A 186,993-nucleotide genomic window follows, 5' to 3' on the forward strand; every position below is an offset into this window, starting at 1 on the left:
GGCGGGCGCGGTCCGGGCTGATCAGGACGATTTCCAGCAGGTCTGGGGAGTGCAGCGCGGCCAGCTGGGCCAGCACCGCGCGGGCCAGCCCGGACAGCCGCGCGCGCGGCCCGGCCAGGCCCAGCGCCCCGGCCTCCCGCAGGTCGGCGGTCACCGGTACGACGGGCAGCAGGCCCGAGCCGTCGGGCGCGGCCCGGTCGGCCGTGCCGAGCCGGACCGTGAGCGTCTCCGGATGCCCCGGCCCGCGTTCCCACAGCCGGGGGCCGGGGCCCAGCGCGGTCAGCAGCAGGGCCGCCGGGTCCGGCCAGGTCTCCGGCTGCTGCGGGACACCGGCCGGGGGGAGGGCGGTCTCCTCGGCGCCCTCCTCCTCGTACGCCCGCGGACCGGCCGACGGTTCGCCGCGTCCGCCGGTCAGCCGCCGCGCCCACGCGCCGAGACCTCCCCGCTTGCGGACGCCGGGCGGGACCTCGGTGCCGCGCAGGGGGGTGCCTTTGCGTGCCCCGGGGGGCGGGTCCTGTGCGGCGGCATCGCCGGCCGTGCCCTGCGCCGCGAAGGTCCCGCCCACACCGCCGACGCCGAAGGGACCGGCGTGCGTGGCCTCGCCGTCCCGGCCCTCGATCGCGGGCGCCCCGCCCTGTCCCGGGACGACCGGCTCAAGGGGCCGCTGTCCCTGGGCGCCCGAGGCTCCCCAGTCCGCCGGGCCGTAGGCATGGTGCGTGGCCCCCGAGGACGGCCCGGTGTGTTCCACGCGCGCGTGAGCCGCCGTACCCCCGGGGGCGACCCGCACGCAGCCCTCCCCGTCGGGCACCGTCTCCACTCGCGCCCCGGCTCCCCCGGACGGAGTAAGCCGCAGGGCCGATTCGCCGATCCTCAGCAGCGCTCCCGGAGACAGCCGCACCGGCCGGTCGCCCACGGGCGCGCCGTCCAGCGCGGTGCCGTTGGTGGAGCCCAGGTCGGCGACCGAGACGCGGCCGTCGGCGGCGACCGTGACCGCGCAGTGCAGGCGGGAGACGTCGGGGTCGTCGAGGGGGACGTCGGCGTCGGCGGAGCGGCCTATGGTGACCTGGCCGCCGTGCAGCAGGTGGACTCCGCCCGCGTCCGGGCCCGCGACCACGTGCAACTGGGTCGGGGCGTCGTCGAGTTCCGGGCGCGATTCGGGTTCGGCGGGGGCGCCCAGGGACAGCACGGCGCCGTCGACCAGCGGGGGCTCGCCCAGAGTGCTGCGGCCGGCGTCCAGCCGCTCCGCTCCGGCGTACAGCACCACCGGGGCGCTGCCGGCCTCCCGGCCCCCGTCGCCCGCGACCGCCGAGGCCAGCGCCGACGCCACCGCGGCCAGTGCCGTGCCCGCGGGCGCCGTGACCAGCACGTCGCGGCTCGCGGCGCGGCCCCGCTGCGGGGACGGGCCCAGCGGATCTACGACGGTCAGCCGGATCTGCATCGCCGTCAGCGGTCCCTTCTGCGCGGGCGGCGCGGACTTCCCCCACCCCACACGAGCACGTCGGCCAGTACTGCAGGCATCCTCGCACCTGCCACTGACAACGCGCCCGCATCCCGGCACCAAGTGATCTTGATTGGTCACCTCTGCCCCTAAAAATGCCTGACCAGTAACGTGCCGGCGATCACTTGAGATCGGTCACGTCCGGACCGGGCAACCAGCGGACCGAGGCGAGCGTCTTTCCTTCGAACATGCTCGGGAACGCTTACGTAGTGCCTTCGGGGACGGCACTACAGTGGGTCGGTACCAGGTAAGCAAGCAGCAGGGAGCGCATGACGTGCGGCCGGTAGGCAGCAAGTACCTGCTCGAGGAGCCGCTCGGACGCGGCGCCACGGGCACCGTCTGGCGAGCCCGCCAGCGTGAGACCGCGGGCGCCGAGGCGGCCGTGCCCGGCCAGCCCGGTGAGACCGTCGCGATCAAGGTCCTCAAGGAGGAGCTGGCCGGCGACCCCGACGTCGTCATGCGGTTCCTCAGGGAGCGGTCCGTCCTGCTCCGGCTCACCCACCCGAACATCGTGCGGGTGCGCGACCTGGTGGTCGAGGGCGATCTGCTGGCGCTGGTCATGGACCTCGTCGAAGGCCCCGACCTGCACCGCTACCTGCGCGAGAACGGCCCCTTCACACCCGTCGCCGCCGCGCTGCTGACCGCGCAGATCGCCGACGCGCTCGCCGCCAGCCACGCCGACGGGGTCGTCCACCGCGACCTCAAGCCCGCCAACGTGCTGCTCCAGCAGTACGAAGGACAGATGCACCCGCTGCTGACCGACTTCGGCATCGCCCGCCTGGCCGACTCCCCGGGCCTGACCCGCACCCACGAGTTCGTCGGCACGCCCGCGTACGTCGCCCCCGAGAGCGCCGAGGGCCGCCCGCAGACCTCCGCCGTCGACATCTACGGCGCCGGCATCCTGCTCTACGAGCTGGTCACCGGCCACCCGCCGTTCTCCGGCGGCTCCGCCCTGGAGGTCCTGCACCAGCACCTCAGCGCCGAGCCGCGCCGCCCGTCCACGGTCCCCGACCCGCTCTGGACGGTCATAGAACGCTGCCTGCGCAAGAACCCGGACGAACGGCCCAGCGCCGAGAACCTCGCGCGCGGCCTGCGCGTCGTCGCCGAGGGCATCGGCGTGCACGCCAACAGCGCGCAGATCGCCGCCGCCGAGGGCGTCGGGGCCCTGCTCGTCCCCGACCCGGCACCGGCCGCCGTACCGGGCGCGCCCGGGGCCGCCGACCCCACGCAGGTGCTGCCCACGGGCTCGGCGCCCGGAGCGTACGACCCGAACGCGGCGACCAGCGTCCTGCCCCACACCGGCGGCCCGGCGGGCGCGGCCGACCCCACCGCCGTCCTGCCGAACACCGGGGCCGCCGACCCGACCGCCGTCATGCCGCCGGTGCCGCCCGGCCAGCAGCCGCCCGAGCAGCCGCACCCCTGGCAGACCCAGCTGCGCGCCGCCCGTGACCGCAACGAGCAGACGCAGGTCCAGTACCTGGACCCGAACGAGGACCCGCTGCGCCGCCGCCCGCAGCGCCAGGTGGCCCGGCCGCAGCAGCAGCCGCGCCAGCAGCAGCCCCGTCAGCAGCAGCCGCAGCAGCGCCCGGCCCGGCAGCGTCCGCAGCAGGGGCCGCCGCCCGGGTACGGCCATCCGCAGCAGCAACAGCCGCAGCAGTACGCCCCGCCGCAGCACCAGCAGCCGCAGCGGTACGCGCCGCCCGCCCCGGCACAGCCCCAGCGGCCCGCGCGGGAGCCGCGGCAGCGCAGCGCCAACCCGATGAAGATCCCCGGGCTCGGCTGCCTCAAGGGGTGCCTGTTCACGATCGTCATCCTGTTCGTCGCGGGCTGGCTGATCTGGGAGCTCAGCCCCCTGCAGGACTGGATCGGGACGGGCCGGGGCTACTGGCAGGAGCTGAGCCACTGGGTCGGCACGGCGAGCAAGTGGGTCAAGGAGCTCGGGGGCGGTTCCGCCGGTAACTGAGCGCCGGACCGATCGCCGGGTGGGTCGTCATGTTGGGGATTTGTCGACATCTGGCGGGTGATTTCCGTCTCCGCGGTGAAGGTTGGCTCCCCGGACGCGTAGTTTTAACGACAACACGCGTCTGTAGGAGCAGCCTTGGCACGGAAGATCGGCAGCCGGTACACCGCCCACCAGATCCTGGGGCGGGGCAGCGCCGGCACGGTGTGGCTGGGTGAGGGTCCGGACGGGCCCGTCGCCATCAAGCTGCTGCGCGAGGATCTCGCGTCCGACCAGGAACTCGTCGGCCGCTTCGTCCAGGAGCGCACGGCCCTGCTCGGCCTGGAGCACCCGAACGTCGTGTCGGTGCGCGACCTCGTGGTCGACGGCAACGACCTCGCGCTCGTCATGGACCTGGTCCGGGGCACGGACCTGCGCACCCGGCTGGAGCGTGAGCGGCGGCTGGCGCCCGAAGCGGCCGTGGCCATCGTGGCCGACGTCGCGGACGGGCTGGCCGCGGCGCACGCGGCCGGGATCGTGCACCGGGACGTCAAGCCGGAGAACGTGCTGCTGGACATGCAGGGGCCGCTCGGCCCCGGCGGTGCGCATCCGGCGCTGCTGACGGACTTCGGCGTGGCCAAGCTGATCGACTCGCCGAAGCGGAGCCGGGCCACGAAGATCATCGGGACGCCGGACTATCTGGCCCCGGAGATCGTGGAGGGCCTGCCGCCGCGCGCCTCGGTCGACATCTACGCCCTCGCGACGGTGCTGTACGAGCTGCTGGCGGGCTTCACCCCCTTCGGGGGCGGACATCCCGGGGCCGTACTGCGACGGCACGTGACCGAGACGGTCGTCCCGCTGCCCGGGATCCCCGAGGAGCTGTGGCAGCTGCTCGTGCAGTGCCTGGCCAAGGCGCCGGCCTCGCGGCTGCGGGCCTCGGAGCTGGCGGCCCGGCTGCGGGAGCAGCTTCCGGTGCTGGCCGGGATGCCGCCGCTGGAGGTGGACGAGCCGGACGCGGAGCCGGCCGAGGACGCGGAGGACGAGCCGTCGGCGCCGGTGGCGGCCGGGAACGGGGAGCACGTGCGGCGGCGGGGGGCGGTGTCGCTGGTCCCCGGGGCCAAGCCGGACTCCAACCGGGACACGCACACGTCGATGCGGGTGCCGGGGCCCGACGAGCTGGCCGGGGGTGCGCGGGGGACGGCCCGGGCGCCGCGCGCGGCCGGGGCCCCCAGGCCCGGGTCGGCGCGGCATCGTGCCGCTGCGCGGCGGCGGAAGGTGACGCTGGGGGTCGTGGGGGTGGCGGTCGCGGCGGCGGTCGGGGTCGGGGCGTGGCTGGCGACGTCGGGGGACGACGCGGGGGCGACTCCGCGCGAGACCCACAGCTCGGGCACGCCCTGACGCGTGACCCGGGGCGCCGCCAGGAGCCCCGCTGCCGGCTGGACCCCGCTCGCCCACCGAACCGGTGGACCAAGAAGTGAGCCCACCCGGGGGCTCCGCCCCAGGCCCCGGCGGGGACCGCGTCGCCTGCACCCCTCGCGGGGCTCCGCCCCTGCGCCCTCGGCACTCCCCCGTTGGCGGAGCCGTTACGCTGGAGGCGTGGCAGTCGTCGATGTATCCGAAGAGCTCAAGTCCCTCTCCTCGACCATGGAGTCGATCGAGGCCGTTCTGGACCTCGACAAGCTGAGGGCAGACATCGCCGTGCTCGAGGAGCAGGCGGCCGCGCCGTCCCTGTGGGACAACCCGGACGAGGCGCAGAAGATCACCAGCAAGCTCTCCCACCTCCAGGCCGAGGTCAGGAAGGCGGAGGCGCTGCGCGGGCGGATCGACGATCTCGCCGTGCTGTTCGAGATGGCCGAGGAGGAGGACGACCCGGACACCCGCGCCGAGGCCGAGTCCGAGCTCGCCGCCGTCAAGAAGGCGCTGGACGAGATGGAGGTCCGGACGCTGCTCAGCGGTGAGTACGACTCCCGTGAGGCGCTGGTCAACATCCGCGCCGAGGCCGGTGGCGTGGACGCCGCCGACTTCGCCGAGAAGCTCCAGCGCATGTACCTGCGCTGGGCCGAGCAGCGTGGGTACAAGACCGAGGTCTACGAGACGTCGTACGCCGAAGAGGCGGGCATCAAGTCCACCACCTTCGCCGTGCAGGTTCCCTACGCCTACGGCACCCTCTCCGTCGAGCAGGGCACGCACCGGCTCGTGCGCATCTCGCCCTACGACAACCAGGGGCGCCGCCAGACCTCCTTCGCGGGTGTGGAAGTGCTTCCCGTCGTCGAGCAGTCCGACCACGTCGAGATCGACGAGTCCGAGCTGCGGATCGACGTCTACCGGTCCTCCGGGCCCGGCGGTCAGGGCGTCAACACCACCGACTCCGCCGTCCGCATCACACACCTCCCCACCGGCATCGTCGTCTCCTGCCAGAACGAGCGGTCGCAGATCCAGAACAAGGCCACCGCGATGAACGTCCTCCAGGCCAAGCTGCTCGAGCGGCGCCGGCAGGAGGAGCAGGCCAAGATGGACGCCCTCAAGGGCGACGGCGGCAACTCCTGGGGCAACCAGATGCGGTCGTACGTGCTGCACCCGTACCAGATGGTCAAGGACCTGCGGACGGACTACGAGGTCGGCAACCCGGAGGCCGTGTTCAACGGTGAGATCGACGGGTTCCTCGAGGCCGGCATTCGCTGGCGCAAGCAGCAAGAGAAGTAACTTTGTCGACATGACAACTGCCGCCCACGAGGCGGCAGTTGCTGTTTTGTCTGGGTTATACATCACACTCACACGCTGCAACTCCCGGCATACAACCCACCATGGGACATTGCGTACGCAACGGCCTTGACGTTGCTTTGAAAAATGGGAAGGGTGAAGCGTGGCATGCGTAATCTCTGGGGCGCATGTGAACCGGGGGGCTACACCACAGCTGTCTCCGTCGATCACGGCCCCGAGCGCCGCCTCATGACGATCAGCTACTGGGGGTAGCAACCATATGACCAAGAAGACGCGGATCCGGATCGCGCGGATCGCCGCCGGTGCCGTGATCGCCGCCGGTGCCTCGCTGACCGCCGCGGGCGCCGCCTCCGCCACGGAGTCCGACGACTGCGTGCTCGGCGTTCTGTGCGCCGACGAGAGCCCGACCCCGGACCCGACCGACCCGGCGACGACGCCGCCGGTCCCGACCCAGCTCCCGACCGACCCGGCCACGCCGACGGTGATTCCGACCGACGAACCGACGGACCCGACCGAGGAGCCGACCGAGCCCACCGAGGACCCGGACCCGACGACGGCTCAGCCCTCCGACCCCACCGCCACCTCGGACCCCACCCAGGGCGGCGGCAGCGGCCACGGCGGCAACAACGCCGACCCGGACGGCGGCTCCGGCACCTCCGCCCAGGAGGAGGGCTCCTCCACCCTCACCGACACCGGCTCGGACACCGCGTCCTCCGGTGCCCAGGCCCAGGGCAGCGGTGACGAGCTCGCCGAGACCGGTGCCGGCCAGACCGCGTTCCTGATCGTCGGCGCCGCCACCATGATCGCCGGTGGCGTCGGCTTCCGCGTCCTGCCGCGCCTCGTGGGCGGCCGGGGCGGTGCGGCTGCCTGACGGTAGCCGTATGAGTGCCGAGCGTACTCATCCCGTACGCTGAAGGGCCCGGAGCGTGTCGCTCCGGGCCCTTCAGGCGTACTCGGCAGGCCTTACGCGGTCTGGTGCGCCAGCAGCGCCACCGCGGCGATCAGCACCGCCAGCAGCGCGATCAGCGCCATCGGGTTCAGTCCCGCGAAGAAGTTGTCCTGCTGCAGTCGCTCGCGGTTGGCGCGGCACACAGGGCACCGGCCCTCGTTCACGGGCGCCGCGCAGTTCGCGCACACCAACCGGTCGTACGTCATGCGCTCGCCCTCCTTGCACCGGCCATCACGAGTACAACGTCTGCGGAACCGAGAACGTTCCCCCTCCACTGTGCCAGGTTCCGGCGATTCCTGCGGGGCCGGAGCGAAGGCCCGGCTGATGACCCGGGGAAACATCACCCGGCACAAAAAGGCACAAGCCTCTCACAACCTCGACCGGCGACTGCGCTTCCACACCCGGTTCGCGTATGGTCACGCTCATCTACCCCCGGCGACCCGTGGTGCATCCGTGATCCGATTCGACAACGTCTCCAAGGTCTACCCCAAGCAGACCCGCCCCGCCCTCAGGGATGTCTCTCTCGAGGTGGAGAAGGGCGAGTTCGTGTTCCTCGTGGGGTCCTCCGGCTCCGGAAAGTCCACCTTCCTGCGGCTGATCCTCCGCGAGGAGCGGGCCAGTCACGGCCAGGTGCACGTCCTGGGCAAGGACCTCGCGCGCCTCTCCAACTGGAAGGTCCCGCACATGCGGCGCCAGTTGGGGACGGTGTTCCAGGACTTCCGGCTCCTGCCGAACAAGACGGTCGCGGAGAACGTGGCCTTCGCGCAGGAGGTCATCGGCAAGTCGCGCGGCGAGATCCGCAAGTCCGTGCCGCAGGTGCTCGACCTGGTCGGGCTCGGCGGCAAGGAGGACCGCATGCCGGGTGAGCTGTCCGGCGGTGAGCAGCAGCGCGTGGCCATCGCCCGGGCCTTCGTCAACCGGCCCAAGCTGCTGATCGCCGACGAGCCCACCGGCAACCTCGACCCGCAGACCTCCGTCGGCATCATGAAGCTGCTCGACCGGATCAACCGCACCGGCACGACCGTCCTGATGGCCACGCACGACCAGAACATCGTGGACCAGATGCGCAAGCGCGTCATCGAGCTGGAGAAGGGCCGCCTCGTCCGCGACCAGGCACGCGGCGTCTACGGCTACCAGCACTGACGATCCCCAGGGTCCTGGATCCACGGAAAGGCTTAACCAGACGCCATGCGCGCCCAGTTCGTACTGTCGGAGATCGGTGTGGGTCTCCGCCGCAACCTCACGATGACCTTCGCCGTCATCGTCTCCGTCGCCCTGTCCCTGGCCCTGTTCGGCGGCTCGCTGCTGATGAGCGACCAGGTCAGCACCATGAAGGGCTACTGGTACGACAAGGTCAACGTCTCGATCTTCCTCTGCAACAAGAGCGACGCCGAGTCCGACCCCAACTGCGCCAAGGGCGCGGTGACCGAGGACCAGAAGAAGCAGATCCTCGCCGACCTGAAGAAGATGTCGGTCGTCGAGACGGTGACGTACGAGTCGCAGGACCAGGCCTACAAGCACTACAAGGAGCAGTTCGGCGACTCCCCGCTGGCCAGTTCGCTCACCCCGGACCAGATGCAGGAGTCGTACCGGATCAAGCTCAAGGACCCGCAGAAGTACCAGGTCATCGCGACCGCCTTCGACGGGCGCGAGGGCGTGCAGTCGGTGCAGGATCAAAAGGGCATTCTGGATAATCTGTTCGGGCTGCTGAACGGCATGAACTGGGCCGCCCGGATGGTGATGGCGCTGATGCTGGTGGTCGCGCTGATGCTGATCGTCAACACCGTGCGCGTGTCCGCGTTCAGCCGTCGCCGTGAGACCGGGATCATGCGGCTCGTCGGCGCCTCCGGCTTCTACATCCAGGCGCCGTTCATCGCCGAGGCCGCGGTCGCCGGACTGATCGGCGGCACGGTGGCCTGCGGGTTCCTGGTCGTCGCCCGGTACTTCATCATCGACCACGGCCTGGCCCTGTCGCAGAAGCTGAACCTGATCAACTTCATCGGCTGGGACGCCGTACTGACGAAACTCCCGCTCATTCTCGCCACGAGCCTGCTGATGCCGTCGCTGGCCGCGTTCTTCGCGCTGCGCAAGTACCTGAAGGTGTGACGTACACCAAGAGGGCCGTGCGGTCAACGGACCGTACGGCCCTTCGCGTTGTCCTAGACTCACCCGCATGTCAGGCCGCGACCTGTTCTGCCAGCCCCGCCGCATCGGCCGCGGGGCCGCCCTGACATTGGTCTTCGCCGGTGTGCTGGTCGCCGGCGCCGCCACCGGCGCCCTCTCCGACGGCGATCACTCCGGCCGCAGGTCCGCACAGGGCACGGCCCGTACGGCCATCCACCACGAGGATGTCCAGAAAGCCGCCGCCGAGGCCATGGCCGACGGCAAGTCCCCCATGGAGGCCGCCGAGCGGGCCGTCAGCCGCAGCGGGGACCGCTGGGGCGCCGTCTACTCGGAGGGCGAGTACGAGGAGTTCCGGGAAGCCCTCGACGGCGAGTACACCGGCGTCGGCCTGTGGGCGCGACGCGAGCGCGACGGGCGGATCGAGATCACCAAGGTCCAGTCGGGTTCGCCCGCGGCCGCCGCCGGGATCCGCAAGGGCGACCGGCTGTGCAGCGTCGACGGGCGGAAGGTCGACGGGCGTCCGGTCACCGAGGTGGTCTCCTTGCTGCGCGGCGACGCCCAGGACGCGCCGGCCGGCACCACCGTCCGGCTCGGCCTGGAGCGCGGCGCACGCGCGTGGAGCGAGACACTGCGCCGGGCCCGCCTCTCCACCGACTCCGTCACCGTCCGCCGGCTCGCCGACGGAGCCACCGTCATCAGGATCGCCGCCTTCACCAAGGGCTCCGGCGACGCCGTTCGTACCGCCGTGCGTCAGGCCCCGGCCGACGGCGGGATCATCCTCGACCTGCGCGGCAACTCCGGCGGCCTGGTCGCCGAGGCCGTCACCGCGGCCTCCGCGTTCCTCGACGGCGGCCTGGTCGCCACCTACGACGTCGACGGTGAGCAGCGCGCCCTGCATGCCGAGCCCGGCGGCGGCACCGCCCGGCCCCTGGTCGCCCTCGTCGACGGCGGCACGATGAGCGCGGCCGAGATGCTCACCGGCGCCCTCCAGGACCGCGGCCGCGCGGTCGTCATCGGCTCCCGCACCTTCGGCAAGGGCTCGGTCCAGATGCCGAGCGAGCTGCCCGACGGCTCCGTCGCCGAGCTGACCGTCGGCCACTACCGCACCCCCTCCGGCCGCGCCGTCGACGGCCGGGGTGTCACGCCCGACCTGGAGGCGGGGCAGGACGCGGTCCAGCGCGCGGAGACGGTGCTCAGCGGCCTGGGCGACCCGTCGTAAACCGCTTCCCGCGGACCCCCTCCGTAGTGCGAAAATGGACGGCACTATGGCTAAGGAAAAAGGGCGCAAGCTGATCGCGCAGAACAAGAAGGCGCGGCACGACTACCTCATCATCGACACCTACGAGGCCGGTCTGGTGCTCATGGGGACAGAGGTGAAGTCGCTGCGCCAGGGACGGGCCTCGCTGGTCGACGGCTTCGTGCAGCTGGACGGTCACGAGGCGTGGCTGCACAACGTGCACGTGCCCGAGTACAGCCAGGGCACCTGGACCAACCACAGCGCCCGCCGCAAGCGCAAGCTCCTGCTGCACCGGGAGGAGATCGAGAAGCTGGAGTCCAAGTCCCAGGAGACGGGTCACACGATCGTGCCCCTCTCGCTGTACTTCAAGGACGGCCGCGCCAAGATCGAGATCGCGCTGGCGAAGGGCAAGAAGGAGTACGACAAGCGGCAGACCCTGCGGGAGAAGCAGGACCGGCGGGAGACGGACCGCGCGATGGCGGCGGTGCGGCGCAAGCAGCGCGGCTAGGACAGGCCCGGGCCGCCGGCCGGGCGGGAATAGGCTGGCATCGACCCGCGTTGGTCACGTACGATGGCACCTGCACCGCACAGCAGGTGCGCAGATTGAAAAATCAACATGGGGATGATCGGTTTCGACAGCGGATGTCGAAGCAGGGGAAGCGTGTCGAGGAAGCGGCCATGATCTCGTAAACCACAGGCCGAAAACAATAATCGCCAACACCAAGCGCGATTCCTCCCACTTCGCTCTCGCTGCCTGATAAGCAGCTAGCGAAGCTCTCACGGGAGTGTCAGCCCGGGGCTGTTCCCGACCCGGATCCTGGCATCAGCTAGGGGACTAAACCTCGATCCCGGTCACGGGGTGAAGAGGGAAACCAAACAGTGACTGAGCCCGTCGGAGACTTGTCCGCGTGATCTCCGGGGCCGAGAAAAGCGAAGCGGACTGCACACGGAGAAGCCCTGGTTCCACACCGTTGGACGCGGGTTCGATTCCCGCCATCTCCACTTCATCCCATGTGGGCAAGGCCTCGTCGCGTTCGTGCGGCGGGGCCTTCGTCGTACGGGGTTGTGGTACTCCATGAGGTCCGGCCCGTCCGAGGATTTCACGACCAGGGGCGCCGTCTTCTGGATCTGCTCTCAGCCCTTCTCCTCGGACTTCACCCTTACGCCCGGGTGCGTGGCCGCGAACTCCCTGACGGCCTCGTTCCAGGCCTGGCCCATCGCGCTGTCGGGCGCCTGGTAGTGCCGGAGCCGGAGCGTCCTGCCGTCGGGCGCACCGCTGTCCGAGTCGCCGCAGGACGTCAGGAGCAGTGATCCGGAGAGGATCACCGCCGCGGCCGCCACACGCCGTCGTGCCCACGTCCAGTGCCTCCAGGGAAGTCGGAGTCGCATGGTTCTCGGGGGGTCACGCAGCGCTGATCGAATCGATTCAATACGTGACGCCGAAGCGCGTCGACGGGGAAAGCGGGTGAGGGCTTTGAGCGCGTCAATGGGTCTGACGGGAATTGCGGCAAGCGGTTCGACGGAGTGACCAGGACCAACGGACGCCGTTCGCGGCGGAGTTGATCAGCAGGGCCGTGCCGGCCGCCGCGACCGGCGCCGCGAAGGCGGTCGCGGGTGAGGTGTGCTCCGCGGCCCAGCCGCCGGCCGCCGAGCCGCCGGCTATGCCGGTGAGCAGGGCGGTGACGACGAGGCTCATGCCCTCGTTGAGGCGGTCCTCGGGGGTACGGTCCTGGACCAGCGTCATCGCGGTCACCATCGTCGGAGCGGTCGCCATGCCCGCCGCGAGCAGGGCCGCCGCCAGCGCCCAGAGGGATCCTGCCGTACATGCGGCGAGCAGCGGCAGGGACATCAGCGCGGCCATGGCCAGCAGGCACCACGGCAGCCGGCGGTCCGCAGGCCCGTCCGGCTTCCGCGCCCCGTACAGCAGGCCCGCCGCGCACGATCCCGCCGCCTGGAGCGCGAGGACGGCTCCGGCCGCCGAACGGTGGCCCTGCGCGTCGGCGTACGCGATCGTGACGACCTCCATCGAGCCGAACACCGCGCCGGTGGCGACGAAGCAGGCCAGCAGCGGCGGAATGCCGCGGGTACGCAGCGGCGAAGCGGCCTTCGAACGCGCCCGGGGCGGCGGCTCGGTCGCCCGCTGCGCGGTGAACAGCAGCATCCCGGCGAGCAGCAGCCCCGCACCGGCCAGCGTGCCCGCCTCCGGGAAGAGTGTGCCGGTCAGGAAGGACGCCAGGACCGGGCCGAGCATGAAGCACAGCTCGTCGGCGGCCTGCTCGAAGGAGTTCGCGGTGTGCAGGGCGGCCGGGTCGTCCCGCAACAGGTGGGCCCAGCGGGCCCGGGACATGCCGCCGATGTTGGGAGTGGTCGCGGTGGCGGCGTACGCGGCGAACAGGGTCCAGTCCGGGGCGCCCAGGCGCACGCACAGCAGCAGGGCGAGGCCGCCCAGCACGGCGGTCACCGTGGCCGGTACGGCGACCCGGGCCTGCCCGTACCGGTCGACGAGCCGGGCGACCCAGGGTCCGGCCAGCGCCGTCGCCGCCAGGCCGGTCGCGGTGACGGCGCCGGCAAGCGCGTACGAGCCCCGCGACCCGGCGATCATGACGACCGCGCTCACGCCGAACATGCCCACCGGCAGGCGGGCGATCAGGTTGCCGGCGGTGAAGGCGCGGGTGCCGGGGCGGGCGAAGAGACGACGGTAGGGGCCGAGTCGAGCGGACGCGGGAGCTTCTTCAACGGTTGGCTGCGGCATGGCCCTACCGTCACCCGAAGTGGATCAAGGGGTCCAACACCTTCTCCGTACCGATTCACGCACCGCCGTTGTAAGTTCACACGGTGCCCACTCCCGCCCACCTCGACCCCCGTCTCCTCCGCGCATTCGTCACCGTCGCCGAGGAACTGCACTTCACCCGCGCCGCGGCCCGCCTGTACGTCGCCCAGCAGGCCCTCAGCCGGGACGTGCGGCGGCTGGAGCGGGAGCTGGGCGCCGAGCTGCTCGTCCGGACCACCCGGCAGGTCGCGCTGAGCGCCGACGGCGAGCGCCTGCTGCCGCACGCCCGCCGCGTCCTCGCCGCACAGGACGACCTGCTCGCCGCCTTCGGGCAAGCCCGCCCCCTCCTGGTCGACCTCAACTCCCCGGGTCTGGTCACCGGCCGCCGCGTGCTCCACCGGGCCCGGGAACTCGCCCCCGACTGCGAGCTGATGGCCCGCTACGAGAGCGGACTCACGGGAGCGGCGGCCGAACTGCTCGCCGGGCGCCTGGACGCGTCGTTCGGCAGGTTCGCGGGGCTGGACCCGGCGCTGCGGGCCGGGCTGGAGCACCAGCTCGTGCGGTACGAGCCGATGGCGCTCGTGCTGCCCGAGGACCACCGGCTGGCGTCGCTGGAGGCGGTGCCGCTGGACGCGCTGGCGGGCGAGACCGTGTACGCCGGTGCGGGAAACCCGCGCACGCCGGAGTGGACCGACCTCGCGCACCGCCTCTTCGACGGACGCGGCATCGAGGTCGCGCCACCCGCGCCGCTGGCCGTGGGGGTGGAGGAGTTCGAGCGGCTCATGGCCAAGACCGGGAACCCGGTCCTCGCGGTGACCGACTTCCCGGCGCTGCCGCGGACGGTGGTGCGGCCGCTCGTCGATCCCGTCCCGCTGTCACCCGTGTCGCTGGTGTGGCGCAGCGGACTGGCGCACCCCGCGTTCGACGCGGTTCGGCGAGCCGCGGCGGAACTCGCCGTGGAACAGGGGTGGTTGCGCCGACCCGAAAGGGCATGGATTCCCGCCATCGATGACTCGGTCAATTCTGTTCACCATTGAAACTTCGGAAGTTCCGAACCCGCGCGGGCGCTACGTCCGGGGCCGCCGAGCACGGTGAGACAGAGGGGGACGGACGCTTTGCAGGGCCAACGCGCCTTGTCTCTGCGCGTGTTGCAATGTCACAGGACTGCTGCGATGGCGGATCGGAGCAGTTCGCTCTGGTGTGCCCACCGGAGACCTCGATACCGTATCGGCTGCTTCACAGACCCCGAACGCCCCACCAGGAGCCCACCGTGACCCCCCGCCCCCGCCTGCTCACGACAGCCGCCGCCGGTGCGATGGCCGTGCTTCTCCTTGCTGGTTGCGGTGGGGGTGGGGGCGGCGGCTCGAAGCCGAACGACAAGATCGCGGGGGCGGATACGGGGGGCTCGGCGTCGGCTTCGCCGAGTGCGAGCGGGAGGGCTGAGGAGGGGCGGCCGAAGATCGAGTTGCCGTCCGACTTGTCGTACACCTTTGACTGGCCTCAGGCGGGTGAAAAGGACAAGGACGCGGTTCTGGCGGACAGCGAGCAGTCCATCAAGGCGGTGGACCTCGCGATCGTGAAGCAGGATCCGCTCGACAAGGCGTACCGGTTCTACTACGAGGGTGAGGCAGCGGCCCAGACGCAGCAGTTCATCCAGGCGTACGTCAAGGCGAAGGCTCGGACGACTGGTAGCTACCGCTATTACGACCCGGTCGTGAACGTCAGTGGTTCCAGCAGTGCGTCACTCGTGTACTGCGAGGACCAGAGCAAGGCCTATGACCTCTACTTGAAGAGCAAGAAGGTCGACAAGACACCGGTCACCAAGAACAGCTATGTCCTGTATAGCACCCAGCTTCACAAGAACGACAAGGGCGTCTGGGTCGTCGAGAAGCTTCTTTCAGTGAGGGGGAGCTCCAAGTGTCAGCCCTGATTGCCAGTTCACGATCGCTCATCGTGTTGTCGCTGGTCGGCTCAATCCTTACGGGCGCCGCGCCTGCCATGGCTGACAACAAGATCGGCGGCGGCGCGCAGACTCCTCCTCCGCCCGGTCAAAAGACCTCAGGCGGAGTCAACGACAGCACCCTGAACTCGACCGTCGGCGTCATTGTCTACGACCGCTCCAAGAACGGCTCCGGCGACTCGGTGGGCCCAGTCACCTCCAGCACCTCCTGGACCCCGCCGGCCTGCTGGTACGCGCCGAAGTACACCCCTGCCCAGCTCAAGGCATACCTGGAGCCGATCTGGGAGGCGGATTCCACCGGTGCCCAGTGGGACGCCGAGCAGCGGGACCGGTACGTAAACGGTCACCCGTACAAGGACTTCAACGAGGACAAGGCCGGCGAGGGCTATTGGTGGAGCTCCTACGTCAACGAGGACTTCCCGCCCGGCTGGGACAAGTGCGACAAACCCATCTTCTGGGTCGACAAGGGTGACCCCCCGCCGGCGAACATCGAGAACGCCGTCACCCCGAAGATCCTCGCCGAACTCGCCTACAAGGAGATCCGCGTCCCCGGCACGAAGGTGACGCTGGCACCCGCCGACAAGACGAAGGTCAACCTCCCGACCTGGGCCTGGCTCGACGGAGCCAAGTTCAAGCCGGTCTCCGTCACTGCCTCGATCCCGGTGCTAGGCATCTCCGCGACGACCACCGCCGAACCGGTCTCCCTCAAGATCGACCCTGGCACGACGGACGCGACGACCTATCCGGCGTCCGGCGTCTGCGAGATCAAGAACGGTTCCATCGGCGAGCCCTACGCCAAGGGCAGGTCCGACGAGACCCCACCCTGCGGAGTGAAGTACCTGCGTTCCTCGGGCACCGGCTCCTACCCGCTCAAGGCCACCATCACCTGGAAGATCCACTGGACGGGCACGGGCAACACAGGCGGCAACCTGCCCGACGGAACCTTCGGCGCAACCCAGGATGTCGTGGTGCAGGAGATCCAGGCGGTCAATCGCTGAGCCGGGGCGCGCTGCCCTCAGGGCGGGCCCTGCCGTGGGCTGCGTTGCGGGCCCGGGTCATGGGGAAGCCGATGCCCAGGACCGGCGAGCCCGGTGCGGTGCGCTGTGTGCCGGTTCGTGGTGATCCTTCTCCAGTACTCCCCGTCCTGGCGGGAACTCCCGGGCCGACCGGCCCGCTGGGGCAAGCTGGTGACCCTGTCCAACAAGCGCGCGGTCACCGTCTACCTGTGGCACAACATGCTGATCACGGCGACGGTGCCGGTCATCGGCCAGGCGTACGACCTCCCGTTCATGCGGAGCGACCACGCGGTGGCGGTGCTGGACGCCACGTAATGCTCTGGATGTTCCTCCTGGTCTGGCCGTTGATCGGCCTGACGATCGTCGCCTTCGGCTGGGTCGAGGACATCGCGGCGAAGCGGAGCCCGAGGTTGTGGCCGAACGGTGCGCGGCGGGCGGGATGTCGGCGAAGGCCCTGACACGGGGCGGCAGTTGGCGTGCGCGGGAATGGGAACGCGCTTGCGTGTGGCGGGCGGGGTGGTGAATGTTGGGGACGTGTGGGGCGGGTGATGCACGGCATCCGCTGTCCGCCCGCCGACGCGACCCAAGGAGTGACAACCGCAGATGACGCAGCCTCCCGGCTGGCCGCCGCAGGGCGGTTACGGAGCCCCGCAGCAGCCGCAGCAGCCGCCGTACCCGGGCCCGTACGCGCCGCAGCCCCCCGCCCAGGCCCCCGGGCAGGTCCCCGGGCAGGTCCCCAACCCGTACGCGGCCCAGCCCGCGTACGGCGGGGGCCAGTACGGCGCGTACCCGCCCCCACCGCCGGAGAGCGGCGGCCGCAACAAGCGAAAGCCGGCCCTCGTCGTGGCCGGCGCCGTCGCGGCCGTGGCGCTGATCGGCGGCGGCATCTACCTCGCCACGAGCGATGGCGGCAGCAACGGCAACAACAAGCCGCTGGCCCACGTGAGCGAGTCCGTCGACCCCAGCGCGTCCTCGTCACCCACGGACGCCACGGAGGGCCCGGAGGACCCGAGCGAGGAGGAGTCCTCCCCCGCATCCGACGACGCAACCGCCACGGCCCCCGCCACGGGCTTCCAGGGACAGTGGCAGGACGACGACAACAAGACCCTCACCATCGGCGAGGAGTACACGGCCGGGGACTACAAGGGCAAACACCCCCTCTCCTACATCGACGCCGGCGGCAAGGGCATCCTCACCGGCCTGGGCGTGGACCGCGGCGACGGCACCTTCCGCCTCGTCCTCAGCCCGATGAGCACCAAGAGCGCCAAGGAGGACGACTACGTCGCGGCGACGCTGACGCGGTCGGGGGGCAGCGTGGACATCGAGTGGGATGACGGGGGGAGTGACACGTTGGCGTATGTGGGGGAGTAGGGCCGGCACCCTCAAGGGCTTTGCAGGGCCAACGCGCCTTGTCTCTGCGCGTGTTGCAATGTCACAGGACTGCTGCGATGGCGGATCGGAGCAGTTCGCTCTGGTGTGCCCACCGGAGACCTCGATACCGTATCGGCTGCTTCACAGACCCCGAACGCCCCACCAGGAGCCCACCGTGACCCCCCGCCCCCGCCTGCTCACGACAGCCGCCGCCGGTGCGATGGCCGTGCTTCTCCTTGCTGGTTGCGGTGGGGGTGGGGGCGGCGGCTCGAAGCCGAACGACAAGATCGCGGGGGCGGATACGGGGGGCTCGGCGTCGGCTTCGCCGAGTGCGAGCGGGAGGGCTGAGGAGGGGCGGCCGAAGATCGAGTTGCCGTCCGACTTGTCGTACACCTTTGACTGGCCTCAAACGGGTGAAAAGGACAAGGACGCGGTTCTGGCGGACAGCGAGCAGTCCATCAAGGCGGTGGACCTCGCGATCGTGAAGCAGGATCCGCTCGACAAGGCGTACCGGTTCTACTACGAGGGTGAGGCAGCGGCCCAGACGCAGCAGTTCATCCAGGCGTACGTCAAGGCGAAGGCTCGGACGACTGGTAGCTACCGCTATTACGACCCGGTCGTGAACGTCAGTGGTTCCAGCAGTGCGTCACTCGTGTACTGCGAGGACCAGAGCAAGGCCTATGACCTCTACTTGAAGACCAAGAAGGTCGACAAGACACCGGTCACCAAGAACAGCTATGTCCTGTATAGCACCCAGCTTCACAAGAACGACAAGGGCGTCTGGGTCGTCGAGAAGCTTCTTTCAGTGAGGGGGAGCTCCAAGTGCCTGCCCTGAGTGCCAGTTCACGATCGCTGATCGTGTTGTCGCTGGTCGGCTCGATCCTTACGGGCGCCGCGCCTGCCATGGCTGACAACAAGATCGGCGGCGGCGCGCAGACTCCTCCTCCGCCCGGTCAAAAGACCTCAGGCGGAGTCAACGACAGCACCCTGAACTCGACCGTCGGCGTCATCGTCTACGACCGCTCCAAGAACGGCTCCGGCGACTCGGTGGGCCCAGTCACGTCCAGCACCTCCCGGACCCCGCCGGCCTGCTGGTACGCGCCGAAGTACACCCCTGCCCAGCTCAAGGCAACCCTCGAGCCGATCTGGGAAGCGGATTCGACGGGTTACCAGTGGGACGCCGAGCAGCGGGACCGGTACGTAAACGGTCACCCGTACAAGGACTTCAATGAGGACAAGGCCGGCGAGGGCTATTGGTGGAGCTCCTACGTCAACGAGGACTTCCCGCCCGGCTGGGACAAGTGCGACAAACCCATCTTCTGGGTCGACAAGGGTGACCCCCCGCCGGCGAACATCGAGAACGCCGTCACCCCGAAGATCCTCGCCGAACTCGCCTACAACGAGGTCCGCGTCCCCGGCACGAAGGTGACGCTGGCACCCGCCGACAAGACGAAGGTCAACCTCCCGACCTGGGCCTGGCTCGACGGTGCCAAGTTCAAGCCGGTCTCCGTCACTGCCTCGATCCCGGTGCTGGGTATCTCTGCGACGACGACCGCCGAACCGGTCTCCCTGAAGATCGATCCGGGGACGCCGGACGCGGAGACGTACCCGGCGTCGGGTGTTTGCGAGATCAAGGGCGGCACCATCGGAGAGGCCTACGCCAAGGGCAGGTCCGACGAGACCCCACCCTGCGGAGTGAAGTACCTGCGCTCATCGGGCACCGGCTCCTACCCGCTCAAGGCCACCATCACCTGGAAGATCCACTGGACGGGCACGGGCAACACAGGCGGCAACCTGCCCGACGGAACCTTCGGCGCAACCCAGGATGTCGTGGTGCAGGAGATCCAGGCGGTCAATCGCTGAGCAGGGGCGCGCTGCCCTCAGGGCGGTTCCACGTTGCCGTGAGGGCCGCCCGCTTCTCGTCGATTGTCGTGCTTGCGCGAGCCGAGTAAAGGGCGCTTCCGCTCCGCTGCGCTGCGCTCTCGCGTCGGCTTCGCCGATGGCCCTTCGGGCCACCCTTGACTCGGCTCGCTCCAGCACGGGGGAGAAGCGAGCGGGCGGCCCGGGGAGAGCGGGGGGCCGGGGCAGGTCTTCCCTTGGGTGAGCTGCGATGCTGAAGGGCTTGGGGGCGCGGTCGCGTCTCGCCTGCACGCCGGGTCGGCTTGGCGGCGAGCGCTGAGTGGGGGTGGGGCTTGGGGTTGGGTGCGCGCTGGGTGGGTGGGGGCACGCCAGGAAGGCTTAGCGGCTGACGGCTGACGGCCGGTGGGCGGGTGGGGGTGGAGGGGGCCAGGGGCGTCACATCAGCCTCACCGGCCTCATCAGCCACGGTTGGCGAGCAATTGGAAGATATGGACCAGGGGGGTGGCAAAAGCGCAGGTCGGCGGGTTCGGGTGTGGCCCATATCTTCCAATTGCGGGGGACCCCGGTGCAATCCGCCATCCTCACCTGGCGTGCCGCCCCAGCCCGCTGCGCACCACTCATGCACCGTTGGCCGCCAAGCTCCCCGGCGTGCTGCCAGTCACCCAGCGCGCACCGCACCACTCATGCACCGTTGGCCGCCAAGCCCCCCGGCGTGCCGCCCCAGCCCGCTGCGCACCACTCATGCACCGTTGGCCGCCAAGCTCCCCGGCGTGCTGCCACTCACCCAGCGCGCACCGCACCACTCATGCACCGTTGGCCGCCAAGCTCCCCGGCGTGCTGCCAGTCACCCAGCGCGCACCGCACCACTCATGCTGCGTGCCGCCGCTCACCCAGCGCGCACCGCACCACTCATGCACCGTTGGCCGCCAAACTCCCCCGGCGTGCAGGCGAGGTGCGCCCGCGCCCCCATCCCTGACCGGCGACGCAGCCCACGCAAGGGAAGGCCTGCCTCGGCCCCCCGCTTTCCCGGGCCGCTCGCTCGCTTCTCCCCCGTGCTGGAGCGGCCCGGGTCAAGGGTCGGCCGCAGGCCGATCGCCGAAGGCGTCGCGTAGCGCCCTTGAGGCGGGCCGTGGAAGCACGACAATGACCAAGAAGCGAGTGGCCCCTACGGTCACTTCTCGATCGGGGTTCGGTCAGGTCCCAGTCTCAGTCCTGAGCAGCCCCCGGAATCTCCCTCACCGGCGGTCTTCCGGCAGAGTGAGAGCAACGTTCCCTTCCGGTCACCCACAGCCACAGGGCGGAAACGCGCCCTCCCTACCTTCGGGCTCAGTGAGTAGTTGCAGAGCGAGCACCCGGAGCACCGTGGAGGCGTCATGACAGCCACTGGTACAGCCCCCGCCCCGCGCGGCAGGGGCGGCCGTTGGATCGAACAGTGGGACCCGGAGGACGAGACGTTCTGGAAGGAGGGCGGGGAGAAGATCGCCCGGCGGAACCTCTTCTTCTCCGTCCTGTCCGAGCACATCGGGTTCTCGGTCTGGACCCTGTGGTCCGTGCTCGTCCTGTTCATGGGCCCCGAGTACGGGCTGACCCCGGCCGACAAATTCCTGCTGACGTCCATGGTCACGCTCGTCGGTGCCGTCGTCCGCGTGCCCTACACCTTCGCCGTCGCCGTCTTCGGCGGGCGGAACTGGACGATCATCTCGGCGAGCCTGCTGCTCATCCCGACCATCGCAGCGTTCACCGTGATGAAGCCGGGGACGTCGTTCGATACTTTCCTCCTGGTCGGTCTGCTCGCGGGTATCGGCGGCGGTAACTTCGCCTCGTCCATGACCAACATCAACGCGTTCTTCCCGCTCAGGAAGAAGGGGTGGGCGCTCGGGCTGAACGCCGGTGGCGGCAATATCGGTGTGCCGGTCATCCAGCTGGCCGCCCTCGCGATCATCGGCGCGAGCGGCGGGCCGCGCGTGCTGCTCGGGATCTACATCCCGCTGATCGTCGTCGCCGCGACCCTCGCCGCGCTCTTCATGGACAACCTCGCCTCCGTGAAGAACGACACCGGCGCCGCCAAGGACGCCGCGAAGGACGCCCACACCTGGATCATGTCCGTCCTCTACATCGGGACGTTCGGGTCGTTCATCGGCTACAGCTTCGCCTTCGGGCAGGTGCTCACCAACCAGTTCGGGCGGACCCCGCTGCAGGCCGCCTACCTCACCTTCATCGGCCCGCTGCTCGGCTCGCTCATCCGGCCCGTCGGCGGCTGGCTCGCCGACCGGTACGGCGGCGCGAAGATCACCCTGTGGAACTACGTCGCCATGGCCGCCGCCACCGCCGTCCTGGTCGGGGCCAGCATGCAGAAGTCGCTGCCGCTGTTCGTGGCCGTGTTCGTGGTGCTGTTCGTGCTCAGCGGGCTCGGCAACGGGTCGACGTTCAAGATGATCCCCGGCATCTTCCAGACCAAGGCACTCGCCAAGGGGCTGGAGGGCGAGGCGGCGGCGGCCTACGGGCGGCGGCTGTCCGGGGCCTCCATGGGCCTCATCGGCGCCGTCGGCGCGCTCGGCGGTGTGGGCATCAACCTCGCCTTCCGGCAGTCCTTCCTCTCCTACGGCTCCGGCACCGGCGCGTTCGTCGCCTTCCTCGCCTACTACGGCCTCTGCTTCGCGGTCACTTGGGCCGTATACCTTCGCCGCTCGGCCGGCCGGACCCGGGCTGCGGCAGCCGCCGAGGCGAAGCCGCAGCTCAGCTACGCCGAGGTGTGACGTAACACCAGCGACATCAACCCGAACCGAGCCTGTCACGCACCGTTGACAGGCTCGTTCGGCATGCAGGTCAGCTAGGAGAGCCATGTACGACGAAAAGCAGCGACCGGACCCCGGCCAGCACGGCCCCCTCGCCGGGTTCACCGTGGGTGTGACGGCCGCGCGCCGGGCCGAAGAGCTCGGAGCGCTGCTCCAGCGGCGCGGTGCGGCGGTGGTGCACGCGCCTGCCCTGCGCATCGTGCCGCTTTCCGACGACGGGGAACTCCTCGCCGCCACCAAGGAGATCATCGACCAGGTGCCGGACGTGGTGGTCGCCACCACCGCGATCGGCTTCCGGGGGTGGATCGAGGCCGCCGACGGGTGGGGTCTCGGCGAGAGCCTGCTCGGGCGGCTGCGCGGGGTGGAGCTGCTGGCGCGCGGGCCCAAGGTCAAGGGCGCGATACGGGCCGCCGGGCTCACCGAGGAGTGGTCGCCGTCCAGCGAGTCCATGGCCGAGGTGCTGGACCGGTTGCTGGAGGAGGGCGTCGACGGACGCCGGATCGCCGTACAGCTGCACGGTGAGCCGCTGCCCGGGTTCGTGGAGGCGCTGCGGGCCGGGGGAGCGGAGGTGGTCGGCGTGCCGGTGTACCGGTGGATGCCGCCGGAGGACATCGGGCCCGTCGACCGGCTGCTGGACGCGGCCGTCTCGCGCGGCCTGGACGCGCTGACCTTCACCAGCGCGCCCGCCGCCGCGTCGCTGCTGTCCCGGGCCGAGGACCGGGGGCTGCTGGGCGAGCTGCTCGCCGCCCTCGGCCACGACGTACTGCCCGCGTGCGTCGGACCGGTCACCGCGCTGCCGCTCCAGGCGCACGGCATCGACACGGTCCAGCCGGAGCGCTTCCGGCTCGGGCCCCTCGTGCAGCTGCTGTGCCAGGAACTGCCCGCCCGGGCGCGGGCGTTGCCGATCGCCGGGCACCGGGTGGAGATCCGCGGGCATGCGGTGCTGGTGGACGGCGACCTGAAGCCCGTACCGCCGGCCGGGATGTCACTGCTGCGGGCGCTGTCGCGGCGGCCGGGTTGGGTGGTGGCCCGGTCGGAGCTGCTGCGGGCTCTGCCGGGCGCGGGCCGTGACGAGCACGCGGTGGAGACGGCCATGGCCCGGCTGCGTACGGCACTCGGGGCGCCGAAGCTGATCCAGACCGTGGTCAAGCGCGGGTACCGGCTGGCGCTGGACCCGGCGTCGGACGCGAAGTACGCGGACGTGTGACGGACATCCCACCGGTAAGGGAGAAGAGCCGCCGAGACACCGCCGGTATGAGGGGTTCCGGCTCCGCAAGCGGGCAGGCACTGTGGGAGGGGGAACGGTTCCCCAGCCCAAGGGCGGTGACAGGCGCATGGCACTGGGTACGGCCACGGTCCGGTACGAGCTGCGGTTCGACGCGGGGCGGATCTGCCTGGATCTCCTCTCCACCGCCCACCCTGGGGAACGGCTCGCCTCCGTAGCACCGCTGCGCGCCTGGATCATCGGCTCGGGCCTCGTTCCGCCCGGCACCCCGCTGGCGCACGCCGACGCCTCCTGGCTCGCGGGCTTTCGCGAACTGCGCGGGGACATAGAACAGTTGGTGCGCGGCGGTTCCGCGGACGACGCGCGGCCGTACGACCTCGTGCTCGCCCGCCTCAACGAGACCGCCCGGCCCGCGCCCCCGGCCCCGCGCGCGGTGCGCGACGAAAGTGGCGCATTCGTACGCGAGTTGGACGGCCCGCCGCGCTGCGCGGCGCTGCTCGCGGCCGTCGCCCGGGACGCCGTGGAGCTGCTGACCGATCCGGTCGCGCGGGCGGCCGTGCGGGAGTGCGAGGGCGACAACTGCCCGATCCTGTACCTGGACACCTCCCGCGGACGGCGCAGGCGATGGTGTTCGAGCGAGGTCTGCGGGAACCGGGAGCGGGTGGCACGGCACCGTCGGAGGGCGGCTGTCGCCCGAGGGTGATTGTCCGTTACATTACTTCCGCGTACTGGGCCCCGGTCTGGCGTCGAAGTGATTTCGACAACACCGCGTTTGCCTCCGTCGCCGCCCGGGCAGCTCCGGCCCCCTCGGTGATGTGTCGCAAATGTAAAGATCATGCGGTGGGAATGTGCTCCCATGTCCCGCTCGTCACGTCACTCCAGGAAAAACTGTCACCCCCGTTTGAACACGTCGCGGCCCACATCCGTACCGGTGGGCGAGCGACCGACTGGGGGAACCCCCGGACACCGGAGGTGGGCGTGCGCAAGGATGCGGCCGTGGCCAATGAACGTGGATCGAGGGCCCGACATCGCATGTCCCAGCCCTCGGAACCTGACGAGGAGCTGATGCGTGCTCTGTACAGAGAGCACGCCGGACCCCTGCTTGCGTATGTCCTGCGCCTGGTTGCCGGAGACCGGCAGCGTGCTGAGGACGTCGTGCAGGAGACGCTCATCCGTGCCTGGAAGAACGCCGGTCAGCTCAATCGAGCGACCGGATCGGTACGCCCCTGGCTGGTGACGGTCGCACGCCGCATCGTCATCGACGGCCACCGCAGCCGGCAGGCCCGGCCGCAGGAGGTCGATCCGTCGCCGCTGGAGGTCATCCCCGCGGAGGACGAGATCGACAAGGCGCTGTGGCTGATGACGCTGTCGGACGCGCTCGACGACCTGACCCCTGCCCACCGGGAGGTTCTCGTCGAGACGTACTTCAAGGGGCGTACCGTCAACGAGGCGGCCGAGACGCTGGGCATTCCCAGCGGCACGGTGCGGTCTCGGGTGTTCTACGCCCTGCGGTCGATGAAGCTGGCACTGGAGGAGCGGGGGGTGACGGCGTGATGAGTGTCTACGGTGGATTCGGAGCGGGTGGTCCGGGTATGTCTGGACCCATGACCCCCAGGCAGGGTTCTCCGGTGCCCAACGAGCACGAGACCGTCGGCGCCTATGCCCTCGGGATCCTCGACGACGCCGAAGCAACCGCTTTCGAGGCACACCTCGCCACCTGCGAGTGGTGCGCCCAGCAGCTCGACGAGCTCGCCGGGATGGAGCCGATGCTGGCCGCCCTGGCGGACCTGCCCGGCACCGGGACACCCGCGATCAGCGAGTCCCTTTCCGCCAAGCCCACCCCGCGGCTGATGGACAGACTCGTCGACGAGGTCGCCGAGCGCCGCGCCCAGAAGCGCCGCCGCACCTTCTTCATGCTGGCCGCCGCGGCCGCGCTGATCATCACCGGCCCGGTGGCCGTGATGGCGGTGAACGGCGGCGGCGACTCGGGCGGCCGGACCGCCACGCCGCTGGCGGCCACCGCCAGGGACACCTTCAACAAGATGACCGACAAGGTCACGGCCACGGACGCGAGCACCAAGGTCACCGCGACCGTGGCGATGGCGAAGAAGGACTGGGGCACCTCGGGGGTCGTGCAGCTCAGCAACGTCAAGGGTCCGCTGAAGTGCTCGCTCATCGCCGTCGGCAAGAACGGCGAGCGCGAGACGATGACCTCCTGGTCGGTTCCGGAGTGGGGCTACGGCATCGCCAATGCCAAGACGGAAGAGGCGAAGCAGCCGCTCTACGCCCAGGGCGGCGCGGCCCTCACCCCGAACGAGATCGACCACTTCGAGGTCATGACCTTCGACGGCAAGAAGCTGGTCGAGGTCGACGTGTAACGCCTGGCAGGCAGGTTCGGCCGGCGGATGACAGGGCTTCCGGCCAGCACAGGCGAGCAAAGGCCGGCCCGGCGACGTCCGCCGGGCAGGCCTCTCGCTTCGACGGGCCCCCTTCGCGTACGGTTGACGGCTGCCCAGCACGTCAGAAGGGGGCCCGGTGGCCGCTCAGGCTCAGCAGAAAACCGCGGTCGGCTCGGTTCACGACACAGGACACGACTCCGTGCGGGACCGGGAGATCAGCGTGGAACAGGTACACCTGGACCGGGTGTACCGCCGCCTCGAGGAGAAGATCCACGAGGCGGAGTTCCTCATGCGCGACGCGGCCAAGCGCGGCCAGGTCGGCACCCCCGGCGCGCTCGCCGAGCGGGACGCGCAGGTCTTCCGGGCAGGCGTCCACCTGAACCGGCTGAACAACGAGTTCGAGGACTTCCTCTTCGGGCGGATCGACCTGCTCCACGGCAAGGACGGCAAGAAGGGCCCCGACGGCGCGTACACCGCGGTCGAGCCCGCCGAAGGCGCCGTACGCGAGGACGGCACGGCCGACATCGCCGAGACCCTGCACATCGGCCGCATCGGCGTCCTCGACCAGGACTACGCGCCCCTGGTCATCGACTGGCGGGCCCCCGCCGCGGCCCCCTTCTACCGCTCCACCCCGGTCGACCCCGGCCGGGTGGTCCGCCGACGGGTCATCCGCTCCAAGGGACGCAGGGTCCTCGGCGTCGAGGACGACCTGATGCGCCCGGAGCTGAAGGCCTTCCTGCACGGCGACGAGCTGCCCGTGATCGGCGACGGCGCCCTGATGGCCGCCCTCGGACAGGCCCGCACGCACACCATGCGGGACATCGTCGCCTCCATCCAGGCCGAGCAGGACCTGGTCATCCGCGCTCCCGCCGCCTCCGTGACGTACGTCGAGGGCGGCCCGGGGACGGGCAAGACCGCCGTCGCGCTGCACCGGGCCGCCTACCTCCTCTACCAGGACCGGCGCCGGTACGCGGGCGGCATCCTGATCGTCTCGCCGACCCCGCTGCTGGTGGCCTACACCGAGGGCGTGCTGCCCTCCCTCGGCGAGGAGGGGCAGGTCGCCATCCGCGCGATCGGCTCGCTCGTCGACGGTGCCGAGGCCACGCTGTACGACTCCCCGTCCGTGGCCCGCGCCAAGGGGTCGTACCGGATGCTGAAGGTGCTGCGGAAGGCGGCCCGGGGCGCGCTGGAGCTGGGGCCGGGTGCCGCGCGTTCCGCGGCCCCCGGCCGGCCGGCCTCCGGCGACGACGACACCGGCGTACCCGGGACGGCCTCCGCCGATCCGCCCACCCGCCTCCGCGTCGTCGCCTTCGGGCGGCGGCTGGAACTGGCGGCGGACGAGGTGGAACGCGTCCGCCGCACCGCCCTGGGCGGCACCGCGCCCGTCAACCTGCTCCGCCCCCGCGCCCGCAAGCTGCTCCTCGACGCCCTCTGGGCCCGGTCCGGCGCGGCCGGCCGCCACACGGACCCGGAGCTGGCCGCCGAGCTGCGGTCGTCGTTCGACGAGGACGTCAGCTCGGAGGACAGTTTCCTCACGTTCCTCGACGCGTGGTGGCCCGAGCTGACCCCGAAGGCCGTCCTCGCGGCCATGGCGGACGAGAAGCGCCTCGGCCGCTGGGCCCGCCGGATCCTGAACCCGGGCGAGGTCCGCCGGGTCGCCCGCTCCCTGAAGCGGCACGGATACTCCGTGCACGACATCGCGATGCTCGACGAGCTCCAGGCGATCCTCGGCGCCCCCGCCCGCCCGAGGAAGAAGCGCGAGCCGGACCCGCTGGACCAGCTCACCGGCCTGGAGGAGCTGATGCCGGTCCGCGAGGAGTCGCAGCGCGAGCGGGCCGAGCGGCTGGCGCAGGAGCGCACCGAGTACGCGCACGTCATCGTGGACGAGGCGCAGGACCTGACGCCGATGCAGTGGCGGATGGTCGGCCGCCGGGGCCGGCACGCCACCTGGACGGTCGTCGGCGACCCCGCCCAGTCCTCCTGGTCCGACCCGGACGAGGCGGCCGAGGCCCGCGACGAGGCCCTGGGCACCCGCCCGCGCCGCCGCTTCCAGCTCACCGTGAACTACCGCAACCCGGCGGAGATCGCCGAGCTGGCCGCGAAGGTGCTCGCCCTCGCCATGCCCGGCTCCCAGGCCCCCTCGGCCGTACGGTCCACCGGCATCGAGCCCCGTTTCAGCACCGCCCGGGACTCGCTGGCGAAGACCGTGCGCGCGGAGGCCGGGCGGTTGCTGGACCTGGTGGACGGCACGGTCGGCGTGGTCGTCGCCATGCACCGGCGCGCGGAGGCCGCGCGCTGGCTCGCCGGACTCGGTGACCGGGTGGTGGCGCTGGGCAGCCTGGAGGCGAAGGGCCTGGAGTACGACGCGACGGTGGTCGTCTCACCGGCGGAGATCGCCGACGAGTCGCCGGCCGGGCTGCGCGTGCTGTACGTCGCGCTGACCCGGGCCACCCAGCAGCTGACGGTGGTCTCCGGGGAGCGGGACGAGCCGGACGCGAACGGGGTGCCGGATCTGCTCAGGGACTGAGTTGCCGTGGGGCGTTTCCTGTGAACTGTCCGCAGGGGAATGGTCTTACGGGATCCGTTTGTTAGCCTGGGTGTGGCACCGGCCCGATCCAAGCCCCCGGGCCCAACCTTCGTCGCTACGAGCGACCACTTGCCGCGAGGCGAGCATGGCGGGTCGGTGCCACTGAACTTCCCAGAGGTCCACGTCCGATGTGACGTGGACCTCTTTTGTTGAGAACACAACGTTCGCAATTCAGCCTGGCTAACTCCTACTGGGCGGTAGGTGCGACGATCGGACGGCATTGCCCGCTACACGGTGAAAGCAGAGGAAGTCGGCCATGGCAACGGCGCCCAGCGTCTCCTACTCGATGACCATCCGGCTGGAGGTGCCCGCGAGCGGAACGGCCGTCTCGCAGCTCACCACCGCCGTGGAGTCCTCCGGAGGCTCGGTGACCGGCCTCGACGTCACCGCGTCCGGTCACGAGAAGCTCCGTATCGACGTCACCATCGCGGCCACGTCGACCGCGCACGCCGACGAGATCGTCGAGCAGCTCCGCGGCATCGAGGGTGTCACGCTGGGCAAGGTCTCGGACCGTACCTTCCTCATGCACCTCGGCGGCAAGATCGAGATGGCGTCGAAACACCCCATCCGCAACCGTGACGACCTCTCCATGGTCTACACGCCGGGTGTGGCCCGCGTCTGCATGGCGATCGCCGAGAACCCCGAGGACGCCCGCCGCCTGACCATCAAGCGCAACTCCGTTGCGGTCGTGACGGACGGCTCTGCCGTGCTGGGCCTGGGCAATATCGGCCCGAAGGCCGCGCTGCCGGTCATGGAGGGCAAGGCGGCCCTCTTCAAGCGCTTCGCCGGCATCGACGCCTGGCCGATCTGCCTCGACACCCAGGACTCCGACGCGATCGTCGAGATCGTCAAGGCGATCGCCCCCGGGTTCGCCGGCATCAACCTCGAGGACATCTCCGCGCCCCGCTGCTTCGAGATCGAGGCCCGGCTGCGCGAGGCCCTCGACATCCCCGTCTTCCACGACGACCAGCACGGCACGGCGATCGTCGTCCTCGCCGCCCTGAAGAACGCACTTCGCGTCACCGGCAAGGCGATTGACGACATTCGCGTCGTCATGTCCGGCGCCGGCGCGGCCGGTACGGCCATCCTGAAGCTGCTCATCGCGGCGGGCGTGAAGAACGCCGTCGTCGCCGACATCCACGGTGTCGTGCACGCCGACCGAGAGGACCTCGTGGACGCCCCGGCCGGCTCGGCGCTGCGCTGGATCGCCGACAACACCAACCCCGAGGGCCTCACCGGCACGCTGAGGGAGGCCGTGCGCGGCGCGGACGTCTTCATCGGCGTCTCCGCCCCGAACGTCCTCGACGGCGACGACGTGGCCGCCATGGCCGAGGGCGCGATCGTGTTCGCGCTCGCGAACCCGGACCCCGAAGTGGACCCGGCAATCGCCCGGCAGACGGCCGCAGTTGTGGCCACCGGCCGCTCGGACTTCCCCAACCAGATCAACAACGTGCTGGTGTTCCCGGGCGTCTTCCGCGGCCTGCTGGACGCGCAGTCCCGCACGGTGAACACCGAGATGATGCTCGCCGCCGCGCAGGCGCTGTCCGACGTGGTGACCGAGGACGAGCTGAACCCGAACTACATCATCCCCAGCGTGTTCAACGACAAGGTCGCGGGTGCCGTGGCCGGCGCGGTGCGGGAGGCGGCCAGGGCGGTCGGTGCGGCGTCGTAGCCTGTGAGCATCGCCACGGCCGGGCGTCGTACCGGCGCGTCGTGGAACCCGGAACCGTGAGTGGCCATCTAGGGTGTCGGCCACGCTCAGGCACTCTCTTCGTGTGACTCCCAAGGGTGTTCTCACGACTCCTACGGGTGCCGGATTGGCTTTCGCGCCGCAGGTAGGGGCAGGATGCGTCCCTGGGCGCGTGGGTCTGGCGACGGACCCGGGTCCGGGGACTCACCGAGGACCCTGGCAGCATCGGCTTCGCTGTGCCCAACATGCGGCTCCGCCGCGTGGCACGCCTCAACGGTAAGAAGAACACGGGAGTAAGAACATGAACCGCAGTGAGCTGGTGGCCGCGCTGGCCGACCGCGCCGAGGTGACCCGCAAGGACGCCGACGCCGTGCTGGCCGCGTTCGCCGAGACCGTCGGCGAGGTCGTCGCCAAGGGCGACGAGAAGGTCACCATCCCTGGCTTCCTGACCTTCGAGCGCACCCACCGTGCCGCTCGTACCGCGCGTAACCCGCAGACCGGTGAGCCCATCAACATCCCGGCCGGCTACAGCGTGAAGGTCTCCGCGGGCAGCAAGCTCAAGGAAGCCGCCAAGGGCAACTGACCTTGCCGCCTGTACACCACGGGACGGTGTACGGCCTGTAGGACGCCGATGGGGCGGCACCCGGACTTCCGGGTGCCGCCCCATCGTGGTTGCTCCCACAAACGGCCTCGAACGCCGGCCGGGCGGGACCTACCCGAGCGCCTTGCCCGGCAGCTCCACCTTCGCGCCCAGCTTCATGAGCTTCTCCATGAAGTTCTCGTAGCCGCGGTTGATGAGTTCGATGCCGTGGACGCGGGACGTGCCCTGGGCCGCCAGGGCCGCGATGAGGTACGAGAAGCCGCCCCTCAGGTCCGGGATGACCAGGTCGGCGCCCTGGAGCCTGGTGGGGCCGGAGACGACCGCGGAGTGCAGGAAGTTGCGCTGGCCGAAGCGGCAGTCGGAGCCGCCCAGGCACTCGCGGTAGAGCTGGATGTGGGCGCCCATCTGGTTCAGCGCGGAGGTGAAGCCCAGGCGGGACTCGTAGACCGTCTCGTGGATGATGGACAGACCCGTGGCCTGGGTCAGGGCCACGACGAGAGGCTGCTGCCAGTCCGTCTGGAAGCCGGGGTGCACGTCCGTCTCCAGCGCGATGGACTTCAGCTGGCCGCCGGGGTGCCAGAAGCGGATGCCCTCGTCGTCGATCTCGAAGGCGCCGCCCACCTTCCGGTAGGTGTTCAGGAACGTCATCATCGAGCGCTGCTGTGCGCCCCGGACATAGATGTTCCCCTCGGTCGCCAGTGCCGCCGACGCCCAGGAGGCGGCCTCCAGGCGGTCCGGGAGGGCGCGGTGGGTGTAGCCGCCGAGCTTGTCCACACCGGTGACGCGGATCGTGCGGTCGGTGTCCATCGCGATGATCGCGCCCATCTTCTGCAGAACGCAGATCAGGTCCTCGATCTCCGGCTCGACGGCCGCGTTGGACAACTCCGTGACGCCCTCGGCGAGTACGGCCGTCAGCAGCACCTGCTCGGTCGCGCCGACGGACGGGTACGGCAGCCGGATCTTCGTACCGCGCAGCCGCTGCGGCGCCTCCAGGTACTGCCCGTCGGCCCGCTTCTCGATGACCGCGCCGAACTGCCGCAGCACGTCGAAGTGGAAGTCGATGGGCCGGCCGCCGATGTCGCAGCCGCCCAGACCGGGGATGAAGGCGTGCCCGAGACGGTGCAGAAGGGGGCCGCAGAACAGGATCGGGATACGGCTGGAACCCGCGTGGGCATCGATGTCAGCGACGTTCGCGCTCTCCACGTACGTCGGATCGAGCACCAGCTCGCCCGGCTCCTCACCCGGACGGACCGTCACCCCGTGCAGCTGCAGCAGGCCGCGTACGACGCGTACGTCACGAATGTCCGGAACGTTGCGCAGTCGACTCGGCGCACTGCCCAGCAGGGCGGCGACCATGGCCTTGGGCACGAGGTTCTTCGCGCCGCGGACACGGATCTCGCCCTCCAGCGGGGTGCCGCCGTGGACAAGCAGGACATCGTCGTTGACGGTCATGAATCTCGCGTTCCGTGGAGTTGGGCAGGGGCCGGCCGATCACTTTTGGGCAGGGGCCGGAGAGACAGGGTAATCGCCCATCACCCCCCTGCCGTAAGCCCAAGGACCGCCCAGCTACGTCATAGCTGTGTCACAACACGAACGGTTCCCCGCCGGGCACATCGGGTCACCGCCGTGGCGGTGCGCGCGGGGGACGCACCGGTGCGCCCGCCCGTCTCCCGCCACCACCCTCGAACGAGGCCCTGCCGGGCCGCACCTCTCGATCCGAGCTGCGTTCACTCCCGGAGCCTGATTGGCTCCCCACGTGAAGGGAAGATGCGGGATCATGTCTGGCATGACCGAGGTGTCCTCGCTCACAGGGCGGCTGCTCGTGGCAACGCCCGCCCTGGCGGACCCGAACTTCGACCGTGCGGTGGTGCTCCTTCTCGACCACGACGAGGAGGGCTCGCTCGGCGTCGTCCTCAACCGTCCCACCCCGGTGGACGTGGGTGACATCCTGGAGGGCTGGGCCGATCTCACCGGCGAGCCCGGCGTGGTCTTCCAGGGCGGCCCGGTGTCGCTGGACTCGGCCCTCGGCGTCGCGGTCATCCCCGGCGGCGCGAACGGCGACCGCGCTCCGCTCGGCTGGCGCCGGGTGCACGGCGCGATCGGCCTCGTCGACCTGGAGGCCCCGCCGGAGCTGCTCGCCTCGGCCCTCGGCTCCCTGAGAATCTTCGCCGGGTACGCCGGCTGGGGCCCCGGCCAGCTGGAGGACGAGCTGGTTGAGGGCGCCTGGTACGTGGTCGAGTCGGAGCCCGGCGACGTCTCCTCGCCGTCCCCGGAGCGACTCTGGCGCGAGGTGCTGCGCCGCCAGCGCAACGAGCTGGCGATGGTGGCCACGTATCCGGACGACCCTTCGCTCAACTGAAGGGTGCCGGCTTTCAGTACCCTGGGGCCTATGAGCACTCTCGAGCCCGAGCGCGGGACTGGTACGGGGACCCTCGTTGAGCCGACGCCACAGGTGTCCCACGGCGACGGCGACCACGAGCGCTTCGCCCACTACGTCCAGAAGGACAAGATCATGGCGAGCGCCCTCGACGGCACCCCCGTCGTGGCGCTGTGCGGCAAGGTGTGGGTGCCGGGCCGCGACCCGAAGAAGTACCCCGTGTGTCCGATGTGCAAGGAGATCTACGACTCCATGGGCGCCGGCGGCGACGAGGGTAAGGGCGGCGACAAGTAGTCCTTCTTCCCGGCCCGGGATGCGCGAGGCCCTCGGGGCGCGTTTTGACGCGCCTCGGGGGCCTTTGCCGTTTCTGTCGTTGCACGGTGTGCTGCACGCGGTCACAGAGTGGTTGAGACCTCTTGTCGTCGTGTTCATGTAGTCCCTAGCCTGCGGAGTGTTGTGCAGGGCAAAACAGCCATTGCATATGTTGCAACGCTTGGAGGCTCGCTCCATGAAGCTCCCCGCTCGACTGGCCGTGCTCGCGGCCGCCGCCCTGGTCGTCACCGCCTGCGCCCCTCAGACATCCGACAACTCCTCCTCCGGCAAGGACGAGAAGACGGGCACCCTGCGCGTCTGGCTCTTCCAGGAGGTCGGCAACAAGCCGAAGGAACAGGTCGTCGACTCCGTCGTCGCTGACTTCGAGAAGGCCCACAAGGGCACGAAGGTCGACGTCGAGTACATCCCGATCGACACCCGCGCCCAGCGCGTGAAGGCCGCCTTCAACGACCCGAAGTCCGCCCCCGACGTCATGGAGTACGGCAACACCGACACCGCCGGCTACGTCCACGACGGGGGACTCCTCGACGTGACCGAGGAGTTCGGCGACTGGAGCGCGGCCAAGGACACCGACGCCACCGCCAGAGAGTCGGTCACCGTGGACGGCAAGGTCTACGGCGCCCCCTTCTACGTAGGCGTCCGTGCCCTGTACTACCGCACCGACGTCTTCGAGGACCTGCACCTGGAAGTCCCGAAGACCATGGCCGAGCTGGCGTCGACAGCCCGCAGCATCCACGCCGCGAGGCACGACCTGTACGGCCTGGTCGTCGGCGGCGCCTACACGTACGGCGCGATGCCGTTCGTGTGGGCCGACGGCGGGGAACTCGCCACCGGCAAAAACGGTTCGTACGCGTCCGCCATCGACAGCGCCGCCGCCCAGAAGGGCATCGAGGCGTACACCTCGCTCTTCGGTGACGACAACTGTCCTGCCGCCAAGTGCGCCGGGATGGGCGGCAACGACACGGTCACGGCGTTCGCCGCCGGCAAGGCGGGCATGGCGATCGGCGGCGACTTCAGCCACACCGCCGTCGAGGCGGGGAAGGTGAAGGGCAAGTACGCGGTCGTACCCCTGCCGGGAGTGACGCCCGGCTCGATCGCCCCCGCCTTCGCGGGCGGCAACAACATCGGCGTCCTCAAGAGCACGTCGCACCGCACGCTCGCCGTCGACCTCATGGAACAGCTCGCCTCGAAGAAGACGCAGGCCTCGCTCTTCGACGCGATGGGCTTCCTGCCGACCTTCGCGGACGTACGGCAGCAGGCGGCGGAGAAGGAACCGTTTGTGAAGCCGTTCGTTCGGACGCTCGCCGCGGGCACCAAGTTCGTGCCGGCCTCGCCCGCCTGGGCGCAGATCGACTCCTCGCTGGTGTTGCCGACCATGTTCCAGGAGATCGTCAGCGGCAAGAAGGATGTGGCGACGGCCTCGAGGGACGCGGCCAAGAAGATGAACGACGCGTTCCGCTCCGTGGGCTGAACCGTGGTCGCGCAGAACACGGTGGCCGTGCAGAAGCGGCCCGCGCTCTCCACGGCCCCGGTACCCAGGAGGCGGAACCGGAGCGGCTGGACCCCGTGGCTCTACCTCGCGCCCGCCCTCGCCGTCCTCGGTGCCCTGCTCGTCTATCCCATCTACCAGCTCGGCCTCATCTCGTTCTTCCGGTACACCCAGGCCCAGGTCAGCGGCGGCGCACCGACCACCTTCCAGGGGTTCGGGAACTACGCCGAGCTGTTCGGGGACGAGCAGTTCTGGCAGGTACTGCTGGCGACGGTCCTGTTCGCGGCGGTGTGCGTCGTGTCGACGCTGGCGGTGGGCTGCGCGCTCGCCGTGCTCCTCACGCGCGTGCGCGCCCTGCCGCGGCTCGCCCTGATGCTGGCCGCGCTGGGGGCGTGGGCCACCCCGGCGGTGACGGGCTCCACGGTCTGGCTGTTCCTCTTCGACCCCGACTTCGGACCGGTGAACCGGATCCTCGGGCTCGGTGACCACTCGTGGACGTACGGGCGCTACAGCGCCTTCTTCCTCGTCCTGCTCGAAGTCGTCTGGTGTTCCTTCCCGTTCGTGATGGTGACGGTGTACGCCGGCATCCGCGCCGTACCCGCCGAGGTGCTGGAGGCCGCCGCCCTGGACGGCGCCTCGCAGTGGCGGATCTGGCGGTCCGTGCTCGCGCCGATGCTGCGGCCGATCCTGACCGTCGTCACCATCCAGTCGGTGATCTGGGACTTCAAGGTCTTCACCCAGATCTACGTCATGACGAACGGCGGCGGCATCGCGGGCCAGAACCTCGTCCTGAACGTGTACGCCTACCAGCAGGCGTTCGCGTCGTCCGAGTACGGCGCCGGTTCGGCGATCGGCGTGGTGATGCTGCTGATGCTGCTGGCCGTCACGCTCGTGTACCTGCGGCTGCTGCGCCGGCAGGGGGAGGAACTGTGAATCTTGTACGGGGGCGTGTGCAGCGCCCGTGGCGACTGGCCGCCGAGGCCTCGGCCCTGCTGGTCGCGGTCGTCGTCGCCTTCCCCCTCTACTGGATGGTGCTCGGCGCCTTCAAACCGGCCGGGGAGATCGAGTCGGCCGAGCCGCGGCCGTGGACCGCGTCGCCCTCCCTCGATTCCTTCCGGCGGGTCTTCGGACAGCAGGAATTCGGACGCTACTTCGTCAACAGCCTTGTCGTGGCTTGCTCTGTCGTGGTCGTCTCGGCACTGGTCGCGTTTCTCGCGGCGACCGCCGTCACGCGCTTCCGGTTCCGCTTGCGGACCACCTTGCTGATCATGTTTCTGGTGGCCCAGATGGTGCCCGTGGAGGCCCTCACGATCCCCTTGTTCTTCCTCATGCGGGACTTCGGCCAACTCAACACGCTGGGCTCGCTGATCCTGCCGCACATCGCCTTCTCACTGCCCTTCGCGATCTGGATGCTGCGGGGGTTCGTGAAAGCCGTGCCGGAGGCGCTGGAGGAGGCCGCGTACATGGACGGAGCGAGCCGTGGGCGCTTCCTGTGGCAGATCCTTTTCCCGCTCGTCTTCCCCGGGCTCGTGGCCACGAGCGTGTTTTCCTTCATTTCGGCCTGGAACGACTTCCTGTTCGCCAAGTCGTTCATCATCAGCGACACGTCCCAGTCGACGCTGCCGATGGCGTTGCTGGTGTTCTTCAAGCCGGACGAGCCGGACTGGGGCGGTGTGATGGCCGCGTCCACGGTGATGACGATTCCGGTGCTGGTCTTCTTCGTACTCGTACAGCGACGGCTGGTCTCCGGGCTGGGCGGAGCGGTTAAGGACTGACGTGGTGGATGTGATTCCCGGGCCCGGTCATGTGACGACCTACGGAGCCCGCTTCTTCGAACTGGGCCGGGAAACGAGGCTGGCCGCGGGCGACGGCACGCAGCGCACGGAACGCTGGCTGCGGGCCACGCTCGGCGCGGCCACCGGCCTCCCGCTCCACCCTGGGCCGGGTGAGGGGGACGATGTCATCCGGCTGTCCGTCCATCCGGCGGTCACCAAGGACCTCGGCGAGGAGGGCTACCGCCTCGCCGTCACGCCCACGGGCGTGCTCCTGGTGGGCGGCGGGCCGCCCGGTCTCTTCTGGGGCGCCCAGACGCTGCGTCAACTGCTTGGCCCGGACGTCTTCCGGCGCGCCCCGCTGCCGGGCGGGAACCGGCGGCTGCCGCTGATCCGCGTCCAGGACTCCCCCCGCTTCCGCTGGCGCGGTCTCATGCTCGACGTCGCCCGGCACTTCATGCCGAAGGACGGCGTGCTGCGCTACCTGGACCTGATGGCCGCGCACAAACTGAACGTCCTGCACTTGCATCTGACGGACGACCAGGGCTGGCGCGTCGAGATCAAACGTCACCCGAGGCTGACCGAGGTCGGCTCCTGGCGGGCGCGCACGAAATTCGGCCACCGCGCCTCGCCGCTGTGGGTGGAGAAGCCGCATGGTGGCCACTACACCCACGACGACATCCGGGAGATCGTCGCCTACGCCGCCGAGCGGCATATCACCGTCGTCCCGGAAATCGACGTACCGGGCCACTCGCAGGCCGCCATCGCCGCGTATCCGGAGCTCGGCAACACCGACGTCATCGACACCACCGTCCTTTCCGTCTGGGACACCTGGGGCATCAGTCCCAACGTACTCGCCCCCACTGACAACACCCTTCGCTTCTACGAGGGGGTGCTGGAGGAAGTGCTCGCTCTCTTCCCGTCGGAGTTCGTTCACATCGGCGGCGACGAATGCCCCAAGGAGCAGTGGAAGCGGTCTCCGGCCGCGCAGGCCCGCATCAGGGAACTCGGCCTCGCGGACGAGGACGAACTGCAGTCCTGGTTCGTCGGGCACTTCGCGAAGTGGCTTTCCGCGCGCGGGCGCCGGCTCATCGGCTGGGACGAGATCCTGGAGGGCGGCCTGGCCGAGGGCGCGGCCGTGTCGTCGTGGCGCGGGTACGGCGGTGGCATCGCCGCCGCGCGGGCCGGTCACGACGTGGTCATGTGCCCCGAGCAGTACGTGTACCTGGACCACCGTCAGGACGCCGGCGCCGACGAACCCGTACCGATCGGCTTCGTGCGCACCCTGGAGGACGTCTACCGCTTTGAACCGGTTCCGGAACAGCTCACCGGGGAGGAGGCCCGGCGTGTGCTGGGCACCCAGGCCAACGTGTGGACGGAGGTGATGGAGGACGCCGCGCGCGTGGACTACCAGGCCTTCCCGCGGCTCGCCGCCTTCGCCGAGGTGGCCTGGAGCGCTCTGCCCGCCCCGGCGGAACGGGACTTCGCCGGTTTCGAGCGACGGATGGCCGCCCACTACCGGCGGCTCGACGCCCTGGGCGTCGCCTACCGCCCGCCCGCCGGGCCCCGGCCGTGGCAGCGGCGGCCCGGGGTGCTCGGGCGGCCGATCGAGGGACCGCCCCCGAACAGGTAGACCAAAGTGGACAAGTGGGCGAAATTAAGGGAAAGAGCTCCAATGCCTCCTAGCGGACCCCCGTCTTCGGGTCCTGCGAAGATGTGCCAGAGTTGCCACGTCCGCCCTGTCAGCACGTACCGTACGGCAACACAGGTGGGACCAGGTGGGGCAGCGGGAAGGGGCAGCCGGTTTGACCACGCACGCACCGCAGGCGGCGCAGGCCGTCACGCTGCCCACGACACTGGACGAGGCCGTGGTGGCGCTCAGCGCCATGCCCACCGCCGTGCCCGTGGCGGGCGGCACCGACCTGATGGCCGCCGTCAACTCCGGGCAGCTCAGGCCCGCCGCCCTGGTGGGCCTCGGCCGGATCAGCGAGATCCGCGGCTGGCAGTACCAGGACGGCCACGCGCTGCTCGGCGCCGGCCTCACACACGCGCGCATGGGCCGCCCCGACTTCGCGGCCCTCATCCCGGCGCTCGCCGCCGCCGCGCGCGCCGCGGGCCCGCCGCACATCCGCAACGCGGGCACCCTGGGCGGCAACATCGCCTCGGCCGCGCCCACCGGCGACGCGCTGCCGGTCCTCGCCGCCCTGGAGGCGACACTGATCATCGCGGGCCCGGCCGGAGCCCGCCGGGAGATCCCCGTGTCGCACCTGCTGGCCGGGGTGGACATGCTGCGCGGCGGCGAGCTCATCGGCTACGTGCGCGTGCCGCTGCTGCACGCCCCGCAGGTCTTCCTGAAGGCCACCGGCCGCACCGGCCCCGGCCGCGCGCTCGCCTCCGTGGCGCTGGTCCTCGACCCCGCCCGGCGCGGAGTGCGGTGCGCGGTGGGCGCCATAGCGCCGATGCCGCTGCGGCCCCTGGAGGCCGAGCAGTGGGTCGCCCGGCTCATCGACTGGGACAACGACCGCGCGGTCGTCCCGGAGGCGCTGAACGCCTTCGGCGAGTACGTCGCCGCGGCCTGCATCCCCGATCCGGCCCCGGAACCAGACGGCTCCGTACCGCAGCTTCCGCCCGCCGTACTGCACCTGCGGCGCACCGTCGCCGCGCTGGCCCGACGAGCACTGGGGAGGGCGCTGTCGTGACCGACGACCAGCACGCAGAGGGCACGTCCCAGGGCGGCGGCCGCTGGGACCCGCTGCCCCAGGGCGACTACGACGACGGCGCCACCGCCTTCGTCAAGCTCCCCGAGGGCGGCATCGACGCCCTCCTGGCCGCGCCCGGTCACGGCTATGTGCCGCCGCAGATAACGGTGGCCCCCGGTGTGGACCCCGGCGCCGACCCGGCGGCCGGCGGCACCTGGGCGGTGCCGGACGCGGGCGCCCACTGGCCCGACCCGAACGCCGTGCCCCAGGGGACGGACGCGGGCACGGACGACCGGTTCACGTACCACCCCGCCACCACGCAGCAGTGGACCTTCGACGAGCCCCCGGCCGCACCGGTGCCCGGTCACGACGTGACCGGGCAGTGGTCCATCCCCGTCGCGGGAGGCGACCTACCGGACGAATCGGGCGAGTTCACCACGTCCTCCCTGGTCGAGCAGTGGGGCGGCACCCCTCCGGCCACCCTCCCCGGCGGTGCTGCCGCGCCCTGGGCGACGGAAGCCGCGGGGCAGCCCTGGGGGCAGCAGGGACCGGAGGCGGACGCGGCCACCGAGCAGCCGGCCCACGCGGCGCCCGAACCAACCGCCCACGAGGGGTTCCAGCCCGGCACGCGGTACGGCGAGCCTCCGGCCGGGTACCCGCGGGAGACCGACGGCGCGGAGCCGGTCGAGGCGGCCTCGGACCCACAAGAGGCCGAGGAGGCCCCTGAGGGGCCCGCTGAGCCCCCGACGGAGCCCCAGGCGGCCGACGATGCCGCCCCCGAGCCGGAGGCCGCCGAAGAGGCCGCCACGGGCGACGACGCCACACCCGCGGACGAGACGGCGCCCGCCGACCCGGACGAGGCCCCCCCGCCCCCCGCGCACGACGAACACCCCCTCGCCTCCTACGTGCTGCGCGTCAACGGCACCGACCGCCCCGTCACCGACGCCTGGATCGGCGAGTCGCTGCTCTACGTCCTGCGCGAGCGACTCGGGCTCGCCGGGGCCAAGGACGGCTGCTCGCAGGGCGAGTGCGGGGCCTGCAACGTCCAGGTCGACGGGCGGCTCGTCGCCTCCTGCCTGGTGCCCGCCGCCACCGCCGCCGGCAGCGAGGTGCGCACCGTCGAGGGCCTCGCGGTGGACGGTCAGCCCTCCGACGTGCAGCGCGCGCTCGCCGAGCGCGGTGCGGTGCAGTGCGGATTCTGCGTGCCCGGCATGGCGATGACCGTGCACGACCTGCTGGAGGGCAACCCGGCGCCGAGCGAGCTGGAGGCGCGCCAGGCGCTGTGCGGCAACCTCTGCCGCTGCTCCGGCTACCGGGGCGTCCTGGACGCCGTCCAGGAGGTCGTCGCCGAACGCGAAGCGCATTCCGCGGCCGAGGCTGAGACGGACGCGGACGAGGCACGTATTCCGCACCAGGCGGGCCCGGGAGCCGGCGGCGTCAACGCGTCGGCCTTCGACTCCCCCGGAACCTTCGGGACACCGGGACCGCACGACCAGCACTACGGCCAGGACGGAGGCCACGCGTGAGCAACGAAGCCGCGACCGCGACCACCGCCGCGGAGCCGGCCCCCGCCGCCGAACCGCTGCCGCACGGCCTCGGCGCCTCCCTGCCCGCCGCCGACGCCCGCGCCAAGACCGAGGGCACCTTCCCGTACGCGGCGGACCTGTGGGCCGAGGGCCTGCTCTGGGCGGCCGTACTGCGCTCCCCGCACGCGCACGCGCGCATCGTGTCCATCGACACCTCCCACGCGCGCGAGATGCCCGGCGTACGGGCCGTCATCACCCACGAGGACGTCCCCGGCACCCCGCGCCACGGCCGTGGCACGCCCGACCGCCCGGTGTTCGCCTCCGAGGTCGTACGCCACCACGGCGAACCCATCGCGGCCGTCGCCGCCGACCACCCGGACACCGCGCGGATGGCCGCGGCGGCCGTCATCGTCGAGTACGAAGTACTCGACCCGGTGACCGACCCCGAGCAGGCCTTCGAGGCCGAACCGCTGCACCCCGACGGCAACCTGATCCGGCACATCCCACTGCGCCACGGCGACCCGGACGCGCACGGCGACATCGTGGTCGAGGGCCTGTACCGCATCGGCCGCCAGGACCCGGCCCCCATCGGCGCGGAGGCGGGCCTCGCCGTGCCCCGCCCCGACGGCGGCGTGGAGCTCTACCTGGCCTCCACCGACCCGCACACCGACCGCAACACCGCCGCCGCCGTCTTCGGTCTGGCCCCCGAGCGCGTCAAGGTCGTCGTGACCGGCGTACCCGGCGCCACCGCCGACCGCGAGGACCAGGGATTCCAGCTCCCGCTCGGCCTGCTGGCCCTGAAGACCGGCTGCCCGGTGAAGCTGACGGCGACCCGCGAGGAGTCCTTCCTCGGCCACACCCACCGCCACCCCACGCTGCTGCGCTACCGCCACCACGCCGACACCGAGGGCAACCTGGTCAAGGTCGAGGCGCAGATCCTCCTCGACGCGGGCGCGTACGCCGACACCTCCTCCGAGGCCCTGGCCGCCGCCGTCTCCTTCGCCTGCGGCCCGTACGTCGTCCCGAACGCCTTCATCGAGGGCTGGGCCGTGCGCACCAACAACCCGCCCTCCGGCCATGTGCGCGGCGAGGGCGCCATGCAGGTGTGCGCCGCCTACGAGGCGCAGATGGACAAGCTCGCCAAGAAGCTCGGCCTGGACCCGGCCGAACTGCGCCTGCGCAACGCGCTCGCGACGGGTGACGTCCTCCCGATCGGCCAGACGGTGACCTGCCCGGCGCCGGTCGCCGAACTCCTCCAGGCGGTACGGGACTTCCCGCTTCCGGCGCTGCCCAAGGACACGCCCGAGGAGGGGTGGCTGCTGCCCGGCGGCCCCGAGGGCGCGGGCGAACCGAGCGCGGTGCGCCGGGGCGTCGGCTACGGCCTGGGCATGGTGCACATGCTCGGCGCGGAGGGCGCGGACGAGGTCTCCACGGCGACGGTGAAGGTCCACGACGGCATCGCCACCGTCCTGTGCGCGGCGGTGGAGACCGGCCAGGGCTTCACCACGCTCGCCCGCCAGATCGTCCAGGAGACGCTAGGCGTCGACGAGGTCCACGTGGCACCGGTCGACACCGACCAGCCTCCGGCGGGCGCGGGCTGCCGAGGCCGCCACACGTGGGTGTCGGGCGGCGCGGTGGAACGGGCGGCCAAGATGGTCCGCACGCAGCTCCTCCAGCCCCTGGCGCACAAGTTCGGCATGTCGACGGAGCTGCTCCAGATCACCGACGGCAAGATCACGTCGTACGACGGCGTGCTGTCGACGACGGTCACCGAGGCGCTGGACGGCAAGGAACTGTGGGCGACGGCCCAGTGCCGCCCGCACCCCACGGAGCCCCTGAACGCGGCCGGCCAGGGCGACGCCTTCGTCGGCCTGGCCTTCTGCGCGGTCCGTGCGGTGGTGGACGTCGACATCGAACTCGGCTCGGTACGGGTCGTGGAGCTGGCCGTCGCCCAGGACGTGGGCCGCGTGCTCAACCCGGCACAGCTCACCGCCCGCATCGAGGCGGGCGTCACGCAGGGCGTCGGCATCGCGCTCACCGAGAACCTGCGCACGCCGCGCGGCCTGATCCGCCACCCCGACCTCACCGGGTACGCGCTCCCGACCGCCCTGGACGCGCCGGACATCCGCATCGTCAAACTGGTCGAGGAGCGCGACGTGGTCGCCCCCTTCGGCGCCAAGGCGGTCAGCGCGGTACCCGTGGTCACCTCCCCGGCGGCCATCGCCTCCGCCGTCCGCGCGGCGACGGGCCGCCCGGTCAACCGCCTCCCGATCCGCCCGCAGGCGGCGGTGGTGACGGGCCAGTGACCGAGCGGAAGCTGCCGGGCGTCCGCTGCGCGTGAGGCGCGGGGCCGTCCTGGCCCCCGGCGGAGAGGCGGTGGCGGCGCGGGAGGCCGGGCGGCCGAGGACCGGGTACGGCGCGGGGACCGGTGGCGGACCTGGACACGGCGCTGCGGGCGCGGACGCCCCGCACGGGACTGTGGCCGGAGACCTCGGAGCTGACGGTGACCGAGACGGTGGACGCGATCCTCGCGGGTACTGAACGGGCGGGGGTCGCCTGACGTCCTCTTCCGGGGGCGTTGTCAGTGGGGCGGCGTAGTGTTCCGGGCAGTGGGGGACGGCCGCTCCGACGCGAGGCCGGACGGCTGTTGTGCGCCCGGCCCAGGGACGCGCACGACGTATCAGGCACCACACGCCACGTACCAGGTACCACCGAAATCGCGGGGGAGCGATGAGCACGACCGACGCCGGTGTCGCGGCGATCACCCTGACCGAGGACGACCTCGGTCCGTACGTCACCCATGCGCCGACGCGCCACTGGCTGACCGGTCCAGGACTGCCGGGTGGCGGCGGCCTGTTGACGTTCGAGCCGCTGCGTACGGGTGGGCTGCGCACGCTGGCGGACGCCACGGACGACCCGGCGGAGGAGCTGCGGGACCGGCTGGTGATAGGGGAACTGCTCAGCCCCGCCGGCATGGAGACGGAATCGCTCCTCCTCGACGGCGGTACGGGCGAGATCACGACCACGTACCTCTTCGAGGCGATGGACAGCCGCCCCTTCGCGCCCTCGCTGCAGGCGCTGGTGCGGTTCGCCGCGGTCACCGAGGAACTGGCCGGTCTGCGCGGCGAGTTCGCCTCCTACGCGGGCCGCTACGGCACCAAGGCGGCGACCGAGGCGTCCCGCCGCCTCCTCGCCCTCTTCGAGGAGGGTACGGGCGGCGAGGTCCCGCCGTACTGGAAGGCGGCCGCGCTGATCCGCCCCCTGGCCCTGATCGCGGGCCCCGGCACCGACTCCGGCCTCACCCTGGACCTGCCCGTCCGCCTCCTGGACCAGGAGTTCGGCCCGGGCCGGGTGGCCCGCTTCGAGGAGGTCGACTTCCCTGCCGCACTCACCCACGAGCCGACCCGCCGCTTCCTGCGCGAGACCGGCCTGCCCGAGGACGCGGTCCTCTTCCACCTGGACACGGACGTACCCCTGCCGACGCTGACGGAGTACTTCACCTCGGAACGCGCCGACGACTGCACCCTCGAGAGCCTCCCCGCCCACGCCGACCGCCTGATACGCCTCGGCTACCTCGTCGAGGACAACAGCCTGGTGGTCGACGGCACGACGGGCGCGGTCCTGAACTTCAGCGAACCCGAGGCGGCCCTCCACCCTCTGAACACGGACGTCTCCACCCTCGCCTTCACCCTCTGGCTCCTCCACCACGAGCGGACGGTCGACGAGGACCTGGACCACGAACTGACCACCGAGGCCTACGACCAGCTGGCCGCGGCCATGATCCAGACCCTGGCAACCGTCGACCCGACCGCCACGACGACAGACGCCGACTGGCACTACTGGACGGAACTCTTCCAGGACGAAGCGGGCGGCGTGCTCTGAAGCACACCGCCCGGGGGAGAGGCCGTGGCGGGAATCGAACCCGCGTAACCCGCTTTGCAGGCGAGTCCCTGAACCACTCGGGCACACGGCCAGGACCAGGTGAGGAACGATTCACTCGTTCCGACCCGATGTACCGACCGTAGGGGCGGCCGGTCGGGGCCCTCAAGGGAATCGCGGGCGTTGCAACGGGACTGCCATACCCCGTTCACGAAACGGTTCCGCTCGGGCGAGGGACTGCGCGGATTTGCGGCGCCGTGACACCGAGTGGTACCAGGCGGTACCGTGGGCGTATGGCTGGACTGAACCTGCGGTTCACGGATGAGGAGCTCGACGCGTTGCGGGAGCGTGCGGCGGCCGAGGGACGCAGCATGCAGGCATTCGCGCACGACGCGGTGATCGCCGCCATAAACGAGCACTCGCGGCTGTTCAACGAGGCGGCCGAGCACGTGCTGAAGGCCAGCGCCGAGCTGAACCGGAGGCTCGCCTGATGCACCACCTCACTCTGCCGCAGCTGCTGAACCTCGCACAGCGGCTCGGGGCGGACGAGGTGCGTGACTACGGGCTGCTGGACTCGGCGCTGGCACGTCCGCAGTCCAGCGTGTTCGGGCAGGACGCCTATCCGGACGTGTGGCAGAAAGCCGCCGCGCTGATGGAGTCCCTTGCCCGCAACCACGCCCTCGTGGACGGGAACAAGCGCATCGCCTGGTACGCGACCTGGGTCTTCCTGCACTTGAACGGGCATCCCCTGGACACGGACTTCGACGTGGACGAGGCGGAACGCTTTGTGCTCGACGTCTGCCAGGGCGCTCTGGACGTCCCGAAGATCGCAGCCCAGTTGCCGCGCTTCGCGCGCTGAGCCGAGGCACCCTCGCTGTGACGTGGATCCCACCCACCAGTGACCCGGGGTCGTCCGCGCGTTGACATCGCCGGGCCGCCGGTAGGGTGGCCCGGTTGTCATACCCAGCCGAGCCGCCCGACCCCCGGATCCACGGAGACCGTGACTACTACCGCCGCTTCCTCCACCCACTCCCACCACCTCTCGCCCGCCTTCCCCGGCCGCGCCCCCTGGGGCACCGCCAGCAAGCTGCGTGCCTGGCAGCAGGGGGCGATGGAGAAGTACATCCAGGAGCAGCCGCGTGACTTCCTCGCCGTCGCCACGCCGGGCGCCGGCAAGACGACCTTCGCGCTGACACTGGCCTCCTGGCTGCTGCACCACCACGTCGTGCAACAGGTGACCGTGGTCGCTCCGACCGAGCATCTGAAGAAGCAGTGGGCGGAGGCGGCCGCGCGGATAGGGATCAAGCTCGACCCGGAGTACAGCGCGGGGCCACTCGGCAAGGAGTACCACGGGGTCGCCGTCACCTACGCGGGTGTCGGCGTGCGGCCCATGCTGCACCGCAACCGGGTAGAGCAGCGCAAGACCCTCGTCATCCTCGACGAGATCCACCACGCCGGTGACTCCAGGTCGTGGGGCGAGGCCTGTCTCGAGGCCTTCGAACCCGCCACGCGGCGCCTCGCGCTCACGGGTACGCCGTTCCGGTCCGACACCAATCCCATCCCCTTCGTGACGTACGAGGAGGGACCGGACGGAATCCGGCGGTCCGCCGCCGACTACACGTACGGGTACGGGTCCGCGCTGTCCGACGGCGTCGTCCGGCCCGTCATCTTCCTCTCCTACAGCGGCAACATGCGCTGGCGCACCAAGGCCGGTGACGAGGTCGCGGCCAGGCTCGGCGAGCCGATGACCAAGGACGCCGTCAGCCAGGCCTGGCGCACCGCGCTCGACCCGCGCGGTGACTGGATGCCCGCCGTGCTGCGCGCCGCCGACCAGCGGCTGACCGAGGTCAGGAAGGCCGTCCCGGACGCGGGCGCGCTCGTCATCGCCTCCGACCAGGACTCGGCGCGCGCGTACGCCAAGCTGATCCGGGAGATCACGGGCAGCAAGGCCACCCTCGTGCTGTCCGACGACGCCGGCGCCTCGAAGAAGATCGACGAGTTCAGCGCCGGCCACGACCGGTGGATGGTCGCCGTCCGCATGGTGTCGGAGGGCGTCGACGTGCCCCGGCTGGCGGTCGGGGTGTACGCCACCACCATCTCCACCCCGCTCTTCTTCGCCCAGGCCGTCGGCCGTTTCGTACGGTCCCGGCGGCGCGGCGAGACCGCGTCCGTCTTCCTGCCGACCGTCCCCGACCTGCTCACCTTCGCCAATGAGATGGAGGTCGAGCGCGACCACGCCCTCGACAAGCCGAAGAAGGGGGGCGAGGAGGACCCGTACGCCGAGTCCGAGAAGGAGATGGAGGAGGCGAACAAGGAGCAGGACGAGGACACCGGTGAGCAGGACGTGCTGCCCTTCGAGGCGCTGGAGTCCGACGCCGTCTTCGACCGGGTCCTCTACGACGGCGCCGAGTTCGGCATGCAGGCCCACCCGGGGAGTGAGGAGGAGCAGGACTACCTCGGGATTCCCGGGCTCCTCGAACCCGACCAGGTGCAGTTGCTGCTGCAGAAGCGGCAGGCCCGGCAGATCGCGCACAGCCGCAAGAAGCCGGACGAGGAGGCGGACCTGCTGGAGCTGCCCGCGGAGCGGCGGCCGGTCGTCTCGCACAAGGAGATGATGGAGCTGCGCAAGCAGCTCAACACCATGGTCAGCGCGTACGTCCACCAGAGCGGCAAGCCGCACGGGGTGATCCACACGGAGCTGCGGCGTGTGTGCGGCGGCCCGCCGAGCGCGGAGGCGACGGCCGGGCAGCTGCGGCAGCGGATCGCCAAGGTGCAGGAGTGGGCCACGCGGATGCGGTGACGCGTCCGCCGGGTTCGTTCGGGGGAGCGCGCCGTGGGGGCCTGCGTCGGGGGGCGGGCGTCACGAGGAGGACACGCCGTACGTATCAGGACGAAGGCCGCAGGTCATTTCGGGCGGTGCCCGGATTCTGGACGGAGGCTTCCGCTCAGCGAACCGCCTTCGCTACTGTCCCGCTACGCACACGCCCCGTGGCAGCGCCGCCGCGGAGCGCAGCCGTGAAGCGACAGGACCCGGAGCCGCCGGGCCGTCCTGCCGATCGGCGGCCTCTGAAGCGCGTCGTTGACGGGACTCGGCGACGCATCCGCCGCGAAGGGGTCGCCGACCTCACCACTTAAGGAGTGGGCGTCGTGACCGCGGAGACCTCTCAGACGCTCGACCGGGGACTGCGCGTCCTCAAGCTGCTGGCCGACACGGACCACGGGCTGACCGTCACCGAGCTGTCCACCAAACTGGGCGTGAACCGGACCGTGGTGTACCGGTTGCTCGCCACGCTTGAGCAGCATGCGCTCGTGCGCCGTGATCTGGGCGGCCGAGCCCGGGTCGGGCTGGGGGTGCTGCGGCTGGGGCGCCAGGTGCATCCGCTGGTACGGGAGGCCGCGCTGCCCGCGTTGCGGTCGCTGGCCGAGGACATCGGAGCGACCGCGCATCTGACGTTGGTCGACGGGAGCGAGGCGTTGGCCGTCGCGGTGGTCGAGCCGACGTGGACGGACTATCACGTGGCGTATCGCGCGGGGTTCCGGCATCCGTTGGACCGGGGGGCCGCGGGGAAGGCGATCCTCTCCGCGCGGCAGTCGCCGTCGGCGGAGCCGGGGTACACGCTGACGCACGGGGAGCTGGAGGCCGGGGCCAGCGGGGCGGCGGCTCCTCTGCTCGGGGTCACGGGAGTGGAGGGGAGCGTGGGTGTGGTGATGCTGGCGGATGCCGTGCCGGAGCGGGTGGGGCCGCGGGTGGTGGACGCCGCACGGGAGGTTGCGGAGGCGCTGCGCTGAACTGTGCGGGGGCTGAGTTGCCCTGTGCCCGGCTGCTGATCGGGGCCGGCGCCGGTGGGTCGCGCAGCCGGCACTGCGGGGGCAGCCAATGCTCCGTGGTCGTCCCGTAGATTGATCCCGTGCTCTCTCGTCTCACACGCCCCCAGGCCGTCGCCGTCTGCGCCCTGCCCGTCGTGGCCCTGATCGCCACCGCGGTCCTCGCGCCGCTGCCGTTCTCGGTGGCGCAGCCCGGGATGACGGCGAATGTGCTGGGGGAGAACAAGGGCGCCGCGGTGATCACCGTCTCCGGCGCGCCGGCCCGCGGGACGAGCGGGCAGCTGCGGATGACGACGATCGAGGCGACCTCCCCGGAGGCGCGCGTGTCGCTGGGCGACGTGCTCGACAACTGGTTCCGCAAGGACCGCGCGGTCATGCCGCGCGACTCGGTCTACCCGAGCGGCGACACCGTCAAGGAGATCGAGAAGCACAACACCGAGCAGATGCGGCAGTCCCAGGACGCGGCGACCGAGGCCGCGCTGAGGTACCTGGATCTGAGCAGCGACGACGTCAAGGTCACGCTGAAGCTCGCCGACGTCGGCGGGCCCAGTGCGGGGCTGCTGTTCTCCCTCGGGATCATCGACAAGCTGGACGGTGACGGCAGCGGGGGCGATCTCACGGGCGGTCGCACCATCGCCGGTACGGGCACGATCAGCGCCGACGGCAAGGTGGGCGCGGTCGGGGGCGTGGCCCTGAAGACGCAGGCCGCGCGGCGGGACGGGGCGACCGTGTTCCTGGTGCCGAAGGCCGAGTGCTCCGACGCGAAGTCGGAGCTGCCGAAGGGACTCCGGCTGGTTCCGGTGACCACGCTGAAGGGCGCGGTGAGCTCTCTGGTGGCGCTGGAGAAGGGGAAGGGCTCGGTACCGAGCTGTTAGGCGACCGCCGGCGCCGGTTTGGGCGCCGCGGCGAGGCGCAGGCCGACCTCGACGAGGATCCAGCCCAGGCGGGCACGGATCTCGCTCGGGCGCCTGGCCTCGGTGGCGAGGCGGTGGGCGCCGGCCTGGGCGCGGAGTTCGGTCATGTGCTGCTGGGCGAGCTGGGTCACAGCCAGGTCAGCCCGTTGCCCAGGTCGGCGTCGCGCACCGCCTGCCACTGCTTGCGCGGATCGGGGACGGGGGCGCTGTGGCCCTGGTACGTGATCCAGGCGGTGTCCGTGTACTCGTACATGGCGTCCGCGTCCCCGTTCCTGACCGCCTCCCGGCCGCCGATGGAGCCCTGGATGCCGGTCCGGTCCACGACGTGTGCGCCGGCCGCCTGGAAGGCGATGCCCATCATCGCGCCGAGGACGAGGCTCTCCGTGTCCGCCTTGGACGTCACGGTGAGGCGGGCGCCCCTGAGCGGCTGGCCCTGCCCGAGGGAGCCGGGTGCGACGTCGTCGACCATGGGGGAGCCGCTGGACAGGCCGCAGCCGGGGACGACTGTCAGCGCTCCGGCGAGCAGCAGACATGCGCGCCGCTTCACGCCCCCAGCCCCCGCGGTCGCAGCAGCACTTCCGCCAGCGAGGCCAGCCAGTCCACCAGCAGGGCCAGCACGACCGTGAGCACCGAGCCCAGTACCAGCACCGGCATGCGCTGGTTGGTGATGCCGGCGGTGATCAGCACGCCCAGGCCGCCGCCTCCGCCGAAGGCGGCCAGGGTCGCCGTGCCGACGTTCAGGACCAGGGCCGTACGGACGCCCGCGAGGATCAGGGGGACGGCCAGCGGGAGTTCGACCCGGGTCAGCACCCCGAGCGGGGACATGCCGATGCCGTGGGCCGCCTCCAGCAGGACCGGGTCGTTGGCCTTCAGCCCCGCGACGGTGTTGGACAGCACCGGCAGGACGGCGTAGGCGATGATGCCGATCAGGGCCGCCCTCCGGCCGATGCCGAGCCAGATCACCAGCAGCGCGAGGAGGCCGATCGCGGGGGTCGCCTGGCCCGCGTCGGCGACCGCCATCACCACCGGGGTGGCCTTGCGGAAGGCCCCACGGGTCAGCAGCACGCCCAGCGGGACCGCGATGACCAGGACGAAGAAGGTCGAGATCACGGTCAGCTCGACGTGCTGCCCGAGGGCCTTGGAGACCTGGCCGTTCGACAGGGCGTTCTCGGAAACCACATCCAGCCGCGCCTGCCGGAACCACAGCCAGGTCGCCAGCAGCACGGCGACGAGGAGGGCGGGCAGCAGGGTCAACTTCTGCCAGGTGAGCCGTCTCTCGGCCGGCCTCGGCGGCCCGGTCTCGGCCTCCTCCCGCGCCCGCGGCTCCTCCAGCCGGACAGTGGTGGTCACGCCGTCAGCTCCCCTTCCGCCCGGGTCTCCGCCGGCTCGCGCTGGTGCTCCAGGGCCTCCTGGCGGTCGGCGTCCAGCAGCTCGTGCACGCGGTTCATCAGCGTCTCCATGTCGACCACGCCCTCGTACACGCCGTGCCGCCCGGTCACCGCGACCCGACACGCGCCGTCCGTCAGCACCGCCTCCAGCGCGTCCCGCAGCGTCGCGTCCCGGGTCACCGTGGCGTGCACCGGTGTGCCCGCACGGGCCACGGAGCCCCCGGCCCGCATCAGGTCGCCGCGCCGGAGCCACTTGCGGGGGCGGCGGAGCCGGTCGAGGAGGAGGATCTCGTTCGTGCCGCTGCCGCGCAGCCTGCCCAGGATCTCCTGCAGCGGGGTGCCGATGGTCACCGTCGGACAGTCCCTGAGCCGCAGGTCCCGTACGCGGGTGAGGTTCAGCCGCTTCAGGGCCGCCCCCGCGCCCACGAAGCCGGAGACGAAGTCGTCCGCCGGGTGAGTGAGGATCGCCTCGGGGGTGTCGAACTGGGCGATGTGCGAGCGCTCGCGCAGCACCGCGATCCGGTCACCCAGCTTGATCGCCTCGTCGAAGTCGTGGGTGACGAAGACGATCGTCTTGCGCAGCTCGTGCTGGAGCCGGATCAGCTCGTCCTGGAGGTGGTCGCGGGTGACGGGGTCGACCGCGCCGAACGGCTCGTCCATCAGCAGCACCGGCGGATCGGCCGCCAGCGCCCGCGCCACGCCGACGCGCTGCTGCTGACCGCCGGAGAGCCGGCGCGGATAGCGGTCGTGGAACTCGCCGGGGTCGAGACCGACCAGGTCGAGCATCTCCTCGACCCGCTCCCGGATCCGGTGCTTCGGCCAGCCGGTCATCCTCGGCACCAGCGCGATGTTCTGGGCGACGGTCAGGTGCGGGAAGAGCCCGCAGGACTGGATCGCGTACCCGGTCTTCCGGCGCAGCCCCACCGGGTCCATGCCGGTGACGTCCTCGCCGTCGATGCGGATCCGCCCGCCGGTCGGCTCGGTCAGGCGGTTGATCATCCTCAGCGTCGTGGACTTCCCGCAGCCGGACGGGCCGACGAGGACCACCGTCTCGCCGGCCTTGATCTCCATGGTGACGTTGTCGACGACGGGCCGCGGACTGCCGGGGTAGTGCTTGGTGATGTTCTCCAGTTCGATGGCCGCCCCGGTCGTGGACGTCTCAGGCACGGATCCCCCTGGGAATGGTCAGCCGTCCGATCAGGACGTACGCGGCGTCGAAGAGCAGGGCGAGAACGATGATCCCGAGCGTGCCCGCGAGCACCTGGTTCAGGGCGTTGGCGCCGCCCAGCGAGGCGATCCCGCGGAAGATCTCGTTGCCCAGGCCGGGTCCGGAGGCGTAGGCGGCGACGGCCGCGATGCCCATCAGCATCTGCGTGGCGACCCGGATGCCGGTCAGGATCGGCGGCCAGGCGAGCGGCAGCTCCACCCGCAGCAGCCTGGCCGGCCGGGACATCCCGATGCCCCGGGCCGCGTCCACCAGGCTCGGGTCGACCCCGCGCAGTCCCACGACCGCGTTCCGGACCACCGGCAGCAGCCCGTACAGCGTCAGCGCGATCACCGTGGGCGGCACCCCGAGACCGACGACCGGGATCAGCAGGCCGATCATGGCGAGCGACGGCACGGTCAGCAGGGTTGAGGTGGCGGTGGCCGCCAGGTCGCCCGCCCAGTCGCTGCGGTAGGTGACGACACCGATCAGCACGCCGAAGGCGGTCGCCGTCACCATGCACTGGAACACCACACCGGCGTGCTGGCAGGCGTCGGTGAGCAGCTGCTGGTGGCGGTCGGCCAGGTACTCCCAGAAGCTCACGCGGCCTCACCCCGGGTCGGCTAGGACGTCCTCTCCCGGGCCTTGCCGCTCACTCCTTGAGCGCCGCCTGCTCCACCAGCGGGATGATCCGCAGCGGAACGGGGTTCTCCATGACGATCGCCGTGGCTGCCCGGACGATGCCATCAAAACCGACGACCCGGTCGATCACCCGCTGGAGATCGGCGTTCGAGCGGGCCACCAGACGGCACAGCATGTCCCCGCTGCCGGTGGTGGTGTGCAGCTCCAGCACCTCCGGCACGGTCGCCAAGTGGGCCCGCACGTCGGCTCCTTGGCCCTGCCGGATCTGCAGCGTGGCGAACGCCGTGACCGGGTAGCCGAGGGCCGCCGGGTCCACCTGCGGACCGAATCCGCGGATGACTCCGTTCGACTGAAGCCGGTCCAGCCGCGCCTGCACCGTGCCCCGCGCCACCCCCAGCCGCCGGGACATCTCCAGCACCCCGATCCTGGGCTCCCGGGCCAGCAGCACGATGATGCGCCCGTCCAGCTGATCGATCGCCATGCCCAACCTCCCGGGTGGTCATCCTGTACAGGAAGGCCGCTGAAACCGTCGTACCACTGAGCAGATTGCCCAGCAATCAAGCGAACTATTGCGCACCTTGCCGAGCGGGGCCACCCTTCCGCTATGACGCAGACCACACACCACACTCCCGCCACGACCGCCCGGCAGGCCGACCCCTTCCCGGTCAAGGGAATGGACGCGGTCGTCTTCGCCGTGGGCAACGCCAAGCAGGCGGCGCACTACTACTCCACCGCCTTCGGCATGCGGCTGGCCGCCTACTCCGGACCGGAGAACGGCAGCCGCGAGACCGCGAGCTACGTCCTCGAGAACGGCTCCGCCCGGTTCGTGTTCACCTCGGTGATCAAGCCCGCCACCACCTGGGGCCACTTCCTCGCCCAGCACGTGGCCGAGCACGGCGACGGCGTCATCGACCTGGCCATCGAGGTCCCGGACGCCCGCCGCGCGTACGCCTACGCGATCGAGCACGGCGCCCGCTCGGTCGCCGAGCCGTACGAACTGAAGGACGAGCACGGCACGGTCGTCCTCGCCGCCATCGCCACCTACGGCGAGACCCGCCACACCCTCGTCGACCGCTCCGGCTACGACGGCCCCTACCTGCCCGGCTTCGTCGCGGCGAAGCCCATGGTAGAACCGCCCGCCCAGCGCACCTTCCAGGCCATCGACCACTGCGTCGGCAACGTCGAACTCGGCCGCATGAACGAGTGGGTGGAGTTCTACAACAAGGTCATGGGCTTCACGAACATGAAGGAGTTCGTGGGCGACGACATCGCCACCGAGTACAGCGCGCTGATGTCGAAGGTCGTCGCCGACGGCACCCTGAAGGTGAAGTTCCCGATCAACGAGCCCGCGATCGCCAAGAAGAAGTCCCAGATCGACGAGTACCTGGAGTTCTACGGCGGCGCCGGCGTCCAGCACATCGCGCTGAACACCAACGACATCGTGCAGACCGTACGGACCATGCGCGCGGCCGGCGTGGAGTTCCTGGACACGCCCGACACCTACTACGACACCCTCGGCGAGTGGGTCGGCGACACCCGGGTTCCCGTCGAGACCCTGCGCGAGCTGAAGATCCTCGCCGACCGCGACGAGGACGGCTACCTGCTGCAGATCTTCACCAAGCCGGTCCAGGACCGCCCGACCGTCTTCTTCGAGATCATCGAACGGCACGGCTCCATGGGCTTCGGCAAGGGCAACTTCAAGGCCCTGTTCGAGGCGATCGAGCGGGAGCAGGAGCGGCGCGGAAACCTGTGACGCGCGAAAACCTGTGAATCCGGTGAACACGCAACCAGTGGACGCCGGTTGACGCTCTCATGTCCCGTGGGCGCCAGGGCGGCGCCCGCGGGACGTGAGGAGGCACCGTGAACACCGTGGACGAGCGCGTCGACCTCGCCACGCCGTCCGAGCGCTGGCTGCACCGGATCGCCACCCTCCACGAGCCGACGGTCCCGCAGTCCTTCGCCTTCGACGAGGTGAACCGGCACCTGTACGTCCTGCAGGTCACCAGGGGCGGCGCCGAAGCCGGCGACCTGTGCCTGAACCGGCTCGACTACAAGGGCAGGGCACTGGGCCACATGCACCTGCGCGGCTTCGGGCACGGCGTCGGCATGGGCGTGCAGAACGACTCCGACGGCACCGCCTGGATCTGGACCGAGGCCGACGCGCTGCACGGCTACGGCCGGGGCGTCACCCGCTTCCACTTCGTGAACGGGGCCACTCGCACGGCCGCCGACGTCAAGATCCGCTACCCCGTCGAGGGGTCGAAGAACAACCAGCCCACCGTGTGCATGGCCAGTCGCCGCATCGCCGTCCGCCACCGCCTGGACAACGTCCCGCGCTACCGCGTCTGGGACCTCGACGCCTTCGTCGCCCGCGACTACGCCGACCCCGTCGCCGACCTCGCCCAGACCGGCGCCCACCCCGACCCCGGGGTGCCCTTCCAGGGGTACGCCCTGTCCGGCGACCACCTCTACCAGCTCGCCGGCACGGCCTACGACGACGACACCAACCCGCCCGCCCGGCACGGCAACGCCTACCTCTCCTGCCTCCACATCCGCACCGGCGAACTCCTCCAGCAGCGGCGCACCGAGGCCGGCCACTCCCTCGACTTCCGCGAACCCGAGGGCCTCGCCGTGCGCCGGTCCCCGACACCGTGGCTGTGCATCGGCTTCGCGTCGGGGGAGCCGGGCGCGCGCAGGTTCTCGGTGTACTACAAGCAGTAGCTGCAGGAGCTCAGTCCTCCGGCACGCCCTCGTCGGGCGGTTCCCCCAGGTGGGCCAGCGCGGCGCGGGCGACGGGCACGCGCAACGGCGAGAAGTACGGGTTGATCCGCAGCGCGTCCTGCAGGTGCCGCCGCGCCGGCCCGTCCAGTTCCAGCTCCCGCTCGATCATGCCCAGGTGGAACGAGTACAGCGCGCTGCGCACCCCGCCCCCGTGCGCCTTGTCCGTCGCGATCCGGGCGAAGTCCAGTGCCTCCTGGTCGTCGCCGACCCGGTGCAGCGCCCAGCCCAGCGCGTCGGCCACCTCGATGCCAGGCTGCCGCTCCCACTCGGCCCTGAGCCGCTGTACGGCCTCCTGCGCGTCCCCGTGGTCCGCCTCGAACCGCCCGAGCAGCAGCTCCTCGTCGACCCCGCCGGCCTCCTCCCGCTCCACCCGGGCCCGCAGCAGGTCGTACTGCACCTGCGCCGCCTGCTCCAGGCTCAGCGACTCGTACAACTCGCCCAGCTCCAGCGCGTACTGGGGACAGGGCTGCTTGGTGAGCGCCGCCTGGTAGGCGGTCACCGCCTCCGGCGTCCGCCCCAGCGCGGCCAGCACGCGCCCCTGACCGGCCAGCGCGTCCCGCTGGTCGGGGTCGACGCGGACGGCCGCCTCGAAGTGCCGCAGCGCCTCCTTCCGGTCGCCGCGCTCCCAGGCCAGCTGCCCGGACCGGGTCAGGTAGTCGGCCTGCTCGGCGGCCGTGCGCGCGGCCGCCGCCGCGTCGGACAGCTGGGCCGCCGCGTCCTCGCGCCAGCCCCGGTCGCGGTAGACGGCGGAGGCCCGCGCCATCACGGCCGGGCGTGCGGCGGCACCGGCGCGCAGCCCCGTCAGCTTCTCCAGCGTCTTCCCGGTGGCCTTGTAGTCGCCGAGCCCGGTGTAGGCGTCGATCAGGACCGCGTACGCCGTCCAGCGCTTCGGCGCGAGCCCGCGCGCCTGCTCGCCCCACTCGCGGGCCGCCCGGAAGTCCCGGCGCGCGTTCGCCAGCGCCGCCAGCCCCTCCAGCGCCTCGGGATTCTTGCCGCCCGTCACCTCGAGGGAGGCCCGCAGCGCCCGCTCGGCCTTCGGGTAGTTCGCGGCGTCGGCGGTGCGCCGCCCCCGCTCCACATAGGCGGCGCCCAGCACCGCCCACGCGCGCGCGTCCTGCGGATGCGTCCGCAGATGGTTCTCCCGGTCCCCGATCAGCAGCGCCAGGTCGGGCAGCGCGGCCGGCACTCCGGTGGTCACCGAGGCCGGCGCCTGCACCCTCGGGCCCGGCGCCGGCGGCGGACTGGTCCTGGGCGGCTCCTCCGGCAGCAGCATCAGCGCCCCGCCGACCGCCGCGGTACCCGTCGCGGAGGCCACCAGCACCCGCCGCAGCACGCGCAGGCGGCGCCGGGGCCGCTCGCCAACCAGGGATGTACCCGGACCGGACTGTCGCTTCTCCATGGCGCTTACTGTGCGTCAATACGACGAGCGCGTCCGGGTGGCCCAAGGGTGCTGTGTGCGGGGTTCACACCGATGGCCCCCGGTGGGACGCTGTGATCATGAGCCGTATCCAAGCGCCGCGTGACGAGGCCCAGGGCAATCTCACCGACCGGCTCCTGGCGGGCCTGCCGGCCGAGGCGGTTCTCACCGACCCCGACGTCACCGCCTCCTACGCCAACGACATGGCGAGCTTCTGCCCGGCCGGCGCCCCGGCCGCGGTGGTGCTGCCGCGCACGGCCGAGGAGGTGCAGCACGTCATGCGCGTCGCCTCCGAGCTGCGCGTCCCGGTCGTCCCGCAGGGTGCCCGCACGGGCCTGTCCGGCGCGGCCAACGCCTCGGACGGCTGCATCGTGCTGTCCCTGACCAAGATGGACCGCATCCTGGAGATCAACCCGGTCGACCGCATCGCGGTCGTCGAACCGGGCGTGGTCAACGCCGCCCTCTCCCGTGCGGTCGAGGAACACGGCCTGTACTACCCGCCGGATCCCTCCAGCTGGGAGATGTGCACCATCGGCGGGAACATCGGCACCGCCTCGGGCGGCCTGTGCTGCGTGAAGTACGGGGTGACGGCCGAGTACGTCCTCGGCGTGGACGTCGTCCTCGCCGACGGCCGCCTGATGTCCACCGGCCGCCGCACGGCGAAGGGTGTGGCGGGCTACGACCTGACCCGCCTGTTCGTCGGCTCCGAGGGCTCGCTCGGCATCGTCGTACGGGCCGTTCTCGCCCTCAAGCCCAAGCCGCCCCCGCAGCTGGTGCTGGCCGCCGAGTTCGCCTCCGCCGCCGACGCCTGCGACGCCGTGTGCCGGATCATGGCGGGCGGCCACGTGCCGTCCCTCCTGGAACTGATGGACCGTACGACCGTGAAGGCGGTCAACGACCTCGCCCGCACGGGCCTGCCGGAGACCACCGAGGCCCTGCTGCTGGCCGCCTTCGACACCCCCGACCCGGCCGCCGACCTCGCCTCCCTCGGCGCCCTGTGCGAGGCCGCGGGCGCCACCCAGGTGGTGCCCGCCGAGGACGCCGCCGAGTCCGAACTCCTGCTCCAGGCCCGCCGCATGTCCCTCGTCGCGCTGGAGGCCGTCAAGGGCACGACGATGATCGACGACGTGTGCGTGCCCCGGTCGCGGCTCGCCGAGATGCTGGAGGGCGTCGAACGGATCGCGGAGAAGTACCGGCTGACCATCGGCGTGTGCGCCCACGCCGGCGACGGCAACACCCACCCGACCGTGTGCTTCGACGCCCAGGACCCCGACGAGTCCCGCCGGGCCCGCGAGTCCTTCGACGAGATCATGGCGCTCGGCCTGGAACTCGGCGGCACCATCACCGGTGAGCACGGCGTCGGCGTCCTGAAGAAGGAGTGGCTCGCCCGCGAGGTCGGCCCGGTCGGCCTGGAGATGCAGCGCGCGGTCAAGCAGGTCTTCGACCCGCTGGGGATCCTCAACCCCGGCAAGCTCTTCTGACACTCCCTCGGCGCAGGCCCTGGGGTCACTGGGCGAGCAGCTGGTCGAGCGCCTTGTCGAGCCCGAGCTGCCCGCCCTCACTCCCCGGGGGCACCACCCGCAGCGTGCGCTCCAGCCAGGCGGACAGCTGGGCGGCCGGCGCCTGGAGCAGGGCGTCACCGTCGGGTGAACTCAGCGCCATCACCACGACGCTGCGCCCCTCCACCTTCGCCGGCCACACCCGGACGTCTCCCTGCCCGCTCGGCCGGAACACCCCCTCCACCAGCAGGCCGCGAGAGAACGTCCAGTTCACGGGCTGTTCGGAGGTGGTGTGGAAGGCGATGTGGACGGCGTACGGGTCGTCCGAGCGGTAGCCGAGCCGCGCCGGGACCGGGATGCTCCGCTCGGGCGAAAGAATGAGCCTGAGCTCCAGTTCGCGTTCCACCACGGTGTGCTGCATGACGTGCGGTTCCTCTCTCCTCGGGGCCGCTGGGAGTCGGCCCGTACGAGGTGAGAGGCGGCCGGGGCGCGGGCGTTACGCGGGTTCGGGGAATTTTTCGAACCTGTGCGGCGGGACCTGTGAAGCCGTAGCACGGGGTCGCCCGGAAAGGGGTGGGTCCGGCGGGACTGGCGCTGGGGGTTGCGCGGGTCTGATAGATAGTGGAGGCCCCCATACGACCCCCGAGCAGATACGGGACGACGGACATGAGCGCCCCAACCCCGGCCCCCGGTGACGACAGGCCCCGCGAGGGCTACTACCCGGACCCGTCCATCCCCGGCTACGTCCGGTACTGGAACGGCGCCTCCTGGGTGCCGGGCACCAGCCGGCCGGCGCCGAAGGACGGCGAACGGCTCGCCCCGCCGCCCGGCGCGGGCCCGGCGCAGGCCCCGGCGCCGGTCGAGGAGACCGGCCCGCACTTCTTCGACGAGGACCCGCCCGCCGGCGGTTCGGCGGAACCGGCGTCGGCGTGGGGCGCCGACCGTGCGCAGCAGTCGGGCTTCGGCGGCGACCAGGACCGCCGCGTCTCCTGGGGCGCCGATCCGCGGGTGCCCGCCGACTCCCCGGCCCAGCCCGACGGCCAGGCGGCCCGCACGGACGGCACGGCGACGATCCCGCCCGCCGACCAGGACTCCGGCGACCTGGGCTCGGGCGGCACGTTCGTCTTCCGGCGGCCCGCCCCGGCCTCCGGCGGTTCGGTGGACGACGGCACGATGACGTTCCGGCCCGTTCCGCGCACGCCGGCTCCCGGGCAGGGGCCGGGCGGTTCCGGTGCGGCTGGTTTCGGGGTGCAGGGCCCGGTCGGAGCGGCCGGGGCCGCGTCCTCCGGGGCCTCCTCGGGCACCGGTTTCGGCGCCGGGAAGGCGGCCGCGGCGCGCGCGGCAGCCGCGCAGGGGGAGGGCCAGGCGCAGGTCCCGGGCCAGGCGCAGCCGCAACCGCAGGGGCAGGGGCAGGCGCAGATCCCGGGCCAGGCCCAGGGGAACGTACCGGGCCAGGCCCAGGCGAGGCCCGCCGCCCAGGGCTCCGGCGCTCCCCAGGGCTCCGTCGTCGGCCCCTCCGTCCCCGCGCAGGCAGGCGCCCCCCTGTCCGGCGCCGGCCCCGTTTCCGCCACCCCGATGACCAGCGGCCCCGGCGGCGGGCAGTCGTCCTGGGCGCAGCAGGTGCACCGGCTCGCGGGGGCCGGGGACGAGCAGCCCGTGGCACCGTGGAAGCCGCCGGTGGAGGACCCCTTCCAGGCGGTGGCCCGGCGGCAGGCGGCGGCGCGGCCCGCGGGCCTCGGCAAGCGGCTGGCCGCCCGTCTGGTCGACACGCTGGTCCTCGGCGCGGTCACCGCCGCGGCCGCCGTACCGCTGGGCGTCCGGGCCGCCGACCACGTCCAGGAGAAGATCGACGCGGCCAAGCTCTCCGGCCGGACCGTCACCGTCTGGCTGGTCGACGGTACGACCGGCGCCTACCTCGGCATCGTCCTCGGCGTCCTGCTCCTCGCCGGCGTCCTGTACGAGGTGCTGCCCACCGCCAGGTGGGGCCGCACGCTGGGCAAGAAGCTGTGCGGCCTCCAGGTGCGGGACATCGAGGCGCACGAGCCGCCGACGTTCGGCCCGGCCCTGCGCCGCTGGCTGGTCTACAGCGTCCCCGGCCTGCTCGTCGTCGGCGTCGGCGGCGTCCTGTGGTGCCTGTTCGACCGGCCGTGGCACCAGTGCTGGCACGACAAGGCGGCCCACACCTACGTGGCGGCCTGAGCAAGGGCGGCCGTACGGGATCCGGACTCCGTACTCCGGACGGCCGTTCGCCGGATGCGGAGCCGGGGCGTTCGCGATCCACTCGGGCCATGAGCAGCGAACCGCCCCCCGGCTCCGGACAGCAGCCCCCGGAGGACGACCCGTTCAGGAAGCAGCCCCCGTCAGGCCAGGGGGCGGGCTCGCCGTACGACTCCCCGTACGGCGGTCAACAGCCCCCCTACGGCGGCGAGCAGCCCCCGTACGGCGGCCAGCCCCCGCCCCACGGCGGCGACCCGTACGGAGGCGGCGGCCACCCCCGAGACCCGCTCGCCGGGATGCCCCCGCTCGCGGACAGCGGCAAGCGCACGCTGGCCCGCATCATCGACATGATCCTGGTGGGCATCGTCGTCTGGCTGCTCACCTGGGGGTTCGGGGTGCGCGAGTACCAGATGAACGGCGACAGGATCGAGGTCGGCAAGTCGTTCGCGCAGTCGCTCATCGCCGCGGTGCTCTACGTCGCCTACGACACCGTCATGATCGCCAAGTCGGGCCAGACCCTCGGCAAGAAGTGGCTGCACATGCGGGTGGCCAACCTCGACAACGGCGCCACGCCCTCGGTGCAGAGCGCGCTGGTCCGCTCCCTGGTGCTGTGGGTGCCGTTCGCCTTCTGCTGCGCCTGCATCTGGACCGCGATCTCGGGCGGCTGGAGCTTCTTCGACAAGCCCTACAAGCAGGGTCTGCACGACAAGGCCGGCAAGACGGTGGTGGTCAGCACCGGTTGACGGCAGGCCGAGCCGGTCCCGGGGGAGTCAGCGAGCCGTGGGCTCGCGTATCGGCTCGACCGCTGCGGCCACCGGCTCCCGCGGCGCGGGCACCCGCTCCCCGGCCACCGCCTGGGCCGGGGCGGCGACCGTGCGCGGCTTCGGCAGGGGAGCCGTCCTGGCGACCAGGAGTCCCAGAGCGAGCGCCGCGAGGGCGATGACCGCGATCCCGAGGCCCGAACTCGTCTGTGACAGCAGCAGCATGGCGAGCGTCGAGAAGATCACGGTGCAGGAACCGTAGGCGAGCTGTGCGGCGGTCGGACGAGGCATGGCAATCGTGTCCTCGGAAGAATTGGGGGTGAGACGAGGCGCCGGCCTGTGTTTCCGCCGACTTCCGGGCGTTCCACCATTCGACTCTATTCGCCTGCATGCCCGAGTGGAACGGCCGGTAAGCGTGACCTAACCCACGGTACCGGTGCACGGGGGGCGCACGGAGTCATGGGGTCCAGTAAGTGGACGGAGTCGAGCGCCCGTTGAGTGAGGCGCGAGGTGTTCGCAAAGCGAACGCCCGCTCCGCATAGTGCACTTGTCCTGCTCAAGTCAAGGTCTGTCTTTTCTCTTAAACCTCTAGTCAAATGTCGTCACTTGACTACACGCGTTGATCAGGCGCGCACGGACCCTCCATGACCAGGACCCTCCTTCCGTGTGCGCGGGCGCGGGGGAGGAACTCAAGTGACCAGCAGAACCTGGACGTTCAGAGCGGCCGCCATCGGCGTCGCGCTCGCGGCGGCCTCCGCCACGTTCTCCGCCTTCGCCGTCGCGGAGGCGAGCACCACGGCCGGGTCGGCCGCCGCCAACCGGCACGACCCGGCGCCGGTGAAGCAGGAGGACCACGACCTCGACGGCCCGCTGAGCAAGACCCAGGCGGCCCAGCGCCAGGAGGCCCTCAATCAGGTCATATCCGGCGAGGCCGAGGTCAAGGACCGAAACGGCTCGCAGGTCGTCCGGCTCAAGAGCAGGAAGGGCGACAGCAAGTACGTCGAGCTCGGCCGCGAGAAGACCGACAAGATCTTCACGATCCTGGTGGAGTTCGGCGACAGGACCGACCCCAAGTACGGCGGTACCGCGGGCCCGCTGCACAACCGGATAGCCGCGCCGGACCGTACCAAGGACAACTCGACCGCCTGGCAGAAGGACTACGACCAGAAGCACTACCAGGACCTCTACTTCGGCACCGGCAAGAACGTCGAGTCGATGAAGAAGTTCTACGAGAAGGAGTCCTCGGGCCGCTACTCGGTCGAGGGCGAGGTCGCCGACTGGGTCAAGGTCCCCTACAACGAAGCCCGTTACGGCAACAACGCCTGCGGCTCCACCAACTGCCCGAGCGTGTGGAACGTGGTCAGCGACGGCGTGACCGCCTGGGTCGCCCAGCAGAAGGCGGCCGGCAGGACCGACGCGGCCATCAAGGCGGACCTGGCCGACTTCGACCAGTGGGACCGCTACGACTACGACGGGGACGGCAACTTCAACGAGCCCGACGGCTACATCGACCACTTCCAGATCGTGCACGCCGGTGAGGACGAGTCCGCGGGCGGCGGCGTCCAGGGCAAGGACGCCATCTGGGCCCACCGCTGGTACGCCTTCGGCACCGACGCGGGCGCCACCGGCCCGCAGAACAACAAGCTGGGCGGCACGCAGATCGGTGACACCGGCATCTGGGTCGGCGACTACACCATCCAGCCGGAGAACGGCGGCCTGGGCGTCTTCGCCCACGAGTACGGCCACGACCTCGGCCTGCCGGACCACTACGACACCACCGGCAACGGCGACAACTCCACCGGTTTCTGGACCCTGATGTCCTCCGGCTCCTGGCTCGGCCGGGGCAAGGACGCCATCGGTGACCTGCCGGGCGACTTCAGCGCCTGGGACAAGCTCCAGCTCGGCTGGCTCAACTACGACACGGCCAAGGCCGGCAAGCAGTCCACGCACAAGCTCGGCGTCGCCGAGTACAACACGTGGAACAAGCAGGCCCTCGTGGTCAACCTGCCGGACAAGGAGGTGACCACCACCGTCGTGACCCCGGCGCAGGGCTCGACCCAATGGTGGAGCGGCAGCGGTGACAACCTCAAGAACACGCTGACCCGTTCCGTCGACCTCACCGGCAAGTCCTCGGCCACGCTGAGCCTGGACGGCTACTACGACATCGAGGCCAACTACGACTTCCTCTACACGGAGGTCTCGACCGACGGCGGCGCCAACTGGACCGCTGTGGACGGCACGGTGGACGGTCAGCCCATCCCGCGCGACGCCAGCGACAAGCCGGCCCTGACCGGAACGGTCGACGGGTACAAGAAGCTGTCGTACTCCCTGGACGCCTACGCGGGCAAGAAGATCGACGTCCGCTTCCGCTACCAGACCGACGGCGGCGTGGCCCAGAAGGGCTTCGCGGGTGACGAGATCACGCTGACCGCGGACGGCGCGACCGTCTTCTCCGACAACGCCGAGAGCGCGGACGCGGCGTGGACGGCGAGCGGCTTCTCCCGGATCGGCGCGTCCTTCGCCAAGGACTACGCGCAGTACTACATCGCCGAGAACCGCCAGTACGTGTCGTACGACAAGACCCTCAAGGTCGGCCCGTACAACTTCGGCTTCTCGACGACCCGTCCGGACTGGGTGGAGCACTACCCGTACCAGAACGGCCTGCTGATCTGGAAGTGGGACACCTCCCAGGCGGACAACAACACCAGCGTCCACCCGGGCGCCGGCCTGATCCTCCCGGTCGACTCGCACCCGACCGCGCTGAAGTGGTCGGACGGCACGCTGATGCGCACCCGCATCCAGGCCTACGACTCCCCGTTCAGCCTGTACCGCACCGACGGCATCACGCTCCACAACGCGGACGTCGCGACGAAGATCAAGTCGTCGAAGGGCGTGTCGGTCTTCAACGACCACACCAGCACCTACTACGACCCCTCGACCCCGACCGCCGGTGTCAAGATCACTGACACCAACACCAGGATCAGGATCGTCAAGGAGGCCAAGGACGGCTCCACGATCTCGCTCAAGGTCGGCCCTGCGGTGAAGTAGTCTGCGTTTTCGCAGGTCAGAAGCGTATCGGCGGCAACCCCTTGGCGGGTTGCCGCCGATCGTGTTTAGGTGCGTCCTGTGGCTCGCTTATTGACACCGACCGAAACGGGGATGTGACCGCATGGCCGCAGGAGGTTTCTGCAAGCTGCCGAACGGCACGGTGGTGGTGGCGCTGAACCTGCCCCGCCCCACCGGCGACGACCCCGGCGGCGTGCGCGTGCTGGTCCACGCCCTCAACCGCGCCCGCGCCCTGACCAGGCTGCGCAACCTGGGCATGCGCGCGGTCTACCTGCGGGGCAACGCCGCCCCGCCGACCCCGGACGAGATCACCGCGGTCCTGCACCACCCCGACGGCCTGATATGGCGCACCGCCTCCGACAACGGTGTCACCTCGCCCGAGCTGGTGACGGAGCTGTGGCGGCCGATCAGGGCCCTGCTGAGACAGCCGGCGGCGCAGGCGTGAGACGAGGCAGGTCAGGAGGAGACGACCGGCTTGCCGGTCAGCTCCACCCCCGCCTCGCGCATCTCCTCCAGCGCCCGCTCGGTGGTCTCCGCGGCCACTCCGGCGGTCAGGTCGAGGAGCACCTGCGTACGGAAGCCCTCGCGGGCGGCGTCCAGGGCGGTGGCGCGCACGCAGTGGTCGGTGGCGATGCCCACCACGTCGACCTCGTCGATCCGGCGGGCCCGCAGCCAGTCGGCCAGGCCGACGCCGTTCTCGTCCGCGCCCTCGAAACCGCTGTACGCCGCCGCGTACGCCCCCTTGTCGAAGACGGCGTCGACCGCGCCCGAGGCGACGGCGGGGGCGAAGTTCGGGTGGAAGCCCACGCCCTCGGTGCCGGCGACGCAGTGCGCCGGCCAGGAGTGGACGAAGTCGGGGTTGTCGGCGAAGTGTCCGCCGGGCGCGATGTGGTGGTCGCGGGTGGCCACCACGTGCCGGTACCCGGCGGGGGCCTGCCCGATCAGCTCGGTGATGGCGGCGGCCACATCGGCACCCCCGGCCACCGCGAGGCTGCCCCCCTCGCAGAAGTCGTTCTGCACGTCTACGACGATCAAGGCGCGGCGCATGGTCGGTGTCCTTCGCTATGGGGTCTCGAGTGGGGAAGGGTGCGGGCCCGGCCGTGAACTACCGAGCCTAGAGACTTCACGCCGGGCGCGGGAGGGGGCACGGCCCGCGCGCGGGCGCGGGCCCCGCTCCGGTGTCGGACGACGGGGGCTCGGCTGCCCGATCACCCCTGGACGTACTCCGTCGGTATGACGGGTTCCCCGCGCGAGAGCTGGGTCGCCGACAGGGGCAGGTTGGCGCGGGCGGCCGCGTGCCGGTCGCGGGAGACGTCCAGGGGCTCACGGGCGACGATCTCGCCGCCCTTGACCAGCTCGACGAGGAGCTGGCGGTCGGCGAGCTCGCTCGGCACCGGGCCCGTGCCGACGACCTCGGCCTCGGCCACGCCGTACTCGTCGAGCCGCCGCGCGGCCCACTTGCGGCCGCCGATGGAGGTCTTGCCGCCGGAGGACTTCTTCGCCACCGGCACCAGCGGCGCCTTCGGGTCGTCGGACTCGGCGCGCGCGACCAGCTTGTAGACCATGGCGGCCGTCGGGTGCCCGGAACCGGTCACCAGCTGGGTGCCGACGCCGTACGCGTCCACCGGCGCCGCCGCGAGCGAGGCGATGGCGTACTCGTCCAGGTCCGAGGTCACGATGATCTTCGTGTGGGTCGCGCCCAGCTCGTCCAGCTGCTGCCGTACCCGGTACGCGACCAGCAGCAGGTCGCCGGAGTCGATGCGCACCGCGCCCAGCTCGGGCCCGGCGACCTCGACGGCCGTGCGGACCGCCTCGGTGACGTCGTACGTGTCCACGAGCAGGGTGGTGCCCCGGCCCAGCGAGTCGACCTGGGCCTGGAAGGCGTCCCGCTCGCGGTCGTGCAGCAGGGTGAAGGCGTGGGCGGAGGTGCCGACGGTCGGGATGTTGTAGCGGAAGCCCGCGGCGAGGTCGGAGGTGGAGGCGAAACCGCCGACGTACGCGGCACGGGCGGCGGCGACGGCGGACAGCTCGTGGGTGCGGCGGGCGCCCATCTCGATCAGCGGCCGGTCACCGGCGGCCGAGGACATCCGGGAGGCGGCGGCGGCGATCGCGGAGTCGTGGTTGAGGATCGACAGGATCACCGTCTCCAGCAGCACGCACTCGGCGAAGGAGCCCTCGACCCGCATCAGCGGCGAGCCCGGGAAGTACACCTCGCCCTCCGGGTAGCCCCAGATGTCACCCGAGAAGCGGTAGGCGGCGAGCCACGCCAGGGTCTCCTCGTCGACGATCCGCCGCTCGCGCAGGAAGCCGAGGACGCCCGCGTCGAAGCGGAAGTTCTCCACCGCGTCCAGCACCCGGCCGACCCCCGCCAGCACGCCGTAGCGGCGGCCGTCCGGCAGGCGCCGGGTGAAGACCTCGAACACGCTGCGCCGTCCGGCGGTACCCGCCTTCAGAGCGGCCTGCAGCATCGTCAGCTCGTACTGGTCGGTGAAGAGCGCCGTCGAGGGAACGTCCACCGGCAGCCCAAGGTCCGCTACGTCCACGAAAGTTCTCCTAGTCACGACTCTCCGGGCGCCCCCGACGTCCGCCGGGGGTCCGGGGGTTGTTCCCCGGTGTATGCGGCATGGCCATGGATGGTACTCCTATTTCGTCAGTGTGACGATTTCTGGCGTGCGTGGCAGCATGGGCCATGTGACGTCACCCGCTCCCGTAGAGATCGAACGCACCGAGTCGGCGGAGGAGGTCTTCGCCGTACCCGAGCCGGACGTCCCCTGGGTCACGATCGTGCACAACGACCCGGTCAACCTCATGAGCTATGTGACGTACGTCTTCCAGACGTACTTCGGGTACACCAAGGACAAGGCCACCAAGCTCATGCTCGACGTCCACCACAAGGGCCGGGCGGTCGTCTCCAGCGGCAGTCGTGAGGAGATGGAACGCGACGTGCAGGCGATGCACGGCTACGGTCTGTGGGCCACCCTCCAGCAGGACCGGAAGTAGACCGGAGTAAACGACCTCACTGATGCCCGGAACCTTCGAACCGATCCCCGGTGGCGGCGCGGCCGTCGCGCTCGACGACGTCGAGATCTCCATCATCCGGTCGCTGGCCGTCCAGCTCCTGGAACTCATCGGCCCAGGCCCCGCCGAGGACGCCCCCGGCGACCCGCTCGCCGAGCTGTTCGCCGAGGGTCCGAGCGAGCCGCCCGCCGATCCGGTGCTCAAGCGCCTCTTCCCGGACGCCTACTGCGACCCGGAGGAGACCTCCGCCTCGCCGAAGGAGGCCGAGGAGCGGCGGGCGTACTCCTCCGAGTTCCGCCGCTTCACCGAGAACGACCTGCGGGCCGGCAAGCGGGACAACGCGCTCGCGGTGATCCGCTCCCTGGACGCGCTGACGGCCGCCGGCGAGGGCGGGGCGGTGCTCAGGCTGAGCCCCGAGGAGTCCCGCCGGTGGCTGGGCGCCCTCAACGACCTGCGGCTGGCGATAGGGGCCCGGCTGGAGATCGCCGACGAGGACGACACCGATCTGCTCTACCGGCTGCCGGACGAGGACCCGCGCAAGCCGATGGTGATGGCGTACCTGTGGCTGGGCGGGTTGCAGGAGACGCTCGTGGCGACCCTGATGCCCTGATTCATCCGCATGAGTTGTTCGCTCAGCGGACGCTCAAATCCGGATAACGATCGCGTTACCGTTGCGGCCTGCTTTGCCGCGTTCGAGCGCTCTTTGTCCCCTTTTCCCCGTGGGGTGCGCCACATCCCGCCCGTGTGATCAATATTGCGGCCGTGATAAATCTTCACGACCGCCCGGCGAACACCACCCATGTTCCGCCGGGTGCGCCACCGAGCCGGTGACCGCCGGCCAGGCACGACTCCAGTCATCCGGGGGGATCGAAACCCGATCCGAGGCCGACGAAAGGCCCGGGTCGGCATGGAGAAAGGCGCACCACACATGACCTCTTCGAAGGTCACCGAAGCCCCCGAAGAGGGGTACGAGCGCGGGCTCGGCAGCCGTCAGGTCCAGATGATCGCGATCGGCGGTGCCATCGGCGTCGGCCTGTTCCTGGGAGCCGGGGCGAACATCGCCAAGGCCGGTCCCAGCCTCATCCTGATGTACGCCCTCGCGGGCGCGATCGTCTTCTTCATCATGCGGGCGCTCGGTGAGCTGCTGCTCTACCGTCCCGTATCGGGCTCCTTCGCGGAGTACTCCCGCGAGTTCCTCGGCCCGTTCTTCGGCTACTTCACCGGCTGGACGTACTGGCTGATGTGGGTGGTGACCGGCATGGCCGAGCTGACGGCCGCCGCGATCTACGTGAAACACTGGTTCCCGGCCATCCCGCAGTGGGTGACGGCACTGGTCTTCCTCGTCGTGCTGTTCGTGGCCAACCTGATCTCGGTCAAGCTGTTCGGCGAGATCGAGTTCTGGTTCTCCATGGTCAAGGTCACCGCACTGATCGGCATGATCGTGATCGGCCTGGGCGTGCTCACCTTCGGCTTCAGCTCCGCCGGCGACACCGCCGCGGTCTCCAACCTGTGGGCCTTCGACGGCTTCTTCCCCAAGGGCATCGGCTCGTCCCTGATGACCCTGCAGGGCGTCATGTTCGCCTACCTCGCCGTGGAACTGGTCGGCGTCACCGCCGGTGAGTCGGAGAACCCGGAGAAGACCCTCCCCAAGGCGATCAACACCCTGCCCTGGCGCATCGCCCTGTTCTACGTCGGCGCCCTCACCGTCATCCTGTGCGTGGTGAAGTGGACCGAGTTCGCGGAGGGCGTCAGCCCCTTCGTGAAGGCGTTCGCCATGATCGGCATCCCGGCCGGCGCGGGCATCGTCAACTTCGTGGTGCTCACCGCGGCCCTGTCGTCCTGCAACTCCGGCATGTACTCCACGGGCCGCATGCTGCGCACCCTCGCGGACAACGGCGAGGCCCCCCGGGTCTTCAGCAGGCTGTCGGCCTCCAAGACCCCGGCGCTCGGCATCACGGTCTCGGTCGCCTTCATGGCCATCGGTGTGGTCCTCAACTACATCGTCCCGGAGAAGGCCTTCGGCTACGTCACCTCCGTCGCCACCGCGGCCGGCATCTGGACCTGGCTGATGATCCTGGTCAGCCACGTCCTCTACCGCCGCGCGGTGAACGCCGGACGACTGCCCGCCTCCTCCTTCCCGGCGCCGGGCGGCGCGGTGTGCAGCTGGATCGCCATCGTCTTCCTGCTCTTCGTCACCGGCCTGATCGCGTACGACGCCGACTCCCGCGTCTGCCTCTACGTGATGGCCGGCTGGGCCGTCGCCCTCGGCATCGGCTGGGCGGCCCTCAAGGCCCGCAACCCGCAGGTCACCGAGCGCCGCGAGCAGCCGGTGCCGGAGAAGGTCGGCTGACCCCACCGAAGGACGTCCTGCCGCGGCGAGCACTCGTGGCGCCCCCCGCGGCAGCCGCTCAGGACGTCCGGCATATGGGCCGCCCCGTACCGCCCCTCGGTACGGGGCGGCCCCTTTGCTTATCCTGACCAGCATGCTGACCCTGACCCAGGCCCTCTACGACCAGATCGTCGCCCACGCCCGCGAGGACCACCCCGACGAGGCGTGCGGCGTGGTCGCCGGACCGGCGGGCTCCGGCCGGCCCGAGCGCTTCATCCCGATGCTCAACGCGGCCCGCTCGCCCACCTTCTACGAGTTCGACTCGCAGGACCTCCTCAAGCTCTACCGCGAGATGGACGACAACGACGAGGAGCCGGTGATCATCTACCACTCCCACACGGCGACCGAGGCGTACCCGTCCCGCACCGACATCTCCTACGCCAACGAGCCGGGCGCGCACTACGTCCTGGTGTCGACGGCGGACACCGACGGCACGGGGGAGTTCCAGTTCCGCTCGTTCCGGATCATCGAGGGCGAGGTCACGGAAGAAGAGGTCAAGGTCGTGGAGACCTACTGATCCCGCGATCCGGTCAGAATCCATCCACGATGCGAGATCACATTCCTGGACCGGGACCGGGAATCGATACGATGAGCCCATGGTTTTCCACGACGTGAGCGACAAGACGCCGGGCATGCTGCTCGTGGCGCGGCTGCACGTCGACCTGTGCAGGCTGAACAGCGCCATCTGTTGACGCCCCCTGCCGCCGTACGGCCGTGAGCCGCGGCGCTCCCCCAGTGCCGAAAGCCTGGGGGGATCCCCATCGCGCGCCCCCCCCCGAACCGACGACACTCTTCCGACAGGAGCCCGCAACCATGGCCATCGAGGTCCGCATCCCCACCATCCTCCGCCAGTACACCGACGGTCAGAAGGCCGTGGAAGGCACCGGGGAGACCCTCGCCGAGCTGTTCGCCGACCTCGAGACCCGGCATCCGGGCATCCAGGCCCGCATCGTGGACGGCGAGCAGCTGCGCCGCTTCGTCAACGTCTACCTCAACGACGAGGACGTCCGCTTCCTCGACAGCATCAACACCAAGCTGTCCGACGGCGACAACGTGACGATCCTGCCCGCCGTCGCCGGCGGCATGTCCTGATCGGCCCCTGATCACCGATGCGCTACGACTCCCCGCTGGCCGCGGTGGGCAACACCCCCCTGGTGCGCCTGCCGCGGCTCTCGCCGTCCCCCGAGGTCCGTATCTGGGCCAAGCTGGAGGACCGCAACCCGACCGGCTCGGTCAAGGACCGTCCCGCGCTGCACATGATCGAGCAGGCGGAGAAGGACGGCCGCCTGACCCCCGGCTGCACCATCCTGGAGCCGACCTCCGGCAACACCGGCATCTCACTGGCCATGGCGGCCAAGCTCAAGGGCTACCGCATGGTGTGCGTGATGCCGGAGAACACCTCGCAGGAACGCCGGGACCTGCTCGGCATGTGGGGCGCCGAGATCATCTCCTCCCCGGCGGCCGGCGGCTCCAACACCGCCGTACGCGTCGCCAAGGAACTGGCCGCCGAGCACCCCGACTGGGTGATGCTCTACCAGTACGGCAACCCGCACAACGCGGGCGCCCACTACGCCACGACCGGGCCGGAGATCCTCGCCGACCTCCCCTCCATCACCCACTTCGTCGCGGGCCTCGGCACCACCGGCACCCTGATGGGTGTGGGCCGCTACCTCCGCGAGCACAAGCCGGACGTCAGGATCGTCGCCGCCGAACCGCGCTACGACGACCTGGTGTACGGCCTGCGCAACCTCGACGACGGCTTCGTACCGGAGCTGTACGACGCCTCCGTCCTGACCACCCGCTTCTCGGTCGGCTCCGCCGACGCGGTCACCCGCACCCGTGAACTCCTCCAGCAGGAGGGCATCTTCGCGGGCGTCTCCACCGGCGCCGCCCTGCACGCGGCGATCGGCGTCGGCCGGAAGGCCGTCAAGGCGGGCGAGAGCGCCGACATCGTCTTCATCGTGGCCGACGGCGGCTGGAAGTACCTCTCGACCGGCGTCTACACGGCGGCCACCACCGAGGAGGCCATCGAGACGCTCCAGGGCCAGCTCTGGGCATAGGGCTCACCACCGAAGCGCCAACCCCCTCCTGTGAGGGGGCCAAGCGCTGCCCACGGGGCGGCAAGGAACCCCGTTGGGGTGCTCCACCCCGTACGTCTGCACCGCGACCACCGGCTGCGACGGCCCGACCGGCACACCGCCGCCGAACGGAGGGCCCCGGCCGTGATCGGCCGGGGCCCTCCGTGGATCCGGATGCGCGTCCGGTACGTCACATCCGCAGCAGGTCCGGTCCCAGCGGAAAGGCGGGCACCACATGCGCCGTACGACGCTCCACCGCACATCCGCCGTCGCCGTCGCGGCGCTGCTCCTCGCCGGCTGCGGCTCGCAGGGCGGGGGAGACAACGCCGGGAGCGGGTCGGTGCCGCCGGCCCCGAGCGACTCGGCGTCCCGGAGCACGGCGCCGTCAGCATCGCCGTCCGCGTCCCCGACCCGGTCCTGCACCCCCCGCACCCAGCTCGGCGTCGCCGACAACGGCCGTACCGTCTGCCTCGCCAAGGGGCAGATGATCCGGCTCACCCTGGACGGCACCAAGGACCGCCCCTGGAAGCCGGTCACCGCCGACGGCGGCGCGCTGAAGGCCGCCAACCCGGGGTTCGTCCTCCAGCCGGGCGACGCCGTCGCCGCGTTCGAGGCGGTCGCGCCCGGCACGGCCCACCTGACCTCGTCCCGGCCGCTGTGCGCGAGCCGCCCCGGCCAGGTGTCCTGCAAGGGCATCCAGGGCTGGACGGTCACCGTGCAGGTCCGCTGAGGCGGGTGCTCAGCCCGCCAGGTGCCGCACCTGGTCCCACAGGACCGGGTCCACCACGCCCACCCGGCGCCGGAAGTCCCAGACGTGTACGTGCCGCAGCTCGTCCGTCTCCAGGAAACTGGGCCGCCCGTGCGCGTCGCCGACCGAGCCCGGCGGGAGGGGGATCACCCCGGACCGCTCGTCGTGGTACTTGCTGGTGATCTTCGCGACGGTCGCCCGGTTGCCGCGCACCGCCAGCACCAGGCAGGGCCGCTCCTTGCCACCCCGGCCGTCCTCGTAGGGGACGTTGGCCCACCAGATGTCCCCGGGGTGCGGGCGGGCCGGCTGCCCGCGGAATCCCTCGGGGCGGCCCGGCGGGCGGGTCCTGCGCCCCGGCGGACGGTGGCCCCGCCCCCATCCGTCGACGAGCGTGGCGACCAGCGCGAGCAGTACCACCGCCGCGAGCGCCAGCCACCAGGACGTGTCCATACGGATGACGTTACCGGCGTGCGATTCCCATCGCGCGCCCTCTCGTAAGCCTTTTGCGCCCCGGGTCCAGCCGAACTGGTGACAGCACAGGTGAGTTCGCCCACAACGGCCCCTGGCGGAGGAGCGACCGGCGCTTTTGCGCCTTACGCTCGACAAACCGCACGACCCTCGTCAGCCCCCTTTTTCGCCCCCTTCCGTTCCTTCCCGCCAACGGAGGTTTCTGCTTCATGAAGCTCACCGTCGTCGGCTGCTCGGGGTCGTTCCCGTCCGCGGAATCGGCCTGCTCGAGCTACCTCGTCGAGGCCGACGGCTTCCGGCTGCTCCTCGACATGGGCAACGGCGCCCTCGGCGAGCTGCAGCGCCACTGCGGTCTCTACGACCTCGACGCGATCTTCCTCAGCCATCTGCACGTCGATCACTGCATCGACATGTGCGCGTACTTCGTGGCGCGCTACTACCGGCACGACGGCGGTCGCTGCGACCCGCTCCCGGTCTACGGACCCGAGGGCACGGAACACCGGCTCACCACCGCCTACGCCGACACCCCCACCGCCTCCTCCATGAGCGAGGTCTTCGACTTCCACACGGTCAAGCCGTCCACGTTCGACCTCGGCCCGTTCACCGTGCACACCGAGAAGGTGCGCCACCCCGTGGAGGCGTACGGCATCCGCATCGAGCACGGCGGGAAGTCCCTGACGTACTCCGGCGACACCGGCGTCACCGAGACACTGGACGCGCTGGCCCGGGACACCGACCTCTTCCTGTGCGAGGCCGCGTTCACGCACGGCAAGGAGAGCATCCCCGACCTGCACCTCAACGGCCGGGAGGCGGGCGAGACAGCCGCCCGCGCGGGCGCCCGGCGCCTGGTCCTCACCCACATCCCGCCCTGGACCGACCCGCAGGTCAACCTGGCCGACGCGCGCGCGGTCTTCGACGGGCCGGTGGAGCTGGCGGTGCCGAGGGCGACGTACGAGATCTGAAACCCCCCATGCACACGGCGGCCCCGGAACGGAAACGTTCCGGGGCCGCCGCACGGGTGCGGGTGAGGACCTACTTGGCCTCCGCCTTCTGCAGTTCCGCCAGCTCCTCGTCGGACTCGCGGCCCGGCGTCGGCAGGTTGAACCTGATGATCGCGAAACGGAAGACCGCGTAGTAGACCACCGCGAAGCACAGGCCCACCAGGACCAGGCCCAAGGGGTTGGTCGCGATGCCGAAGTTCAACCCGAAATCGACCACGCCCGCCGAGAAACCGAAGCCGTCCTTCATACCCAGCGCCCAGGTCAGCGCCAGCGAGATACCGGTGAGGACCGCGTGGATGGCGTACAGGACCGGCGCGATGAACATGAACGTGAACTCGATCGGCTCGGTCACACCGGTCACGAACGACGTCAGTGCGATCGAGAACATCATGCCGCCGACCACCTTGCGGCGCTCCGGACGGGCACAGTGCACCATGGCCAGACACGCCGCCGGGAGGCCGAACATCATGATCGGGAAGAAGCCCGTCATGAACTGCCCGGCGCTCGGGTCACCGGCCAGGAAGCGCGCGATGTCGCCGCTCTTGCCGTGATAGTCGCCCGCCTGGAGCCACGGGAACGAGTTCAGCAGATGGTGCATGCCGATCGGGATCAGCGCACGGTTGGCCACACCGAAGATGCCGGCCCCGACCGCGCCCGACTTCACCAGCCACTCACCGAGGTTGTGCAGCCCCGTGCCGAGGACCGGCCAGATGTAGCCGAAGACGATGCCGATGACCAGACCCGCGAACGCCGACAGGATCGGCACCAGACGCCGGCCGCCGAAGAAACCGGCCCAGTCCGGCAGCTTCGTACGGTAGAAGCGCTGGTAGAGCAGCGCGACCACGAGGCCCATCACCACACCGCCGAGGACCTTGGCGTCCACCGGGGCGTTCACCATGGCGACCTTGCCGTCGACGACCGTCGCCACCTTCGGCAGGTTCTTGTCGGTGAAGGTGGCCAGCACGTTCTTGAAGACCAGGTAACCGACGACCGCGGCGAGCGCCGTGGAGCCGTCCGACTTCTTCGCGAAGCCGATGGCGATGCCCACCGCGAACAGCAGCGCCATGTTGTCGAGGATCGCGTTCCCGCCGGCGGCCATGAAGCCCGCTATCTTGGTCAGGAACGTGGGGAAGGACGGGCGTCCCAGCATGTCGGTGTTGCCGAGGCGCACCAGGAGGGCGGCGGCGGGCAGGACCGCCACCGGCAGCATGAGGCTGCGGCCGATGCGCTGCAGAACAGCCATCACGCCGACGCCCTTCTTCTTCTCGGCCGCGGGAGCGGCGCTGGCCGTGGTCACAACTTCCTCCAAGTGGGCATGGCGCCGCCCCGGGGCGTGGGGAGGGAGGACGGCGGCGTCTCTGGTCTACACCACTCAGTGGTGTAGACCTGTTGTAGCAGATGAAGGCGGTATAAGGAACCCACGATTCCCGTTACCGCCGCGCTACGCGCCGTACCCCCGAACCCGCTTACGCCCCGGTGACGCCGTGTTCCGTTTCGCGGTCACGGCGTTCGGCCTGAGGGCTCCGGTGCGGGAGCGGCGGGATGAGAGCGAGACGGCGGCGAAACACAGACCGATCGGACTGCAAGCCCTGGAAAAGGGCCGGGCTTGGCCATCGTCGGCCAACTGGTGTAGACCAGTCGACGTACCGGTTCGGTTCGCTGCTGTGATCGCCGTCATTCGATACACACGACATGACCGCTCGCAAAGCTGAGCCAACCATGGATTACTGCGGCATAACGCTTCGGACCAGGCAATTCAGGGAGACGGAACATGGCCAGCAAGGCTGAGAAGATCGTCGCCGGGCTCGGCGGCATCGACAACATCGAAGAAATCGAAGGCTGCATCACCCGACTGCGCACCGAGGTCGCCGACCCCTCGCTCGTCGACGAAACCGCCCTGAAAGCCGCCGGCGCCCACGGCGTCGTCAAAATGGGCACCGCCATCCAGGTCGTCATCGGCACCGACGCCGACCCGATCGCCGCCGAGATCGAAGACATGATGTGAACATCCAGCACCCTCACCCCTGAGGCGCTCCTCCCCACGCGGGAGGAGCCCCATCCCCATCGGCGGCTAGGCTCATCGCCATGTCTCGAATCGACGGCCGCACCCCCGAACAGCTCCGCCCCGTCACCATCGAACGCGGCTGGAGCAAGCACGCCGAGGGCTCCGTCCTCGTCTCCTTCGGCGACACCAAGGTCTTCTGCACCGCCTCCGTCACCGAAGGGGTCCCCCGCTGGCGCAAGGGCAGCGGCGAGGGCTGGATCACCGCCGAGTACGCCATGCTGCCCCGCTCCACCAACACCCGCGGCGACCGCGAGTCCGTCAAAGGCCGGATCGGCGGCCGCACCCACGAGATCAGCCGCCTCATCGGCCGCTCCCTACGCGCGGTCATCGACTACAAGGCGCTCGGCGAGAACACCATCGTCCTGGACTGCGACGTCCTCCAGGCCGACGGCGGCACCCGCACGGCCGCCATCACCGGCGCCTACGTCGCCCTCGCCGACGCCGTCGCCTGGGCACAGGGCAAGAAACTCATCAAAGCAGGCCGCCAGCCGCTCACCGGCACCGTCTCCGCGGTCTCGGTCGGCATCGTCGGCGGAGTCCCCCTCCTGGACCTCTGCTACGAGGAGGACGTCAAGGCCGAGACCGACATGAACGTGGTTTGCACCGGCGACGGCCGCTTCGTCGAGGTCCAGGGCACCGCCGAGGCCGAACCCTTCGCTCGCGACGAGCTCAACGCCCTCCTCGACCTCGCCGTCGCCGGCTGCACCGAACTGGCCGAACTGCAGCGCAAAGCACTCGAAACAGTGCTCGCCAAGTAAAAAGACCGCCAAGCCGGCCGGCCGGCACACGCAACCCGGCCGCCCGCCCCCGCGTCCCTACGAATATCAACTCAGGCCTCCCAGCGGGGCCCGACAACGGGAGGAACACACCCATGGCCGCGAGCCGCCACAGACGCACCACGATCGCCGTCGCCGCGGCCACCGCCGCACTCGCCGCCGGCCTGGTCACCGGCTGCTCCGCCGTCGACAAGGCCCTGGACTGCTTCCAGACCGCCGATTCCATCGCCGACAGCGTCACCGACCTCCAGCAGGCCGTCGGACAGGCGGCGAACGACCCCACGCAGACCGACGCCTCCCTCGACTCCATCGAGCAGAACCTCAAGAAGATAGGCGACAAGACGGACAACGCCGACGTCAACAAGGCGGTCGACCACCTGAACAAAGCGGTCGACAACGTCCGTACAGCGATCAAGAACGGCGACGACACCCCCGACCTCACCCCGGTCACCGACGCGGCCGGCGAACTGACGAAGACCTGCACCCCCTGATACTGGTGGGCATGACCCGCCTGATCCTCGCCACCCGCAACGCCGGAAAGATCACCGAACTCAGGGCGATCCTCGCCGACGCAGGCCTCACCCACGAACTCGTCGGCGCGGACGCCTACCCCGACGTCCCCGACGTCAAGGAAACCGGCATCACCTTCGCCGAGAACGCACTCCTCAAGGCCCACGCCCTCGCCCAGGCCACCGGCCTCCCCGCCGTCGCCGACGACTCCGGCCTCTGCGTGGACGTCCTGAACGGCGCCCCCGGCATCTTCTCCGCCCGCTGGTCCGGCCGCCACGGCGACGACAAGGCCAACCTGGAGCTGTTGCTGGCCCAGCTGTCCGACATCGCGGACGAACACAGGGGCGCCCACTTCGCCTGCGCGGCGGCCCTCGCCCTGCCGGACGGGCGGAAGCGGGTGGTCGAGGGGCAGCTGAGGGGCGTCCTGCGGCACGCCCCGGTGGGCACCAACGGCTTCGGCTACGACCCGATCCTCCAGCCGGAGGGGGAGACGCGGACGTGCGCGGAGCTGACTCCCGAGGAGAAGAACGCGATCAGCCATCGGGGGAAGGCGTTTCGGGCGTTGGTGCCGGTGGTGCGGGAGCTGTTGGGCTGACGACAAAAGGCCCGGCGTCTTTGAATCAAAGACGCCGGGCTTCTTTTCCCTGTGGGCCCGGTGGGACTCGAACCCACGACACACCGGACCTAAACCGGCGCCCTCTTGGCCAGCTGGGGTACGGGCCCGCAGCGCTGCATACTCTACTGGGCGCTGGGCGTCTTTCGCTGTCTGCCTCCTCTGCACCAGGTACTCCTGATCGCGTGGCAGTTGGGACACAGCAGCCGCAGGTTCTCGCGCCGGTCGTCCTCCCCGTCTCCGTTGATGTGGTCGACCTCCAGGGTCATGGGCCTGCTGATCCACTCCGGGCCGGTCCCGCAACGGGCGCACTCTTCCCGTACGCCGACATCGAGAAGCGTGCGGCGTATGCGCTTGGTTGCCGTTCGGTGTATGCCGTTGTGCCGCATCAGGACTTCCTCCGCGCGCTTGGTATTCGCGCCCGGTTTCCCTCGTTGATGCGCTTGCCCAGGAAGCGCGAGGTCGGGATCTGATACTCGGTGATCCGCTTACGCAGCTGCGTGCGCTGTGCAGCAACCAACGCCTCCGACAACGTCCGCGCCCCCCGTGCCGCCTCCTCCAGCCGCTCCCTGGTGTACGCACTGGCCCCCATCGAGCCCCTCCGTTCCGACCACGCGTTCGTGATCTCGTACGGAGTAACGAACCGCTCATCGGACAGTCACGCCCGACATGCGAAGAGCGGCCCGCACCGGCCACCAACCGGTCCGAGCCGCTCACGCAGCAGAAGGGGCCCTTCAGATCCCCAGATCCTTGATGATCTTGGCCACGTGTCCGGTCGCCCGGACGTTGTACAGCGCCCGCTCGACCTTGCCCTCCTCGTCCACGATCACCGTGGAGCGGATGACGCCGAGGTAGGTCTTGCCGTAGTTCTTCTTCTCGCCGTAGGCGCCGTAGGACTCGATGACGGTCTTGTCGGGGTCCCCCAGGAGCGTGATCTTCAGGGAGGCCTTCTCGCGGAACTTCGCCAGCTTCTCGGGGGCGTCCGGGGAGATGCCGATGACGTCGTAGCCGGCGCCGGCCAGGAGGCCGAGGTTGTCGGTGAAGTCGCAGGCCTGCTTGGTGCAGCCTGGAGTGAGGGCCGCGGGGTAGAAGTAGACGATGACCTTGCGGCCCTTGTGGTCCGACAAGGACACCTGGTTGCCGTCGGCGTCGGGGAGGGTGAAGGCGGGGGCCACGTCCCCGGGCTGGAGTCGCTCGCTCATCGATCTAGCGTAACCGGGGGTGCTGACGGTGCGGCCGGGCCGGGAACTGACAGACTGTCCAGCACAAGCGCACTCAGCAGACTTCGGAGGCCGTACGGTGGCGGAGACGTCGGACACCAGAACCCCGGCGCAGATCGAGGCGGACATCAAGCGCCGTCGCGAGGTGCTGGCCGAGACGCTGGACGAGATCGGGGTGCGGGTGCATCCGAAGACCATCGTCGGGGATGCGAAGGCCAAGGTGGTCTCGAACATCGACCACACCCTCGGGCGGGCCTACGTGCAGGTCAACCGGGCCGTGAGTGAGGTCAGGGCCCAGTTCGTGGACGACGAGGGCGCGCCTCGGCTGGAGCGTGTCGTGCCGGTCGCGCTCGTGGTTGTCGGGGTCGTGGGGCTGATGGCCCTGGGGACCCGGCGTCGTAAGGGCTGACCCGAGGACGTCCGTTCGCGGCAAAGGCAGGTAGGTTCGAGGGCGTGAGCGCCAAGAGAAACGAGCACAGCACCCATCACGACAAGCTGCCCATCCGGATGCTGCACGACCGCGTGCTCGTCCGGCAGGAGACCAGCGAGGGCGAGCGGCGTTCGGGCGGCGGCATCCTGATTCCCGCGACGGCGGCGGTCGGGCGGCGGCTGGCCTGGGCCGAGGTCGTCGCGGTCGGTCAGAATGTACGGACCGTGGAGCCGGGCGACCGTGTCCTGTACGACCCGGAGGACCGTGCCGAGGTCGAGGTGCGGGGGGTCCCGTACGTGCTCATGCGGGAGCGTGATCTGCACGCGGTGGCCGCGGACCGGTTCGAGGGGTCGGAGGACTCCACGGGTCTGTATCTGTAGGCACGGGCCTGTTCCTGCAGGGCGGCGGCCGGTGAGAAGGGTCGGCGACGAAAGGGCTGGTGACCATGGTCACCAGCCCTTTCGCGTGCCTTGTGTCTGTCGTCACTGACGTCTGCTGGTCCCCTGCGGGCCCGCTGTCGTCCCGCTCGTGGTGCCGTTGGTCGTGCCTCCGGTCGTGCCGCCGGTGGTGGTGCCGCCGTCGGTGGTGTCGCCGGTGGTGCCGCCGGTCGTGTCTCCGGTCGTTCCGCCGGTGGTGGTGCCGCCGTCGGTGGTGTCGCCGGTGGTGCCGCCGGTCGTGTCTCCGGTCGTTCCGCCGGTGGTCGTGCCGCCGTCCGTGGTGTCGCCGGTGGTGCCGCCGTCGGTCTGGCCGGTGGTCCGGCCCTGGTCGGTCTGGCCGCCGGTGGTCGTCGTGGTGCCGCCGTCGGTGGTGCCGCCGGTGCCCGGCTGGGTGGGCGCCTTGGAGCTGGGGGCCTGGATCTCGGCGCCCGACTCCAGCTGGAGGTCGAAGTCGGTGACCGGCTTGCCCTTCAGAGCCGTCTGGGTGTACTGCGCCCAGATCTCGGTGGGTGCCCCGCCGCCGTTGATGCGTTCGAGGCCCAGCGCGCCGTACAGCGGCTTGTGGGCGGCCGTCACCGGATCCTGGCCCATGACGGAGACGACCGTGGCGAGGTCGGGGGTGTAGCCCGCGAACCAGGCCGCCGTGTCCTCCTCCGCGGTGCCGGTCTTGCCCGCCGCGGGACGGCCGGCGGCCTGGGCGGCGGTCGCGGTGCCGGTCTGGACGACGCTCTGGAGGATGGAGGTCGTGGTGTCGGCGGCCTCGCGGCTGACGGCCTGCTTGGTCTGCTGCCCGGGCAGCTTGATCTCGTCGGTGCCGTCCTTGGTGATCTTCTCGATCATCGTGTATGTGCCGTGTTTGCCGTGGTTGGCGAGGGTCGCGTACGCCTCCGCCATGTCCAGGACGCTGGCGGTGGCTGTGCCGAGGGCGATGGACGGGTAGGGCTGGAGGTCCTTGGTGTCGGCGGGGATGCCGAGGTCGACCGCGGTCTGCTTGACCTTCGCCGGTCCCACGTCGACGGCCATCTGTGCGTACACCGAGTTCACGGACAGGTCGGTCGCGTTGCGGACGGTGATGTCGCCGTACGACTTGGAGTCCTCGTTCTCGGGGGCGTAGGCGCCGCCGCTCCAGCCTTGGACGGTGCGCTGGTCGGTGCCGTCGTAGTAGGTGTTCGGCGTGATGGTCTGGCCGTCCTGCGTGGTCGAGCCGTTCTGCACGGCCGAGGTGAAGACGAACGGCTTGAAGGTGGAACCGACCTGGTAGTCACCGCGGGTGGCGCCGTTGGTGTACTGCTTGACGTAGTCGATGCCGCCGTACATCGCGACGACCTTGCCGGTCTTGGGGTCGACGGAGGCGCCGCCGGCGCGGACGTAGTTGTCGACCTTGTTGTTCTTCTTGTCCAGCTTGGAGATCAGCTTGTCGTTGACGGCCTTCACGAAGGCGTCCTGCCTGCTCTTCTGCAGGGTGGTGGTGATGCGGTAGCCGCCGGCCTCGAGCTGGTCCTTGGTGAGGATGTCGTTGTCGGTGAGGTAGTCCTGGATCGCGTTGACGATGTAGCCGCGCTGTCCGGACAGGCCGGTGGAGATCGTCTGTTCCTTCGGCATCGGGAACTTCATGCCGGTCCGCTCGGTCTCGGTGAGCCAGCCCTTCTTGACCATGCCGTCCAGGACGTAGTTCCAGCGGGCGACGGCCGCCGCCTTGTTCTCGGGGTGGGCGACGACGTCGTACTCGCTGGGTGCGTTGACCAGTGCGGCGAGGTAGGCGGCGCGGGCCGGGTCGAGGTCGGTGGCGTCCCTGCCGTAGTAGGCCTGGGCGGCGGCCTGGATGCCGTAGGCGTTGCGGCCGAAGTAGCTGGTGTTGAGATAGCCCTCGAGGATCTGGTCCTTGGACTTCTCGCGGTCCAGCTTGATGGAGATGAAGAACTCCTTGGCCTTGCGCGTGACGGTCTGCTCCTGCGCGAGGTAGTAGTTCTTCACGTACTGCTGGGTGATCGTCGAGCCGGACTGCTTGCCCTTGCCGGTCGCGGTGTTCCAGGCGGCGCGGATCATCGCCTTGGGGTCGACGGCGGACTCGGTGTAGAAGTCGCGGTCCTCGGCGGCCAGGACGGCGTGCTGGGCGTCCTTGGAGATCTGGGCGAGGGTGACGTTCTCCCGGTTGATGTCGCCGTCGCGGGCCAGCTGGGAGCCGTCCGCGTAGAGGTAGACGTTGCTCTGCTTCATGGCGAGCGCGTTGGCCGGCGGGATCTTCACCATCGAGTAGCCCAGGAAGAACAGGCCGATGAGCAGCAGTGTGCCGATGAGGAAGGTGCCCAGCACCATGCGCCAGGTGGGGATGATCCGGCGCCAGCCGGTGCGCTTGGGGCGTTTGGGTTTCTTGCCGTCGCCCTTGTTGTCGGGGGTGGTGGGGGCGGTCTGGGCGGTTGCAGTGGCCTGCCGGGGCACTTGGGCCGTCACGGCGGTTTCGGGTGTGTGTGCGGCCTGGGCCGTGGTGGTTGCCCGTGCGGCTTCGCTGGGTCTGGACGGCTGGGGCGCCTTGGGCGCCTGGACCGTCGCGCTCGCCGGGGCGGCAGGGGCCGCCGGGGCCGCCGGGCTGGTCCGGGTCGTCCTGGGTGTCCGGGGCTCCGTGACGCGCCGGAGGACCTGCGTGCTGTCGGGCGCCTCGTCCTCGGCCGGTGTGTGGGCGGGGGCGCCCGTCTTGGTCTCTTCGGTCGCTGTGACGCGCCGGAGGACCTGGGTGCTGTCGGCCGTTCCGCCTTCCGCCGGTGTGTGGGCGGGGGCGCCCGTCTTGGTCTCTTCGGTCGCTGTGACGCGCCGGAGGACCTGGGTGCTCTCGGCCGCCTTGGGTTCCGAGGGCTCCGCGGGTGCCGGGGGTGCTGCGGGTGCCGGGGCGGCGGGGCTTTCCTTGGCCGTCCGGGCCTCCTTGCAGGCCTTGCCGTCCAGGTCTGCCGTGTCTGCCTTCTCCTCCCGGCCCTCCGGTTCCCCGGGCCCTTCAGCCGCCTGTGGCTCTCTCGGCGCCCCGCCCTTGTCCGGCTGCTGCGGCTGCGGCTCGTCGCTCATGTCGTGCACGAACTCCTGTGTAACGTCGTAAGTCGCCGTACGCCCTCGTACGCCATCTGCGCCCCCGAGTGAAGACTCTCGCACCAAGCGTTCCGTTCCCGGATTCCGGCACGCGTCCGGCACGGAAAATGCGTGGCTTGCCGCGCCGGCCGGGCAGTAGGCTCCTGCGCTTCGGTGTCGAGGGTCCGGGGAGGTAGATCGACGTGGGCGCGGGACGGTTGTACGCGGCCGTCGCGGCGGGGGGTTTCCGACGGTACGCGACGTATCGCGCGGCCACTGCGGCAGGGGTCTTCACCAATACGGTCTTCGGGCTGGTCCTCGTCCACACCTACCTCGCCCTGTGGGACCAGCGGCCCCACCTCGGAGGCTACGACCAGGCGCAGGCGGTCACCTACGTGTGGCTGGGGCAGGCGCTGTTCGCGACGCTGGCGATCCAGGGCGGCGGTGTCGAGAACGAGCTCATGGAACGCATCCGTACCGGTGACGTGGCCATCGACCTCTACCGTCCCGCCGACCTCCAACTGTGGTGGCTGGCCGCCGACCTGGGCCGGGCCCTGTTCCAACTGCTGGGCCGGGGCGTGATCCCGTTCGTCTTCGGTGCGCTGTGCTATCCGGTCTCCCTGCCCGCCGACGCGGCGACCTGGGCCGCCTTCCTCGTCACCCTGCTGCTCGCCGCACTGGTCGGCTTCGGGATCCGGTTCCTGGTGGCGCTGAGCGCCTTCTGGCTTCTGGACGGAACCGGTGTGACGCAGATGGCCTGGATCGTCGGCATGTTCTGCTCGGGCATGACGCTTCCCCTGAACGTCTTCCCGGGCACACTGGGCGAGATCGTCCGGGTCCTGCCCTGGTCGTCCCTCCTGCAGTCGCCCGCGGACGTCCTTCTCGGCCATGCCGACCCCTGGAGCACGTTCGCCTTCCAGGGCGCGTGGGCGGTGGCACTGCTGGTGACGGGGCGCCTGGTGCAGTCGGTGGCGACGCGCAGGGTGGTGGTCCAGGGTGGGTGAGGTGACCGCGGCGGGCAGGGTGCGCGAGGGTCTGCGTGCCTACCGTCTGATCGCCGCCATGTGGATCCGCTCCACGATGGCCTACCGTGCCTCCTTCGTCATGACCACGTTCGGGAACTTCGCGGCGACCGGACTGGACTTCGTGGCGATTTTGCTGATGTTCTCCCGGGTCGACGCGCTGGGCGGTTACTCGTTGCACGAGGTGGCCTTTCTGTACGGCGTGTCCGGTGTGGCGTTCGGGTTGGCCGATCTGGCGATCGGGTCGATGGACCGGCTGGGCAGCCGGGTCAGGGACGGCACGCTGGACACCCTGCTGGTGCGTCCGGCACCGGTGCTGGCGCAGGTGGCCGCGGACCGTTTCGGGCTGCGCCGGCTGGGGCGGGTGGTGCAGGGTGCGCTGGTGCTCGGGTATGCCCTGGGCGCGGTCCCCGTCGTGTGGACGCCGGCGAAGCTGCTGCTGATGCCGCTCATGCTGTTCAGCGGCGCCGGGATCTTCTGCGCGGTGTTCGTGGCGGGGGCGGCGTTCCAGTTCGTGGCGCAGGACGCCTCCGAGGTGCAGAACGCGTTCACGTACGGCGGTACGACCCTGCTGCAGTACCCGCCGACCGTGTTCGCGAAGGAGCTGGTGCGCGGGGTGACGTTCGTGCTGCCGCTGGCCTTCGTCAACTGGCTGCCCGCGAGTTATGTGCTGGGGCGGCCGTATCCGCTCCGCCTGCCGGCGTGGGTGGCGTTCACGCCACCGCTGGTGGCGGTGGGCTGCTGTGCGCTGGCCGGGCTGGCGTGGCGGGCTGGGCTGCGGTCGTATCGGAGTACGGGGAGCTGAGGGGCCATGGGCAGTGACTTCATCGAACTCGACCGCGTGGAGAAGGTCTTCGACGTCCGCAGGAAGACCGGCTTCCTGAAACGGGAGCGGCGGCAGGTGCGTGCGGTCGACTCGATCTCCTTCCGCGTGGCGCGCGGCGAGATGGTCGGGTACATCGGCCCGAACGGGGCCGGCAAGTCGACCACCATCAAGATGCTGACGGGCATCCTGACCCCGAGCGGGGGCCGGCTGCGCGTCGCCGGTATCGATCCTTCCCGGGAGCGGACCCGCCTGGCGCACCGCATCGGTGTGGTGTTCGGGCAGCGTACGACGCTGTGGTGGGATCTGCCGCTGATCGACTCCTACCGCCTGGTGCACCGCATGTACCGTATTCCGGACCGGCGTTACCGGGAGAACCTGGAGCGCTGCGTGGAACTTCTCGAACTGGCCGACCTGCTGGACGTGCCCGTGCGTCAGCTCTCGCTCGGCCAGCGGATGCGCGGCGACATCGCGGCGGCGCTGCTGCACGATCCGGAGGTGCTCTACCTCGACGAGCCGACCATCGGCCTGGACGTCATCTCCAAGGCGAAGGTGCGCGGTTTCCTGCGGGAGTTGAACGCCGAGCGCGGCACGACGGTTCTGCTGACCACGCATGACCTGCAGGACATCGAGCAGTTGTGCTCCCGGGTGATGGTCATCGACCACGGGTGCCTGATGTACGACGGTGCGCTCGCGGGGCTGCACGAGGTGGGGGAGAGCGAGCGGACGCTGGTGGTGGACCTGGAGCGGGAGCTGCCGCCGGTCGAGGTGCCGCAGGCGCGGGTGGTGAGGGTGGAGGGGCCCCGGCAGTGGCTGGCGTTCCCCGCCTCGCAGTCGGCGGCGCCGCTGGTGGCGCGGATCGCGGCGGAGTACCCGCTGGTGGACCTGTCGGTGCGGGAGCCGGACATCGAGGCGGTGATCGCGACGATGTACGCCGGGCAGGCGGAGCGGGCGGGGTGGGGCGAGCAGGGCGGCAGCCGGGAGGAGACGTTGTCGTAGCCCTGGGCCGGGGGACCTCGTAGGGTGTTGTCATGACCGACGATGCCCTGGAGCTGCGTGCCTCCGACGCCGATCGTGAACGAGTCGCCGAGGTCCTGCGGGACGCCCTGGCCGAAGGGCGGCTCGACATCGAGGAGTTCGAGGAGCGGCTGGAGGCGACGTACAAGGCGCGCACCTATGGGGAGTTGACGCCGATCACGCGTGATCTGCCGGTGCCCGCCGGGGGGACCGTTCCGGCGGTGTCCATGCGCAAGGAACCTGTGGCGAGCGGGAGTTGGGCGGGGCGGATCGTGGGAGGCGAGGGTTCGTCCTCGGGGGCCGTCGCCGTCATGTCCGGCTTCCAGCGCAAGGGGCGCTGGACCGTGCCGAAGCGGTTCAGCTGCTTCGCCTTCTGGGGCGGCGGGGAGATCGACCTGCGTGAGGCGGACTTCGCGGACCGCGAGGTGGAGATCAACTGTGTGGCGATCATGGGTGGGATGCAGGTCGTCGTGCCGCCCGGGGTCGAGGTCGTCGTACGCGGCTTCGGGGTCATGGGCGGCTTCGACCACAGGGAGGACGGCGTACCCGCGGAGCCGGGCGCTCCGCGGGTGATCGTGTCGGGTTTCGCGTTCTGGGGCGGCGTGGGCGTGGAGCGTAAGCGGACCCGGGCCGAGCGGGCGCGTCTGAAGGAGGAGCGGCGGCGGGAGAAGCTGGAGCGGGGCTCCGGGGATCTCTGACCCCGGCCGCCCCCCGGGGGGCTACAGCTCCGCCTGGCCCGCCCCCTTCAGCTGCCGCAGGCCGAACACCTCGGCCATCTCGCGGTAGCCGTTGTCGCTGGGGTGCAGATGGTCGCCGGAGTCGTAGTCGGCGCGCAGGCGGCGGGGGTTGTACGGGTCCCGCAGGGCCTTGTCGAAGTCGACCACCGCGTCGTAGACCCGGCCCGCCCGGATCTCGGCGTTGACCTGCTGCCGTACCGCCTCGCGGGCCGCCGTGTAGCCGCGGTGGCCCTGGAAGGGCATGAGGGTGGCGCCGATGACCTTCAGGCCGCGGGCGTGGGCCTGGCGGACCAGGGTGCGCAGACCTTCGGTGATCTTCGTGGGGTCGGCGAGCCGCGGGTTGCGGAGTATGTCGTTGACGCCCAGGTCGATGACGACGACCTTGACGTTCGTACGCGAGAGCACGTCCCGGCCGAAGCGGCCGAGCCCGCTCTGGTTGTCGGCGGGCCGGCCCAGGCCGCCGGCGAGGACCTGGTTGCCGCTGATGCCCTCGTTGACGACGCTGTAGCGGGGCAGGTCGGCGCCGCCCTCGAGGGCCGTGCGCAGCCGCTCGGAAAGGACGTCGGTCCAGCGGTGGTTGGCGCCCTCGGTGGACGTTATGCCGTCGGTGATCGAGTCGCCGAGTACGACGACGGTGCCGTCGGATTCGTTGCTGAGCACGTCAAGGGCCGTCAGATAGCGCCAGTACGGGGTCTGTTCGGTGTAGGAGGCGGGCGCCGTGTCCTCGGTGTGGTCGCCCTGGGCGACGTACGACACCTGCCGTGCGTGCGGGTGGTAGGTGACCGGGCCCGACGGGGTGGGGGAGTACGTGGTGACCAGGACGTCCGTGTCGTGCGGGACGTTGACGCGGACCGCGTCGCTCACCACCTGGCCGCCGGCCGGGATGACGGCGGTGGTGTCGCCGCCGAAGGTGAGCTGCCGCATCGTTTGTGCCGCTGCCGCGGCGGTGTGGTCGCCGGCGGCGACCGCGATCGTGGCGTGCGTGATGGTCAGCGGGGACTGGCCGTAGAGATTGGACAGCGTGATACGGGCACTCGTACCGCCGGTGCTCGTGTGTACGACGTTGCGCACCGAGCGGCCCGCCATGCCGCCCGTCTCGGTGCCCGGTTCCGCGGCCGCCGGGGAGGTGGACCAGGTGCCGACCCAGGTGCCGGTGGAGGCGGGGGCGGCGGAGGTGTCGTGGTGGGGGCGGCTTCCGGTGAGGGTGTCGCGGGGGGTGCCGTCGTCGGTCGCGACACCGACGTAGATGGCGGCGGACAGGGCCACGACCAGTGCGACGACGGCACTGAGCAGGGCATAACCATAACGCCTGGTCATGCTTGTGTTGTTCTCCTCGGGCGATGGGAGCCCGCGGCTCCGATCTGATCAGCCCACGATGTGTCATGGGCCTGTCCACACAGACGCCGGGAACTCCTTTTCTGTTCCGGGAGTAGGTCGGGAAGGGACAATTGTGTGCGGGATCACCGAGCGGGTGGAGCAGATGGAACGTACGGAAACGGGAACGGGAACGCGAACACCGGCCGCACCGGGAACGCCGGGCGGTGCCACGTCGTACCGCACCATGACCGCCTTCACCCCCGCCGACGAGGAGCGGCAGCGCGGGGTGCGGCGCATGAAGCTCACGGCGACCGGGATGCTGCTGTTCGTGGCCGTCGTGTACGTGCTCGCCAAGTGGGCCTCGGGCGGGGGTGCGGGCGCCTGGGCGGACTATGTCGCCGCGGCGGCCGAGGCGGGCATGGTCGGCGCGATGGCCGACTGGTTCGCGGTCACCGCCCTCTTCCGCCACCCCCTCGGCCTGCCCATCCCGCACACCGCGATCATCCCCACCAAGAAGGACGCCCTCGGGGTCTCCCTGGGCGAGTTCGTCGGGGAGAACTTCCTGTCCGAGGGCGTCGTACGGCAGCGGCTGCGCGCTGTCGGCATGGGCGGCCGGCTGGGCGCGTGGCTGGCGGAGCCGGAGCACGCGGACCGGGTGACGGCGGAGCTGGCCACGGCCCTGCGGGGGGCGCTGACGGTCCTGCGTGACTCCGACGTGCAGGCGGTGGTCGGCGAGGCGATCACCCGCCGCGCCGACGCCCAGGAGATCGCGCCGGGTATCGGCAAGATGCTGGAGAAGGTCGTCGCGGACGGCGGCCACAAACGGGTCGTCGACCTGGTGGTGGCGCGGGCGCACGACTGGCTGGTGCTGCACGCCGACTCCGTGATGGACGCCGTTCAGGGCGGCGCGCCCGGCTGGACCCCGCGCTTCGTCGACAGGAAGGTCGGCGAACGCGTCTACAAGGAGCTGCTGCGTTTCTGCGCGGAGATGCGGGACATGCCCTCCCACCCCGCGCGCGGCGCCCTCGACCGTTTCCTCACCGACTTCGCCTCCGACCTGCAGTCCGACACGGACACCCGGGCGCGCGTGGAGCGCCTCAAGGGCGATGTGCTGGGCCGCGGCGAGGTCCAGGACCTGATCGCGTCCGCCTGGACCGCCGTACGCGCCATGATCGTCTCCGCCGCCGAGGACGAGCGCAGCGAACTGCGCCTGCGCGTGCGCGCCTCCCTGCTCTCCCTGGGCTCCCGGATGGCCACCGAGCCCAAGGTCCAGGACAAGGTCGACACCTGGGTCGAGGGGGCGGCGGTGCACGTCGTGACCACCTACCGCAAGGAGATCACCTCCCTGATCACCGACACGGTCGCGAGCTGGGACGCCGAGCACACCACCCGCAAGATCGAGGCGCACATCGGCCGTGACCTGCAGTTCATCCGGATCAACGGCACGGTGGTGGGATCGCTGGTCGGGTTGTTGATCTACGCCGTGTCGCGGGGGCTGGGGGCGTAGGGGCGCAGGTCGCGGGAACCCGCACTCCCGACCTCGAGAGAGGAGGTCAGGAGGAGGGAGTCCATGACCACAGCCGAGGCCGAATCCGGCCGGACCATCACCACCAGCATCCCCGCCCGGCTCGACCGCCTGCCCTGGTCGCGCTGGCACTGGACCATCGTGATCGGCCTGGGGACCGTGTGGATCCTCGACGGCCTGGAGGTCACCGTCGTCGGCAACATCGCGAGCCGCCTGTCCGAGCCCGGCAGCGGGCTGTCGATCTCCTCGGGCCAGGTCACCGGCATCGCGGCGGCGCTGTACGTGGCGGGCGCCTGCTCCGGCGCCCTGTTCTGGGGCCGCCTGACCGACCGCTACGGCCGCAAGAACCTCTTCATGATCACCCTCGCGGTGTATCTGGCGGCGACCGCCCTGACCGCGGTCTCGTTCCAGTCCTGGTGGTTCTTCGCCTTCCGCTTCCTGACCGGCTTCGGCATCGGCGGCGAGTACGCGGCCATCAACTCCGCGATCGACGAGCTGATCCCCGCCTACTACCGAGGCCGCGTCGACCTGATCATCAACGGCAGTTTCTGGGTGGGCGCGGTCGGCGGCTCGCTGCTGTCGATCCTCGCGCTGAACACCGCGATCCTGCCCAAGGACGTCGGCTGGCGGCTGACCTTCGCCCTCGGCGTCGTCCTCGGCCTGGTCATCCTGCTCGTACGGCGCAGCGTCCCGGAGAGCCCACGCTGGCTGCTGATACACGGCCGCGACCGGGAGGCGGAGGAGATCGTCTCCTCCATCGAGCGCCAGGTCGAGGCCGAGAAGGGTGAGCCGCTCGCCGAGCCCGAGGGCGAGCTGGAGATCCACCAGCGCCGCGGCGTCGGCTTCCTGGAGATCGCCCGCACGGTGTTCTCGACCTACCGCAGGCGGGCCGCGCTCGGCTTCTCCCTCTTCATCGGGCAGGCGTTCCTCTTCAACGCGATCACCTTCGGTTTCGGCGCGATCCTCACCAAGTTCTTCGACGTGCCGGCCGACCACACCGGCTACTACTTCGCCGTCATCGCGCTCGGCAACTTCACGGGCCCGCTGCTGCTCGGCAAGCTCTTCGACACGGTCGGCCGCCGGGTGATGATCTCCTCGACCTACCTGCTGTCCGGTCTGCTGCTGTTCGGCACGGCCTGGCTGTTCGACCGGGGCTCGCTGAGCGCGGGCACCCTGACGGCGTGCTGGTGCGCGGTGCTGTTCTTCGCCTCGGCGGGCGCGTCCAGCGCGTACCTGACCGTCTCGGAGATCTTCCCGATGGAGACCCGGGCGATGTCCATCGCCTTCTTCTACGCCCTCGGCACCGCCGCCGGCGGCATCAGCGGCCCCCTGCTGTTCGCCGACCTCACCAGCAGGGGCAGGGTCGGCGACACGGTCCTCGCCTTCCAGATCGGCGCCGCGCTGATGTGCGCGGCCGGCCTGGTCGCCGCGGTCCTCGCCGTACGGGCGGAACGCCGCTCCCTGGAGGACATCGCCCGCCCGCTGTCGGCTGCGGCGGGCAGGGCGAAGGCCGTGACGAGGAAGGGGCCGAAGGGCTCCACCGGGTCGAGGACGGCGACGGCGTAGGCGCCCCGCCACTGCGTCTCGCGCCGCCCCCTCTCCCGCCGCCGCAGCGGGAGCAGTCCGCCCGCGACGGCGGTGACCCCCGTGGCGGCGGACCGGGCGAGGAGGTCGTCGGCACCGGTGGCGGCGAGGTCGCTGCCGGAGCCGGTGGCGGGCGAGGGGGAGCAGGCCGGCCGGGGACGGGCGCCGGAGCCGGTGGTGAGGGACGTGGCCGCCGGAGCCGGCGCCGCCGACGGGCCCGCCGCCCGGTCCCGCGTGTACGCCAGCGTGCCGAAGCCGGGCTGGTCGTACCCGCCGCTGTCGGGCCCGCAGTCCCCGCCGCCGCCCTCGGGCGCGGCCTTGGCGGCGATCCGGATGAGGCAGCCGGCGGACAGGCTCAGGCCCTTGGCGCAGTGGTCGGCGATCACCGCCCGGACCGGCCGGGGACGGTGACGCCCACGGCGGCGACCGCGGCGCCCGCGGCTCCGGCGGCCTTCAACAGGCCGCGGCGGGTGGGGTGTCGAGTCACGTGCATGACCCGGAGACGGGCGCCCGGGCCGCCGATAACGAAAACTCACGCCCCGGTGGTCGAGCCCGGTCGCACGATCATCAGGATCGTCACGGTGGCCCAGAGCAGGTTGAAGATCCCGGTGAACATGGCGAGCCGCACGGTCGCCTCGCGCGTACCGCCACCCTCTGCCTCGACCAGCGCGCTCTGCGCCGGCAGCACCAGCGCGACCAGCACCAGCGCGGCGAGCGCCGTCAGCGCGACCGACACGATCAGCCAGGCGCTGCCGAGCACGCCCATGTTGCTCGCCGTGGCGAACCCGAAGACCGGTACGACGACCCCGACGACGGCGTACACCCGGCAGATCCGGTGCAGCAGCGCCACGGTCCCGGTCGCCCGGGGATCGTCGGGCGCGGCCAGGGCCCGGCGGGCGGCGGGCGGGAACATGCTGGCGGCGACGGTGACGGGCCCGATCGCGACGATCGCGGCGAGGACATGGACGGCGAGGAGGAACTTGGTCACGGGGTGACGGTAGGCGGCGCGGTGGATCTTGCGGAAGTGGCGATATCGACAGAGGGCAACGGATTATTGCCAGGCAGGATTATTGCCGGGCCGCCGTGCTGTCCGGACGCCGCCGGCCGCCCGGCCTCAGCTCCGCCGGTCCGCCACCGCCCACGAGGCCAGGGCCACGGCCCCGGCGACCCCGAACACCGACGGCCAGGCGCCGACCTTCTTCGCCAGCGGGTGCGACCCGGCGAACGCGGCGACGTACGCGGCGGTCAGCGCGCCCGCGGCCTTCCCGCCGGCCTGCTTGCGCCACTGCTGCGCGGCGGCCGCCCCCGCGACGGCCAGGACGACCCCGCCGAGCTGCCGCTTCCTGGTCCAGCGGGCCACGCCGTACCCGCCGACGAGTCCGGTGGCGGCGACCACCGAGCTGGGAACCTTGGCCATACCTGCCTCCTTTTGTCTGCGCCGAGGCTAACTCCCCGGCCGATCACCCAACCGAACCTGAGTCGAAGGTTGTCAAGTTTCCTCCCCGGAGTTATATAAGAACCCGTAGGGCATCGCACCCAGCCCCTGAGGAGAGGAGTGACTCGTGATGCTCATGCGCACCGACCCGTTCCGCGACCTCGACCGACTCGCGCAGCAGGTCTTCGGGACCAGCGCCCGTCCCTCCGCGATGGCGATGGACGCCTACCGGTCCGGGGACGAGTTCCTGGTCCACTTCGACCTCCCCGGCATCGACCCCGAGTCGATCGAACTGGACGTCGAACGCAACGTCCTGAACGTCCGCGCCGAGCGCAGGTCACCCGCCCCCGAGGGCGCCGACCTGCTGGTCTCCGAGCGGCCCACGGGCACCTTCACCCGCCAGCTCTTCCTCGGCGACACCCTCGACACCGACCGCATCGACGCCTCCTACGAGGCCGGTGTCCTGACCCTGCGCATCCCCGTTGCCGAGCAGGCCAAGCCGCGCCGCATCCAGATCACCGGCGGCGACGCGAGCCGCAAGCAGATCGGCAGCTGACCCCACCACACCGCACACGTCCCGCGGGCCATCGACCCATCGGCCGCCCGCGGGACGAGGTCACCCAGGCCCGCCGCAGCCCAGGCGGCGGGCGGACCGGAAAGGGAGCTCGCACACGATGACCGCGACGACGGTGCCGACCGTGACAGTGCCGAGAGTGACACTGCCGACGCCCACGACACTGAGCGGACCACGGACGCCGTACGACACCGCAACCGGCCCTGCCCCCGGCACACGGCCACACCCCGCAGGCACCGAACGAGACGCCTGGACGGAACTGATCGACGAGGTCCGCGAAGCCGGCCGCTACCCCACCCGCCGCGAGGCGGAACGCATCACCCGCATCGTCCTGTCGGCCCTCGGCGGCCACGTGATCGGCGACGAACGAGTGGACCTGGCCCGAGCCCTCCCCGAGGAGGCGGCAAGGGTGGTGGCCGCCCAGATCCCGGCCACCCGCCCCCAGACGGCCCCCCAGTTCGTCGAGTCGATCGCGGCCCGTATCGAGGGAGCGACCCCCGCGACGGCCCGCTGGGACGTCAGCTCGGTCCTGAGCGTGCTCCCGAAGCTGGTGGGCGACGACCTGGTGACCCGCATCATCGCCCAACTCCCGCCCGGCTACGCCCTGCTGTTCGGCCGGGCGGACCTGGCCCCCGCCCCGTAGACCGGTGGACCGGATCACTGAACAGGTGAGTCCGGCCAGACTCACTGGACAGGTGAGTCCGGTGGTGGAAGACGGTACGTACGCTCCCGGTCGACGGCCTCGACCCCGTCGATCCGCTCGAGCTCCGCGATCCGGTCCTCGGCGACCGTGCCCGACAGCGAACCGAGCAACGGCTGTTCTCCGGTGACCGTCAGCCCGCCGCGCCGGGCCGCTTCCACCACCTCGGCGAACCGGTCGGGGTCCACGGAGAGAATGACCCCGACCGGTTCCGGATCCGACGTCCGGCTCACGGCGCCTGCAGCAGCCCCGAGCCGACATCCTCGGCGGGCAGCGACATCGGGAACGCCCCGGACAGCAGCCGCGTACTGAGATCCGCCCCGGACGCACCGGGCTGCGCCTGCGCGATCAGGGCGATGACACCGGCGACATGCGGTGTGGCCATGCTGGTGCCGCTCAGCGTCTGGAACCCGCCGCCGGGCGCGGCCGAGAGCACGTCCACGCCGGGTGCGGCGATGTTGATCTCGCCGCCCTGACCGTTGATGGCCTGGCAGGAGAACCACGCGGTCGACAGATCCTTGTCGAGCGCCGCCACGGCGAGGATCGACGGGCAGTTCGCGGGACGTCCGACAGGCCGGACGAACTGGGGCCGCTGACTCTCGTTGCCGGCCGCGGCGACGATCACCGTGCCGAGCTTGAGCGCCCGCTGTGCCACATGCTCGTAGGTCTGCGGGAAGAGTTCACCGGGCCCGACCGGCGCACCGAGCGACATGGAGATCGCTCGCACCCCGCGGGAGACCGCCCAGGCCATGCCTGCCAGGATCTGGCCGTCGCTACCGGAGCCGCGGTTGCCGAGCACCTTGCCCGCGAGCACCCGGGCCCCACCGGCGACGCCGTAGCGGGGACCCTGGCGGGGCCTGGCCGGACCGGCCACCGTTCCGATGCAGTGCGTGCCGTGACCGTTGCCGTCCTGCACCTCCTCGCCCTCGACGAAGGAGGCGGTCTCGTCCAGACACCCGGAGAGATCCGGATGGCCGGTGTCCACCCCGGTGTCCAGAACGGCGATCTTCACGCCCTGTCCGTCCATCCCGGACAGGTGCGCGCGGATGGCCTGCAGTCCCCAGGTCGCGTTCGACTCGTCCCAGGCCGGGCCCAGATGGGCCGCCATCTCGGCCTGGGTGAACCGCTCCAGTTCGGCCACGTCACTGCGGTAGGCGGGGAAGGAGCCCGTCAGGGACTGTCCGGCCTCGGTGATCGTGGTGGCGTACACCACGCGCTCGGGCTCCGCCGCGATGATCGAGGGCTCCGCCTCGGCGGTCATCACCAGCGCGTGCCGCTGGTCCGGATGTGCCTCCACGATCGCCACGCCGAGTTCGTCGAGAAGCACCGAGGTGTTGGGGCGGGCGAGGGCCTCGGCCGTGACGTCGGGCTCCGCCCCTCTGACCCGCTCGACGGACGCGATACCGGCGGAGGAACGCAGCGCGTTCATCCCGCTCTCCGGATTCGACTGGTCCAGCAGAACCACATACCGTCCGGTGTACTCCGCGCTCCGCTGTGCGAGGGCACCCGCCCGACCAGGAGGCTCACCGCCGAGGCGCCTTCCTATGGACCCATTCGTCATTGCCTTCTCCGCTCCTGCGTCCGCTTCCGCGTCCGCCTCTGCGCCGGTTCCAGTGCGTCCTCGGCACGCGGACATACGCCGATGCGCGGTCAGGCTCAACGATTGGGCGAGTCTGCCGGGTCTCGAGCGCTGATGCCCCTCGCCCCCTGTGCCGTCGGCTCCTTCAACACCCCTGCCTCCACCGTCACCCCGCTGGCGGGGCCCCGCAACTGCAGAACGCGCAGGTTGAAGCTGCAACTCTCGGCAGCGCCGCAGACAAACCACCGGCGGCGAACGACCGCGCCGGGGATCCTGACGGCGCCCCCGCCCATCCCGGGCCATCCCCGACCGCCGGGAGCAGCAACCAAGTTGACGCCCGCCCTCGCCCACCTGACCACCCCGGACGGCACCCGCATCGCCTACCGCGACCACACCCCGCCCGCCCCCCGGTCCTCCTCCTGCACGGCCTGGCGGGCCACATGGCCGAGTGGGACGACCTGATCGCCCGCCTCCTCGCGGACGGCCACCGCGTGGTGACGTACGACGCGAGAGGCCACGGCGACAGCACGCGCACGCCACGGGACATGACGAGGCGGCGGCGGTACGCGACGCGGTAGCCCTCATCTCCTCGGCCACGAGGCGTGGGTACGAGGCCTGGACGAACGGGAGGACGGCTGGCACCCGGAGCCGGACCGCGACACGTTGGTCGCGGCGGTCGCGGAACTGGCAACGGCGGACTACTGGACGCAGTGGTCGCGGATCGCCTGTCCCACCCTGGTCATCCGAGGCGACAACGGCACGATGCGGCCGACGGAGGCGGCGGAGATGCGCGGCCGCCGACCGTCAACCGAAGTGAAGGCCATCGCAAACGCCTCGCACGACGTCCACTTGGACCAGCCGGAGAGCCTGTACGAGACGACCGTGAGCTTCCTTGCCGCCCATCCCCGCCGTCAGCGCCGTCAGACACGCTCCAGCGGCCGATGGGGCCCGTCCGGAAGCTCAACCTTGATCGCATCCCCTGGCCGCACGACGCCGCCCTCCAGGACGATGCTCATGATGCCGGCCTTGCGTACGACGCTCCCGTCCTCCGCCCGCCGGACGACCTGCTTGAGCAACCCCTGCCGGAAGTTGTCGATCTGCAGGCAGGGATTCCGCAGCCCCGTCACCTCGACGACGGCCTCGTCCCCGATCCGCAACAGCGTCCCCGCGGGCAGCCCGAGCAGGTCGATACCGCGAGTGGTGACATTCTCCCCGAGCTGCCCGGGCGCGACCGCGAACCCGGCACCGGCGACCTCGTCGAACAGCTCCTCATGCATGAGGTGCACCTGTCGCAGATTCGGCTGAGTGGGATCCTGCGCCACACGCGACCGATGCTTCACGGTCACCCCGGCATGCACGTCCCCTTCCACCCCGAGCCCGGCGAGCAGGGTGATGCTCTCCCGGTTCGGTTTGGTGAAGGAGTACTCGCCGTTGCTGCTGACGGCGGTGACTGTGCCGTTCACAGGGACCCCCTCTTCCCACAAGCTCCCCCGACACCCTAAGTCAGATGTGACCGACCAGCAGCCGGTAACCGACGTCGATGCTGTCGAGGCCGAGCAGCTCAGCGTGGCGCCGGTACCAGCGTCCGGAGGCCAGGTCGTCCGCAAGCCGGCGCAGTCCGGGAGCGATAACGTCCTCGCCGGTCTGCGCGCACAGGGAGATCCCCGCCCGCACCTGCGGGTCGAGGTAGGCCTCGGGCCGACGCCAGAAGGCGGCCCCGAACCCGTCCGTACAGTCATGGGGCACGGGCACCGTCTCCACCCGCGCCCCACCGAGCAGCTCGGCCAACTCCGCCACCGGAACGGCCCGGTCGTCGTCGAACGCCACCGCCTCCGGCAGATACTCCCGCACGAGCCAGAACCGCTCCCGGAAGACCTCCTGATCCCAGGTCAGCACGACGACCCGCCGGCGGGCAACCCGCCGCAGCTCACCCACCCCGGCAGCCAGATCGCTCCAGTGATGCACGGTGAGCAGCGCCATCACGGCATCGACCGCGCAGTCCCGCACCGGCAGCCGCTCCGCCACCGCCCGCACGGCGGGCGCGGCTCCGGATGGCCGCTGGGCAACCATGACGTGACTGGGTTCAACCGCGAGCACCGTCCGCGCCGGTTCATACGACCCGGCACCCGCCCCCACGTTGATCACATCCGCCATGCCGTCGAGCGCGGCACGAATCCGCGCACCGATCCGCGGATCGGGCCGCCTGGTCCGGGCGTAGGTCGCACCGAGGGCGTCATAGAGGGCCATACCAGCCAGTATCCGAGGGAGGCACGCCCCCAGGCTCACCTTCGCGCCAACACCACGGCGCTCTTGTTGGTCGGCGGCGCATTACTTGCCCTCCTCGGACACTGCCAGCATGATCCTGCCGGTCATCAGGACTTCGTGGTTCGCGAAAGGCGCGTCGAGGACGAAGCGTCGCCGGATATGCGCGGTCCACGTCGCGTTCGGCAGGTTCCGGTGCGTCGTGACCATCCGAGCGCGGCTTGCCTGGGTAAGGATCCATCGCGCCTGGTCTCCGCCCTTGTGCGATCAATGGCACACCGCAACCAGCGGTCACCTGGAGCGAGTTGATTTATGAGCTGTACGTCATGCATGCCGAGGAAGCCGTGGGACCTTCCCTTCCTCGCGGAACCCCAGGCAGTGGCGGGTCTCCGCCGCGTTCTACGCCTCTACCTGGGAGTGTGGGGGCTGCCTGACCTGATCGAAGCGGCCCAACTCTGCGTCAGCGAGCTCCTCTCCAACGTGATCACTCATGTAGGCCCCGGCACTCCGAGCACCCTGGCCGTCTCGATGAGCGGTACACATCTGCGTATCGAAGTCCATGACCCTGATATGCGGGCTCTACCGACGCTGGTCAACGCGACCGCCGACGCGGTAGCGGGACGGGGCATGGCAATCGTCGACACCATTGCCGATCGCTGGGGTGTCCAGCTCCTCTCCCATCACAAGGTCACGTGGTGTGAGCTCGCCACCAGATTGACCACGCCCTACGGGCACCAGAGCGACGCCCATGTCGCAAGGGCGGAGACGGTGCTCGACGTCTACAACGCGAGGCAGTTGGCACACCCGAGTGGGTCACATCGGCTGAACGCGGTTGTGGCCGAGACGATCGCGATCGACGCCATCACCGACCTCCTGCACTGGCTTCGAGCCCATGGCCACGATGCGGACGAGGCTTTGGACCGGGCTCAGATGCACTTCGAGGCAGAAGACGCTCATCGGAGCTGAGAACATCACCCGGCGGCGATCGTGGCGGAGTACGACCACACGTCGGCGGGGAGTTCGTGCTCGAGATCCCAGGTGATCGCCATCGGCTTGCTACCGCTGTGCTCCCGGTAGGCGGCTGGTCCCAAGAGCATCCAAGGCTCGGACTTGCCGATGCTGTTGTCCTTGTAGCGGCGCAGGAACAGCAGGACGTGGCTGCCTCGCTCGGCATGCTGCTGATAACGCAGGCCGGTCGGGGAGTTCTCCGACGTGCTGTTCTGCGACTCCCAGTGGAATCGGGTGGGCGTGAGGGCGTAGTCCTTGTAGCGCACGTTGGGTGAGAAGTCCCGCTCGTTCTTCTCCAGCGTGATGAGAAGAGCGTCCGTCTGGAGCTCCTCGACCCAGGTCACCCCTTGGCTGAAGGTTCCGGGCATCTGCCCGCCCAGTCGCGCCACTCCGAGGGCGGCCAGTATCTCGGAGCGGTTGTAGGAGCTGTGGATCTTCAGGGGGAGGTGGCCGAGCGGGCCGTCCAGTGGGATGGGCAGGTGGTCGGTGCGGTCGAGCACGTATGACAGCACCTGCTGCAATTCGTCGCGCACGAGTTGCTGGGCTCGCAGCGACTCCAGACCCTCCCGGTAGCTGGAGAAGCCGCCTGCCTTGTCCCACAGGATAAAGAAGAGCATGCGGGCGTATGCCTGCTCTGCGGGGGAGAGGGAGTCGTAGTCGGGGGCATCGTCCTCGAGGAGGCGCAGATACACCCTCGCCCGCTCAGGGTCGTCCACGTGCAGGAAGGCATGGACCCGCTTGAGGAGCTCCTCCTCGCCCGGCAGCGGGGCCTCCTTGATGATCCGGGCTTTGCGCAGGACCTTGGTCCAGGAATTCGAGCTTCGGTAGAGCTCGTTGATCTCGCGCCTGCTCTCCCGCAGGTAGGACGCGAGTTCAAGCGTGCTGTAGTCCCTGACTTCCTTCGCCAGTGTGTTGATGGTCGAGCCCAGCTGCGTACGGATGTTGTCGAGTACGAGTTCCTTCGCCTTGTCCTCAAGGAGGATCTGACACCCAGAGGGCAACTGCGGGAAGTCGCGCTCGATGCTCTCGACCAGACGATTGCGCGAGAGATTGGTCAGGGCGCGGAACTGCTCCTCGAAGCGGAACTCCGCCCGGTGCTGGCCGATGAAGTCCAGCACCGTCAGCACAGGCTTGTTCGGAGTACGACGCAGACCGCGCCCCAATTGCTGCAGGAACACCGTGGCGCTATTCGTCGGGCGCAGGAGGAGCAGTGTGTCGACGTCTGGGATGTCCAGGCCCTCATTGAACAGGTCGACGGAGAAGATCACCTGGATCTTGCCGGTCTTGAGGTCGTTCAGCGTGCGCTCGCGTTCCGCGGTCGTCGAATCACTGTCGAGGGCGGCGGCCTTGAACCCTGCCCCGTTGAAGCAGCCGGTCATGAAGTGGGCGTGCGCCTTCGTGACGCAGAAGCCCAGGGCGCGCATGACCGACGGATCGGCGATCTTGGCCTTGACTTGATTGATGACCATGAGCGCGCGCGCATGGCTTGCCGTGTAGAGGTTGCCGAGTTCGTCCCGGTCGTAGGAACCCGCACGCCAGTTGAGCTGGGACAGGTCCGTGCCGTCTGGCACCCCGAAGTAGTGGAAGGGACACAGCAGATCGTTCTCGAGAGCTTCCCAGAGTCGCATCTCGGCGGCGATCCGGCCTCCGAAGAACTCGTCCTGGACGCAGTAGCCGTCCATCCGCTCAGGAGTCGCGGTGAGGCCGAGCAACTCGGCCGGCTTGAAGTACTCAAGGACGCGGCGGTACGTGGCGGCGGTGGCGTGGTGGAATTCGTCGATGACGATGACGTCGAAATGGCTGGGATCCAGTTGCTCCAGCCGTTCGAGATTGAGGGACTGCACACTGGCGAAGACGTGCTCCCAATCTCGGGGCTCCTGCCCGTTGAAGAGCAGTTCACCGAAGGAGCCGTCGGCGAGCACCTCACGGTAGGTACGCAGGGACTGCTTCAGGATCTCTTTGCGATGCGCCACGAAGAGTAGCCGGGGGAGTTCCCCACCGCGCTGATCGCGTAGGTTGCGGTAGTCCAAGGCCGCCATGACGGTCTTTCCGGTACCGGTCGCCGCCACCAGCAGGTTCTCGTGGTGGCCGCGGACCTCACGCTCGACGCGAAGACGCTCCAGCATGTCCCGCTGGTGCGGGAACGGTCGTACTTCGAGGCCGGAGATATTGATCTTGAGCTCTTCGCCGGGCGTGCTGCCGCCCGCCTGCGCCAAGGCTTCGGCGAGGCGTTGCCCGTCCGCATCCGGGTCGTAGGGCTCGAACGACGCGTCGGCCCAGTACGCATCGAACGTCGCCTCGAACTTTTCGATCACCCGGGGGGTGGCCACCGACGACAGCCGTACGTTCCACTCCAGGCCGTCCAGCAATGCGGCCTTCGACAAGTTGGAGCTGCCCACGTACGCCGTGTTGAAGCCGGTCTTGCGGCGGAAGAGCCAGGCCTTGGCGTGCAGGCGAGTCGAGCGGATCTCGTAGTTGACCTTGACCTCGGCGCCGAACTCGCGGACGAGGCGGTCCAACGCGTACCGGTCCGTGGCGCCGATGTAGGTGGTCGTGATGACCCGGATGCGGACGCCGCGCTTCCGCGCAGCGTGCAACGCCTCTTCGAGTACCCGTATGCCGTGCCACTTCACGAATGCGCAGAGCAGGTCGATGCGGTCGGCCGTGGCCAACTCGGCACGCAGCTCTGCGCCGAGGTTGGGGTCGTCCGGCGCGTTGGTGATCAGCGCCGTCTCGGAGAGCGGGGTCAGGGGACGGATGGCGAAGACGCCGGGCGCCTCCTCTTCGGCGAGGGCGAGCAGTTGCCGGGGACCGTCTGCGATGGTGTTGAACGTTTCGTCATCATCCGGGTCAGGGGCGCCGGAGGCCAGCGACCGCATGATCTGGTTGGCGACTTCCACCTGCTTCTTCTGCGGTAGCTGGCTCAACCGTCGCGCCACGGCCTCGCCGATGTGCCGGGCCAGCACATAAGGCGTGGATTCTTGGCTGACCTCGGCGTCGATCGCCTTCCAACCCGTGGCTTCAAGGTCCTCTATCTGGTGGTGCATGCCTTCGGTGATGAGCTGCTCGTAGACGCCCGTGACCGGCTCAAGCTCCCCCGACTCTGCCACGACTGCTCCTTTGCCCCCGCTGCCCCTCATGGGTGATCACACACGATCGCTTGCATCGATGTGTGTCAGTTTTAACAGCAGTCACTGACAAGTTAAGGCCATGCGGTGAAAGCTGATCACTTTCGGTCAGTGAGAGGCGTGATTAGCTCCGCCCCCCACTCGTTAGACCCCATGACACTCCCCATAAACCCGCCCCACCCCACACCAACACCCAGCCCCCCGCTGAGGCGGCCAAGCCACAGCCCGCCCCCGTGCCGCCAGCGTCGTCGCGTACTGCGGCAGCAAAGCAACGTCCCCCGGCGAAGCCCCCTCCGACGCGGCGAAGGCCTCATAGGAAGGCACCGTCCCCGTCACGATCCCCAGGTTCGGCGTGCCGGAGGACGCCAGCTCCCGCAGCGACGCCTCTATGGTCGAGAGGTGCTCCTCATGGGAGGGGTACTCGGCGGACAGGGACGGATACGCCGAGACCAGCTCCGCCAGCTCGCCGGCAGGCCAGTGCAGGACCGCGACCGGGAAGGGACGGGACAGGGCCTCCCGGTACGCGCCCAGTTCCGCCCGCAGCCGGAAGATCTCCGCCTCCAGTTCCGCCGGGTTGGAGGAGCCGAGGGACCAGACCCGCTTGGGGTCGTGGAGCTCGTCCAGGGAGACGGAGGAGGTGTGGAGGGTGTCGGCCACGATGTCCCAGTCGTCGTGGGGGAGACCGAGCATGCGCCGGACGCGGTGGCGGCCGTACAGCAGCGGATGTGTCGAGTACGGGGGCTCCGCGACATCCGTCAGCAGCAGGGTCACGCCCTCCGTGAACGTATCGTGCGCCGTCTCCAGCTCGTCGTGGGCCTCCAGGGACTCCGCGACGATCACCCAGGGCGCCGGATCCCGCGGAGCGGAGGCGCGGACTCCGTCGATGATCGCGCGGGCCTCGGCCTCGTGGTCGTACTCCCAGAGGTTCGAGGCCTTCAGGGCGCGTACCAGGTGGGGGTTCTCCAGCCCGTCCGACGAGGACAGCAGGCGGTCGTAGAGCGCGGTCGCGGCGGGGCGGTCGCCGGAGAGTTCCAGGTGGGCCGCGGCCTGGAGGAGGAGGGCCTCGGCGTCCTCGGGGTACAGGCCGGCGGTCCGCTCCAGGCGTGCCGCTTCGGCGGTGTGGTCGACGTTCTCGGCAGGCGTGTCGGGGCGCATGGGGGACACCGTACTGCCGACCAGTGACAAAGGAGAGGGAGGTCCTACGGTCTGCGGCGCTCTTCGCGGCCTGCCGGGGAATGCCACTGTCACCGGTCGGCGGGTGCCCCCGCCCGGGCTCGGCCGGCCGCGGGGCACCCGTGCCGCCGCGGCCAGCCGTCTTACGCCGTCACGCCGTCACGCCGTGACCCCGTCCACCTGCAAGGTTGCCAACACGAAGCATCAGGTGTGGTGTGCGGGAGTTTCGAGAGTGGAGACAGCCCTCTCCAAAACCGGTGGAGGAAGTGATCGCGGGGTGGCGAGTGGCAGGAATGTCTACGGCTCTGGTGACTTGCGGCCGGGCGCCTTATCGTGCGGGCGGTTCCGGTTCCGGCTGCGGCCCAGGCGGAGGAGGCGAACTGCGTATGCGGGTTCCCGTCGTTCGAGCCGTATCCCGCGTATCCCGCGTACCCGTCGTACCTGTCGTGGAGCACGGCACCCGGCGGCGGCGTGCCCGGCGCAGGCGCGCCCTGTGGACCGGGGGCGAGGTCCTGGTGACCGTCGGGGTCGTCCTCGCGCTGCTGGTCGTCCACCAGTTGTGGTGGACCAACCGGGAGGCTCGGCGGGGGGCCGAGCGGAAGGTGGAGGCGCTGGAGCGGGAGTGGGGGACGGGGAATGCCGGCTCCTCGGGCGGGCCTGGCAGTGGGCCTGACGGTGGATCTGCCGAGGAGTCCTCCGTTGCCGGTACGTCGTCCGCGTCGTCGTTCTCCCGGTCAGCCACGGGGGCCACCGGGCAGCAGCGGTCGTACGCCACCACCACAGGCACGGCGCGGCCCCGCCGCTCCCAGGCCTACGCCATCCTCACCATCCCGCGCCTCGGCCTGCGCGTCCCGGTCGCCGAGGGCGTGAGCAAGCCGAACGTCCTCAACCAGGGGTACGTCGGCCACTACGCCGGCACCCAACAGCCAGGGCTGACAGGTAACTTCGCGGTCGCCGGGCACCGGAACACGCACGGGGAGCCCTTCCGGTACCTGCCGCGACTGCGGGCCAGGGACACGGTGCGGGTCGAGACGCGGACGGCGACCTACACGTACGCCGTGGACAAGATCCTCCCGCGGACGTCGTCCCGGGACTCGGGGGTCGTCAAGGCCGTGCCGCGGTCCGTGGTCAGGCCCGCGTACGGGTACAGCGAGCCGGGCTACTACATCACCCTGATCACCTGCACCCCGGAGTACACCTCCCGGTACCGGATGGTCGTGTGGGGGAAGCTGGTGTCGATGCGGCCCCGGGCGTAGGGCGGCGACCGGGGCGGTGGTCTTTACCCGCCCTTGGGCTCGCCCATACCCCGCGCATAACCCCTCTCCCTAGTGTCGTGGGGTTGGCATGTGCACAGAGTGATGCACGGTCGGTACGGGAAAGAACGGCGAAGTACGGGGGCTGGTCGCATGTCCGACCTGAAGAAGGAAGCCGCGTCGATGCACAAGGCGGCGTCGGGGTTGCGGACGGTGGGGCATCACACGGCGAAGCCGCTGGCGGACTTCAAGGAGCAGCAGCACGACCTCAAGGCGTTGGGGGCGCTGGGTTCGCTGCTGGGCGCGAAGGACGAGATAGAGAAGGGCATGACCACTCTGTCCAAGCTGACCAGGCAGCTGGAGGAGGAGTGGGAGGCGGAGGCGAAGCTGATCGGTGAGGTGTCCGACGCCTTCGATCTGCTGGACGTGCTGCTGGCGGCCCAGGCCCGGGCGAAGAAGGGCTGAGGCGCCGGATCATGGTGGATCTCAACCCGCTGCACTACATCAACAAGGCCAACCACTGGTTCGGCGACAACCTCGCCAGTCGTCTGGAGTTCCTGGGGATCACGGTCCGGCGGTGGATCCGGACGGGGTCCGGGAGATCGCGAAGAAGTGGCGGCACCTGGCGAAGGGGCTGGAGGACGCCGCCGCCGCGCAGGACCGGGCGCTGTCGGGGGTGGTGTGGGAGGGGAAGGCGGCCAAGGCCTTCCACAAGCGGTCCAAGGCCGCCCGGAAGTCCGCGACCGACATGGCGCACGCCCTGCGCAAGGGTGCCAAGGCGCTGGACGATTTCGCGGACAAGGCGCACGAGATGCTCTGACCCCACGGCGGTCTGGCAACGATCACGAATGCGCTCGGCTATGTCACACGCATCCTCTGCGATGCCACCGGGCTTCCTCTGCAAGTCACCGACCCCATGGCCACGATTGCGCGCTACGAACGTGATGCCTTCGGGCGGGTGGTCGCCGCCACCGATGCGACGGGAGCGACCACGCGGTGGCATTGGACGGCGGAGGGCCGCCTCCTGCGGCGTACGGCACCGGACGGCACGGTCGAGACGTGGACATATGACGGTGAGGGCAACTGCCTCAGCCACCAGAACCCAGTGGGCGCTGTCACCTCGTTCGAGTACACGTACTTTGATCTCGTCGCCGCTCGCACGGGTCCTGACGGTGTGCGCCGGGAATTCGTGCACGACACCGAGTTGCGCCTCGTGCAGGTGCTGAATCCTGACGGTTCCGCGTGGAGTTACGAGTACGACGCCGTCGGCCGCTTGGTCGCCGAGGTGGATTTCGATGGCCGTGGGCGCAGGTACGCGTACGACGGCGCCGGGCGCCTCTCGAGTCGAACCAACGCGCTGGGGCAGACCGTGCACTATGAGCGCAACGCGCTCGGGCAGATGGTCCGCAAGGACGCGGCAGGTTTGATCACCACCTTCGCGTACGCACCTTCTGGTCGGCTTGTTGCCGCGCGGGGTCCCGACGCTTTCCTCTCGCTGGAACTCGACGAGCGCGGCCTGCGCCGGTCGGAGACGGTGAACGGGCGCACGCTCAGTTGCTCCTACGACGAACTGGGGCGCCGCACCAGTCGCCGCACACCAGGGGGTGCGACAAGCACGTGGCGATATGACGCGGCGGGCCGTGCGGTTGAACTGACGGCATCGGAGCACGCGGTCGTCTTCCATCGGGACGAGTCCGGTCGCGAAACCGGAGTTCGGTTCGGTGAGGCGGTCACCCTCGCCCACACCTTCGACGCAAGGGGGCGGCTCGCGACACAGAGTGTCCTGTCCGATATCGACGTGGTCCAGCGCCGTGCGTTCTCCTACCGTCCGGACGGGGCCCTGATCGGAGTGCACGATCAACTGAACGGCAGCGGGAGCTTCGAACTCGACGGTGCCGGCCGCGTCACCGCAGTCCGGGCTCAGGACTGGACGGAGACGTACGCATATGACGACGAGGGAAATCAAACCTTTGCGGACTGGCCCGACGTCTACGCCGGCCACGAGGCCACGGGGCAACGTACGTACGCAGGCACCCGCATTCTCCGTGCCGGAGGTGTGCGGTACGAACACGACGACGCCGGCCGCATCGTGTTGCGCCAAAAGGCAAGGTTGTCTCGCAAACCAGACACCTGGCGCTATGTCTGGGATGCCGAGGACCGGCTCGTCTCCCTCACGACGCCCGACGGCTCGCGATGGATTTACCGTTACGACCCTCTCGGGCGCCGGGTTGCCAAGCAGCGTGTGGCCGCGGACGGTGGCGACGTCCTGGAGGAAACGCTGTTCACCTGGGACGGCCACACTCTCTGCGAACAGACGACGGAGCAGAAGCCGAACTCCCGATCTGTCGTTCTCACGTGGGACCACCAGAGAGGCCGCCCGCTCGTGCAGAGGGAGCGCCTCGTCGATCGGGAGGCGTCGCCGAGTCTCGTCGATGAGCGGTTTTTCGCTATCGTCACCGACCTCGTTGGCACACCGACCGAGCTCATCGGAAGCCGGGGCGATATAGCCTGGCGGGCCAGAGCGACACTTTGGGGAACAACAACCTGGAACGCCAATGCGACGGCGTACACGCCGCTTCGATTCCCGGGCCAGTACTTCGATGCCGAGACAGGACTGCATTACAATTATTTCCGCACATACGACCCGGAAACAGCGCGCTACCTCGCCCCCGACCCCCTTGGGCTGGCCGCCGCCCCCAACCCGGTCACCTATGTGCACAACCCGCACACCTGGATCGACCCCCTGGGTCTGGCGCCCGAATGTGGGGAGCCTGCGGGGCGTACTTTCGAAGAGGCGAAGGTGCTGGCTTTGCGAGAGGCTGGAATTCCCGAAGGGGCTGAACCGCTCGAAGTTGACGAGTTCGTGTCGGCCAGGGGGCCGGAATGGCAGGGGTCCCCACAGTTGATGACCGATATCACCAACCCATCTTCTACACGGAAGAGGTCTACGAGCATCCCAACGGGGAGGACCTAGTAGTCTTCCAGGACCACTGGTTCGGGCATCAGAAACCGGGAGAACCCGGCTACCAACCCGCTCACGTGCATGTAAGGCCTTTCGAGGACACCCGCAACGGGCAGATCCCGGGCTGCGAGGAGCACTACTACTATGATCGCTGACGGACTTCTCGTAAATCCGCAGATACTTCACTCTCTCTACAGTGATGACCTACCCGAACTCAAAGGTGTGCATGTCAGGTCGGTCAACCTCAGCCCTCGCGGCCCCACCGTGACCTTGCGCATGGACCTGCCGACATTTCCGGGGGTGCCTCCGCAGGAGTGGCGCGACGAGGGGATGGACACCGTTCAATGTCAGCTCCAGTTCGTTGCGCTGGACAACCTCTCGCTCACGCTCTGGGATCCTCCGGCGGTCGCCGACATCGAGGCAGTTTCGTTGGGCAGCGACCGGCGTATGAGGGTGACTGCGAGCGGCAGCGGGTTGGCGTTGCGGTTCGACTGCGCCGATTCGGTGAGGGTCGGCCATGTGAGCGCCTTCAGGAAGGGCGCCAATGGATCGGACAGTGGGCGCCACCTCTTCTTGAGCAAGGTGGACGCGAGGCGGCACACCGTCCTTCCTGGCGCGGAGGAGAAGACGTTCTATGAGCGGTGAGTGGAAGCGGCTGTTTGCTTCATCGAGCTTTTTGGGAGCACTGTACGGCGATTCCCCGCCTTCACCCGATGAATGTAACCTTTTCTACGTTCACCTCGACGAGCGTGGACGTTCTGTGACGCTTGGTTTCGAAACGAGGAATCTGCCGGAAACTCGGCCTGAGGACTGGGTCGCCAAGGGATTCAATGCTCTTGAGTTCTATCTTGTTTTCACGGACGTGCAAGGGATCCAAGTCACTGGCTGGGGGGCTGCCCAGGCCAAGGAAAAAAGCCTGGTAAAGGGGGAGGGCACTTCGTTCGAGGTGGTCCTGGGTACCACCGCGTCCGGCATCACTTTCCGCTCTCCCGCGGCGGCCCTGACGAGAACACATGCCTATCTCGCCTCGGACAGCCCCTGACGATCTCTTGCTGGAGCCCTGATCGGATTCCTGTATGTCGACTCGAGGCGTGCGGGCGATGCGAGTTGCTGCGAGTCGGTACGGCGGGGGCGGAGCGTCCCGCGCTGCTGGACGCCGAGGGGACCTTGCGGGACCTGTCGGGGATCGTCCCGGACATCGACGGTGCGCTGCTCGCCGACGACGCGGCGCTCGGCCGGATCCGAGCCGCCGCCGACAGCGGGGAACTGCCCGTGCCGGACGCGACCGGTCTGCGGGTCGGGCCGCCGCTGGGGCGGATCGGCAAGATCGTGTGCATCGGGCTCAACTACCACGACCACGCCCGCGAGACGGGCGCCGAGCCACCCGTCGAGCCGGTCATCTTCTTCAAGGCGGCGGACACGGTGGTCGGGCCGTACGACACCGTGCTCGTCCCCCGCGGGTCCACCAAGACCGACTGGGAGGTGGAGCTGGCGGTCGTCATCGGGCGTACGGCCCGCTATCTGGGGCCGGCCGAGGAGGCGCTCGCGCATGTCGCCGGGTACGCGGTGGCGCACGACGTGTCCGAGCGGGAGTTCCAGATCGAGCGGGGCGGGACCTGGGACAAGGGCAAGAACTGCGAGACGTTCAACCCCCTGGGCCCGTGGCTGGTGACGGCGGACGAGGTGCCCGATCCGCAGGCGCTGGCGCTGAAGTTGTGGGTGAACGGGGAGCTCAAGCAGGACGGGACGACGGCCCAGCAGATATTCCCGGTCGCGGAAGTCGTGCGGTACGTCAGTCAGTTCATGACCCTGTACCCGGGGGACGTCATCAACACCGGTACGGCGGCCGGGGTCGCGCTGGGGCGGCCCGAGCCGAAGCCGTTCCTGCGGGCCGGGGATGTCGTCGAGCTGGAGATCGAGGGGCTGGGGCGGCAGCGGCAGGAGTTCAAGGACGCCTAGCCCCTCGGGACTCCGGTGCGTGTCAGGCCAGCAGCTCGGCCAGCCTCCGCCATGCCTCCCGCTGAAGGCCGTCCCTCGGGCCGTCCTCCACCACCTGGAGGGCCACATGGTCCACGCCCGCCTCGTGGAAGGCGTTGATCCGCTCCCGTACCCGGTCCTCGTCGCCCCAGGCGAACACCGCGTCGATCAGGCGGTCGCTGCCGCCGTCGGCCAGGTCGTCCTCGGTGAAGCCGAGGCGCAGGAAGCTGTTGGTGTAGTTCGGCAGGGAGAGGTACAGGGCGAGGGTCTCGCGGGCGAGGGAGCGGGCGCGGGCCGGGTCGGTCTCCAGGACGACCTTGAACTCCGGGGCCAGGAGCGGCGCTTCGCCGAGGATCTCGCGGGCCCGCGCGGTGTGTTCGGGGGTGACCAGGTACGGCACCGCGCCCGCCGCCCGGTCGCGGGACAGTTCGAGGGTCTTCGGGCCGAGGGCGGCCAGGACCCGGCGGCCGGCGGGCACCCCGGCCGCGTCCAGGGCGTCGAGGTAGGCGACGAGGGCCGAGTACGGGCGCCGGTACTGGTCCGCGAGCTTGGCGTGGCTGACGCCGAGGCCGAGGACGAAGCGGCCCGGGTGCGCCGCCTCCACCTCGGCGAAGCCCGCCGCGCTCGCCCCGGCCCCGTACTGCCAGATGCTCTGGATGCTGGTGCCGACGGCGAGCGTGTCGGTGGCCTCCAGCAGCGGCAGGGCGTGGTGGGCGGCGCTGCTGCCGCCCAGCCACACGGCGCCGTAGCCCAGCTCCTGCAGCTCCGCCGCGGCCTCGGCCGGCTCGCCGCGCCGGGAGGGGTCCTCCGAGCGCAGGCCGACGCTCCAGATGCCGTAGCGTCCGACGGTCTGCTTCAGCGCGTCACTCATCGGTTGCTGCTCCTCCGGTCGGGTGGTGCGCCGTGGTGGCCGTGCACCGGTGCCAACCGGAGGCGAGCTCCCGTTAGTCCCGGCTCAGGAACCGTTCCAGCGCCTCCACCACGAGCCGGTGGTCCTGCAGCTGGGGAAGCCCGGACACGGTGACCGCGCCGATCACGCCCACGCCCTCGACATGGATCGGGAACGAGCCGCCGTGGGCCGCGTAGGTGTCGGGGTCGAGGCGGGAGGACTCCTCGAACGTCGTGCCCTTGGCCCGGAAGCGGGCGCCGACCAGGTACGACGCCGCGCCGTAGCGCTCGGTCACGCGGCGCTTGCGGGTGATCCAGGCGTCGTTGTCGGGGGTGGAGCCGGGCAGGGCCGCGTGGAAGAGCTGCTGGCCGGCCCGGTGGATGTCGATGGCGACCGGGGCCTGGCGCTCCCTGGCCAGCTCCATCAGGAGGGAGCCCAGGGCCCAGGCGTCGTCGTAGGTGAACCGGCGGAAGACCAGGCGGCGTTCCTGGGCCTCCAGTTCCTCCACGGAGGGGGTCAGTTCCGGGGCGAACTTCGGGGTGATCCGCGGGTGGTTGGTCACAGCGCCACCGCCACACCGTCGCGGGCCGAGCGACGGGCCGCCTCCAGTACGCCGAGGGCGGCGGCCGCCTCCAGCGCGGTCACCGGGTTGGGGCCGGCGCCGGTCAGGGCCTTGGCCACGGCCGCGTAGTAGGCGGGGTAGTCGCCGGGCAGGGTCGGTACGGGGCGTCCGCCGCCGGTCAGCGGGGACTCCCCGGCGCCCAGGCGGCCCCACAGGGACTCGGGTTCCGCGCCCCACGCCGGGCCGGGCCGCAGGCCTTCCCGCAGGGCCGCCTCCTGGGGGTCGAGACCGTACTTCACATAGCCCGCGCGCGAGCCCAGCACCCGGAAGCGGGGGCCGAGCTGGGCCGCCGTGGCGGAGACGTAGAGGTGGGAACGGACGCCGCTCGCGTGCGTCAGCGCGATGAAGGTGTCGTCGTCGGTCTTCGCGCCGGGGCGGCGGATGTCCGCCTCGGCGTACACCTGGGTGGCCGGGCCGAAGAGGACCAGGGCCTGGTCGACGACGTGACTCCCGAGGTCGTACAGCAGACCTCCGATCTCTGCCGGGTCGCCGGACTCGCGCCAGCCGCCCTTGGGCTGCGGACGCCAGCGCTCGAAGCGGGACTCGAAGCGCCAGGCGTCGCCCAGCTCGCCCTCCGCGAGCAGCTTGCGCAGGGTCAGGAAGTCGTTGTCCCAGCGGCGGTTCTGGAAGACCGACAGCAGCAGGCCGCGCTCCTCGGCGAGGGCGGCGAGTTCGCGCGCCTCGGCGGCGGTGCCGGCGACCGGCTTGTCCACGACGACCGGCAGGCCCGCCTTGAGGGCGGCGGTGGCCAGCGGGACGTGCGTCCTGTTCGGGGAGGCGATGACGATCAGGTCCAGCTCGTCGGCGCGGCCGAACAGCTCGTCGGGGGCGGCGGCGATACGGACGTCCGGGAACGCGGCCCTCGCCTGCTCCTGCCGCTCGGGGTTCGAGGTGACCACCGTGTCGAGGGTGAGGCCCTCGGCGGCGGCGATCAGCGGGGCGTGGAAGACGGAGCCCGCGAGGCCGTAGCCGATGAGGCCGACGCGGCGGGGTGTGTCGGGGGTGCCAGTGCCAGTCATGGGATCCACTTTCGCAACGCTGTTGCCAAAGTGCAAGTGGTGGGGAGAATGGGGGAGTGGCGAGCGTGGAAGGTGGCAGCAGGGTGGCGGACATAAGGAGCGGCCGCGGCCGGGCGGGGGCGACCGGGACGACCGGGGTGAACCTGCTGGGGCTGCGCAGTCACAACACCGCGCTCGTCCTCGACCTGCTGCGCAGTGCCGGGACCGAGGGGATCAGCCGACTCGAACTGGCCGAGCGGACCGGGCTGACCCCGCAGGCCGTCAGCAAGATCACCGCGCGGTTGCGGGAGGAGGGCCTCGCGGTGGAGGCCGGGCGGCGGGCGTCCACCGGGGGGAAGCCGCGGACCGTACTGCGGCTGGTGCCGGGGGCCGGGCATGCCGTGGGGGTGCATCTCGACCGGGACGAGGTGCGGGTGGTGCTGTGCGATCTGACGGGGGCGGTGGTGGCCGGGCGGCGGGTTCCGCTCGACCTCCGGGCGGGGGACCCGGCGGAGGCGGCCGTCGAGGCCGTGGCCGGGCAGGTGGGGGAGGTGCTGTCCGCGTCGGGGGCGTCCGTGCTGGGGGCCGGGGTCGCGCTGCCCGGGCCGCTGGATCACGCGCGGGGTGTGTTGCGGCGGGTCACCGGGTTTCCCGAGTGGGACGGGTTTCCGCTGCGGGATGTGCTGGGCGGGCGGTTGGGGGTGCCCGTGGTGGTCGACAAGGACACGAATGCCGCCGCGCTGGGGCTGGCGGTGGGGGGTGGCGCCGCTGAGTCCGGCTCCTTCGCGTATCTGCATCTCGGTACGGGGCTGGGGGCCGGGCTGGTGATCGGGGGGAGGGTGCATCGTGGGACCCGGACCGGGGCGGGGGAGTTCGGGCATCAGGTGATCCAGCTGGACGGACCCGTGTGCGGGTGCGGCAACCGGGGGTGCATCGAGGTGCTGTGCCTCGGGGCCGTGGCGCGGGGGGAGATGGGGGAGGCGGCGCGGGTCCTCGGGGCGGGGGCGGCGAACCTTGTGGGGCTGCTCGACATCGATGCGGTGCTGTTGGGCGGGCGCACGGTCGAGGGGGCGCCGGAGGTTTTCGTGGGGGGTGTGGGGGCGGTGCTGGGGGAGCGGGCCCGGAGGGAAGGGGGGGTGGGAGTGCCTGTGCGGGTTGCCTTCGGCGATGGGGGGTGGGGGGTGGCTGTGGGGGCGGCGCAGTTGTTGCTGGGGCCGTTGTTCGGGCGGGTGGACGGGTGACGCGGGGTCGGGGACGGGGGTTGGTTGTCCGGCCCGGTGCCGGCGGGGTGCCCGGGGTCGGTGCCGGGGGCCCTCGCCCGCGCCGGCCGGGTGCCTCCCCCACGCTCGGCTTCGCTCGGGCGGGGGACACCATCGCCCACCCGTGCCGCCTGGGGCGACCGCCGCGTCCCCGCGGCGCGACTGCCCGCAGCCACGGCGGTTGCGGTGGCGGGGGGAGCCCCCAGGAGGGCGAGGCCTGGGCGAGGCCGATCGGGGGGAGTTTTGCTGCCGGGTGGGAGTGGCGCCGCAGGAGCCCGCCTCCGCCCGGCACGGTTATGTGTTCATGCGACTGTGCACGCCCCTGTCCCTCTGCCTCGCCGCAGCCGCCGTCGTTCTCGGCCCCACGGGGCCGGCGCACGGAGGGGAGGCCACCCCCGACTGTGCCGGGTCCGACGGGCGGGCCTTTCCGATCAGTACGCGCATTCACGGTGGGCCCACGTCGTACGAGGCCGGCGGGGGGTTCGGCACCTGGTACGTCGACCTCACCAACACCACCGACCGGGCCTGCACCGCCGTACACCCGGTCGTCGTGCTGGTCGACGACAAGCGGGCGCTGAAGCCGGAGCAGGCGCAGATGGAGTTCTACGTCGGCGCGCGTGCCCACCCGGTCCACTTCGAGAGCACCGACGAGGACGAGTTGGTGGGGGCCTTCGACGACGGGTTTCCGGGGTTCGCCGTGGCGCCGAAGAAGACCGTCTCCGTGAAGGTCAGGCTCACCGTCACCTCCGACGCCGTACCGAACCAGGTCACCGCCAGGGCCGCGGTCGTGGAGCGCCAGGGGGACGACGGCGAGTGGGTGGGGGATTCCGGCGACTACCGGTTCGGGATCGACACCGAGCCCGCCCCGGAGCCCAGCCCCGACAGCACCGGCAGTACCGGCGCCACAGCCCCCGCCCCGACGCCCGGCCCCGCCATCTCCGCTTCTGCCTCCCTCTCCCCTTCCGCCACCGCGTCCCCCGGCGGCCTCCCCTTCGCCGACGAACTCGCCGGCACCGGCCTCGGCACCGCCCGCGGCGTGCTCGCGGCCGCTCTGCTGCTCGCCGCGGGCGGCGCGCTGCTGGTCGGGCGGCGGAGGCGCTGAGGCCGGGCCGAGCACACAGTGAACAGGCCGTTCCCGCAAGATCGGACCTGTGTCTAGGCTGGGGCTCCCGCGGCACCTGTACGGCAGGAGACGGCACATGTCAGAACGCAAGCCCATCGAGTCGTGGCTCACCGACATGGACGGTGTGCTCATCCACGAGGGTGTGCCCATCCCCGGCGCCGACGCCTTCCTGAAGAAGCTGCGCGACTCCGGGAAGCCCTTCCTGGTCCTGACCAACAACTCGATGTACACCCCGCGCGACCTGCACGCGCGGCTCGCCCGCATGGGCCTGCACGTGCCGATCGAGAACATCTGGACCTCGGCCCTGGCCACCGCCAAGTTCCTGGACGACCAGCGTCCCGGCGGGTCGGCGTACGTGATCGGCGAGGCGGGGCTGACCACCGCGCTGCACGACATCGGCTACATCCTCACCGACCACGACCCCGACTACGTGGTCCTCGGCGAGACCCGCACCTACTCCTTCGAGGCCATGACCAAGGCCGTCCGCCTGATCAACGGCGGCGCCCGCTTCATCGGCACCAACCCGGACGAGACCGGCCCCTCCGCCGAGGGCCCGCTGCCCGCGACCGGCGCCGTCGCCGCGCTGATCACCAAGGCCACCGGCAAGAACCCGTACTTCGCGGGCAAGCCGAACCCGCTGATGATGCGCACCGGGCTGAACACCCTCGGCGCCCACTCCGAGACCAGCGCGATGATCGGCGACCGCATGGACACCGACGTACTGGCCGGTATGGAGGCCGGAATGCAGACGTTCCTGGTGCTCACCGGCCTGACCCGGCCCGAGCAGATCGAGGACTTCCCGTACCGGCCGTCCAAGGTGGTCGACTCCATCGCGGACCTCGTCGACCGGGTCTGAGACCGGCAGGAGGCCGAAGGTGACCCGTACGGAGTAATTGAGCGCCTCCCGAGGATGCGGAGGCGCTCCCGACGGGGGAGCCTCCAGATATCCCTGGAGGTTCACGATGGGCTCAGTACGCCTCACTCTCTGCACAGGACTCCTGGCCGCCGTCGCGTTCGCCCCGGCGGCACACGCGACGACGTCGGACGCCGGAGTCACCGTGACCCCGTCGTCCCCCGCCCCCGGCACCGACGTGACCCTGCGGGTGAGCGGCTGCTCCGGGCCGACCGGCACCGCCGTCTCGGTGGCGTTCGTCGCGGATGCCCGGCTGACCGGCACCGACGGCACGCTCACCGGTGAGACCCGGATCCGCACCTCCCTGCAGACCGGCTCGTACGACGTGCAGGTGACCTGCGCCGGCGACATGGTCAACGGCAGGATCACCGTCGCGGAGAAGGCGTCGTCCCGGGCCCACCCGACCCAGTCGTCCCACGGGCAGCCCGCCGCCCCCGCCTCGCCCGTCGCCCCCGTCCACGCTGGCGGCGGCGGCACCGCGGACCTCGCCTCGGTGGACGCCCGCGCGGCCGCGCCCGGCACCGCCCAGGCGGTGACCGGTCTGGTCCTCGCCGGTGGTGCCGCGTTCGCCGTCGGGCTGCTCGGTGCCCGCCGGAGCCGCGGCACGCGGTGAGGTGGCCGGTCATGTCCGATCATGAGCGTTCCTCCGGTACGGGGCGGCTGCTGGCCGGTGTGGCCTGGGCGCTGCTGCTTCTCGGGCTGTGGCTGTGGGGCCGCGAGGTGACCGACGTACCGGCCGGGATATCCGGGCCCACCACCGGCGACGTGGCCGCGGTGGGCCGGCCCGCCGGGTCCGGGCTGCCGCCCGCCGCCCGACCGCTGGGCGAGGCGGTGCCGCAGCGCATCGACATCCCCGACCTCGGGGTGCAGGCGCCGGTGGTGGCCCGCGGCCTGGACGGTCAGGGCGCGATCGATCCGCCGCCCTTCGACCAGCCCGGGGTGGTGGGCTGGTACGCGGCCGGGGTGAAGCCGGGGGCGGCGGGGACCGCGCTGATGGTGGGGCATGTGGACACCGAGAGCAGGCCCGCCGTCTTCTACCGGATCAGCGCGCTGCGGCCCGGCGAGACGGTCCGCGTGATCCGCAGCGACGGCCGGGTCGCCGAGTTCACCGTGGACGACGTCCGGGTCCTGTCCCGCGACCGCTTCGACGCCCAACAGGCCTACGGTCCGCGCGAGTCGGGCCGCGCCGAACTGCGGCTGATCACCTGCGGTGGCACTTTTGACCGGGCCAGCCGCAGCTACACGGCGAACGTGGTGGTGTCGGCGTACCTGACCGGGACCGGGCTGTAGGGACCCGCCTGGGACCGTGGGCGAGCCACCTGGCCCGGTCGGTGACCCGCTCCTGGAGCGGAGGCGCGCGGTTGGCCCGGAGGGAGGGAGCGGACGGGTGCGCCGCACGGGTGGGCCCGAGAGCGCGCGGGCACGGGCTTGCCCCGCAGCCCGTCCAGTGCGCGCCCTCCGCCTCACCGTCCGCCGCGGCGTCGAGGCATCCGTCACGCGCGCACCCACCCAGGCGCACCGGGCTGTAACAGCTCCCCGACAAGGCTCGGGCGACCTCGTGACCGGCACGACAGGTATGTCACGATTGGCACCTGAATCCGTGCACCCAAGGGGGAGTTGGATGTACGACAGCTGGGGGGCCCTGTCTTCGGTACGGGCCGGGGCGTCCGCGGTGGTGCTGTCAGCGGCGCTGCTGGTCGCCGGGTGTTCGTCCGGGGGAGGGGACAAGGCGGATGATCCGGGCTCCAGGATCACGCAACAGCCCAAGGGCGCCGACCCGTTCTGGGTGAACCCGGACGGGAACGCGGCCCGGCAGGCCGCCGCCTACGAGAAGGACGGCAGGAAGTCCGACGCCGAACAGATCAGGAAGATGGCCGAGCAGCCGACCGGCGAGTGGATCGGCCCGGAGAACCCGGAGCGGGAGGCCCGCGGCTTCACGGAGGCCGCCGAGAAGTCCGACCGCACGGCCCTGCTCGTCCTCTACGACATCCCGCACCGCGACTGCGGCCAGTATTCGCAAGGCGGCGCCGCCGACGGCAACGCCTACCGCGCCTGGATCGACGGCGTGGCGAAGGGCATCGGCGACCGCGCCGCGACGGTGATCCTCGAACCCGACGCCGTCCTGCACCTGGTGGACGGCTGCACCCCGGACCGGTTCCACGAGGAGCGCTACTTCCTCCTCAGGAGCGCCGTCACCACTCTCAAGTCCCTGGAGAACACGAAGGTGTACCTCGACGCCGGCAACGCCGGCTGGGGCCACCCCGACCAGATATTCCAGTCCCTCCGGCAGGCGGGAATCGACCAGGCCGACGGCTTCGCCGTCAACGTCGCCAACTTCTACTCCACCCAGGACTCCATCGCCTACGGCAAGCAGCTCTCCGCCAAGGTGGGCGGCAAGCACTTCGTCATCGACACCAGCCGCAACGGCAACGGCCCGTACACGGGCGGCAGTCCGGACGAACGGTGGTGCAACCCGCCGGGCCGGGCGCTGGGCGAGACCCCGACGACCAAGACGGCGGACCCGCTGGTGGACGCGTACTTGTGGGTCAAGCGCCCAGGAGAGTCCGACGGTCAGTGCAAGGGCGGCCCGAAGGCCGGTGAGTGGTGGGCGAGTTACGCGCTGAAGCTGGCGAAAGCCAGCAAGTGGTCCGCCTGACGTGACCGGGGGTGCCCGCCGAGCCGGAGGGCACCCCCGAGTGCACTGCCGCTACGGCACCCTGACCCACCGCGCCTTGCTCGGCGTCCCCTGGTCGTCGTCCACGAACAGCATGTACCACCCCGACTGCACCAGGTTCCGGTTCTTCGGCACCGTCACGGTGATCTTGTTGCCGGACGTCTTGAAGTCCAGCGCGACGGACCGCTGGTCGACGTCCGTCACGTGCGTGGAAGCGCTCGGCCGGATCAGCCGCACCTTCTTGATCGTCGCCGCGTGCCGTGAGGTGAACGTCCCCGAAGCGCCGCGGGCGATCGTCCGCGGCCCGCCGGACAGCGAGGGCCGCGCGTCCCGGTACAGGTACGGCGGGGTGTAGATCTCGATCCGCTGCTCGAACCTGCCCGGTTTGGTGTTGGCCTTGTCCCCGTACAGCGAGTCGGAGCCGAAGAACATCACGCGGCCGTCGGGCAGCAGGACCGACCCGGAGTGGTAGTTGCGCCCCACCAGCGGGTCGGCGACCCGGGTGAAGCTGTTGCTGTCCGGGTGGTAGAGCCGGGCCTGGTGGATGTTGGAGTCGCTGCGGCCCCGGTAGTCCTGAGAGCCGCCCGAGACCAGCACCGTGTCGTCGGGCAGGATCGCGGACTGCGGATAGCGCGTGCCCTTCTCCAGCGACGGCCCGTCCACGAACCTCGGGTCGGCGGCCCTGAGGTCGATCAGCCGTGTCCTCTTGCTGGACAGCTTCGACTCGCCGACCCCGCCGCCGCCGATCACCAGGTACCTCTCGTCCTGCGCCGGCGGCAGCAGCACGGTCCCGGAGGTCTCCATCATGCTGGGGTCGCTCAGCCCGGGCAGCTTGGTGAACCTGTTGGTGTCCACGTCCCAGATGCCCGGGTCCCGGCCCACGTCGTCCGGCCCGTAGCCCGCGTTGGACCCCGAGTAGAAGATCTTCCCGTTCTCTGTCAGGAACAGCGCCGGGTAGGTCGGGAACTGCCGGATCTTCTTCGTGTACGTCCATGTCCTGGTCTTGGGGTCGAAGACCTCGTTCTTCCCCGGGACCAGCTGGCCGATGTCGTCGAGGCCGGAGACGCTGAGGATCTTCCCGTCGCTCAGGGTGGTGAGCGTCGGGTACCAGCGGGCCTCGTTCATCGGGTCGACCTTGATGTACTTCTCGGCGACCGGGTCGAACTCGTACGCGTCCCGTATCCCCTGGAAGTCCTTCTTGTCGAGGGCGAGCTTCTGCGCGATGCCGTAGGTGTTGCGCGCGTCCAGGCCGGTCAGACCCCGGATGCGGTAGTTGTCCTGGGTACCCGTCTCGTACTTGGTGCCGCTCTTCTGCGCCTCGACGTAGATCCGGCCGAGGCCGGGGTCGTTGCGCAGGAACTTGCCGGTCTTCTTGTCGAAGACCTTCTTGGCGCGGGGTACGAGCACGGGGTCCTTGGAGACGAACGTCCTGCCGTTGCCCCTGCCGGTGAACCTCGTGCCCGCGGGCAGCGTGATCGGCTTGTCCGGGTTCTCGTTGTGGACGATCATCAGGCCGCCGGCCTTGGTGACGTCACCCTTGAGCTTCTCGTACCGCTTCGTCCCGCCCGCGATCAGCAGGTTGCCGTCGGCCAGCTGGGTGTGGCCGGTGCAGAACAGGTCTTTGGGCGTGGGGACCTTCTTGACCGTGCCCTTGACCGGGTCCCAGATCCGGGTGTCGAACTTCTTGGCGTCGAAGTTGTCCTGGTTGTTGCCAGAGCCGGCGACCAGCAGCACCTTGCCGGTGTGCAGGAGGGCCGCGTGGATGGTGTCCTGGCGGTACTCCTCGGGGAACTCGATGATGTCCCAGTGGCCGTTCGCGGCCTTGTACCCGGGTCTGTTGATCTTGTACTGGTGGTATTGCACGGTTCCGAAGCGGTACAGCCACGGTCCGTTCATCCCGGCGAGCGCGAGTACCACCGCCGTGCCGATCGCGAGTCGGCGGGCGCGGCGGCGGCCGGCACTGTCGTTCATTCCTTGCGTCCCCCCGGTCCGCCGAGCGCGATCTGCATGGTCTGCTCGTGCGGCGGGTACGCCGCGGCCGGCGCGTATCCCGCGGGCACCGCGTCCTGCGGTTCCGTGACCGCCGCCGCAGCCGCTCGCTTCCTCTCCCGCCGCAGCGTGTACCGCCACGCGAAGATCGGTGAGGCGGTGATCAGCAGGGCGAAGGCCGCCCAGGTGATCATCGCGGGGTGGGAGTGCCCGAAGGCGAAGCCGGCGGCGAGCGAACCGGCGAAGACCAGGATGAAGAACCAGTGGATCCGGAAGGTCCCGAACAGCGTGTCGGGGCTGGCCGACTCGCCCTTGGGCGTGACCACGAACCTGCTCCTGCGGCGCAGTACGGCGTCCATCAGCGAGCGGGCGTAGATGGGCGCCGACAGCGCGGACATCACCATGCCCGCGACACCGCCGGACCCCTCCGGCTCGTGCGGGGAGACGTTGTGCCGCCGGTTCCAGATGTACAGGCCGATCTGCAGCGCGGAGGCGTTGCCGTACAGCATCAGCCACACGGTCGGGTCGATGTTCACACCCGAGGCGCCCAGGCCCAGGAACAGGGCGCAACTCAGCGCCGCCAGGATCCAGTTGAGGGCGGACATCGGGTAGAAGACGATCATCATCGTGTAGTTGAAGAGCTTGCCGGGCGGCAGCGAGAAGAAGCCCTTCCAGTACTGCTTGAGGATCGTCTCGTACGTGCCCCGCGACCAGCGCAGCTGCTGGGTGAAGAAGTCCGTCCAGGCGTTCGGTCCCTCGCCGACCGCGAGCACGTCCGGCGTGTACACCGACTTCCACTTGCGGCCCGTGGCCGGGTTCTCGGCGCGGTGCATCTCGAAACCGGTCGCCATGTCCTCGGTGATCGAGTCGTACAGGCCACCGATCTGCTGGAGCGCCTTGATCCGTACGGCGTTCGACGTACCGACGAACATCGGGCCGCCGTACCGGTTGCCCGCCCGCTGGATCAGCGCGTGGAACAGGAACTGCTGCGACTCGGCCGCCTTGGTGACGAAGGTGTCGTAGTTGCCGTACACCTGCGGGCCGATGACGAAGCCGACGTCCGGGTCGCGGAAGTAACCCAGCATCCTCTCCAGGTAGTTGGGCAGCGGCACGTGGTCGGTGTCGACGGAGGCGAAGAAGTCGTAGGCGTCGCCGTGCGCCTCCAGCCAGGCGTTGTAGTTGCCGTGCTTGGTCCTGGCGCGGTGCGGGCCCTTGGCCTGGTTCCACTTCTCGACGCCCTTGCGGGAGAAGTGGTGCACGCCCAGGCGCGCACAGACAGCCTTCACCTCCGGGTCGTCGCCCTCGTCGAGCAGCCACACGTGCAGCACGCCCCGGTGGCGCAGCCGTACGGCCGCCTCCAGGGTCTTCGTCACCATCTCCAGTGGTTCCTTGCCGGGCACGAAGGTGGTGACGAAGGCGACCCGGGTGCCGGTCTCGGGCACCACCGGGACGGGGTCGCGGGCGACCAGCGTGGCGTGCGCGTTGGACACTACGTTCATGCAGCGGAAGAACTCGATCAGTCCGATCGAGACCAGCATCACGACATCCAGCGCCGGCAGGAAGTCGTGGGCCGGATGGTCGCGCTCGGTCCAGTGCTCCGGCTGGAGCAGCCAGGCCAGCAGGACCAGGGAGAGCAGCGGGGCCGCGCCCAGCATGAGGGCGGCCCGGACGCGGTGCGGCTCCTGCGAGAGCAGTGAGCGGTAGCGCACCTTGTACGGCTTGTCCGGGTCGGGCTGCGTGAGAGGGCCCGCGAGCCGGCTGTAGTGCTCGTAGTCGTATCTCGGCAGGGTCTTCTTGATCCTGTGGAACGCCCCCGCGGTGCCGGTCCGATGCGAGGGCATTCGTAGTGGTGTTGTTTGTGATTGATCGTGTGCAGTGTGTGACGAATCGTTGCTATGCCGGGCGCCCGTCGGCGTCGACGTCATGAGCCATCCCCCCACGCGCAGGTCAGCGCGTGTATGTATGTCGCGTCAATAGCGGGTCGCAGGCCGTTCGCAGCCTGTGGACACGGACCTGACATTCCGGTTGCGGATGCCCCCCTCGGCATCCGTTCGTGAACGGGACCCCTCATCCCGTAACCCCCGCAACCGTTTGCTTTTCCCCCCAACTGCCGTGAAACAGCGGCATGTTGAGCAACCAGGGTTCTACGGCGTTCCGCATGATCGCAAGTCGCGAAACGCGGTGTTTACCGGTCAAATACGGCTGTGGGGGACAGCCGGGCACGGATGTTGCAGAAATGGTCTCTTATGGCCTTCTCCGCTCGCATGGAGTCACCCGAGCGGACCGCGTCCAGGATCTCCCGGTGCTGCCGGCAGGTGACCCGCGGATCCTGCGGCACCTCCACGAGGTCCCGCTGGACGCGGTGGAAGGCGTCCCAGAACGCCTCGAGCACCTCGCTCAGCAGCGTGTTGTCCAGCCCGCGGTAGAGGGTGGCGTGAAACGCGCGGTCGGTCTCGGCGAGACCGGCGCCCTGCCCGGCCTGCTGCTCCATACGGTCGACGAGCCGGTCCAGTTCGAGCAGGTCGGCCTCCGGCAGCCGCCCCGCCAGCCGGGAGACCAGGCCGGTCTCCACCGCCTCGCGCAGTTCGAGCAGCTGGAGCAGGGAGTCCTCGCCCCGGTAGTGCCCGGCGACCGTGCGGAAGGCGAGGCCCTCGATCATGGGGGCGAAGGACATGGGGCCGACGTAGGTGCCGAAGCCGTGCCGGATCTCGACGATGCCCATCGCCTGGAGCGCCTTCAGTGCCTCGCGCACCGAGTTCCGGCCGGCGCCGAGGAACTCCATCAGCTCGGACTCGGTCGGCAGCGGGGCCCCCGAGGCCAGCCGGCGGTCGACGATGAGCTTCTTGATCCGCTCCTGGAGGTCACGGGCTGCCATGGCCAGAGGGTATCCGGCCAAACGGCGAACAGGCCCCTCGTTCGTACGAGAGGCCTGCTGCCTTGCGTGCGCCGCCAGGGACTCGAACCCCGGACCCGCTGATTAAGAGTCAGCTGCTCTAACCAACTGAGCTAGCGGCGCCTGCTGACGTCGTTAACTCTACCCGACCCCATCGGGTGCTCCGGACCACCCGGGAGCCGGGGCTGCCCGGCCGGGGGGCAGTGCCGCGTACATCATTCGGACCGTCAGCATGCGCGTCGCGAAGACAGTTGGGAAACTGATCAACGTGCACAGACGCGGACATTTCACAACCCTCCCTGACCTGGAATGTGAGGCAGATCGCATGGTGGCTCCGGTATTCGAGGACGTCGATCCCGCGAGCGACTGCGACTGCCCCGGATGCGTCCACTGGCGGCGCGTGAGCCCGTCCTCCCTGCCCGGCCTATTCGGCGGTCACCCGGCCGCCCGGCGGGCCCTCGTGGTGGCCGCCGCCGCGTCCGCCGCCGTCGGCGCGGGCCACCCGGCCGCCGCCCTCGGCGCGGCGCACGCCCCGCACCGCCCCGGCGTGCCCCACGTCCCCGCGGACGGCGAGGAGCCGGACACCCCCCAGGGCGGCAAGGCCCCGCTGCACGGCCCCGGCGGCAGGCCGGCCAGGCCGGCCGACCCCGCCCATCCCCCCGCCACCACCCGTACGGAGATCATCAACCGGGCCAAGACCTGGGTCGCCGCGCAGGTGCCGTACAGCATGGACGACTACTGGTCCGACGGGTACCGGCAGGACTGCTCGGGCTACGTCTCGATGGCCTGGGGACTGGGCAGCAACGAATGGACCGGCAGCCTCGGCCAGTACGGCGTGAAGATCGCCAAGGGCGAGCTGGAACCCGGCGACATCCTGCTCTTCCACAACCCCGACAACCCGGAGAAGGGCTCGCACGTGGTCCTCTTCGGCGGCTGGACCGACCACACGCACACCTACTACACCGCCTACGAACAGACGCCCCCGCGCACCCGCCGCCAGGCCACCCCGTACGCCTACTGGACCAACTCCGGCAAGTACGTCCCGTACCGCTACAAGGGGGTGACCCCCGACAAGGCGGCAGCCGAGCCGGGCGACGCGAAGCCCGCGTCCGCCACGACCGCGCCGGCCCCGTTCCCGGGAGCGGTGTACTTCGGCCCCGGCGCCGACAACAAGCACGTCACCCGGCTCGGCCGCATGCTGACCGCCCGGGGCGCCGCGGCGTACTACCCCGAGGGCCCCGGCCCGCGCTGGTCCGAGGCGGACCGGCGGGCGACCCGGGCCTTCCAACTGGCCCAGGGCTGGACCGGCGCGGACGCGGACGGGCTGCCCGGGCCGCGCACCTGGGAGCTGCTGGCGGGCGGCAAGGGCAGGGACATCGCCCCCGGGGCGGCCGGCGCGCCCGCCTCGCACGGCGTCGCCGGTTATCCCGGCCGGAACCTGTTCCGCCCGGGCGCGGACAACCCGTACGTCACGCAGTTGGGGCGGCAGCTGGTGACGAAAGGGTTCGGCAGGTACTACCCCGACGGGCCGGGCTCGCGCTGGAGCGAGGCGGACCGGCGGGCCGTCGAGGCCTTCCAGCGCAGCCAGGGCTGGCGGGGCGGCGCGGCGGACGGCTACCCGGGACCGGAGACCTGGCGGCGGCTGTTCTCGTAACCGCCCCCTGGTGAAGACCATCCATTCGTGAAGCGTCTGGCGCGGAGGCTGGAGCACACATGAGCACGACCACTGAGCACACGTCCGATTCCGAGGGGCCCGCCGGACAGCCGCCCAGGCCGGCCCGGCTGATCCAGAACGAGGCCACCACCGAGATCCCCGTCCACCTGTTGTTCCGCGACGACCCCGACCCGGCGCCGGTGCCGCTGCGGCCCGCCGTGGTGGGCCGCCGGCAGGGCACGGGCGAGCAGCCGCGGCTGCGCGGGCCCGGGTCGGCCGGGGTGCGGCAGCAGCCGCACGTCGACCCCGAACTCGTCGAGCGGCCGGCCCGGGTGCTGCCCGGGGCGGCGGGCGTGCTCGCCGGGGCCGGCGGGATCGCCGGCTGTCTGGCCACCTCGTGGTGGGCGGGAGTCCTGCCGCCGCTCGCGTCGCACGCGCTGCACCTGCCGGCGTACGCGGGTGCCGGAGTGGGCCCGGCCCAGTGGGCGGCGTACGCCGGGGCCGGGGCGCTCGGACTGCTGGGCCTCGGCGGCCTGACCCGGGGCCGCACCGGACGGGCGTGGGTGCTCGGGCTGTTCGGCCGCTACGGAGGAACGGTTCGCCGCACCGGTCTGCTGTGGGTCAACCCGCTGACGCGGCGGCACCGGGTCGACGTACGGCTGCGGCACTGGCGCAGCGAGACGATGCCGGCCGCCGACGGCAACGGGGTGGCACTGCGGGTGGTGGTCCTCGTGGTGTGGCGGGTGCGGGACACGGCGCGGGCCTCGCTCGGCGTGGACGATCACGAGCGGTATCTGCGGGAGTGCGTCGAGGTCGCCCTGGCCCGGGTGCCGGTGGAGACGCCGGACGGCGCACGGGCGTTCGTGGCGGCGACGGGCGAGGCGCTGACCCGGCTGGTGGCGGCGGACGCGGCAGCCGTCGGCCTGGAGGTGTTCTCCGTGCAGCCGGTCCGGGTCGAGTACGCCCCCGAGGTCGCCGCCGTCATGCAGCGCCGCCGGATCGCCGTGCTGGACGCCCAGCAGCGGTCCCGCATGCTCACCTCGGTGGTCGACTCGGTCGAGGACACGGTGACCCGGCTGACCATGCGGGGGCTGGTCGACCTCGACGACTACGAGCGCAAGTCGCTGGTGCGGGAGCTGACGGTGGCGTTCGCCGTGGGGCGCGAACACGCGCCGTGATTGGTATGGACATGCTCAACTAACGGCAATAACCTGAGACTTGGTCTAGACCTGCACAGCTCACTGAACCTCCCCCACGTTCTCCAGGAGCGGCAGTATGCGCACACAGACCAAGGTGTCCGCAGTCGTGCTGGGCCTCGCCACCGCCGGAGCCTTCGTGCTCTCCACCGGCGGGGCGAGCGGTCACGGCTACACCGACCTCCCCATCAGCAGGCAGAAGCTCTGCCAGAACGGCACGGTGACCGGCTGCGGCGACATCCAGTGGGAGCCGCAGAGCGTCGAGGGCCCCAAGGGCTTCCCCGCGGGCGGTCCGGCGGACGGCCAGCTCTGCAACGGCGGCGTCAGCCGGTTCGCCCAGCTCAGCTCGCCGAGGGCACCCTCCGGCGCGGCCTGGCCGGCGACGAGGGTGACCGGCGGTCAGAGCTACACCTTCCGCTGGCAGTTCACCGCCATGCACGCCACGACCGACTTCAAGTACTACGTCACCAGGCAGGGCTGGAACCAGGACCACGCCCTGTCCCGCTCGGACCTCAACACGACCCCGTTCCTGACGGTGCCGTACAACGGTCAGCGCCCGCCGTCGACACTCAGCCACAGCGGCACCCTGCCGTCCGGGCTGAGCGGCCACCACGTCATCCTCGCCGTGTGGACGATCGCCGACACGGGCAACGCGTTCTACGCCTGCTCCGACGTCACCTTCTGAGCGGCGCCCGGGTTCAGAGCTTCCCTTGAGGCGCGTGCGCCGGCCGGCGCGGTAGGTTCCGGCCACGCCGATCACACGGGCCGGCGTACGCACCTCGGGGGTAGCGCGATGGAAGCGATGTTCTACGGGATTCCCGGCCTCATCATGGGCCTGGCCCTCTTCGTGGCGTACCGGGTCGTGCGCCGGTCGCTGCAGCTCAGGAGCGCCTGGAACAGCGGCCTCACGGCCGAGGCGCGGTGTCTGCGGACGTTCACGACGACGCACGGCGGCGGGAACGACACATCGGTGCGGACCACGCTGCACCACGTCTACGAGTTCACGACGCGTGACGGCCGGTCCGTACGGTTCGAGGAGGAGAACGGTCCGGCGACGATCGTCGAGGGCGACATCGTGACCGTGTACTACACGCAGGGCCGGGAGGTCGCCGCCACCGCCCGCAGGCCGAGCCCGGTCAGGAACGCGGCCGGTGCGCTGGCCATGGTGGCCTTTCTCGGCGTGATCGTGGTGTTCTGCGTCGGCTTCATGGTGTCGTACCACAGCATGAGCCTCCACATCTGACGGTACGTCAACTAACGTGCGCCCTCATGGAGTCCAGGGAGTCCGGGAAGCGCACGGTCGCCGAGTTGGTGGCGGCGCGGTGGGGTGACCACCGGCCGGGGCTGTGGTTCGAGGAGCGGGTGCTGACCCACCACGCGGTTGCGGCCGGGGCCGCCGCCCGCGCGGCCCTCCTGGCCGACCTGCTGCCGCCCCGCGCCGAACCGCACGTCGGGGTGCTGCTCGACAACACTCCCGAGTTCCCGCTCTGGCTGGGTGCCGCCGCCCTCGCCGGCGCGGCGGTCGCCGGGATCAACCCCACCCGCCGGGGCCCCGGACTCGCCCGGGACATCCTGCACACCGAGTGCCCGGTCCTGGTCACCGAGCGGGCCCACCTTCCCCTCCTCGACGGCCTCGACCTGCCCGGAGTACGCCTCCTGGTCACCGGCACCCCGGCGTACGACGCCCTGCTCGCCCCGTACACCGGCGCCGCACCGGACCCGGCCCGTGCCACCCCGGCCGACCGGCTGCTCCTCTGCTTCACCTCCGGCTCCACCGGCGCCCCCAAGGCCGCGATCTGCTCGCAGGGCCGCCTGGCCGCCGCCGGAGACTCCCTCGCCGCACTGTTCGGGGTGCGCCCGGACGACGTGCACTACATCTGCATGCCGATGTTCCACGGCAACGCGGTGATCGCCGACTGGGCGCCCGCGCTGGCCGCCGGGGCCGGGGTGGCGCTCAGACGGCGGTTCTCGGCATCGGGGTTCCTGGCGGACGTGCGCCGCTACCGGGCGACGTACTTCACCTACGTCGGCCGGGCGGTGCAGTACGTCCTGGCCACCGAGCCGCGCCCCGACGACCGGGACAACCCGCTGCGCCTGGGCTTCGGCACGGAGGCCGGGGCGGTGGACGCGGCGGCCTTCGAGCGGCGGTTCGGGGTGCGGCTGGTGGAGGGGTACGGCTCCTCGGAGGGCGGCGCGGCGATCCAGTGGTCGCCGGGCACCCCGACCGGCGCGGTGGGGCGCGCGGCACCGGGCCTGGTCGTGCTCGACCCGGAGACGCGCGAGGAGTGCCCGCCGGCCGTCTTCGACGACTCCGGACGGCTGCTGAACGGGGAGCAGGCCATAGGAGAGCTGGTCAACCGGGCCCCGAACCCCTTCGAGGGCTACTGGCGCAATCCGGAGGCGGAGGCCGAGCGCAGGAGGGACGGCTGCTACTGGACCGGCGACCTCTTCTACCGGGACGGCGACGGCTACCTCTACTTCGCCGGCCGGGCCGGCGACCGCCTCCGCGTCGACAGCGAGAACCTGGCCGCCGCGATGATCGAGAACATCCTCGCCCGGTACGAGGGCGCGCGGGCCGTCGCCGTGTACGCGGTGCCGGACCCGGTGGCCGGCGACCAGGTGATGGCCACGCTCGCGGCAGACGCCGGGGGGTTCGACCCGCTGGACTTCGCCGAGTTCCTGCTCGCCCAGCCCGACCTGGGCACGAAGATGGCACCCCGGTTCGTACGGGTGGTGGAGCGGATGCCGGTGACCGCCACGAACAAGATCCAGCGGGCGGGGCTCAGGCGGGAGGGCTTCCGGTGCGGCGATCCGGTGTGGTGGCGGCCACCGGGGGAGTACGGGTACCGGAGGCTGACGGAGGACGACGTCGCGGAGCTGGTCGCCGAGTACCGGGAGCGGGGGCGGGAGGAGCTGCTCGGCCGGTGAGCTGAGAAGACGCGGCCCGCGTGAGGGAGGGGTGTGGGCGGCGGAGCCGCGCAGACGCGACGATGGCGAGCCACGTCCGCGCTTTGTGCGGACGTGGCTCGCCATCGTCATCGTGCGCCGCCAGGGACTCGAACCCCGGACCCGCTGATTAAGAGTCAGCTGCTCTAACCAACTGAGCTAGCGGCGCATGACCCCCGCCTCCCGCTTCCGCGGTCGGCGACGGAGAAAATACTACCTGGTCTCGGGGGGTGGTTGTGAACGTGGCGGACCAGGCCCGGATCGCGCTAGATCGCCAGCGACAGCAGCACCGGAGCCGCGTTCCGGTTGAGGGCCTCCGCCGCCTGCCGCAGCCGGTGGGCGTGCTCGACCGGGAGCGACAGCGCCAGGCAGCCCACCGAGGTGCCGGCCGTGATCGGGACCGCCGCGCAGACCGTGCCGACCGCGTACTCCTGGAGGTCCAGGACGGGCACCGTCGGCGGCTGGGATTCCAGGCGGGAGAGCAGGAGCTTGTCGCTGGTGATGGTGCGCGAGGTGAGGCGGGCCATCTTGTGGCGGGAGAGGTGGTCGCGCCGGGCGTTGTGGTCCAGCTGGGTCAGCAGGCTCTTGCCGATCGCGGTGGCGTGCGCGGAGCAGCGGAAGTCGACCCACTCGTTGACCGCGGGCGTGGCCGGGCTGACCGCGCACTGGGTGACCTTGATCTCACCGTCGACGTACCGGCTCAGGTAGACGGCCGCGCCGACCGAGTCGCGCAGCCGGTCGAGGGTGTGCTGGAGCTTCTCGCGCAGGGCCTGCTCGCGGTTGTGGGCGGAGGCGAGGCGGGTGAGGGCGGCGCCGGTGACGTAGGCCCCGTCGGTGACCTGCTCGACGTACCCCTCGCGGCGCAGCATGCGCAGCAGGGCGGTCAGGCGCTCGGGGTGCAGGCGGGTGTGGCGGGCCAGCTCGGCGTCGGTGACGCCGGCGGGGTGGCGTGCCACCGTCTCCAGGACGCGCAGGGCGTCCTGGGCGGAGTGGTACGGGGCGGTCGGCTCGTGCTTCAGCGCCACGGTTGTCCCCCTGCGCTCGCTGTGTGGGCCGCGATCCGGACAGCGGATCCCTACCACGATAACCGGCAAGAGCCGCAAGGGGAGCGGTTGTTGGTGAGATAGTGGCCCGCGCGTGGCCTCTCAGCTGGGGCGCAGGCTCACTGGCATGTGCCAGGGTCATGACCCGGCGTCCGGACCTCGGGTTCGGCGTGTTCACTCCCCGTAGTCACAGGACCGCGCTGAGGAATTCCCGGGTCCGCTCCTGCTCCGGATCGTTGAACAGCTTCTCCGGCGGCCCCGCCTCGATCACCCGCCCCGAGTCGAACATCAGCACCTTGTCGGAGATGTCCCGGGCGAACCCCATCTCGTGGGTCACGCAGAGCATCGTGATGTCGGTGGAGTGCGCGATGTCCCGGAGCACGTCCAGCACGCCCGCGACCAGCTCCGGGTCGAGCGCGGAGGTCACCTCGTCCAGGAGCAGCACCTTCGGCCGCATCGCCAGCGCCCGGGCGATCGCCACCCGCTGCTGCTGGCCGCCGGACAGCTGCGTCGGCCGGGCGTCGCACTTGTCGGTCAGGCCCACCAGGTCCAGCAGCTCCCGGGCCCGCGCCTCCGCCTCGTCCTTGGACAGGCCGAGCACGGTCACCGGGGCCTCGGTGACATTGCGCAGCACACTCATGTTCGGGAACAGGTTGAACTGCTGGAACACCATCCCGATCTTCTTGCGGACCTCCCGCACCTGCTTCTCCGGCGCCGGGAAGAGCCGCTGTCCGTCGACCGTGATCGTGCCCTCGTCCGGCTTGGTGAGGGTCATCAGCAGCCGCAGGATCGTGGTCTTGCCGGAGCCGGACGGGCCGATCAGGGTGACGTGCTTGCCGCTGTCGACGGAGAAGTCCAGCCGGTCGAGCACGGTGTTCGCCCCGAACCGCTTGGTGACGCCGTCCAGACGGATCAGCTCGCCCCCGTCCACGGGCGGGTTGGCACGGGTGCCGGTTTCTTTCAGCAGAGGGGTGTCAGCGGACAAGACGTCGCTCCAGGGCTCGCAGGAGAAGGGAGGCCAGATAGGAAATGAGAATGAAGGCCACGCCGATCACAGTGAGGGGCTCGGTGAACTGGAAGTGCTGCTGGGAGTAGAGCCGCGCCTGCCCGAGCATCTCCAGCACGGTGATCACCATCAGCATCGGCGTGTCCTTGAGCATGGAGATCACGTAGTTGCCGAGGGCGGGGATGACGCGGCGGATCGCCTGCGGCAGGATCACCGCCGTCCACGTCCGCCGCCGGGGCAGGTTCAGCGCCGTCGCGGCCTCCCACTGTCCGGCGGGCACCGCCTCGATACCGGCCCGGTAGACCTGCATCGTGTAGGTCGAGTAGTGCAGGCCGATCGCGAAGACGCCGGTGGCCAGCGCCGAGAAGGTCAGACCCCACTCGGGCAGCACGTAGAAGAGGAAGAACAGCTGCACCAGCAGCGGGGTGTTGCGGACGAACTCGGTGACGACCCCCACCGGCCAGCGCACCAGGGGGTACCACCCGCGCGAGTGTGTTCGAGCGTGGGGGAGGGTCGGCGTCATCAGCAGCGCCCACACCAGACCCAGGGCGAACGAGAGCAGCGAGCCGAGGGCCAGCGCCTGCAGCGTGACCTCCAGGCCGTCCCAGAAGTGCGGCATGAATGCGTTCACGGCGCTCCAGTCCCACTTCATGCGGCACCTCCGCCCGCGGCACCCACGCCGGTCGTCTGAGCGCGCTTGAGTGCACGCGCCGTCGTCTCCGTGCCGGGGTCCTTGCCGATCCCGGCCTTCAGCCGCTTCTCCAGCCCCCGCATGAGCCGGGTGAGCACAAAGGCGATCAGGAAGTAGATGAGCAGGACGTACATGTAGATCTCCGCGCTCTGCTGGAGCGCGAGGCGCACCAGGTTGGCGCTGAAGGTCAGGTCGCCCATGCCCATGACGGAGACCAGCGCCGTGCCCTTGAGCAGCTCGATCAGCAGGTTGCAGAAGGACGGGATGGTCTCCGGCACCGCCTGGGGCAGCAGGATCAGCCTGAGGCGCTGCCAGGGCGTGAAGCTGAGCGCGATCCCGCCCTCCTGCTGCGCCGGGTCGACCGCGTTCAGCGCACCGCGTACGATCTCCGCGCCGTACGCCCCGTAGGTGAGACCGAGCGCCAGCGTGCCCGCCCACATGGGCACCAGCTGCCAGCCGAAGGCGATCGGCAGCACGAAGAACACCCAGAAGATCATCACCAGTGCCGAGGTGCCGCGGAACACCTCGGTGTAGAGGCCGGCGAGGAAGCGGACGATCCACAGCCGGTGGGTGCGCGCGACGCCCACGGTGAAGGAGACCGCCGCGGCCAGCAGCGTGCTGAACAGCAGCAGCTGGACCGTGGTCCAGACTCCTTTGAGTACGAGTTCCCAGAGCCCCGAGGTCATCCGCCGCACAGCTCCTTCGTGGTCAGCGTGGTCATCTCGGCCTTGGTGAAGCCGAACGGCCGCAGGATGCGCTCCAGCTCCCCGCTCTCCCTGAGCTTTTTCAGCTGGGCGTTGAAGGCGTCCCGCAGCTTCGTCTCCGTCGGCCGGAACGCGAACGCGCCCCCGTCGACGTGCGGTTTGCCGTCCACCACGGGGACGAAGGGCTTGATGGCCTCCGCCTTGGCCGACTTCGCCACCACCTGGCGGACCGTGACGGCGGTTCCGGCGAAGAAGTCGACGCGGCCCGCCTCGACGGCGTTCAGCCCGGCCACCTGGTCCGGGACGATCAGGATGTCGCTCTCCTTGTAGCCCGCCTCGACCGCGTGCTGGATCTGGGCGTACCCGGTGCCGATGGCGCACTTCGCCTTCTTCGCGACCGCGTCCTTGAAGGTGCGCAACCCCTTCGGGTTCCCCTTCCGGACGACGAACGAATCCAGCATCTGGTAGTCGGGGTCGGCGAAGATGACCTGCCGGCAGCGGTCCGGGGTGACGTACATCCCGGCGGCCACGACGTCGAACTGCTGCGAGTTCAGCCCCGGGATGAGCGAGCCGAACTCCGTCGGCACCGGCTGCACCCGGTCCACCCCGAGCCGCTTGAACACGGCCCGCGCCAACTCCGGTGCCTCGCCGGTCAGCCGCCCGTCCTTGTCGATGTACCCGAAGGGGATCTCGCCCGCGATGCCGAGGCGTACGACGCCCTGGGCCCGGAGCCGGTCGAGCAGTTCGCCGCCGTTCGTGGTGGAGGCGGTGGCCACGCGCGCGCAGCCGGCGGCGCCCAGTGCGCCGGCCGCCGCGAGACCCGTGAGCACCGCGCGGCGGGTGTGTCTGCGTTCGTGTCCGGTTGTGTGATCGTCGTACCCGAGTGGAGCCATGGCGGCGCGGCTACCCGGACCCAAGAGACTTATGCGCCACGGTTTTCCTTCGCGTACGGAGGTGGGCCGCGCCCACGGGGTACCCGTACCGCTTTCCGGAAGAACCGCAGGAGGGCAGGACATGACCGCACTCGGAATCCTCTACCCGGGGCACTTCGCCGAGGACGACTACCCGCGCATCGAGCAGCTCCTCGGCAGCGACATCCGGGTGGACCTGGTCCACACCGAGGCCGGTGAGGACACGCGGCAGGTGGACGCGCTGCGCGAGATGGGCTCACCCGAGCGGCTGGCGACGGGGGTGGAAGGACTCCGGCTGTCCGGGGCGGAGGCGGTGCTGTGGGCGTCCACCAGCGGCAGCTTCGTGTACGGCTGGGAGGGCGCCCACGAGCAGGTACGCGCCCTGGCCCGGGCGGCGGGCATGCCGGCCTCCTCGACGTCCTTCGCCTTCGTGCACGCGGTGCGGGAGGTCGGGGCACGGCGGGTGGCCGTCGGGGCGCCCTACCCGCAGGACGTGGCCGGGCTGTTCGCGGACTTCCTGCGGGCGGGCGGTGTGGAGGTGGCCGGCGTACGGGCGGCCGGGAGTGTGTCGGCGCGGGAGGTCGCGGGGTGGGGCGAGGCGGAGACGCTGGCGCTGGCCCGGTCGGCGGACGTCTCCGGGGCTGAGGCGGTCGTCCTGCCGGACACCGCGTTGCACACGGCGGCTTACGTGCCGCTTCTCGAGGAGGCGCTGGGCAAGCCGGTGCTCACCGCGAACCAGGTGACGGTGTGGGAGGCGCTGCGGTTGACGGACCGCCGGGTCAATGCGCCGGAGCTGGGGGCGTTGTTCACGCGGGAGCCGATCGTGCAGGTGTGATCGCGCGGGTCCGGGCCCCGCGGGAATAAACCGGAGTCACCCTCCTGTTAGCCCCCCTTACAGGCCACCGCCAAGAAACAGGAGGCACACACCGTGTCGGCAGACGAGATCCGGGGGGTCGCGCAGGGGACCGCCCCCGTTCCCCTCTCCGTGCTGGATCTGGTGACCGTCGGCGCGGGGAGTACCGCCACCGACGCGTTGCGGACCAGCGTCACGCTGGCGCGGCTCACCGAGTCGCGGGGGTTTCACCGGTACTGGGTGGCCGAGCACCACTCGATGCCGGGGGTGGCGTCCTCCTCGCCGGCGGTGATCCTGGCGCATCTCGCGGCGCACACGGAGCGGATCAGGCTCGGGTCGGGTGGGGTGATGCTGCCCAACCACGCGCCCCTGGTCATCGCCGAGCAGTTCGGGACGCTGGAGGCCATGGCGCCGGGGCGGATCGACCTGGGGCTGGGGCGGGCGCCGGGGACGGACGGGGCGACGGCGGCCGCGCTGCGGCGGACGGACACCCTCAACGAAGACGCGGACGACTTTCCGCAGCAGCTGGCCGAACTGACCCGGTTCCTGGACGACGACTTCCCCGACGGGCATCCGTATCGGCGGATCCACGCCGTGCCGGGGCCCGTGCAGGCGACCTCCCCGGGCGGCGTCCAGTCACCGCACCGGCCGCCCGTCTGGCTGCTCGGCTCCTCCGGGTTCAGTGCCCGCCTCGCCGGGCTGCTCGGGCTGCCCTTCGCCTTCGCGCACCACTTCTCGGCGCAGAACACCCTCCCGGCCCTGGACCTGTACCGGGAGTCCTTCCGGCCGTCCGAGGTGCTGGACCGGCCGTACGCCCTCATCGGTGTCTCCGCCCTCGCCGCGGACGAGGAGAAGGAGGCCCGGCGGCAGGTGCGGGCCACCGCCCTGAACATGGTGCGGCTGCGTACCGGGCGGCCCGGGCTCTTTCCCAGTCCCGAAGAGGCCGAGGCGCATGAATTCAGCCCGCGGGAGGAGGAGTTCGTCACCTCCTGGGCCGGGAACATCGTGCACGGCACGGTCGATGAAGTGCGGGCCGGGCTCGACGAGCTGCAGAAGCGGACCGGAGCCGACGAGTTGATGCTGACCTCGCACGCGCACCGCGGTGAGCTGCGGCTGCGGTCGTACGAACTCATCGCGGACGCCTACGGGTTGCCGACCGCGTAGGTCTGCGCCCCCAGCAGCTCGGAGATACGATCCGGCGGCACCGGCCGGGAGTACAGCCAGCCCTGGCCGGTGTCGCAGCCGATGCGCCGCAGGCGGGAGGCCTGTGCGGAGGTCTCCACGCACTCGGCGGTGACCGTGAGGCCCAGACGGTGGGCCAGCTGGATCATCGCCTCGACGATGACCTCGTCGGCGGGGTTCGGCGGGGCGGCGGTCGCGTCCTTGGACTCCTCGTACTGGAAGCCGCGGACGAAGGAGCCGTCCAGTTTGAGGACCGACACCGGCAGGCGGCTGAGGTAGGCCAGGTTCGAGTAGCCGGTGCCGAAGTCGTCGATGGCGATGCGCACGCCCATGTCGCTGAGGGCCTGCAGGGCCTGGAGCGGGCGGCCGGCCGAGCCCATCACCGCCGACTCGGTGAGTTCGAGTTGGAGCAGGTGCGGGGCCAGGCCCGTTTCCGCGAGGATCTCCGCCACGTCCGCGACCAGGTCGGAGTCCCAGACCTGGCGGACGGCCACGTTGACGCTCACGAAGATCGGCGGCTCGCCGGGGTGGTCCAGCTGCCAGCGGCGGGCCTGCCGGCAGGCGGTCGCCAGGGCCCAGCGGCCCAGCGGGACGATCGAGCCGTCCTCCTCGGCCAGTCCGATGAACCGATTCGGCGTCAAGATGCCGAACTGCGGGTGGTTCCAGCGGACGAGGGCCTCGACACCGCGCAGACGGCCGTCCTCCATGGCCACCAACGGCTGGTACTCCAGCAGGAATTCGCCCCGGTCGATGGCATGACGGAGCGCGGAGGACAGGGCCTGGCGGGTGATGCGGTGCGCGTTGCGCTCGGGGTCGAACAGCGTCCAGCGGGCCTTGCCGTCGGCCTTCGCCCAGTACAGGGTCGTGTCGGCGGCCTGCATCAGGCCGGTGGCGGTGGTGCCGGCCGCGTGGCGTTCGACGACGCCGATCGAGGCGGACAGCGACAGGCGCTGGCCGGCCAGGTCGAAGGGGGCCTGGAGGGCCTTCAGCGCCGACTCGGCCAGCTCGGCGAGCTGTTCCGTCCCCGTCGAGTCCTCCACCAGCAGCGCGAACTCGTCGCCGCCGAGGCGCGCGACCAGCGGCGTGCCCGACCGGGCGTATCCGGCCTCGCCCGCGACCCGGGTCAGGCGTTCGGCGACGGCGGCCAGCAGACGGTCGCCGACGCGGTGGCCGAGGGTGTCGTTGACCGCCTTGAAGCCGTCCAGGTCCAGATAGCACAGCCCGATCCGGCCGGTTCCGCTCTGCTCGTACGACTCCGCCTCCAGCGCGGCCGAAAGGCGTTCGAAGAACAGCGTGCGGTTGGGCAGCCGGGTCACCGGGTCGTGCATCTGCAAGTGCCGTAGCCGGGCCTGGAGTTCGCGGCGGGCGCTGATGTCGGTGACGGACAGCAGGACGCCCGGTTCGGCGTCCGCGAGGGGAGCGGCGGTGACCTGCACCCACACCGAGTGTCCGTCCGGGTGTTTCAGACGGCGGGTGCAGCGCAGTCTGGCCTGCCGGCCGCGCAGCACCTCCCGGTAGGCGTGCCAGGTGCGGGCGTCGGAGCTCAGGTCCACCAGATCGGCGGCGACCTGCCCGGTCAGTGCCCCGGGTTCGGTGCCGAGCAGGTCGCCGAAGGCGTCGTTGGCGTCGGCGACCAGGCCCTCGCGGTCGACGACGGCCATGGCGAGCGGGGCGGCCGCGAACACCGAGCGGTACGTGCGGGGTGGGGGGTCGGGAGTACGGGCGCCGGCTCCGGCACGAGGAGGCGTCGCATTGTCACTCTCTGTGACGGCTGACCGGTCGAGGTCTGCCGCGGGCGTCGGCCCTTCGGACGTTCCGCTCACCGCTCGCTCCCGCAGTGCACTCGATCTCTGTCCGTGCAGGAAAGTGTGCCGATCATAGAGGCTGGCCCCGGGGCCTTGCAGCCACAGTCCAGTGTCCCGGACGGTGCGGCGGTTCTGACAGATCGTTTCTGCCCGTCCCTGGGCGGGTTCTTAAGGCCTCTGACCGGTTGTGACGTTCCGTGAGTGTTTCGGGGTGTCGGCCATTCGTGGCACTCCGGAGGTCCTCACCCTTCTGGTGCAGGCAAACAGGGCGAAGTACGACAAATTCACAGAGGCTGAATGCGGTGTCCCGTGAACCGCATCCGGAGGTCCCCGTGCCGCGTCAGCTGCCCCACAAGCGGCTTTCCCGTGAGGCACGTGCGCGGCTCGCCCGAGCCGGCGCCCGGCCGCGGCTGCGCAGCACCGCCGCCGTGTTCACCACCATGTCCGCCCTCGCCGCGACCTCCATCCTGACCGGCCCCTCGGTCGCCGAGCCGTTCACCGCGGCACCGTGCGCCCTGAAGCGGACCGACGCGCACCACTCGGAGGGCGTGGACACCTGGAACGCCGCCTACTCCCGCCCGACCCGGCCGCTCGACGCCGTCCTGGTGTTCCTGTCCTTCCCGGACTCCGCCCCCCGCACCACCCCCGGCGAGCTGACCGCCGACCACTTCCCGGCCACCAACCGCTTCTTCGCGCGCGCCTCCTACGGCCGGTTCGCCCTGCGCCCGCATCCGCTGCGGCGCTGGCTCCGCATGCCGCAGCCGTCGACGTCGTACGCCATAAGGCGGGACTGGGACCCCGCCCGGCGGGCCGCCTACCTGCGCGACGCGTTCGCCACGGCCGACCCCGACGTGGACTTCTCGCGCTACGACATCGTGTACTTCGTCGCCGACCCGGACGCGCCCGGGGTGGACTCCGACGCGACGAAGGTGGTCAATCTGGACACCCCGCTGCACGTCGACGGCAAGGACGTGCGGCGGGTGGTCACGGTCTTCGAGAAGCATCCGCCGGACCGGCTGGTGCTCGCGCACGAGACGGGGCACGTCTTCGACCTGCCGGACCTGTACCACCGCCCGGTGGACGGCAAGGGCGACTGGGACACCTACGTCGGGGACTGGGACCTGATGGGCAGCCAGTTCGGGCTCGCCCCCGACCTGTTGGGCTGGCACAAGTGGAAGCTGGGCTGGCTGGGGCCGCGCCAGGTGGTGTGCGTGCGGGACTCCGGGGCCACCCGGCTGACGCTGGAGCCGCTGGCCGCGGGCCCGGGCATCACGGTCGCGGGCGCCTTTGGCGCCCCGGCCTTCGGGCTCGGCGACGGCCTGAAACTGGCCCTCGTGCGCACCGGCCCCGAGTCCGTGCTGGCCTTCGAGGCGCGCGGCCCGGCCGGGAACGACCGCGCGGCCTGCCGTTCAGGCGTACTGGTGTACCGGGTGCGCGGCGGGGCGGAGTCCGGGGACGGGCCGGTCCAGGTGATCGACGCCCACCCGCACAGCGAGGCCTGCTGGGAGGACTCGGTGTACCCGCCCCTCGCCGACGCGCCGGTCGCCCTCGGCGAGAGCTTCACGGTGCCGGGCGAGGGCGTGCGGGTGGAGGTGGAGGGGCGGACCGTCTCCGGGGAGTGGACGGTGAAGATCACGCCGGGTGGGACGTGAGTGTGCGGAGGGGCGTGGACAGCAACGGAGGGTCACGTTCTCTCGAACGTGACCCTCCGTCGTCATGTGCGCCGCCAGGGACTCGAACCCCGGACCCGCTGATTAAGAGTCAGCTGCTCTAACCAACTGAGCTAGCGGCGCCTGCTGACGTCGTAGACCTTAGCATCCTGGTCGGCGGGAGGAAAAATCGATATCCGCAGCGCCGCGCGGGCCGCCCGTACGGCCGCCCACAGCACCACCTCGGGGCCGGGCAGCCAGGGGTGCCGGGCGTCGGGAGCGACCAGCCAGCGGGCACCGCCCGGCGCCGGGCCGTCACCGTCGGTGAGCGTCGGGACGGTCACCGCGTCCCCGTTGCCGTGGCAGAGCAGTGGCGGAATGGCCCAGCCCCACTCCTCCCAGGCCAGCAGGGAGGGCAGCCGCTGCGCCGTACCCGGCGCGGTGAACAGCTGCATCCGGCCCCGGTGCACCGCCACCGGCCCCGACCCCGGCCCGTCGCCCCACAGCCGGTCCAGCATCCGCCGCCCGAACATCGCCGGCACGTTCACCACATCGAAGACACTCCCGCACGGCAGCACCGCCGCGGCGCAGCCGCTCCGCTTGTACGTTCCTGCCGAGGCCAGCCATTCGGCGCCGTCGGGGGTGACGCCGGTGACACCGATCATGTCGTCCCGTGCACTGCTCATGGCGTTCAGATCTACCGGCGGTGAGCTTCTTGCAGCGGTGGGTTGCGAAAAATGGGGACAGGGGGGTGCGGGTGGGGGTATCTTGCCCGCCTGGCATATGCCATGTGCGTAACTGCGGTCGGCTGCCTTGATCCCGCGTAGCCGCGGGCAGTCGTGCCGCTGGGGCGGCACCCGGCCGGCGCAAAGCTGCGCGACCCACCGGGCACCAGCGCCGGGCACCAAGTCACACGGGATCAGCAGACCCCCGCCCCTCGCCTTCGGCGGCAGCCCCGCGCATCAGATCCCGGCCGAACTCCACCATCTTCTTGGCATAGTCCTCGGTCCACTCCGCCCGCTCGGCGATGTCCGCCGCCGTCAGCCGGTCGAACCGCCGAGGATCGGCCAGCTGCGCCGCCGCGATGGCCTGGAACTCCATCGCCCGATCGGTCGCCGCACGGAACGCCTGCGTCAGCTCCGTCGCCCGCGCCAGCAGCTCCCGCGGATCCTCGATCGACTCCAGGTCGAAGAAGTGCTCCGGGTCGGCGGCCGCCTCCGCGGGCTCGAAGAGCAGGGGCGCGGGGCGTAGCCGCGGTTCGTGCCGACGCGGCGTGGGCTCCGCCATGTCTTTCTCCTCCTCGTACGGTTCGGTAGGGCGCCGCCATCTGGGTGGGCCACCCTCCATTGTCCCGCCCCGGGGCAAGGGAGCGCTGAACAACGGCTCAAGCCCGCCAGAGCACCCGGTGTTCCGTGAGGTGCGCCAGTACCGCGTGGTGCGCCTCCCACCCGTCCGGGCTGTGTTTCCTGGCCGCCTCCGGCGGCGTGCCGGACTCCGTCCGGCGGATGGGGGGCGTTGGGCTCGGTGTCGGCCGGCCGGGTTCGGGCATGTTGTTCAAGCCCGCCAGAGCACCCGGTGTTCCGTGAGGTGCGCCAGTACCGCGTGATTCGCCTCCCACCCGTCCGGGCTGTGTTTCCTGGCCGCCTCCGGCGGCGTGCCGGACTCCGTCCGGCGGATGGGGGGCGTTGGGCTCGGTGTCGGCCGATCGGGTTCGGGCATGTTGTTCAAGCCGGCCAGAGCACCCGGTGTTCCGTGAGGTGCGCCAGTACCGCGTGATTCGCCTCCCACCCGTCCGGGAACTTCACCACCGTGCCCAGCTGCACCGGCTCGGTCGACGGGTAGTCGTCCAGCAGCTCGCCCACCCCCGCCCGGCACACCACGATGCACGCCTGCCGGTGCCGGGAGGCGAGGACGCACAGGCGGCCCGTCTCCAGGTGGAAGGCGGTGGCGTCGGGGCGGCCGGACAGCGGGTGCAGGACGACCGTGACGTCGAACTCCCGCCCCTGCAGCCGGTTCGCCGTGTCCACGGTCACGTCGGTCACGCCCAGCTCGGCCAGCGCCGCCCGCACGGCCGCCGCCTGGTCCCGGTGGGCGGTGCCGACGGCGATGCGGTCGGCGGTGAGGGGAGCAGGGTCCGGTGAGCGCTCCGACGTCGCCGCGCCACCCCGGTCGAGCAGCCGCCGTACGACCGTCGCCACCGCCCGCACCGCCTCCGGATCCGTCCGCGGGGTGTGCCGCGCGGGCAGCTCCAGCAGCCCCCAGCCGTAGGCCGCCGCCTCGTCGATCACCCGGTCGGGGCCGGAGCCGTCGGACGGGACGGCGAAGACCAGGCGCCGGTCGCCGTGGTCGGTGCCGCTGCGGAAGGGGGTGTACGGGTAGAAGGCGTCGGAGACGAGGGGCGCGGCCGAGGCCGGGAGCCGCCAGGACACCGGCAGGCGGTGCTGCGGCAGCTCCGGATTGTGCGCGAGGAGCGTCGTCACGGCTGAGGCGGACGGATCGTACGACAGGCCCGCCCACTGCTCGCTGCCCACGATCGCGAACGGGTCCAGCTGGCCCGGGTCGCCCACGAACAGCGCGCGCTCGAACAGCCCGGCCACGGCGAGCAGCGCGTCCGAGCGCATCTGGTAAGCCTCGTCGACGATCGCGTGCCGCCACGGCTCGTCCACCTTGACGTGCGCCCACTTCGCGGCGGTGGACAGCACGACCGGGATCCCGGCGAGGTCGCCCGCCTTCGCCGACTTGCGTACGTTCGGCAGGTCGTCCAGCGCCTTGTCGTACGGGTCGGCGTCGCTGCTGTGCAGTCGGCCGACGGGCAGGTCGGGGTTCTTCTCGGCGAGCCGGAGCACCAGGTCGTCGACCTGGGCGTTGGTCTGCGCGACCACCATCAGCGGGCGCCCGGCGTCGGCGAGTTCCAGCGCCGCCCGGACGACGAGGGTGGACTTGCCGGCGCCCGGCGGGGAGTCCACGACCACACCCCGGTGGATGCCGTGCAGGGTGTCGCGGAGGATCGCGTCGGTGGCCCGCGTGGCCGCGGCCCCGGGGTCGAACACGGCCTCGGTGGTCACAGCACGTCCTCCTCGGTGACGGGATCGGCGGCCTCCGGCACGGTCGCCGTCTCACCCGGCGGCCCACCGTGCGTCCACGGCGTCTCCTCCGGGTCGGGCAGCTTCGCCCCGCCGCGCTGCTCGTGTTCGAACAGGGTGAAACAGATCCGGTCCCCCTTCTCCGGGACGGACCCGGGCTCGGGCTCCTTGCCGCGGCCCATCTTGTCGACGATCCGCAGCACCACGAGGGCGCCGTCGTCCTCGTAGCCCACGAACTGCGCCGCCTGCGGTTTGCCGCCCAGCGAGCGGTACACCTTCGCCCGCTCCCCGAGGTGCGGCCGGTCGTCGGTGCGCACCGTGACCAGCGGGCGCGGGCTGGGCCGCTTGCCCTCGCTGTACGCCATGACGACGTCCGTGACCTCACCGGCGAACGCCTCCCCGGCCAGCCTGCGCCCGGCCATGACCAGGGGGTCGTCCAGCGCCTCCTGCGCCTCCAGCCGGGCCTGCTCCCGCTCGCGCGTGGCCAGCTTGTTGGCGGCCGTCACCGCGTCGTCCCGGCGCGGCTGCGGGGGCTCCCCGGCGAGCACGCGGTCGCGGTGACCGGTGAACGACCAGCGGTCGCGCGTCCACCGCTCCTCGACGTGCGCCCCCTCCGGCAACGCCCGCAGCAGGCCGATGCCGCGCCACACCGAGTGCCAGGTGGGCAGGGTGATGCCTTCGACCAGGTCGCGGATCTCCTGCTCGGCGGCGGTGAGCGCGCCGAGCCGGTCGTCCGCCTGCAGGCCGTCCTCGGCGGCGGCGAGGGCGGTGCGGGCACGGTCGTAGCGCTCGAGGGCGGGCGCGAGCAGCTTGTTGTCGAACGCCGGGTCGGTGGCCGGACCCGCGGGCGGGCACAGCAGTTGACCGTTCGCGTCCCGCCCCAGCTCGGCCCGCCGCGCCTCCTCGGCGCCCGTGGTCCCCTCCGGAGGGTCGATCCAGGCGAGCAGCGCCCCCAGGTGCTGGTCCTCCAGGCTGGACTGCCCGGTCGCCCAGTGCCGGGACAGCACGTCCGTCAGGGCCAGCAGCAGCGAGGAGCCGGGCACCCGGGCCCGCTCCCCGAAGTGCGTCAGCCACCGCCCGAGCAACGGCACCCGGGGCGGCGCCGGGTAGGGCGCCTCCGGGTCCTGCTCCGCCGTGCGCCGGAACCGCATGGAGCGCCCGAGCAGCCGTACGAACTCCACGCCCGCCCGGCTCGGCACGATCAGCTGCGGGGCGTCCGCGCACAGGTCGACCTCGACCTTGACCCGCTTGCCGGTCTCCGGGTCGGTCTCGGTGCGCTCGGCGGCCTCCACGTCGTCGGCGAAGGAATCGACGTACGGCAGGACGATGTCGGCCAGTTCGGCGAGGAACGCGAAGCGCAGGTCGCGGTCGCGCGGCTGCGGTACGACGAGCAGGCGCGGCGCGTCCCGGTCGGTGCCGACCAGCGCGCCGAGCGGGGCACCGGCCTCACCGGCGGTGGTCAGCGGCACGAACACCAGGGGCCGGTCGGACAGGTGCCGGTGCCGGACGGTGGCGGTGGGCCGGGCACGGCCGGTGCTGACGGCCTCCAGGCGGGCGAGCGTGGCGATCAGGGACACGCGGCCGCCTCCCGGCCCGGGAGCGCCTCCGCCCGCAGGGCCGCCGCCCTGCGCAGGGCCGCCACCGCCGGGTCCTCGGGGTCGCCGAGCTCGCCGCGGGCCGCCGCCAGGACGTCGTCCACCGTCGACAGGCCGCCCAGTTCGGCACGGACGGAACGGCCCAGCGTCGTCACCGCGCCGGCCGTGCGGGAGCGTTCCCGGCAGTGGAAGGCCAGCTCGCACGCGGACAGACACTCGGGCGCGTAGGTCGCCGGGACCGACTCCACCGCCGCCGTCAGCGCGTCGGCCGGCAGGCCCGGGGCGAAGCAGGTGCCCTCGGGGAGGCTGTCGGCGATGTCCTCGACACGGGTGAGCCGGGCCAACTGGCGGGCGGTGACCGCGCGCTGCTTGCGGATGTCGACGGCGGAGGCGGTGGGCAGGTTCGAGAAGTCCTTCGGGCAGACCAGCAGGATCCGGTGGCGCACCCGGGGGGCCGGATCGAGGCGCCCGGCGACCTCCTCCAGGGCGAGCACGTACACCGCCGCCTGCCGGGCGGCCGCGCCCACCTTCGCCGGGTCCGCCGAACCGTCCAGCATCGGGAAGGACTTGATCTCCACGACCGTCCAGCTGCCGTCCGGGTGCACCACCACCGCGTCCGGCTCCAGGAACGCCGGGGAGCCCGCCACCTCGAGCGCCAGCATCGGATGGTCGAGCAGCGTCCAGCCGCCCGCCTCGGCGGCCTCCCGCAACGCTAGCGCCGTACGCGCCGTACGTCCCGCCGGGCCGGGCGCGGACAGGTCGGGGACGTGGGTCTCCCGCGGCGGCTCGGCGCCCGGGTCCAGCCTGGCGTGCACCAGGCGCAGCAACTCCGCGCCGCCGTCGGCCTTCACCCGTGCCTCGAACGCGTTGCCCCGGGTCAGGGCGAACTGTGACTGCCCGAAGGCGGACGGTGCGCCCAGCGCGCTCGCCAGGGCCGCCTTGTCGACGCCCGCGCCGTCCAGGATCGCCCGCCTTCGGCACCCCGGGTTCGCGGCGAGCGCCGCCAGGGCGCGCGCGTCCAGTGCCTTGGCCGGTACGTCGGGGCCGCGCAGCTCAGCGAGCCGCTGCCGGAGCGCCGTCCCCCGCGTCGGTGGGGGCGGCGTCCGGCTCGGCTGAGGGCTCGAGCCGCTGACGTGGAATTCGCTCACCCGTGGAAGTCTGGCATCCGCCACTGACAATCGGGGCGCCTGTGCCTTCGGAGCCCGCCGCGACCACCGTGGCACCTGGCACCAGCCGCGCCCGCAGCCGGTCCGCACCGCGCATCACGTACGGCGCCAGCAGCAGTCCGGCCCCCATCACGGCGGCGCCCGCGACCGCGTCGAGGAGGTAGTGGTTGGCGGTGCCCATCACCACGATCGCGGTCAGCAGCGGGTAGGCGACGCCGGCGGCCCTGGCGAGGCGCGTGCCGCCGTACCGCCACAGCATCACCCCGCACCACAGTGCCCAGCCCACGTGCAGGCTCGGCATGGCCGCGTACTGGTTCGTCATGCCGCCCATGCCCCGCGGGGCGCTGGCCTCGCCGCCCCACCAGCCGTACGAGCTGTAGCGGGCCATCGTGTCCACGAAGCCGTGGCCCGCCGTGAGGAGGCGGGGCGGGCAGGTCGGCAGCAGCGTGAAGCCGATCAGGCCGATGAACGTGGACGTCATCAGCCAGGTGCGGGCGGCCCGGTAGTGGTGGCCGCGGGACCGGAACAGCCACACCAGGATCGCGGGCGTTATCAGGTAGTGCAGCGACGCGTACCAGAAGTCGGCCGGGACGCCGAGCCACGCCTCGCGCGTGAACAGGCGGTTGAGCGGGTGCTCGGCGTTGAGGTGCAGGGCCTTCTCGACGCGCAGGATCTCCAGGCCGTGGTCGACGGCGCTGGAGACGTCGCCCCGGGCGAGCAGGCGGCCGGCCGAGTAGCAGCCGTACACCAGCAGGATCAGCGGCAGTTCGGTCCACCAGCGCAGCTGGGTCGTCCGCGGGGACACCTCGGTGCCCGGTGTCTCGGTCTGCGGCATCCGATCGCCCTTCCCCTTCTCGTCCGCGGCGCCTGCTGGGCCGGCCGTGCCACTTTACGGCGTACCGCTGCGCCCTTGGGCGGCGCTTCAGCCCTGATAGACGCTGAGATCGCCCGCCGGGTTGCCCGGGGACAGGGTGCGCGATGATGGAGGGGTCCCGCCCCTGATTTCTCCTGGAAGGTCTTCATGGCACCGCGCATCCTGCTGGCCCGGCACGGACAGACGGAGTGGTCGCTGTCCGGCAAGCACACCGGCAGGACCGACGTGCCCCTGCTGGAGGAGGGCCGGCGCGGCGCCAAACTCCTCGGCGAGCGCCTGCACCGCGCGCCGTTCGACGGCCTTCCCGACGCCGAGGTGCGCACCAGCCCGCTGGCACGCGCGCGTGAGACGTGCGAAATCGCCGGGTTCGGTGAGCGGGCGGCCTCCTGGGACGCGCTGCTGGAGTGGGACTACGGCGCGTACGAGGGCATGACCCCCGAGGAGATCCAGGCCGTTCGCCCCGGCTGGCTGATCTGGCGGGACGGCGTCCCCGAGGGGGAGAGCCTCGCCGGGGTGACGGCCCGGGCGGACGAGGTGGTGTCCTGGGCGCGCGCGGAAGACCGGGACGTGCTCGTGTTCGCCCACGGGCACATCCTGCGGTCCATCGGCGCGAGGTGGCTGGGCCTGCCGTTGGACTTCGCGGCGCGGATCCGCCTCAGTCCGACGTCACTGTCCATCCTGGGCTGGGCGTATGGAGAACCGGCGATCGAGAGCTGGAACGACTCGGGGCACTTGGCCGGGTAGCTGTCCGGTACCCGGCGCTGTGTTGCCGCCGTCGCGCACTACACCGCACGCGGCAACGAGGCATGCCTCTCCAGGAACTCCGACACCCCCGGGGCCCGCCGGTGCGGAAGCAGCACCCGCGCCGTCCCCGCCAGCATCGTCTGAACGCGGGACGACTGCACCTGGTCCAGAAGGTCCAGCACCCGCATCCCGGCCACCGCCGCCTCGTCCGGCCGCCCCCCGCGCGCGAGATCGTCCGCGAGCTCGGCGGTGTACAGCGCGATGTTGCGCGTGAAGTGGGGGTCCTGGAGCTGCGCTGCCCGCCGCGCGTGCCGGGCCGCCCGCTGCCAGTCGCCGAGCGTCGACCAGCACTGCGCCTCCAGCCCCTCCAGCTCGGCCTCGCCGTAGAAGCTCATCCACTCGGGGTCGGCGTCCGAGCGGCCCCGCTCGTACAGGGCCTGTGCCCGCGCGAGTGCCTGTTCGCACCCGGTGCGATCGGCCAGCCCCGCCCAGCCGCCCGCCTCGCGCAGCGCGAGGAGCGACATCAGGCGCGCGGAGCCCAGTGGCCGCCCCACCCGCTGCGCGGCCTGCGCCGCCCGCACCGCCTCCCGGGGCCGGCCCGCGTCCCGGGCGAGGAAGGAGGTGTTGCAGAAGGCGTGCGCCTCCAGCCCAGGGTCCCCGGTCATCCGGGCGGTCGCGAGGGCCTCCGCGTAGTGCGAACGGGCGTCGTCGAAGCGGCCGGAGTCATGGGCCAGCCAGCCCACCGAGATGGCGAGCTCACCGGCACCCGAGTGCAGCCGGTCGGCGGTCGTCTGCCGGGTCGCGCCGGCGTCCAGCAGCTCGTACGCGGCGCGCAGTGGAGCCGCCGCGCGCCGGTAGAGGCCGTCCGCGCCGTGCCGGTCGTCGAGCAGCCGGATCCGGCGGACGGCCTCCTCCAGTGCGGCCGCCTCCGAGGACCCGGCGCGGCGCACCGGCCGACCCGCCGCCGCGGCGTCGATGGTGAGCCCCAGAGGGCCCAGCGTGGCGGCGGCCACGGTGGCGCTCCCGCCCGTCATGAATGCGCGACGCAGCACGTCGCTCTCCTCGTGGTTCTCGTCGTTCTCGTGCGTGTCGTACGGGTCCTGCGTGTCATACGGTTCGAACGCCCCCCGCGTCTCACCCGCGGCATATGCCGGATGTGTGGCGCGCGAGGGAGGCGCTTCCCCCGTTGGGCGCGCCCCGCGTCCGCGGACGGACGAGCGGGGCGCGAAGCCCAGGTCGGCGAGCGTGCGGCCGGGGAACATGTGCAGGAACACCCGCTCGTACGCGTAGTTCGGGCAGCGGATCTCACCCGCCTCGACCCGGCCCACGTAGCGCGCGTCACAGCTCACCCGCTCACCGATCTCACGGGCGGCCCGCCGTACCAGCGCGGCGAACTCGGCCGGTGAGCGCCGGCCGCGCAGCTGCCGGAAGGCGAGGTTCGGCCGTGGTGGCCGGTCGGGCTGCGACGAGGTCACGGTTGACGACGCCATGGCCGGGTCCTCTCGTGCGAACCGTCGAACCATGCCGGATCCCGGTTGCCAGTTGTGCGTGTGATGCCCCGGTTCCGGCGGGCAAGAACGTACCTGCTGTGCCGGACCCGCCACGCTGTGTTTGGCTACAAACCGGATATCTCATACAGGATCTGCCATGAAGTGCCATCCTTTGCGGCGGACTTGTGCCGTAGCCGTTGACGCCGTTGCCGCGTTGGACCCCGTGGACTGCAAGAGGGCTGCGTGGTGGAGGCCGGGATGGTGACCAGCCGGAGCAACGATCCTTGTACGCCGTCGGCGACGGCCTGCGATGTGGTGACCGTGCCGACCCGGCACGGCCTGGAGGCGGTCGACATCCTGCGGCGGGGTGCGGCCGGGGACGGAGTGGGACCCGTCCTGCACGACGACGGGTGCGACACCCTCGGCTTCCTGGTCCCGCCGGGGACCGCGGCCGCGTGGGACGTCCCCGGGAGCACCTGTACGCAGACCGACGGGCGCGGCCTGAGCCTGAACCCCGGGCCGCCGGTCGAGGGCTCGGGGTGGCTGGTGCCGCCCGGTGAGGCGGACCTCGCGACGGACCCCGCGGTCCTCAGGCGTGCCCTGGGGGAGGCGGCTCGGACGATCAAGGCGGCCGACAGCTGCCGCTGAGCGGCAACGCTCACCCGGGGGCTGCGAAAATGGCCCCATGGGAAAGTCCAGGAACCCCCGGCGCAGGCAGGCCGGTGCCGAATCCGTCGCCGTGGACGTCGACGGCGGCCTCGCCCGGCTGGTACCCGACCGGGACCGCCACCGGGCCTGGACCCTCCTGATCGACGGCGCCCCGCAGTCGCACGTCGACCTCGACGACCCGGCGCACCTCTCCTTCGAGTACCAGCGGCGGCTCGGGCACGTCATCGACCTCGCCGCACCGCCCGGCAGACCGGTGCACGCCGTGCACCTCGGCGGCGGCGCCCTCACCCTGGCCCGCTACGTGGCCGCCACCCGCCCCCGCTCCACCCAGCAGGTCGTCGAGCGGGACGCGAAACTCGTCGAACTGGTCCGGCGGGAGCTGCCCTTGGACCCGGCTGCCCGGATCCGGGTGCGGTCGGTGGACGCCCGCGAGGGCCTGGCCAAGGTGCCTGAGGGCTGGGCCGACCTGGTCATCGCCGACGTGTTCAGCGGCGCCCGCACCCCCGCCCACCTCACCTCCACCGAGTTCCTCGACGAGGTCCGCCGGGCTCTGCGGCCCGACGGCGTCTATGCGGCCAACCTCGCCGACGGTCCCCCGCTCGCCCACCTGCGCGGCCAGATCGCCACCGCCGCCGCCCGCTTCCCCGAACTGGCGCTGGTCGCCGACCCGGCCGTACTGCGCGGCAAGCGGTTCGGCAACGCGGTCCTGGTCGCCGCCGACCGCCCGCTCCCGGTCGCCGAACTGACCCGCCGCGCCGCCTCCGACCCGCATCCGGCCCGGGTCGAACACGGCAGGGCGCTCCTTGCCTTCACCGGTGGGGCCGTACCGGTCACGGACGAGGCGGCGGTGGCCTCACCGGCCCCGCCGCCATCGGTTTTCCAATGAGCTGCCAGGTTGGGAAGTCCAACCCTTGTGACGTGTAGTGGTCTAGAAATCCAACCCTCTTGCCGGCAGCGGCAGGCGGCGTTCGTACAGCGCGGTCAGATCCTCCCGGCCGTCGCCCTCCACCCAGTGCCGTACGAGCGTGGTGAAGACCGCGATGATCGCGGCGGCCGCGCATTGGGCCGCCGCGCCGGTCCTCGTCCCGCTCGCCGCCGCGGCCGTCTTTCAGTTTGCGCTCCCCGGAGGGCCGTTCAGTACGTGCCCAACTCCACGCGCGGCGGACCGTCGTGCCACGTGCAGAACACGGACGCCCGGTCCGCGCCCGAGCTGAACTCCACCCGGATCCACGACTCCGTCTTCCACACCCGCATCGACCAGCCCGCACCCGGGGTCGCCGAGACGAGCGTCGCCTCCGTCTTCCCGATGTCGAAGACCACCCGTCCGCCGTCGGTGTCGTAGCTCCTGACCCGGCCGGAGGCGGCCGGGGACGACGGGGGCGGGGCGGGGGTGGTCGCCGGGGACCGCGAGGGAGCCGGGCTGCCGGGCGCCGACGGTGTGTTCCGTGCCTTCGCGGACGGTGACGGGGGCCGGGACGTGGCCGACGCCAGCGGCTTGGAACCCTGCCTGGTCGCGTCCGCCGCCGTGATGGGCAGGGCGCGCGGCGGGTCGTACGCCGTGCCCGTCATCACCGTGTGGACGCCCCACCACGACAGCGTGACCGCCGCGCCCGTGGCGAGCGACCACGCAAGTACGTGTACGAGTCCTCTGCGCATCGTCGGTCATACTGCCTCACGAGTCCCACCAGTCGCACACGGTCGGCACATGATCGGCACATGGTCTGAGTTATCCACAGGCCCGCACCCGGCCGTTCGGCATGGCGTACGGTGCGGCGCATGGCAAGTGTGCTCGTGGTCGAGGACGACCAGTTCGTACGCTCGGCGCTCATCCGGCATCTCACCGACGCCTCGCACACCGTGCGCAGCGTCGGTACGGCACTGGAGGCGCTGCGCGAGGTCGCCCATCTCCGCTTCGACGTCGTCATCCTGGACCTCGGCCTGCCCGACCTGGACGGGTCCGAGGCGCTGAAGATGCTGCGCGGCATCACGGACGTGCCCGTCATCATCGCCACCGCCCGGGACGACGAGACGGAGATCGTCCGGCTGCTGAACGCCGGGGCGGACGACTACCTGACCAAGCCGTTCTCCGTCGAGCACCTCTCCGCGCGGATCGCCGCCGTCCTCAGGCGCTCCCGGGCCGCCACCGGGGACGCCCCGCCGTCGAGCGTCCTGCGCGTCGGCGGCCTGACCGTCGATCCGCTGCGCCGCCAGGCGGAGTTGGACGGCGTCCGCCTCGACCTCACCCGCCGCGAGTTCGACCTGCTCGCCTTCCTGGCCGGCCGGCCCGGGGTCGTCGTCCCCCGCAAGGAACTGCTGGCCGAGGTGTGGCAGCAGTCGTACGGCGACGACCAGACCATCGACGTCCATCTGTCCTGGCTGCGGCGCAAGTTGGGGGAGACGGCGGCCCGGCCGCGCTATCTGCACACCCTGCGCGGGGTCGGCGTGAAGCTGGAGCCACCCGGGGAAGCGGAGCCGGCGCGATGAGGTGGGCACTGGTCAAGGTCTGTCTGGCGGTCACCACCATGGTCGTGGTCGCCTTCGCGGTCCCGCTCGGACTGGTCGTCAAGGAGATGGCCCGCGACCGCGCCTTCTCCAACGCCGAGCGGCAGGCCGCCGCGATCGCGCCCGCGCTGTCCATCACCACCGACCGCGACAAGCTGGAACGTGTCGTGGCCTCGGCCGGCTCGGACACCGACATGGCGGTGCACATACCGGCATCCGACGATGGCGGGGCCCGGCGGGCGGCCGTCGACATCGGCCGGCAGCGCGCTGTCGACCGGGACATCGCGACCGTACGGAAGCTGGGCCGGGCGTCCACCACCGAAGTCCCCGGCGGTTCCACCCTCCTCCAGCCGGTCGCGCTGAGCTCCGGCGCGATCGCGGTGGTCGAGGTGTACGTCCCCGAGGCCGAGGTCAGCAACGGCGTCGGCACGGCCTGGGCGGTGCTGGCCGCCGTCGGCGTCGCGCTGACCGTCGGCTCCGTCGCGGTCGCCGACCGGCTCGGCGTACGGATGGTGCGGCCCGCGCGGCGGCTGGTCGAGGGCGCGCACGAACTGGGGGAGGGCAAGCTGGGCGCACGGGTGCCGGAGGAGGGGCCGAACGAACTCCGGCGGGCCGCGGTGGCGTTCAACTCCATGGCCGACCAGGTGGTCCAACTCCTCGCCAACGAGCGGGAGCTGGCCGCGGACCTCTCCCATCGCCTGCGCACCCCGCTGACCGTGCTCCGGCTGAACGCCGCCTCGCTCGGCGAGGGGCCCGCCGCCGAGCAGACCCGGACCGCCGTCGCCCAGCTCGAACGCGAGGTCGACACCATCATCCGCACCGCCCGCGAGGCCAAGCCGCAGACCGCCGCCGCAGGGCCCGGCGCCGGGTGCGACGCGGCCGAAGTCGTCCGGGAACGGATGGGGTTCTGGTCCGCGCTCGCCGAGGACGAGGGCCGCAAGTGGCGGGTGGCCGGGGTCGACCGGCCGGTACGCATACCCGTGGCCCGCGCCGACCTGGCCGCCGCGCTCGACGCCCTGCTCGGCAACGTCTTCCGGCACACCGCCGAGGGCACGGCCTTCGCGGTCGACGTCCACAACGGCGAGGACGCGGTGATCGTCCTGGTCTCCGACGCGGGCCCCGGCATACCCGACCCCGAGGCCGCCATGGCACGCGGCCGGGGCTCCGGCACCGACGGCTCGACCGGCCTCGGCCTCGACATCGTGCGCCGGCTCGCCGAGTCGACCGGCGGGGACGTACGGATCGGCTCCTCGGTGCTGGGCGGCACCGAGGTGCGGATCTGGATCCAGCTGGACGGGCGCGAGCCGGTGCGCAGGGGCCACCGGGGTGCCGTGCGCCGTCGCCGGCCACGCAAATTGGTCTCTACCTTTAACCGGCCCCGATCCCTTCCTTAAGCGCACCCTAAGATCCCCAACACCGGTCCGTATCAGGCCTTTTGCCCGATTCCGGATCGCTAGCGTGCTGCCGCACCTCACCCCGTGAACAGCGAAGGCAGGCACGCGCATGAGCACGCACCGGCGCAGGATCAGTGGCAGGAACAAGGCGATAGGCGGCATCGTCGCCGCGGCCGTGGTCGGGGGCGGCGCGGTCCTGCTCACCGGCACCGCGCAGGCGGCCGGCGTCGGCGCCGCGTACACCAAGACCAGTGACTGGTCGACGGGTTACACCGCCCAGTACGTCGTCACGAACAACAGCGGCGAGACGGAGAAGACCTGGACCCTGGAGTTCGACCTTCCGGCGGGCACCACGCTCAGCTCCCTCTGGAACGGCGAGTCCAGCGTCAGCGGGCGGCACGTCACCGTGAAGCCGGCGAAGTGGGACACGGACGGCCTGGCGCCCGGCAAGTCGGTCACGGTCGGCTTCGTGGCAAGCGGCACGGCTGACCCGACCGGCTGTCTCATCGGCGGCGTCAAGTGTTCCACCGACGACACCGCGACCCCCGAGCCGAGCGGCCGTCCGACGCAGTCGCCGACCCCGGCCGCCACGAAGACCGCCACCCCGACACCCACGGCCACCGCTTCCTCGACGCCGTCCCCGACCCCGACCCCGACGCAGACCACCGGCAGCGGCACGACCACGTCCGCCGGCTTCGCCCCGTACGTCGACACCTCCCTCTACCCCGCCTTCGACCTCCTGGCGAGCGCGAACGCGACCGGCGTGAAGAACTACAACCTCGCCTTCGTCACGGACGGCGGCGGCTGCGCGCCCAAGTGGGGCGGCGTGACGGACCTGGCGAGCGACGGGGTGGCCGCCCAGATCGGCTCCCTGCGCGCCAAGGGCGGCGACGTCCGCGTCTCCTTCGGCGGAGCGTCCGGCTCCGAACTGGCGACGACCTGCTCCTCGGCGGACGCGCTGGCCACGGCGTATGGCAAGGCGGTCGACGCCTTCAAGCTCACCAAGGTCGACTTCGACGTCGAGGGCGGCGCGCTGCCCAACACGGCGGCGAACACGCGCCGCGCCCAGGCCATCGCCAAGCTCCAGGCCCAGCACCCGGACCTGGACGTCTCCTTCACGCTCCCGGTGATGCCCGAGGGCCTGACGCAGGACGGAGTGAACCTCCTGTCCAACGCCAAGTCCAACGGCGTGAAGATCAGCACGGTCAACATCATGGCGATGGACTACGGCCCCGCGTACAGCGGCGACATGGGCACCTACGCCGAACAGGCGGCCACGGCGACGCAGGCGCAGGTGAAGAGTGTCCTCGGCCTCTCCGACTCCGCCGCCTGGAAGACGGTCGCGGTCACCCCGATGATCGGCGTCAACGACGTCTCCTCCGAGGTCTTCAAGGTCGACGACGCCACCCAGCTCGTCAACTTCGCCAAGTCCAAGGGCCTCGGCTGGCTGTCGATGTGGTCGGCGACCCGCGACAAGCAGTGCGCGGGAGGAGCCAAGCCCACCGCCGACGCCACGTGCAGCTCGATCACCCAGGACGGCTCCGCCTTCTCGAAGGCGTTCGGCGCGTTCAACTGATCGAGGGACGGTGCGGGACGGGGCGCGGCACTCCTCTGCGAGTGCCGCGCCCTGCCGCGTCCGGGGGCCGTCAGACCGCCGCCTCCACCGGCGGGAGCGTTCCCGTTCGGGCCGCCCGTGCGTACCAGTGGGCGCTGGACTTCGGGGTGCGGGTGAGGGTGGCGTAGTCGACGTACACGGCGCCGAAGCGCTTGCTGTAGCCGTACGCCCACTCGAAGTTGTCCAGCAGGGACCACAGGTAGTACCCGCGTACGTCCGCGCCGTCCGTGATGGCCCGGCGCACCGCCGACAGGTGGCCGTGCAGGTAGGCGACGCGCTCGGGGTCGTGGACCCGGCCGTCGTCGTCCACCTTGTCGTCGTACGCCGCGCCGTTCTCCGTCACGTACAGCGGCAGGCCGGGGGCCTCTCGCGTGTAGCGCATGATCAGCTCGTGCAGGCCGGCCGGGTCGATCGGCCAGCCCATCTCCGTGCGCTCGCCGGGCATCTGGTGGAACGTCACGTCGTCCGCGCCGGGCCAGGGGGAGTGGTCGCTCGTCCCGTGTCCGTCCGCGCGCGGGCCCCGGACCCGCGGCTCGGCCGCCGAGACCAGCGTCGGCGTGTAGTAGTTCAGCCCCAGCGCGTCCAGCGGCTGGCTGATCGTGCTCAGGTCGCCGTCCTGGACGTGGGACCAGTCGGTGATCGAGGAGGTGGCCTCGAGCAGTGTCTCCGGGTAGGCGCCGTGCAGCATGGGGCCGTGGAAGACGCCGTTGGCGAGGTCGTCGATCCGGCGGGCCGCCGACAGGTCCGCCGGGTCCTGGGAGACCGTGCGCACCACCGAGGAATTGAGGCTCACGGCGACCGTGTTGCGGGCCGGCATCACCGAGCGCAGGGCCGAGGCGCCCAGGCCGTGGGCCAGGTTGAGGTGGTGTGCGGCCTTCAGTGAGGCCTCCGGGTCCGTACGGCCGGGGGCGTGCACCCCGGAGCCGTAGCCGAGGAAGGCGCTGCACCACGGCTCGTTGAGCGTGATCCACTGCTCCACCCGGTCGCCGAGCGCCTCGCCGGCGATCTGCGCGTACTCGGCGAAGCGGTAGGCGGTGTCCCGCTCCGGCCAGCCGCCCGCGTCCTCCAGCTCCTGCGGCAGGTCCCAGTGGTAGAGGGTGATCGCCGGCTTGATGCCGTGCGCGAGCAGCTCGTCCACCAGGCGGCGGTAGAAGTCCAGGCCCACCTGGACCGCCGGACCCCGGCCGGTCGGCTGCACCCGCGACCAGGAGATGGAGAACCGGTACGCGTTCAGGCCCAGCTCCGCCATCAGCGCGACGTCCTCGCGGTAGCGGTGGTAGTGGTCGACAGCGATGTCACCGGTGTCGCCGCCGGCCGTCTTGCCCGGCGTATGGCTGAAGGTGTCCCAGATCGAGGGGGTACGGCCGTCCTCCCGCACCGCCCCCTCGATCTGGTACGCCGAGGTCGCGGCGCCCCAGAGGAATGCGGGAGGAAAGGTCACGGGCGTAACGGGTTCAGGCATGGAAGCGCTCCCATAGGAAGGCGTGGAGACCGACGGGTGAGGGGGAAGGGGAGGTGGGCGGGGAAGGGGCCGGGGCGGCGGTGGCCCGGCCCCTGGGGCGGCTCGGCGCTTCGGCCGGGGGCTCAGCCCTTGATCGCGCCCTGCATGATCCCGCCCACGATCTGCTTGCCGAACAGAAGGAAGGCGATCAGCAGCGGCAGCGTGCCGAGCAGCGCGCCCGCCATGATCACCGCCTGGTCCGGTACGTACCCGGTACCGAGGGAGTTCAGTGCGACCTGGACGGTCGGATTCTGCTGGTTGAGCGCGATGATCGGCCACAGGAAGTCGTTCCAGGCGAACACGAAGGTCAGCAGGCCCAGCACCGCCATCGCGGGCCGCGCCGCCGGGAAGACCACGTGCCAGACGATCCGCAGACTGCTCGCCCCGTCCACCCGGGCCGCCTCGATCAGCTCGGTCGGCAGCGCCTGCACCAGGTACTGCCGCATGAAGAACGTGCCGAAGGCGGTCACCAGGCTGGGCAGGATGACCGTCTGGAGCTGGTTGGACCAGCCGAGGTCCGCCATCCACAGGTACAGCGGTACGACGGCCAGCTGCGGCGGGATCATCATCGTGCCGACGGTCAGCAGCAGGAGGACGTTCGAGAACCGGAACCGCAGCTTGGCGAAGGCGAACCCGGCCAGTGTCGAGAAGAGGACCGTGCTGACCGTGATCGCGCCCGCGACGAACGTGGAGTTGACCATCGCGGTGCCGAGCCCGGCCTCGTCCCACGCGGCCTGCATGTTCCTGAACAGGTTCCCGCCGAACCACAGCGGCGGCGGGGTCTCGGCCAGCCGGCGGTCGGTGCGCGAGGCCGCGATGGCCGTCCAGACCAGCGGGGCCAGCGAGACCAGCGCGAAGACGGTCAGGACGACGTACGTCACCGGGCTCGCGTGCATCTGCTTGCCCGCGCCCATCCCCCGGCGGCCGCGGGAGCGGCGGGACTCTGCGTCGGCGGTCCGAGGCGGCAGGGTCAGTTCACTGGTCGTCATTGGGACTTCCTCAGCCGTCGGGTGAGCAGCAGATGGACCGCGGCGATGATCAGCAGGATCAGGAACATCGACCAGGCGATCGCGGACGCCTTGCCGAGGTTGCCGATGATCCAGCCCTGGTCGTACATGTACAGGCCGAGCGTCTGGTACTGGTGCTCGGAGCCGCCCTTCGAACCGCTGACCCCGCCGAACAGCAGCACTTCGCCGAAGAGCTGTGTCGCGCCGATGGTGGACACCACCACCGTGAACAGGATCGTGGGCCTGAGCTGCGGAATCGTCACGTGCCGGAACTGCTGCCAGCGGTTGGCGCCGTCGATCGCCGCCGACTCGTACAGGTCCACCGGGATGGCCTGCATCGCGGCCAGGTAGATCAGCGCGTTGTAACCGGTCCACCGCCAGATCACGATCGTGGACACCGCGAACTGCGAACCCCAGTCCGCCTCGCGCCAGTTGACCGGGTCGACCCCGACGAAGTGCAGCAGCCAGTTGATCATGCCGCCGTCCCAGGAGTACAGCAGCGTGAACACCAGCGTCGCGGCGGCCACCGAGGTGGCGTACGGGGTGAGCATCACCACGCGCCACACCGTGGAGCCGCGCAGCTTGTAGTTGAGCAGATGGGCGAGCCCGAGCGCCGCCAGCAGCTGCGGCACGGTCGAGATCACACCGATGGTGAAGGTGTTCTTCAGGGCGTTCCAGAAGAAGTCCGAGGACAACAGGTTCTTGTAGTTGTCCAGGCCCGCCCAGGTCTGGTGGTCCAGCGAGGACAGCTGCACGTCGTGCAGCGAGTACCAGGCCGTGTACAGCAGCGGGACCAGCGAGAAGGCCCCGAAGAGGACGAAGAAGGGGGCGACGAAGGCGTACGGCGACGCCTTCATGTCCCAGCGGTACAGCCGGCTGCGCCAGGAGTCGGCGCCCGTCGGCGCGCCGCGACCGTGAGTCCCCGGGGCCGCGCCCGGCTGCTTGCCGGGCGCGGCGTCGGAGCTCGACGCGGGCTGCGCGAGAGCCTGCTTGGAGCTGGTCACTGGCCGAGCACGTCCTTGATCTCGTTCTTGGCCGCGTCCCAGCCCTGTGACGGGCTCTTGCCCTTCTGCTCGACCTGGAGGATGCCCACGTCGGTCAGCGCGGTGTTGATCGGCTGGTCCTTGACGCCGAAGTACTGCGTCGGGATGGTCTTCGCCGAGTCGGAGAAGATCTGCGTGATCGGCGCGTCGGAGAAGTACGCCGTGGTGTCCGCCGCGGGCTTCAGGCTCGTGTACACCGACGGGGTCGAGGGGAAGCTGGCCTGCTTGGCGAAGACCTTCGCCTGCTGCTCGGGCGCGGTCAGCCACTTGGCCAGGGCGATGGCCTCCTTCTGGTGCTTGCCCGCGGTCGGCACGCCGAGGAAGGACCCGCCCCAGTTGGCCGCGGTCGGGGCCGCCGCCACGTCCCAGTTGCCCTTGCCGGAGTCACCGGACTTCTGCTCGATGTAGCCGATCATCCACGCGGGGCAGGCCACCGTCGCGAAGGTGCCGTTGGCGAAGCCCTGGTCCCAGGGCTTGTCGAACTGCTTCAGCTTCGCCGACATGTCGCTGGTGGCGACCGTCATCGCGACGTCCCAGGCCGACTTCACGCCCGAGGACTTGTCCCAGACGACGCTGCCGTCCTTGTCGTAGTAGCGCTCGCTCCCGCCGCCGAGGGCCGCGTTGTAGACGGAGGAGGCGGAGTCCACGAACTTGGTTCCCTTGGGCGCCTTCTTCATGTAGTCCTTGCCCAGGCCGACGTACTTCGCCCAGTCGCCCTTCCATTGCGCGGCGAGCTTGTTGCGGTCCGTCTCCAGGCCGGCCTTCTTGAACAGGTCCTTGCGGTAACAGATCGCCATCGGGCCGATGTCGGTGCCGAGCCCGATCGTCTTGCCGTCCTTGGTGGTGGCCTGCGCCAGTTTCCAGTCCAGCCACTGGTCCTTGTCGACCTCCTTGCCCAGGTCGACGAACTTGGCGGCCTGCGTCTGCACGGCCTCGGTGATGTTGCCGACCTCGATCGCCTGGATGTCGTCGGTACCGGAACCGGCCTGCAGGCGCGTGAGCACCTTCGGCCAGTACACGTCGGTACGGGTGGTGACGTTCTCCTTGATGTTGATGTTCCGGTGGAGCTTCGTGTACTCGTCGTAGAGGCCGGCCTGCTTGTAGCCGAAGACACCGAAGGTACCGACGGTCAGCGTGATCCTGCCCTTGCCGTCGCCGCTGCCGCCACCGTCCGAGTTCGACGAGCCGTCGTCCGAGTCGCTGGCGCAGCCGGCCAGCGCTCCCGTAGTCAGCGCGGCGACGGCCGCGAGGGCCACCAGCCTCCGGGACCGGCGGGTACTCGTGCGCATTACGTCCTCCTGTTGCCTGACGTGCCGACCCCCCGGCCAACTGCATTGTTGGGCCCGTTCGTGCTCGCTGCGGCTCGGGCGGGGAACGTGCGGGATGTGTATGTGTCAGGTACTGTGGGAGCGCTCCCACAAGTGATGTGTTGAAGAGTCGTCGGTTCGCGCGGGGGTGTCAAGGGAGCGGACATGGCGATACCGCTTCGAGATGCTTCTTTCGTCGAAGGCATGCTTTCCAGCCGCTTCCTGGGTGGCCGAGGTGGCGTTCGCGAGCAAGATGTCCAAGAACTTCGCTCTGCGCAAGCGGTGCTACGGCCAACTCAGGAGCGGCTGGGGTCCGGGTGCGCGGGCCGCTCAAACAGGTGATCAAGAAGACCGCCGATGTCTGCCCAGTGCTGCGTGCGAGTCTGAAGGCGGGCAGGGGCGGCAAGCAGGGTTGAAGCGGAGACCCGAGGGTGTGAAGGGCGTGGGAGTCGTGGTGAAGCGGGGCTCGGTCGGCGGTCCCTGCCGTCCCGAAGCAGGGGCGGCTGGACGCCAGTGACCATCGCCGCCAGTGATGCCCGTAACGCACACTTTGTCGCAACGGCGACAGGCGGCTGACTCGTCGGCCTGTCAGCTGGAGCAGGCGAGCGGGTCGAAGGGCCGACCAGCGAAGGTCGGCGCCCCGGGCACGACTGTTACATTCCAGGCCGGCAGCATGACGACGGCGGGAAGGCGGAGCCCATGGCAAGCCACGGAGCGCGGGGACGGAGTGGTGGTCGCCCCACCCTCGAGGAGGTCGCCGCCCGCGCCGGCGTCGGCCGCGGCACGGTGTCGCGGGTGATCAACGGCTCGCCCCGGGTCAGCGAGGCGACCCGCGCGGCCGTGGAGGCGGCGGTGGCTGAACTGGGCTACGTCCCCAACACCGCGGCCCGCGCCCTGGCCGCCAACCGCACGGACGCGATCGCCATGGTCGTCCCCGAGCCGGAGACCCGCTTCTTCGCGGAACCGTACTTCTCGGACATGCTGCGCGGTGTCGGCGCCGAACTGTCCGAGACCGAGATGCAGTTGCTGCTGATCTTCGCGGGCAGCGACCGGGAGCGGCAGCGGCTGGCCCAGTATCTGGCGGCGCACCGCGTGGACGGCGTTCTGCTGGTCTCGGTGCACGCGGACGACCCGTTGCCCGACATGCTGGCGCAGCTACAGATCCCGGCCGTGATCAGCGGCCCGCGCTCGGCGGCGGAGACGCTGACCTCGGTGGACTCCGACAACTACGGCGGCGGCCGCTCCGCCGTGGAGCACCTGCTGGCCCGCGGCTGCCGCACGATCGCCCACATCACCGGCCGCCTCGACGTGTACGGTGCCCAGCGCCGCGTCGACGGGTTCCGGGACGCCCTGCTCGAGGCGGGCCATTCCGCCGAGGAACTCCTCATCGAACCGGGCGACTTCACCGAGGAGGGCGGGCGCCGGGCGATGACGAGGCTGCTGGAGCGCAATCCCGCCCTGGACGCGGTCTTCGCCGGCTCGGACGTCATGGCGGCCGGTGCCCGCCAGGTGCTGCGCGAGGCGGGCCGCCGCATCCCGGACGAGGTGGCCCTGGTCGGCTACGACGACTCGGCCATCGCCCGCCACATGGACCCGCCGCTCACCAGCGTGCGCCAGCCCATCCAGGAGATGGGCCGCGCGATGCTCGACCTGCTCCTGACGGAGATCGCGGACCGCCGTCCCGCCGTGTCCCGGGGGCTGGAGCGGCGGCATGTGATGCTGCCCACGGAGCTGGTGACGCGGGCGTCGTCCTGAGCGGGGGCCTCCGGCGGGGCCACGGCGGAGGCCGGCGGTACTCCCGGTGCAAACGAATCAGCCGGTGACCTCGTCTTTCGACGGAGTCACCGGCTGACTACCCAGGGTGAGTGACGGGACTCGAACCCGCGGCATCCTGGACCACAACCAGGTGCTCTACCAGCTGAGCTACACCCACCATGCCCGGCGGTTTCCCACCAAGTGGTTTCTCCGACCGGCCGAGAAAAAGTGTACAGGGTCCGAAGGGGTGCTCGCGCCAGGGTTTCCGCGGCGCCCCTCCCGGACCACTGCGGACGCCTACTGAGCGGGCAGGACGTGCTTGGCGGCGATCGCCTTCGCGGTGTCGGAGTCCGGACCGGGCTGCGGCACGAAGATGGCCTCGCGGTAGTAGCGCAGCTCGGCGATCGACTCGCGGATGTCGGCGAGGGCGCGGTGGTTGCCGTTCTTCTCCGGGCTGTTGAAGTAGGCGCGCGGGTACCAGCGGCGGGCGAGCTCCTTGATGCTCGACACGTCGACGATCCGGTAGTGGAGGTAGTCCTCCAGGGTCGGCATGTCCCGGAGCAGGAAACCGCGGTCGGTGCCAACGGAGTTGCCGCACAGCGGGGCCTTGCCCGGCTCCTTCACGTGCTCCCGTACGTACGCCAGCACCTGCTCCTCGGCGTCCGCCAGCGTGGTCCCGCCGGGGAGCTCCGCCAGCAGTCCGGACGCGGTGTGCATCCGACGCACCACCTCCGGCATCGTCTCCAGCGCCTGCTCCGGCGGACGGATGACGATGTCCACTCCCTCGCCGAGTACGTTCAGCTCGGAGTCGGTGACGAGGGCGGCCACCTCGATGAGCGCGTCGTCGGACAGCGAGAGACCGGTCATCTCGCAGTCGATCCACACCATGCGATCGTTCATGTGTCTAACCTTACGCGGGGGTAGGGCGTCCGGTGCCGGCGCGGGCGCACCGGGGGCCGGGACAGGGCGACCCGCAAAAAGAAGGGGGCCCCGGGCGCGTGGCCCAGGACCCCCTTGCCGTCACACCCCGCTTCGCGGCCCCGGCACGCTTGCCGACAGGCTGCGCCGTGTCTGCATCGGCACCCCGGCCTCCGGGTGGAGTACGGCCGGCACCGGCCCCGCCGCCCCGCCCGGCAAGGGCGAGGGCACCGCGGGCTCCGGGTCACCGGGCTTGTCGCCCTGCGGTCGGCGGGCGCGGTAGGCGGCCCGGTAGGCGGCGGGGGAGGAGCCCAGCTGCCGCCGGAAGTGACCGCGCAGGGCCACGGGCGAGCGGAAGCCGCAGCGGCCCGCGACCTCGTCGACCGAGTAGTCCGATGTCTCCAGAAGACGTTGTGCCTGCAGTACCCGCTGTGTGATCAGCCACTGCAGCGGGGCGCTCCCGGTGAGCGACCGGAAGCGGCGGTCGAACGTGCGCCGGCTCATGTACGCCCGCGCCGCCAGCGTCTCCACGTCGAACTGCTCGTGCAGATGCTCCAGCGCCCAGGCGACGACCTCCGCGAGCGGGTCGGCGCCGATCTCCTCTGGTAAAGACCGGTCGAGGTAGCGCTCCTGGCCGCCCGACCGGCGAGGCGGGACCACCAGGCGCCGGGCCAGCGCGCCCGCCGCCTCGTTGCCGTGGTCCGTCCGCACGATGTGCAGACACAGGTCGATCCCGGCCGCCGTACCCGCGGACGTCAGCACATCGCCGTCGTCCACGAACAGCTCTCTCGGATCGACGTGCACCGACGGGTAGCGCTTGGCCAGCGTCGGCGCGTACATCCAGTGCGTGGTGGCCGGACGGCCGTCCAGCAGGCCCGCCGCCGCCAGCACGAACGCGCCGGTGCACAGGCCCACGATGCGGGCACCCTCCTCGTGCGCGCGGCGCAGCGCGTCGAGCGCCTCCTCCGGTGGCGGAGAAGTGATCGAACGCCAGGCCGGTACGACGACCGTGCCCGCGCGTGAGATCGCTTCCAGGCCATGCGGTGCGGTGAGTTCCAGGCCCCCTGTGGTCCGCAGCGGGCCTTCCTCGCCGGCGCACACCAGCAGTCGGTAGCGCGGCACTCCGGCGTCCTGGCGGTCAATCCCGAACACCGAAAGTGGTATGGAACTCTCGAAGATGGGGCCGCCGCTGAACAGCAGCACCGCGACGATCTCCTTGCGACGTCGCCCGGAAAGTTTCCGGGCCGCGGCTTCCGGCGCGGCAGTGGAGTCGTGGCTCATCCTGCTAAGCCCCCCTCGGTGGTCGCGGCTCCTCGGTTGTGTCGCTCCTGCACGTTTCCCCTCGGTCCTGCACGAGTCCCCCGCCGTACAACAGTCAAGATCGAATCTACTGGGTCCCGCAATGGCGCGGTGGCCAGTTCGACACGCGGTGCATTGTCGACATGACAACTTGGCGTGAAGCATTCGATCACGAAGCGTTGCACTCGTGGGCCGTGCAGGGAAGTACGCCTCGTCGCAGTGGCCAAACCGCGTAGGGTGCGCAGGGCCTCGTGGACCCTTTCCGTGCAGGTGGAACGGGGGTTGGGGGGTGGTTCAGGCCCGTCTTGCACGGTGTCCGGAAGTTGGCTGAAAAGCTACGGGTGCGTGCGCGGAAACCGGTCAGTCGACCGGTGTACTGCCCTTGGTGTGACGTCCGCCTCCCTGGGCCGTCGGCCCTGCCGCGCAGCGCTCCGAGCGGCGCAGCAGGATCCGGCACGCGCCGGTGACGGCGGCGAGGCCGAACGCGGTGCCGGCGGCGCCGGCGAGGGAGGTGCCGTACCAGAGCAGGACCACGGGGACGAGGGCGCAGCTGAAGGCCGCCCAGCGCACGACGTCGCCGGCGGTGTCCGGGGTGGGGCGGGGCTCGCTGGTGGGTCGTCGTCCGGACATCTCGTACTCCCTGGTCGTACTCCTTGCCGCGGTGGCTCACCGGATTCAACGCCTGTTCGATCAGTCGGTCACTGCACCTTGTTTGAATCCTGCGCAAACCGCCTGTACGGGGCAGCAACCATTGCGTTACGGGCGTCGCTCGTGCATGCTCCGGGGAACCCCTGCGGGCTCTGCCGGACCCCCTACGGAGCTCGCGCGGGCTCTGGGCTGAGGAAGCTTGCCGCCGTACCCTTGGGGGTATGGGGTGGGGAAGATGTTTCCCGGACACAGCTCCGCCGCACACTGTCGTCCCACCCAAAAAGGATCACAACGCCGAGACAGCCATGGCCGGTCACGAATTCTTCGAACCCGCGGACCGCAAGCGGCCGGTCGCCGATCCCACGGCGGCCGATCCCCTGGCGGCGGAAGAGGCACGCCCTTCGTGCGATCCCGCCTTCAAACACGGAGTCGTCGTCGGCTTCGACGGCTCCACGTCCAGTGAGCGCGCCCTGGCCTACGCGATCGGCATGGCCCACCGCTCCCGCTCGGGCCTGATCATCGTCCACGTCGCCAACCGGCTGCCCACCACGGTGTGGGCGGGGTGCGAGCCCCCCGTCTTCGTCGACGTCCCCGATCACCGCACCGAGGTGCTGGGGCTCGAGCTGGCCTGTGCGGACTACCTGGCCGAGGTGCCCTGGATCCTGGTCGAGCGCGGCGGCGACATCTGCCACGAGCTCGAAGAGGTGGGGCGCGAGTACGAGGCCGACGCGATCGTGGTCGGCTCCACGCACGGGATCGTCGGGCGGATCTTCGGCTCCGTCGCCGGACGGCTCGCCAAGCGGGCGAAGCGGCCCGTGATCGTCATCCCGTAAGCCCCTCCGGCACTCTCAACTCCCTTCTGTGCAGCATAAATCTACTCATGCGTAAAGGTGTTTGTGCCCTTGTGAAGGGCATATATCGCTCACCGCACAACTGCACATGCACGAAGGGAGCCCGCCGTGGACAACGACGTCTCTGCGGGAAACGGAAGCACTGTCGTGGCCGGCCGACTCGCCCTGGGTGTCACCCTGTTGGCGTTCGGGCTCGGTACCACCGGCGTGATCGACGGCGTGACGGCGTCCGACGCCGTGTCAGTGGCCCACTATGTGGGCGGAGTTGCCCTGTTCCTCGTGGGCCTGCTGGCCTTGCGTGACCGTGACACCGCCTCCGGCACGGGATATGCGGCCCTGGGCGCCCTGTGGTTCACCTGGGCCGTCTCGGCCGGCAGCCACACCTCGGCCGACGCGGCCGGGCTCTTCATGCTGCTGTTCGCCCTCGTGGCGCTCTCGCTCACCCTCGGGGGCGGGGACACTCTCGGGCAGGCCGTGTACGGGCTGCTGTTCCTGGCGATGCTCGTGCTCGCCGTGGCGGCCTTCGCCGACAGTTCCGCTCTCGCGAAGGCCGGCGGCTGGGTGGCCGTCGTCTCCGGCGCGCTGGCCTGGTACGCGGCGACCGCCCTTCTCGCGCACTGGCCCACGGCCCTGCCGCGGCGTGCTGCCGGCCGGGGAGTGACGGCCACCGGCTGAGGCAGCCGAGGGCCGGGCGGACTGGGCGGCCCCGGCCCTTTTGGAGAGCGACCCCCTGTGCGGATGGCGACAGGGGGTCGTTCACGTCCCGCACGGAAGACGGGGTTACGGCGGACGGAATTACTCCACCGTCACCGACTTCGCCAGGTTCCGCGGCTTGTCGATGTCCCGGCCCAGGGCCAACGCCGTGTGGTAGGCGAGGAGTTGCAGCGGGATGCCCATCAGGATCGGGTCCAGTTCGTCCTCGTTCTTCGGGACGACGATGGTCTGGTCGGCCTTCTCCTGCTCCTGGTGGGCCACGGCGAGGATCTTGCCGCTGCGGGCCTTGATCTCCTCCAGGGCCGCGCGGTTCTTCTCCAGCAGGTCGTCGTCCGGCACGATCGCGACCGTCGGCAGGGCGGGCTCGATCAGCGCCAGCGGGCCGTGCTTCAGCTCGGAGGCCGGGTAGGCCTCGGCGTGGATGTAGGAGACCTCCTTGAGCTTCAGGGAGGCCTCGCGGGCCACCGGGTAGCCCCTCACGCGGCCGATGAACAGCATCGAACGGGCGTCGGCGTACTGCTCGGCCAGCTTCCTGACGTCCTCCTCCTGCTTGAGGATCTCGGAAATCTGCGCGGGCAGCTTGCGCAGGCCCGCGATGATCCGCCTGCCGTCGCGTACGGAGAGGTCACGGGTGCGGCCCAGGTGCAGCGCGAGCAGGGCGAAGGCGACGGTGGTGTTGGTGAAGCACTTGGTGGACACCACGCACACCTCGGGCCCGGCGTGCACGTAGATGCCGCCGTCGGCCTCGCGGGCGATCGCCGAGCCGACCACGTTGACCACGCCCAGCACCCGCGCGCCCTTGCGCTTCAGCTCCTGGACGGCCGCCAGCACGTCGTACGTCTCACCGGACTGCGAGACGGCGACGTACAGCGTGTCGGGGTCCACGACCGCGTTGCGGTACCGGAACTCGGAGGCCGGCTCGGCGTCCGCGGGGATGCGGGCCAGCTCCTCGATCATCTGGGCGCCGATCATGCCCGCGTGGTACGAGGTGCCGCAGCCCAGGATCTTCACGCGGCGGATCCGGCGCGCCTCGCGGGCGTCCAGGTTCAGGCCGCCGAGGTGCACGGTGGAGAAGCGGTCGTCGATGCGGCCGCGCAGCACGCGGTCCACGGCGTCGGCCTGCTCGTGGATCTCCTTGTGCATGTAGGTGTCGTGGCCGCCCATGTCGTACGACTCGGCCTCCCACTCCACGGTGGTCGGCTCGGCGGTCGTACGGGTGCCCTCGGTGGTGTACGTCCGGAAGTCGTCGGCCTTCAGCGTCGCCATCTCGCCGTCGTCCAGCGTGACTATCTGGCGGGTGTGGGCGACCAGCGCGGCCACGTCGGAGGCGACGAACATCTCCTTCTCGCCGATGCCGAGGACCACCGGGGAGCCGTTGCGGGCCACCACGATGCGGTCGGGGAAGTCGGCGTGCAGGACGGCGATGCCGTAGGTGCCCTCGACGACCCGGAGGGTCTCGCGGACCTTGTCCTCCAGCTTCTCGGCCTGCGAGCGGGCGATCAGGTGGACGAGGACCTCGGTGTCGGTCTCGGAGAGGAACTCGACACCGTCCGCCTCCAGCTTGCGTCGCAGGTCGGAGGCGTTGTCGATGATGCCGTTGTGCACGACGGCGACCTTGCTGTCGGCCGACATGTGCGGGTGGGCGTTCACGTCGGAGGGGGCGCCGTGGGTGGCCCAGCGGGTGTGGGCGATGCCGGTGGTGCCCTTGAACCGCGCCGGGACCCTGGCTTCCAGGTCACGGACCCGGCCCTTGGCCTTGACCATCTTCAGGCCGGCGGTCTTCGGGGAGGTGACGACGAGCCCCGCGGAGTCGTAGCCGCGGTACTCCAGGCGCTGCAGGCCTTCCAGGAGCAGCGGGGCGACGTCACGCTTCCCGATGTATCCGACGATTCCGCACATGTATATGTATCCCCAAGCTTCCGTTCAGCCGTAGACGATGCGCCGCAGTTGCCGGAGCGTAAGCTCGGGCGGGGCGACCGCACGGTATTTCAGGTCCGCCCCGATCCGTTCGAAGATCTCCGTGTTCACCAGGCCCTGGGCCTGGAGCTCGCGGTGGCGGCGACGGACGTAGACCTCGGTCGTCTCGTCGAAGTAGGCGAGCACGTCCTGGATCACCCGCAGCGCCTCGCCCCGGTTCAGGGGCGTGGACCGCGTCAGATGATCAACCAGTTCGTCGTGCACCCGGTAGATCCTGAGGCACCGGCGATGGTTTCGCAAGAATCCTGCCCGATTTCGGGCAACAGACTGTTGAATCTCTTATGGCGCTCTGTTCGCAAGCTGTCCATCCTGTGTCTTGCGCTTCGTTGCCCGGACGGACGAGTTTCAGACGCCATGGACATTCCTCGTATGGGAGTACCCGAGAAGCTGGCCGAGCGCATGAGCATGGCCGAGCAGCACGAATACCTGCGCGCCAGATTCTCGCGGCGCACCATGATCAGAGGCGGCGCCGTCACGCTGGGCGCCGTCGCGGGCGGCGTGTTCGTGCCGGGTGCCACCGCCCGGGCCGCCGTCCCGGCCCAGGCGACCGCCCCGGCCGCCGAGAAGGTCGACGGCGCCCTCGTCGCCCCCTTCGGCCGCCACCTCGCCTACGGCAGCGACCCGCGCACGGAGATGACGATCTCCTGGCAGGTCCCGGTCGCCGTGAGAAAGCCCTTCATCCGCATCGGCGCCCACCCCTGGGACCTCTCCCGCAAGATCGACGCCGAGGTCCGCACCCTCCACACCCCGGCCGGTGTCGGCGCGAGCGGCGACCACACCCAGTACTACCTGCACGCCAGGCTGACCCACCTGCGCCCCGGCAGGACCTATTACTACGGTGTCGGCCATCAGGGCTTCGACCCGGCCGAGTCGCACCTCCTCGGCACCCTGGGCACCTTCACCACCGCCCCCGCCCACAAGGCGCCGTTCACCTTCACCGCCTTCGGCGACCAGGGCGTCAGCTACCACGGTCTCGCCAACGACAGTCTGATCCTGGGCCAGGACCCGGTCTTCCACCTGCACGCCGGAGACATCGCCTACGCCGACCCGTCCGGCGGGGGCAAGACCACCGACACCGGCTTCGACTCGCGCGTGTGGGACCAGTTCCTCCACCAGACCGAGTCGGTCGCCAAGTCCGTTCCGTGGATGGTCAGCTACGGCAACCACGACATGGAGGCCTGGTACTCGCCCAACGGCTACGGCGGCGAGGAAGCCCGCTTCACGCTCCCCGACAACGGGCCGGACAAGAAGAACCTGCCGGGCGTCTACTCCTTCGTCTACGGCAACACGGCGATCATCTCGCTGGACCCGAACGACGTCTCCTTCGAGATCCCGGCGAACCTGGGCATATCCGGCGGAACCCAGACGAAGTGGTTCGAGGTCCAGCTGAAGAAGTTCCGGGCGTCGAAGGACATCGACTTCATCGTCGTGTTCTTCCACCACTGCGCCTACTGCACCTCCACCGCGCACGCCTCGGAGGGGGGGCGTGCGCCAGGAGTGGGTGCCCCTGATCGAGAAGTACACGGTCGACCTGGTCATCAACGGCCACAACCACCAGTACGAGCGCACCGACGTCATCAAGGCGGGCGAGGTCGCCAAGAAGCTGCCGATCGGCGGCACGGCGTACCCCGAGTCCGAGGGCGTGGTGTACGTCACGGCGGGCGCGGCGGGCCGCAGCCTGTACGCGTTCTCCGCCCCGGACTCCTACGAGGGCCACGAGCACGAGGTGGACTCCGTGGCCTCGTTCGTCAACCTCAAGGACGGCAAGCAGAACGAGACGGTCGCCTGGTCCCGGGTGCGCTACCTCGACTACTCGTTCCTCCGTGTGGACGTCCAGCCCGCCGCGAGGGGCCACTACGCCACCCTGAAGGTCCGGGGCATCGCCGAGACCGGTGACCGGATCGACCACTTCACGGTGGCGCGCAAGGCCAAGTAGGCATCCATCCGCGGCCTCCGGCCGCGGGCCGGCACAGGCGGTCCTCACATGCGTTTGAGGACCGCCTGTTTGGCCATCGTGAACTCCTCGTCCGTCAGGACACCGTCGCGGTGCAGCTCGCCCAGCTCCCGCAGCCGCCGCAGCAGGACGTCGTGGTCGTCCTCGACGGGGGACGACGTGAGCTGCCGGGGGAACGCGGGCACGTCCGGACCGTCGGCCGTCGACGGATGCGGCAGCCGCGCCTGCACGGCCGCCGCCACCAGCGCCATCAGCGGGTCCTTCCTGAAGCCCCACAGTTCCACCGCGTTCGGGTCGTACTTCGGCGGCGCCTTGGTGGCCGCGCCCCGTACGGTGAACCGCAGATGGCCGTTCTCCAGTCCCGCCGCCGGGTACCACTCCACCCCGGTGATCCCGGCGAGGGGGATCGTGCGGGCGCCGGCGGCGGCCTTGGCGTCCTCCGTCTTCCAGTTCCACTCCAGGCGCACGTGCTCACCGTCGAAGCCCGCCGTGCCGTCCCCGGCGGAGACCGAGAGCGGGACGGACGGGCCGGACAGCAGGTACTCGGTCACGGGACCGGACGGAACCCCGTCCAGCAGCAGGGCGTTCCGCACCTCGTCCGCGAAGTACTCGGCGACGCCGTACCGGTCGGACTCCACGGTCAGCTGGTAGGGGTCGTGCGGTTCGGTGAGCCGGCCCCCCGTGGCCTGCAGCAGCGGATCGGCACCGTCGCGCAGGCGCAGCCTCAGCCGCCCCGACTTCTTGCCGTGCTCGAAGGAGGCCCCCGCCAACGCCCCCAGGGGGACGACCAGTTCCCCCAGTGTCCTGCGCAGCAGGCTGACGTTCTTGTCCCGTCCGGGCGTCAGGCGCAGCGCGTCGCCGTCGAAAGCCCAAGTCCCGTCCTTCTGGATGATTTCCGCCATGCGGGGATTGTTTCACCGGATCTGCGGGAGAGTGGTCTCTACCACTCGTGAAGTGAAGGGAGCGCGCTTGTGATACGGCACCACAGAACGACTCCCCGCATGACCCGGCTACTGGGCTCGCTGCTGCTGTTGGCGGCGGGCGCGTTCACGGTCGGCGCCGCTCCGGAGGCACCCCCCACCGCGACCACGCTCGGCCAGGTCGTCCCCGCCCCCGCATCCGCCGAGCCGGGCGGAGCGGCGTACCGCATCACCCGGGACACCGCCATCCGCGTCGACGGCACCGACGGGAGCCGCCGCGTCGGCGCCTACCTGGCGGGCATCCTGCGCCCCTCGACGGGCTACCGCATGCCCCTGACCACACACGGCCACGGCGGCATCCGACTGCGTCTCGGCAAGGGCCCGTTCGGGGCCGAGGGCTACCGCCTGCACAGCGGAGCCGATGGCGTCACCCTCACCGCCCGCACGCCCGCCGGCCTCTTCCACGGCGTCCAGACCCTGCGCCAGCTCCTGCCGGCCGCCGTGGAGAAGGACTCCGTACAGCCCGGACCGTGGTCCGTCCCGGGCGGCACCATCGAGGACGCGCCGCGCTACCCCTACCGCGGGGCGATGCTCGACGTCTCCCGGCACTTCTTCACCGTGGACCAGGTCAAGCGGTACATCGACGAGTTGGCCCTGTACAAGATCAATGAGCTGCACCTGCACCTCAGCGACGACCAGGGCTGGCGCATCGCGATCGACTCCTGGCCCCGCCTGGCCACGTACGGCGGTTCCACCCAGGTCGGCGGCGGCCCGGGCGGCTACTACACCAAGGCCGACTACCGCGAGATCGTCCGCTACGCCGCCTCCCGCTACCTGGAGGTCGTCCCCGAGATCGACATGCCCGGCCACACCAACGCGGCCCTCGCCTCCTACGCCGAGCTGAACTGCGACGGCACCGCACCCCCGCTGTACACCGGCACGGACGTCGGCTTCAGCTCGCTGTGCGCACCGAAGCCGGTCACCTACGACTTCGCGGACGACGTCATCCGCGAGCTGGCCGCGCTCACCCCGGGCCGCTACCTCCACATCGGCGGCGACGAGGCACACTCCACCAGCCACGCCGACTACCTGACCTTCATGGACCGTGTCCAGCCGATCGTCGCCGGGTACGGCAGGACGGTCATCGGCTGGCACCAGCTGACCGGCGCGACTCCGGCGAAGGGCGCCCTGGCCCAGTACTGGGGGCTGGACGACACCGACGAGGCGGAGAAGGCGCAGGTCGCGAAGGCCGCCCAGCACGGGACCGGACTGATCCTTTCCCCGGCCGACCGGCTGTACCTCGACATGAAGTACACCGAGGACACCCCGCTCGGGCAGGACTGGGCGGGTCTGGTGGAGGTGAAGCGGGCCTACGACTGGAACCCGGGCGACTACCTTCCGGGGGTTCCGGGTTCGGCGATCAGGGGCATCGAGACACCCCTGTGGACCGAGACCATCCAGACCTCGGCGGACATCGACCACATGACCTTCCCCCGGCTGCCCGGCGCGGCCGAGCTGGGCTGGTCCCCGGCGGCCACGCACGACTGGGACGCCTACAAGGTGCGGCTCGCGGCGCAGGCTCCGCGGTGGGCAGCGCTGGGGATCGGGTACTACCGCTCCCCGCAGGTGCCCTGGCCGACGAGTTGACCAAAGGCCGACGGGCACCCCGGAGGACGGTACTCCGGGGTGCCCGTCCGTCTCCGGGTCAGAACCCCGCTATCGGGTTCTCCAGGTTGCCGGCGAGCTGCAGCGCGCCGGACGGATCCGCCAGGTCCACCATCTGCCGGTTGTCGCGCAGCTGGAGGCGGTTGAGGCAGGACAGGGCGAACTCGGGGGTGAACATGTCGTACTGCCGGAACCTGTCGCCGAGTTCGGGCGTCGCCTCCTGGTACTCGCGGGTGACTTCGGCGACCGTGCGCCAGAAGCCGTCCTCCTCCAGGATTCCCTCGGTGGCCAGGATCGCAGCCAGGAAGCGGAAGAAGCAGTCGAAGACGTCCGTGAAGATCGACAGGAGTCTCCTGTCCTCGGGGACCTCGACGCGGATCCGCCGGACCTCGGGGGGCAGGACCGCGTCCGGGTCCATGACCGCGATCTCCTCGGCGATGTCCTTGTAGACCGCCCGTTGCACGACACCGTCCTTCAGCACGAGGATGACATTCTCGCCGTGCGGCATGAACACCAGGTCGTAGGCGTAGAAGCTGTGCAGGACGGGGGTGTAGTACGCCCGCAGGTAGCGGCGCAGCCACTCCACCGGCGCCAGCCCCGACCGCGCGATCAGGGCCCCGGCGAAGGACGCGCCCTCGTGGTCCACGTGCAGGAGCGAGGCCATGGTGGCCAGGGACTCGCCCTCCCGCAGCGACGGCACCGGGCTCTCCCGCCACAGCGCGGCCAGCATCTTGCGGTACGGCGAGTAGCGGTCGGTGGCCTTCTCGTACTCCAGGTGCCGGTAGCCGACGGCCGCCCGCTCCCGGATGACCGACAGGCCGGCCGACTTCAGCACGGGGTCGTTGTCGATGAGCCGGGCGAGCCAGTCGTTGATGGCCGGGGTCGCCTCCATGTAGGCGGCCGACAGACCGCGCATGAAGCCCATGTTGAGGACGGACAGGGCCGTCTTCACGTAGTGCTTCTCGGGGTGCGAGCTGTTGAAGAAGGTCCGGATGGACTGCTGCGCCAGGTACTCGTCGTCGCCCTCGCCCAGGCAGACCAGGTGCCGGCGGGCGACCTCGGCGGCGAAGGTGACGGCGAGCTTGTTCCACCACTGCCAGGGGTGGACGGGGATGAGGAGGTAGTCGGCGGGGTCGAGGCCCTGGCCGGTGAGCGTGGCGCGGAAGCGCTCCAGCGTGGGCCCGCCCAGCTCGTCCCGCACGAAGGCCTCGTACTCGATCCCGGCCCCGGCCGTGAACGCCGCCCGCGACCGGTGCGCCGCCAGCCACACCAGGCGGACGGGGCTCGCGGCCTCGGGGGCGTACGACAGGTACTCGTGGACGCCGAAGCCGAGCCGCCCGTTGTTGGCGACGAAGCAGGGGTGGCCCTCGGCCATGCCGGTCTCGATGGCCTGGAAGCCGCCGCGGGCCAGCTCGGCGACCGGCATCCGCGGCTTGGTGAGCTTGTAGCAGGTGCTGGAGAGGGTGGAGGAGATCTCCTCCAGGTAGACCGGGAGGATCTCGTCGCTCAGGCCCAGCGACCGCTGCAGCTCGATGAAGAAGTCCAGGGCCGCGAGCGGGAGTTCGGATCCGTCGCGGTGGCGGGTGATCGAGTCGGCGTCCACCTGCCAGTGGTCGAGGGCGCGGTGGATGGCGGTGAAGCGGTAGCGGGTGAGGCCGTCGTCGCTGCGGACGACGTACGTGTCCCCGTCCGGTTCCGGGGTGATCAGGCGCTCGTGCGTGAACTCGGCGAGCGCCTTGCGCACGAGGAGACGGTTGGCCTTCTCCCAGCGCTCGGGGGAGAGGTGGGCCACGGCGTCGGCGAGGCTCATACGGGCACCCCCGTCGCGGCGACGAACTGCTCACGCGTGCAGAAGCTCAGCAACGCCTTCTTCTCCGGCTTCTGTATCTCCCGTTCCGGCACGAACCCGACGGCTTCGTTCAGGGCGTGCACGGCCTTGTTGCGGACGTCGGGCTCGACGACGACGCGAGCCGTCGCCGGGTCCTCGAAGAGGTGCGCCATCACGGCGGTGATGACCGCCCGGGTGAACCCGTGCACGGGGGTGTCGGCCGGCGCGACCAGGAAGTGCATTCCGACGTCGCCGGGCCGCGGCTCGTACAGGCCGGCCAGCTCGCGGTGGGCGGGGTCGTACTTCTCCATCAGGAAGGCGGGCACGTCCTCGTGGAACCCGAGGTACGCGTGGTGGTGCTCGTCGGCCGCGATCTCCAGGTACGCGCGCTCGACGTCCGCCGGCTTCGCGTCCTGCATCATCCAGAACGCCGCCTTGGGATGCGTGACCCAGCCGTGCAGCAGCTCGGCGTCCTTCAGGGGGTCGAGGGGGCGGATCGTGAAGGTCATACGGCGAACTCCTGGAACGCGATCGTCTTCTCGACCGGGTAGTACTCCGTGCCGAGCAGCTCACGGATGATGCAGCTGTTGCGGTACGCGCCCATGCCCAGGTCGGGGCTGGTGATGCTGTGGGTGTGGACCCCGGCGTTCTGCAGGAACACGCCCCGGCCCGTGACGTCGATGGCGTAGTTGCGGGCGACGTCGAAGCGGCCGTGGTGGTCGAAGCGGAGGCGGTCGCGCACCGGCTCGAGGAAGGCCGGCGGCCGGTAGTGGTACCCGGTGGCCAGCACCAGGCCTTCGGTGCGGATCTCGAAGTCCTTGTCCTGCTCGTCCTGGTGGAAGCCGAGTGTGTACGAACCGTCCTCGTACCGGGCCTCGACCAGCGAGGAGTTGGTGAGCAGGCGGGTGGGGACCGGGCGGTCGCCGCTTTCGACGTTCTTCTGGTAGAGCAGGTCGAAGATCGAGTCGATCAGGTCCGAGTTGATGCCCTTGAACAGGCCCTTCTGCTGCTTCTCCAGCCGGTAGCGGGTCTCCTCGGGCAGCGCGCGGAAGTAGTCGATGTAGTCCGGGGACGTCATCTCCAGGGTCAGCTTGGTGTACTCCAGCGGGAAGAACCGCGGGGAGCGGGTGACCCAGTTGAGCTCGTAGCCGTGGACGTCGATCTCGGAGAGGAGCTCGTAGTAGATCTCCGCGGCGCTCTGGCCGCTGCCGACGACGGTGAGGGACTTCTTGGTCCGCAGCTCCGCCTTGCGGTGCATGTACTGCGCGGTGTGGATGAGGTCGCCGCCCAGTTCCCGGCAGGCCTCGGGAACGAAGGGGACCGTCCCCGTGCCGAGGACCAGGTGGCGGGCGCGGAACGTTTCGCCGGCCTGGGTACGGACGGCGTACACCCCGTCCTCGTACGTCACCTCGGTGACCGTCGTGTGGAAGCGGACGCTGGTGAGCTTGCCCGCGGCCCAGCGGCAGTAGTCGTCGTACTCGACCCGCAGCGGGTAGAAGTTCTCGCGGATGTAGAACGAGTACAGTCTGCCCTTCTCCTTCAGGTAGTTGAGGAAGGAGTACGGGGAGGTGGGGTCGGCCAGGGTGACCAGGTCCGACAGGAACGGGGTCTGGAGGTGGGCGCCGTCGAGGAACATGCCCGCGTGCCACTCGAAGCCGGGCTTCGACTCCAGGAAGACGCCGGTCAGTTCACCGATCGGTTCGGTGAGGCAGGCGAGGCCCAGGTTGAAGGGGCCGAGGCCGATCCCCACGAAGTCGTAAGGGGCGGCCGGGGCTTCAGGACGCGCGGTCAAGGGAGTCTCCCAGGTACTGCTCGGCGTGGCCGGCGATCAGGTCGAGGACGGCGGCGATGTCGTCGGCCGTCGTCTCGGGGTTGAGCAGGGTGAACTTCAGGTAGTGGCGGCCGCCGGCCTTGGTGCCCGCGACCACGGCGTCGCCGGAGGCGAACAGGGCCTTGCGGGCGTGCAGGTTGGCGCGGTCGATCTCGGCCGGGTCGGTGACGGCCGCCGGGATGTAGCGAAAGACCAGGGTGGAGAGGGAGGGTTCGACGACGACGTCGAAGCGGGGGTCGGCGGCGAGCAGCCTCCAGCCCTCGGCGGCCAGGTCGCACACCTCGTCGAAGAGTTCGCCGATGCCGTCGGCGCCCATGGTGCGCAGGGTCATCCACAGCTTGAGGGCGTCGAAGCGGCGGGTGGTCTGCAGGGACTTGTCGACCTGGTTGGGGATGCGCTCCTGCACCATGCGGCGGGGATTGAGGTACTCCGCGTGGTAGGTGGCGTGCCGCAGGGTGGCCGCGTCGCGTACCAGTACGGCGGAGGAACTCACCGGCTGGAAGAAGGACTTGTGGTAGTCGACGGTGACCGAGTCGGCGCGCTCGATGCCGTCGAGGAGGCCGCGCCGCCTGTGCGAGACCAGCAGCCCGCAGCCGTAGGCCGCGTCCACGTGCATCCACACCCCGTACTGGGCGCAGAGCTCGGCGATCTCCGGCAGCGGGTCGATGGAGCCGAAGTCGGTGGTGCCGGCGGTGGCGACGACCGCCATGGGGACCAGGCCGTCCTTCTTGCAGCGCTCCAGTTCGTGGGCGAGCGCGACGGTCTGCATGCGCTTGTCGTGGTCGACGGGGATGGCGACGACGGCGTCCTGCCCCAGGCCGAGCAGTTTCGCGGACTTCTTCACGCTGAAGTGGCTGACCTCGGAGGTGAAGATCCGCAGTTCGGCGAGTGCGTCGGTCTTGGCCTCCTCGCGGGCCAGCAGCAGCGCCTGGAGGTTGGACTGGGTGCCGCCGGAGGTGAACACGCCGTCGGCGGACGGGCCGAGGCCGACGCGGGCGGTCGTCCAGTCGATCAGCCTGCGCTCGATGAGGGTGCCGCCGGCCGACTGGTCCCAGGTGTCGAGGGAGGAGTTGACGGCGGAGAGCACCGCCTCGCCGAGTACGGCCGGGATGACCACCGGGCAGTTGAGGTGGGCGAGATAGCGGGGGTGGTGGAAGTAGACCGCGTCCCGGAGGTAGAGCTCCTCCAGCTCGTCCAGCACCGCTGTGGTGTCGTGCAGTGGGCGGTCGAGGTCGATCTCGTCGATGCGGGGGGCGAGCGCGTCGACCGTGATGCCGGTGAACGGACGGTCGATGGTGGCGAGTTTGGCCGCCACCCGCTCGACTCCTTCGGTCACGGAGCGGCGGTAGTGCTCCGCGGTGAGGTCATTGAGCAGGTGCGAGCGCATGTGGGGGTCCTCCGAGGGGACAGTCCGTGCGGGACGGGAGAGGGGCGAGTCGCGCGGCCATCAACTTAGGTTAGCCTAACCTAAGTAAAGTCCCGCGAAACTCGCCCCTCCCGTGACCGCCGTCACGTCGACCGGAGTTACCCCGATGCCCGCAGCTGTTCCTCGGTCATCCCCTGCCGCCAGTAGCCGACGAAGGTGACGCGGCGTCGGTCGATCCCGCGCTCGCCGACGAAGTGCCGGCGCAGCGCCTTGACGCACCCGGACTCGCCCGCGATCCACACGTACGGGTGCTCGGCCGACGGGAGTCGGGTGTCCCGAAGGATGTCGAGAGCCAGGGGGGACCCTTCGGTGCCGCCCGAGTCGCGTACGAGCCAGGTGACCTCGGCGTCCGCCTCGGTCACCACGTCCTGGATGTCACCGGCACGGCCCACCTCCAGCCAGGCGCGCACGCGGCTGCCGGCCGGCAGGGACTCCAGGGTGGCGCAGACGGCGGGCAGGGCCGTCTCGTCGCCCCACATCACCACCAGGTCGGTGTCCTCGGGCGGCCGGAAGCGGATCGCCCGGTTGTCGGCGATCGCCGGGCCGAGGAGGAGGACGCGGTCACCGGGGGTGGCGTGTGAGGCCCAGCGGGAGGCGGGGCCGGCCGGGGTGTGCAGGGCGAAGTCGATGTCGATCTCGTCGGGGCCGCGGCGCAGGGCCCGGAGCGTGTACGAGCGCATCACCGCCCGTACGTCGTCGGGCAGTTCACGCCAGCCCTGCCACCAGCCGTCACCGAGCTCGATCGGCACGGCCGGCCCGGGCTGGCCCGGGTGCGGCAGGAACAGGGACAGGGACTGGTCCCGCCCGTGGGAGTGGAAGGCGTGCAGGTCTGGCCCGCCGAAGGTGACACGGACCAGGGACGGACCGAGCCGCCTCGTCCGTACGACCTGGAGGGAGAAGAAACGGAACGGTGCGGCTACGGCAGTGGTCACGGTGACTCCTCAGCTGACCTTCTTCGCCTTCTCGATCGCCTCCGCCAAGTCCTCGAGCAGAGGCGCACACTTGTCGTAGGAGAGGATCGGCTCCGGATTGCGCGCGATCACCTGCCCGGCCTTGACCGCGGGCAGCTTCTTCCACGTGCCCTCGGCGATGTCGGCGGGCTGGATCGCCGAGGTGCGGTTGTCCATCATGATGATGTCCGCGTCGTACTTGTCGACGTTCTCCCAGCTCAGCGACTCGAACCAGCCGCCCCGCTCGGCCTTGGCCTTCTCCGGGGGCTCGACGAAGTTCACGCCGAGGGCCTTGAAGTACTCCAGGTCGACGGAGAGGTTGGTGCCGGAGACGTAGAACAGGTCCTGGCTGGCGGAACCGGCCATCACCTTGATGTCCGGCTTGGCCTTGGCGGCGGCGCGCAGCCGGGCCGCCGCGTCCTCGAAGCGCTTCTTGGCCTCGGTGATCTTGCCGGCCGTCGTGTCCGCGCCGAGGGACTCGGCGAGTGCCAGCATGCGCTGGAGCGGCTCGGTCAGCCGGCGGTCGTAGACGGAGATGCCGACGCTCGGGGCGCCGACGGCGAGGATCTTCTTCTTCGACTCGTCGGGGACGTACCAGAGGGCGCCGGCGTCGTCGAACATCGTGGAGATGAGGACGTCCGGGGCGAGGGCCGCGTACTTCTCGACGTTGAACTGGCCCCACTCGTTGCCGAGGACCGTCAGCTTGCCGACGTCCAGGTCGCCGGCCTGCACGTCGGCCTTGCCGTCCTTGGTCTCCGTCGGGCCGAAGACGCCCTTGGCCTGGATGCCGTAGTCGTGGAGCGCGGCGGCCACGCCGACGAACGCGACGATGTTCGCCGGGACCTTGTCGGCCTTGGCGGTCGTGCCGCGGTCGTCCTTGAACGACCAGGGGCCGGACTTGCCCGCCGCCGTCCCGCTGTCCGAGCCGCCGCTTTTGCCGTCGTCGTTCCCGCAGGCCGCGAGCGCGGCCCCGAGGGAGAGGGCGCCGCCCGCGGCCAGGATGCCGCGTCGGGTGAGGTGGGTGGCACGGGCATGGGGCATGGGTATGACTGCTTTCGAACGGGGCGGGGCGCCCGCCGGACAGGTCGAAGATAGGTTAGCCTAACCTCAGTTCGTGTCCAGAGGGCGGGGCGCCCGGCGCCCGTAACTCCAGGCGGCCTTCGGGGCCGCGCAGGCGCCGCTCAGCCCACCAGCCCCAACTCCCGTGCGATCAGCATCCGCTGCACCTCGCTCGTGCCCTCGCCGATCTCCAGGATCTTGGAGTCGCGCCACATGCGGGCGACGGGGTACTCGTTCATGAAGCCGTACCCGCCGTGGATCTGGGTGGCCTCGCGGGCGTTGTCGACGGCGATCGTCGACGAGTAGAGCTTCGCGAGGGCCGCCTCCTTCTTGAAGGGCTCGCCCGCGACCAGACGGCTCGCCGCGTCGCGCCAGGCGAGGCGGGCCGTGTGGGCCTTCATCTCCATGTCGGCGACCTTGAACTGGATGGCCTGGTTGGCGCCGATCGGGCGGCCGAACGCGCGGCGCTCCTTGGCGTACTTCACCGACTCGTCGACGCAGCCCTGGGCGAGGCCGGTCGCCAGGGCCGCGATGGCGATGCGGCCCTCGTCGAGGATGCGCAGGAACTGGGCGTAGCCCCGGCCCTCTTCGCCCAGCAGGTTCGCCGCGGGGACGCGGACGTCCGCGAAGGACAGTTCGCGGGTGTCGGAGGCGTTCCAGCCGACCTTCGAGTACGGGGCGGCCACCGTGAAGCCCGGGGTGCCGGACGGGACGATGATCGCCGAGATCAGCGGCTTACCGTCCGGCTTGCGGCCCGTCACCGCCGTGACCGTGACCAACCCCGTGATGTCCGTGCCCGAGTTGGTGATGAAGCACTTGGTGCCGTTGATCACCCACTCGCCGGAGTCCGGGTCGAGCCGGGCCGTCGTGCGGGTGGCGCCGGCATCGCTGCCGCCGTCCGGTTCCGTGAGCCCGAACGCGCCGAGGATCTCTCCCGAGCAGAGGCGGGGCAGCCACTCGCGCTTCTGCTCCTCGGTGCCGAAGAGGTGGATCGGCATGGCGCCCAGCGAGACGCCCGCCTCCAGGGTGATGGCGACCGAGGAGTCCACCCGGGCCAGCTCCTCCAGCGCGATGCCCAGCGCCAGGTAGTCGCCGCCCATGCCGCCGTACTCCTCCGGGAACGGCAGCCCGAACAGGCCCATGCGGCCCATCTCGCGGACGATCTCGTACGGGAACTCGTGCCGCTCGTAGAAGTCGCCGATCTTCGGCGCCACGACATCGTGCGCGAACTCCTCCACGGTACGGCGGAGTTCCTCCAGCTCGGGGCTCAGGCGGTGGTCCATGGTGATCTCACTGGTCCTTGTGGGAGAGGGCGCGGACGGTGCGGGACGGGCTGGGTCGGCCCAGTTGTTCGGCCATCCACACGCTCGTGGCGGTGAGGCGGCCGAGATCGACCCCGGTGTCGATGCCGAGGCCCTGGAGCATCCACACGAGGTCCTCGGTGGCGAGGTTGCCGGTGGCGGACCTGGCGTACGGGCAGCCGCCGAGGCCGCCCGCGGAGGCGTCCACGGTGGTGACGCCGTGCTGGAGCGCGGCCAGGGTGTTGGCGAGGGCCTGGCCGTAGGTGTCGTGGAAGTGCACGCCGAGGACGTCGGTCGGCACGCCCTCCTCGTTGAGCGCGCACAGGAGGGTGTGGACATGGCCGGGCGTCGCGACCCCGATGGTGTCACCGAGGCTCAGCTCGTCGCAGCCCAGGTCCCGCAGCGCCTTGCAGACGCGCACGACCTGGTGGACGGGGACCGGTCCCTCCCACGGGTCGCCGAAGCACATGGACAGATAGCCGCGCACGTGCACCCGCTCGGCCTTCGCGCGGGCGACCACCGGCTCGAACATGGCCAGCGCCTCGTCCACCGTGCGGTTGAGGTTGGCCTTCGCGAACGACTCGCTCGCGCTGGCGAAGACGGCGACGCGGCGGGCGCCGAGCGTCAGGGCCCGGTCCAGGCCGCGTTCGTTCGGCACCAGTACCGGGAGCGCCACCGGGAGGTCGGCGACGAGCGGGAACAGCTGCTCGGCGTCGGCCAGTTGGGGCACCCACGCGGGGTGCACGAAACTCGTCGCCTCGATGGTCGTCAGGCCCGCCTCGGCCAGGCGGCGGATGAACTCCGCCTTGACCTCGGTCGGCACGGCCGTCTTCTCGTTCTGCAGCCCGTCGCGCGCGCCGACCTCGTGGATCCGCACCCGGGCGGGCAGATCCTGGGCCGGTACGGTCATGGGGAGTCCGTGTACGGTCATCCGTCGGCCTCCTCCTGCGGTGTGATCACCGCGAGCACCTGGTCCATGGCCACTGTCGTGCCCGGCTGCACGTCCAGCTCGGCGACCGTGCCGGCGTGCGGGGCGGCGATGACGTGCTCCATCTTCATCGCCTCCACCACCAGCAGACTCTGGCCCGCCTCGACCTCGTCGCCGACGGCCACCTTCACCACCGTCACCGTGCCCGGCATCGGCGCGGTGAGCGAGTCGGCGCCCGCGTGCGCGGACCGGGTCAGGGACGCGGCCACCGGATCGTGGTCGCGCACGTGCCAGGCGTCGCCGTCGCGGCCCAGCCAGTCGGCCGCGCGGCGGAAGGTGTGCCGGACGCCGTCGAGGGTGACGGCCACCTCGTCCTCGGTGACGGTGTGGGTGCCGCGCGGGACGTACTCCACCGGGTCGGTGACGCGCAGGGGGAAGGCGACGGGCTTGGGTGTGCCGCCCAGCCGCCAGCCGTTCGGTACGGAGAAGGGGTCGGTCCAGCCCGTGCCGCGGGGCTTCAGGGCCTCCAGGCGTACGGCGGCAGCCGCCTCGTAGACCTCCTCCGGTACGTCGGTGGAGACCAGCTCGTCCACCACCCGCTCGACCAGCCCGGTGTCCAACTCTCCCGCCACGACCGCCGGATGGCCCAGCAGTCTGCGCAGGAACCCCGCGTTGGTCTGCACGCCCAGCGTCACCGTCTCCGCGAGGGCGGCCCGGAGCTTTCTGATCGCGGTCGCGCGGTCCGGGCCGTACGCGATCACCTTGGACAGCATCGGGTCGTACAGGCTGCCCACCTCGGTGCCCTCGCTGAGCCCCGAGTCGGTGCGGACGCCGTCGCCCTGGGGTTCCCGGAGCCTGAGGACCGTGCCGCCGGAGGGCAGGAATCCGCGAGCGGGGTCCTCGGCGCAGACGCGGGCCTCGATCGCGTGCCCGGTGAGGGTGATGTCCTCCTGCCCGTACGGCAGTCGCTCGCCCGCCGCGACCCGCAGCTGCCACTCCACGAGGTCGAGACCCGTGATGAGCTCGGTGACCGGGTGCTCCACCTGGAGGCGGGTGTTCATCTCCATGAAGTAGTACGAGGAGGGGTCGCCGCCGGGGACGATGAACTCCACCGTGCCCGCGCCCCGGTACCCGCAGGAGCGGGCCGCCTGCACCGCCGCCTCGCCCATCGCGGCCCGGGTCTCCTCGTCGAGGAGCACGCTCGGCGCCTCCTCGATGATCTTCTGGTGCCGGCGCTGGAGGGAGCACTCGCGTTCGCCGAGGTGGACGACGCCCCCGTGGCCGTCGGCCAGGACCTGGATCTCGATGTGCCGGGGCCGGTCGACCCACCGCTCGACGAGCAGCGTGTCGTCGCCGAAGGAGGCGCGGGCCTCGCGGCGGGCGGCGGCGATCTCGTCCTCCAGAGCCGACAGCTCCCGCACGAGCCGCATGCCCTTGCCCCCGCCGCCCGCCGACGGCTTGAGCAGCACGGGCACGCCGATCTCCCGAGCGGCCTCGGCCAACTCCGCGTCCGTGAGCCCGCTGCCGCTGGAGCCGGGGACCACCGGCACCCCGGCCGCCTTCACCGTCTCCTTGGCGCGGATCTTGTCGCCCATGAGGGAGATGGCGTCCGCGGGAGGCCCGACGAAGACGAGCCCCGCCTTCTCGCACGCGCGCGCGAAGTCGGCGTTCTCGGCGAGGAAGCCGTATCCGGGATGGACGGCCTGCGCGCCGGTGCGGGCGGCGGCGTCGAGGATCCGCCGGATGGACAGATAGCTCTCGGACGCCGGCGCCGGACCGATCCGTACCGCCGTGTCGGCCTCCCGGACATGCCGCGCGTCGGCGTCGGCGTCGGAGAAGACGGCGACGGAGCGCACGCCCATCGACCGCAGCGTACGGATGACGCGTACGGCGATCTCGCCCCGGTTGGCCACCAGTACTGAGTCGAACATGGTCGTCAAGTCCCCCCTCACATCCGGAAGACGCCGAACTGGGGTTCACCCAGGGGCGCGTTGGCACAGGCGGTCAGGGCCAGGCCCAGCACCTGACGGGTCTCCAGCGGGTCGATGACCCCGTCGTCCCAGAGCCGGGCGGTGGCGTAGTAGGCGTTGCCCTGGCGCTCGTACTGGGCCCGGATCGGCGCCTTGAAAGCCTCTTCCTCGTCCGTGGGCCAGTCCTCGCCCCGCGCCGCCAGCTGGTCCCGCTTGACGGTGGCGAGGACGGAGGCGGCCTGCTCGCCGCCCATCACGGAAATCTTGGCGCCCGGCCACATCCACAGGAAGCGGGGGGAGTAGGCCCGCCCGCACATGGAGTAGTTCCCGGCGCCGTACGAGCCGCCGACGACGACCGTCAGTTTCGGTACGCGCGTGCAGGCCACGGCCGTGACCATCTTGGCGCCGTGCTTGGCGATGCCGCCGGCCTCGTAGTCCTTGCCGACCATGAAGCCGGAGATGTTCTGCAGGAACACCAGTGGGATCCCGCGCTGGTCGCACAGTTCGATGAAGTGGGCGCCCTTCTGGGCGGACTCCGAGAACAGGATGCCGTTGTTGGCGACGATCCCGACCGGGTGGCCGTGGATCCGGGCGAAGCCGGTGACCAGCGTCTGCCCGAACTCCGCCTTGAACTCGGCGAAACGGGAGCCGTCGGCCACCCGCGCGACGATCTCGCGGACGTCGTAGGGGGTGCGGGAGTCGACGGGGACGGCGCCGTAGAGCCCGTACGGATCGACTTTGGGTTCGACGGCTTCGGTGACCTCCCAGGGGAGGGGCCCGCGCGCGGGGAGGGTGGCGACGATGTTCCGCACGATCCGCAGGGCGTGGGCGTCGTCCTCGGCGAGGTGGTCGGTGACGCCGGAGACCCGGGAGTGCACCTCACCGCCGCCGAGCTCCTCGGCGGTGACGACCTCGCCGGTGGCGGCCTTCACCAGCGGCGGGCCGCCGAGGAAGATCGTGCCCTGGTTGCGGACGATGACCGCCTCGTCGCTCATGGCCGGGACGTACGCCCCGCCGGCGGTGCAGGAGCCGAGTACGGCCGCGATCTGCGGGATGCCGGCGCCGGACATCCGGGCCTGGTTGTAGAAGATCCGCCCGAAGTGCTCGCGGTCGGGGAAGACCTCGTCCTGCATCGGCAGGAAGGCGCCGCCGGAGTCGACGAGGTAGAGACAGGGCAGCCGGTTCTCGAGGGCGACCTCCTGCGCGCGCAGATGCTTCTTCACCGTCATCGGGTAGTACGTCCCGCCCTTGACGGTGGCGTCATTGGCGACGATCACGCACTCGCGCCCGCTGACCCGCCCGATCCCCGCGATGACCCCGGCGGCCGGGGCCTGCCCCTCGTACATCCCGTCGGCCGCCAGCGGGGCCAGCTCCAGGAAGGGCGAGCCGGGGTCGAGGAGGGTGTCCACCCTGTCCCGGGGCAGCAGCTTGCCGCGCGCGGTGTGGCGGGCGCGGGCCTTGTCGCCGCCACCGAGCGCGGCCGCGGCGAGCTTGGCGCGCAGCTCCTCCACGAGCGCCCGGTGTGCCTGCTCATTGGCTCGCCAGGCGTCGGACGCGGGATCGGCCGCGCTCGTCAGCTCCGGTGCCTCGTGCATCCTGCGGTCCCCTCACTGGTTAATGAGCGTTAACGCATTTCCTACAGGTTAACGAGCGCTAACCTCGCTGTCTAGAATTGCTTGCATGGCCACCAGAACCGACGCCCCCACCCGACGCGAGCAGATCCTCAAGGAGGCCGCTCGGCTCTTCGCCGAACGCGGCTTCCACGGTGTCGGGGTCGACGAGATAGGCGCGGCGGTCGGCATCAGCGGGCCCGGCCTCTACCGCCACTTCCCCGGCAAGGACGCGATGCTCGCCGAGCTGCTGGTCGGCATCAGCGGCCGGCTGCTGACCGGGGCGAAGCGGCGCCTGGCGGAGGCCGACGGCGGGGCGGGTCCCGGGGCGGTCCTCGACTCGCTCATCGAGGGGCACATCGACTTCGCGCTCGACGACCGTCCCCTCATCACCCTGCACGACCGCGAGCTGGACCGCCTCCGCGACAGCGACCGGAAGCTGGTGCGGCAGCTTCAGCGGCAGTACGTCGAGCTGTGGGTGGAGGTCGTCCGCGAGGTCTATCCCGCCCTGACCGAACCCGCCGCCCGCTCGGCGGTCCACTCGGTCTTCGGTCTGCTGAACTCGACGCCGCATCTGGGCCGCGCCGGCTCCCTGCCGGGGCGCGGGGCGACGGCGGCCCTGCTGCACCGGATGGCCCGGGGGGCGTTCGCGGCGGCCTCGACGGGGTGACGAGCGTTACCCCCCCACCACCCTGGACCAGATCCTTACCCGCCGGTACCTTTGATCTGAGCAAGCGCTTAGACATGGTACGTGGAGGTGGGCGGCGTGCGCCGTACGGTGTTCAACGAGGATCACGAGGCGTTCCGGGAGACCATTCGCGCCTTCATCGAGGCCGAGGTCGTACCGGTGTACGACGAGTGGTTCGCGGCCGGCCAGGCGCCGCGCGACTTCTATTACAAGCTCGGTGAGCTGGGCATCTTCGGTATCAACGTCCCCGAGGAGTTCGGCGGCGCAGGCCTGGACACCCACAAGTTCGAGGCCGTCCTGTACGAGGAGACCTCGCGCGCGGGCATCCAGTTCGGCGGCTCCGGCGTGCACGTGCTGCTCGCCCTGCCCTACATCAAGATGCTCGCCACCGACGAGCAGAAGAAGCGCTACCTGCCGAAGTTCGTCACCGGCGAGGAGATGTGGGCGCTGGCGATGACCGAGCCCGGCACCGGCTCCGACCTCGCGGGCATGAAGACCAGCGCCAAGCTCTCCGAGGACGGCACGCACTACGTGCTCAACGGCGCCAAGACCTTCATCACCGGTGGCGTCCACGCCGACCGCGTGATCGTGGCCGCCCGTACCGCCGCGCCCTCCGCCGAGGACCGCCGCTTCGGCATCTCCCTGTTCGCCGTGGACACCAAGTCCGAGGGCTACTCCATCGGCCGCAAGCTCGACAAGCTGGGGCTGCGCACCTCCGACACCGCCGAGCTGGCGTTCGTCGACGTCAAGGTGCCGGTCGAGGACCTGCTCGGCGAGGAGAACAAGGGCTTCTACTACCTCGGCCACAACCTGGCCTCCGAGCGCTGGGGCATCGCCTTCGGCGCCTACGCCCAGGCCAAGGCCGCCGTCCGGTTCGCCAAGCAGTACGTGCAGGAGCGCACGGTCTTCGGCAAGCCGGTCGCGAGCTTCCAGAACACCAAGTTCGAGCTGGCCGCCTGCCAGGCCGAGGTGGACGCCGCCGAGGCCGTCGCCGACCGCTCGCTCGAGGCCCTCGACGCCGGTGAGCTGACCCCCGCCGAGGCCGCCTCCGCCAAGCTGTTCTGCACCGAGGTCGCCCACCGCGTCATCGACCGCTGCCTCCAGCTGCACGGCGGCTACGGCTTCATGAACGAGTACCCGATCGCCCGCCTGTACGCGGACAACCGCGTCAACCGCATCTACGGCGGCACCAGCGAGATCATGAAGACGATCATCGCCAAGGACATGGGTCTGTAAGCCGCGGGAAATTACCGGCGGATACAACTGACTCCATGAGCCAGGCACTCCAGGATCTCCTCGATCTGCTCGACCTCGAGCAGATCGAGGAGAACATCTTCCGCGGCCAGTCACGGTCCGCTGTCGTCCCGCGCGTCTTCGGTGGACAGGTGGCGGCCCAGGCGCTGGTCGCCGCCGGGCGAACGGTCCCCGCGGACCGGCCCGCGCACTCCCTCCACGCGTACTTCCTGCGCCTGGGGGACCCCGGCGCGCCCATCGTCTACAACGTCGAGCGCATACGCGACGGCCGCTCCTTCACCACCCGCCGAGTGGTCGCGATCCAGCACGGCAGGCCGATCTTCACCCTGTCCGCGTCCTTCCAGACGTATGAGGACGGCCTCGACCACCAGGCCCCGATGCCGCCCGCGCCCGACCCGGCGACGCTGCCCACCTCCCAGAAGCGCCTGCGCGGCTACGGCCACCTCGCCCCCGAGGTCGTGGAGCGGTTCCTGCAGGCGCGCGAGGCGGTCGACCTGCGGTACGTCGACGAGCCGCCGTACGGCAGGTTCGGCGAGCCGCGCGAGCCGCACTCCCAGGTGTGGTTCCGGGCCAACGGCAAACTGGAGGGCGCCATCGACATACCCCTGCTGCACGTCGTCCTCGCCACCTACGTCTCCGACATGACCCTCCTCGACTCCGTGCTGCTCGCGCACGGCCGCGGCGGCTGGGCCGTCGGTGACGTCGTAGGGGCCTCGCTGGACCACGCGATGTGGTTCCACCGGCCGTTCCGGGCCGACGAGTGGCTGCTGTACGACCAGGAGTCGCCGTCGGCGTACGGCGGCCGCGGGCTGGGCCAGGCCCGTATCTACACCCAGGACGGGCGGCTCGCCATATCGGTCATCCAGGAGGGTGTGGTCCGCGTCCCCAGGTGAGACGCGTGGTCGCCGGCAGAAGGCTGCCCGATATGCCGAGTTGCGGGTGCGGGACTAGTAGGGCTTGGTCAGTTTCACTCGTGAGTGGCATGTCTGTTGGGCTGTGGGTGTCGTTGTGGTGGTGTGACACCTGGGGAGATGGCCGAGGTC

At 70.8% G+C, this 186,993-nt stretch carries 177 protein-coding genes, 6 tRNA genes, 1 other RNA gene and 4 pseudogenes (1 of these 188 cut by a window edge); 110 read left to right on the plus strand and 78 right to left on the minus strand.

Features of this window, described 5'->3' with window-relative positions; genetic code table 11:
• A protein-coding gene (locus tag ACIBBH_RS18100; protein WP_399405949.1) for an FHA domain-containing protein crosses the window boundary here: on the minus strand, nucleotides 1-1,438 show its 5' portion. The gene continues 1,928 nt to the left of window position 1, outside the view; the window shows 1,438 of its 3,366 coding nt (coding positions 1-1,438); its start codon is at nucleotides 1,436-1,438; the stop codon falls past the left edge of the window.
• A 334-nt stretch (nucleotides 1,439-1,772) separates the two neighbouring features.
• On the opposite strand from ACIBBH_RS18100, the gene ACIBBH_RS18105 reads away from it, so the two are divergent.
• The 4 genes from ACIBBH_RS18105 to ACIBBH_RS18120 all read left to right on the plus strand — a co-directional run bounded on the left by ACIBBH_RS18105 (nucleotide 1,773) and on the right by ACIBBH_RS18120 (nucleotide 7,029).
• Entirely contained in the window at nucleotides 1,773-3,461 is a 1,689-nt protein-coding gene (locus ACIBBH_RS18105) for a serine/threonine-protein kinase (RefSeq protein WP_399405630.1), read from the plus strand.
• A 135-nt stretch (nucleotides 3,462-3,596) separates the two neighbouring features.
• A complete protein-coding gene (locus tag ACIBBH_RS18110) occupies nucleotides 3,597-4,835 on the plus strand; it encodes a serine/threonine-protein kinase (RefSeq protein WP_399405632.1) in 1,239 nt (412 codons plus the stop codon).
• A gap of 198 nt (nucleotides 4,836-5,033) precedes the next feature.
• Nucleotides 5,034-6,140 carry a peptide chain release factor 2 gene (prfB, locus tag ACIBBH_RS18115; RefSeq protein ID WP_399405634.1) on the plus strand — a complete coding sequence of 369 codons (1,107 nt, stop codon included), beginning with the start codon at nucleotides 5,034-5,036 and terminating at the stop codon, nucleotides 6,138-6,140.
• 277 nt (nucleotides 6,141-6,417) lie between these two features.
• Nucleotides 6,418-7,029, plus strand: a complete 612-nt coding sequence (locus ACIBBH_RS18120) for a hypothetical protein (protein ID WP_399405636.1) — start codon at nucleotides 6,418-6,420, stop codon at nucleotides 7,027-7,029.
• A gap of 92 nt (nucleotides 7,030-7,121) precedes the next feature.
• Here the strand turns inward: ACIBBH_RS18120 and ACIBBH_RS18125 are convergent, their stop codons facing one another.
• On the minus strand, nucleotides 7,122-7,313 hold the full coding sequence (locus ACIBBH_RS18125) for a hypothetical protein (protein ID WP_399405638.1): 192 nt from the start codon (nucleotides 7,311-7,313) through the stop codon (nucleotides 7,122-7,124).
• 247 nt (nucleotides 7,314-7,560) lie between these two features.
• Here ACIBBH_RS18125 and ftsE point away from each other — a divergent pair, with 247 nt between their 5' ends.
• From ftsE to ssrA, 5 genes are all read left to right on the plus strand, one after another.
• Nucleotides 7,561-8,250 (plus strand): cell division ATP-binding protein FtsE, encoded by a 690-nt coding sequence (gene ftsE, locus ACIBBH_RS18130; protein WP_393866211.1) that lies wholly within the window; start codon nucleotides 7,561-7,563, stop codon nucleotides 8,248-8,250.
• Between the two features lie 45 nt (nucleotides 8,251-8,295).
• Nucleotides 8,296-9,213 carry a permease-like cell division protein FtsX gene (ftsX, locus tag ACIBBH_RS18135; protein WP_399405640.1) on the plus strand — a complete coding sequence of 306 codons (918 nt, stop codon included), beginning with the start codon at nucleotides 8,296-8,298 and terminating at the stop codon, nucleotides 9,211-9,213.
• Nucleotides 9,214-9,280: 67 nt separating this feature from the next.
• The gene (locus ACIBBH_RS18140) at nucleotides 9,281-10,450 is read left to right on the plus strand and encodes a S41 family peptidase (protein WP_399405642.1); all 1,170 of its coding nucleotides are present in this window, start codon (nucleotides 9,281-9,283) and stop codon (nucleotides 10,448-10,450) included.
• A gap of 46 nt (nucleotides 10,451-10,496) precedes the next feature.
• Entirely contained in the window at nucleotides 10,497-10,976 is a 480-nt protein-coding gene (gene smpB / locus ACIBBH_RS18145; RefSeq protein WP_399405644.1) for an SsrA-binding protein SmpB, read from the plus strand.
• Between the two features lie 110 nt (nucleotides 10,977-11,086).
• Nucleotides 11,087-11,473: a transfer-messenger RNA gene (ssrA, locus tag ACIBBH_RS18150) on the plus strand.
• 60 nt (nucleotides 11,474-11,533) lie between these two features.
• Here the strand turns inward: ssrA and ACIBBH_RS18155 are convergent.
• Together ACIBBH_RS18155 and ACIBBH_RS18160 are read right to left on the minus strand one after the other, a co-directional pair.
• A pseudogene (locus ACIBBH_RS18155) lies at nucleotides 11,534-11,857 on the minus strand (carbohydrate ABC transporter substrate-binding protein); the annotation flags it as partial.
• Nucleotides 11,858-11,951: 94 nt separating this feature from the next.
• Entirely contained in the window at nucleotides 11,952-13,220 is a 1,269-nt protein-coding gene (locus tag ACIBBH_RS18160; RefSeq protein ID WP_399405646.1) for an MFS transporter, read from the minus strand.
• A gap of 83 nt (nucleotides 13,221-13,303) precedes the next feature.
• On the opposite strand from ACIBBH_RS18160, the gene ACIBBH_RS18165 reads away from it, so the two are divergent.
• The 15 genes and pseudogenes from ACIBBH_RS18165 (at nucleotide 13,304) to ACIBBH_RS18235 (ending at nucleotide 30,724) form a co-directional block, all read left to right on the plus strand.
• Entirely contained in the window at nucleotides 13,304-14,275 is a 972-nt protein-coding gene (locus tag ACIBBH_RS18165; protein WP_399405648.1) for a LysR family transcriptional regulator, read from the plus strand.
• Between the two features lie 233 nt (nucleotides 14,276-14,508).
• Entirely contained in the window at nucleotides 14,509-15,168 is a 660-nt protein-coding gene (locus ACIBBH_RS18170; protein WP_399405650.1) for a hypothetical protein, read from the plus strand.
• 68 nt (nucleotides 15,169-15,236) lie between these two features.
• On the plus strand, nucleotides 15,237-16,196 hold the full coding sequence (locus tag ACIBBH_RS18175; RefSeq protein ID WP_399405652.1) for a hypothetical protein: 960 nt from the start codon (nucleotides 15,237-15,239) through the stop codon (nucleotides 16,194-16,196).
• Nucleotides 16,197-16,310: 114 nt separating this feature from the next.
• A pseudogene (locus ACIBBH_RS18180) lies at nucleotides 16,311-16,672 on the plus strand (acyltransferase); the annotation flags it as partial.
• A 145-nt stretch (nucleotides 16,673-16,817) separates the two neighbouring features.
• Nucleotides 16,818-17,585 carry a hypothetical protein gene (locus ACIBBH_RS18185; RefSeq protein ID WP_399405654.1) on the plus strand — a complete coding sequence of 256 codons (768 nt, stop codon included), beginning with the start codon at nucleotides 16,818-16,820 and terminating at the stop codon, nucleotides 17,583-17,585.
• A 175-nt stretch (nucleotides 17,586-17,760) separates the two neighbouring features.
• Complete coding sequence (locus ACIBBH_RS18190) at nucleotides 17,761-18,420, plus strand: hypothetical protein (protein ID WP_399405656.1); 660 nt, start codon at nucleotides 17,761-17,763, stop codon at nucleotides 18,418-18,420.
• A gap of 68 nt (nucleotides 18,421-18,488) precedes the next feature.
• Entirely contained in the window at nucleotides 18,489-19,448 is a 960-nt protein-coding gene (locus ACIBBH_RS18195; protein ID WP_399405658.1) for a hypothetical protein, read from the plus strand.
• Nucleotides 19,449-20,818: 1,370 nt separating this feature from the next.
• Nucleotides 20,819-22,201 (plus strand): nitrate/nitrite transporter, encoded by a 1,383-nt coding sequence (locus tag ACIBBH_RS18200; RefSeq protein WP_399405660.1) that lies wholly within the window; start codon nucleotides 20,819-20,821, stop codon nucleotides 22,199-22,201.
• 85 nt (nucleotides 22,202-22,286) lie between these two features.
• Nucleotides 22,287-23,447, plus strand: a complete 1,161-nt coding sequence (locus ACIBBH_RS18205; RefSeq protein WP_399405662.1) for a uroporphyrinogen-III synthase — start codon at nucleotides 22,287-22,289, stop codon at nucleotides 23,445-23,447.
• Between the two features lie 127 nt (nucleotides 23,448-23,574).
• Complete coding sequence (locus ACIBBH_RS18210; protein WP_399405664.1) at nucleotides 23,575-24,168, plus strand: CGNR zinc finger domain-containing protein; 594 nt, start codon at nucleotides 23,575-23,577, stop codon at nucleotides 24,166-24,168.
• Nucleotides 24,169-24,497: 329 nt separating this feature from the next.
• Nucleotides 24,498-25,019 carry a sigma-70 family RNA polymerase sigma factor gene (locus ACIBBH_RS18215; protein ID WP_010039908.1) on the plus strand — a complete coding sequence of 174 codons (522 nt, stop codon included), beginning with the start codon at nucleotides 24,498-24,500 and terminating at the stop codon, nucleotides 25,017-25,019.
• Between the two features lie 50 nt (nucleotides 25,020-25,069).
• The gene (locus tag ACIBBH_RS18220) at nucleotides 25,070-25,843 is read left to right on the plus strand and encodes an anti-sigma factor family protein (protein WP_399405666.1); all 774 of its coding nucleotides are present in this window, start codon (nucleotides 25,070-25,072) and stop codon (nucleotides 25,841-25,843) included.
• Between the two features lie 157 nt (nucleotides 25,844-26,000).
• Nucleotides 26,001-28,391 carry a HelD family protein gene (locus ACIBBH_RS18225; RefSeq protein ID WP_399405668.1) on the plus strand — a complete coding sequence of 797 codons (2,391 nt, stop codon included), beginning with the start codon at nucleotides 26,001-26,003 and terminating at the stop codon, nucleotides 28,389-28,391.
• A 316-nt stretch (nucleotides 28,392-28,707) separates the two neighbouring features.
• Complete coding sequence (locus ACIBBH_RS18230) at nucleotides 28,708-30,123, plus strand: NAD-dependent malic enzyme (protein WP_399405670.1); 1,416 nt, start codon at nucleotides 28,708-28,710, stop codon at nucleotides 30,121-30,123.
• 319 nt (nucleotides 30,124-30,442) lie between these two features.
• Nucleotides 30,443-30,724 (plus strand): HU family DNA-binding protein, encoded by a 282-nt coding sequence (locus tag ACIBBH_RS18235; RefSeq protein ID WP_205361234.1) that lies wholly within the window; start codon nucleotides 30,443-30,445, stop codon nucleotides 30,722-30,724.
• A gap of 129 nt (nucleotides 30,725-30,853) precedes the next feature.
• Here the strand turns inward: ACIBBH_RS18235 and murA are convergent, their stop codons facing one another.
• On the minus strand, nucleotides 30,854-32,194 hold the full coding sequence (gene murA, locus ACIBBH_RS18240) for a UDP-N-acetylglucosamine 1-carboxyvinyltransferase (protein ID WP_399405672.1): 1,341 nt from the start codon (nucleotides 32,192-32,194) through the stop codon (nucleotides 30,854-30,856).
• A gap of 334 nt (nucleotides 32,195-32,528) precedes the next feature.
• Between murA and ACIBBH_RS18245 the strand changes: the two genes are divergently transcribed.
• From ACIBBH_RS18245 to ACIBBH_RS18295, 11 genes are all read left to right on the plus strand, one after another.
• Nucleotides 32,529-33,101, plus strand: coding sequence for a YqgE/AlgH family protein (locus ACIBBH_RS18245; RefSeq protein ID WP_399405674.1), 573 nt, complete (start codon nucleotides 32,529-32,531; stop codon nucleotides 33,099-33,101).
• Nucleotides 33,102-33,131: 30 nt separating this feature from the next.
• Nucleotides 33,132-33,413 (plus strand): DUF3039 domain-containing protein, encoded by a 282-nt coding sequence (locus tag ACIBBH_RS18250; RefSeq protein WP_133931397.1) that lies wholly within the window; start codon nucleotides 33,132-33,134, stop codon nucleotides 33,411-33,413.
• Nucleotides 33,414-33,627: 214 nt separating this feature from the next.
• Nucleotides 33,628-34,923, plus strand: coding sequence for an extracellular solute-binding protein (locus ACIBBH_RS18255; RefSeq protein ID WP_399405676.1), 1,296 nt, complete (start codon nucleotides 33,628-33,630; stop codon nucleotides 34,921-34,923).
• A 21-nt stretch (nucleotides 34,924-34,944) separates the two neighbouring features.
• The gene (locus tag ACIBBH_RS18260) at nucleotides 34,945-35,874 is read left to right on the plus strand and encodes a carbohydrate ABC transporter permease (protein ID WP_399405951.1); all 930 of its coding nucleotides are present in this window, start codon (nucleotides 34,945-34,947) and stop codon (nucleotides 35,872-35,874) included.
• Complete coding sequence (locus ACIBBH_RS18265; RefSeq protein ID WP_399405678.1) at nucleotides 35,871-36,716, plus strand: carbohydrate ABC transporter permease; 846 nt, start codon at nucleotides 35,871-35,873, stop codon at nucleotides 36,714-36,716. Before ACIBBH_RS18260 ends, ACIBBH_RS18265 begins: the two co-directional genes overlap by 4 nt.
• 4 nt (nucleotides 36,717-36,720) lie before the next feature.
• Entirely contained in the window at nucleotides 36,721-38,346 is a 1,626-nt protein-coding gene (locus ACIBBH_RS18270) for a beta-N-acetylhexosaminidase (RefSeq protein WP_399405953.1), read from the plus strand.
• Between the two features lie 172 nt (nucleotides 38,347-38,518).
• A complete protein-coding gene (locus ACIBBH_RS18275) occupies nucleotides 38,519-39,412 on the plus strand; it encodes an FAD binding domain-containing protein (protein WP_399405680.1) in 894 nt (297 codons plus the stop codon).
• On the plus strand, nucleotides 39,409-40,938 hold the full coding sequence (locus ACIBBH_RS18280; protein ID WP_399405682.1) for a 2Fe-2S iron-sulfur cluster-binding protein: 1,530 nt from the start codon (nucleotides 39,409-39,411) through the stop codon (nucleotides 40,936-40,938). The genes ACIBBH_RS18275 and ACIBBH_RS18280 overlap by 4 nt, the downstream gene beginning before the upstream one ends.
• Entirely contained in the window at nucleotides 40,935-43,244 is a 2,310-nt protein-coding gene (locus tag ACIBBH_RS18285; RefSeq protein WP_399405684.1) for a xanthine dehydrogenase family protein molybdopterin-binding subunit, read from the plus strand. Before ACIBBH_RS18280 ends, ACIBBH_RS18285 begins: the two co-directional genes overlap by 4 nt.
• Before the next feature lie 122 nt (nucleotides 43,245-43,366).
• Nucleotides 43,367-43,498: a hypothetical protein gene (locus ACIBBH_RS18290; RefSeq protein WP_399405685.1), complete on the plus strand. Its 132-nt coding sequence runs from the start codon at nucleotides 43,367-43,369 to the stop codon at nucleotides 43,496-43,498.
• Nucleotides 43,499-43,668: 170 nt separating this feature from the next.
• Entirely contained in the window at nucleotides 43,669-44,820 is a 1,152-nt protein-coding gene (locus ACIBBH_RS18295; protein WP_399405687.1) for an SUKH-4 family immunity protein, read from the plus strand.
• 19 nt (nucleotides 44,821-44,839) lie between these two features.
• Here ACIBBH_RS18295 and ACIBBH_RS18300 read toward each other — a convergent pair.
• A tRNA-Cys gene (locus ACIBBH_RS18300) sits at nucleotides 44,840-44,911 on the minus strand.
• Nucleotides 44,912-45,110: 199 nt separating this feature from the next.
• Here ACIBBH_RS18300 and ACIBBH_RS18305 point away from each other — a divergent pair.
• The 5 genes from ACIBBH_RS18305 (at nucleotide 45,111) to ACIBBH_RS18325 (ending at nucleotide 49,517) form a co-directional block, all read left to right on the plus strand.
• Nucleotides 45,111-45,308, plus strand: coding sequence for a hypothetical protein (locus ACIBBH_RS18305; protein ID WP_124441851.1), 198 nt, complete (start codon nucleotides 45,111-45,113; stop codon nucleotides 45,306-45,308).
• A complete protein-coding gene (locus ACIBBH_RS18310; protein ID WP_399405689.1) occupies nucleotides 45,308-45,676 on the plus strand; it encodes a type II toxin-antitoxin system death-on-curing family toxin in 369 nt (122 codons plus the stop codon). The genes ACIBBH_RS18305 and ACIBBH_RS18310 overlap by 1 nt, the downstream gene beginning before the upstream one ends.
• Nucleotides 45,677-45,817: 141 nt before the next feature.
• A complete protein-coding gene (locus ACIBBH_RS18315) occupies nucleotides 45,818-47,617 on the plus strand; it encodes a DEAD/DEAH box helicase (RefSeq protein WP_399405691.1) in 1,800 nt (599 codons plus the stop codon).
• A 347-nt stretch (nucleotides 47,618-47,964) separates the two neighbouring features.
• Entirely contained in the window at nucleotides 47,965-48,606 is a 642-nt protein-coding gene (locus ACIBBH_RS18320; RefSeq protein ID WP_390739214.1) for an IclR family transcriptional regulator, read from the plus strand.
• Nucleotides 48,607-48,725: 119 nt separating this feature from the next.
• Nucleotides 48,726-49,517: a S16 family serine protease gene (locus tag ACIBBH_RS18325; protein WP_399405693.1), complete on the plus strand. Its 792-nt coding sequence runs from the start codon at nucleotides 48,726-48,728 to the stop codon at nucleotides 49,515-49,517.
• Here the strand turns inward: ACIBBH_RS18325 and ACIBBH_RS18330 are convergent.
• From ACIBBH_RS18330 to ACIBBH_RS18355, 6 genes and pseudogenes are all read right to left on the minus strand, one after another.
• Nucleotides 49,514-49,687 (minus strand): hypothetical protein, encoded by a 174-nt coding sequence (locus ACIBBH_RS18330; protein WP_399405968.1) that lies wholly within the window; start codon nucleotides 49,685-49,687, stop codon nucleotides 49,514-49,516. The genes ACIBBH_RS18325 and ACIBBH_RS18330 overlap by 4 nt on opposite strands.
• A pseudogene (locus ACIBBH_RS18335) lies at nucleotides 49,687-50,025 on the minus strand (glycine betaine ABC transporter substrate-binding protein); the annotation flags it as partial. The gene ACIBBH_RS18330 and the pseudogene ACIBBH_RS18335, both read right to left, overlap by 1 nt.
• A 74-nt stretch (nucleotides 50,026-50,099) precedes the next feature.
• The gene (locus ACIBBH_RS18340) at nucleotides 50,100-50,906 is read right to left on the minus strand and encodes an ABC transporter permease (protein WP_399405695.1); all 807 of its coding nucleotides are present in this window, start codon (nucleotides 50,904-50,906) and stop codon (nucleotides 50,100-50,102) included.
• Nucleotides 50,903-52,111, minus strand: a complete 1,209-nt coding sequence (locus ACIBBH_RS18345) for an ABC transporter ATP-binding protein (protein WP_399405697.1) — start codon at nucleotides 52,109-52,111, stop codon at nucleotides 50,903-50,905. The genes ACIBBH_RS18340 and ACIBBH_RS18345 overlap by 4 nt, the downstream gene beginning before the upstream one ends.
• On the minus strand, nucleotides 52,104-52,751 hold the full coding sequence (locus ACIBBH_RS18350; protein ID WP_399405699.1) for an ABC transporter permease: 648 nt from the start codon (nucleotides 52,749-52,751) through the stop codon (nucleotides 52,104-52,106). Before ACIBBH_RS18350 ends, ACIBBH_RS18345 begins: the two co-directional genes overlap by 8 nt.
• Before the next feature lie 49 nt (nucleotides 52,752-52,800).
• Complete coding sequence (locus tag ACIBBH_RS18355) at nucleotides 52,801-53,271, minus strand: Lrp/AsnC family transcriptional regulator (protein ID WP_399405701.1); 471 nt, start codon at nucleotides 53,269-53,271, stop codon at nucleotides 52,801-52,803.
• Nucleotides 53,272-53,394: 123 nt separating this feature from the next.
• Between ACIBBH_RS18355 and hppD the strand changes: the two genes are divergently transcribed.
• Nucleotides 53,395-54,543 (plus strand): 4-hydroxyphenylpyruvate dioxygenase, encoded by a 1,149-nt coding sequence (hppD, locus tag ACIBBH_RS18360; protein WP_399405703.1) that lies wholly within the window; start codon nucleotides 53,395-53,397, stop codon nucleotides 54,541-54,543.
• A gap of 107 nt (nucleotides 54,544-54,650) precedes the next feature.
• Nucleotides 54,651-55,511, plus strand: coding sequence for a Teichoic acid biosynthesis protein C (Precursor) (locus ACIBBH_RS18365; protein WP_399405705.1), 861 nt, complete (start codon nucleotides 54,651-54,653; stop codon nucleotides 55,509-55,511).
• A 10-nt stretch (nucleotides 55,512-55,521) separates the two neighbouring features.
• On the opposite strand, the gene ACIBBH_RS18370 is transcribed toward ACIBBH_RS18365, so the two are convergent.
• Nucleotides 55,522-56,970: a tetratricopeptide repeat protein gene (locus ACIBBH_RS18370; RefSeq protein WP_399405707.1), complete on the minus strand. Its 1,449-nt coding sequence runs from the start codon at nucleotides 56,968-56,970 to the stop codon at nucleotides 55,522-55,524.
• Between the two features lie 92 nt (nucleotides 56,971-57,062).
• Here ACIBBH_RS18370 and ACIBBH_RS18375 point away from each other — a divergent pair, with 92 nt between their 5' ends.
• Nucleotides 57,063-58,469, plus strand: a complete 1,407-nt coding sequence (locus ACIBBH_RS18375) for an FAD-binding oxidoreductase (RefSeq protein ID WP_399405709.1) — start codon at nucleotides 57,063-57,065, stop codon at nucleotides 58,467-58,469.
• Between the two features lie 25 nt (nucleotides 58,470-58,494).
• Here ACIBBH_RS18375 and ACIBBH_RS18380 read toward each other — a convergent pair whose 3' ends face one another.
• Nucleotides 58,495-58,908, minus strand: coding sequence for an SsgA family sporulation/cell division regulator (locus ACIBBH_RS18380; protein ID WP_399405711.1), 414 nt, complete (start codon nucleotides 58,906-58,908; stop codon nucleotides 58,495-58,497).
• Between the two features lie 245 nt (nucleotides 58,909-59,153).
• Here ACIBBH_RS18380 and ACIBBH_RS18385 point away from each other — a divergent pair, with 245 nt between their 5' ends.
• Nucleotides 59,154-60,686 (plus strand): RDD family protein, encoded by a 1,533-nt coding sequence (locus ACIBBH_RS18385; protein ID WP_399405713.1) that lies wholly within the window; start codon nucleotides 59,154-59,156, stop codon nucleotides 60,684-60,686.
• 89 nt (nucleotides 60,687-60,775) lie between these two features.
• The gene (locus ACIBBH_RS18390) at nucleotides 60,776-61,447 is read left to right on the plus strand and encodes an RDD family protein (protein ID WP_399405715.1); all 672 of its coding nucleotides are present in this window, start codon (nucleotides 60,776-60,778) and stop codon (nucleotides 61,445-61,447) included.
• 27 nt (nucleotides 61,448-61,474) lie between these two features.
• On the opposite strand, the gene ACIBBH_RS18395 is transcribed toward ACIBBH_RS18390, so the two are convergent.
• Nucleotides 61,475-61,756 (minus strand): hypothetical protein, encoded by a 282-nt coding sequence (locus ACIBBH_RS18395; protein WP_399405717.1) that lies wholly within the window; start codon nucleotides 61,754-61,756, stop codon nucleotides 61,475-61,477.
• A gap of 402 nt (nucleotides 61,757-62,158) precedes the next feature.
• Here ACIBBH_RS18395 and ACIBBH_RS18400 point away from each other — a divergent pair, with 402 nt between their 5' ends.
• Together ACIBBH_RS18400 and ACIBBH_RS18405 are read left to right on the plus strand one after the other, a co-directional pair.
• Nucleotides 62,159-64,513 (plus strand): immune inhibitor A domain-containing protein, encoded by a 2,355-nt coding sequence (locus tag ACIBBH_RS18400; RefSeq protein ID WP_399405719.1) that lies wholly within the window; start codon nucleotides 62,159-62,161, stop codon nucleotides 64,511-64,513.
• A 121-nt stretch (nucleotides 64,514-64,634) separates the two neighbouring features.
• Entirely contained in the window at nucleotides 64,635-64,976 is a 342-nt protein-coding gene (locus tag ACIBBH_RS18405; protein ID WP_399405721.1) for a hypothetical protein, read from the plus strand.
• Nucleotides 64,977-64,987: 11 nt separating this feature from the next.
• Here the strand turns inward: ACIBBH_RS18405 and ACIBBH_RS18410 are convergent, their stop codons facing one another.
• Nucleotides 64,988-65,578, minus strand: coding sequence for a nicotinamidase (locus ACIBBH_RS18410; protein WP_399405723.1), 591 nt, complete (start codon nucleotides 65,576-65,578; stop codon nucleotides 64,988-64,990).
• A gap of 161 nt (nucleotides 65,579-65,739) precedes the next feature.
• Nucleotides 65,740-67,074, minus strand: a complete 1,335-nt coding sequence (locus ACIBBH_RS18415; protein ID WP_399405725.1) for a nicotinate phosphoribosyltransferase — start codon at nucleotides 67,072-67,074, stop codon at nucleotides 65,740-65,742.
• A 139-nt stretch (nucleotides 67,075-67,213) separates the two neighbouring features.
• Between ACIBBH_RS18415 and clpS the strand changes: the two genes are divergently transcribed.
• The 8 genes from clpS (at nucleotide 67,214) to ACIBBH_RS18455 (ending at nucleotide 72,746) form a co-directional block, all read left to right on the plus strand.
• Nucleotides 67,214-67,531 carry an ATP-dependent Clp protease adapter ClpS gene (gene clpS, locus ACIBBH_RS18420; RefSeq protein WP_384469152.1) on the plus strand — a complete coding sequence of 106 codons (318 nt, stop codon included), beginning with the start codon at nucleotides 67,214-67,216 and terminating at the stop codon, nucleotides 67,529-67,531.
• A 22-nt stretch (nucleotides 67,532-67,553) separates the two neighbouring features.
• Nucleotides 67,554-68,159, plus strand: a complete 606-nt coding sequence (locus ACIBBH_RS18425) for a DUF2017 domain-containing protein (protein ID WP_399405727.1) — start codon at nucleotides 67,554-67,556, stop codon at nucleotides 68,157-68,159.
• A gap of 318 nt (nucleotides 68,160-68,477) precedes the next feature.
• A complete protein-coding gene (locus ACIBBH_RS18430; protein ID WP_399405729.1) occupies nucleotides 68,478-69,899 on the plus strand; it encodes an amino acid permease in 1,422 nt (473 codons plus the stop codon).
• A 133-nt stretch (nucleotides 69,900-70,032) separates the two neighbouring features.
• Entirely contained in the window at nucleotides 70,033-70,455 is a 423-nt protein-coding gene (locus ACIBBH_RS18435; protein ID WP_399405731.1) for a Mov34/MPN/PAD-1 family protein, read from the plus strand.
• Between the two features lie 79 nt (nucleotides 70,456-70,534).
• The gene (locus ACIBBH_RS18440; RefSeq protein ID WP_348638506.1) at nucleotides 70,535-70,630 is read left to right on the plus strand and encodes a putative leader peptide; all 96 of its coding nucleotides are present in this window, start codon (nucleotides 70,535-70,537) and stop codon (nucleotides 70,628-70,630) included.
• Between the two features lie 121 nt (nucleotides 70,631-70,751).
• Complete coding sequence (locus ACIBBH_RS18445) at nucleotides 70,752-71,030, plus strand: MoaD/ThiS family protein (RefSeq protein ID WP_399405733.1); 279 nt, start codon at nucleotides 70,752-70,754, stop codon at nucleotides 71,028-71,030.
• Nucleotides 71,031-71,047: 17 nt separating this feature from the next.
• A complete protein-coding gene (locus ACIBBH_RS18450) occupies nucleotides 71,048-71,998 on the plus strand; it encodes a PLP-dependent cysteine synthase family protein (RefSeq protein WP_399405735.1) in 951 nt (316 codons plus the stop codon).
• 253 nt (nucleotides 71,999-72,251) lie between these two features.
• Entirely contained in the window at nucleotides 72,252-72,746 is a 495-nt protein-coding gene (locus tag ACIBBH_RS18455; RefSeq protein ID WP_399405737.1) for a hypothetical protein, read from the plus strand.
• Nucleotides 72,747-72,755: 9 nt separating this feature from the next.
• Here the strand turns inward: ACIBBH_RS18455 and ACIBBH_RS18460 are convergent, their stop codons facing one another.
• Entirely contained in the window at nucleotides 72,756-73,214 is a 459-nt protein-coding gene (locus tag ACIBBH_RS18460; protein WP_399405739.1) for a type II toxin-antitoxin system PemK/MazF family toxin, read from the minus strand.
• 227 nt (nucleotides 73,215-73,441) lie between these two features.
• Here ACIBBH_RS18460 and ACIBBH_RS18465 point away from each other — a divergent pair, with 227 nt between their 5' ends.
• Complete coding sequence (locus ACIBBH_RS18465; protein WP_399405741.1) at nucleotides 73,442-74,194, plus strand: MBL fold metallo-hydrolase; 753 nt, start codon at nucleotides 73,442-73,444, stop codon at nucleotides 74,192-74,194.
• A 70-nt stretch (nucleotides 74,195-74,264) separates the two neighbouring features.
• Here the strand turns inward: ACIBBH_RS18465 and ACIBBH_RS18470 are convergent, their stop codons facing one another.
• Nucleotides 74,265-75,530, minus strand: coding sequence for a PTS transporter subunit EIIC (locus ACIBBH_RS18470; protein WP_399405742.1), 1,266 nt, complete (start codon nucleotides 75,528-75,530; stop codon nucleotides 74,265-74,267).
• A 474-nt stretch (nucleotides 75,531-76,004) separates the two neighbouring features.
• Between ACIBBH_RS18470 and ACIBBH_RS18475 the strand changes: the two genes are divergently transcribed.
• The 4 genes from ACIBBH_RS18475 (at nucleotide 76,005) to rdgB (ending at nucleotide 78,179) form a co-directional block, all read left to right on the plus strand.
• Nucleotides 76,005-76,238, plus strand: coding sequence for a glucose PTS transporter subunit EIIB (locus ACIBBH_RS18475; protein ID WP_399405744.1), 234 nt, complete (start codon nucleotides 76,005-76,007; stop codon nucleotides 76,236-76,238).
• Between the two features lie 80 nt (nucleotides 76,239-76,318).
• Nucleotides 76,319-77,056, plus strand: a complete 738-nt coding sequence (gene rph / locus ACIBBH_RS18480; protein ID WP_399405746.1) for a ribonuclease PH — start codon at nucleotides 76,319-76,321, stop codon at nucleotides 77,054-77,056.
• A gap of 113 nt (nucleotides 77,057-77,169) precedes the next feature.
• Nucleotides 77,170-77,565 carry a hypothetical protein gene (locus ACIBBH_RS18485; RefSeq protein ID WP_399405748.1) on the plus strand — a complete coding sequence of 132 codons (396 nt, stop codon included), beginning with the start codon at nucleotides 77,170-77,172 and terminating at the stop codon, nucleotides 77,563-77,565.
• 11 nt (nucleotides 77,566-77,576) lie between these two features.
• Nucleotides 77,577-78,179: an RdgB/HAM1 family non-canonical purine NTP pyrophosphatase gene (rdgB, locus tag ACIBBH_RS18490; protein ID WP_399405750.1), complete on the plus strand. Its 603-nt coding sequence runs from the start codon at nucleotides 77,577-77,579 to the stop codon at nucleotides 78,177-78,179.
• Between the two features lie 52 nt (nucleotides 78,180-78,231).
• On the opposite strand, the gene ACIBBH_RS18495 is transcribed toward rdgB, so the two are convergent.
• From ACIBBH_RS18495 to bcp, 3 genes are all read right to left on the minus strand, one after another.
• Nucleotides 78,232-78,307, minus strand: a tRNA-Leu gene (locus tag ACIBBH_RS18495).
• 15 nt (nucleotides 78,308-78,322) lie between these two features.
• Nucleotides 78,323-78,586 (minus strand): HNH endonuclease, encoded by a 264-nt coding sequence (locus ACIBBH_RS18500; protein WP_399405752.1) that lies wholly within the window; start codon nucleotides 78,584-78,586, stop codon nucleotides 78,323-78,325.
• A gap of 345 nt (nucleotides 78,587-78,931) precedes the next feature.
• The gene (gene bcp, locus ACIBBH_RS18505; RefSeq protein ID WP_399405754.1) at nucleotides 78,932-79,399 is read right to left on the minus strand and encodes a thioredoxin-dependent thiol peroxidase; all 468 of its coding nucleotides are present in this window, start codon (nucleotides 79,397-79,399) and stop codon (nucleotides 78,932-78,934) included.
• Nucleotides 79,400-79,496: 97 nt separating this feature from the next.
• Between bcp and ACIBBH_RS18510 the strand changes: the two genes are divergently transcribed.
• Together ACIBBH_RS18510 and ACIBBH_RS18515 are read left to right on the plus strand one after the other, a co-directional pair.
• Complete coding sequence (locus tag ACIBBH_RS18510) at nucleotides 79,497-79,826, plus strand: DUF3618 domain-containing protein (protein WP_399405756.1); 330 nt, start codon at nucleotides 79,497-79,499, stop codon at nucleotides 79,824-79,826.
• A 44-nt stretch (nucleotides 79,827-79,870) separates the two neighbouring features.
• A complete protein-coding gene (locus ACIBBH_RS18515; RefSeq protein WP_399405758.1) occupies nucleotides 79,871-80,227 on the plus strand; it encodes a GroES family chaperonin in 357 nt (118 codons plus the stop codon).
• A 102-nt stretch (nucleotides 80,228-80,329) separates the two neighbouring features.
• On the opposite strand, the gene ACIBBH_RS18520 is transcribed toward ACIBBH_RS18515, so the two are convergent.
• The gene (locus ACIBBH_RS18520) at nucleotides 80,330-82,723 is read right to left on the minus strand and encodes a transglycosylase domain-containing protein (RefSeq protein WP_399405956.1); all 2,394 of its coding nucleotides are present in this window, start codon (nucleotides 82,721-82,723) and stop codon (nucleotides 80,330-80,332) included.
• Between the two features lie 812 nt (nucleotides 82,724-83,535).
• On the opposite strand from ACIBBH_RS18520, the gene ACIBBH_RS18525 reads away from it, so the two are divergent.
• Genes ACIBBH_RS18525 through ACIBBH_RS18540 form a run of 4 tightly spaced genes read left to right on the plus strand, consistent with a single transcriptional unit; the run spans nucleotide 83,536 to nucleotide 86,898 of the window.
• Nucleotides 83,536-84,342, plus strand: a complete 807-nt coding sequence (locus ACIBBH_RS18525; RefSeq protein WP_399405958.1) for an ABC transporter permease — start codon at nucleotides 83,536-83,538, stop codon at nucleotides 84,340-84,342.
• Entirely contained in the window at nucleotides 84,335-85,165 is an 831-nt protein-coding gene (locus ACIBBH_RS18530; protein WP_399405760.1) for an ABC transporter permease, read from the plus strand. The genes ACIBBH_RS18525 and ACIBBH_RS18530 overlap by 8 nt, the downstream gene beginning before the upstream one ends.
• Before the next feature lie 6 nt (nucleotides 85,166-85,171).
• Nucleotides 85,172-86,182, plus strand: a complete 1,011-nt coding sequence (locus ACIBBH_RS18535; RefSeq protein ID WP_399405762.1) for an ATP-binding cassette domain-containing protein — start codon at nucleotides 85,172-85,174, stop codon at nucleotides 86,180-86,182.
• A 32-nt stretch (nucleotides 86,183-86,214) separates the two neighbouring features.
• On the plus strand, nucleotides 86,215-86,898 hold the full coding sequence (locus ACIBBH_RS18540) for a DUF1707 domain-containing protein (protein ID WP_399405764.1): 684 nt from the start codon (nucleotides 86,215-86,217) through the stop codon (nucleotides 86,896-86,898).
• A 21-nt stretch (nucleotides 86,899-86,919) separates the two neighbouring features.
• Here ACIBBH_RS18540 and ACIBBH_RS18545 read toward each other — a convergent pair whose 3' ends face one another.
• The gene (locus tag ACIBBH_RS18545; protein ID WP_399405766.1) at nucleotides 86,920-88,254 is read right to left on the minus strand and encodes an SGNH/GDSL hydrolase family protein; all 1,335 of its coding nucleotides are present in this window, start codon (nucleotides 88,252-88,254) and stop codon (nucleotides 86,920-86,922) included.
• Nucleotides 88,255-88,387: 133 nt separating this feature from the next.
• On the opposite strand from ACIBBH_RS18545, the gene ACIBBH_RS18550 reads away from it, so the two are divergent.
• From ACIBBH_RS18550 to ACIBBH_RS18560, 3 genes are all read left to right on the plus strand, one after another.
• Complete coding sequence (locus ACIBBH_RS18550) at nucleotides 88,388-89,761, plus strand: DUF445 domain-containing protein (RefSeq protein WP_399405768.1); 1,374 nt, start codon at nucleotides 88,388-88,390, stop codon at nucleotides 89,759-89,761.
• A gap of 63 nt (nucleotides 89,762-89,824) precedes the next feature.
• Nucleotides 89,825-91,345, plus strand: a complete 1,521-nt coding sequence (locus ACIBBH_RS18555; RefSeq protein WP_399405769.1) for an MFS transporter — start codon at nucleotides 89,825-89,827, stop codon at nucleotides 91,343-91,345.
• A 117-nt stretch (nucleotides 91,346-91,462) separates the two neighbouring features.
• Complete coding sequence (locus ACIBBH_RS18560) at nucleotides 91,463-91,774, plus strand: hypothetical protein (protein ID WP_399405771.1); 312 nt, start codon at nucleotides 91,463-91,465, stop codon at nucleotides 91,772-91,774.
• Here the strand turns inward: ACIBBH_RS18560 and ACIBBH_RS18565 are convergent.
• The 3 genes from ACIBBH_RS18565 to ACIBBH_RS18575 all read right to left on the minus strand — a co-directional run bounded on the left by ACIBBH_RS18565 (nucleotide 91,746) and on the right by ACIBBH_RS18575 (nucleotide 92,780).
• Entirely contained in the window at nucleotides 91,746-91,856 is a 111-nt protein-coding gene (locus ACIBBH_RS18565; RefSeq protein WP_399405773.1) for a twin-arginine translocation signal domain-containing protein, read from the minus strand. The two genes, ACIBBH_RS18560 and ACIBBH_RS18565, sit on opposite strands and share 29 nt — an antisense overlap.
• Before the next feature lie 39 nt (nucleotides 91,857-91,895).
• Nucleotides 91,896-92,351 carry a hypothetical protein gene (locus tag ACIBBH_RS18570; RefSeq protein ID WP_399405775.1) on the minus strand — a complete coding sequence of 152 codons (456 nt, stop codon included), beginning with the start codon at nucleotides 92,349-92,351 and terminating at the stop codon, nucleotides 91,896-91,898.
• Between the two features lie 126 nt (nucleotides 92,352-92,477).
• Nucleotides 92,478-92,780 carry a hypothetical protein gene (locus ACIBBH_RS18575; protein WP_399405777.1) on the minus strand — a complete coding sequence of 101 codons (303 nt, stop codon included), beginning with the start codon at nucleotides 92,778-92,780 and terminating at the stop codon, nucleotides 92,478-92,480.
• A gap of 148 nt (nucleotides 92,781-92,928) precedes the next feature.
• Here ACIBBH_RS18575 and ACIBBH_RS18580 point away from each other — a divergent pair, with 148 nt between their 5' ends.
• Together ACIBBH_RS18580 and ACIBBH_RS18585 are read left to right on the plus strand one after the other, a co-directional pair.
• Nucleotides 92,929-93,354: an Hsp20/alpha crystallin family protein gene (locus ACIBBH_RS18580; RefSeq protein ID WP_399405779.1), complete on the plus strand. Its 426-nt coding sequence runs from the start codon at nucleotides 92,929-92,931 to the stop codon at nucleotides 93,352-93,354.
• Between the two features lie 118 nt (nucleotides 93,355-93,472).
• Nucleotides 93,473-94,015 (plus strand): DUF2267 domain-containing protein, encoded by a 543-nt coding sequence (locus ACIBBH_RS18585; RefSeq protein ID WP_399405781.1) that lies wholly within the window; start codon nucleotides 93,473-93,475, stop codon nucleotides 94,013-94,015.
• A 41-nt stretch (nucleotides 94,016-94,056) separates the two neighbouring features.
• On the opposite strand, the gene ACIBBH_RS18590 is transcribed toward ACIBBH_RS18585, so the two are convergent.
• Both ACIBBH_RS18590 and ACIBBH_RS18595 read right to left on the minus strand, forming a co-directional pair.
• On the minus strand, nucleotides 94,057-94,305 hold the full coding sequence (locus ACIBBH_RS18590; RefSeq protein WP_399405783.1) for a hypothetical protein: 249 nt from the start codon (nucleotides 94,303-94,305) through the stop codon (nucleotides 94,057-94,059).
• Nucleotides 94,302-95,501: a S8 family peptidase gene (locus tag ACIBBH_RS18595; RefSeq protein WP_399405785.1), complete on the minus strand. Its 1,200-nt coding sequence runs from the start codon at nucleotides 95,499-95,501 to the stop codon at nucleotides 94,302-94,304. The genes ACIBBH_RS18590 and ACIBBH_RS18595 overlap by 4 nt, the downstream gene beginning before the upstream one ends.
• 480 nt (nucleotides 95,502-95,981) lie before the next feature.
• Between ACIBBH_RS18595 and ACIBBH_RS18600 the strand changes: the two genes are divergently transcribed.
• Together ACIBBH_RS18600 and ACIBBH_RS18605 are read left to right on the plus strand one after the other, a co-directional pair.
• The gene (locus ACIBBH_RS18600; protein WP_399405787.1) at nucleotides 95,982-96,113 is read left to right on the plus strand and encodes a hypothetical protein; all 132 of its coding nucleotides are present in this window, start codon (nucleotides 95,982-95,984) and stop codon (nucleotides 96,111-96,113) included.
• Entirely contained in the window at nucleotides 96,092-96,229 is a 138-nt protein-coding gene (locus tag ACIBBH_RS18605) for an alpha/beta fold hydrolase (protein WP_399405789.1), read from the plus strand. The genes ACIBBH_RS18600 and ACIBBH_RS18605 overlap by 22 nt, the downstream gene beginning before the upstream one ends.
• 342 nt (nucleotides 96,230-96,571) lie before the next feature.
• Here the strand turns inward: ACIBBH_RS18605 and ACIBBH_RS18610 are convergent, their stop codons facing one another.
• The 3 genes from ACIBBH_RS18610 to ACIBBH_RS18620 all read right to left on the minus strand — a co-directional run bounded on the left by ACIBBH_RS18610 (nucleotide 96,572) and on the right by ACIBBH_RS18620 (nucleotide 98,123).
• Nucleotides 96,572-97,114, minus strand: a complete 543-nt coding sequence (locus ACIBBH_RS18610; RefSeq protein WP_399405791.1) for an MOSC domain-containing protein — start codon at nucleotides 97,112-97,114, stop codon at nucleotides 96,572-96,574.
• A gap of 40 nt (nucleotides 97,115-97,154) precedes the next feature.
• Entirely contained in the window at nucleotides 97,155-97,898 is a 744-nt protein-coding gene (locus ACIBBH_RS18615) for a class I SAM-dependent methyltransferase (RefSeq protein WP_399405793.1), read from the minus strand.
• A gap of 81 nt (nucleotides 97,899-97,979) precedes the next feature.
• Entirely contained in the window at nucleotides 97,980-98,123 is a 144-nt protein-coding gene (locus ACIBBH_RS18620; RefSeq protein WP_399405795.1) for a hypothetical protein, read from the minus strand.
• Between the two features lie 120 nt (nucleotides 98,124-98,243).
• Here ACIBBH_RS18620 and ACIBBH_RS18625 point away from each other — a divergent pair, with 120 nt between their 5' ends.
• Nucleotides 98,244-98,879: an ATP-binding protein gene (locus tag ACIBBH_RS18625; RefSeq protein ID WP_399405797.1), complete on the plus strand. Its 636-nt coding sequence runs from the start codon at nucleotides 98,244-98,246 to the stop codon at nucleotides 98,877-98,879.
• 5 nt (nucleotides 98,880-98,884) lie between these two features.
• Here the strand turns inward: ACIBBH_RS18625 and ACIBBH_RS18630 are convergent, their stop codons facing one another.
• Nucleotides 98,885-101,968, minus strand: a complete 3,084-nt coding sequence (locus ACIBBH_RS18630) for a DUF3427 domain-containing protein (protein WP_399405960.1) — start codon at nucleotides 101,966-101,968, stop codon at nucleotides 98,885-98,887.
• A gap of 225 nt (nucleotides 101,969-102,193) precedes the next feature.
• Nucleotides 102,194-103,204, minus strand: coding sequence for a hypothetical protein (locus ACIBBH_RS18635; protein ID WP_399405799.1), 1,011 nt, complete (start codon nucleotides 103,202-103,204; stop codon nucleotides 102,194-102,196).
• Between the two features lie 404 nt (nucleotides 103,205-103,608).
• Between ACIBBH_RS18635 and ACIBBH_RS18640 the strand changes: the two genes are divergently transcribed.
• From ACIBBH_RS18640 to ACIBBH_RS18675, 8 genes are all read left to right on the plus strand, one after another.
• Nucleotides 103,609-104,478, plus strand: coding sequence for a class E sortase (locus tag ACIBBH_RS18640; RefSeq protein WP_399405800.1), 870 nt, complete (start codon nucleotides 103,609-103,611; stop codon nucleotides 104,476-104,478).
• Between the two features lie 150 nt (nucleotides 104,479-104,628).
• Nucleotides 104,629-104,940, plus strand: coding sequence for a hypothetical protein (locus tag ACIBBH_RS18645; RefSeq protein ID WP_399405802.1), 312 nt, complete (start codon nucleotides 104,629-104,631; stop codon nucleotides 104,938-104,940).
• Between the two features lie 112 nt (nucleotides 104,941-105,052).
• Nucleotides 105,053-105,295, plus strand: coding sequence for a WXG100 family type VII secretion target (locus ACIBBH_RS18650; RefSeq protein WP_399405804.1), 243 nt, complete (start codon nucleotides 105,053-105,055; stop codon nucleotides 105,293-105,295).
• 51 nt (nucleotides 105,296-105,346) lie between these two features.
• Nucleotides 105,347-107,449: an RHS repeat-associated core domain-containing protein gene (locus ACIBBH_RS18655; protein WP_399405962.1), complete on the plus strand. Its 2,103-nt coding sequence runs from the start codon at nucleotides 105,347-105,349 to the stop codon at nucleotides 107,447-107,449.
• The gene (locus ACIBBH_RS18660) at nucleotides 107,359-107,592 is read left to right on the plus strand and encodes an HNH/endonuclease VII fold putative polymorphic toxin (RefSeq protein ID WP_399405806.1); all 234 of its coding nucleotides are present in this window, start codon (nucleotides 107,359-107,361) and stop codon (nucleotides 107,590-107,592) included. Before ACIBBH_RS18655 ends, ACIBBH_RS18660 begins: the two co-directional genes overlap by 91 nt.
• On the plus strand, nucleotides 107,582-108,082 hold the full coding sequence (locus ACIBBH_RS18665; protein ID WP_399405808.1) for an Imm50 family immunity protein: 501 nt from the start codon (nucleotides 107,582-107,584) through the stop codon (nucleotides 108,080-108,082). Before ACIBBH_RS18660 ends, ACIBBH_RS18665 begins: the two co-directional genes overlap by 11 nt.
• Nucleotides 108,072-108,479 (plus strand): Imm50 family immunity protein, encoded by a 408-nt coding sequence (locus ACIBBH_RS18670; RefSeq protein ID WP_399405810.1) that lies wholly within the window; start codon nucleotides 108,072-108,074, stop codon nucleotides 108,477-108,479. The genes ACIBBH_RS18665 and ACIBBH_RS18670 overlap by 11 nt, the downstream gene beginning before the upstream one ends.
• Nucleotides 108,480-108,544: 65 nt before the next feature.
• Nucleotides 108,545-109,396 carry a fumarylacetoacetate hydrolase family protein gene (locus ACIBBH_RS18675; RefSeq protein WP_399405812.1) on the plus strand — a complete coding sequence of 284 codons (852 nt, stop codon included), beginning with the start codon at nucleotides 108,545-108,547 and terminating at the stop codon, nucleotides 109,394-109,396.
• A 22-nt stretch (nucleotides 109,397-109,418) separates the two neighbouring features.
• On the opposite strand, the gene ACIBBH_RS18680 is transcribed toward ACIBBH_RS18675, so the two are convergent.
• From ACIBBH_RS18680 to ACIBBH_RS18690, 3 genes are all read right to left on the minus strand, one after another.
• Nucleotides 109,419-110,285: an LLM class F420-dependent oxidoreductase gene (locus tag ACIBBH_RS18680; protein WP_399405814.1), complete on the minus strand. Its 867-nt coding sequence runs from the start codon at nucleotides 110,283-110,285 to the stop codon at nucleotides 109,419-109,421.
• Nucleotides 110,286-110,358: 73 nt separating this feature from the next.
• Nucleotides 110,359-110,865 (minus strand): heme-degrading domain-containing protein, encoded by a 507-nt coding sequence (locus tag ACIBBH_RS18685; protein ID WP_399405816.1) that lies wholly within the window; start codon nucleotides 110,863-110,865, stop codon nucleotides 110,359-110,361.
• Nucleotides 110,862-111,944, minus strand: a complete 1,083-nt coding sequence (locus tag ACIBBH_RS18690; RefSeq protein ID WP_399405818.1) for a Gfo/Idh/MocA family oxidoreductase — start codon at nucleotides 111,942-111,944, stop codon at nucleotides 110,862-110,864. Before ACIBBH_RS18690 ends, ACIBBH_RS18685 begins: the two co-directional genes overlap by 4 nt.
• Before the next feature lie 83 nt (nucleotides 111,945-112,027).
• Between ACIBBH_RS18690 and ACIBBH_RS18695 the strand changes: the two genes are divergently transcribed.
• The 6 genes from ACIBBH_RS18695 to ACIBBH_RS18720 all read left to right on the plus strand — a co-directional run bounded on the left by ACIBBH_RS18695 (nucleotide 112,028) and on the right by ACIBBH_RS18720 (nucleotide 117,874).
• Complete coding sequence (locus ACIBBH_RS18695; RefSeq protein ID WP_399405820.1) at nucleotides 112,028-113,164, plus strand: ROK family protein; 1,137 nt, start codon at nucleotides 112,028-112,030, stop codon at nucleotides 113,162-113,164.
• A gap of 322 nt (nucleotides 113,165-113,486) precedes the next feature.
• Nucleotides 113,487-114,284: a hypothetical protein gene (locus tag ACIBBH_RS18700; RefSeq protein ID WP_399405964.1), complete on the plus strand. Its 798-nt coding sequence runs from the start codon at nucleotides 113,487-113,489 to the stop codon at nucleotides 114,282-114,284.
• Between the two features lie 97 nt (nucleotides 114,285-114,381).
• The gene (locus tag ACIBBH_RS18705) at nucleotides 114,382-115,161 is read left to right on the plus strand and encodes an HAD-IIA family hydrolase (protein WP_399405822.1); all 780 of its coding nucleotides are present in this window, start codon (nucleotides 114,382-114,384) and stop codon (nucleotides 115,159-115,161) included.
• A gap of 106 nt (nucleotides 115,162-115,267) precedes the next feature.
• Entirely contained in the window at nucleotides 115,268-115,831 is a 564-nt protein-coding gene (locus ACIBBH_RS18710) for a hypothetical protein (protein ID WP_399405824.1), read from the plus strand.
• 11 nt (nucleotides 115,832-115,842) lie between these two features.
• Entirely contained in the window at nucleotides 115,843-116,508 is a 666-nt protein-coding gene (locus ACIBBH_RS18715; RefSeq protein ID WP_399405826.1) for a class F sortase, read from the plus strand.
• Between the two features lie 331 nt (nucleotides 116,509-116,839).
• On the plus strand, nucleotides 116,840-117,874 hold the full coding sequence (locus tag ACIBBH_RS18720) for a glycoside hydrolase family 6 protein (protein ID WP_399405828.1): 1,035 nt from the start codon (nucleotides 116,840-116,842) through the stop codon (nucleotides 117,872-117,874).
• Between the two features lie 51 nt (nucleotides 117,875-117,925).
• Here the strand turns inward: ACIBBH_RS18720 and ACIBBH_RS18725 are convergent, their stop codons facing one another.
• The 4 genes from ACIBBH_RS18725 to ACIBBH_RS18740 all read right to left on the minus strand — a co-directional run bounded on the left by ACIBBH_RS18725 (nucleotide 117,926) and on the right by ACIBBH_RS18740 (nucleotide 122,897).
• Nucleotides 117,926-119,863, minus strand: a complete 1,938-nt coding sequence (locus tag ACIBBH_RS18725; RefSeq protein ID WP_399405830.1) for a galactose oxidase-like domain-containing protein — start codon at nucleotides 119,861-119,863, stop codon at nucleotides 117,926-117,928.
• Complete coding sequence (locus ACIBBH_RS18730) at nucleotides 119,860-121,806, minus strand: glycosyltransferase family 2 protein (protein ID WP_399405832.1); 1,947 nt, start codon at nucleotides 121,804-121,806, stop codon at nucleotides 119,860-119,862. Before ACIBBH_RS18730 ends, ACIBBH_RS18725 begins: the two co-directional genes overlap by 4 nt.
• Before the next feature lie 260 nt (nucleotides 121,807-122,066).
• Nucleotides 122,067-122,756, minus strand: a complete 690-nt coding sequence (locus ACIBBH_RS18735; RefSeq protein WP_399405834.1) for a FadR/GntR family transcriptional regulator — start codon at nucleotides 122,754-122,756, stop codon at nucleotides 122,067-122,069.
• Nucleotides 122,757-122,823: 67 nt separating this feature from the next.
• Nucleotides 122,824-122,897: transfer RNA gene (locus tag ACIBBH_RS18740), tRNA-Lys, on the minus strand.
• A gap of 202 nt (nucleotides 122,898-123,099) precedes the next feature.
• Between ACIBBH_RS18740 and ACIBBH_RS18745 the strand changes: the two genes are divergently transcribed.
• The 5 genes from ACIBBH_RS18745 to ACIBBH_RS18765 all read left to right on the plus strand — a co-directional run bounded on the left by ACIBBH_RS18745 (nucleotide 123,100) and on the right by ACIBBH_RS18765 (nucleotide 128,552).
• On the plus strand, nucleotides 123,100-124,428 hold the full coding sequence (locus tag ACIBBH_RS18745) for a peptidoglycan-binding protein (RefSeq protein WP_399405836.1): 1,329 nt from the start codon (nucleotides 123,100-123,102) through the stop codon (nucleotides 124,426-124,428).
• Between the two features lie 59 nt (nucleotides 124,429-124,487).
• Complete coding sequence (locus ACIBBH_RS18750) at nucleotides 124,488-125,606, plus strand: SPFH domain-containing protein (protein WP_399405838.1); 1,119 nt, start codon at nucleotides 124,488-124,490, stop codon at nucleotides 125,604-125,606.
• 97 nt (nucleotides 125,607-125,703) lie between these two features.
• Entirely contained in the window at nucleotides 125,704-126,309 is a 606-nt protein-coding gene (locus tag ACIBBH_RS18755) for a lytic polysaccharide monooxygenase (RefSeq protein WP_399405840.1), read from the plus strand.
• A gap of 108 nt (nucleotides 126,310-126,417) precedes the next feature.
• Entirely contained in the window at nucleotides 126,418-126,867 is a 450-nt protein-coding gene (locus tag ACIBBH_RS18760) for a hypothetical protein (protein ID WP_399405842.1), read from the plus strand.
• Nucleotides 126,868-126,893: 26 nt separating this feature from the next.
• Nucleotides 126,894-128,552, plus strand: coding sequence for an AMP-binding protein (locus ACIBBH_RS18765; protein WP_399405844.1), 1,659 nt, complete (start codon nucleotides 126,894-126,896; stop codon nucleotides 128,550-128,552).
• Between the two features lie 113 nt (nucleotides 128,553-128,665).
• Here the strand turns inward: ACIBBH_RS18765 and ACIBBH_RS18770 are convergent.
• The 6 genes from ACIBBH_RS18770 to ehuB form a co-directional block, all read right to left on the minus strand.
• Nucleotides 128,666-128,739 (minus strand) — tRNA-Lys (locus ACIBBH_RS18770).
• A gap of 97 nt (nucleotides 128,740-128,836) precedes the next feature.
• Entirely contained in the window at nucleotides 128,837-129,595 is a 759-nt protein-coding gene (locus ACIBBH_RS18775; protein WP_399405846.1) for an IclR family transcriptional regulator, read from the minus strand.
• Nucleotides 129,596-129,800: 205 nt separating this feature from the next.
• Nucleotides 129,801-130,598, minus strand: coding sequence for an ectoine/hydroxyectoine ABC transporter ATP-binding protein EhuA (gene ehuA, locus ACIBBH_RS18780; RefSeq protein ID WP_399405848.1), 798 nt, complete (start codon nucleotides 130,596-130,598; stop codon nucleotides 129,801-129,803).
• Nucleotides 130,588-131,271 (minus strand): ectoine/hydroxyectoine ABC transporter permease subunit EhuD, encoded by a 684-nt coding sequence (gene ehuD, locus ACIBBH_RS18785; RefSeq protein WP_399405850.1) that lies wholly within the window; start codon nucleotides 131,269-131,271, stop codon nucleotides 130,588-130,590. Before ehuD ends, ehuA begins: the two co-directional genes overlap by 11 nt.
• Nucleotides 131,268-131,996 (minus strand): ectoine/hydroxyectoine ABC transporter permease subunit EhuC, encoded by a 729-nt coding sequence (ehuC, locus tag ACIBBH_RS18790; RefSeq protein WP_399405852.1) that lies wholly within the window; start codon nucleotides 131,994-131,996, stop codon nucleotides 131,268-131,270. Before ehuC ends, ehuD begins: the two co-directional genes overlap by 4 nt.
• Nucleotides 131,993-132,907, minus strand: a complete 915-nt coding sequence (gene ehuB, locus ACIBBH_RS18795; RefSeq protein WP_399405853.1) for an ectoine/hydroxyectoine ABC transporter substrate-binding protein EhuB — start codon at nucleotides 132,905-132,907, stop codon at nucleotides 131,993-131,995. Before ehuB ends, ehuC begins: the two co-directional genes overlap by 4 nt.
• A gap of 121 nt (nucleotides 132,908-133,028) precedes the next feature.
• On the opposite strand from ehuB, the gene ACIBBH_RS18800 reads away from it, so the two are divergent.
• Nucleotides 133,029-133,760, plus strand: a complete 732-nt coding sequence (locus tag ACIBBH_RS18800) for a decarboxylase (protein ID WP_399405855.1) — start codon at nucleotides 133,029-133,031, stop codon at nucleotides 133,758-133,760.
• 93 nt (nucleotides 133,761-133,853) lie between these two features.
• A complete protein-coding gene (locus ACIBBH_RS18805) occupies nucleotides 133,854-134,942 on the plus strand; it encodes an LLM class flavin-dependent oxidoreductase (RefSeq protein ID WP_399405857.1) in 1,089 nt (362 codons plus the stop codon).
• Here the strand turns inward: ACIBBH_RS18805 and ACIBBH_RS18810 are convergent.
• The gene (locus ACIBBH_RS18810; RefSeq protein ID WP_399405859.1) at nucleotides 134,921-136,783 is read right to left on the minus strand and encodes a putative bifunctional diguanylate cyclase/phosphodiesterase; all 1,863 of its coding nucleotides are present in this window, start codon (nucleotides 136,781-136,783) and stop codon (nucleotides 134,921-134,923) included. The genes ACIBBH_RS18805 and ACIBBH_RS18810 overlap by 22 nt on opposite strands.
• 314 nt (nucleotides 136,784-137,097) lie before the next feature.
• Here ACIBBH_RS18810 and ACIBBH_RS18815 point away from each other — a divergent pair, with 314 nt between their 5' ends.
• Nucleotides 137,098-138,417 (plus strand): M6 family metalloprotease domain-containing protein, encoded by a 1,320-nt coding sequence (locus tag ACIBBH_RS18815; protein WP_399405966.1) that lies wholly within the window; start codon nucleotides 137,098-137,100, stop codon nucleotides 138,415-138,417.
• A 67-nt stretch (nucleotides 138,418-138,484) separates the two neighbouring features.
• Here the strand turns inward: ACIBBH_RS18815 and ACIBBH_RS18820 are convergent.
• From ACIBBH_RS18820 to ACIBBH_RS18850, 7 genes are all read right to left on the minus strand, one after another.
• A tRNA-Lys gene (locus ACIBBH_RS18820) sits at nucleotides 138,485-138,558 on the minus strand.
• On the minus strand, nucleotides 138,549-139,100 hold the full coding sequence (locus tag ACIBBH_RS18825; RefSeq protein ID WP_399405861.1) for a hypothetical protein: 552 nt from the start codon (nucleotides 139,098-139,100) through the stop codon (nucleotides 138,549-138,551). The genes ACIBBH_RS18820 and ACIBBH_RS18825 overlap by 10 nt, the downstream gene beginning before the upstream one ends.
• Before the next feature lie 223 nt (nucleotides 139,101-139,323).
• Nucleotides 139,324-139,701 carry a hypothetical protein gene (locus tag ACIBBH_RS18830; RefSeq protein WP_399405863.1) on the minus strand — a complete coding sequence of 126 codons (378 nt, stop codon included), beginning with the start codon at nucleotides 139,699-139,701 and terminating at the stop codon, nucleotides 139,324-139,326.
• Between the two features lie 437 nt (nucleotides 139,702-140,138).
• Complete coding sequence (locus ACIBBH_RS18835; RefSeq protein WP_399405865.1) at nucleotides 140,139-141,479, minus strand: AAA domain-containing protein; 1,341 nt, start codon at nucleotides 141,477-141,479, stop codon at nucleotides 140,139-140,141.
• Nucleotides 141,476-143,074 carry a hypothetical protein gene (locus ACIBBH_RS18840; protein WP_399405867.1) on the minus strand — a complete coding sequence of 533 codons (1,599 nt, stop codon included), beginning with the start codon at nucleotides 143,072-143,074 and terminating at the stop codon, nucleotides 141,476-141,478. The genes ACIBBH_RS18835 and ACIBBH_RS18840 overlap by 4 nt, the downstream gene beginning before the upstream one ends.
• Nucleotides 143,065-144,240: a hypothetical protein gene (locus tag ACIBBH_RS18845; RefSeq protein WP_399405869.1), complete on the minus strand. Its 1,176-nt coding sequence runs from the start codon at nucleotides 144,238-144,240 to the stop codon at nucleotides 143,065-143,067. The genes ACIBBH_RS18840 and ACIBBH_RS18845 overlap by 10 nt, the downstream gene beginning before the upstream one ends.
• Nucleotides 144,146-145,093 (minus strand): phosphatase PAP2 family protein, encoded by a 948-nt coding sequence (locus ACIBBH_RS18850; RefSeq protein ID WP_399405871.1) that lies wholly within the window; start codon nucleotides 145,091-145,093, stop codon nucleotides 144,146-144,148. The genes ACIBBH_RS18845 and ACIBBH_RS18850 overlap by 95 nt, the downstream gene beginning before the upstream one ends.
• Before the next feature lie 186 nt (nucleotides 145,094-145,279).
• Here ACIBBH_RS18850 and ACIBBH_RS18855 point away from each other — a divergent pair, with 186 nt between their 5' ends.
• Entirely contained in the window at nucleotides 145,280-145,876 is a 597-nt protein-coding gene (locus tag ACIBBH_RS18855; protein ID WP_399405873.1) for a histidine phosphatase family protein, read from the plus strand.
• Between the two features lie 38 nt (nucleotides 145,877-145,914).
• Here ACIBBH_RS18855 and ACIBBH_RS18860 read toward each other — a convergent pair whose 3' ends face one another.
• Nucleotides 145,915-147,366, minus strand: a complete 1,452-nt coding sequence (locus tag ACIBBH_RS18860; RefSeq protein WP_399405874.1) for a hypothetical protein — start codon at nucleotides 147,364-147,366, stop codon at nucleotides 145,915-145,917.
• Between the two features lie 258 nt (nucleotides 147,367-147,624).
• Here ACIBBH_RS18860 and ACIBBH_RS18865 point away from each other — a divergent pair, with 258 nt between their 5' ends.
• Together ACIBBH_RS18865 and ACIBBH_RS18870 are read left to right on the plus strand one after the other, a co-directional pair.
• Nucleotides 147,625-148,014: a hypothetical protein gene (locus tag ACIBBH_RS18865; protein ID WP_399405876.1), complete on the plus strand. Its 390-nt coding sequence runs from the start codon at nucleotides 147,625-147,627 to the stop codon at nucleotides 148,012-148,014.
• Between the two features lie 37 nt (nucleotides 148,015-148,051).
• Complete coding sequence (locus tag ACIBBH_RS18870) at nucleotides 148,052-148,921, plus strand: spermidine synthase (protein ID WP_399405878.1); 870 nt, start codon at nucleotides 148,052-148,054, stop codon at nucleotides 148,919-148,921.
• 248 nt (nucleotides 148,922-149,169) lie between these two features.
• On the opposite strand, the gene ACIBBH_RS18875 is transcribed toward ACIBBH_RS18870, so the two are convergent.
• A complete protein-coding gene (locus ACIBBH_RS18875; RefSeq protein WP_399405880.1) occupies nucleotides 149,170-149,691 on the minus strand; it encodes a hypothetical protein in 522 nt (173 codons plus the stop codon).
• 120 nt (nucleotides 149,692-149,811) lie between these two features.
• Between ACIBBH_RS18875 and ACIBBH_RS18880 the strand changes: the two genes are divergently transcribed.
• The 3 genes from ACIBBH_RS18880 to ACIBBH_RS18890 all read left to right on the plus strand — a co-directional run bounded on the left by ACIBBH_RS18880 (nucleotide 149,812) and on the right by ACIBBH_RS18890 (nucleotide 153,507).
• Nucleotides 149,812-150,519: a response regulator transcription factor gene (locus tag ACIBBH_RS18880; protein ID WP_399405882.1), complete on the plus strand. Its 708-nt coding sequence runs from the start codon at nucleotides 149,812-149,814 to the stop codon at nucleotides 150,517-150,519.
• Nucleotides 150,516-151,931: a sensor histidine kinase gene (locus tag ACIBBH_RS18885; protein WP_399405884.1), complete on the plus strand. Its 1,416-nt coding sequence runs from the start codon at nucleotides 150,516-150,518 to the stop codon at nucleotides 151,929-151,931. The genes ACIBBH_RS18880 and ACIBBH_RS18885 overlap by 4 nt, the downstream gene beginning before the upstream one ends.
• 109 nt (nucleotides 151,932-152,040) lie before the next feature.
• The gene (locus tag ACIBBH_RS18890) at nucleotides 152,041-153,507 is read left to right on the plus strand and encodes a cellulose binding domain-containing protein (protein ID WP_399405886.1); all 1,467 of its coding nucleotides are present in this window, start codon (nucleotides 152,041-152,043) and stop codon (nucleotides 153,505-153,507) included.
• 70 nt (nucleotides 153,508-153,577) lie between these two features.
• On the opposite strand, the gene ACIBBH_RS18895 is transcribed toward ACIBBH_RS18890, so the two are convergent.
• From ACIBBH_RS18895 to ACIBBH_RS18910, 4 genes are all read right to left on the minus strand, one after another.
• Nucleotides 153,578-155,008 (minus strand): GH1 family beta-glucosidase, encoded by a 1,431-nt coding sequence (locus ACIBBH_RS18895; RefSeq protein WP_399405888.1) that lies wholly within the window; start codon nucleotides 155,006-155,008, stop codon nucleotides 153,578-153,580.
• A 122-nt stretch (nucleotides 155,009-155,130) separates the two neighbouring features.
• Entirely contained in the window at nucleotides 155,131-156,036 is a 906-nt protein-coding gene (locus tag ACIBBH_RS18900; protein ID WP_399405890.1) for a carbohydrate ABC transporter permease, read from the minus strand.
• A complete protein-coding gene (locus ACIBBH_RS18905; RefSeq protein WP_399405892.1) occupies nucleotides 156,033-157,058 on the minus strand; it encodes a carbohydrate ABC transporter permease in 1,026 nt (341 codons plus the stop codon). Before ACIBBH_RS18905 ends, ACIBBH_RS18900 begins: the two co-directional genes overlap by 4 nt.
• Nucleotides 157,055-158,386, minus strand: coding sequence for an ABC transporter substrate-binding protein (locus tag ACIBBH_RS18910; protein ID WP_399405894.1), 1,332 nt, complete (start codon nucleotides 158,384-158,386; stop codon nucleotides 157,055-157,057). The genes ACIBBH_RS18905 and ACIBBH_RS18910 overlap by 4 nt, the downstream gene beginning before the upstream one ends.
• Before the next feature lie 717 nt (nucleotides 158,387-159,103).
• On the opposite strand from ACIBBH_RS18910, the gene ACIBBH_RS18915 reads away from it, so the two are divergent.
• A complete protein-coding gene (locus ACIBBH_RS18915) occupies nucleotides 159,104-160,159 on the plus strand; it encodes a LacI family DNA-binding transcriptional regulator (RefSeq protein ID WP_399405896.1) in 1,056 nt (351 codons plus the stop codon).
• A gap of 105 nt (nucleotides 160,160-160,264) precedes the next feature.
• On the opposite strand, the gene ACIBBH_RS18920 is transcribed toward ACIBBH_RS18915, so the two are convergent.
• The 4 genes from ACIBBH_RS18920 to ACIBBH_RS18935 form a co-directional block, all read right to left on the minus strand.
• Nucleotides 160,265-160,337 (minus strand) — tRNA-His (locus tag ACIBBH_RS18920).
• A gap of 119 nt (nucleotides 160,338-160,456) precedes the next feature.
• The gene (gene orn / locus ACIBBH_RS18925; RefSeq protein ID WP_399405898.1) at nucleotides 160,457-161,059 is read right to left on the minus strand and encodes an oligoribonuclease; all 603 of its coding nucleotides are present in this window, start codon (nucleotides 161,057-161,059) and stop codon (nucleotides 160,457-160,459) included.
• Between the two features lie 120 nt (nucleotides 161,060-161,179).
• Nucleotides 161,180-162,358, minus strand: a complete 1,179-nt coding sequence (locus tag ACIBBH_RS18930) for a helix-turn-helix domain-containing protein (RefSeq protein ID WP_399405900.1) — start codon at nucleotides 162,356-162,358, stop codon at nucleotides 161,180-161,182.
• 378 nt (nucleotides 162,359-162,736) lie between these two features.
• Nucleotides 162,737-163,006 (minus strand): hypothetical protein, encoded by a 270-nt coding sequence (locus tag ACIBBH_RS18935; RefSeq protein WP_399405902.1) that lies wholly within the window; start codon nucleotides 163,004-163,006, stop codon nucleotides 162,737-162,739.
• 323 nt (nucleotides 163,007-163,329) lie between these two features.
• On the opposite strand from ACIBBH_RS18935, the gene ACIBBH_RS18940 reads away from it, so the two are divergent.
• The gene (locus tag ACIBBH_RS18940; protein ID WP_399405903.1) at nucleotides 163,330-163,857 is read left to right on the plus strand and encodes a universal stress protein; all 528 of its coding nucleotides are present in this window, start codon (nucleotides 163,330-163,332) and stop codon (nucleotides 163,855-163,857) included.
• 126 nt (nucleotides 163,858-163,983) lie between these two features.
• Nucleotides 163,984-164,550 carry a GPR1/FUN34/YaaH family transporter gene (locus ACIBBH_RS18945; protein WP_399405905.1) on the plus strand — a complete coding sequence of 189 codons (567 nt, stop codon included), beginning with the start codon at nucleotides 163,984-163,986 and terminating at the stop codon, nucleotides 164,548-164,550.
• Nucleotides 164,551-164,670: 120 nt separating this feature from the next.
• On the opposite strand, the gene glmS is transcribed toward ACIBBH_RS18945, so the two are convergent.
• Both glmS and ACIBBH_RS18955 read right to left on the minus strand, forming a co-directional pair.
• Entirely contained in the window at nucleotides 164,671-166,488 is a 1,818-nt protein-coding gene (glmS, locus tag ACIBBH_RS18950) for a glutamine--fructose-6-phosphate transaminase (isomerizing) (RefSeq protein WP_399405907.1), read from the minus strand.
• Between the two features lie 24 nt (nucleotides 166,489-166,512).
• Nucleotides 166,513-166,770, minus strand: a complete 258-nt coding sequence (locus ACIBBH_RS18955) for a hypothetical protein (protein WP_399405909.1) — start codon at nucleotides 166,768-166,770, stop codon at nucleotides 166,513-166,515.
• Nucleotides 166,771-166,935: 165 nt separating this feature from the next.
• Here ACIBBH_RS18955 and ACIBBH_RS18960 point away from each other — a divergent pair.
• Nucleotides 166,936-168,502, plus strand: a pseudogene (locus ACIBBH_RS18960) (purple acid phosphatase family protein).
• Nucleotides 168,503-168,546: 44 nt separating this feature from the next.
• Here the strand turns inward: ACIBBH_RS18960 and ACIBBH_RS18965 are convergent.
• Nucleotides 168,547-169,422 (minus strand): DUF4429 domain-containing protein, encoded by an 876-nt coding sequence (locus tag ACIBBH_RS18965; RefSeq protein ID WP_399405911.1) that lies wholly within the window; start codon nucleotides 169,420-169,422, stop codon nucleotides 168,547-168,549.
• Between the two features lie 99 nt (nucleotides 169,423-169,521).
• Between ACIBBH_RS18965 and ACIBBH_RS18970 the strand changes: the two genes are divergently transcribed.
• Complete coding sequence (locus ACIBBH_RS18970; RefSeq protein ID WP_399405913.1) at nucleotides 169,522-171,087, plus strand: beta-N-acetylhexosaminidase; 1,566 nt, start codon at nucleotides 169,522-169,524, stop codon at nucleotides 171,085-171,087.
• 58 nt (nucleotides 171,088-171,145) lie between these two features.
• Here ACIBBH_RS18970 and ACIBBH_RS18975 read toward each other — a convergent pair whose 3' ends face one another.
• The 10 genes from ACIBBH_RS18975 to ACIBBH_RS19020 form a co-directional block, all read right to left on the minus strand.
• A complete protein-coding gene (locus tag ACIBBH_RS18975) occupies nucleotides 171,146-172,915 on the minus strand; it encodes an IucA/IucC family protein (RefSeq protein WP_399405915.1) in 1,770 nt (589 codons plus the stop codon).
• Nucleotides 172,912-173,442, minus strand: coding sequence for a GNAT family N-acetyltransferase (locus ACIBBH_RS18980; protein ID WP_399405917.1), 531 nt, complete (start codon nucleotides 173,440-173,442; stop codon nucleotides 172,912-172,914). The genes ACIBBH_RS18975 and ACIBBH_RS18980 overlap by 4 nt, the downstream gene beginning before the upstream one ends.
• On the minus strand, nucleotides 173,439-174,725 hold the full coding sequence (locus ACIBBH_RS18985) for a lysine N(6)-hydroxylase/L-ornithine N(5)-oxygenase family protein (protein ID WP_399405919.1): 1,287 nt from the start codon (nucleotides 174,723-174,725) through the stop codon (nucleotides 173,439-173,441). Before ACIBBH_RS18985 ends, ACIBBH_RS18980 begins: the two co-directional genes overlap by 4 nt.
• A complete protein-coding gene (gene desA / locus ACIBBH_RS18990) occupies nucleotides 174,709-176,151 on the minus strand; it encodes a lysine decarboxylase DesA (RefSeq protein ID WP_399405921.1) in 1,443 nt (480 codons plus the stop codon). Before desA ends, ACIBBH_RS18985 begins: the two co-directional genes overlap by 17 nt.
• Before the next feature lie 137 nt (nucleotides 176,152-176,288).
• Entirely contained in the window at nucleotides 176,289-177,122 is an 834-nt protein-coding gene (locus ACIBBH_RS18995) for a siderophore-interacting protein (protein ID WP_399405923.1), read from the minus strand.
• A gap of 9 nt (nucleotides 177,123-177,131) precedes the next feature.
• Entirely contained in the window at nucleotides 177,132-178,181 is a 1,050-nt protein-coding gene (locus tag ACIBBH_RS19000) for an ABC transporter substrate-binding protein (RefSeq protein ID WP_399405925.1), read from the minus strand.
• Nucleotides 178,182-178,321: 140 nt separating this feature from the next.
• Complete coding sequence (locus ACIBBH_RS19005; protein WP_399405927.1) at nucleotides 178,322-179,482, minus strand: acyl-CoA dehydrogenase family protein; 1,161 nt, start codon at nucleotides 179,480-179,482, stop codon at nucleotides 178,322-178,324.
• 7 nt (nucleotides 179,483-179,489) lie between these two features.
• The gene (locus ACIBBH_RS19010; RefSeq protein ID WP_399405929.1) at nucleotides 179,490-180,431 is read right to left on the minus strand and encodes a hydroxymethylglutaryl-CoA lyase; all 942 of its coding nucleotides are present in this window, start codon (nucleotides 180,429-180,431) and stop codon (nucleotides 179,490-179,492) included.
• The gene (locus tag ACIBBH_RS19015; protein ID WP_399405931.1) at nucleotides 180,428-182,359 is read right to left on the minus strand and encodes an acetyl/propionyl/methylcrotonyl-CoA carboxylase subunit alpha; all 1,932 of its coding nucleotides are present in this window, start codon (nucleotides 182,357-182,359) and stop codon (nucleotides 180,428-180,430) included. The genes ACIBBH_RS19010 and ACIBBH_RS19015 overlap by 4 nt, the downstream gene beginning before the upstream one ends.
• A gap of 17 nt (nucleotides 182,360-182,376) precedes the next feature.
• Entirely contained in the window at nucleotides 182,377-183,993 is a 1,617-nt protein-coding gene (locus ACIBBH_RS19020) for a carboxyl transferase domain-containing protein (protein WP_399405933.1), read from the minus strand.
• Between the two features lie 85 nt (nucleotides 183,994-184,078).
• On the opposite strand from ACIBBH_RS19020, the gene ACIBBH_RS19025 reads away from it, so the two are divergent.
• From ACIBBH_RS19025 to ACIBBH_RS19035, 3 genes are all read left to right on the plus strand, one after another.
• On the plus strand, nucleotides 184,079-184,678 hold the full coding sequence (locus ACIBBH_RS19025; RefSeq protein ID WP_399405935.1) for a TetR/AcrR family transcriptional regulator: 600 nt from the start codon (nucleotides 184,079-184,081) through the stop codon (nucleotides 184,676-184,678).
• A 96-nt stretch (nucleotides 184,679-184,774) separates the two neighbouring features.
• Nucleotides 184,775-185,932 carry an acyl-CoA dehydrogenase family protein gene (locus ACIBBH_RS19030; protein ID WP_399405937.1) on the plus strand — a complete coding sequence of 386 codons (1,158 nt, stop codon included), beginning with the start codon at nucleotides 184,775-184,777 and terminating at the stop codon, nucleotides 185,930-185,932.
• Nucleotides 185,933-185,967: 35 nt separating this feature from the next.
• A complete protein-coding gene (locus tag ACIBBH_RS19035) occupies nucleotides 185,968-186,843 on the plus strand; it encodes an acyl-CoA thioesterase (protein ID WP_399405939.1) in 876 nt (291 codons plus the stop codon).
• Nucleotides 186,844-186,993: the final 150 nt, after the last annotated feature.

The organism is Streptomyces sp. NPDC051636 (assembly GCF_044453765.1).
GTDB lineage: Bacteria > Actinomycetota > Actinomycetes > Streptomycetales > Streptomycetaceae > Streptomyces.

Coding starts and splice junctions, on each gene's coding strand:
- ACIBBH_RS18120 (WP_399405636.1), top strand. CDS start 6,418: ATGACCAAGAAGACGCGGATCCGGATCGCGCGGATCGCCGCCGGTGCC.
- ACIBBH_RS18125 (WP_399405638.1), bottom strand. CDS start 7,313: ATGACGTACGACCGGTTGGTGTGCGCGAACTGCGCGGCGCCCGTGAAC.
- ftsX (WP_399405640.1), top strand. CDS start 8,296: ATGCGCGCCCAGTTCGTACTGTCGGAGATCGGTGTGGGTCTCCGCCGC.
- ACIBBH_RS18140 (WP_399405642.1), top strand. CDS start 9,281: ATGTCAGGCCGCGACCTGTTCTGCCAGCCCCGCCGCATCGGCCGCGGG.
- smpB (WP_399405644.1), top strand. CDS start 10,497: ATGGCTAAGGAAAAAGGGCGCAAGCTGATCGCGCAGAACAAGAAGGCG.
- ACIBBH_RS18160 (WP_399405646.1), bottom strand. CDS start 13,220: ATGCCGCAGCCAACCGTTGAAGAAGCTCCCGCGTCCGCTCGACTCGGC.
- ACIBBH_RS18175 (WP_399405652.1), top strand. CDS start 15,237: ATGGCTGACAACAAGATCGGCGGCGGCGCGCAGACTCCTCCTCCGCCC.
- ACIBBH_RS18185 (WP_399405654.1), top strand. CDS start 16,818: ATGACGCAGCCTCCCGGCTGGCCGCCGCAGGGCGGTTACGGAGCCCCG.
- ACIBBH_RS18195 (WP_399405658.1), top strand. CDS start 18,489: ATGGCTGACAACAAGATCGGCGGCGGCGCGCAGACTCCTCCTCCGCCC.
- ACIBBH_RS18200 (WP_399405660.1), top strand. CDS start 20,819: ATGACAGCCACTGGTACAGCCCCCGCCCCGCGCGGCAGGGGCGGCCGT.
- ACIBBH_RS18205 (WP_399405662.1), top strand. CDS start 22,287: ATGTACGACGAAAAGCAGCGACCGGACCCCGGCCAGCACGGCCCCCTC.
- ACIBBH_RS18210 (WP_399405664.1), top strand. CDS start 23,575: ATGGCACTGGGTACGGCCACGGTCCGGTACGAGCTGCGGTTCGACGCG.
- ACIBBH_RS18215 (WP_010039908.1), top strand. CDS start 24,498: ATGTCCCAGCCCTCGGAACCTGACGAGGAGCTGATGCGTGCTCTGTAC.
- ACIBBH_RS18220 (WP_399405666.1), top strand. CDS start 25,070: ATGACCCCCAGGCAGGGTTCTCCGGTGCCCAACGAGCACGAGACCGTC.
- ACIBBH_RS18230 (WP_399405670.1), top strand. CDS start 28,708: ATGGCAACGGCGCCCAGCGTCTCCTACTCGATGACCATCCGGCTGGAG.
- ACIBBH_RS18235 (WP_205361234.1), top strand. CDS start 30,443: ATGAACCGCAGTGAGCTGGTGGCCGCGCTGGCCGACCGCGCCGAGGTG.
- murA (WP_399405672.1), bottom strand. CDS start 32,194: ATGACCGTCAACGACGATGTCCTGCTTGTCCACGGCGGCACCCCGCTG.
- ACIBBH_RS18245 (WP_399405674.1), top strand. CDS start 32,529: ATGACCGAGGTGTCCTCGCTCACAGGGCGGCTGCTCGTGGCAACGCCC.
- ACIBBH_RS18250 (WP_133931397.1), top strand. CDS start 33,132: ATGAGCACTCTCGAGCCCGAGCGCGGGACTGGTACGGGGACCCTCGTT.
- ACIBBH_RS18255 (WP_399405676.1), top strand. CDS start 33,628: ATGAAGCTCCCCGCTCGACTGGCCGTGCTCGCGGCCGCCGCCCTGGTC.
- ACIBBH_RS18295 (WP_399405687.1), top strand. CDS start 43,669: ATGAGCACGACCGACGCCGGTGTCGCGGCGATCACCCTGACCGAGGAC.
- ACIBBH_RS18305 (WP_124441851.1), top strand. CDS start 45,111: ATGGCTGGACTGAACCTGCGGTTCACGGATGAGGAGCTCGACGCGTTG.
- ACIBBH_RS18310 (WP_399405689.1), top strand. CDS start 45,308: ATGCACCACCTCACTCTGCCGCAGCTGCTGAACCTCGCACAGCGGCTC.
- ACIBBH_RS18355 (WP_399405701.1), bottom strand. CDS start 53,271: ATGGCGATCGATCAGCTGGACGGGCGCATCATCGTGCTGCTGGCCCGG.
- hppD (WP_399405703.1), top strand. CDS start 53,395: ATGACGCAGACCACACACCACACTCCCGCCACGACCGCCCGGCAGGCC.
- ACIBBH_RS18370 (WP_399405707.1), bottom strand. CDS start 56,970: ATGGAGAAGCGACAGTCCGGTCCGGGTACATCCCTGGTTGGCGAGCGG.
- ACIBBH_RS18380 (WP_399405711.1), bottom strand. CDS start 58,908: ATGCAGCACACCGTGGTGGAACGCGAACTGGAGCTCAGGCTCATTCTT.
- ACIBBH_RS18385 (WP_399405713.1), top strand. CDS start 59,154: ATGAGCGCCCCAACCCCGGCCCCCGGTGACGACAGGCCCCGCGAGGGC.
- ACIBBH_RS18390 (WP_399405715.1), top strand. CDS start 60,776: ATGAGCAGCGAACCGCCCCCCGGCTCCGGACAGCAGCCCCCGGAGGAC.
- ACIBBH_RS18395 (WP_399405717.1), bottom strand. CDS start 61,756: ATGCCTCGTCCGACCGCCGCACAGCTCGCCTACGGTTCCTGCACCGTG.
- ACIBBH_RS18405 (WP_399405721.1), top strand. CDS start 64,635: ATGGCCGCAGGAGGTTTCTGCAAGCTGCCGAACGGCACGGTGGTGGTG.
- ACIBBH_RS18410 (WP_399405723.1), bottom strand. CDS start 65,578: ATGCGCCGCGCCTTGATCGTCGTAGACGTGCAGAACGACTTCTGCGAG.
- clpS (WP_384469152.1), top strand. CDS start 67,214: ATGGGCCATGTGACGTCACCCGCTCCCGTAGAGATCGAACGCACCGAG.
- ACIBBH_RS18425 (WP_399405727.1), top strand. CDS start 67,554: ATGCCCGGAACCTTCGAACCGATCCCCGGTGGCGGCGCGGCCGTCGCG.
- ACIBBH_RS18430 (WP_399405729.1), top strand. CDS start 68,478: ATGACCTCTTCGAAGGTCACCGAAGCCCCCGAAGAGGGGTACGAGCGC.
- ACIBBH_RS18435 (WP_399405731.1), top strand. CDS start 70,033: ATGCTGACCCTGACCCAGGCCCTCTACGACCAGATCGTCGCCCACGCC.
- ACIBBH_RS18440 (WP_348638506.1), top strand. CDS start 70,535: ATGGTTTTCCACGACGTGAGCGACAAGACGCCGGGCATGCTGCTCGTG.
- ACIBBH_RS18445 (WP_399405733.1), top strand. CDS start 70,752: ATGGCCATCGAGGTCCGCATCCCCACCATCCTCCGCCAGTACACCGAC.
- ACIBBH_RS18450 (WP_399405735.1), top strand. CDS start 71,048: ATGCGCTACGACTCCCCGCTGGCCGCGGTGGGCAACACCCCCCTGGTG.
- ACIBBH_RS18455 (WP_399405737.1), top strand. CDS start 72,252: ATGCGCCGTACGACGCTCCACCGCACATCCGCCGTCGCCGTCGCGGCG.
- ACIBBH_RS18460 (WP_399405739.1), bottom strand. CDS start 73,214: ATGGACACGTCCTGGTGGCTGGCGCTCGCGGCGGTGGTACTGCTCGCG.
- ACIBBH_RS18465 (WP_399405741.1), top strand. CDS start 73,442: ATGAAGCTCACCGTCGTCGGCTGCTCGGGGTCGTTCCCGTCCGCGGAA.
- ACIBBH_RS18475 (WP_399405744.1), top strand. CDS start 76,005: ATGGCCAGCAAGGCTGAGAAGATCGTCGCCGGGCTCGGCGGCATCGAC.
- rph (WP_399405746.1), top strand. CDS start 76,319: ATGTCTCGAATCGACGGCCGCACCCCCGAACAGCTCCGCCCCGTCACC.
- ACIBBH_RS18485 (WP_399405748.1), top strand. CDS start 77,170: ATGGCCGCGAGCCGCCACAGACGCACCACGATCGCCGTCGCCGCGGCC.
- rdgB (WP_399405750.1), top strand. CDS start 77,577: ATGACCCGCCTGATCCTCGCCACCCGCAACGCCGGAAAGATCACCGAA.
- ACIBBH_RS18500 (WP_399405752.1), bottom strand. CDS start 78,586: ATGCGGCACAACGGCATACACCGAACGGCAACCAAGCGCATACGCCGC.
- bcp (WP_399405754.1), bottom strand. CDS start 79,399: ATGAGCGAGCGACTCCAGCCCGGGGACGTGGCCCCCGCCTTCACCCTC.
- ACIBBH_RS18535 (WP_399405762.1), top strand. CDS start 85,172: ATGGGCAGTGACTTCATCGAACTCGACCGCGTGGAGAAGGTCTTCGAC.
- ACIBBH_RS18540 (WP_399405764.1), top strand. CDS start 86,215: ATGACCGACGATGCCCTGGAGCTGCGTGCCTCCGACGCCGATCGTGAA.
- ACIBBH_RS18545 (WP_399405766.1), bottom strand. CDS start 88,254: ATGACCAGGCGTTATGGTTATGCCCTGCTCAGTGCCGTCGTCGCACTG.
- ACIBBH_RS18555 (WP_399405769.1), top strand. CDS start 89,825: ATGACCACAGCCGAGGCCGAATCCGGCCGGACCATCACCACCAGCATC.
- ACIBBH_RS18565 (WP_399405773.1), bottom strand. CDS start 91,856: ATGCACGTGACTCGACACCCCACCCGCCGCGGCCTGTTGAAGGCCGCC.
- ACIBBH_RS18575 (WP_399405777.1), bottom strand. CDS start 92,780: ATGGCCAAGGTTCCCAGCTCGGTGGTCGCCGCCACCGGACTCGTCGGC.
- ACIBBH_RS18580 (WP_399405779.1), top strand. CDS start 92,929: ATGCTCATGCGCACCGACCCGTTCCGCGACCTCGACCGACTCGCGCAG.
- ACIBBH_RS18585 (WP_399405781.1), top strand. CDS start 93,473: ATGACCGCGACGACGGTGCCGACCGTGACAGTGCCGAGAGTGACACTG.
- ACIBBH_RS18595 (WP_399405785.1), bottom strand. CDS start 95,501: ATGAACGCGCTGCGTTCCTCCGCCGGTATCGCGTCCGTCGAGCGGGTC.
- ACIBBH_RS18605 (WP_399405789.1), top strand. CDS start 96,092: ATGGCCGAGTGGGACGACCTGATCGCCCGCCTCCTCGCGGACGGCCAC.
- ACIBBH_RS18615 (WP_399405793.1), bottom strand. CDS start 97,898: ATGGCCCTCTATGACGCCCTCGGTGCGACCTACGCCCGGACCAGGCGG.
- ACIBBH_RS18620 (WP_399405795.1), bottom strand. CDS start 98,123: ATGGTCACGACGCACCGGAACCTGCCGAACGCGACGTGGACCGCGCAT.
- ACIBBH_RS18625 (WP_399405797.1), top strand. CDS start 98,244: ATGCCGAGGAAGCCGTGGGACCTTCCCTTCCTCGCGGAACCCCAGGCA.
- ACIBBH_RS18630 (WP_399405960.1), bottom strand. CDS start 101,968: ATGCACCACCAGATAGAGGACCTTGAAGCCACGGGTTGGAAGGCGATC.
- ACIBBH_RS18635 (WP_399405799.1), bottom strand. CDS start 103,204: ATGCGCCCCGACACGCCTGCCGAGAACGTCGACCACACCGCCGAAGCG.
- ACIBBH_RS18640 (WP_399405800.1), top strand. CDS start 103,609: ATGCGGGTTCCCGTCGTTCGAGCCGTATCCCGCGTATCCCGCGTACCC.
- ACIBBH_RS18645 (WP_399405802.1), top strand. CDS start 104,629: ATGTCCGACCTGAAGAAGGAAGCCGCGTCGATGCACAAGGCGGCGTCG.
- ACIBBH_RS18660 (WP_399405806.1), top strand. CDS start 107,359: ATGGCAGGGGTCCCCACAGTTGATGACCGATATCACCAACCCATCTTC.
- ACIBBH_RS18665 (WP_399405808.1), top strand. CDS start 107,582: ATGATCGCTGACGGACTTCTCGTAAATCCGCAGATACTTCACTCTCTC.
- ACIBBH_RS18670 (WP_399405810.1), top strand. CDS start 108,072: ATGAGCGGTGAGTGGAAGCGGCTGTTTGCTTCATCGAGCTTTTTGGGA.
- ACIBBH_RS18680 (WP_399405814.1), bottom strand. CDS start 110,285: ATGAGTGACGCGCTGAAGCAGACCGTCGGACGCTACGGCATCTGGAGC.
- ACIBBH_RS18690 (WP_399405818.1), bottom strand. CDS start 111,944: ATGACTGGCACTGGCACCCCCGACACACCCCGCCGCGTCGGCCTCATC.
- ACIBBH_RS18700 (WP_399405964.1), top strand. CDS start 113,487: ATGCGACTGTGCACGCCCCTGTCCCTCTGCCTCGCCGCAGCCGCCGTC.
- ACIBBH_RS18705 (WP_399405822.1), top strand. CDS start 114,382: ATGTCAGAACGCAAGCCCATCGAGTCGTGGCTCACCGACATGGACGGT.
- ACIBBH_RS18710 (WP_399405824.1), top strand. CDS start 115,268: ATGGGCTCAGTACGCCTCACTCTCTGCACAGGACTCCTGGCCGCCGTC.
- ACIBBH_RS18715 (WP_399405826.1), top strand. CDS start 115,843: ATGTCCGATCATGAGCGTTCCTCCGGTACGGGGCGGCTGCTGGCCGGT.
- ACIBBH_RS18720 (WP_399405828.1), top strand. CDS start 116,840: ATGTACGACAGCTGGGGGGCCCTGTCTTCGGTACGGGCCGGGGCGTCC.
- ACIBBH_RS18725 (WP_399405830.1), bottom strand. CDS start 119,863: ATGAACGACAGTGCCGGCCGCCGCCGCGCCCGCCGACTCGCGATCGGC.
- ACIBBH_RS18730 (WP_399405832.1), bottom strand. CDS start 121,806: ATGACGTCGACGCCGACGGGCGCCCGGCATAGCAACGATTCGTCACAC.
- ACIBBH_RS18735 (WP_399405834.1), bottom strand. CDS start 122,756: ATGGCAGCCCGTGACCTCCAGGAGCGGATCAAGAAGCTCATCGTCGAC.
- ACIBBH_RS18745 (WP_399405836.1), top strand. CDS start 123,100: ATGGTGGCTCCGGTATTCGAGGACGTCGATCCCGCGAGCGACTGCGAC.
- ACIBBH_RS18750 (WP_399405838.1), top strand. CDS start 124,488: ATGAGCACGACCACTGAGCACACGTCCGATTCCGAGGGGCCCGCCGGA.
- ACIBBH_RS18755 (WP_399405840.1), top strand. CDS start 125,704: ATGCGCACACAGACCAAGGTGTCCGCAGTCGTGCTGGGCCTCGCCACC.
- ACIBBH_RS18760 (WP_399405842.1), top strand. CDS start 126,418: ATGGAAGCGATGTTCTACGGGATTCCCGGCCTCATCATGGGCCTGGCC.
- ACIBBH_RS18765 (WP_399405844.1), top strand. CDS start 126,894: ATGGAGTCCAGGGAGTCCGGGAAGCGCACGGTCGCCGAGTTGGTGGCG.
- ehuD (WP_399405850.1), bottom strand. CDS start 131,271: ATGAAGTGGGACTGGAGCGCCGTGAACGCATTCATGCCGCACTTCTGG.
- ehuC (WP_399405852.1), bottom strand. CDS start 131,996: ATGACCTCGGGGCTCTGGGAACTCGTACTCAAAGGAGTCTGGACCACG.
- ehuB (WP_399405853.1), bottom strand. CDS start 132,907: ATGGCTCCACTCGGGTACGACGATCACACAACCGGACACGAACGCAGA.
- ACIBBH_RS18800 (WP_399405855.1), top strand. CDS start 133,029: ATGACCGCACTCGGAATCCTCTACCCGGGGCACTTCGCCGAGGACGAC.
- ACIBBH_RS18825 (WP_399405861.1), bottom strand. CDS start 139,100: ATGAGCAGTGCACGGGACGACATGATCGGTGTCACCGGCGTCACCCCC.
- ACIBBH_RS18830 (WP_399405863.1), bottom strand. CDS start 139,701: ATGGCGGAGCCCACGCCGCGTCGGCACGAACCGCGGCTACGCCCCGCG.
- ACIBBH_RS18850 (WP_399405871.1), bottom strand. CDS start 145,093: ATGCCGCAGACCGAGACACCGGGCACCGAGGTGTCCCCGCGGACGACC.
- ACIBBH_RS18855 (WP_399405873.1), top strand. CDS start 145,280: ATGGCACCGCGCATCCTGCTGGCCCGGCACGGACAGACGGAGTGGTCG.
- ACIBBH_RS18860 (WP_399405874.1), bottom strand. CDS start 147,366: ATGGCGTCGTCAACCGTGACCTCGTCGCAGCCCGACCGGCCACCACGG.
- ACIBBH_RS18865 (WP_399405876.1), top strand. CDS start 147,625: ATGGTGACCAGCCGGAGCAACGATCCTTGTACGCCGTCGGCGACGGCC.
- ACIBBH_RS18870 (WP_399405878.1), top strand. CDS start 148,052: ATGGGAAAGTCCAGGAACCCCCGGCGCAGGCAGGCCGGTGCCGAATCC.
- ACIBBH_RS18875 (WP_399405880.1), bottom strand. CDS start 149,691: ATGCGCAGAGGACTCGTACACGTACTTGCGTGGTCGCTCGCCACGGGC.
- ACIBBH_RS18880 (WP_399405882.1), top strand. CDS start 149,812: ATGGCAAGTGTGCTCGTGGTCGAGGACGACCAGTTCGTACGCTCGGCG.
- ACIBBH_RS18885 (WP_399405884.1), top strand. CDS start 150,516: ATGAGGTGGGCACTGGTCAAGGTCTGTCTGGCGGTCACCACCATGGTC.
- ACIBBH_RS18890 (WP_399405886.1), top strand. CDS start 152,041: ATGAGCACGCACCGGCGCAGGATCAGTGGCAGGAACAAGGCGATAGGC.
- ACIBBH_RS18895 (WP_399405888.1), bottom strand. CDS start 155,008: ATGCCTGAACCCGTTACGCCCGTGACCTTTCCTCCCGCATTCCTCTGG.
- ACIBBH_RS18900 (WP_399405890.1), bottom strand. CDS start 156,036: ATGACGACCAGTGAACTGACCCTGCCGCCTCGGACCGCCGACGCAGAG.
- ACIBBH_RS18910 (WP_399405894.1), bottom strand. CDS start 158,386: ATGCGCACGAGTACCCGCCGGTCCCGGAGGCTGGTGGCCCTCGCGGCC.
- ACIBBH_RS18915 (WP_399405896.1), top strand. CDS start 159,104: ATGGCAAGCCACGGAGCGCGGGGACGGAGTGGTGGTCGCCCCACCCTC.
- orn (WP_399405898.1), bottom strand. CDS start 161,059: ATGAACGATCGCATGGTGTGGATCGACTGCGAGATGACCGGTCTCTCG.
- ACIBBH_RS18930 (WP_399405900.1), bottom strand. CDS start 162,358: ATGAGCCACGACTCCACTGCCGCGCCGGAAGCCGCGGCCCGGAAACTT.
- ACIBBH_RS18935 (WP_399405902.1), bottom strand. CDS start 163,006: ATGTCCGGACGACGACCCACCAGCGAGCCCCGCCCCACCCCGGACACC.
- ACIBBH_RS18940 (WP_399405903.1), top strand. CDS start 163,330: ATGGCCGGTCACGAATTCTTCGAACCCGCGGACCGCAAGCGGCCGGTC.
- glmS (WP_399405907.1), bottom strand. CDS start 166,488: ATGTGCGGAATCGTCGGATACATCGGGAAGCGTGACGTCGCCCCGCTG.
- ACIBBH_RS18965 (WP_399405911.1), bottom strand. CDS start 169,422: ATGGCGGAAATCATCCAGAAGGACGGGACTTGGGCTTTCGACGGCGAC.
- ACIBBH_RS18970 (WP_399405913.1), top strand. CDS start 169,522: ATGACCCGGCTACTGGGCTCGCTGCTGCTGTTGGCGGCGGGCGCGTTC.
- ACIBBH_RS18975 (WP_399405915.1), bottom strand. CDS start 172,915: ATGAGCCTCGCCGACGCCGTGGCCCACCTCTCCCCCGAGCGCTGGGAG.
- ACIBBH_RS18980 (WP_399405917.1), bottom strand. CDS start 173,442: ATGACCTTCACGATCCGCCCCCTCGACCCCCTGAAGGACGCCGAGCTG.
- desA (WP_399405921.1), bottom strand. CDS start 176,151: ATGCGCTCGCACCTGCTCAATGACCTCACCGCGGAGCACTACCGCCGC.
- ACIBBH_RS19000 (WP_399405925.1), bottom strand. CDS start 178,181: ATGCCCCATGCCCGTGCCACCCACCTCACCCGACGCGGCATCCTGGCC.
- ACIBBH_RS19005 (WP_399405927.1), bottom strand. CDS start 179,482: ATGGACCACCGCCTGAGCCCCGAGCTGGAGGAACTCCGCCGTACCGTG.
- ACIBBH_RS19010 (WP_399405929.1), bottom strand. CDS start 180,431: ATGACCGTACACGGACTCCCCATGACCGTACCGGCCCAGGATCTGCCC.
- ACIBBH_RS19015 (WP_399405931.1), bottom strand. CDS start 182,359: ATGTTCGACTCAGTACTGGTGGCCAACCGGGGCGAGATCGCCGTACGC.
- ACIBBH_RS19020 (WP_399405933.1), bottom strand. CDS start 183,993: ATGCACGAGGCACCGGAGCTGACGAGCGCGGCCGATCCCGCGTCCGAC.
- ACIBBH_RS19025 (WP_399405935.1), top strand. CDS start 184,079: ATGGCCACCAGAACCGACGCCCCCACCCGACGCGAGCAGATCCTCAAG.
- ACIBBH_RS19035 (WP_399405939.1), top strand. CDS start 185,968: ATGAGCCAGGCACTCCAGGATCTCCTCGATCTGCTCGACCTCGAGCAG.